This is a genomic window from Gemmiger formicilis (genome assembly GCF_024462815.1).
In the GTDB taxonomy this organism is placed as follows: Bacteria; Bacillota; Clostridia; order Oscillospirales; family Ruminococcaceae; genus Gemmiger.
The window spans coordinates 1-185,575 of the sequence record NZ_JANGCG010000004.1; the positions used below are offsets into that span (position 1 = coordinate 1).

The 185,575-nt window shown below is 57.3% G+C and carries 157 protein-coding genes, 4 tRNA genes, 1 rRNA gene and 1 pseudogene; 100 read left to right on the plus strand and 63 right to left on the minus strand.

The genetic code is table 11. The annotated features are described in order from the left end of the window. Positions 1–171: 171 nt before the first annotated feature. The 14 genes and pseudogenes from rrf to NE623_RS05045 all read left to right on the plus strand — a co-directional run bounded on the left by rrf (position 172) and on the right by NE623_RS05045 (position 14,183). Positions 172–288: ribosomal RNA gene (gene rrf / locus NE623_RS04980) — 5S ribosomal RNA — on the plus strand. A gap of 12 nt (positions 289–300) precedes the next feature. Beyond that, positions 301–376: transfer RNA gene (locus NE623_RS04985), tRNA-Lys, on the plus strand. Positions 377–566: 190 nt separating this feature from the next. Further along, on the plus strand, positions 567–758 hold the full coding sequence (locus NE623_RS04990) for a hypothetical protein (RefSeq protein ID WP_256276138.1): 192 nt from the start codon (positions 567–569) through the stop codon (positions 756–758). Next, the gene (locus NE623_RS04995; protein WP_305146086.1) at positions 755–1,693 is read left to right on the plus strand and encodes a ParM/StbA family protein; all 939 of its coding nucleotides are present in this window, start codon (positions 755–757) and stop codon (positions 1,691–1,693) included. The genes NE623_RS04990 and NE623_RS04995 overlap by 4 nt, the downstream gene beginning before the upstream one ends. 427 nt (positions 1,694–2,120) lie before the next feature. Beyond that, positions 2,121–2,561 carry a M23 family metallopeptidase gene (locus NE623_RS05000; protein WP_256271547.1) on the plus strand — a complete coding sequence of 147 codons (441 nt, stop codon included), beginning with the start codon at positions 2,121–2,123 and terminating at the stop codon, positions 2,559–2,561. Between the two features lie 293 nt (positions 2,562–2,854). Further along, the gene (locus NE623_RS05005) at positions 2,855–4,018 is read left to right on the plus strand and encodes a starch-binding protein (RefSeq protein WP_256271245.1); all 1,164 of its coding nucleotides are present in this window, start codon (positions 2,855–2,857) and stop codon (positions 4,016–4,018) included. A gap of 78 nt (positions 4,019–4,096) precedes the next feature. Further along, the gene (locus tag NE623_RS05010) at positions 4,097–5,323 is read left to right on the plus strand and encodes an extracellular solute-binding protein (RefSeq protein WP_256271246.1); all 1,227 of its coding nucleotides are present in this window, start codon (positions 4,097–4,099) and stop codon (positions 5,321–5,323) included. A 17-nt stretch (positions 5,324–5,340) separates the two neighbouring features. Further along, complete coding sequence (locus NE623_RS05015; protein WP_256271247.1) at positions 5,341–6,231, plus strand: carbohydrate ABC transporter permease; 891 nt, start codon at positions 5,341–5,343, stop codon at positions 6,229–6,231. 3 nt (positions 6,232–6,234) lie between these two features. Beyond that, positions 6,235–7,089 (plus strand): sugar ABC transporter permease, encoded by an 855-nt coding sequence (locus tag NE623_RS05020; protein ID WP_256271248.1) that lies wholly within the window; start codon positions 6,235–6,237, stop codon positions 7,087–7,089. A gap of 25 nt (positions 7,090–7,114) precedes the next feature. Then, on the plus strand, positions 7,115–8,842 hold the full coding sequence (locus NE623_RS05025) for a glycoside hydrolase family 13 protein (RefSeq protein ID WP_256271249.1): 1,728 nt from the start codon (positions 7,115–7,117) through the stop codon (positions 8,840–8,842). A gap of 3 nt (positions 8,843–8,845) precedes the next feature. Further along, a complete protein-coding gene (locus NE623_RS05030) occupies positions 8,846–9,853 on the plus strand; it encodes a LacI family DNA-binding transcriptional regulator (protein ID WP_256271250.1) in 1,008 nt (335 codons plus the stop codon). A 74-nt stretch (positions 9,854–9,927) separates the two neighbouring features. Beyond that, positions 9,928–11,148 (plus strand): annotated as a pseudogene (locus NE623_RS14995) (alpha-amylase family glycosyl hydrolase); the annotation flags it as partial. A gap of 318 nt (positions 11,149–11,466) precedes the next feature. Then, a complete protein-coding gene (locus NE623_RS15000) occupies positions 11,467–12,135 on the plus strand; it encodes a carbohydrate-binding module family 20 domain-containing protein (RefSeq protein ID WP_256271548.1) in 669 nt (222 codons plus the stop codon). 449 nt (positions 12,136–12,584) lie between these two features. Then, positions 12,585–14,183, plus strand: coding sequence for a peptidoglycan DD-metalloendopeptidase family protein (locus NE623_RS05045; RefSeq protein ID WP_256271251.1), 1,599 nt, complete (start codon positions 12,585–12,587; stop codon positions 14,181–14,183). A gap of 75 nt (positions 14,184–14,258) precedes the next feature. On the opposite strand, the gene NE623_RS05050 is transcribed toward NE623_RS05045, so the two are convergent. The 6 genes from NE623_RS05050 to NE623_RS05075 all read right to left on the minus strand — a co-directional run bounded on the left by NE623_RS05050 (position 14,259) and on the right by NE623_RS05075 (position 19,173). Further along, positions 14,259–15,089 carry an NPCBM/NEW2 domain-containing protein gene (locus NE623_RS05050; RefSeq protein ID WP_256271252.1) on the minus strand — a complete coding sequence of 277 codons (831 nt, stop codon included), beginning with the start codon at positions 15,087–15,089 and terminating at the stop codon, positions 14,259–14,261. Further along, the gene (locus tag NE623_RS05055) at positions 15,086–15,418 is read right to left on the minus strand and encodes a winged helix-turn-helix domain-containing protein (protein ID WP_256271253.1); all 333 of its coding nucleotides are present in this window, start codon (positions 15,416–15,418) and stop codon (positions 15,086–15,088) included. The genes NE623_RS05050 and NE623_RS05055 overlap by 4 nt, the downstream gene beginning before the upstream one ends. Further along, positions 15,405–16,010: a hypothetical protein gene (locus tag NE623_RS05060; protein WP_256271254.1), complete on the minus strand. Its 606-nt coding sequence runs from the start codon at positions 16,008–16,010 to the stop codon at positions 15,405–15,407. Before NE623_RS05060 ends, NE623_RS05055 begins: the two co-directional genes overlap by 14 nt. A 267-nt stretch (positions 16,011–16,277) precedes the next feature. Further along, a complete protein-coding gene (locus NE623_RS05065; RefSeq protein ID WP_256271255.1) occupies positions 16,278–17,642 on the minus strand; it encodes a hypothetical protein in 1,365 nt (454 codons plus the stop codon). A 70-nt stretch (positions 17,643–17,712) separates the two neighbouring features. Beyond that, on the minus strand, positions 17,713–18,504 hold the full coding sequence (locus NE623_RS05070; RefSeq protein ID WP_256271256.1) for a C39 family peptidase: 792 nt from the start codon (positions 18,502–18,504) through the stop codon (positions 17,713–17,715). A gap of 297 nt (positions 18,505–18,801) precedes the next feature. Continuing rightward, on the minus strand, positions 18,802–19,173 hold the full coding sequence (locus NE623_RS05075; RefSeq protein WP_256271257.1) for a helix-turn-helix domain-containing protein: 372 nt from the start codon (positions 19,171–19,173) through the stop codon (positions 18,802–18,804). 158 nt (positions 19,174–19,331) lie between these two features. Here NE623_RS05075 and NE623_RS05080 point away from each other — a divergent pair, with 158 nt between their 5' ends. The 9 genes from NE623_RS05080 to NE623_RS05115 all read left to right on the plus strand — a co-directional run bounded on the left by NE623_RS05080 (position 19,332) and on the right by NE623_RS05115 (position 27,932). Beyond that, positions 19,332–20,123, plus strand: a complete 792-nt coding sequence (locus NE623_RS05080) for a LytR/AlgR family response regulator transcription factor (protein ID WP_256271258.1) — start codon at positions 19,332–19,334, stop codon at positions 20,121–20,123. After that, positions 20,090–21,412 carry a sensor histidine kinase gene (locus NE623_RS05085; RefSeq protein ID WP_256271259.1) on the plus strand — a complete coding sequence of 441 codons (1,323 nt, stop codon included), beginning with the start codon at positions 20,090–20,092 and terminating at the stop codon, positions 21,410–21,412. The genes NE623_RS05080 and NE623_RS05085 overlap by 34 nt, the downstream gene beginning before the upstream one ends. Positions 21,413–21,503: 91 nt before the next feature. Continuing rightward, on the plus strand, positions 21,504–22,064 hold the full coding sequence (locus NE623_RS05090; RefSeq protein WP_256271260.1) for an accessory gene regulator B family protein: 561 nt from the start codon (positions 21,504–21,506) through the stop codon (positions 22,062–22,064). Between the two features lie 32 nt (positions 22,065–22,096). Continuing rightward, positions 22,097–22,249, plus strand: a complete 153-nt coding sequence (locus NE623_RS05095) for a hypothetical protein (RefSeq protein ID WP_256271261.1) — start codon at positions 22,097–22,099, stop codon at positions 22,247–22,249. A 159-nt stretch (positions 22,250–22,408) separates the two neighbouring features. After that, positions 22,409–22,510: a DeoR family transcriptional regulator gene (locus NE623_RS14865; RefSeq protein ID WP_370866689.1), complete on the plus strand. Its 102-nt coding sequence runs from the start codon at positions 22,409–22,411 to the stop codon at positions 22,508–22,510. Positions 22,511–23,063: 553 nt separating this feature from the next. Continuing rightward, positions 23,064–25,253, plus strand: a complete 2,190-nt coding sequence (locus tag NE623_RS05100; protein ID WP_256271262.1) for an ATP-dependent DNA helicase — start codon at positions 23,064–23,066, stop codon at positions 25,251–25,253. Continuing rightward, positions 25,177–25,554, plus strand: coding sequence for a hypothetical protein (locus NE623_RS05105; protein ID WP_256271263.1), 378 nt, complete (start codon positions 25,177–25,179; stop codon positions 25,552–25,554). The genes NE623_RS05100 and NE623_RS05105 overlap by 77 nt, the downstream gene beginning before the upstream one ends. A gap of 1 nt (position 25,555) precedes the next feature. After that, the gene (locus NE623_RS05110) at positions 25,556–25,948 is read left to right on the plus strand and encodes a recombinase family protein (protein ID WP_256271264.1); all 393 of its coding nucleotides are present in this window, start codon (positions 25,556–25,558) and stop codon (positions 25,946–25,948) included. Between the two features lie 313 nt (positions 25,949–26,261). Next, positions 26,262–27,932 carry a recombinase family protein gene (locus tag NE623_RS05115; protein WP_256271265.1) on the plus strand — a complete coding sequence of 557 codons (1,671 nt, stop codon included), beginning with the start codon at positions 26,262–26,264 and terminating at the stop codon, positions 27,930–27,932. A 982-nt stretch (positions 27,933–28,914) separates the two neighbouring features. Here the strand turns inward: NE623_RS05115 and NE623_RS05120 are convergent. Then, positions 28,915–30,243, minus strand: a complete 1,329-nt coding sequence (locus NE623_RS05120) for an ROK family protein (RefSeq protein ID WP_256271266.1) — start codon at positions 30,241–30,243, stop codon at positions 28,915–28,917. An 842-nt stretch (positions 30,244–31,085) separates the two neighbouring features. Between NE623_RS05120 and NE623_RS05125 the strand changes: the two genes are divergently transcribed. The 4 genes from NE623_RS05125 to argS all read left to right on the plus strand — a co-directional run bounded on the left by NE623_RS05125 (position 31,086) and on the right by argS (position 35,372). Further along, positions 31,086–32,195: a D-alanine--D-alanine ligase family protein gene (locus tag NE623_RS05125; RefSeq protein WP_256271267.1), complete on the plus strand. Its 1,110-nt coding sequence runs from the start codon at positions 31,086–31,088 to the stop codon at positions 32,193–32,195. Continuing rightward, positions 32,195–33,010: a glutamate racemase gene (gene murI, locus NE623_RS05130; RefSeq protein WP_256271268.1), complete on the plus strand. Its 816-nt coding sequence runs from the start codon at positions 32,195–32,197 to the stop codon at positions 33,008–33,010. Before NE623_RS05125 ends, murI begins: the two co-directional genes overlap by 1 nt. Before the next feature lie 10 nt (positions 33,011–33,020). Continuing rightward, positions 33,021–33,467 carry a DUF1934 domain-containing protein gene (locus NE623_RS05135; protein WP_256271269.1) on the plus strand — a complete coding sequence of 149 codons (447 nt, stop codon included), beginning with the start codon at positions 33,021–33,023 and terminating at the stop codon, positions 33,465–33,467. Positions 33,468–33,614: 147 nt separating this feature from the next. Next, positions 33,615–35,372: an arginine--tRNA ligase gene (gene argS, locus NE623_RS05140; protein WP_256271270.1), complete on the plus strand. Its 1,758-nt coding sequence runs from the start codon at positions 33,615–33,617 to the stop codon at positions 35,370–35,372. Positions 35,373–36,566: 1,194 nt separating this feature from the next. Here argS and NE623_RS05145 read toward each other — a convergent pair. The 6 genes from NE623_RS05145 to NE623_RS05170 form a co-directional block, all read right to left on the minus strand. Further along, a complete protein-coding gene (locus tag NE623_RS05145) occupies positions 36,567–37,040 on the minus strand; it encodes a GNAT family N-acetyltransferase (RefSeq protein ID WP_256271271.1) in 474 nt (157 codons plus the stop codon). 55 nt (positions 37,041–37,095) lie between these two features. Continuing rightward, on the minus strand, positions 37,096–37,329 hold the full coding sequence (locus NE623_RS05150) for a methylenetetrahydrofolate dehydrogenase (RefSeq protein WP_256271272.1): 234 nt from the start codon (positions 37,327–37,329) through the stop codon (positions 37,096–37,098). A gap of 99 nt (positions 37,330–37,428) precedes the next feature. Continuing rightward, on the minus strand, positions 37,429–38,220 hold the full coding sequence (locus NE623_RS05155) for a TatD family hydrolase (RefSeq protein ID WP_256271273.1): 792 nt from the start codon (positions 38,218–38,220) through the stop codon (positions 37,429–37,431). After that, on the minus strand, positions 38,217–39,155 hold the full coding sequence (locus NE623_RS05160; protein WP_256271274.1) for a DMT family transporter: 939 nt from the start codon (positions 39,153–39,155) through the stop codon (positions 38,217–38,219). The genes NE623_RS05155 and NE623_RS05160 overlap by 4 nt, the downstream gene beginning before the upstream one ends. Positions 39,156–39,177: 22 nt before the next feature. After that, positions 39,178–41,193 carry a methionine--tRNA ligase gene (gene metG / locus NE623_RS05165; protein ID WP_256271275.1) on the minus strand — a complete coding sequence of 672 codons (2,016 nt, stop codon included), beginning with the start codon at positions 41,191–41,193 and terminating at the stop codon, positions 39,178–39,180. 49 nt (positions 41,194–41,242) lie between these two features. After that, positions 41,243–41,989 carry an aspartate/glutamate racemase family protein gene (locus NE623_RS05170; protein WP_256271276.1) on the minus strand — a complete coding sequence of 249 codons (747 nt, stop codon included), beginning with the start codon at positions 41,987–41,989 and terminating at the stop codon, positions 41,243–41,245. Positions 41,990–42,233: 244 nt separating this feature from the next. Here NE623_RS05170 and NE623_RS05175 point away from each other — a divergent pair, with 244 nt between their 5' ends. The 24 genes from NE623_RS05175 (at position 42,234) to NE623_RS05290 (ending at position 71,663) form a co-directional block, all read left to right on the plus strand. Next, a complete protein-coding gene (locus NE623_RS05175) occupies positions 42,234–42,746 on the plus strand; it encodes a type II secretion system protein (protein WP_256271277.1) in 513 nt (170 codons plus the stop codon). A 284-nt stretch (positions 42,747–43,030) separates the two neighbouring features. Continuing rightward, entirely contained in the window at positions 43,031–43,597 is a 567-nt protein-coding gene (gene infC, locus NE623_RS05180) for a translation initiation factor IF-3 (RefSeq protein ID WP_256271278.1), read from the plus strand. A 28-nt stretch (positions 43,598–43,625) separates the two neighbouring features. Beyond that, positions 43,626–43,832 (plus strand): 50S ribosomal protein L35, encoded by a 207-nt coding sequence (gene rpmI, locus NE623_RS05185; protein ID WP_078783375.1) that lies wholly within the window; start codon positions 43,626–43,628, stop codon positions 43,830–43,832. A 53-nt stretch (positions 43,833–43,885) separates the two neighbouring features. Further along, entirely contained in the window at positions 43,886–44,239 is a 354-nt protein-coding gene (gene rplT / locus NE623_RS05190; RefSeq protein WP_078783376.1) for a 50S ribosomal protein L20, read from the plus strand. Positions 44,240–44,384: 145 nt separating this feature from the next. Then, the gene (locus tag NE623_RS05195) at positions 44,385–45,152 is read left to right on the plus strand and encodes a TrmH family RNA methyltransferase (RefSeq protein ID WP_256271279.1); all 768 of its coding nucleotides are present in this window, start codon (positions 44,385–44,387) and stop codon (positions 45,150–45,152) included. After that, a complete protein-coding gene (locus NE623_RS05200) occupies positions 45,152–46,252 on the plus strand; it encodes a DNA-processing protein DprA (RefSeq protein WP_256271280.1) in 1,101 nt (366 codons plus the stop codon). Before NE623_RS05195 ends, NE623_RS05200 begins: the two co-directional genes overlap by 1 nt. 206 nt (positions 46,253–46,458) lie before the next feature. Next, positions 46,459–48,543, plus strand: coding sequence for a type I DNA topoisomerase (topA, locus tag NE623_RS05205; RefSeq protein ID WP_256271281.1), 2,085 nt, complete (start codon positions 46,459–46,461; stop codon positions 48,541–48,543). Continuing rightward, a complete protein-coding gene (trmFO, locus tag NE623_RS05210) occupies positions 48,543–49,856 on the plus strand; it encodes a methylenetetrahydrofolate--tRNA-(uracil(54)-C(5))-methyltransferase (FADH(2)-oxidizing) TrmFO (protein WP_256271549.1) in 1,314 nt (437 codons plus the stop codon). Before topA ends, trmFO begins: the two co-directional genes overlap by 1 nt. Next, positions 49,853–50,878 carry a phosphate acyltransferase PlsX gene (gene plsX / locus NE623_RS05215; RefSeq protein WP_256271282.1) on the plus strand — a complete coding sequence of 342 codons (1,026 nt, stop codon included), beginning with the start codon at positions 49,853–49,855 and terminating at the stop codon, positions 50,876–50,878. The genes trmFO and plsX overlap by 4 nt, the downstream gene beginning before the upstream one ends. 136 nt (positions 50,879–51,014) lie before the next feature. Then, positions 51,015–51,680, plus strand: coding sequence for a ribonuclease III (gene rnc, locus NE623_RS05220; RefSeq protein WP_256271283.1), 666 nt, complete (start codon positions 51,015–51,017; stop codon positions 51,678–51,680). Between the two features lie 44 nt (positions 51,681–51,724). After that, positions 51,725–55,282, plus strand: a complete 3,558-nt coding sequence (gene smc, locus NE623_RS05225) for a chromosome segregation protein SMC (protein ID WP_256271284.1) — start codon at positions 51,725–51,727, stop codon at positions 55,280–55,282. 57 nt (positions 55,283–55,339) lie between these two features. After that, positions 55,340–56,338, plus strand: a complete 999-nt coding sequence (ftsY, locus tag NE623_RS05230; protein ID WP_256271285.1) for a signal recognition particle-docking protein FtsY — start codon at positions 55,340–55,342, stop codon at positions 56,336–56,338. Continuing rightward, entirely contained in the window at positions 56,335–56,964 is a 630-nt protein-coding gene (gene rdgB / locus NE623_RS05235; protein WP_256271286.1) for an RdgB/HAM1 family non-canonical purine NTP pyrophosphatase, read from the plus strand. Before ftsY ends, rdgB begins: the two co-directional genes overlap by 4 nt. A gap of 172 nt (positions 56,965–57,136) precedes the next feature. Continuing rightward, on the plus strand, positions 57,137–57,439 hold the full coding sequence (locus NE623_RS05240) for a YhbY family RNA-binding protein (RefSeq protein ID WP_256271287.1): 303 nt from the start codon (positions 57,137–57,139) through the stop codon (positions 57,437–57,439). Further along, complete coding sequence (gene nadD, locus NE623_RS05245; protein WP_256271288.1) at positions 57,436–58,035, plus strand: nicotinate (nicotinamide) nucleotide adenylyltransferase; 600 nt, start codon at positions 57,436–57,438, stop codon at positions 58,033–58,035. Before NE623_RS05240 ends, nadD begins: the two co-directional genes overlap by 4 nt. A 171-nt stretch (positions 58,036–58,206) precedes the next feature. Then, positions 58,207–58,773 (plus strand): bis(5'-nucleosyl)-tetraphosphatase (symmetrical) YqeK, encoded by a 567-nt coding sequence (gene yqeK, locus NE623_RS05250; protein WP_256271289.1) that lies wholly within the window; start codon positions 58,207–58,209, stop codon positions 58,771–58,773. Positions 58,774–58,803: 30 nt separating this feature from the next. Continuing rightward, on the plus strand, positions 58,804–60,720 hold the full coding sequence (locus NE623_RS05255) for an LCP family protein (RefSeq protein ID WP_256271290.1): 1,917 nt from the start codon (positions 58,804–58,806) through the stop codon (positions 60,718–60,720). A gap of 21 nt (positions 60,721–60,741) precedes the next feature. Next, positions 60,742–61,110: a ribosome silencing factor gene (gene rsfS, locus NE623_RS05260; RefSeq protein ID WP_256271291.1), complete on the plus strand. Its 369-nt coding sequence runs from the start codon at positions 60,742–60,744 to the stop codon at positions 61,108–61,110. A gap of 160 nt (positions 61,111–61,270) precedes the next feature. Then, a complete protein-coding gene (gene leuS / locus NE623_RS05265; RefSeq protein WP_256271292.1) occupies positions 61,271–63,814 on the plus strand; it encodes a leucine--tRNA ligase in 2,544 nt (847 codons plus the stop codon). 290 nt (positions 63,815–64,104) lie between these two features. Then, a complete protein-coding gene (locus NE623_RS05270; RefSeq protein ID WP_256271293.1) occupies positions 64,105–65,049 on the plus strand; it encodes a glycosyltransferase family 2 protein in 945 nt (314 codons plus the stop codon). Further along, positions 65,050–66,378: an MATE family efflux transporter gene (locus NE623_RS05275; protein ID WP_256271294.1), complete on the plus strand. Its 1,329-nt coding sequence runs from the start codon at positions 65,050–65,052 to the stop codon at positions 66,376–66,378. Between the two features lie 311 nt (positions 66,379–66,689). Further along, positions 66,690–69,449: a GH25 family lysozyme gene (locus tag NE623_RS05280; RefSeq protein WP_256271295.1), complete on the plus strand. Its 2,760-nt coding sequence runs from the start codon at positions 66,690–66,692 to the stop codon at positions 69,447–69,449. 20 nt (positions 69,450–69,469) lie between these two features. Then, entirely contained in the window at positions 69,470–71,092 is a 1,623-nt protein-coding gene (locus NE623_RS05285) for an MBL fold metallo-hydrolase RNA specificity domain-containing protein (RefSeq protein WP_256271296.1), read from the plus strand. Between the two features lie 28 nt (positions 71,093–71,120). Beyond that, complete coding sequence (locus NE623_RS05290; protein WP_256271297.1) at positions 71,121–71,663, plus strand: DUF5662 family protein; 543 nt, start codon at positions 71,121–71,123, stop codon at positions 71,661–71,663. Positions 71,664–71,716: 53 nt separating this feature from the next. On the opposite strand, the gene NE623_RS05295 is transcribed toward NE623_RS05290, so the two are convergent. Next, positions 71,717–72,907: a GDSL-type esterase/lipase family protein gene (locus NE623_RS05295; RefSeq protein ID WP_256271298.1), complete on the minus strand. Its 1,191-nt coding sequence runs from the start codon at positions 72,905–72,907 to the stop codon at positions 71,717–71,719. A 387-nt stretch (positions 72,908–73,294) separates the two neighbouring features. Then, positions 73,295–73,948, minus strand: coding sequence for an ECF transporter S component (locus NE623_RS05300; protein ID WP_256271299.1), 654 nt, complete (start codon positions 73,946–73,948; stop codon positions 73,295–73,297). A 123-nt stretch (positions 73,949–74,071) separates the two neighbouring features. Between NE623_RS05300 and pdxR the strand changes: the two genes are divergently transcribed. After that, complete coding sequence (gene pdxR / locus NE623_RS05305; protein ID WP_256271300.1) at positions 74,072–75,475, plus strand: MocR-like pyridoxine biosynthesis transcription factor PdxR; 1,404 nt, start codon at positions 74,072–74,074, stop codon at positions 75,473–75,475. Positions 75,476–75,547: 72 nt separating this feature from the next. Here pdxR and glyA read toward each other — a convergent pair whose 3' ends face one another. Both glyA and hisB read right to left on the minus strand, forming a co-directional pair. Then, the gene (gene glyA, locus NE623_RS05310) at positions 75,548–76,804 is read right to left on the minus strand and encodes a serine hydroxymethyltransferase (RefSeq protein ID WP_256271301.1); all 1,257 of its coding nucleotides are present in this window, start codon (positions 76,802–76,804) and stop codon (positions 75,548–75,550) included. 184 nt (positions 76,805–76,988) lie between these two features. Continuing rightward, positions 76,989–77,576, minus strand: a complete 588-nt coding sequence (gene hisB, locus NE623_RS05315; RefSeq protein WP_256271302.1) for an imidazoleglycerol-phosphate dehydratase HisB — start codon at positions 77,574–77,576, stop codon at positions 76,989–76,991. Positions 77,577–77,746: 170 nt separating this feature from the next. Between hisB and dnaK (NE623_RS05320) the strand changes: the two genes are divergently transcribed. Beyond that, positions 77,747–79,522, plus strand: coding sequence for a molecular chaperone DnaK (dnaK, locus tag NE623_RS05320; protein WP_305146087.1), 1,776 nt, complete (start codon positions 77,747–77,749; stop codon positions 79,520–79,522). Positions 79,523–79,565: 43 nt separating this feature from the next. Here the strand turns inward: dnaK (NE623_RS05320) and NE623_RS05325 are convergent, their stop codons facing one another. Both NE623_RS05325 and NE623_RS05330 read right to left on the minus strand, forming a co-directional pair. Further along, complete coding sequence (locus tag NE623_RS05325) at positions 79,566–80,309, minus strand: TVP38/TMEM64 family protein (RefSeq protein WP_256271303.1); 744 nt, start codon at positions 80,307–80,309, stop codon at positions 79,566–79,568. Between the two features lie 125 nt (positions 80,310–80,434). Further along, entirely contained in the window at positions 80,435–81,808 is a 1,374-nt protein-coding gene (locus NE623_RS05330; protein ID WP_256271304.1) for a citrate synthase, read from the minus strand. Positions 81,809–82,094: 286 nt separating this feature from the next. Here NE623_RS05330 and NE623_RS05335 point away from each other — a divergent pair, with 286 nt between their 5' ends. The 7 genes from NE623_RS05335 (at position 82,095) to glgB (ending at position 92,129) form a co-directional block, all read left to right on the plus strand. Beyond that, entirely contained in the window at positions 82,095–83,087 is a 993-nt protein-coding gene (locus tag NE623_RS05335; protein ID WP_256271305.1) for an isocitrate/isopropylmalate dehydrogenase family protein, read from the plus strand. Between the two features lie 6 nt (positions 83,088–83,093). Continuing rightward, entirely contained in the window at positions 83,094–83,780 is a 687-nt protein-coding gene (locus NE623_RS05340) for a DNA alkylation repair protein (protein ID WP_256271306.1), read from the plus strand. Positions 83,781–84,237: 457 nt separating this feature from the next. Beyond that, on the plus strand, positions 84,238–86,484 hold the full coding sequence (locus NE623_RS05345) for a hydratase (RefSeq protein WP_256271307.1): 2,247 nt from the start codon (positions 84,238–84,240) through the stop codon (positions 86,482–86,484). A 633-nt stretch (positions 86,485–87,117) separates the two neighbouring features. After that, positions 87,118–87,702 carry a hypothetical protein gene (locus NE623_RS05350; RefSeq protein ID WP_256271308.1) on the plus strand — a complete coding sequence of 195 codons (585 nt, stop codon included), beginning with the start codon at positions 87,118–87,120 and terminating at the stop codon, positions 87,700–87,702. A 24-nt stretch (positions 87,703–87,726) separates the two neighbouring features. Next, positions 87,727–88,365, plus strand: a complete 639-nt coding sequence (locus NE623_RS05355) for an RpiB/LacA/LacB family sugar-phosphate isomerase (protein WP_256271309.1) — start codon at positions 87,727–87,729, stop codon at positions 88,363–88,365. A 414-nt stretch (positions 88,366–88,779) separates the two neighbouring features. Further along, complete coding sequence (mgtE, locus tag NE623_RS05360; RefSeq protein ID WP_256271310.1) at positions 88,780–90,144, plus strand: magnesium transporter; 1,365 nt, start codon at positions 88,780–88,782, stop codon at positions 90,142–90,144. A 215-nt stretch (positions 90,145–90,359) separates the two neighbouring features. Beyond that, a complete protein-coding gene (gene glgB / locus NE623_RS05365) occupies positions 90,360–92,129 on the plus strand; it encodes a 1,4-alpha-glucan branching protein GlgB (RefSeq protein WP_256271311.1) in 1,770 nt (589 codons plus the stop codon). A 144-nt stretch (positions 92,130–92,273) separates the two neighbouring features. On the opposite strand, the gene NE623_RS05370 is transcribed toward glgB, so the two are convergent. After that, entirely contained in the window at positions 92,274–93,734 is a 1,461-nt protein-coding gene (locus NE623_RS05370; protein WP_256271312.1) for a UDP-N-acetylmuramoyl-L-alanyl-D-glutamate--2,6-diaminopimelate ligase, read from the minus strand. Continuing rightward, the gene (gene asnB, locus NE623_RS05375; RefSeq protein ID WP_256271313.1) at positions 93,734–95,551 is read right to left on the minus strand and encodes an asparagine synthase (glutamine-hydrolyzing); all 1,818 of its coding nucleotides are present in this window, start codon (positions 95,549–95,551) and stop codon (positions 93,734–93,736) included. The genes NE623_RS05370 and asnB (NE623_RS05375) overlap by 1 nt, the downstream gene beginning before the upstream one ends. Positions 95,552–95,674: 123 nt before the next feature. On the opposite strand from asnB (NE623_RS05375), the gene NE623_RS05380 reads away from it, so the two are divergent. From NE623_RS05380 to NE623_RS05405, 6 genes are all read left to right on the plus strand, one after another. Then, positions 95,675–96,856: a helix-turn-helix domain-containing protein gene (locus NE623_RS05380; RefSeq protein WP_256271314.1), complete on the plus strand. Its 1,182-nt coding sequence runs from the start codon at positions 95,675–95,677 to the stop codon at positions 96,854–96,856. Between the two features lie 116 nt (positions 96,857–96,972). Further along, positions 96,973–98,151 carry a carboxylate--amine ligase gene (locus NE623_RS05385; protein ID WP_256271315.1) on the plus strand — a complete coding sequence of 393 codons (1,179 nt, stop codon included), beginning with the start codon at positions 96,973–96,975 and terminating at the stop codon, positions 98,149–98,151. A 19-nt stretch (positions 98,152–98,170) separates the two neighbouring features. Continuing rightward, on the plus strand, positions 98,171–100,015 hold the full coding sequence (asnB, locus tag NE623_RS05390) for an asparagine synthase (glutamine-hydrolyzing) (RefSeq protein WP_256271316.1): 1,845 nt from the start codon (positions 98,171–98,173) through the stop codon (positions 100,013–100,015). A gap of 90 nt (positions 100,016–100,105) precedes the next feature. Further along, a tRNA-Arg gene (locus NE623_RS05395) sits at positions 100,106–100,179 on the plus strand. 7 nt (positions 100,180–100,186) lie between these two features. After that, positions 100,187–100,263: transfer RNA gene (locus tag NE623_RS05400), tRNA-His, on the plus strand. Positions 100,264–100,309: 46 nt separating this feature from the next. Beyond that, positions 100,310–100,384 (plus strand) — tRNA-Gln (locus NE623_RS05405). 187 nt (positions 100,385–100,571) lie between these two features. On the opposite strand, the gene NE623_RS05410 is transcribed toward NE623_RS05405, so the two are convergent. Genes NE623_RS05410 through NE623_RS05430 form a run of 5 tightly spaced genes read right to left on the minus strand, consistent with a single transcriptional unit; the run spans position 100,572 to position 106,038 of the window. Continuing rightward, on the minus strand, positions 100,572–101,003 hold the full coding sequence (locus NE623_RS05410; protein ID WP_256271317.1) for a hypothetical protein: 432 nt from the start codon (positions 101,001–101,003) through the stop codon (positions 100,572–100,574). Next, positions 101,000–102,520, minus strand: a complete 1,521-nt coding sequence (locus NE623_RS05415) for a hypothetical protein (protein ID WP_256271318.1) — start codon at positions 102,518–102,520, stop codon at positions 101,000–101,002. Before NE623_RS05415 ends, NE623_RS05410 begins: the two co-directional genes overlap by 4 nt. Then, positions 102,492–104,624 (minus strand): hypothetical protein, encoded by a 2,133-nt coding sequence (locus NE623_RS05420; RefSeq protein ID WP_256271319.1) that lies wholly within the window; start codon positions 104,622–104,624, stop codon positions 102,492–102,494. The genes NE623_RS05415 and NE623_RS05420 overlap by 29 nt, the downstream gene beginning before the upstream one ends. Further along, a complete protein-coding gene (locus tag NE623_RS05425; RefSeq protein WP_256271320.1) occupies positions 104,621–105,790 on the minus strand; it encodes a tyrosine-type recombinase/integrase in 1,170 nt (389 codons plus the stop codon). Before NE623_RS05425 ends, NE623_RS05420 begins: the two co-directional genes overlap by 4 nt. Beyond that, positions 105,787–106,038: a helix-turn-helix domain-containing protein gene (locus NE623_RS05430; RefSeq protein ID WP_256271321.1), complete on the minus strand. Its 252-nt coding sequence runs from the start codon at positions 106,036–106,038 to the stop codon at positions 105,787–105,789. The genes NE623_RS05425 and NE623_RS05430 overlap by 4 nt, the downstream gene beginning before the upstream one ends. Positions 106,039–106,192: 154 nt before the next feature. Between NE623_RS05430 and NE623_RS05435 the strand changes: the two genes are divergently transcribed. The 5 genes from NE623_RS05435 (at position 106,193) to NE623_RS05455 (ending at position 111,564) form a co-directional block, all read left to right on the plus strand. Further along, positions 106,193–107,221 (plus strand): hypothetical protein, encoded by a 1,029-nt coding sequence (locus tag NE623_RS05435; protein ID WP_256271322.1) that lies wholly within the window; start codon positions 106,193–106,195, stop codon positions 107,219–107,221. A gap of 630 nt (positions 107,222–107,851) precedes the next feature. Next, the gene (locus tag NE623_RS05440; protein WP_256271323.1) at positions 107,852–108,019 is read left to right on the plus strand and encodes a hypothetical protein; all 168 of its coding nucleotides are present in this window, start codon (positions 107,852–107,854) and stop codon (positions 108,017–108,019) included. A gap of 72 nt (positions 108,020–108,091) precedes the next feature. Next, positions 108,092–108,289, plus strand: coding sequence for a hypothetical protein (locus tag NE623_RS05445; RefSeq protein ID WP_256271324.1), 198 nt, complete (start codon positions 108,092–108,094; stop codon positions 108,287–108,289). Between the two features lie 725 nt (positions 108,290–109,014). Beyond that, positions 109,015–111,171, plus strand: a complete 2,157-nt coding sequence (locus tag NE623_RS05450) for an ATP-binding response regulator (RefSeq protein ID WP_256271325.1) — start codon at positions 109,015–109,017, stop codon at positions 111,169–111,171. Positions 111,172–111,255: 84 nt separating this feature from the next. After that, the gene (locus NE623_RS05455; RefSeq protein ID WP_256271326.1) at positions 111,256–111,564 is read left to right on the plus strand and encodes a hypothetical protein; all 309 of its coding nucleotides are present in this window, start codon (positions 111,256–111,258) and stop codon (positions 111,562–111,564) included. Between the two features lie 151 nt (positions 111,565–111,715). Here the strand turns inward: NE623_RS05455 and tsaD are convergent, their stop codons facing one another. Continuing rightward, on the minus strand, positions 111,716–112,723 hold the full coding sequence (gene tsaD, locus NE623_RS05460) for a tRNA (adenosine(37)-N6)-threonylcarbamoyltransferase complex transferase subunit TsaD (protein WP_256271327.1): 1,008 nt from the start codon (positions 112,721–112,723) through the stop codon (positions 111,716–111,718). 15 nt (positions 112,724–112,738) lie between these two features. Continuing rightward, positions 112,739–115,252 carry a DNA polymerase I gene (gene polA, locus NE623_RS05465; protein ID WP_256271328.1) on the minus strand — a complete coding sequence of 838 codons (2,514 nt, stop codon included), beginning with the start codon at positions 115,250–115,252 and terminating at the stop codon, positions 112,739–112,741. A 90-nt stretch (positions 115,253–115,342) separates the two neighbouring features. Here polA and dusB point away from each other — a divergent pair, with 90 nt between their 5' ends. Next, positions 115,343–116,317, plus strand: a complete 975-nt coding sequence (dusB, locus tag NE623_RS05470) for a tRNA dihydrouridine synthase DusB (protein WP_256271329.1) — start codon at positions 115,343–115,345, stop codon at positions 116,315–116,317. Here the strand turns inward: dusB and yfbR are convergent, their stop codons facing one another. After that, complete coding sequence (yfbR, locus tag NE623_RS05475) at positions 116,318–116,920, minus strand: 5'-deoxynucleotidase (protein ID WP_256271330.1); 603 nt, start codon at positions 116,918–116,920, stop codon at positions 116,318–116,320. It abuts the gene before it with no gap. Between the two features lie 237 nt (positions 116,921–117,157). Here yfbR and NE623_RS05480 point away from each other — a divergent pair, with 237 nt between their 5' ends. The 5 genes from NE623_RS05480 to rpsI all read left to right on the plus strand — a co-directional run bounded on the left by NE623_RS05480 (position 117,158) and on the right by rpsI (position 123,483). Continuing rightward, positions 117,158–119,527: a YfhO family protein gene (locus NE623_RS05480; RefSeq protein ID WP_256271331.1), complete on the plus strand. Its 2,370-nt coding sequence runs from the start codon at positions 117,158–117,160 to the stop codon at positions 119,525–119,527. Then, positions 119,511–121,682 carry a Tex family protein gene (locus NE623_RS05485; protein ID WP_256271332.1) on the plus strand — a complete coding sequence of 724 codons (2,172 nt, stop codon included), beginning with the start codon at positions 119,511–119,513 and terminating at the stop codon, positions 121,680–121,682. The genes NE623_RS05480 and NE623_RS05485 overlap by 17 nt, the downstream gene beginning before the upstream one ends. Before the next feature lie 417 nt (positions 121,683–122,099). Then, entirely contained in the window at positions 122,100–122,321 is a 222-nt protein-coding gene (locus tag NE623_RS05490) for an HPr family phosphocarrier protein (protein ID WP_256271333.1), read from the plus strand. A 313-nt stretch (positions 122,322–122,634) separates the two neighbouring features. Continuing rightward, complete coding sequence (gene rplM / locus NE623_RS05495; protein ID WP_256271334.1) at positions 122,635–123,066, plus strand: 50S ribosomal protein L13; 432 nt, start codon at positions 122,635–122,637, stop codon at positions 123,064–123,066. Between the two features lie 18 nt (positions 123,067–123,084). Beyond that, complete coding sequence (gene rpsI, locus NE623_RS05500; RefSeq protein WP_078783447.1) at positions 123,085–123,483, plus strand: 30S ribosomal protein S9; 399 nt, start codon at positions 123,085–123,087, stop codon at positions 123,481–123,483. Between the two features lie 584 nt (positions 123,484–124,067). On the opposite strand, the gene NE623_RS05505 is transcribed toward rpsI, so the two are convergent. The 4 genes from NE623_RS05505 to NE623_RS05520 are packed head-to-tail and all read right to left on the minus strand — an operon-like array spanning position 124,068 to position 126,330. Continuing rightward, positions 124,068–124,322 carry a peptide-methionine (S)-S-oxide reductase gene (locus NE623_RS05505; RefSeq protein WP_256271335.1) on the minus strand — a complete coding sequence of 85 codons (255 nt, stop codon included), beginning with the start codon at positions 124,320–124,322 and terminating at the stop codon, positions 124,068–124,070. Next, entirely contained in the window at positions 124,303–125,253 is a 951-nt protein-coding gene (locus NE623_RS05510) for a TlpA disulfide reductase family protein (RefSeq protein ID WP_370866694.1), read from the minus strand. Before NE623_RS05510 ends, NE623_RS05505 begins: the two co-directional genes overlap by 20 nt. A gap of 11 nt (positions 125,254–125,264) precedes the next feature. After that, the gene (locus NE623_RS05515) at positions 125,265–126,158 is read right to left on the minus strand and encodes a 4Fe-4S binding protein (protein WP_256271336.1); all 894 of its coding nucleotides are present in this window, start codon (positions 126,156–126,158) and stop codon (positions 125,265–125,267) included. Positions 126,159–126,183: 25 nt separating this feature from the next. Then, positions 126,184–126,330 carry a CD1871A family CXXC motif-containing protein gene (locus NE623_RS05520; protein ID WP_165643166.1) on the minus strand — a complete coding sequence of 49 codons (147 nt, stop codon included), beginning with the start codon at positions 126,328–126,330 and terminating at the stop codon, positions 126,184–126,186. 147 nt (positions 126,331–126,477) lie between these two features. On the opposite strand from NE623_RS05520, the gene NE623_RS05525 reads away from it, so the two are divergent. Both NE623_RS05525 and NE623_RS05530 read left to right on the plus strand, forming a co-directional pair. Continuing rightward, positions 126,478–127,155, plus strand: coding sequence for a response regulator transcription factor (locus tag NE623_RS05525; protein WP_256271337.1), 678 nt, complete (start codon positions 126,478–126,480; stop codon positions 127,153–127,155). Beyond that, a complete protein-coding gene (locus NE623_RS05530) occupies positions 127,152–128,303 on the plus strand; it encodes a sensor histidine kinase (RefSeq protein WP_256271338.1) in 1,152 nt (383 codons plus the stop codon). The genes NE623_RS05525 and NE623_RS05530 overlap by 4 nt, the downstream gene beginning before the upstream one ends. A 7-nt stretch (positions 128,304–128,310) precedes the next feature. Here NE623_RS05530 and NE623_RS05535 read toward each other — a convergent pair whose 3' ends face one another. After that, positions 128,311–128,601 (minus strand): hypothetical protein, encoded by a 291-nt coding sequence (locus tag NE623_RS05535; protein WP_256271339.1) that lies wholly within the window; start codon positions 128,599–128,601, stop codon positions 128,311–128,313. On the opposite strand from NE623_RS05535, the gene NE623_RS05540 reads away from it, so the two are divergent. Continuing rightward, complete coding sequence (locus NE623_RS05540; RefSeq protein ID WP_370866691.1) at positions 128,503–128,763, plus strand: GNAT family N-acetyltransferase; 261 nt, start codon at positions 128,503–128,505, stop codon at positions 128,761–128,763. The genes NE623_RS05535 and NE623_RS05540 overlap by 99 nt on opposite strands. A gap of 348 nt (positions 128,764–129,111) precedes the next feature. Here the strand turns inward: NE623_RS05540 and NE623_RS05545 are convergent, their stop codons facing one another. Together NE623_RS05545 and NE623_RS05550 are read right to left on the minus strand one after the other, a co-directional pair. Continuing rightward, positions 129,112–129,747, minus strand: coding sequence for an HAD family hydrolase (locus tag NE623_RS05545; protein ID WP_256271340.1), 636 nt, complete (start codon positions 129,745–129,747; stop codon positions 129,112–129,114). A gap of 102 nt (positions 129,748–129,849) precedes the next feature. Next, entirely contained in the window at positions 129,850–130,761 is a 912-nt protein-coding gene (locus NE623_RS05550) for an AraC family transcriptional regulator (protein WP_256271341.1), read from the minus strand. 217 nt (positions 130,762–130,978) lie between these two features. Here NE623_RS05550 and NE623_RS05555 point away from each other — a divergent pair, with 217 nt between their 5' ends. Both NE623_RS05555 and NE623_RS05560 read left to right on the plus strand, forming a co-directional pair. Next, positions 130,979–131,524, plus strand: coding sequence for a helix-turn-helix domain-containing protein (locus NE623_RS05555; protein ID WP_256271342.1), 546 nt, complete (start codon positions 130,979–130,981; stop codon positions 131,522–131,524). Positions 131,525–132,476: 952 nt separating this feature from the next. Continuing rightward, entirely contained in the window at positions 132,477–133,610 is a 1,134-nt protein-coding gene (locus NE623_RS05560) for a 3D domain-containing protein (RefSeq protein ID WP_256271343.1), read from the plus strand. Between the two features lie 211 nt (positions 133,611–133,821). Here the strand turns inward: NE623_RS05560 and upp are convergent, their stop codons facing one another. From upp to tsaE, 4 genes are all read right to left on the minus strand, one after another. After that, positions 133,822–134,451, minus strand: a complete 630-nt coding sequence (gene upp, locus NE623_RS05565) for a uracil phosphoribosyltransferase (protein WP_256271344.1) — start codon at positions 134,449–134,451, stop codon at positions 133,822–133,824. A gap of 63 nt (positions 134,452–134,514) precedes the next feature. Further along, the gene (rpiB, locus tag NE623_RS05570) at positions 134,515–134,967 is read right to left on the minus strand and encodes a ribose 5-phosphate isomerase B (protein ID WP_256271345.1); all 453 of its coding nucleotides are present in this window, start codon (positions 134,965–134,967) and stop codon (positions 134,515–134,517) included. Next, complete coding sequence (tsaB, locus tag NE623_RS05575; protein WP_256271346.1) at positions 134,957–135,670, minus strand: tRNA (adenosine(37)-N6)-threonylcarbamoyltransferase complex dimerization subunit type 1 TsaB; 714 nt, start codon at positions 135,668–135,670, stop codon at positions 134,957–134,959. The genes rpiB and tsaB overlap by 11 nt, the downstream gene beginning before the upstream one ends. Positions 135,671–135,683: 13 nt before the next feature. Continuing rightward, positions 135,684–136,106, minus strand: coding sequence for a tRNA (adenosine(37)-N6)-threonylcarbamoyltransferase complex ATPase subunit type 1 TsaE (gene tsaE / locus NE623_RS05580; RefSeq protein WP_256271347.1), 423 nt, complete (start codon positions 136,104–136,106; stop codon positions 135,684–135,686). Between the two features lie 285 nt (positions 136,107–136,391). Here tsaE and NE623_RS05585 point away from each other — a divergent pair, with 285 nt between their 5' ends. After that, entirely contained in the window at positions 136,392–137,555 is a 1,164-nt protein-coding gene (locus NE623_RS05585) for an FtsW/RodA/SpoVE family cell cycle protein (RefSeq protein WP_256271348.1), read from the plus strand. A gap of 34 nt (positions 137,556–137,589) precedes the next feature. Here the strand turns inward: NE623_RS05585 and NE623_RS05590 are convergent, their stop codons facing one another. From NE623_RS05590 to NE623_RS05620, 7 genes are all read right to left on the minus strand, one after another. Further along, entirely contained in the window at positions 137,590–137,799 is a 210-nt protein-coding gene (locus tag NE623_RS05590; RefSeq protein WP_256271349.1) for a DUF378 domain-containing protein, read from the minus strand. A 368-nt stretch (positions 137,800–138,167) separates the two neighbouring features. Continuing rightward, positions 138,168–138,980: a CPBP family intramembrane glutamic endopeptidase gene (locus NE623_RS05595; protein ID WP_256271350.1), complete on the minus strand. Its 813-nt coding sequence runs from the start codon at positions 138,978–138,980 to the stop codon at positions 138,168–138,170. 97 nt (positions 138,981–139,077) lie between these two features. Further along, a complete protein-coding gene (locus NE623_RS05600) occupies positions 139,078–140,439 on the minus strand; it encodes a PFL family protein (protein ID WP_370866695.1) in 1,362 nt (453 codons plus the stop codon). Between the two features lie 18 nt (positions 140,440–140,457). After that, positions 140,458–140,727 (minus strand): ACT domain-containing protein, encoded by a 270-nt coding sequence (locus tag NE623_RS05605; protein WP_256271352.1) that lies wholly within the window; start codon positions 140,725–140,727, stop codon positions 140,458–140,460. A gap of 207 nt (positions 140,728–140,934) precedes the next feature. Further along, a complete protein-coding gene (locus tag NE623_RS05610) occupies positions 140,935–142,479 on the minus strand; it encodes an ATP-binding protein (RefSeq protein ID WP_256271353.1) in 1,545 nt (514 codons plus the stop codon). 3 nt (positions 142,480–142,482) lie between these two features. Then, entirely contained in the window at positions 142,483–143,790 is a 1,308-nt protein-coding gene (locus tag NE623_RS05615; RefSeq protein ID WP_256271354.1) for a vWA domain-containing protein, read from the minus strand. A 156-nt stretch (positions 143,791–143,946) separates the two neighbouring features. Continuing rightward, a complete protein-coding gene (locus NE623_RS05620) occupies positions 143,947–144,846 on the minus strand; it encodes a leucine-rich repeat protein (protein ID WP_256271551.1) in 900 nt (299 codons plus the stop codon). Positions 144,847–144,926: 80 nt separating this feature from the next. On the opposite strand from NE623_RS05620, the gene NE623_RS05625 reads away from it, so the two are divergent. Continuing rightward, on the plus strand, positions 144,927–146,291 hold the full coding sequence (locus NE623_RS05625; protein ID WP_256271355.1) for an MATE family efflux transporter: 1,365 nt from the start codon (positions 144,927–144,929) through the stop codon (positions 146,289–146,291). Positions 146,292–146,468: 177 nt separating this feature from the next. Here the strand turns inward: NE623_RS05625 and NE623_RS05630 are convergent, their stop codons facing one another. Further along, entirely contained in the window at positions 146,469–148,130 is a 1,662-nt protein-coding gene (locus NE623_RS05630; RefSeq protein ID WP_256271356.1) for a glutamine--tRNA ligase/YqeY domain fusion protein, read from the minus strand. Between the two features lie 159 nt (positions 148,131–148,289). On the opposite strand from NE623_RS05630, the gene NE623_RS05635 reads away from it, so the two are divergent. From NE623_RS05635 to NE623_RS05650, 4 genes are read left to right on the plus strand one after another with little or no spacing between them, the layout of a single operon-like run. Then, entirely contained in the window at positions 148,290–149,426 is a 1,137-nt protein-coding gene (locus tag NE623_RS05635; protein WP_256271357.1) for a GDSL-type esterase/lipase family protein, read from the plus strand. An 11-nt stretch (positions 149,427–149,437) separates the two neighbouring features. Next, positions 149,438–150,757 (plus strand): 5-bromo-4-chloroindolyl phosphate hydrolysis family protein, encoded by a 1,320-nt coding sequence (locus tag NE623_RS14755; protein WP_305146088.1) that lies wholly within the window; start codon positions 149,438–149,440, stop codon positions 150,755–150,757. Positions 150,758–150,815: 58 nt separating this feature from the next. Then, on the plus strand, positions 150,816–151,616 hold the full coding sequence (locus tag NE623_RS05645; protein ID WP_256271358.1) for an ABC transporter permease: 801 nt from the start codon (positions 150,816–150,818) through the stop codon (positions 151,614–151,616). Positions 151,617–151,630: 14 nt separating this feature from the next. Further along, on the plus strand, positions 151,631–152,371 hold the full coding sequence (locus NE623_RS05650) for an ABC transporter ATP-binding protein (RefSeq protein ID WP_256271359.1): 741 nt from the start codon (positions 151,631–151,633) through the stop codon (positions 152,369–152,371). Between the two features lie 141 nt (positions 152,372–152,512). On the opposite strand, the gene NE623_RS05655 is transcribed toward NE623_RS05650, so the two are convergent. The 9 genes from NE623_RS05655 to NE623_RS05695 are packed head-to-tail and all read right to left on the minus strand — an operon-like array spanning position 152,513 to position 160,925. Beyond that, positions 152,513–152,974, minus strand: coding sequence for a threonine/serine exporter family protein (locus tag NE623_RS05655; protein ID WP_256271360.1), 462 nt, complete (start codon positions 152,972–152,974; stop codon positions 152,513–152,515). After that, positions 152,971–153,747, minus strand: coding sequence for a threonine/serine exporter family protein (locus NE623_RS05660; protein ID WP_256271361.1), 777 nt, complete (start codon positions 153,745–153,747; stop codon positions 152,971–152,973). The genes NE623_RS05655 and NE623_RS05660 overlap by 4 nt, the downstream gene beginning before the upstream one ends. Continuing rightward, positions 153,740–154,501, minus strand: a complete 762-nt coding sequence (locus NE623_RS05665) for an acylneuraminate cytidylyltransferase family protein (protein WP_256271362.1) — start codon at positions 154,499–154,501, stop codon at positions 153,740–153,742. The genes NE623_RS05660 and NE623_RS05665 overlap by 8 nt, the downstream gene beginning before the upstream one ends. Position 154,502: 1 nt before the next feature. After that, entirely contained in the window at positions 154,503–155,453 is a 951-nt protein-coding gene (locus NE623_RS05670) for a Gfo/Idh/MocA family protein (protein WP_256271363.1), read from the minus strand. Continuing rightward, positions 155,454–156,431: a Gfo/Idh/MocA family protein gene (locus NE623_RS05675; RefSeq protein ID WP_256271364.1), complete on the minus strand. Its 978-nt coding sequence runs from the start codon at positions 156,429–156,431 to the stop codon at positions 155,454–155,456. It lies immediately after the preceding gene. After that, positions 156,428–157,615: a UDP-N-acetylglucosamine 2-epimerase gene (gene neuC / locus NE623_RS05680; RefSeq protein WP_256271365.1), complete on the minus strand. Its 1,188-nt coding sequence runs from the start codon at positions 157,613–157,615 to the stop codon at positions 156,428–156,430. Before neuC ends, NE623_RS05675 begins: the two co-directional genes overlap by 4 nt. A 16-nt stretch (positions 157,616–157,631) precedes the next feature. Continuing rightward, on the minus strand, positions 157,632–158,627 hold the full coding sequence (gene neuB, locus NE623_RS05685) for an N-acetylneuraminate synthase (RefSeq protein ID WP_256271366.1): 996 nt from the start codon (positions 158,625–158,627) through the stop codon (positions 157,632–157,634). Between the two features lie 58 nt (positions 158,628–158,685). Next, positions 158,686–159,735, minus strand: a complete 1,050-nt coding sequence (locus NE623_RS05690) for a nucleotidyltransferase family protein (protein ID WP_256271367.1) — start codon at positions 159,733–159,735, stop codon at positions 158,686–158,688. A 20-nt stretch (positions 159,736–159,755) separates the two neighbouring features. After that, positions 159,756–160,925 (minus strand): LegC family aminotransferase, encoded by a 1,170-nt coding sequence (locus NE623_RS05695; RefSeq protein WP_256271368.1) that lies wholly within the window; start codon positions 160,923–160,925, stop codon positions 159,756–159,758. A gap of 364 nt (positions 160,926–161,289) precedes the next feature. Between NE623_RS05695 and NE623_RS05700 the strand changes: the two genes are divergently transcribed. Further along, entirely contained in the window at positions 161,290–162,378 is a 1,089-nt protein-coding gene (locus NE623_RS05700) for a DUF3810 domain-containing protein (RefSeq protein ID WP_256271369.1), read from the plus strand. 210 nt (positions 162,379–162,588) lie between these two features. Further along, a complete protein-coding gene (locus tag NE623_RS05705) occupies positions 162,589–164,619 on the plus strand; it encodes a GH25 family lysozyme (RefSeq protein WP_256271370.1) in 2,031 nt (676 codons plus the stop codon). A gap of 105 nt (positions 164,620–164,724) precedes the next feature. On the opposite strand, the gene NE623_RS05710 is transcribed toward NE623_RS05705, so the two are convergent. From NE623_RS05710 to proC, 3 genes are read right to left on the minus strand one after another with little or no spacing between them, the layout of a single operon-like run. Continuing rightward, positions 164,725–166,020, minus strand: a complete 1,296-nt coding sequence (locus NE623_RS05710) for a glutamate-5-semialdehyde dehydrogenase (RefSeq protein ID WP_256271371.1) — start codon at positions 166,018–166,020, stop codon at positions 164,725–164,727. Between the two features lie 31 nt (positions 166,021–166,051). Next, positions 166,052–166,822 carry a glutamate 5-kinase gene (gene proB, locus NE623_RS05715; RefSeq protein ID WP_256271372.1) on the minus strand — a complete coding sequence of 257 codons (771 nt, stop codon included), beginning with the start codon at positions 166,820–166,822 and terminating at the stop codon, positions 166,052–166,054. Between the two features lie 3 nt (positions 166,823–166,825). Then, positions 166,826–167,632, minus strand: coding sequence for a pyrroline-5-carboxylate reductase (gene proC, locus NE623_RS05720; RefSeq protein WP_256271373.1), 807 nt, complete (start codon positions 167,630–167,632; stop codon positions 166,826–166,828). Positions 167,633–167,826: 194 nt separating this feature from the next. Here proC and NE623_RS05725 point away from each other — a divergent pair, with 194 nt between their 5' ends. The 5 genes from NE623_RS05725 (at position 167,827) to NE623_RS05745 (ending at position 176,279) form a co-directional block, all read left to right on the plus strand. Further along, positions 167,827–168,840 carry an aldo/keto reductase gene (locus tag NE623_RS05725; RefSeq protein ID WP_256271374.1) on the plus strand — a complete coding sequence of 338 codons (1,014 nt, stop codon included), beginning with the start codon at positions 167,827–167,829 and terminating at the stop codon, positions 168,838–168,840. Positions 168,841–169,068: 228 nt separating this feature from the next. Next, positions 169,069–170,226, plus strand: a complete 1,158-nt coding sequence (locus tag NE623_RS05730) for a cysteine desulfurase family protein (protein ID WP_256271375.1) — start codon at positions 169,069–169,071, stop codon at positions 170,224–170,226. A 33-nt stretch (positions 170,227–170,259) separates the two neighbouring features. Continuing rightward, complete coding sequence (gene thiI, locus NE623_RS05735) at positions 170,260–171,453, plus strand: tRNA uracil 4-sulfurtransferase ThiI (protein WP_256271376.1); 1,194 nt, start codon at positions 170,260–170,262, stop codon at positions 171,451–171,453. Next, a complete protein-coding gene (locus NE623_RS05740) occupies positions 171,450–172,751 on the plus strand; it encodes a competence/damage-inducible protein A (RefSeq protein WP_256271377.1) in 1,302 nt (433 codons plus the stop codon). The genes thiI and NE623_RS05740 overlap by 4 nt, the downstream gene beginning before the upstream one ends. Positions 172,752–172,778: 27 nt before the next feature. Beyond that, positions 172,779–176,279, plus strand: coding sequence for a SpoIID/LytB domain-containing protein (locus NE623_RS05745; protein WP_256271378.1), 3,501 nt, complete (start codon positions 172,779–172,781; stop codon positions 176,277–176,279). A gap of 254 nt (positions 176,280–176,533) precedes the next feature. Here the strand turns inward: NE623_RS05745 and NE623_RS05750 are convergent, their stop codons facing one another. Then, a complete protein-coding gene (locus tag NE623_RS05750) occupies positions 176,534–177,010 on the minus strand; it encodes an NUDIX hydrolase (RefSeq protein ID WP_256271379.1) in 477 nt (158 codons plus the stop codon). A 70-nt stretch (positions 177,011–177,080) separates the two neighbouring features. Here NE623_RS05750 and NE623_RS05755 point away from each other — a divergent pair, with 70 nt between their 5' ends. The 5 genes from NE623_RS05755 (at position 177,081) to dnaJ (ending at position 182,678) form a co-directional block, all read left to right on the plus strand. Next, entirely contained in the window at positions 177,081–177,614 is a 534-nt protein-coding gene (locus NE623_RS05755; protein WP_256271380.1) for a stage V sporulation T C-terminal domain-containing protein, read from the plus strand. A 237-nt stretch (positions 177,615–177,851) separates the two neighbouring features. Then, the gene (hrcA, locus tag NE623_RS05760; RefSeq protein WP_256271381.1) at positions 177,852–178,865 is read left to right on the plus strand and encodes a heat-inducible transcriptional repressor HrcA; all 1,014 of its coding nucleotides are present in this window, start codon (positions 177,852–177,854) and stop codon (positions 178,863–178,865) included. Between the two features lie 21 nt (positions 178,866–178,886). Continuing rightward, positions 178,887–179,489 (plus strand): nucleotide exchange factor GrpE, encoded by a 603-nt coding sequence (locus NE623_RS05765; RefSeq protein WP_256271382.1) that lies wholly within the window; start codon positions 178,887–178,889, stop codon positions 179,487–179,489. Between the two features lie 80 nt (positions 179,490–179,569). Beyond that, positions 179,570–181,402, plus strand: coding sequence for a molecular chaperone DnaK (gene dnaK / locus NE623_RS05770; RefSeq protein ID WP_256271383.1), 1,833 nt, complete (start codon positions 179,570–179,572; stop codon positions 181,400–181,402). 103 nt (positions 181,403–181,505) lie between these two features. Then, positions 181,506–182,678 (plus strand): molecular chaperone DnaJ, encoded by a 1,173-nt coding sequence (gene dnaJ, locus NE623_RS05775; RefSeq protein ID WP_256271384.1) that lies wholly within the window; start codon positions 181,506–181,508, stop codon positions 182,676–182,678. A 232-nt stretch (positions 182,679–182,910) separates the two neighbouring features. Here the strand turns inward: dnaJ and NE623_RS05780 are convergent, their stop codons facing one another. After that, positions 182,911–183,639: a MerR family transcriptional regulator gene (locus tag NE623_RS05780; protein WP_256271385.1), complete on the minus strand. Its 729-nt coding sequence runs from the start codon at positions 183,637–183,639 to the stop codon at positions 182,911–182,913. A gap of 320 nt (positions 183,640–183,959) precedes the next feature. Further along, entirely contained in the window at positions 183,960–185,363 is a 1,404-nt protein-coding gene (locus NE623_RS05785; protein ID WP_256271387.1) for an NAD(P)/FAD-dependent oxidoreductase, read from the minus strand. Positions 185,364–185,575: the final 212 nt, after the last annotated feature.

Sequence of the window (185,575 nt, forward strand, 5' to 3'; positions counted from 1 at the left end):
CAGCTAGCGTGTACTAATAGGTCGAGGGCTTGACCCCATCTTGATCAGATACTCTGTTTGCAAAAGCGGTTCGATATTCAGTTTTGAGGGTACATCCCTTGACAGGAAAGTGCGAAAGTGCTAGAATGTCTAAAGAAAAAAAGAGAAGCATGATATTAGGTCATGGAAATGGCCGGTGTCGATGACGGTGAGGTTCCACCTGTTCCCATTCCGAACACAGAAGTTAAGCTCACTTGTGCCGAAGATAGTTGGCTGGAAACGGCCTGTGAAAATAGGTAGATGCCGGCTTCTCTTTTATAAGCACCATTAGCTCAGTTGGTAGAGCAACTGACTCTTAATCAGTGGGTCCTGGGTTCGAGTCCCCGATGGTGCACCACAAACAGCCACACAATTTATTTTGTGTGGCTGTTTTTAATAGTTGTCGCAATATTTGGGGGACAATTATTATGGCCGCTGACATGGCTGATAGTCAGCGGTCTTTTTTGTTTTTCAAAAGAAATTCTACAAATTTAAGAGTCAGAGAGATCGTGGCATAAATACAACTGCCTATAAGAGTAAGCAGCAAAATGATTTCTTCGAAAGTCAAATATTCACCTCCCTGCGGAAGCGACAACCGAAAAAGTATTATAGCAAGAGGGAGTGGGATTTGTCAAAATATAGAAAATGCAGCTAAGGCCGATTTATTGGAAGTAAACAATAAATCGGCCTTTTTTATATATAACCAGAAATATCAAAGAAGGGAGGAAGATTCACCATGAGCATCATTATCGGCATTGACCACGGCTACTATGCTATCAAAACAGCCCACTGCTCGTTTCCGGCAGGGCTGACAAGCTACGGAGAACACGAACCCTACACCCGCCAAGGACTCTTAGAGTTTGGCGGGGGCTTTTTTGTTTGTGGCTCCGGGCGGCAGCCTATCCAGCGGGACAAGACGGCGAACGACAATTATTACCTGCTGACACTGGCAGCTATTGCAAAAGAAATCCAGCAACGCGGTCTGCCGCCCGAATGTTCGGTGCGCATTGCGGCGGGTCTGCCGCTGACAAGTTTTGGGCGCGACAAACCCAAGTTCAGAGAGTATCTGTTGCGGAGCAAGCAGCCGGTGAACTACAAGTTCGAGGGCGTGGAGTACAGCATTACCATCGAGGAAGTTGCTGTCTTCCCTCAAGGCTACGCCGCCCTTATGACCGAAGTGGGGCTTTTGCAGGACGAACCGTCCATGCTCCTCATGGATTTGGGCGGTTGGACGGTGGACCTCATGCGCATCGACAATGCCATCCCTGCGGCTGACACAGCTCACAGTCTGGAGCTCGGCATGATTCGTTGCGTAGATGACATTCGGGAGCAGGTGCGGCGAGAAACCGGCCTGTCACTCACGGATGCCCAAATCGAGAATATGCTGGCAGGGCAGCCCTGCACGGTCAGCGATACAGCAGAAAACCAAAGCCACGCTTTCGGCAATTCGGCACTATCTCGAAAATCTACGCAGCCTTGTAACTGCAATTATTTCGGGCACAAGCGTCGTACTAAGCATAGTTATTATAATCTGCCTTGTGGCCTTTGTGTCCGGCTCGGCTTACGGCATTTTCTTTGCCGCCGATGCCCCCAACGCAGCGTCCGTCACCGTGCGCGAAGCCGTAGAAACCCTGACGGCAGAATACCGCGACAGACTGGAAGAAATCTCCGATAATGTACAGCACGACCGCCAAGACATTACAGCCAACGATGATGTGTACTACATCCGCTGGCAGGACGTCCTGGCGGTCTTTTCATCGTATGTATCCGGCAATGAACAGGGCACACCTGTAGCGGCGCTGACAGAGGAACAGGTGGATAAACTGCGGGAAACTATGTGGGCAATGAACGCAGTGGACTATTCCACCTACCCGGAGACGACTACCATAGACACTACCGATGAGGACGGCAACCCGACTACCACAGAAATCACCGAAACTGTCCTTGTAATCGATCTGACCCACAAAACACCCGACGAGATGGCGGCAGATTATCATTTCACCCCCCGCCAAAACACTTACCTGCAACTCCTGCAAGACCCGCAGTATGAGGAATTGTGGGCAGAATTGCTCGGCGGTTTTGCACAGGGCGGTGGAGAACTTATGTCCCCGGACAGCACCCGCATCCCGACAGGCACCCTGCAATGGCCGCTGCCGGTTGCAGGTACAATTACCTCACAATTTGGCCATCGTGTGGACCCCATCACCGGCGAGGTAAGCTCCCACACCGGCACTGACATTGCCTGTGCCGAGGGAACACCGATCCTCGCCGCCGCAGATGGCGTGGTCACTGTTGCCAACGGCCTTGACAACTGGGGCGGCAGCTACGGCTATTACATCCAAATCGACCACGGCGGCGGGCTGGAAACGCTGTACGCTCACTGTTCGTCCATCTGCGTCACCACCGGTCAGCAGGTGCAGGCCGGGCAAGTCATCGCTTACGTTGGCCACACCGGCCGGGTTACAGGTAGCCATCTGCATCTGGAAGTAAGAATTGACGGCAATCGTGCAGATGCAATGCAATTTTTACACTATAAAATTTAAGAGAATCTTAGACGGCTGTTAAAGCAGTGTACAAAAATGAAATGGGAAACAAAAGGAAAATAAAGAACTTCAAAAATTACAAAATGGTTACATGCGGAAGAAAAACACAAAAATTACTGGCAAACTGCACATTCAAATAGTGAATACATGATGAAATATGCACAAATTGAAAGGAAACCGTTTCCCTATTTCTTTGTTGACGTGGCTTGCTGGGAGTGTTACTCTGTAGATGTCAAGGATGCGCATCAGAAAATCTCAAAAACTCTTCACCGTTTGGAAAGAAGGAAACAAATATGAGCAGAGTAAAACACTTGTTTGCAGTTGTGCTGGCGGCATTGATGCTGTGTCTGCTTATGCCTGTTGCTGCGTTTGCAGAGGAAGCATCCGATGGAAAAATGATCGTCTACGCAAAACTCCCGTCTGACTGGTCAGACCCGCACCTGTGGGCATGGGCAGACGATGGCACAAACGCTTTTGATGCATGGCCCGGTGGCGAGATGGAAGCAGATAGCAACAATGATGGCTGGTATTACTGCTGGATTCCCGAAACCACCAACAACATTATTATCAGTGCGAATGATGCAGCGGTTCAGACCAGTGACTACAAGCTGGAAAGCAAAAATGCTTGGGTCACGGTGACTGATGCAGAAAATGTGGAAATCAGTTACGATGCACAGACCACCGGTGATCTGCCGGAGTATGTAGAAAAATTCAAGATCCATGCGCAGGTTCCCGATGATTGGCAGGACGTCTGCCTGTGGGCATGGTCTGCACCGGATGGCAAGAATGCTTTTGAAGCATGGCCCGGCAAGACCATGAGCAAAGGCGAAGATGGCTGGTACACTGCCAGCGCTCCCGTTTGGGTGAACAGCATCATTGTCAACGGCAACAGCGGCGATGTGCAGACGGAGGATATCTCCATCGATGCAGCTGAGGTGTGGGTTACGGTTTCTGAGGACGGAACTTCCGATTTTACTTACAATGATCCGAATGCTCCCGTTGCAGAAGATATTACCGTTCATGTAAAAGCTCCCGCAGACTGGAGCGAGCCGCATCTGTGGGCATGGTCCGCACCGGACGGCACGAACGCATTCTCTTCTTGGCCTGGCGAAGCCCTGCAGGAAGGGGAGGACGGCTGGCTGACGCTTTCTGTTCCCGGCTGGGTCAACAGCATTATCGTGAATGGCAGCGATGGCAGCGTTCAGACCAGTGACCTCAGTGTGGAAACAGGCAAGGATCTGTGGATCGTGGTGAGCGATGCGGAAAATGCAGAAGTCACCTATGAAGCCCCGGCTGAGACTGTAGAAACAGCAGAGGCTCCTGCTGCAGAGAGCGAGCCTACGGTTGCAGCGGAACCCGCAGAAACCAAGTCCAACGCGATGCCGATTGTAATTGTCGTTGTTGTGGTGATTGCTGTTGTGGCAGGCGGCGTGGTCATCTCCAAAAAGAAAAAGTAATCTTCCTTAGAAAATCATAGAGTACGGGCTGAACAGCCCGTACTCCTTATTTGACACAATCAGAAAGGCAGGTATTCCATGAAGCGCCTGATAGCAGGATTTTTAAGTGTATGTGTAGCGGTATCGTTGCTGATGACCGGCTGCTCGTCGGGCGGCACGGATAATACTGCGCAGACAGATGGCCCGGTTACCATCACAATCTGGCACGACAAAGAAGATGAAGTCGCACAGGCGTTGCAGACGGAGTTGGATACGCTTGCCCCGGATATCGTGGTAAAACTGGAAAAGAAAGACGGTCTGACCGATTCGTTGAAGATGGTCGGCAACGATCCGAACTCTGCCCCGGATATGTACTTCTTTGCCCACGATAAAATTGGCGTTTACGCTGAAATGGGCATTCTCGCACCGATAACGGATTTCGTTGACAAGAGCACCTTGAATCAGTACATACCGATGACGATTGAGGCTGCTACCTACAAAGGGGAAGTGTATCAGCTTCCGATCTACTTTGAGACGCTGCTCTATATGTACAACAGACGTTATATGAGTGATGATGAAGTACCTTCGACCACAGAAGAACTGTACAAATATATGCAGGAAAACACGAAAGGCGGACATTACGGCTTCGTGGAACAGCACAGCACGGCGTACTATGCTGCAGGCTGGCTTCATGCATTTGGCGGTTACATTCTGAACGAAAATGGCAAACCAGGCCTCGATGATGAGAACACCATCAAGGCACTGGAATACCACAAGAAATTCGTGGAGCTTATGCCCACCGAGGGTGAGTATTCTACCGTGAATACGCTGTTCCGCGAAGGCAAAGCGCACTCCACCATCGGTGGTCCCTGGCTGGTTCCTACGGCGCGCGAGAGCGGTATTGACCTTGGCATTGCACCGATGCCTACTGTAGATGAGACCGGCAACAAAATTGCACCGTATTCTGGTGTGCAGGGTATCCATGTACTGAAAGTCGCAGCTGAGCGCAAGCACGATGCCATTGCAAAGGTCTTGCAGGTTCTGACAAATGATTCCGTTGGCATTGCGATGGCGAAAGCAAGTGGCTGCGCCCCTGCGAAGCAGAGTTGCTATGATGACCCGGTTATCAGCGGTGACGACATGGTTATGGCTATGTATGATACGGCACAGGATGCAGTTCCCATGCCGAACGTTCCCGAAATGGACGTTATGTGGACGGTTACGGAAAATCTGCTTGTGGATGTCAACATGAGCGGAAAAGATGTCCGTAGCAGCGCACAGGCCGCCCAGCAGCAGGCAGAGAGCCTTATCAAACAGATGCAGTGATGCGGAAAGGCCGCACTATGAAGAAAAATAAAAAAGAAACGTTTTGGGCCTATTTGTGCAGCGCCCCCTCGTTGCTTTTGATTTTGCTGATCGTTGTATTCCCAATTCTGTACACGGCGTACATCTCCTTTACAAACATGAATGTTTACCATTGGTTCAACTTCTCGTTTGTAGGGCTGAAGAATTATAAAGACGCGCTGTTTGTTTTTGATTCCGGCTTTTTGGCGGCACTGCTTCGGACCATACTGTGGACTGTTCTGAATATGGTGCTGCAGCTTGTGATTGCCTTTGTGCTGGCCAGCCTTTTGAACATACAGGATTTTAAGGGCAGGCGGGTCTACAAGACATTGCTTATGATCCCTTGGGCCATGCCGGGGTATGTGTCGATCCTGCTTTGGAAAAACGGCATCTTCAATTCGCAGTTCGGCTTGCTGAACCAGTGGATGCAGAAGCTGGGGCTGGCGACAGTGCGCTGGCTGGCAAACGATGTCTCGGCATTTCTCTGCTGCACGGTTGTCAACCTTTGGCTGGCGCTGCCGTTTATGATTATGATTATGGATGGTGCTTTGCAGGCGGTGGATCATAGCTGCTACGAGAGTGCGATTCTCGATGGTGCAAACTGGTTCCAGCGGGCGTACTTTATTACGATTCCCGCAATCCGCCCGATTATTGCTCCGTCGGTGCTGATTACCGTGTTTACGACATTTAAGCAATTCGACGTGGTATACCTGCTGACACAGCAGGCGGGTGCGAAAACCGGTGCCAATATCCACACGATCCTGACCTATGCCTACGAGAACGCCTTTATCACAAACAATTACGGATACAGCTCTGCGGTCTCCATTTTGATTTTTGCTATTTTGATTCTGTTCTCGATGGTGACCAGCCGGAAAGCAAAGGAGGGGTAACAGATGACGCGGCATCAAAAGCGTATGCTCAAGCAGGCAGCCAAGCAGATTTGTCTGCATATTCTGTTCATCGTGATTTGTTTCGTCACGCTGATCCCGATTTTGTATGCACTGTCGGTTTCTTTGAATGCCGACAACAGCCTTGTGAGCTCGGACTTCCGTTTTATCCCGAAGAACTTCACACTGCGGAATTATGTTGCGGTCTTTACCGAAGAACCTGTCATGCTGTGGTTCAAAAACAGTATGACGCTGGCGGTAGTCACCGTTGTTATCTCGCTGGCAGCAGCAATTCCGGCTGCCTATGCGTTTTCCCGTATGCGCTTTAAGGGGCGCAAGCCGATATTGAAGCAGTTGGTTCTGCTGTACTCTTTTCCCTCCGTCCTTTCCATGTTTGCGATTTATACGCTGCTGCGCCCGCTGGGACTGATCAACAGCAAAGTTGGCTTGATTCTGATTTATACCGGAACGATGGCTGAGTTTGGTCTGTTGAACATGAAAGGATACTTTGATACGATACCGCGCGAAATCGAGGAAGCGGCGGAAATTGACGGTGCAAGCGGCATCCAGCTTGTCACACGCATTGTTCTTCCTCTGGCGCGCCCCAGTATTTTGGTTACGGCGGTTATGATCTTGATTTATGTCTGGAATGAATATCTCTTTGCAACGACCTTTATGACAGGTGCCGAGAATTATACACTGGCAGCCGGATTGTACTCTTTGCAGGCAACAGAAATGAGCGGAAGCTGGCCCGTTTTTGCAGCAGCCTCGCTGGTAGTCAGCCTGCCGATTTTGATTGTGTTCTTTGCCGTACAGCGTCATATGACCTCCGGCCTGACTGCCGGTGGTGTCAAAGGTTGATTGCCCCAAACAGGGAGATGACACAATGAATTTTGAAGCCATCCAACACATCCCGATGTCACAGCAGGCACACGGAATTGACCCAAACCATGTCGTGTTCCGGCTGCGCGCCGGGCGCGATGATTTAAAGCACTGCATGTTGTTTTATGCAGACCGAGCCTGCCGCCTGACACCGGTTATTTTCTCGTCTGTAGAGATGCAGGTGGAAGCGCAGGACGAATGGTTTGATTACTTCCAAGTCATCTTGGAAAGCCCCTATAAGCGGATCTGTTACTATTTTGAACTTGATGACGGAACGCAGAAGCTGCTGTATTACGGTGATTTCTTTACAGACCATCGCGTGGACGACAGGTCGGAATACTACCAACTGCCGTTTAACCATCCGGCAGACATTGCAGCGCCGCCCGCATGGGCGCAGGATGCAGTAGTTTACAATATCTTTCCGGACAGTTTCGCCACGGGTCGCCGCTTTATCTCTGGCAAATCATCCGAAAAAGAGTGGAACGGTCAGATCACGCGCGGAAAACTCGGCGGAACGCTGCGCGGCGTGATCGAGAATCTGGATTACATTCAAGAACTGGGTGCTACCTGCATTTACATGAATCCGATTTTTGCAGCAGGGGAGTACCACAAGTACGATTTGCTGGATTATCATCACATCGATCCCTGTTTCGGTACGGATGAAGATTTCCGACAGTTGGTCAACGACTGCCATGCACGGGGAATGCGTGTGATTATTGATGGTGTGTTTAACCATGTGGGGTGGAATTTTTTCGCTTTTGATGACGTGGTACGCAATGGCGAAAACTCAAAATATAAAAACTGGTTTTACCATCTGCAATTCCCTGTAGAGAGGCCGGAAGCCCCCGAAACCTATCCGACCTATGAATGCTTCGGCTATGAGCGCATGATGCCAAAAACCAACACCTGCAACCCGGAAGTACAAGAGTATTTCTGCGAGGTGGGCCGCTATTGGGTGAGGGAATTTGATATTGACGGCTGGCGTCTGGATGTTGCCAGCGAGATCAACGACGGATTCTGGCGGGTATTTCGACAGGCGGTGAAAGAAGAAAAGCCGGAGTGTATCCTGATCGGTGAGGTATGGGAAACTGCCCAGCATTGGCTGAACGGTGATATCTTCGACTCCACCATGAACTACGATTTCCGCAAGCACTGCCGCCGTTTCTTTGCCGAGCAGAGTATCGATGCAGCAGAATTTGATGCCCGCGTGACCAATATGCGGATGCGGTATAAACTCCCGGTACTGTACGCGCAGCTTAATCTGCTGGACAGCCATGATGTGAGCCGCTTCTATTCTCTGTGCGAAAAAGACCCGGCAAGGATGCAGCTCGCTGTGCTTTTCCAGATGACTTTTACAGGGATTCCGTCTGTCTTTTATGGTGACGAGCGCGGCATTTACGGTTTGCAGGAAGCAGAGTACCGTCATGAAATGACATGGCCGCAGGAGCCGCCGGCCTTGGCAGAGTTTTATAAAAAGGCGATGCATCTGCGAACGGAACACCCGGCCCTTTGCCGAGGCAGCTACCATACCATTAAGGCCGAAAAGGAAAATGGGCTGTATGGGTATGAGCGCACCGATGTGAAAGAAAAAATCACTGTGTTCCTCAACAATCAATCTGCCTCCGCAGAAATTCCTCCGATGAACGGAAAGATGCTGTGGCAGCAGGGATACGAGGAAAAGAACAACAGCCTTGCCCCTATGGGGTTTGCCGTATTCACACAGGAGGTGTAAAACGTGAGCGTGACGATTCAGGAAGTGGCCGAAGCTGCGGGCGTGTCCAAGGCAACCGTCAGCAAGGTGCTGCATAAGTCATATTCTATATCGCAGGAAACCTGTGACCGGGTAAATGCTGTCATCAAGGAACTGGGGTATCAGCCGAATCGCCGCGCACAAAGTTTTGCTACCGGCGCAACAAAAACGATTCTCTTTTTGGCAGAAATGCAGCATGGCGTAGGATTTGATAACCCGCATCTGTTTGAAATCATGGCCGGAGTAGAGAACGCGCTTTCCGAAAAAGGGTATGGCCTAATTGTGCAGCACAGCACGGCGCTTGATCTTTGGCAGCATTTTGATGAACTGCTGCAGGGCTCCTATGTGGATGGTGTAATTCTGCACGCATCAGTCGTGTCAAAGGATGTGGCCCTTTGTCTGGCACATACGGAACTGCCCTACATTGTTGTAGGTGCGCCGGATTTCTCCAACCAGCTTTGCTGGATCGATACCAATAACTCGGTGGCCGGGCAAATTGCAGTTACACATCTGTGGCGCAACGGATATGACAGGATCGCATTCATCGGTGGCCCAAAGGAAGATACAATTTCTGCGCACCGTCTGAGCGGCGCACTTGCCACTCTGAACGAGAAAATCCCGGCAGGATATTTGCGGGAAGGATCGCCCACCTGTGAGGGCGGCGCAGCAGCCGCACGCGCCCTGCTGGAACTGCAGACACGGCCCAACGCTGTGATTTGCGCAAACCAGTATATTGCGTTTGGCTGTGTAAATGAATTGAAGGCTTCCGGAATACGCATCCCGGAAGATATGGCTGTTATCACATTTGATGATTTTCCATTTTCTAAAATCATTGAACCGCAACTGAGTGTTGTGAACCTCGATATGTATGATATGGGTGAGCAGGCTGCGAAAGTTGTTCTGCGGCGAATCCGGACACCGCAGTATCTTGTACAATCGCAGACCACGCTGCCGATATTGATAGAACGACAATCGACAAAGAAGTTACCGTAAAGGAGGTAAGTATGGCTAAACATTTGGCAAAAAAGGCAGCGTGCCTTATCGGATCTGCAGCAGTTGCACTCTCGATGACGCTCGGAGCATTCCCTGTGTATGCGGATTCCGCTGCATCGGCTCCGGAACTGGGACCAGTTACGTCCAAGGATGTCGTCTACCAAATCATCACGGACCGTTTCTATGATGGAGACACATCCAACAACGTTCCCGCAGGATTTGATGCAACGCTCTATGATGGAACCGGGCAGGATCTGAAGCTCTACCAAGGCGGCGACTGGGCAGGCATCATCGAGAAGATCCCTTATTTAAAAGGTATGGGTGTCACGGCGGTTTGAATCTCCGCACCGTATGAGAACCGTGATACGGAGATCATCGACTACCAAAGCGATGGCAGTCTCAACCGGTGGACGAGTTTCCACGGCTACCATGTTCGCAACTATTTTGCGACAAACAAGCATTTCGGAACGCTGAACGAGTTCAAGGAACTGCGGGATGCACTGCACGCCAACGGCATTAAGCTGGTTATCGATTTCGTTACCAACCACACCAGCCGGGAAATGAACCCTACCGCGAACAATATCCCGGAAGATGGCAAGCTGTACGAGCCGGATCGCAAAGAGGATGGTACCTTTGCATTCAATGAGAATGGTGAGCCGTATGATTACAATGGGGATGGCTTGGTAGAAAACTTGATTGCCGATCCTCAGAATGATACCAATGGATGGTTCCACGGTTTGGGTGACCGCGGTGATGATAGCAGCCGATATGGCTATCGCTATAAGGACCTCGGTTCGCTGGCTGATTTCTCACAGGAGAATCAGGATGTTGCGGCATATCTGGAACAGGCAACCCTGTTCTGGGCGGATATGGGTGTAAACGGTATCCGCCATGATGCTACGCTCCATATGGATGCGGCATTCGCAAAGGGGCTGAAAGATGCGGTTGATTCGCATAATACGATTACCCAGTTCGGTGAGTTTTTCATCGGGCGGCCTGACCCCAAATATGACGAGTATGTCTATTTCCCGAAGCAGACGGGCATAAACAACCTTGATTTCGAGTTTTATCGCGCAGTGTCCACGACCTTTGGCGACTTCTCGACAACGATGGCGGACTTTGGCAATATGCTGCAGTACACGCAGGACGATTATGACTACGAAAATCAGGCGGTAACGTTCCTCGATAACCACGATGTGACGAGATTCGGCTACACGCAGAGAAGCCAAAAGACCTACAATGCAGCCTTGGCAACGCTGCTGACATCTCGTGGTGTTCCCAACATCTACTACGGTACGGAGCAATATGTTGTCCCTGCAGATGGCAGCGATGTCTCTGGACGTATCTTCATGCAGACGGATAGTTCGTTTGATACAGATACAACGGCCTACAAGCTGATTGGCAAGCTGTCGGAACTGCGTCAGCAAAATGATGCCATTGCGTATGGTACTACCACGATTCGTTACAGCAATGATGATGTCCTTATCTACGAGCGGAAGTTCTATGATGATGTTATACTTGTTGCAATAAATCGCCAGCCGGATAAAGCGTATACCATTGACAATGTGGAAACGTTGCTCCCGGAAGGTGAGTATGTGGACTTCCTCGGTGGTATGCTGAACGGTGAAAATATCAGCGTCTATGCCTCTACAGGAATCAATACTACGGCATCGATCACGCTGGATGGCGGTGAGGTAGGCGTTTGGCAGTACGATGCGGCAGCCAGCGCACCCGAAATCGGAAATGTTGTTTCTACGATGGGGCGTGCAGGCAACCGTGTTTACATTTACGGTGATGGACTTGATGGTAATATCTCGGTCAAGTTCGGTGAAACCGAAGCAACGGTTGAAAGCAATACCGCAAATGAAATCGTGACGTATGTTCCAGACAATGCAGTGGCAGGGTACAATGATATTACGGTTACGAAGGGAGATGCTGTCAGCAATTCGTTTACCTATAATGTCTTGTCTGGTGACCAGAACCAAGGCATTTTCCATGTAAAAGCTGAAACCAGCTACGGTGAAAACATTTACATTGTAGGTAATGTGCCAGAGTTGGGAAGTTGGGACCCGGATAAATGCACTGAAGCGCTGCTGAATCCCAATTATCCTGAATGGTTCCTCCCGGTCAGTGTTCCGGCAGGAACGGAAATCCAGTTCAAGTTCATCAAAAAGGACGCGAACGGAAACATTACGTGGGAGAGCGGTGACAACCGCGTGATTACTTCCTCGTCTCTTAGCGCCGGCACGGTTGATACAGAGGTCTACACTTGGAGAAATTGAGATACTAACGCTATTATCAACAAAGCCATAAGATACACAAATGCCCATTGGTTCAAAAAGCCGATGGGCATTTGTGTGTTTTATGGAAAATTTTGTTCATAGATCAAAATTGATTATGCTCTATATGTCAACGGTTCTGATATTTGTATGACCGTCAATCATTAGGTGTGGACAGAACAAGTTATGGGATTCTACCAATCATATTAGGAAAATCACAAATAATCATCATTATCTGGAGGTTAAAAGTTGACGGTAGTTGTAATGTGAGGTAGTGGCATTCACCAGGAAAAGTGAAATCCAAAAATAAAACTAGCAAATACAACAAAAAAGCAACGAGAAATTGTTCAAACAGACAAATTTGTCGATGAAATTGACGAAAGGCGAAACCTTTTTTAATACAGTACGGATTAGTGATATACAGATTTCAAATAAAAAGAAGGGAGCCAAACATGGTGAACTGTAAAAAGAGAAAAAATATGACAGGAACCGTTGATAATGCAGTAGAAGAAATTAAAAACTTTTTCCATACACTGCAAACATCAGAAAATTGGTTTAGGTTTGGAGTAACGTTTTCAACGCAGGAAAAATACTATTTCTTAGATACGGGAACAGGTAAAATTTTTCGAGTGAATCAACAGGTATATCGTGTACTGGAGTGCATTCTCAAGACAAACAACTTCGAAAATTTGTCTTACTTGGGAATGACAGAGGAAGAACTATTGCTGGCTTTGAAAGAAATAGAAAAGGCCGTAAAAGAGGAGCACATATTGCAGGCACCCCGGGTGACAGGGATGGTCTATTATAAGGAAGACATAGAAAACAGTCTGGATCATGCAATGCAGGCTGTAACATTGGAAATAACGGAAAGATGTAATTTGCGTTGCGATTACTGTATTTACAATGAAAATGACAGTGTTTTCCGTCAGTTTGGAAGTACAGATATTTCGCCTGACACCATAAAAACAGCACTCGATTTTTTCTTTGCGCGTTGCGGGAAAGAATTTAATGTGGGTTTTTACGGAGGCGAACCACTTATAAGGTTTGATCTAATAAAAATAGCGGTTGAATATGCTGAAAAACTGGTTGATGGAACGAACAAAGAATTACACTTTTTCTTTGCTACGGAGTCCCCGGACGAAAATGCTATCAGTTTACAGGATGCCGTAGAACAGCTTACCGAAGAATATCGGGACCGGCTGGAGGAAATCGAAGCCGGTACAGAATACAACCGTCAGGAGATCCAGTCCAACGATGGCAGCTATGCCATCGCGTGGCAGAATGTCCTGGCGGTCTTTGCGTCTCAAACGGCGGGCGATGCCAACGGTGCCGCAGTAGCCTATCTGGATGAGGATAACGTGGAGCGGCTGCGCACCGTGCTGTGGGATATGAACGAACTGTATTGGCGCACCGAAAGCCAAACCCATGAGGTAGAGCAGACCAATGAAGATGACGAATCAGAAACCACGACCATCACCGAAACGGTGCTGATCATCGAACTGATCCACCACACTCCGGAAGAAATGCGGGATGCTTATCATTTTACAAACAGGCAGAATGAGTACCTGACACTGCTTTCCGGTGATGAGACATCAATACTTTGGGGGGAACTGTTGGGTGGGTTTGTGCAGGGGAGCGGCGAAATCATGGCTCCCGGTATGGATACAGTATTTGCGGACGGCGCTCTGCAATGGCCATTGCCGATTGCTGGAACGATCACTTCTCCGCAGGGATACCGCACCGACCCCGTTACAGGCGAGATCAGCTACCACAGCGGTACAGACATAGCAGCGCCGGAAGGTACACCAATTTTGGCCGCTGCAGATGGTACAGTAACCATCGCCAACGCCACCGACAGCTGGGGTGGCAGTTACGGGTACTATGTCAAGATCGACCATGGTGGAGGGCTTACAACCTTGTATTCCCATTGCTCCAGTATTTGTGTTACAGTGGGCCGGCAGGTGCTGGCGGGGCAAGTCGTTGCCTATGTTGGCCAGACAGGAAGAGCGACAGGGCCTCATCTGCATTTTGAAGTACAACAAAACAAATGATGAACGGGAATACTAAAGGACTATTTGCAAAATAGTGGTGCGAGCAACAGCCGTATGAAAGGCTCTCGGTTCACGTCATTGTAAAACAGTCAATTTTGTATCTGTAATATAGCAGTAACTATTTCCGGTTGCATTCGTATTAACTGCTTTCATCATCAGAACCTTGCCACCATTGACACTTACACTGATTGGAAGAACATTTTCGTCACGAACGATGTTATCAACACGACCAACCAATACGTCATCTATATAGACTTCAACACTCATGTTGGCATCACGACTAGTATCATCAGAGGTTACGATATTTGCCTCGAACGTATCATATTTGCCATCCAACTTAAACTTGGCCCAAGCCTCCTGCCATGGCTCTAATTGATACGAAATACTATGTGTTGTACCGTACAAATCTTTGACGGAGGAAACTTGTTTACAACGTTCACTATCGAGCATTTCCAAATTGTCTAGACGCTTAGTCTCTATTTCATCCAAATACCCCTGGGCTACGACAGTATCGATTTCATCTATTGAGTATGTGTTTAACAAGACGGATTTTAGATTTTCCACCTGTTCTTTCAATGCTGCATTTTCACTTTGAAGAGTTTGTGCCTCACTGGTCAATTGTTTGTTTTGATCTTTTGTTGAGTTATACACATTAATTAGCTGCGCTGTAGCAGCGACAGTATCACCTGATTCTGTTAAATTGCTTGTTTGCGCATCTTCTCCTAAGGTCGAAATTACATTTACAATTGTCTGTTGTGAAGCGGTTTGCAGATTTGTTACTTCATTTTTGAGATTGTTCGCAACTTGCGCTTGAAAGATTCCGAAAACAGCGCCAATTAAGCCAAAAAGTGCTGTGAGCAGCGTTATAACGTTGTTGGCTGTTTTGGATTTATCTTCTGATTTCATTGCTGTACTTCCTCCTTTTCGCTCGGTGACTGCAACCTATAGCCGATTCCTACGACAGTTTTTGGACCGTCCAAACCCAGCTTTTTTCTTATATTACAGATATGGATATCTACAGTACGGGTATTTAAATCGGACGGGAAATTCCAAACTTCGGACAGAATTTGCTGCCGCGAAAGCACTCGCCCTTGATATTGGAGCAGATAACATAACAGACAATACTCCATTTTGGCAAGATGAACTGGTTTTCCATGCAGAAACACCATGTGGGTAGCCAGAGTCACTTTGATTGCGCCATAAACGATGAATGCAGATTCATCATCCTTCTGCATTTAGAGCTACCCCTTTCATTTCGTAGTCATCCTGCAAGTATCCTGCCAAGGCGATGACTACCAGTAGCGCTGCTGCAACAATCAGAAGGATCATCCAAGCATTGTTATATGGTAGACCTTCCTCCCCGGCGTAACCTTGAGTTGTCAGAAAATTTGCCGCATGGAACAATGGCCAGAACCCCAGCCACTCTATCCCGCCCTCCATACCGGAAAGGCTCAGCAATGCCGGAAGACAGTACCCTACCGCGCTGACAAACAAAGCCGGAAGCAGATTGCCAAATGCCCGCCCGAGGGTGAGGGTAATGGCGCCCATACACAAACAGGCCACTACACGGCAGAAAAGCCAGAATAACAACACATCTGATAGAGTTACGAACGAAGGTAGGCTCTCGAATTCCGAAATGCTCATCGCTGGGGCAAGCAGGGCGGGCAAACCATAGTCTCTCAGTACTTGGATCAGATGCGGAAGGCAGGAGGATACCGCGATGACTGCAGCCACACCAGCACTGACTGCCAGTTTTGCTCGAACTGTGCGCTTGCGGCCCAACGGTGTCACACAGAGGATGGTTTCCATGCCGCCGCGACGTTCCATGGAAAACATCCCCGAAAAACAGATCGCGCAGGCCAGCGTGCCGGTGATAATTCCGATGAGGGAATTTTTTTGCTGCGCATTTGGGGCTCAAAGGGCCGTAAAACCCTGGGCCGATGGTCAGGAAAACAACGACCAGGGCGCACTTTTGGCGGGGGCCAGGGGAGACCTCTTTACCGAAGCCCCTGGCTCGGGGGCCTGGGCATAGGTCTTTTCGAGGTTGTCGGTAGTCAGTTTTCGGGCCTTTTTGGGGGGACACGGAGAGCAGGATTAGGACTCATTTGTTTCTTCTAGTCGATTATCAATTGCTTCTTCGATTTCTGACGCCGGCAATATTTCCTCTTTTCCAAAACTACTATTGGAAGATTCAAAAACAAGAATATCGCCCAACGAATTGCCAAAAAAAATATGGCGATTACTGTTAATTGAATCTACTTCAAGTGGAATTAATGTTGTTTGATCATCAAAAAATAAGTATAGTTGCGATGAGTAACGAGATTCCTCAAAATCAAAGTTATCAGGAAGAGTGCTGAATAGAAATACGTCTTTATATGGATGCTTCCACAATAGCTCGTCTGGATAATTGGTCAAATTTTCGGGAAATGAAATATTATTACCTTTGCCATCAAATGCCACAGTGGGCGGTTCTTCTTGCGGATCATAAATTCGGGTAAAAAATGTGTTCCCCACAGTTTCCAACTTGAATGGATTGCAATTTCTTGCTGAATATGGGGTCAATGCTGAAATTTCAAACTCTCTTAAACGGTTTCCGTCGCGATCTAGAATAAGCATGCTATAGACATACTTTTCATCCGAACGCTGTTGTATTTGCATAACAGCTATTTGATCTGGTGATACATCATAGACCCACGGACGCTTTTTCTCGAACGGAACAGATCTTTGGTTTGTTTCTGCTTGATAAATAATGCGACATTCATCAGTTGAAATGGAGTAAGAAAGAATGGTTGGCGTATAGGTGTCACCTCTAACAGCATCAACCATTAAATAGATTTGGTCATTATCACAACTTTTTTGAAATGTATAAAGCGATTGAACCGTTTCACTATAAACGATTTCCATTTCACCTGTATTGCAATCAATTTTCTGCCACTGAACTATCAAGTTGCCGCCGTCATCAACAACACATGGGGCACGGAAATAGTAGCGGTCATCTAAAATAGTACCATTTTCATAACGATAATCGTACGCATAGTTTCCTATCTGAGAGAGTGCCCCTTCATTCACATTATATTTATAGAGGGTAAAACTACTACCATTGGCATCATAAACCATTTCCTCAAATAGAATCGTATTATTCCCGTATACCAGCGGATATAGTTGCTCGGATTGATCCGCAACTTGAATTTCATTATCTGCAAGGGCTTTACTATTAGCTCTTGTAGATTTTCCTGATATCTGTAATGCTTTACCTAATGTGATTTCATTACTCGGCACATCATCTTCAATACTGCCCAAATTCTTATTACTTGCTGATGAGGATGTTTCAGACGTTGCTTGCGAATCAGGAAATGAAGCAGAGATTGAAGATGATTGATCTGAATAAGCGCAAGAAGACAGTATTGTGGCTGCAAGACACATTGTCAATGCTCTTATATGTATAGATACCTTTTTCATAACAACCTCCAGCCCCCACTGCCGATTATCAACAAACAGGCAGCGGGGACTTCTTCACGCAATATAGAATTTAGAAGATGGCTCGATCGCAGACGTTATTTACAGCAGTATATGTCACACTATATTTGCCAGAACTGTAACCGCTAACACGATCTGCATAGGGGTCGGTTACATTACATACTCGGCCCGAATCAGTATATCCGTTCAGGTTCATGTAATGGCCGGACGTCGTATAGGGCCACTTGGAAGTGTCGTTAATACCATTTCGACCTGCATTTGCATTCGAAATGGAAACGTGAAGAATAATAGGCGCCCCTGTTCCAATGTTATTTGTGACCAAGGTAGGCAACGTGCTATTGTCCCAGTACCAGAGAACCTGATATCCCAAGCCAAAAGCGTTGTTCAAATATGTGGCGATTCTGTTAGTATCAGTGCCGTAGGTTGTTGTTCCCAACGCACTTGCGATTTGCGACTGGGAAGGGAGGTTGACATCGGTGCGCAAAAAGAAACGATAAGTCTGCCTTGTCGTTGCAGGGCCGCAATAGTAGTTGTTTTCCTGACTATAAAACGGAACATTCAGGTTTTGGCTAGTTGCATAGGGTGTAATGGGTACCAGTTTTCCGCTTGCGATATCCTGTACTTGCTGCATATGTTCCAACGCAGCAGAAATGTTTGATTCAGAGCCATTGTTTTCTGCATCGGCAATAAACCGATTGCGCTGTTCCTCATAAGAAATATAGGGCGTGTAATCGCGTTCAATCAGTGTATTGCTATTATCAGCCGCAAACGCTGGTACAGCCATCACAACCGCCACCATCAGGGCCAGACATGCAGTTAGAAGTTTCTTGCTCAGGGTTTTCATCACGTAAATCCTCCTTTTCATGAGATTTTTCTTTGTGAATTGATTAATGGGGGAGTGCACCAATACTGCGCGCCGGTGTTGGCCATTACAAGTCGTGGTCGATTCCCGGGTGCATCAACCCTTTCTTGTAACTAAACCATATCACGGCAAAGCAACGGCTTACCACAAATATGTAGTAAAATGGGGGCGATTCGACATAAAAGACGAGTGGACAGTATGTAAAAAGACCCGGCGCTATTAAAGGCCGGGTCAATGTGACGTATTTATGTTGTACAAATGAGTCCTATTGGGTTCATTCTATTTAGCCAACAGACGAACAACCTCAGCAACCAAACGCAATCGCTGGTCTGTGTTTTTTGCGTTTAACGAGGTATCTTCAAATGCTTGAACTATTGCAGTGACAATTTTTTTCTGCTCTTGCGTTAGAGTATGCACTGAAAGCAAATCAGCATTTTCTCCATAAACTAAGGTGTCGAGGGAGACACCAAGCAGATCGGCCATTTCGATAAGGCAATCAACAGACGGTAACTTGGCGTTTGTCTCGTAAGCACTGATAGTAGAGGCTTTCTTCCCCAATTTGTTGCCCAGCATTTGCTGTGTCCAACCTTTGCCCTCGCGCAATTTGCGGATGTGGTCTCCGATATAATTGTGGCGTTCTGTATCTTTCATGTCTTACATCCTGTTTGAAGCGGCCTGTCGCCGTATGATTATCTCTAAGGTAAGACAATTTTATACTATTGGACTTGCCAATTGGTGTCATTTTAAGATATTATTACACTTAAAGTGTAATATGAAGATAAAACTTGACTTTTGGGAGATTTAATCTTATGTTGTATGATAAAGAAGGACAACTGCTTCGTCGAAGTAAAGGTGAGGATGCCAATATGAAGGAAATAAATATTTTACTATGCGATGATGATAAAGATTTCTTGCGGCGGTTGGCAGATACTGTGACCAAACAACCCTTGCCTAAAGGCACATCTGCAAATGTAACTATGAGCAGCCACCCGGCAACCCTTACAGACCGGCAGCTGTCGGAGTATCAAATTATGTTTCTGGACATTGACATGGAAGAACGAAGCGGAATGGATATCGCACGCCGAGTGCGTGAACTCCATCTCGATACGATTTTGATCTTTGTAACAAATTATCCGCAATTTTCGTTGGAGGGGTATGAAGTTCGTGCATTTCGCTACCTACTCAAACAGGAACTTGAGCAAAAGTTGCCATTGTATTATCGGGATGCGTTGGCGGAATTCCCACGGGAGGAAAAGTCTTTGCAATTCTCCATCAATGCAGAACCGTACAGTGTCCCCTACGACAACATTCTTTATCTGGAAAGCCGACATCGAGTTATTTATTTGTATACAGTGAATCTGGGACGTGCCGGAGATCATTTCTATGGCAGGATGGAGGATTTGACAGAAGAACTGGAACCAGAGGGCTTTTTACGTATTCAGAAAAGTTATCTGGTCAATATGGCACACATCAAAAAGCTTAATTTCGACCATGTGCTTCTCAGTAATGGTGAAGAATTGCCTGTTAGCCAAAAGCGCTATGCACAGCTTAAGATTCAATATTTGGGATGGAAAAACAAGCAGTGGGGGAAATCACTGTGATAGAGTATTTTTTGACATACCTGTGGACAGCGTTGGATTACGTCGGTGCTACATTTCTTTTCGATGGATTCGCAACCAGACGGTTTAAGCGACTGGCCTTTTGGGGAATCACGGGCAGCTATATCTTGTTTGAGAGTACGGTACTGAATCTTATAATGCCTGCAACAGCCAACTACAGGATGGTACTGTTCGCACTGATTTTTTATGCGATTTTTTACATAGTGCAGTACAATAGTACTGTTATCTTTTGCCTTTTTATGGCTGTGATTTGTTATGCTATTAGCTGCTGTGTAGATGACATGTGTTATACATCCTTGTTTTTATTCACAAAAACAAATTTTGTAAGCACTTTTTTCTTGCCGTTTACTGTGCGTTGCATAACAGTTGCTATCTGCTATCTGCAAAAACGATTGCGTACAAAAAATGGGGCATTGCCGGCAAATTGGAAAACGTATATAGTTCCAATGCTGATTTCGCTTGCTAATATATTGTTGGTGTTCTATTTTGGTGCAAGTTTTCGGTGTGGTCAAATGGCGGAAAAGCCACTGTTTGTTTGTGCCCTATTCTTGACAAGCATACAAGTGGCGGCGCTATTTCTTGTTAGCTGGATGGAACAAAATGCACATTTTCGAGAAGAAGCCCTCAGCTTGCAGACAAAGGCCAAAGCTCAACAAGAAAACATTGATGCATTAAGTGCAGCGTATGCGCAGCAACGTAAACTGACCCATGATTTCCACGCGCATTTGGATTTGTTGGCGGCTTTTCTGAATCGAGAGGATGGAACCGAGAATGCGCGAAACTACATCCGCAACTTGCAAAAAACTACTATTACAAGATTACTTCTTGTATCTACAAAAAACACCTCGATGGATGCATTGCTTAACCAAAAAGCTTTGTTGGCAAAAAAGAGAAATATTGACATCCAGTTTATGGTAAACGATCTTTCCCCTTTGAAACTTTCCATTGTGGATTTGACGGTCATTATCAGTAACATTTTTGACAATGCCATTGAGGCGTGTGAAAAGTTGCCAGAGGAGGAACGCCAGATACGGGTACAAGTTCTTTTGGAGGAGGAAGAACTTTTCTTTTCTGTACATAATCGCTCGCTGCCAGTATCCATACAGCCGGGACAATTGCCGCCTTCTACCAAAGAAAACCCGACACTCCACGGCTATGGCCTTGAAAACGTTCGTTCCATTTTGAAAAAATACAAAGCAGTTTATACTATGGAATACCAAGAGGGGTGGGTTTATTTTGCTACGGAACTGCCAAATACTTTGCTTTCATGACATAAAAATCGTCTTTTGAGACAAAAAGCTGGCAAACCGCATTGCTATGCTTTAGTATATTCAATATGAGTAGAAACTAAAAGGAATTTTTATGGAACTGTTGGCAAATAAATTGACAGACTGTTGTTTACGGGCAAAGCTTATTGAAGAAAATCAATCCGATTGGTGCCGGTATGCATTACAAATGCGTATTACCAATGTGGGTGGTTTTTTAATCCTAATGGCATTTGGTCTGTTTTTGGCCCCTTGGCCGCAGGTAATACTGCTTAATCTGGGTGTGGCATTTTTGCGCAGAAAGACCAATGGATTGCATATGGCAACCGTAGGAGGATGTTTTTCTTTTTCATTACTTTGTGAATATGGCTGTTTAGTTGCCATAAAATTTATGCAACCTTTGATAGCCTTGGCTTTGTTTATATGTGCAACGATTACAATTCTTGCGTTGGCTCCTTGTAATAATAAAGAAATCCATTATACAGAAAAAGAAAAGAAATGTCTTCAAAAGGCAGTACATAGAAGGATTGCGGAGTACGCACTTATTGTAATGGTACTATTTACTATTGAACCGGTGTTTTCTTATATATTGATTATGGCAGAATCAAGCGTTGCATTGCTTGTTGTTTTAGCAAAGCGAGGTTTTGGTATTCAATAGTGATCCGTTACAGACGAAAAGGAGGTGCGTTTATGAAATTGCAAGCAAAATTGTATAAAGGTGTTCGTAATGTATTGCAAAATATGTTGCAGCGTGAGGCCGGCAGCGAGCCGTGTACGACTTTTTGGTCTTATCAGCCCCACCGCCCTGAAACACCCCTGCCGCAGCCGAAAGATAAAAAATAATGGTCGCTCTTAAATCGCTCTAAATGAATACGCGCCCGCCGCATCTTGTATGCGGCGGGCGTTTTTTGTCTCTAAATATTTTTTTGTTTTAATGTAAAGGTCTATTTGACATTTGGCAGCTACAATTTTGACAGAGCCAAAACAAGGTGGTGAAGGGAAGTGGACGCGAACTGGCGAAGAGATGCGATTGTTGAGCTTCTTCGCCAGAAAGGCAAGGTAAAAGCACGCGAACTGGCCAAACGGTTTCATGTGACTCGGTAAACAATTTGCCAAGATATAACTGTCTTATCGCTTCGTTGCGATATTTACACAGAGCGCGGTCAGAATGGTGGAATCTATCTGTTAGAGAAAAAGAGACCTGTCCGCAAATCGCTCAGCTCATCGCAGATTGAGGTCCTTGAGCAACTTTTACCATCTTTATCCGAGGAAAAGCGTCTTATCGTCCAGTCCATTCTCCATGATTTTGGCTCCTAGCGGGCAGCATGCCCGACCTTGATAATTGAATACTCAGCACGGAGGCACGTTCCCAGAACAGGAAGCGTAATCAGAGAAGCGCCATGACATACAATCAGTACCTGACAAGGATGTCACCGGATTGTACCGAGCGATCAATTCTACCGACAAAGCAGTGAAGCCTGCTTCGCCATGATCTGTAAAGGGAGATAATGATACACCTGTTGCCCCGCACGTCAGACGGGGTGGCCGACCTTGGGTTGAAATCCTTAGACCCTTGGAACACCAGTGAAAACTGCGCAAGCGGCTTGCCGAACGAAAGTGAACCGTGTTCCCGGTTGCCAGGGGGCGAGCTGCAAATATGGCATTTCTGCATGTTATTCTCTTTTCTTCTGAACATCAACAGCCCCATGTGTTGATGTCGAACCCGTGCGACGCAGTGCACCAACCGCTGCGCCGCATTATTTTGTCATCAACCGAGGAGATGATCCAATTGCAAAATCCGGAAACGGGTTATGAGAAAGCTCATCGACAGGTAGAGCAAATCTTTCGATGGTTCTTCCCAGCCAGAGGAATGGTCACACGCGAAGGCCAGATTCAACTGTGCCACACGATGCTGGACGCCCTGTTTGGCCGGGATGTTGCACTGTGTGACGCCGGCGTGGGACTGGGAAAGACTTATGCCTACCTGGTTGCTTGCGTGCTGTGGCAGCTGCAAAGGCCACAGCAGATGCAACGCCCGGTGGTGATTTCCACCGCCAGCATCGCGCTGCAGAGCGCCATCCTCAAAGAATACATTCCGTTTTTATCAGATATTTTAATACAAAACGGATATATTCAAAAACCCATTTGTGCTGTGCTGCGAAAAGGGAAAGAACGCTTCGCCTGTGACAAACGTCTGCTGATTCGCCAAAAACAGATCAGTGTGCGCGGCGAACGCTTCCGCAGAAGGGCAACCGCCTTGCGCGCTGCCAACCAATGCCTGGACCTGGATCTTTTGCCAGGGATTTCCCGTCATGATCGCCGCTTGATCTGTGTTCCAGAGCGGTGTAGTCGCAGCTGTATCTTACATTCCGATTGCCGATACCGGCAGTATTTGAAAGATTCCAACGATGCATCCGTTACCATTCAAGTCTGCAATCACAACTACCTACTGGCAGACGCAGCTCACCGTCAAAACGGATGGAAGCCCCTGCTGAAAGACTACCAGGCACTGATCATCGATGAGGCCCATAAACTGCCGGAAACAGTTCGCCAAATGAACACCCGGCGGATTCGTTCGTCAGACTTGCTTCATTTCGAAAAAATTCTGGTAACCAGCCATTGCACGTTGGGAGCCCAGAAACTCCGTGGAGCGAGCCGGGCATTTCTGACAGCATTTACACCGGCAGAGAACGAATCGGAAAGGGCAAAATCACTTTGCCTGACAACCGAGCAATCCGCCGCATTGCAGCATTTGAATAGAGTTATTGAGGAAATTCTCAAGCTGGAGAACAAAGAAACACCGCTCGTTCTACGCAATAAATTGCATGATATTCAAGAACTCCTGCCGCTTTTCCTTCGCCGGGATACAACTTTTGTGCGCTATGTGGAATGCCGCCGAGAAAACGGTATATTGTCCACCGATTTGTGTGCAGTGCCCTTCGATCTTCCCCAATGTGTCTACGATGCACTCTGGCGGGAGCAGAAACCAGCCATCCTAACCTCTGGAACTCTGGACACCGGAGAAGATTTTACTCATGCAAAACATCGGCTCGGGTTGGATCGCGGAACCCCATTGCGCACGCTGCGCATCCTGTCCCCTTTCCGCTACGATGAGAATTGTTTACTCTATTTTCCCGAACCTCAGCATACGAAGCCTCCCTACAAACAGGACGAAGACCGCGTGGCTCATCAGATCCAGGAGCTAATCAACACCGCAAACGGACACACGTTGGTGTTATTCACATCCTATGATCAGATGGGCCGTGTCTATGAAAAACTAAAAAATAAGTTCCCTGTGCCTGTGCTGCAAGTACAACGCAATCCTCAGGTCTATCTGGAACGCTTCAAGCAGCTTCCCAATGCGGTCCTGTTCGCAAGTGGAGCCTGCTGGGAAGGCGTGGATTTCCCCGGAGACATGGTTTCATTGCTTATCATCGTGAAGCTACCATTTAAGGTACCTGACCCGCTGGGAGAAGCCCTGCGGAAGCAGTACCGCAATCTTCACAGCTACATCCAGGCCGAAGTTGTGCCGGAAATGCAGATCAAACTGCGGCAGGGGTTTGGCCGCGCCATCCGCACCGAAAGCGACAGCTGCGTGGTTGCCGTTCTTGACCCTCGCGCAGCACCGGGAAAGCGATACCGTCAGGCCGTTCTGGATGCCTTACCGAAAATGCCAATTTCGGACAAACTAACAGATATCCAGAGCTTTTTACAATCCAAGAAAAATCCCAGTTATTTCGAGCCCCGATTCCCTAAGGAGGTTGATTATCATGCGGGCAATTTGTTTCATTCAGGAAGTCAGAAACAGCGATCTCACCATGCGGCAGCAGATTCTGATCTGCCGTAAAGCACTGCGCAAACTACGCTGGCCTTGCGTACAGGAACTGTACGCTCAGGCAGGAACCGAAGAACAACCGCTTACTCTGCGCCCCGGTGTAATGGACTTGCTTCACGCCGCTGCAAACGGTGAGGTAGATGTTTTGATCGTGGTGGATATTAACCACCTGTATTGTGGCCGCCCCGAATTGGAAGGATTGCTTGCTTCTCTTTTGCAATACGATGTACACACTTTCGGGGTCAAGTGCGGTTGGATCGAGCCAGGTGGCCGGCACTGGATGGTCCTTCCGAATTACGATTCGGAGGTGTGAAATGGAGCGCAAGAAACAAGATGCTTTGTTCTTCCCGCGTATCTGGTTATATGCGCGCACCGGAAGCGGACATCGTGCCGTTGCTGAACAGCAACTGGTAGAACTCCGTGAATGGGCAATCTGCAACGGATACAGTATCGTAGGCCAAAGCTGCGAATGTGCTCAGGCCGATTCTTTTTGGCGGCCCGGCCTATTTGCGATGCTCCGGGCCGTGCGCAGAGGAGATGTTGATACTATTGCAATTACGAGACTATCTCGTCTTTCAAGAAGGAAAAGAAAACTCAGCAAAATTATTGCAATATTACAATTACATGATGTAACGCTGACCGCTACAGAAATGAACCTGAGATATCAACTCTATCTCTATGGTTTGAAAGGTATCTCGGTTAGTTAATGGCGAAAGGAAAAAGTGTGAAAGAATCTATTGAGGAACTGCCGGATGGGCGGGTGAGAATAGTACGCGAAGTTTGCGGGATGCCAGTTTCCATTATCTTTTCAGCGCAGGAGGACAATAAAACCCTAGAAAATATAAAAGCGATGATCATGGATGCCTACGCAGAGAGAAAACTCCGTGAGGGTAAACTGTCAAATTGTGACCAGTTGTAGAGAGTATGTTTCTCCGTTTTGGTGATAGCTTTCCTCCCGTTGATTGAGTATTGTTGGTATGAGCAAATAGCCCGAACTAAGTGAATAGGGGAGGAACAACAATGACTTTTGGGGACCAACATGGTCAGGAAGTGGAAATCTCGCAAGCGGATCAGAAGTGGCTGGATGACGCTTATTTTACTGCCCAGCAAATGCGGTTGCCCGTGGATTTGCTGCGCGCCGCTTTGTCCTACCGCGTGTCGACCAAGGGCCAGGTGGATCACGATGATATTCCCATGCAGAAGATTGCCTGCCGGAAGTTTGCCCAGGAGCATGGATGGCGTGTAGTGTTGGAGAAGGCAGAAAAAGGTGTCTCTGGCTCCAAAGTCTCCGCCAGTAAACGGGATGTGATTCAGGAATTACGCAGCGAGGCAAGCAAGGGTAACTTCGATATCCTTCTGGTGTATATGTTTGACCGGCTGGGACGCATTGAGAGTGAAACACCATTCGTACTGGAATGGTTCGTCCAGCACGGTATCCAGATGTGGAGCACCCACGAAGGCCAGCAACGCATCGAAAGCCATGGCGATAAGCTGATGAACTATATTCGATTCTGGCAGGCAGCAGGGGAGAGCGAAAAGACCTCCATGCGAACCAGAGACCGTATCCGTCAGATCGTTTCCAGCGGACACTTTGCCGGAGGCTTTGTCCCTTACGGATATCGAGCTATTAATAAAGGTAGAGTCAACAAGAGAGATCAGCCCGTAAAGGACCTGGAAATCAATCCAGATGAAGCGGAATGGGTCCGCGAAGTATTTATGAAAGTGGCGGAAGAAGGTGCCAGTGGGTATGCCATGGCACAGATGCTGAATCAACGAGGGTTGCGTACCCGCCAGGGGGCGGAGTTTCAGTCTTCCAATATCAAGAGACTGATTCAGCACGAGGGGTATACGGGATATATCATTACTAAGGCGGCACGGTCGGAGTTTATGCCGCAGCTGAAGATCATTGACGAGGCTTTGTTCGCCGAGGCCAACGAGATGATCAGCAAAAGAAGCAAAAAGGCACTGAAAGATAAAAATGCTGCCCAAAAGAGCAACAATCAAACGTTATTGGCCGGCATCGTCGTCTGCGCACATTGCGGGGCGAAGATGTCGACCTTTTTGCATACAAATCGGTATAAGCTGGCTGATGGTAGTATTCGGGAAAAGGTGCAGGCCAAGTACAACTGTTATCAGCGCGGCCAGCATCTGCGGGAATGTGATGGCCAGGCTTTATATTTGGCAGAACGGGTAGACAGAATTGTACTTGCCTACGCTGATGAGCTGTTCCGCAAGATCAAAAGTGAGCCGTATGACAAAAGCATTGAACAGAGAATCAGGCAGCAGGATGCTGAACATAACAGACAAAAACAGGCTGCCGAGAAGAAGATCAAGGCAGCCCAGTATAAGCAGCAACGCTATGAGGACGAAGTTCTGAAATGTTTGGATGGAAGGAGTGCATTCTCGCAGGAGATGCTGGCCCGACTGATTGCGCAGGCGGAAGCGGAGGTCAGACAAGCAAAAGATGAATACGCCACCTTATTACAAAACAACGACCATCGAGCTACAGTCCAACAAATCCGCAATTACTATGATGAATTTCTTGGGTGGGCCAACGAGTTTGACCTGGCCGCTGTTCCTCGAAAGCGAGCTATTTTAACGGAGCTGTTTGAAAAGGTGGAAGTTGGTAGGGGGTATAAGGTGACGATCCATGTGAAGGGGAGTTATAAGCAGTTTCTGAAGAATGAGTAAGAACCAGACAATGATGATGGTGGCTTTAGCCCCATAAACAGCAGATAACTACCTATTATTGGCGAGTCCAATGGAAGATATCTGAAAAGTCTTCTGCTAAAATGAAGAGGTATTCACTTTATATGTTGTGGAGCAAAGATTTGAATTTGGGTGTGACTGTGATTAGTTTGAATCGTTTGAGCGAAAAAAATATAAAATGTGAAACGCTATTGATTGCGATTGCTTAGTATGATATTATGTATGCCTTATAAAATAGAAAAAGCCGCGAACACTACTGTGTTGCGGCTAAATATATTTGTGAAAAATCATAATCAACCTTCTGGGATGACCTTAAGATGGTGGTAAATTTTGACACGATGCCTTGGGAGCCGATTCTGAACGCAGGTCATCCGGTTCGACTTCACACTCCCAACATGGTTGGAGCGTGAATCGTTCAGTTTCGGCGTGAGCCTTATTTTCTTCGATGTCGAGCTTCCGGGACTCTATCTCGTCATCGGCCAGAGCTTCTTCGTGTGCCCATCTATCGCGTGTGTATTCATTATCCAATTCCCGCATTCGCTGGATATGAAGGAGGACGGAGGGAATCGTGAATGTAACACATACAAGGATAGCGATGAATATGACTACGCCTTGCGTAGGCTTAAATTCTTTGGTATACGGTTCCAGAAGCTTCGATAGCAATCCTATTAAGTCAAAATCACGCGGAACACCTCCTTTGCATTGAAATTTCAATTTGGAAGAACGGTTCAGCAAAGATAGCGCTTTCTTTGTTATAATTATATCCTACCTGCGGCGGCGTGTAAAGAGCATTGCGTATTAGAACTAATAATATATGTATAGAAAATATAATAAGAAATTTGTGTAATAACTACAATGTAAGCACAAAAGGGCGAAATGCGATTCAATTAGACGGAAAACAACCACCCTGCGCATCGGTAGATGGACCGTGCGTGGATGGTTGCCTCTTGGATGGTTGATTTTACTAAAATTGTACGTTTATATCGTAGCGTGCATAAAATGCATACATTGCAGCACCGATTGCAGGTGAACAGATGCCTTGCTCAGAAATTTGAAGTTTGTAGCTGTCAAAGACATATGGCAATGCAGAGAACTGGTATGAGTAGATACTATCTAAACAAGTACTTGCTAATTCTGAGAGTTTACCTGACAAAATAATTAAGGAAGGGTTAAACAGAGTTGCCACGGTATTAATGGCATATCCGAGCGCTTGGGAAAAGTGCTTTTGAGCCTCGACAGACTGATTCAATATTTCTCGTAACTGTGATAGTTTCATTTTGCGGTAAGTGTCAAAATCAGATTCGCCAAAAACATAAATGCGAATGTACTCCTCCAGCGTGATAGCTTTGTTGCTTTGTATAAGTAGAGGAATATGCCCAAGTTCACCACTATAATTTTTGGTACCTGTAAATAAACGATTATTTAAAATTAAACCGCAACCAATACCGGTACCTAAATAAATACTGACGATGTCTTCGGATTCACCAAGTGGAGAGTTGTTTTTCTGCAAATAATATTTTTCAGCAATGGCTACTGTTTTGGCATTATGCTGAAATGAGACAGTAATATTTTGACTTTCGAGGTATTCACGGTTACTTGGTGAGATTAAGGTTTTGTAGCTTATGCCTCGCAAAAATGGCAAATTAAATGATTCGGTGACTGTTTTGTTTTCTACATCCACAGCACCGGTGAATGCGAATCCAATACCCAGCAGATGTTTTGCTGTGGAGGGGGATTGGTTTTGCTGATTTATGTCTGCAGCAATCAATCCATTAACTATTTGATTGATAGTCGCACTGAAACGCTCTGCAGATTCTGGAGTAGGAATTTTGATGTAACCATTAGTTGTAGCGTCGCTCTGCATTAGATATTTTCGCCAATCAAATACAACTGGGTTTCCCTCTGACTCAGCATAGAAGCATAGATAATCTTGTAATGAAACTTTTGACAAGGGATCAAAATTAAAATCGAGAACAACAAGTTTGATTTCTGATGAACCAATCGAAATGCCAACAAAATAGCCATAATCAGGATTTACCATTAGGGAATAACTACTTTTTCCACTTCCAGTTTCTGATACAGCCTCTTGTGCGACGGTACGTAATGCGCCGATTTTTTGTAATTTCTCTGCGGTATTTGAAGCAGTGGGCCAAGTTACACCTAACCTTTTTGCCAGTTCCATACGATCTAGGCAAATTGCCCCACGTAATAGGTATAACATTCTTGCAGAGTAACTAATTCTTGCGAGTTCAGAATCATGATCTTGCCAGATGTTGGTATTTAACAAACCCATTCTATCACTCCTAAAGGAAATCGTATGAAAGAAATAATATATAATAAGTATACGGTCTTTAGCAAAACAACGCAATAGGTAAGATGAATGAATTGGCGTATAATATGTGTGAAAATTGTGGATTGGAACAATTAGTCAGCATGAGAGAGATAAAACTGGTAATTCCGATCAAAGTATGGGGCAAAAACCTTAGTATTAGCCACTAAGGAGAGCAACTGACTCTTAATCAGTGGGTCCTGGGTTCGAGTCCCCGATGGTGCACCAAGGTACAGCCTTACGGAAAACGTAGGGCTGTTTTTTTGTTGCAATTTCCCGGGATGCGGCGGACAGGTGCACCATCGGGGACGAGAACAGGGCGTGTCGGTCGCTTTGCGTACCGACCGACAACAAAGCCCCAGTGGGGCTTTGTTAGCCCGCGGGAGAGTCCCCGATGGTGCACCACAAACGCCTTGCAGAAAGCTGCAAGGCGTTTTTTTGCTACCTTTAAAGAAGGCAGGCGCTTCTGCGCATTTTTTCTGGGAATACGCGATATAGGTATGATGGCGGGCAGTGCCCGCTCCCTACAGATAAACCGGAAGCGGCATTTTGGCGGGGACTTTCGGCTGGGTGGGGAACCCCGCCCTACGTGTTGAAGGGGAGCTTGTGGGGGATATCAGACATCTACAGAGCAAAAGATGGTCAGCGAGCTTCCGGGATGAGCATAAAATTCCAAAAACTTCGTGATTCCAGCGCAAAAAATTCAAAATAAACTGGTAAACGCAGGCATAATATGTTATGATAATAAACTGAAGACTTGTAGTGCGCCCTGCGGGGTGCCGCAATTTGTAAAGGGAGTCTTTTTGATGAATACTAATTCCAAACTGCGCGTTGCACTGTTCTTTGGCGGCGTTTCCAGTGAGCATGAGGTCAGCTGTGTCTCGGCCTCGGCTTGGCTGCGTGCGCTGGGGCAGGAGCCCTGCGCGGACAAATATGAGGTTTTTCCGGTTGGCATTACGAAAACAGGCCGTTGGCTGGCCTGCCATCCCACGCCGGAGGCCATGGCAGACGGCAGCTGGGAGCAGGGGGACTGCACGCCCTGCGTGCTGAGCCCGGACCGCGGCGACCACGGCATCTGGTTGCTGAAGGACGGCAAGGCGGAGCTAGTGCACATTGATATCTGTGCGCCGGTTATGCACGGCAAAAATGGTGAGGACGGCACGATTCAGGGCCTGTTCGAGATGGCCTGCATCCCCTTTGTGGGGTGTGGTGTGCTGGGCAGCGCGGTCTGCATGGATAAGGCCGTGGCCAACGCCCTGATGGATGCGGCAGGTGTGCCGCACTGCCACTGGGTCAGCGCCAGCCGCGCCGATTTGGAGATGAACGGCCCTGTGGTGCTGGACGGTGTTGAGGCAAAGCTGGGCTACCCCATCTTCGTCAAGCCCGCCAACGCAGGCTCCAGCGTGGGCATCAGCAAGGCGGCGGACCGCGCCGCGCTGGAAAAGGGCGTGGAAATCGCCCTGCGTGAGGATGACAAGGTTGTCTTTGAGGAGTTCATTGACGCGCAGGAGGTGGAGTGTGCGGCCATCGGCAACCCCGACAACCCCGCCACCGTCCTGACCACCCGCCCGGGCGAAGTTCTGGCCGGTGCGGAGTTCTACACCTACGATGACAAGTACAAGAACGGCGTGTCGCAGACCGTCATTCCGGCCCACCTGAGCGAGGAAAAGCTGGATGAGGTGCGCGCCGCGGCCCGCAAGGCCTATCTGGCGCTGAACTGCGCGGGCCTGTCCCGCTGCGACTTCTTTGTGGAGCGCGGCACGGGCCGGGTACTTTGCAACGAGCTGAACACACTGCCCGGCTTTACGCCCATCAGTATGTATCCGAAGCTGATGGAGCATGAAGGACTGGGCTATGCCGAGCTGGTTGATAAGCTGCTGACGCTGGCGGTGAACCGCCGGAAGGGGGCGTACTGATGGACACACGGCCCATCGGCGTGTTTGACAGCGGTCTGGGCGGCCTGACAGCTGTGCGGCAGCTGCGCCGCGTGCTGCCGGGGGAGGATATCGTCTACTTCGGGGATACGGGCCGCGTGCCCTACGGCTCCCGCGGACAGGATATCATCGTCCAGTACGCCCGGCAGGATATCCGCTTTCTGCTGAGCAGGGACGTGAAATTCATCATTGCCGCCTGCGGCACGGTGTCCTCGACCTATCCACCGGAGGAGGCCGCCCGCCTGCCGGTGCCCTTCACCGGGGTGGTGGGGGCAACGGCCCGCGCTGCGGTGGACGCAACCCACAACCGCAGAATCGGCATCATCGGCACGGCGGCCACGGTGCGCAGCGGCTCCTACGCGGCGGTAATCCGTGATATGCTGCCCGAGGTGGAGATTTTTGCCAAGGCGTGCCCGATGTTTGTGCCGCTGGTGGAAAACGGCTACTTCAATGACGGCAACCCGGTCGCAAAGCTGATTATCGCCGAGTATCTGCAGGAACTGAAGGATAAGGGCGTAGATACGCTGATTCTGGGCTGTACCCATTACCCGCTGCTGAAAAAGCTGATTGGCGATTTCATGGGCGACGAGGTGCGGCTGGTGGACTCCGGCAAGGTCACGGCACAGGCCGCGGCTGCAGCGCTGGAGGACCTTGGCCTGCTGAACGGAAAGTCCAGCGGCGGCACCGCCCGCTATTTTGTCAGCGATACGCCGGAAAACTTTGCCGAGCTGGGCAGCATCTTTCTGGGCGAGTTCGCCGGGGGCCCGGTGGAGCGCATTGCAATAGAAACGTATTAAAGGCATAACTATGGAAGAGAAATATCTTATCACCATCAAGGGCACGATGGAGCAGCGGGGCGACACCGACACGGTGGAACTGATGACCCACGGCTCCCTTGTCCACAAGGATCGTGCCTACTATATTGTATACAAGGAGACCGAAACCACCGGCTATGAGGGCTGCACCACAACGGTGAAGGTGGCGGAGGACGCCAGCAAGGTGTCCATGCTGCGGTTCGGCAAGCAGACGAGCCAGCTTGTCGTCGAGAAGGGCACCCGCCACCTTTGCCACTACGAGACCGACTACGGCGCCATCAGTCTGGGCGTGTCCGCCGATGAGATTGAGCATGGACTGGACGAGAACGGCGGCCGGCTGAAATTCAGCTACACGCTGGATTCCGGCGCGGAGAGCTTCATCAGCCGCAATCTGGTGGACATTAAAGTGGATAAGCTGCCGGAACAGCCGCAGGCGTAAGGGGCGGCAAGCCGTGAACGGCGTGCTGCCGAGGGCTCCGGCGGGGTGAGGTCACCCACCCTACGGATTGCCCCTATACACCGCGCCTGCAATGCAGCGCAAAATTCTACCATACAGCAATCAAAAATCCCCCACAGGAGGTATATCATGGACTATAAAAACTACAACCCGCGTGCGGCGGCGCTGGCACAGGCCCGCACGCTGCTGACCGATGCCGTCAAGGCTGCCATTGCGGACGGCACCCTGCCCGAGGCTGCACTGCCGGATTTCATTGTTGAGATTCCCGCAGACGTCAAGAACGGTGACATTGCCTCCAATGTGGCCATGGCGGGCGCACGCGCCTTCCACAAAGCCCCGCGCCAGATTGCCGAGGCCATCACGGCCAAGCTGCAGCTGGACGGCAGCCTGTTTGACCGCTTCGAGGTCGCAGGCCCCGGCTTCATCAACCTGTTCCTCGGGCAGGACTGGTTCACCAGTGTGGTGCGCGCCGCGGTGGCCAACCCCGAGTACGGCCGCACCGATGTGGGCGCAGGCAAAAAGTACAACGTGGAGTTTGTTTCTGCCAACCCCACCGGCCCCATGCACATGGGCAACGCCCGCGGCGGTGCGCTGGGTGACGGTCTGGCCGCCTGCCTCGACTGGGCGGGCTATGATGTGACCCGCGAGTTCTACATCAACGATGCGGGCAACCAGATTGAAAAGTTCGGCAAGAGCCTGGCCATCCGCTATCTGCAGCTGTACAAGGGCGAGGACGCCTGCCCGCTGCCGGAGGAGTGCTATCAGGGTGCGGACATCATTGCCCGCGCCAAGGAGTTTGCCGCCGTGCACGGCGACGCCTATGTCGGGAAGGATTTTGACGAGCTGAAGAAGGCCATTGTGGCGGACGCTCTGCCCAAGAACATCGAGGGCCTGCAGCGCGATCTGGGCAAGTACCGCATCCAGTACGACGTCTGGTTCCATGAGAGTGACCTGCACAATTCCGGCGCGGTTAAGGCCGTGGTGGACAAGCTGCTGGAAACCGGCGCCTGCTACAAAGCCGAGGACGGCGCTATCATGTACCGCAGTGCCCAGTACGCCGCCAAGTACGGCGTTGTCAACAAGCGCAAGACCGAGGACGGCAGCGAGGAGGAGGCCAAGGACGAGGTTCTGGTCCGCGCCAACGGCATCCCCACTTACTTTGCCGCCGACATTGCCTACCATTATAACAAGTTGGCCGTTCGCGGGTTTGACAAGGCCATTGACGTCTGGGGCGCTGACCACCACGGCCACGTGGCCCGCATGAAGGGCGCGATGGACGCCATCGGTCTGGACGGCAACCGTCTGGACATTGTGCTGATGCAGATGGTCAACCTGATGCGCGACGGCAAGCCTGTTCGTATGAGCAAGCGTACCGGCAAGGCCATCACGCTGACCGACCTGCTGGATGAGGTGCCCATTGATTCCGCACGTTTCTTCTTCAACCAGCGCGAGAGCTCCTCTACGCTGGACTTTGACCTGGACCTGGCAGTGCGCAACGACAGCGAGAACCCGGTCTACTATGTGCAGTATGCCCATGCCCGCATCTGCTCCGTGCTGAAGAAGCTCGAGAGCGAGGGCGTTAAGTTCAACGGTGCAGAGGGTGTGGATGCCAGCGTGCTGACCGACCCCGCCGAGCAGGCCCTGATTCGCCTGCTGGCCGCCTTCCCGGCGGAGATTGCCGCCGCAGCGGAGAAGTATGACCCGGCCCGCATCACCCGCTACTGCATTGATGTGGCGTCCGCCTACCACCGCTTCTACAATGCCTGCCGCATTCTGGATGCCGAGGGTACTGTCCAGCAAGGCCGCATTGCCCTGTGCCTGGCTGTGCGCGGCGTGATTCACAACATCCTGACGATGTTCAAGGTCACCGCGCCGGAGACGATGTAAAACAAACACAAAAGCCGCCGCTTCGCGTAAAACGAAGCGGCGGCTTTACTTTGGGTTACACGCGCCCAACATATTCATTATACCACTTTCGATATGTGCAAATCAATCCGGAATATGCACAAATATTGCACAATAACCTTGTGCGGTCTGCGAATAGACGAAAATGCAGGGCTGTGGTATAGTATAGTCACAGAAAGAAAACAGCCGGAGATAAGGAGATAAGAACTCCAAGCGAAGCCACTTTCCAAAAAGTCTTTAGCAAAGTCCCAGCGTGAACAGATTGACATCTTAAAGCAGATTTTCCCCAAGCGGCAGAAGGGCCGTAAAAAAGGAAGCACTTTAGGGACTCCAATCCAGAAGCACGAGGGCAAAAGACGGAAAGAAGATGTAAAGGCCGCCGGCAGGATTTCGTAAGGAAGGAGGCTCAAGTCCAATGGCAAACTTCAAGGATCCCATTCATCACCGGCGGGCCTGGGCCTGCTGACAGCATAAGAACCGCATCCGAAGCCGCAGGTCATAACCTGTAAAAGATTGATAAAAACGCGATGCACGGTTGCTTACACTACAGTTAGCAGACTCAGGGGCCGCCAAAACAGACCCCCGCATGAGATATAGATTAGGATGAAAGAAGGCTGGTAGAGATGACCGTCACCACTCCGCCGAACAGGATGTACCTGAACTTCACCTAATTCACAAGGAGAAACTCCGATGTACCAGAGTTAAGAGGCTTTGGCCCTCAGCATCAGACCCATGACCCCAGGAACGATCTTAATAACGAACATTACTCCGTTCCACAAATGCTTTTGAGCAAATAACGAACCAGAGGGTAAGTCCAATGAACAGTTAGTAAGGTCCTGAAAGGGTAAAACAAAATTCGCAAACGATAGGAATGATTCCCAATGACGAGGAAACAGTCCGAAAAATAACGAACAAGGGTATGAGGCTATGACTCCGAAGAAGTAAGACCGCCGGGGCGAACGAAAGGTTCGCCCCGGCTTTTTTTGTTTGGAGTATTGGCGGCAGGCAGTTGCCCGGGAACGGCATATCGCCGGGAACTTCCGGCAGGGTGGGGTCACCCCGCCCTACGTATATACCGGAAAAATTGCACCGTAGGGGCCGGGCACGCCCGGCCCGGAGGTTTCCCATTGACGCTATTTCCCGGGTAACTACCCGGGGCGTCGGGGAGGCCGCCCCCTACAGCATACACCGCATGACCTTGGTGGCTTCCACAAAATCCTGGGCTTCGTACAGGCGGACGGCGTCGGTGTTCTGGGCAAGGACGTTCAACTCCAGATACTCCAGCCGGCGGCTGCGGGCCCAGCGCTTGGCGGCGGCAACCAGCTCGCCGCCAATGCCCTGCGCCCGGTGGGGCTTGCTCACAATCAGGTCATCCAACCGGGCGTACCGGTGGGGGAGCACACAGCTGAATTCCGGCGTCCAGCCCGCGTAGCTGACCAGCGCAAAGCCCACGGCTGCGCCGTCCTGCTCGGCCAGCAGAAAGTCCGCGTCCTTGGCCAGAATGGCACGGCGCACCTCGGCCTCCTCCCGCGGGGCCTCGCAGAAAAACTCCGGCTGCAGCGCCACAAGGGCGCTGTCCAGCTCGCGGTAGAGCACCAGAAGGGCGGGTACATCCGCTTCGGTGGCCGGGCGTATCACGGTCTTGGCCATTTCGTTTTCCCCCTTTACCACAAAACCGGCGGACGCAGTTGTCCGCCGGTTTGCATTACTGGATTTCCTGAATGGTGTACTTGAAGCCGTACTCCTCCTGCAGCTTCTTCACCGCAGGCTCGCAGTCCTCAATAAAGGTGGCGGCGTAAACGCTCTGGCCGTTGTGGGCCTTCTTGTACTCCTCCACAATCTCGTTCAGCTTGTTCCAGCCCTCGTCAGCCTTGGCCTGGTCCATATCCTGCGGGAAATCAATGATAAATTCACGATGCTTCGGGATTCTTGCTTTCATGGTAATTCACTCCTGAAATATGATTCAATATATATACAGCATACCTGCGGGCGGGCAATGCCCACCCCTACAGAAGGGGTACGCCGTGTATACCAAAATTTACACGCCAAAGCAGCGTCTGGCGTTGGCGGCGGTCACATCCAGCACGGCCTGCGCGTCCATCTCCCAGAGGGTGCCGATGTAGGCCGCCACGTGGGCAATGTTCCGGCTGTCATTGCGGGTTCCGCGCACCGGCTCCGGGGCCATATAGGGGCAGTCGGTTTCCAGCAGAGCCATCTCATGCGGGATGGCCGCCAGCACCTTGGCGGCGCGCTTGGCACCCTTATAGGTCACCGCACCGCCGAAGCCCAGATACATCCCCTGCGCCACCAGCCACGCGGCGTCATCGGCACTGCCGCTGTAGCAGTGCAGCGCCCCGCGGGGCTTGTACTTGCGCAGCAGCTCATACATTTCGGCGTGGGCCTCGCGGTCATGCACCGAAACCGGCAAGTCGAGCTCTTTGGCAAGTTGCAGCTGTGCCTCAAACAGGTCATACTGCTCCTGCCGGGGCACGGGCCAGTGGTGGTCAAGCCCGATTTCACCGACAGCCACCACGGCCTTGTCGGCAAACAGGGGGCGCATGGCGGCAAGCTCGGCACGCCAGTCACCGTGATAGACGGTCACCGTGGCGGCGTCCTCCTCAATCAGGCTTTCCGGGTGGATGCCCAGTGCGGCGTGGAAATACGGCGCGGCGTGCGCCAGTTCCAGCACCCTTCCGGCATCGCCGGAGTGGGTCGCACATTCCAGCACGCCCACCACGCCGCCCGCGGGCAGCGCCGTCAGCAGTGCGGCGCGGTCGCCGTCAAACTGGCGGGAGGCATAATGCGCATGGGTGTCAAAGATGTTGTTCATGCCTTGGTCTCCTGCGGGGCGCGGTTGACAAGGTAGATGCCGATGCAGACCAGCACCAGCGCGGCCAGATAGTTCCACTCAAACAGCGGCTCGCCGTTCAGCACGGCGGACAGCAGCACGTTCATAACCGGGATAATCAGTCCGAACACCGCAATGCGGGAAACCGGGTTGTTCTTCATCAGCAGTGCCCACAGCACGTAGCCCGCGCCGGAGATAAACGCAAGGAAGAGCAGCACCGGCACACCGGCGGCGCTCTGCGGGTGCAGGCTGCCGCCCATGGCAAAGCCCAGCACGGCCAGTGCCAGACCGCCGATGCCAAGGTTCAGCACACAGACAGAGAAGCTGTCCGCGTGCTGGGTCACGGCCTTGTTCCACGGCCCGGCCAGCGCAAAGATGGCGGAGGCAATCAGCATAAACGCCATACCCTTGACGCTGCCGCTGCCGTGGTTGCCAAGGGTAGCCACCAGCACGCCGCCAAAGCCCAGCACGCAGCCCAGTGCCTTGCGCGGGGTCATACGGTCGGCCTTGCCGTAGAGGAAGTGTGCCAGAATGACGCCCATAAAGCTCTGGGTGCTGTTCAGGATGCCGCCCATCGCGCCGGTCAGCAGCGCCACGGCAGAGTAGTAGAAGAAATACTGTGCGGCGGTCTGCCACAGGCCCAGCCCGCAGGCGGAGGCCAGCGTCTTGCCGCGGGGCATAGGCAGCGGGCGGCGGTTCAGCACCAGCCCGGCCAGCCACACCAGCGCCGCGCCCATCATAAAGCGGACGCCTGCAAAGCAAAGAATAGACGCTGTATCGCTGGAATCAATCGCAAACAGGCGGTAGCCCATCTTGATGAAGGGGAACGCCGAGCCCCACAGCACGTTGCAGATAATGGCCATCAGCACGGCTGCGGCGGGAATCGAGAAAAACTGGTCAAGGCGGGATTTCTGCATGATAACGCTGTTTCCTTCCGCCTTAGTGGATGCGTGCGCCCGCGGGCGTGCTGTCCGGGAAGAAAGCGATGGAGCAGCCGCCCTCGGTGTCGGTATCGGCGGCAAAAATCATACCCTCGCTGACATACTTGCCCTTCATCATCGGGCGGGGGGCCAGGTTGGCCACAATGCCAATCTTTTTGCCAATCAGGTCCTCGGGGGCAAACCACTTGGCAATGCCGGACAGAATGCAGCGCTCGCGCTCGCCGTCAAACACGGTCAGGTGCAGCAGCTTCTTGCTCTCCTTCATGCGCTCGCAGGCGCGGACCTCGGCTACGCGCAGTTCCACCTTGCAGAAATCGTCAAAGCTGATTTCCTCCTCATGGTCGCCAATCAGCTCAGCGGAGGCAGCGGCGCTCTCGGCGGGCTTCTCCTCCTCTGCGGGAGCGTGGGCAGCCTGTGCGGCGGCCTTCTGGGCAGCCTCCAGCGCTTCCAGCTCGGCCAGCTCCTTTGCGGCGTCAATGCGGGGGAAGATGTTCTCGCCCTTGTGCAGGGTGGCGTTGGCAGGCAGCGTGCCAAAGGCGGCGGCGCTGTCCCACGTCTTGCCGTCGGCGGCCACATTCAGCTGGGCAAAAATCTTCTCGCAGGTGGTGGGCATAAACGGCTGCAGCAGCACGGTGCAGATGCGCAGCGTCTCGGCCAGGTTGTAGAGCACGCGGGCCAGGCGCGGCTTGGACTCCTCGCTCTTGGCCAGCACCCACGGCGCGGTGGCGTCAATGTACTTGTTGGCGTTGTCAATCACGTCAAACACATCGGCCAGCGCGTTCTGGAAGGCGTAGGCCTCCATATCGGTCTCATAGCGGGCGCGCAGGGCGTTGGCCTTTTCCAGCAGGGCGGTGTCCTCGGGGCCCTCGGCCTGCTCGGCGGGCAGATTGCCGCCGAAATACTTGTCCGCCATGGCGGTGGTGCGGCTCAGCAGGTTGCCAAGGTCGTTGGCTAAATCCATATTGATGCGGTTAATCAGCAGCTCATTGGAGAAGTTGCCGTCAGAGCCGAAGGGGAAGTCGCGCAGCAGGAAGTAGCGCAGGGCGTCGGCGCTGTAGCGCTCGGCCAGCAGATAGGGGTCCACCACGTTGCCCTTGGACTTGGACATCTTGCCGCCGTCCAGCAGCAGCCAGCCGTGGCCGTAAACGTGCTTGGGCAGGGGCATATCCATGCTCATCAGCATGGCGGGCCAGATGATGGAGTGGAAGCGGACAATCTCCTTGCCGATGAAATGCACATCGGCGGGCCAGAAGGTCTCATAGTCGCTGTCGGGGTACTTCTCGTTCATGAAGCCCAGCGCGGTGGTGTAGTTGAACAGCGCGTCAATCCAGACGTAAACCACGTGCTTGGGGTCGAAATCGACCGGGATGCCCCACTTGAAGCTGGTGCGGGAGACACACAAATCCTCCAGACCCGGGTCAATGAAGTTGTGCACCATCTCGTTGACGCGGGAGCGCGGCAGCAGGAAGTCGGTGTTGACCAGCAGGTCGCGCACGCGGTCGGCGTATTTGGACAGGCGGAAGAAGTAGGCCTCCTCCTCGGCGTCCACAACGGGGCGGCCGCAGTCAGGGCAGCAGCCGTTGACGAGCTGGCTCTCGGTCCAGAAGCTCTCACAGGGGGTGCAGTACTTGCCGACATACTTGCCCTTGTAGATGTCACCCTTCTCGTACATCTTCTTGAAGATTTTCTGGATGGCCTCAACGTGGTAATCGTCGGTGGTGCGGATGAAGCGGTCATAGCTGATGTTCATCAGCTTCCACAAATCCTTGACGCCCTTGGGGCCTTCGACGATGTTGTCCACAAACTGCTGCGGGGTGACGCCGGCCTCCTTGGCCTTCAGCTCAATCTTCTGGCCGTGCTCGTCGGTGCCGGTCAGGAACTTGACGTTGTAGCCCTGCAGCCGCTTGTAGCGGGCCATAGCGTCGGTGGCAACGGTGCAATAGGTGTGGCCGATGTGCAGCTTATCGCTGGGGTAGTAAATCGGCGTGGTGATGTAAAATTTTTTCTGTTCCATCTGTGATTTCTCTCCTTATAGTACAAACCGTGCAACGGTGTGTTTTGGGTTAAAAGCCGATGGGCTTTACGCCGCAGGCCTCCAGCGCATGGCGGCAGAGCACCTCAGTGCTGTCAATGAAGAACGGCCCTAAATGCTCGTCCCGCTTGACAAGGCTCAATTCGGTGCAGCCCAGCACGGCCATATCGCAGCCCTGCTTTTTCAGGTCATGCACCGCCGCGCCAAACTTGGCCATATCGGCGCGCTTGCCCTGTTTGATGTCATCGTAGATGACCGACATAACCTCCTGCTGGTGTTCCTCACTCGGGGCGGCCCAGCCGATGCCCTGCTCCTGGCAGGCCAGCTGGTAGGTCTCGGCGGCAAGGGTGCCGTCGGTGGCAAGGATGCCCAGCTTGGTGCAGCCCGCCGCCTTGGCATCGGCCACGGTCAGGCGCGGCATATTCAGCACCGGCACCGGCAGCGCCTTGGCCAGACGGTCATAGAAATAATGCGCAGTGTTGCAGGGGATAGCCAGCACGGTGGCGCCGTAGTGCACCAGACTGAAGCCGTCCTGCTCCATCACGGCGAAGGGGTCAGCCTTGCTTTTGCCCATGATGAAGGCGGTGCGGTCGGGCGTGGATGCGCGGGAGGATATGACGATGTCGATATGGTCCTGGTCGCAGCTGGCCGGGGTGTGGTCAATGAGCATCTGGTACAGATAGCAGCTGGCGGCAGGCCCCAGCCCGCCCAGAATACCCAGAACCGGTTTTTGCGGTGTAGCTTGGGACGTGGTACACCCCTCCTTATAGAATGACATATACCATTATTATATAGCCTGTGCAGGGATTATGCAAGGGGGAGATTTTTGGGGGGGGGCGGGTGGGGCAAAATGGACAAAAATGTGGAGCGGGGAGGGAAAAGGATAATAAAATTACACGAAACGTGATAATACGGTAAAAGCAGAGTTGACAAAAGAAAAAATATGTTATAATATTACACTACACAAATGCCGGCAGATGCAGACGTGCCGGTGAAAGAGAAAATATTGGAGGAAAACATTAATGTTTAAAAAACTGAAGAACAAAAAGGGCTTCACCCTGGTTGAGCTGATTGTTGTTCTGGTCATTCTGGCTATCCTGGCAGCTCTGCTGGTTCCCGCCCTGACCGGTTACATTGATAAGGCAAATCAGGAGAAGGTTATTGCTGAGTGCCGTTCCGTTGTTATGGCTGCGCAGACTACTGCTTCTGAGTACTATGGTCTGAATAAGGACTTGAGCGAGAGCGGCAATCAAGATTCTGCACTTGCCCAGATTAAGACTTTGGCAGAAGTTCCCACAACAAAGGATAATGATAACAAGGATGTTCCGGCTTGGCACTATCAGATTACTATTGGGACTGCAAATGGCGAAAACAATGTTGTAACCAAGGTCGTGTTTGATGATGGTACGAACATGGTTACATACACGAAGGATTCTACTACGGGCGAGGGCTCTTACAGCAAGGTCAGCAAAACTGATAGCAATGGCAATGAAGGCACTGGTAAGGTTTCTACAAGCACGATTTCTGCCAGCTAATATTTATAGCGTAAGGTATAGCTGAATTTTTTCCCACCGCCACCCGGCGGTGGGATTTTTTATCCCTTTTTCCCGCCTTGCAAAAACCCGCAAAAAAATCCCTTTGCCCCTATTGACAGCCCCTTACTTTTGTGGTAAACTATTGGCTGTAAAAAAAGCAGCAACCGGCAGTAGGCCGTCGGCTCACCTTGCGGGCTTGGGATAAGCTCCGGGTCATACCATGGATACGCACATAAGGTGCGCAACTTCGTATGTTCGGCGGCTGCTTTCAATGGCAGCCGCTTTTGTCTTTATCATACACTTGTGGGAGGTGTGTTACAATCGCCAGCAACAGCAAATCCAACGAACTGGAAATCAATGAGCAGATCCGTGACAAGGAAATCCGCCTGATCGGGGCGGACGGCGCACAGATGGGCATTATGAGCCCGCGCGACGCTTTGAAGATGGCTATCGACAAGGACCTTGACCTGGTCAAGGTTGCGCCGCAGGCAAAGCCGCCGGTGTGCAAGATTCTGGATTACGGCAAATACCGGTTCGAGATGCAGAAAAAGGAAAAGGAAGCCAAGAAAAACCAGAAAGTGGTTGAGCTGAAGGAAATCCGCCTTTCTTTGAACATCGACACCAATGACTTCAACACCAAAGTGAACCAGGCTGCCAAGTTCCTGCAGCAGGGCCACAAGCTCAAGGTAAGCATCCGGTTCCGCGGCCGCGAGATGGCGCATACCAGCTTAGGTCTGGATGTCCACAAGCGTTTTGCCGAGGCGTTGGCGGGCAAGGCCGTCATCGACAAGCAGCCCAAGCTTGAGGGCCGCAGCATGATGATGTTCATGTCCCCCGTTCCCAACAAGTAAGAAAGTAAACTCTCAGGAGGAAACAACAATGGCTAAAATGAAGCTCAAGACCCTTTCCGGCGCCAAGAAGCGCTTCAAGATGACTGCTTCCGGCAAGATTAAGCGCAATGCGTCCAAGCGCCGCCACATTCTGACCAAAAAGACCACCAAGCTCACCCGCGGCCTGCGTATGCCCAAGTACGTTGACAAGACCAACGAGGCTGCTGTCAAGAAAATGATGCCCTACGGCGGCTAATCCAAGACATTTAAAGGTCAGTTACTACCAGTTATACAAAGGAGATATAAAACATGGCTCGTATTAAAGGCGCTACCATGACGCACAAGCGTCGTGCTAAGACTCTCAAGCTCGCAAAGGGTTACTACGGTGCTAAGTCCAAGCACTTCCGCATGGCCAAGCAGGCCGTTATGAAGAGCGGCAACTACGCTTTCGTCGGCCGTAAGCAGAAGAAGCGCCAGTTCCGCAACCTGTGGATCACCCGCATCAACAACGCTGTTCGTGCTCAGGGTATGAACTACTCCACCTTCATGAACGGTCTGAAGAAGGCCGGCGTCGAGCTGAACCGCAAGATGCTGTCTGAGATGGCCATCCACGATCCCGCCAGCTTCAACGCTCTGGTCGAGACCGCCAAGAAGGCTCTGTAATAGCTTGCTAAAAAGACTCGCGCACCCGCGCGAGTCCTTTTGTGTTTAAAGGGGCAAGAAGGCTTCCCCCGCGGGGGAAGGCATGGGGCGCACAATATCCTTTATTCACACAATCCCATTGATTTTATACAGAAGGGGCGCTACAATGGAAATAATCACCAGCCGCGAGAATGCGAAAGTCAAATATGCCTGCGCGGTGCGCGACAGCGAAAAGCAGCGCACGGCGGATGGGCTTTTCTTTGCCGAGGGACCCAAGCTCTGCATGGAGCTGGCCAAAAGCTGCACGCCGCGGGTGATGTACGCCACGGCGGCGGCGTTGGAAAAAACACCGGCGCTGGCCGGGTTTGACCCGGTGGAAATTGCGCCCCACGTGGCGGAAAAATTAAGCGGCACCAAATCCAATCAGGGCGTGTTTGCCCTGTTTGAGACGCCGGTTCCGCCCGCCGATACGCTGGACACCGCCCGCCGCATCCTGATGCTGGAGGGCGTGCAGGACCCCGGCAACGTGGGCACGCTGCTGCGCAGCGCCGCCGCGTTCGGGTTTGACGCCGTGGTGCTGGGGCCGGGGTGCGCGTCACCGCTGAGCCCCAAGACCCTGCGCTCCTCTATGGGCGCGGCGGGGCGTCTGCCGACCGTCCACAGCGAGAACCTGCCCGCCACTTTGCAGGCCCTGCGGGGGCGCGGCGTCACCACGCTGGCGGCGGCGCTCTACCAGTCCCGCCCGCTGGACGAGGCGGGGAATGATTTCCCGCACGGCGTCTGCGTGGTCATCGGCAGTGAGGGGCAGGGCCTGACGGAGGAAACCGTGCTGGCCTGCGATATGGCGGTGCGCATCCCGATGACCGACCGCGTGGAGAGTCTGAACGCCGCCGTGGCCGGCAGCGTGCTGCTGTGGCATTTCAGGGGTGTGTGATGGACAAGACACTGGTATGGCTCTGGCTGGCGGATGCCGTCGGCTCCGGCTGCCACTATGCATCGGAGCTGCTGGCGCTGTACCCTGACCCTGCAGAGCTGTATGACGTGCTGCGCGCCGGGACTGAGGCCCCGCCGCCCTGCTTGACGCCGCGTGCGCTGGCCCAGCTGCAGGACACAACACCCTTTGACTACGAGGAACGGCTGGACCACTGCCTTTTGACCGGCGTTGAGGTGCTGACGCCCGACGAGGCACTCTACCCCGACCGGCTGCGCGATTTGCCGGATTTGCCGCTGGCGCTGTACGTTACCGGCAATGCCGACTGTCTGAACGGGCGGCGGTACGTGGGTATGGTGGGCACCCGCCGCCCCAGCGCCTATGGGCGGCAGGCCGCGTTTGACTTGTCGCTGGCTATGGCGCAGCAGGGTGTGGTGCTGGTCAGCGGTATGGCTGACGGCTTAGACAGTGAGGCCCACCGCGCCGCTGTGCAGGCGGACGAGCCGACGGTGGCGTTTCTGGGCACGGCCATTGACAAGACCTACCCGGCGTCCAATGCCAAACTGCGCCGCGCCATTGAGAAAAGCGGCGGCGCGGTGTGCAGCGAGTACCCGCCCGCCTACGCGGGACGCACCACGGGCACATTCCTGGCCCGCAACCGGCTGATTGCCGCCCAGAGCGAGGCGCTCTGCGTGGCGGAGGCCCGCACCCGCAGCGGCACGCTGAACACTGTGGGCCACGCCGAACGGCTGGGCCGCCCGGTGCTGGCCGTACCCGGGAGCATCTACAGCGCCCTGAGCGAGGGCGCAAATGAGCTGCTGCGCACCCACCGCGCCGAGCCGCTGTGCGCCGCCGCCGATGTGCTGCGCCTGCTGGGCGTGGGCGAGGAGACGGAAAGCCCGGTGCAGCAGCGGTTTGACCCCGCTGACGTCAGCGCCGACGCCCGGGCGGTCTACGCCGTATTGAAGCCCACGCCGCAGGGCGTGGATGCGCTGTGCGTGCTGACCCATCTGCCCGCAGGCCGTGTACTGGCCGCGTGCACCGAACTGGAACTTGCCGGTGGTGCCGAGGCGCAGCCGGGAAGAAGGTATGTGGCAAAGTGAGTGGCGGAAGGCAAGACGAGAGATGAGCAAATAATAGATAATAAATAATAAATAATAAAGTCGGTGTGCGCCGGGGGCGCACGATTTTAATATAATTTGGAGCTTGTGGGAGCTTTTTGTTTGTGCCGCAAGGCACAAACTCCACCACATTTATTATTTATTATTTCTTATTTTTTATTTATAAATTTTTACACCAGAGGTATATTATGCCAAAATTAGTCATCGTGGAATCCCCTGCCAAGGCGAAAACCATTGGCAAGTATCTGGGCCGCGGCTATAAGGTCACGGCCAGTATGGGCCATGTGCGCGACCTGCCCGCCAGCACGCTGGGCATTGATGTCGAAAATGGCTATACGCCGAAATATATTACAATCAAGGGCAAGCAGAAGCTCGTCAAGGAACTGAAGGCCGAGGCCAAAAAGTGCGACGGCGTCCTGCTGGCAACCGACCCGGACCGCGAGGGCGAGGCCATCAGCTGGCACCTGGCGAACATTCTGGGGCTGGACCCCGCCGCGCCCAACCGCGTGACCTTTGACGAAATCACGAAGAAGGGCGTCAAGGAGGGCATGGCCCACCCCCGCGCCATCGACATTGATTTGTTCAACGCCCAGCAGGCCCGGCGTGAGCTCGACCGCCTTGTGGGCTACAAGCTCAGCCCGTTCCTGTGGCGCAAGGTTCGCAAGGGCCTGTCGGCAGGCCGCGTGCAGAGCGTGGCCGTGCGGCTGATTCGCGACCGCGAGCTGGAAATTGAAAATTTCAAGCCCGATGAATACTGGAACCTGGATGCGCTGCTGTCGGCGGCGGGGGACAAGAGCGAGTTCACCGCCCGGCTGGCCGCCACCGCGGACGGCAAAAAGCTGACCGTGACCAACAAGCAGCAGGCGGATGAGATTCTGGCCGCGCTGGACGGCAAGGACTACACCATCTCCAAGATTGAGAAGGGCAAGCGCCGCCGCCAGCCTGCGCCGCCGTTCATTACGTCTACTTTGCAGCAGGATGCCAGCCGTGCGTTCGGCTTCTCGGCCACGCGCACGATGCGCGCCGCCCAGACGCTGTATGAAGGCGTGGACATTGCCGGGCACGGCACGGTGGGTCTTATCACCTATATGCGTACCGACTCTCTGCGCATTGCCGCCGAGGCACAGACCGCGGCCAAAAACTTTATTGCCGAGCGCTGGGGCGAAAATTACGTCTGCAAGACCGCCCGCAAGTGGAAAAGCCGTTCCGCCACCGCCGCGCAGGACGCGCACGAAGCCATCCGCCCCTCGATGCCCGAGCTGACGCCCGACGAGGTGGAGCAGAGCATCAGCGGCGATACCGCCAAGCTGTACCGCCTGATCTGGAGCCGCTTTATGGCCAGCCAGATGGCCGACTGCATTCAGGATACCGTGTCGGCAAGCATTACGGCGGGGGACTACCTGTTCCGCGCCTCGGGCTTCCGCGTGGCGTTTGACGGCTTCACCGCGCTGTATGAGGAGTCCACCGACGACGCCAAGAAGAAGGAAACCGCCCTGCCCCCGCTGGAGGAGGGCCAGAAGCTGCAGCTGAAAAAGCTGACGGCTGACCAGAAGTTTACCCAGCCGCCGCCGCTGTACACCGAGGCTACGCTCATCCACGCGCTGGAGGAGAACGGCATCGGCCGCCCGTCCACCTACGCGCCCATCATCACCACGATTGTGGACCGCGGTTATGTGGAAAAGGACCAGAAAAAGCTGAAAACCACCCCGCTGGGTCAGGCTGTGAACACCGTTATGATGGAGCAGTTCCCGAACATCGTCGATGTGAAATTCAGCGCTGATATGGAGAAAAAGCTCGATATCGTTGAGGCGGGCAAGGCCGACTGGGTCAAGACTATCGACGAATTTTATCAGGGCTTTGCCAAGAGCCTGGAGCAGGCCGAAAAGAACATGGAGGGCAAGCGCATCAAGGTGGAGGACATCCCCACGGATGAAATCTGCGAGAAGTGCGGCCGCCCGATGGTGATTAAATCCGGCCGGTACGGCAAGTTTGTGGCGTGCTCGGGCTTCCCGGAGTGCCGCAACGCCCACCCGCTGGTGAAGGACACCGGCGGCCTGTGCCCGCTGGACGGCGGCCATATGCTGGTGCGCAAGAGCGCCAAGGGCCGCGTGTACTACGGCTGCAGCAACTACCCCAAGTGCAACTATATGACATGGGATGAGCCTGTGCCAGAAAAGTGCCCCCAGTGCGGCAGCACCCTGTTCAAGAAGAAGGGGCAGCTGTACTGCGCCAAGGAGGGCTGCGGGTTCATCAAGCCGGTGGAGAAGAAATGATGCAGATAAAAGTTATCGGTGCCGGTCTGGCGGGCTGCGAGGCTGCGCTCTGGCTGGCCGACCACGGCGTACAGGTTGCGCTGTATGAGCAGAAGCCGGAGAAGTTTTCCCCCGCGCACAAAAGCGCGGGCTTTGCGGAGCTGATTTGCTCCAACTCGCTCAAGGCCGAGCGCCCGGATTCAGCCTCCGGCCTGCTGAAGCTGGAAATGAAGAGGATGGGCAGCCACCTGCTGGATGCCGCCGAAACCGCCCGCGTGGCGGCGGGCGGGGCACTGGCGGTGGACCGGGATGTGTTTTCTACAGCTGTGACCGAAATGGTGGAAAAACACCCGAACATTACGATTCACCGCGAGGAAGTCACCGCGCTGGACGAGAGCGCACCGGTGCTGGTGGCCAGCGGCCCGCTGACCGAGGGTGCACTGGCGCAGGCCGTGGCCGCGCTGACCGGTGACCATCGGCTGAGCTTTTATGACGCGGTTGCGCCGATTGTGACGGCGGAGAGCCTCGACTATGAGAAGGTCTTTGCGGCGTCCCGCTATGGCCGCGGCGAGGCGGACTACCTGAACTGCCCCTTCAATAAGGAAGAATACGAGAGCTTCCATGCGGCGCTGATTGCCGCCGAGCGCGCCCCGCTGCACGATTTTGACGGCGACCTGACGGTTTACGAGGGCTGTATGCCGATTGAGGTCATGGCCGCCCGCGGCGCGGATACCATCCGCTTCGGCCCGCTGCGCCCGGTCGGTCTGCGTGACCCGCGCACCGGCCACCGCCCATGGGCCGCGGTGCAGCTGCGCGCCGAGAACACGGCCCGCACGCTGTACAATCTGGTCGGCTTCCAGACGAACCTCAAGTGGGGTGAGCAGAAGCGGGTATTCAGTATGATTCCGGGTCTGGAGCACGCGGAGTTTGTGCGCTACGGCGTTATGCACCGCAACACCTTTTTGGAAAGCCCCAAGGTGCTGACCAAGCAGCAATTTTTGAAGGAGCACCCCAACGTGTTTTTTGCCGGGCAGATTACCGGCTTTGAGGGCTATATGGAGAGCGCGGCCAGCGGCCTGCTGGCGGCGCACCAGATTCTGGCGCGGCTGCAGGGCCGCGAACTGCCGCCGCCCCCGGCGGCCACGATGTGCGGCTCTCTGCTGGACTATATCACAACGCCGAACAAGGATTTCCAGCCGATGGGCGCGAATATGGGCATCCTGCCCCGCACCGAGGAAATCAACACCATCCGTGACAAGCGCGAGCGCTATATGGCGCTTTCGCAGGCTGCCCAGGACGCGATGCGCGCATGGGTGAAGGAGTTTGAAGCATGAAAATTTTAGTTGATGCAATGGGCGGCGACAACGCCCCGCTGTGCGTGCTGCAGGGTGCGGCTCAGGCTGCCGCTGAGTTCGGCGACGGCATGGAGCTGGTGCTGCTGGGCGAGGAGAAGGCCATCCGCGACTGCGCGGCCGAGAATAAAATCGACCTTGCACCGTTCACGGTTCTGAACTGCACCGAGACGATTGATATGCACGATGATCCGGTCAAGGCGGTGCGCCACAAGACCGATTCCAGCATGGTCAAGGGCCTTACGATGCTGAAAAACGGCGAGGGCGATGCCTTCGTCAGTGCCGGCTCCACCGGTGCGCTGCACGTGGGCACCAGCCTGATCGTGCGCACGGTCAAGGGCGTCAAGCGCCCGGCGTTGGCCACCCCGATGCCTGGTGCCAAGCAGAACTTCCTGCTGCTGGACTGCGGCGCCAACGTCGAGTGCCGCCCCGAGATGCTGAACGCCTTCGGCACGATGGGCAGCGTCTACGCCGAGAAGGTCATGGGCCGCACCGCGCCGAAGGTGGCGCTGGTCAACAACGGTGCTGAGGAGACGAAGGGCACGCCCACCTACCGCGAGGCACACAAGCTGCTGAAGGCCAACCCCTGCATCCAGTTTGCGGGCAATATTGAGCCGCGCTACATCATGGATGGCGAGGTCGATGTCGTGGTCTGCGACGGCTTTGTCGGCAATGTGGTGCTCAAGCTGACCGAGGGCGTTGCCAAAACGCTGCTGGGTATGCTGAAGAAAATCTTCCTCAAGAACCTGCTGACCAAGCTCAGCTATCTGGGCATCAAGGGCGGTCTGGGTGAGCTGAAGCGGATGATGGACTCCGAGGAGGTCGGCGGTGCGCCGCTGCTGGGCGCGGCCAAGCCGGTTATCAAGGCGCACGGCTCCAGCCACGCCAAGGGCATCAAGAATGCCATCCGTCAGGCAAAGCTCTGTGTTGCCAACGATTTGTGCGGCACGATGGAGAATGCCTTGGCCGCAGTTGCGAAGCAGAAAGAAGAAGCAGAAGCTTAAAAGTAAAGCCGCCCTGTAGGGGCCGGACATGTCCGGCCCGCGGCATAAAAAATACCGCCCGTAAAAGGGCAATCGAGATAAGGTTGAGGGCCGGGCATGCCCGGCCCCTACGGACCAGCCGGAAAGGTGAAAGAATATGGCTCACAAGCCGGAAGAACTGCAGGAGGTCCTGCACTATACATTTAAAAATCCCGCGCTGCTGCGCATTGCGCTGACCCATACCAGCTTTGCGAATGAGAGCAAGGTGGCCACCACCCACAACGAGCGCCTGGAATTTCTGGGCGACAGCGTGCTGAGCGTTGTGGTGGCGGATTACCTGTTCCACCAGTCCGGCCGGCCCGAGGGTGAGCTGACCCGTATGCGCGCCAGCCTTGTCAGCGAGGACGCGCTGTTCCAGTTTGCGCAGGAAATCCATCTGGGTGAGTATCTGCGTCTGGGCCACGGCGAGGACCTGGGCGGCGGCCGCAGCCGTCCCAGCGTTGTGTCGGACGCCTTTGAGGCCGTCATTGCCGCGCTGTATCTGGACGGCGGCATGGAGGTCGCCCGCAATTTCATCCTGCCCTTCATCACCGAGGGCAAGACCGCCGAGGAGGACTACAAGACCCGTCTGCAGGAGGTTGTCCAGCAGGACCCCTCCGCCGTGTTGAAATATGAGGTCACCGACGAGAGTGGCCCCGACCACAACAAGCAGTTCACGGTCTGCGTCTGGCGCAACGGCCAGTTGCTGGCCGAAGGCCGCGGCCGCAGCAAGAAGGCTGCCGAGCAGCACGCCGCCAAGGTGGCGCTGGAAAAGCTGCAATAATGACGCCCCTACGTCCAAACAGAATCGAAAGGTAACACCACTTCATGCGCCTGAAAGAACTGGAAATCCAAGGCTTCAAATCCTTCCCCGATAAGACCAAAATCACCATCGGCGAGGGCATAACCGGCGTTGTCGGGCCCAATGGGTCGGGCAAGTCGAATATATCGGACTCCATCCGCTGGGTGCTGGGCGAGACCAGCTCCAAGCAGCTGCGCGGCAGCGGCAAGATGGAGGATGTCATCTTTGGCGGCACCCAGTCCCGCGGGGCGATGGGTTTTGCCTCGGTTGCGCTGACCATCGACAACAGTGACCACGGTCTGGATATGGACGCCGACGAGGTCACCATCGGCCGCCGGTACTACCGCAGCGGCGAGAGTGAGTACTCCATCAACGGCCAGAACGTCCGCCTGAAGGACGTCTATGAGCTGCTGCTGGACACCGGCATCGGCCGCGACGGCTATGCCATTGTCGGGCAGGGCCGCATTGCCGAAATCGTGGGCGCAAAATCTGCCGAGCGCCGCGAAATTTTTGAGGAGGCCTCCGGCATCGCCAAATACCGCTACCGCAAGAACGAGGCCGAGCGCCGTCTGGACGCCGCCGAGGGCAATCTGGAGCGCCTGCGGGACATTCTGGGCGAGTTGGAAAAGCGGGTCGGCCCCCTGAAGCGCGACAGCGAGAAGGCACAGCAGTTTCTGGAATTGAGCGAGAAGCGAAAGACGCTGGAAATCACCCTCTGGGTGGACGCCATCCGCCGCGCCAACGATTCCCTGCGCGACCAGCAGCGCAAGTATGAGGCCGCGCAGGCTGACTATGACCGCCTGAGCCGCCAGCTGGATGATTTTGACGCAAAAAGCGCGGCCCTGCGTGAGGAAGCCCAGCAGCTGATGCTGAAGGTCGAGCAGGCCAACGCGGACATCCGCACCATCACCGAGGAAAACGCCGGCAGTGAGAGCGAGATCGCCGTTCTGAAAAACGAGAGCGAGCACAGCCGGTTCCGCATCGACGAGGCCAACACCGAGCTCGAGCGCGCAGGGCAGGGGCAGGAGAGCATCGACCGCGAGGCCGCCGAGCACCGCACTGCCATCACTGCCCTGCGGGACGGTATGGCCGCACTGGACGCCCGCGTGGCTGAGCTGCGCGAGGCCCTGCACGCCTTGGAGGAAAAGGCTGCCGCCAGCGGCGAGCGCCGGGACGTCATTGACGCCGCCATGGCCCGCCTGCAGGACACCGCCACCGCCGCCAAGGTGCGCGCCGCCTCGGCGCAGTCAGCGGGGGAGGCCGCCGCTGCCCGTCTGGCCGAAGCCAAGGCGCAAGCCGAAACGATGAAAACCGACGCCGCCGCTGCTGCGGAGGAACGCCGCCGCGCCGAACGCCGCTTCAAGGATGCCGAGGAGGCTGTGACCCGCAACGATAACATCAAGGCGGGCCTCAAGCTCAAGCTCGACAGCCGCCGCCGCCAGCAGGCGGACGCCGCGGACGCCCTGCAGAAGGCTGACCGCGAGAAATCTGCCGCCGCCCAGCGCATCCATATCCTTGAGGATCTGGAGCGCAATATGGACGGCTACCAGCAGAGCGTCAAGGCCGTTATGCGCGCCGCGGGCGGCGGACGCCTGCGGGGCATCATCGGCCCGGTGGCTGGCATCATCACGGTTGAAAAAGGCTACGAGACCGCCATCGAGACAGCCCTCGGCTTTGCCTTGCAGAACATCGTGGTCGAGGACCAGGGCTGTGCCCGCGCCGCCATCGGCTTTCTGAAGGACGAGCGCGCAGGCCGCGCCACCTTCCTGCCGCTGGACACCGTGCAGGGCTCCCGCTTTACCGGGCGGCTGACCGGCACGGCCGAGGTGGCCGCTGACCTTGTAAAGACCAACCCGAAATACCAGCATATCATTGATAACCTACTGGGCCGCATCATCGTGGTCGAAGATCTGACCGAGGCCTCCGCCGTGGCGCGGAACCTCGGCTACCGCAACCGCATTGTCACGCTGGATGGTCAGGTCATCAACGCGGGCGGCTCCTTCACGGGCGGTTCCACGGCCCGCAGTGTCGGCGTGTTCAGCCGCAAGCAGGAGCTGGACGAGCTGCGCGGCAAGCTGACCAAGCTGGAAGCCCGCCGCGCCGAGGCCGAAAAGGAGCTGGCCGCCCGCAAGGCGGAGGTGGATAACCTTTCCGCCCAGCTGGCCGGTGCCGAGGGCGAGGGCATGAACGCCGCCACCGAGCACGTCCGCGCCGGGCTGGAGCTGGAACGCCTGAACAAGGCCGCCGCCCAGAATGAGGAGACGGCCCGCAGTCTGGAAAGTGAAATCGCTGCCCAGCAGGCCGCCGTGGCCCGGAACGAGAGCGCCCGCGCCGAAGCCGAAAAGGCACAGGCGGACGCCGAGGCCGAAATGGCAAGCTACACCGCCGAGCTGGCGGAGCTGGGCGAGAGCACCGGCACCCTGACGGCGGAGCGTGAAAAAATCACCGGCGAACTGTCTGAAAAGCAGCTGCAGCGTCTGGCAGACGAGAAGGACATCGGCCTGCACGAGGCCGCGCTGGAGGGCCTGCAGAGCCGCACCGGCGAGGCCGAGGCCCGCGCCCGCGAGCTGCGCGCCGCCATCGAGGCCGCCAAGGCAAAAATTGAGGCCAACGAGCTGAAGATTGCTGAGATGGAGCGCACCCGCGGCGAGAACAAGCAGAAGATTGCCGCCGCCGAGGAGACCATCCGTTCCGCCAATGCGGCCCGCATGGAGAAGGAAGCCGCCATCAGCAAGCTGGGGCAGGACAACCGAGCTCTGACCGATGAGCGCGAGCGTATGAGCGGCGAAATGGCCCGCCTGGCCGAGCGCCGCACCGCCGCCGAGACCGAGCTGAACGATACGAACAGCAAGCTCTGGGAGGAGTACCAGCTCACCGAGAGCGAGGCCCGCAGCCAGTGCGTGCCCTTTGAGAGCCTGACCGAGCTGCGCCGCAGCGTGGCCGAGGTCCGCGGCAAAATCCGCGGGTTGGGCAATGTCAACGTCGGCGCGATTGACGAGTACAAGGAGGTCAAGGAACGCTATGACTTCCTGAAGGCACAGGTCACCGATGTGGAGAAGGCCAAGAGCGAGCTGACTCGGATGATTGCCGAGCTCTGCAGTGAGATGGAGGAGCTCTTCACAACGAGTTTCAAGCAGATCAACACCCACTTCCAGCAGATTTTCAAGGAGCTGTTCGGCGGCGGCCATGCGCGGCTGTACCTGTCGGACGAGTCGAACGTGCTGGAATCCGGCATTGAGATTGAGGTCTCGCCCCCGGGCAAGGTCATCAAGAACCTGTCGGCGCTTTCGGGCGGTGAGCAGGCGCTGGTGGCAATCTCGATTTATTTTGCCATCCTCAGTGTCAACCCCGCGCCGTTCTGCTTCCTGGACGAGATTGAGGCTGCGCTGGATGATGTCAACGTGGCGCGCTACGCACAGTATCTGCGCCGCATGACCGACCGCACCCAGTTCATCGTCATCACCCACCGCCGCGGTACGATGGAGGCGGCGGACGTCCTGTACGGCGTCACGATGCAGGAGGACGGCGTTTCCAAGATACTGCGCCTTGACCTTGACAAGGTCAGCGCAGACCTGATTACCTGATACCGCCCCTACACATGCTGTGAAAACAGAGAGTAAGCTGAAAAAAGGAGGGCCACCATGGGCTTTTTCAACTTCTTCAAACGCGATATTACCGAGGAAGAATTTCAGGAGCAGCAAAAGGTCAAGCGCGGTCTGGAAAAGACCCGCACGGGCTTTTTCCAGAACATTGTCAACACGCTGACCCATGCGCAGATTGACGATGACCTCTATGACCAGCTGGAGGAGCAGCTCATTCTGGCCGATGTCGGCCCTGCCTGCGCCGTGCGCCTGGTGGACGAGCTGCATGACGAGGTCAAGGAAAAGCACCTCAAGACCGGGCAGGAGGCGCTGGACGCCCTGCGCGGCATCATCTGTCAGGAGCTGACCCCCCGCTACCCGATGGAGCTGAACGGCAAGCCCGCCGTGATTCTGGTCATCGGCGTCAACGGCGTGGGCAAGACTACAACCATCGCCAAGCTGGCCGCGCTGTACAAAAAGCAGGGCCGCCGCGTCATGCTGGCCGCAGGCGATACCTTCCGCGCTGCCGCCAGTGAGCAGCTGGAGCTGTGGGCCGACCGCGCCGGTGTACCGCTGGTGCAGGCCGGTATGGGTGCAGACCCGGCGGCGGTCATCTTTGACGCCGTCAAGAGCGCCACGGCCCGCGGCTATGATATGGTCATTGCCGACACCGCAGGCCGCCTGCACAACAAGAAGGGCCTGATGGACGAGCTGTCCAAGATTTCCCGCAGTGTCAAAAAGGCCAGCCCCGAGGCCAGCCTGGAGGTGCTGCTGGTGCTGGACGCCATCACCGGCCAGAACGCCATCAGCCAGGCGGAGGAGTTCTGCCGCGCAGCCAGCGCCACCGGCGTGGTGCTGACCAAGCTGGACGGCACCCCCCGCGGCGGCTGCGCAGTCTCTGTCTGGGAGAACCTGGGCCTGCCTATCCGGTTCATCGGCGTGGGCGAAAAAATTGACGATCTGATGGAGTTTGACGCCCAGACCTTTGTGGAAAGCCTGCTGCCGGAATCCGCCCTGCAGAAGCCCGAGGAAGAAAAGCAGGAGGAGGACGAAGCATGATTGTCTGCGCCGCAAGCAACAACGCGGGCAAGCTCAAGGAGCTGCGCCGTATTCTGGAGCGGATGGGCCACGAGGTCAAAAGCCTGCGCGAGCTGGGCATAACCCTTGACCCCGAGGAGACCGGCACCACCTTTGCCGAGAACGCCCGCATCAAGGCCGAGGCGTTCTGCAAGGCCAGCGGCCTGCCCACCGTGGCCGATGATTCCGGCCTTTGCGCCGACGCCCTGCACGGCGCGCCCGGCGTCTACAGCGCCCGCTATGCCGGGCACCACGGCGACGATGCCGCCAACAATGAAAAGCTGCTGCGGGAAATGGCCGATGTACCGGCAGAAAAGCGCGGCGCAAAATTTGTTTCGGCAGTCTGCTTTATGCTGCCGGACGGCCGTGCGCTGGAGGTCGAGGGCGAGTGCCCCGGCAAAATCGCCTTTGCGCTGCAGAACGGCGACTACGGTTTCGGCTATGATCCGCTGTTCATCCCCGATGAATACGGCATCCCGGACGGAAAGCGCCCCAACGCCGAGGGCCGCAGCTATGCCCAGCTGACCCCCGACGAGAAGGACGCCATCAGCCACCGCGGCCGTGCCATGGAAAAGCTGGCCGATGAGCTGCCGGGGTTTTTGGGCTGACACTGACCCTGTAGGGGGCGATGCTTGCATCGACCCGCAAAGAGGCTGCCGACCTGCGGTCGGATGCAAGCATCCGCCCCTACAACCCATTTAAAAGGGGCTTTGTAGGGGCCGGGCCTGCCCGGCCCCGACCGCGATACGATATATACTATAATTATAAAGGAGCAACCCTATGTCTTTAACCAGCAAACAGCGCGCTGCACTGCGCAGCGCGGCAAATACGATGGACCCTGTCTACCAGATTGGCAAGGGCGAGATTGACGATACCCTCAAGCAGGGCATTGCCGACTGCATCGCTGCCCGCGAGCTCATCAAGGTCAAGGTCCTGGAAAACAGCGAGTATTCCGCCCGCGAGGCCGCCGACATCCTGTGCGAGGCCATCGGCTGCGAGTGCGTGCAGGTCATCGGCCGCAAGTTCGTTCTTTTCAAGCAGAAGAAAAAGGAAAGCGCCTACACCGCCGTGCTTGCAAAATGAAGATACTGCTTTACGGCGGTACCTTTGACCCGCCCCACAACGGCCATATGAACAATCTGCGGGCCGCGCTGGCCCTTGTGCAGCCGGATCGCGCCATTGTTATGCCCGCGGGCACACCGCCCCACAAGCACGCCAGCGCCACCCCGGCAGCGTTGCGCCTTGCCATGTGTGGCTGCTTTACGGCGCTGTCCCCGGTGGTGGAGGTCAGCGACTGGGAAATCCGGCAGGGCGGGCGCAGCTATACCGTGCACACGCTGGAAATGCTGCACCGCACAAACCCCGGCGCAGAGCTGTATCTCTGCATCGGCAGCGATATGCTGCTGACCTTTGCTGAGTGGTACCGCTGGCAGGATATGCTGCGCATGGCTTCGCTGGTGGTGGAAAGCCGCACCGGCACCGATTTGCAGGTGTTGCACGCCGCCGCCGCACAGCTGGAGGCAGCGGGCGGCAGGGTGCTGTTTGCCCGGGCCGAAAGCTACCCCTGCGCATCCAGCGACATCCGCAGCGGAAAGCTCCCGCCGGAAAAGTGGCCGGAGGTTCTGCCGCCGGAGGCACTGGCGGTCATCCGCCAAAACCGGCTTTACGGCAGCTTGTAGGGCGGCCAGCCCTCTGGCCGCCGCGGCGGGGTGGGGGCATCCCGCCCTACGCCTTATCATAAAGGGGTACCTGTGTAGGGGCGGATGCTTGCATCCGCCCCCGGGTCGAAGCAAGAATCGCCCCCTACAAGTCATGCGAAAACACAGCAGTGGAAGGGAAAGTCGAACCACATGGATTACGCCGAAGCAAAGAAACTTGTCAAGGCCCGGCTGAGCGAGAAGCGCTGGACCCACACGAAAAATGTAAAAAAAATGGCAGTAAAGCTCGCCAAGCGGTGGGGCGCTGACCCGGAAAAGGCTGCTATGGCGGCAATTCTTCACGATTCCGCCAAGGAACTGCCCAAATCGGAGTTGTTGCAGATTTTTGCCGATAATGCTATAATAGCAGAAAATGCCCCCGCACGCCCTTCGCCGGTGTGGCATGGCATTGCCGCCGCCATTCTGGCCCAGACGCAATGGGGTGTTTCTGACCCGGAGATTTTGTCCGCCATCCGCTGCCACACCACCGGCAAGCCGGATATGTCCAAGCTCGATAAAATCATCTATCTGGCCGATATGACCAGCGCCGAGCGCGACTGGCCCGGCGTGGAGGAGCTGCGCGCTCTGCAGATGGAAAATCTGGACCGGGCCCTGTGCGACGCACTGAAGCGCAGCATAGATTTCGTGGAAGAAAAGGGCGGCACGCTGGACCCTGAAAGCGTGGCCGCCTATGAGTACGCAAAAGCACATCTGGAATAAAACCACTCCATACAGCAGGGAGGAACAAAAATGAGCGAACCGCGTAAGCTGTACACCGGCAGTGCAACCGGTGGGCAGGATCAGCAGCAGTATGAGGCAGCCCGCCGCCGCGCCCAGCAGCTGGCCGAACAGAACGCCCGCCGCCGCACGGTGCAGCAGCCCATGCGCACGGCACAGGGAAGGCATATCAGCCAGCGCCCGGCCGTGCCCCCACAGCCCGCCCCGGAGCCGGTGCAGGAGGCCCCCGCACAGCCGCAGGCCCCCGCGCAGGAAGCCCCGCGTGAGCTGACCTACGCCCAGCGGCAGGCTATGGCCTACCGCGCCGCAACCGAGCGCAAATACGGCGATACCTTGCAGTTTCAGGTGCAGCGCCCCCGCCGCACCGTGAACCGCCCGCCGGAGCAGGCCCAGCAGGCTGCCAACCGCCTGTATGACCAGCCGCAGCGGAGCGCAGCACAGCCGCAGGCCGCACCGCGCTCCCGCGCCCAGGTGCAGCAGATGGATCTGAACACCGCCAAGGGCAGCAAGCCGATGTATGATGTGGAGGCCGCAGGTGGCATCCGTCTGGAGAACGAAGCGCCGAAGCCCCGCAAGCGCCGCGCTGACCCCGAAGCCCCCAAGACCGCCGCAGGCGGCGGACGCAAGCCCCCGCGTGATGGTGACAAGCCCCCGCGCAAGGGTAAGGGCAGCGGCAAAAAGGGCGGCAAGGACGGCGGCGGTAAGAACGGCAAGGGTGCCAAAAAGAAGAAAAAAATCCGCTGGTGGCAGATTCTGCTCATCACGCTGCTGGTCATTGCGCTGATTTTCGGCGGTGCGTTCGCCCTGATTATGGGTGCCATTACCCCGGCGGGCGGCAACATCAAGCTGAACCAGCTGATTAACACGCCCAAGGAATTCCAGGGCAAGGAGCTGAACTTCCTGATGGTCGGCATCGACCGCTCGTCCCAGAAGGAGGGCGACGACCTCAATGATGCAGGCGTCGATGACGGCAACACCGATATGATCCTCTACGTCCATTTCAACAACGAGACGGGCGAGATGAAGATGCTGCAGATCCCCCGCGACACGATGGTCACGACCGACCGCAGCGTGTCGGGCAACTACCGCATCAACAATATTGCCAAGACCCAGGCCGCCGACAGCAACAGCATGAACATGGCCGCCCTGTGCACGCAGGTTTCGAATATGTACCAGCTGCCGATCGATGGTTATATGACCATCCGCCTGGAAATGCTTGTGCAGCTGGTCGACACCTTCGGCGGCATTGAACTGTACGTCCCGCAGGAGATGGATTATAAAGGCAGCCACCTGGATCAGGGCTACCAGACGCTGAACGGTGACGCCTGCGAGTTCCTGCTGCGCACACGTCACATCTATCCGAACGGCGACATCGGCCGCCTGAATATGCAGCGCCAGTTCTACGCGGCGCTGTTCCGCAAGCTCAAGAGCATCGGCAACATCTGGGACGTTGCCAGACTGACCCCCGCCGTGCTGAACTATATGGAGACTAGTTTGAGCGCCTCGCAGCTTGCCAGCTTTGCGGTCAGTATGCTGAAGATCGACTCCAGCAAGATCATGATCTGCCAGATGCCCATTAAGATGGCCGGAAAGTACAACGGACAGGCCGTTGTCTACCCGGCCCGCCAGGAGGACGCCGACCTGCTGAACCAGTATTTCCGCGAGAATACCGGCTTTGTGGATGCCAGTGAGCTGCAGCTCTGCGACGATGCGTCTGTGCTGGGCTTTGATTTGAGCGGCTACACCGCAACCGACCCGAACATCCAGTTTATGGGTGGCCTGATGTCGGAGGCCGATGACGCCCAGAAGAACGATAACCTTGATGGCTCCAACCAGGTGGCGGACGTTATGGCGTCTGAGCCCACGCCGGCACCCGAAAGCACCGACACTGCGGACAGCGCCGATGCCGAAAGCCAGCCTGCCGCTTAACTTACACTAGGAGAAACACGTATGCAAAGCAAAGAACTTGCCATTCGTCTGGCGCGTGCGCTGGACGCCAAAAAGGCCCTCAATGTCCACATTCTGGCTGTGGAGGACCTGACCACCGTTACGGAATATTTCGTCATTGCCACCGGCACGTCCACCACCCACGTGGGCGCACTGGCCGATGAGGCGGAGTTCCAGCTTGACCGCGAGGGCGTCAAGGTGCTGCGCACCGAGGGCCATGACGGCAAGCGCTGGGTGCTGCTGGACTACGGCAGCGTCATCGTCCACGTTTTCACGCAGGAGGCCCACGATTACTACGACCTGGAGCACCTCTGGGCTGACGCCACCGTGGTGCCCGCCAGCGAGTGGATGGCAGAGGAAGAAAATAAATAATAAAGAAAAAATAATAAATAATAAAAAATGTGGAGTTTTGCCCGGCGGGGCAAAACAAAAATTCCCGGTTCCCCATTTTTGAGCCGCGCAGCGGCGGTCCACCAAATTTATTATTTATTATTTATTATCTCTTATTTGAAAGAAAAGTGGGGAGAATACTATGAAGTACGATTTCAAATCGGTCGAGGCCAAATGGCAGAAGGTGTGGGCGGACGAAAAGACCTTCCACGCTGAAATCGACCATTCCAAGCCGAAATTCTATGCACTGGTCGAGTTCCCGTACCCGTCTGCGGCCGGTCTGCACGTGGGCCATCCGCGCAGCTACACCGCGCTGGACATCGTTGCCCGCAAAAAGCGCCAGTGCGGCTATAACGTCCTCTACCCGATGGGCTGGGACGCCTTCGGCCTGCCGACCGAGAACTACGCCCTGAAAAACCACATCAACCCGGAAATCGTCACCGCCCAGAACGTGGCCCGCTTCAAGAGCCAGCTGCAGGCGCTGGGCCTGTCCTTTGACTGGGACCGTGAAATCAACACCACCGACCCCGAGTATTACAAGTGGACCCAGTGGATTTTCATCCAGCTGTTCAAGAAGGGCCTTGCCTACAAGAAGGAAACCACAGTCAACTACTGCACAGGCTGCAAGGTCGTTCTGGCCAATGAGGAGGTTGTCAACGGCGTGTGCGAGCGCTGCGGCAGCCCCGTTGTGCAGAAGAACAAGAGCCAGTGGATGCTGAAAATCACCGCCTACGCTGACCGCCTGATCAACGATCTGGACGATGTGGACTACATCGACCGCGTCAAGACCCAGCAGCGCAACTGGATCGGCCGCAGCCACGGCGCGGAAATCAACTTTGATACCACCGCCGGTGACACCCTGACCGTCTACACCACCCGCGCCGATACGCTGTTCGGCGCAACCTATATGGTCATCAGCCCCGAGCACGCCTTCATCAAGAAGTGGGTGGACGCGGGTCTTATTAAGAATGCCGACGCCGTGGCCGCCTATCAGGAGGAGGCCGCCCGCAAGTCTGACTTCGAGCGCACCGAGCTGAACAAGGAAAAGACCGGCGTTGTCATTGAGGGCGTCAAGGGCATCAACCCCGTCAACGGCAAGGAAATCCCCATCTTCATCTCCGACTATGTTCTGGCCACCTACGGCACCGGCGCCATTATGGCCGTGCCTGCCCACGACACCCGCGACTGGGAGTTTGCCAAGAAGTTCAATCTGCCTATCATCGAGGTCGTCAAGGGCAATACCCCCAGTGACCTTGACAAGGAGGCGTTCACCGATGTGGCCACCGGCACGCTGGTCAACTCCGACTTCCTGAACGGCCTCTCTGTCGAGGACGCCAAGAACAAGATGTACGCCTGGCTGGAGGAGAACGGCAAGGGCCACAAGCAGGTCAATTTCAAGCTGCGTGACTGGGTGTTCAGCCGCCAGCGCTACTGGGGCGAGCCCATCCCGATGGTCTACTGCGACAAGTGCGGTTGGGTGCCCCTGCCCGAGAGCGAGCTGCCCCTGCGCCTGCCCGAAATCAAGGACTTTGAGCCCGGCGAGAACGGCGAAAGCCCGCTGGCCCGCCACACCGAGTGGGTCAACACCACCTGCCCCTGCTGCGGTGCCCCCGCCAAGCGTGAGACCGACACCATGCCCCAGTGGGCCGGCTCGAGCTGGTATTTCCTGCGCTACTGCGACCCCCACAACCATGACGCTATCGCCAGCAAGGAGGCGCTGGAATACTGGAGCCCCGTGGACTGGTACAACGGCGGCATGGAGCACACCACCCTGCACCTGCTGTACAGCCGCTTCTGGCACAAGTTCCTGTATGATATCGGCGTGGTTCCCACCAAGGAGCCCTACCAGAAGCGTACCTCTCACGGTATGATTCTGGGCCTGAACCCCCATGCGTTTGAGAACCAGCCCGATGCCGAGCGCAAGCGCCTGCTGGCCGAGTACGGCGACGAGAAGGGCGCCCGCAAGGCACTGGTCGAGAAGTACGGCGAGATGGCCGAGCATCCCATCGTCAAGATGTCCAAGTCTCTGGGCAACGTTGTCAACCCTGATGACGTGGTCAACGAGTACGGCGCCGACACCCTGCGCCTGTATGAGATGTTCATCGGCGACTTTGAAAAGGCCGCGCCGTGGAACACCTCCTCTATCAAGGGCTGCAAGCGCTTCCTGGATAAAATCTGGTCGATGAGCGAGAAGCTCGTCCCCGGTGAGGGCATCCGCCCCGAGCTGGAGGCCGTTGCCAACCGCACCATCAAGAAGGTCGGCGAGGACATTGACGCCCTGAAGGCCAACACCGCGATTGCCCAGCTGATGATTTACGTCAACGCGCTGAGCGACAACGGCGGCGCCACCAAGGCCGAGTACGAGGTTCTGCTGCAGCTGCTGAACCCGTTTGCTCCCCATATGACCGAGGAGCTGTGGCAGCAGCTGGGCCACACCGAGCAACTGGCCTACCACGCATGGCCCACCTATGACGAGGCCAAGTGCGTGGAGCAGACGATTGAGATTGCCGTACAGGTCAACGGCAAGGTCAAGGCCCGCATCAAGGTGCCCGCCGCCATTGAGAACGCGGACGCCATTGCCGCCGCCAAGGCCGAACCCGCCGTGGCCGAAGCCATCGCCGGTAAGACCATTGCCAAGGAAATTTACGTCAAGGGCAAGCTGGTCAACATTGCCGTCAAAGGCTGATTGAATTAACCACCGCGCCCCGCCCCCCGGCGGGGCGCTTTTGTTTGGTTGTGCGGACCTTTCCGAATTATCTTGCGCAGTAGGGGCGGGGCTCTGCTCCGCCCGTGGGGCTTACCCGCAAGCGGCGTCTATCGGGAAGGCTGCGGGGCGTCGGGGACGCCGCCCCCCTACAGTGGCAGCCCGGATGCGGGGCGATGCGGCACCCGCATATGCCCGCGTTTTTTGTTTACAAAACGGTAAAACTACGCTATAATAAAAAATACGGAATTTTGATGAAGGAGGGGCACGCTATGCTCATCAGCCTGATTGTACCTTGCTACAACGAAGAAGAAGCTATGCCCCTCTTTTACAGGGAGGCGTCCCGCGTGGCGGCGGAGATGAAAACCAGCCACGGCGCGGATTTTGAGTTTATCTTTGTGGATGACGGCTCCCGTGACGGCACCCTGCGCGTGGCCCGTGCGCTGCACGCGCAGGACGAGCGCGTGCGGTATGTCTCCTTCAGCCGTAACTTCGGCAAGGAGGCCGGTATCTACGCCGGGCTGCAGGCCGCCAAGGGTGACTACATTGCCACAATGGACGCCGATTTGCAGGACCCGCCCGCGCTGCTGCCCCGGATGCTGGACACCCTGCTCACCGGAGAGTATGACTGCGCGGCCACCCGCCGCACCACCCGCAAGGGGGAGCCGCCGCTGCGCAGCTGGTTTGCCCGCAAATTTTACCAGATCATCAACAAGATGTCGGACACCGAGATTATGGACGGCGCCCGCGATTTCCGCCTGATGACCCGCAAAATGACCGATGCCGTGCTGAGCATGGCCGAGTACAACCGCTTCAGCAAGGGCATTTTCAGCTGGGTCGGCTTCCGCACCAAATGGTTCGAGTATGAAAACGTTGAGCGCGTGGCCGGCACCACAAAGTGGAACTTCTGGGGGCTGCTCAAATACTCCATCGAGGGCATTGTCGGCTTCTCAACCACGCCGCTGCTGGTGGCGGCGGGTGTGGGGATTCTGTTCTGCCTGCTGGCGTTTGTTGGCATTATCTTTGTTGTTGTCCGTGCGCTGCTCTTCGGCGACCCCACCTCCGGCTGGCCCAGTATGGTCTGCATCATCCTGCTGTGCAGCGGTGTGCAGCTGTTCTGCACCGGCATTGTGGGCGAGTATCTGGCCAAGACCTATCTGGAGGTCAAGCACCGCCCCATCTACATTGTGGCCGAGACGGAAGAGGATAAAAAGTAAATGCGTGATATGACCAAGGGTGCTCCGCTGGGGCACCTCTTTCTGTATGCGGTGCCGCTGCTGCTGGGAAACTGGCTGCAGCTGGCGTATAATGCGGTGGATTCCATCATCGCGGGGCGATTCATCGGGCAGGAGGCGCTGGCTGCCGAGGGCGTGGCCGGGCCGGTGATGAACCTTGTCATACTGGCCATCAGCGGGCTTTGCATCGGCGCGGGCGTGCTGATGAGTGAGGCGTTCGGCGCAAAGAAAACCGAGCGCTTGAAAGAAACATTGGCCACAACGCTGCTGTTCGGGGCGCTGCTCTGCTGCGCGGCGGCTGCGGCGGGCTGCCTGGCCACGCCGTGGATTCTGCGCTGGCTGGCGGTGCCGGACGATATTTTTGCCATCACCGGCATCTATCTGCGCATTACGTTTCTGGGCGCGCCGTTCACCTTCTTTTACAACGCGCTGGCCGCGGGGCTGAAAAGCGTGGGGGACAGCAAAACGCCGCTGAAATTCCTTGCGTTCTCCGCCGTGCTCAATGCGACGCTGGATTTAGTGCTCATCGGCGGGCTGGGGTTCGGCATTGTGTGCAGCGCGGTCACCACCGTGGTGGCGGAGGCAGCCAGTGCGCTGATGGCCGCCGTCTATATGGCGCGCCGCGTGCCGGAGCTCTGCCCCGGGCGCGGGCAGTGGCGCATCCGGCGCGAGCTGCTGGGGCCCATTCTGCACTGCGGCTCCATCACGGCGCTGCAACAGGCGGTGCAGCCCATCTGCAAGGTGCTGATTCAGGGGCAGGTCAACGCGCTGGGTGTGGGGGCCATTGCGGCCTTCAACGCGGTCACGCGGGTGGATGATTTTGCCTTCACGCCGGAGCAGAGCATCGCCACGGCCATTATGACGTACATCGCGCAGAACCGCGGGGCCCGGCAGCCGGAGCGCATCCGCCGCGGGTTTGCGGTCGGCCTGCGGCTGGAGCTGGGCTACTGGCTGCTGATGGGCAGCGCGACGCTGCTGCTCCGCCGCCCCATTCTGGCACTGTTTGTGGCAGGGGAGGGCGCAGACGCGGTGGTTGCCCTTGGCTGCGAGTATCTGGGGTATATGGCACTGTTCTACGCCCTGCCCGCGCTGACGAACGGATTTCAGGGTTTTTACCGCGGCATGGGCAAGATGACCACCACCCTGATTGGCACCTGCCTGCAGGCGGGGCTGCGTGCGGCGCTGGCCGCGGTGCTGGCCCCACGGCTTGGCCTGCCCGGCATTGCCCTTGCCTGCGCTTTTGGCTGGTGTGTGATGCTGGCCTTTGAGGTGCCGTATTATTTTTATACCTGTAAAAAGCGGGGACTATGATGGCCTATGCCGTTCCCGGACCGTTTGCAGGGCGGGGTGACCCCACCCCGCCGTAAGCACCCCGCCGCAAGCACCCGGCAGTATGCCGCATATGTGTTGCCGCTGTAGGGGGGGCGTCCCCGACGCCCCGCAAAATTCCGCGGATGGGAAACACCCCCAAAAATCATCTTGCAGCAGGGACCGGAACGGCCCCTGCTTTTTGTGTAAAATTCGGCAAAGAGGGCGGCGGCTGATTGTATTTTTCTCGACAAAATGCTACACTAATAGAAGTAACTATCCGCATACATTTTGCCTGAGTGAGGTCAACTGCCGTGCCTGAAGAACGCAAAATTTACCGTGCCCCCGCAGGGGCTGCAAAAACGCCCGCCCGCGCCGGTGCGCCGCGCACCAATGCGCCGCAGCCGCCCAGAAGGCCGAAGCGCCGCCCCAACAAACGCCGCCGCAGCCGCTTGGTGCTGGGCGTGTGTTTGCTCTGCCTGCTGGTGACGCTGGTGGTCTCGCTGGTGCTGACGCGCTGCGCGTCGGAGGCGGAGGGCCCGGCCCAGCCGGACTACGGCACACCCGCCGCGGCCTGGCAGAAAAACGAGCTCGGCTACTACTTCAACGCCAGCGGGCAGGCCATCCCTGCGGCGGTGCTCAAGGGAATGGATGTCTCCAAATTCCAGGGCGAGGTCGATTGGGAAACCGCCAAAAACGCGGGCATCGACTTTGCCATCATCCGCTGCGGCTTCGGCGGCGAGTGGGACGGCCAGGAGGAGGGCTGGGCGCAGGATGACCCCCAGTGGCGGCGCAACGCCGATGAATGTACCCGGCTGGGCATCCCCTTTGGCACCTATCTTTACTCCTACGCCACCACGGTGGAGGAGGCCCGCAGCGAGGCCGACCACGTTGCCCGCCTGCTGGGCCTGACCGCGCCGCCGCAGGAGGGACTGGACGACTACACCGCCACGCCCTACCAGCTCAGCTATCCGGTCTACTACGATCTGGAGGATAAATACATCAGCGGCGTGTTCCCCGCTGAAATGGCCGAGTTGACCGAGGCATTCTTCTCCCGGCTGGAGGAGTACGGCTACACCGGCAAGCAGGGTATCTATGCCTCGCTGAACTGGGTACGTGCGCGGTTCAGCGACCCCGGGTTTGACAAATGGCGGGATAATCTCTGGATTGCCCGCTTCTCTGACAAGCTGGGCTACACCGGCACCTACGATATGTGGCAGTCCACCTACAGTGCGCCGGGCGCTGACTACGGCGTCCAGAGTGAGACGGTCGATCTGGATTTTGTTATGCGGCCCTTTGCGCTGACCGGCCTTACGAGTGCCAACGGCAAGGCGGCGGGGCCGGTGCTGGTGAACGATACCCGCACGGATGAGCTGCATCTGGACGGCAAGGATACCTACGCCACATTGGCAACGAACGAGCCGGGTGAGGACGCCGGTGGCCGCAGGGTCTACTGGACCACCAGCGACAAGACCGTGGCCACGGTTGACAAAAACGGCACCGTCCGCGCCCGCACGGACAGCGGCGAGTGCACGATTACGGCCACGCTGGCTGATGGCACCGAGAGCATCTCCTGCCTTGTGCGGGTGGGGGACATCACGGTTCCGGTCTTTGCCACGGCCAATCTGGCGGGCGAGCGCACCACGCTGGCGGACGCCGCCGCGCTGAAGGCCTCAACGCCGGACTCGATTCTGCTGGACGCGGGCAACGCCCTGCACGGCACGACCAGCGCCAGCCTGACCGGCGGTATGGATATGCTGAGCGCCTTCTCGGCGGCGGGGTATGACCTGCAGGCAATGGCGCTGGAGGATTTTGCCTACGGCACCACCCGTCTGCTCAGTGATGCCAATATGGGCAGCGGCCCCTCGCTGGCGTCCAACATCCTGAACAACGAGGCGACCGCGGTGTTTTACCGTTCCACCAGCTGGAACCGCAACCGCGTCACCAACGGTATGTACACGATTGTGGAGCGCGCCGGGTATAAAATCGGCTTCTTTGCGCTGAATGACACCGCGCAGGCGGCGCAGTATTCCGCCGCCAACGGCGAGTATATCACGGCCCGCGACTGGGCGGACACGGCTAAGGAACAGATTGCCGCCCTGCAGAACGCCGGGTGTGATGCCATCCTTGCCGTGGCATCCACTGCGCCCGCGGGAGACTGGCAGAAGGCGCTGCTGAACAGCGGCGTGACGGCCATCATTGACGCTACAGCGTCCGAAAATGGCACAAACGTGCTGGGCGCAGGGCTGGGGCTGGACGGTGTGGCCCGGATGAATCTGGTGTTCACGCAGGGCGGCGGCTGCCGTGTGGAGCTGCAGGAGCCGGTTTCCGCCGCCGCGCTGGAGAGCAGCCGCAACAGATGGCTGAGCCTGAGCGCCGCCGCGGCCACCGAGACAGCGCAGCCCGATGCCGCCGACCCCGACAAGGACACCGAGGCGGCAGGCGGCAAGGACACCGCCGCCCCTACCGAGACCGTGGACGAGGCACAGCAGGCAGGCGCGGAGGCCTATGCCTATGCCGCCGCCAAACTGTCCGCGCTCGACGCCGATGACCAGAGCATACTCTACACGCCGCTGTTCACCTACGCCGAGAACCCGGACGCAAGCCGGACCATCAGTTTCGGCAACTATCTGGCCGCGCTCTATGCCGGGATCGCAGCCGCGGACCCGGCCTCCGGCCTGCCGGAGGGGGCCGCCGTGGAGGCAATGGCCGGCGGTGTGACCGAACCCGAATACGGCGACATCACCCGCGGCGACCTGATGAACGCCCTGCCCGCCACGGCCCGCATCCAGTTGGTCAGCACCACGGCGGACGCCGCCAGAGCACTGGCCGACAGCGGGGTGAGCCGCGTCTACCAGAACAGCCTGACCGAGTACGCCCCCGCGGGGGATGTGGTCTACCTGATTACCGACAGCACCACGCTGGCAAGCCTTGGCGCAGACTACACCGTTTTGCGGGATTACGGCGATGTGTTCTGGGCGGTGCGTATGAATATCAATGATTTGACGAACAATTTTACAGAAAACTTCACCCTGCCCGAGGCCCCGCAGTACGGTGTGGGCCGCCGGGGATAACAAAAAGGGAGGCGCAGTGTATGAAACTCACATTCTTAGGCGCGGACCGCGAGGTCACGGGCAGCTGTACACAGGTCGAGGCGGCGGGCCACCGGTTTCTGGTGGACTGCGGCATGGAGCAGGGGCGCGACGTCTACGAGAACGCCGACCTGCCCTGTGCCCCCGGCACCTATGAGGCACTGCTGCTGACCCACGCCCACATTGACCACTCGGGCCGCATCCCGTACCTGTACAAAAACGGCTACCGCGGCCCGGTCTACACGACCGAGGCCACCCGCGACCTCTGCGCCATTATGCTGGAGGACTCCGCCCACATTCAGGAGCAGGAGGCCGAGTGGAAAAACCGCAAGGCCATGCGCAGCGGCGCCGAGATGATAGAGCCGGACTACACCGTCGAGGATGCCCAGAACGTCATGAAGCAGTTTGTGCCCTGCCCCTATGAGGCATGGCAGACGCTGTTTGACGGCCCGCAGGGCCGTATTGAGATGCGGTTTACCGATGTGGGCCATCTGCTGGGCAGCGCGTCCATCTCGCTGCGCATTGCGGAGCCGGGCCGCACGCCGGAGGTTATCGTGTTCTCCGGCGATATCGGCAACCGGCACCAGCCGCTTCTCAAGGACCCGGCCAACCCGGGCCATGCGGACTACCTTGTGATGGAGTCCACCTACGGCGACCGCAGCCACGGCCCCAAGCCGGACTATCTGGGGGAGCTTTCCGCTGTGCTGCAATCGACCTTTGACAAGGGCGGCAACGTGGTCATTCCCAGCTTTGCCGTGGGCCGCACGCAGGAGCTGCTCTATTTCCTGCGCCAGATAAAGGCCGAGGGCCGCATCAAGAACCACGCGGATTTCCCGGTCTTTGTGGACAGCCCGCTGGCAAGCAAATCCACCACCATCTTCAAGAAAAACTTTGCGGAGTGCTATGACGAGGAGGCGCTGGCCCTTGTGCAGAGCGGCCGGAACCCGCTGCAGTTCCCCGGCCTGCACGTCAGCGAGACGAAGGAGGAGTCAATGGCCATCAACGGCGACACTACGCCGAAGGTCATTATCTCCGCCGCGGGTATGTGTGACGCGGGCCGCATCCGCCACCACCTGAAATACAACCTCTGGCGGCCGGAGTGCACCGTGCTGTTCGTGGGCTACCAGAGCCCCGGCACGCTGGGCAATGCGTTGGTCAACGGCGCACAGGAGGTCAAGCTCTTTGGTGAGCCGGTGCAGGTCAAGGCCCGCATCGCCCAGCTGGGCGGGCTTTCGGGCCACGCCGACCAGGACGGCCTGGCCGACTGGCTGCACGCCTTTGACGAAAAGCCGAAGTTTGTCTTTGTCAACCACGGCGAGGATGCCGTGGCCGAGCACTGGGCCGAGCGCCTGCGCGCCGAGGGCTACGAGGCCGACGCGCCGTACAACGGCTCGGTCTGGATTGCCGCCGAGGGCCGCGTGGCCTGTGCCGAGGTGGGCAACACCAGCAGGATTGTCCGCACCAAGAGCGCCGAGACGGTGCGCAGCAGCGCCGCCTATGACCGCCTTGTCAATATGGGCAAGCGCCTGATGGAAGTTATCCGCCACAATCAGGGCGGCGCCAACAAGGACCTTGCCCGGTTCACCAGCCAGATTGCCGCCCTGTGCGATAAATGGGACCGTTGATGAAGACATAAAGGGAGGAAAAAAGACCTTGTGGCATCCCATTAAGCATTACAAAACCATCCACCACCACAAGATGCTGGTGATGCAGAACTGCTTCCGCTGCGGGCTGTACTGGCAGGGGCTGACCCATGACATGAGCAAGCTGGCCCCGGTGGAGTTCTGGGCCGGGGCCAAATACTGGCAGGGAATCTGCAGCCCCAACAACGCCCAGCGCCAGGCCGAGGGCTACAGTGCCGCATGGCTGCACCACAAGGGCCGCAACAAGCACCATCTGGAATACTGGATTGACTACGCGCCGAACGGCGACCACGCGATGGCTGGTATGCGTATGCCGGAAAAGTACGTGGCGGAGATGGTCTGCGACCGCATTGCCGCCAGCAAGAACTACAAGGGCGACAAGTATACCGATGCCGCCGCGTGGGAGTATTATGACCGCAGCCGCGACCATTATATCCTCCACCCGGAGACGCGCAGACAGCTGGAAACCTGCCTGCTGATTCTGCGCGACCAGGGCGAGGACGCCTGCTTTGCCTATATCCGCAAGGAGCTGCTGGGGAAGGCTTTGAAATAAAGAACAAACAAAATCGGACCCGCGTCCTTTTCCAAGGGCACGGGTCCGGTGTTTTATGTGTTTCCGGTTACGGTGGACTGCTCCGGCGCGGTATTGGCTTCGGTGGTGACGTCTGTGCCGCCCTCGGCAGTGTCAGGCGGCGTGGCAGCCGGCTCCGGCGTGGGTTCTGCGGTCGGTTCCGGCGTGGGTGCTGCAGTCGGTTCCGGGGTAGGCTCTGCAGTCGGCTCCGGCGTGGGTTCTGCGGTCGGCTCTTCTGTGGGTTCCTCGGTGGGCTCGGGCTCATCCTCACTGTCAGAGGCGGGCACTTCCGTGTTGACCACCGGCGCGGTGTAGACAGCGGCGTCCTTTTCGCCGGTGTGCTTCGGGATGCTGGTCAGCGCGGGGCGGTCATCCTCGGTGATGTAGCTGTGGGTGCGGATGTAGGTGAACAGCGCCTCCATCGCCGTGCGGGTCAGGTGGATGCCGTCGCTCGCCTCCACATAGCCGCTTTTGGCGTAGCCGGTGGCGGTGTCCTTCAGCACCTCGGCACTGTTCAGAAATTTCCAGCCCTTGTCCTGACACATCTGGACAAGGGCTTTGTTGTACTCATCGACCTGCGTCTGGGTCAGGCTCTGGTTGGAGTGCTGCTGCCCGATGGGCGGAATCGAGTTGACGATAATATCCACGCTGGGGTAGGCGGCCACGATGGCCTCAATGCCGGACTGGTAGTTCTTGATGAAATCCGCCGTCTTGTAACTGGGGTTCAGGTCATTGGTGCCGAAGGTCAGCAGCACCCGGCAAGGCTGCAGCTTGGCCACGGCCTGCGGCATCGTGATGTAGCTGGACGAGGTGCTCAGCTGCACGCAGGCAAAGCTGGCCAGCGATTTCGCGCTCATGCCCACCGAGCCGATGGCGTTGTCATAGCTGCAATAGTCAAACATACGGTACATACGCGCCGTGTTGCTGTCCCCCAAAAAGAGGGTTTCCTCTATGTAGCTGTCGCCTGCGTCGGCGGTGGTGGGCAGAATCGTGGCATCGTAGGCCTGCGCGTCAATGGTGTTTTGCTCTTTGTTGTAGCCGCTTTCCGTCACCATCGAGCCACTGTCCGCGGTGGAGCTGCCTGCGCCGGAATCAAACGCGCCAATCAGCGCCAGCGAAATCGCAATGCAGACCAGCAGCATCACGCTGCACAGGGCCAGCACCAGATACATCTTGCTGCGCGTATCCAGCGGGCGCTTCTTTTTTGTTTTGGTTTTGCCTGCCATGAAAAGTCCTTTCGTCCAGAAAATCATTTACAGAACATATAAACCCATTTTACTACATTTGCAGCCGGAGCGCCAGTCTTTTTGCAATTTTTACATAATTTGGGTAAAGGCAGCCTTGTAGGGGGGGCTTACCCCCCTCCGCGCGGGTCAATAAATGCCGTGAATCCTTCACTGCGCGGTAGGGGCCGGGCACGCCCGGCCCGGTGGTTTCCCGCAGGCGACATTTTTCGGGCAACTTCCATGGGCGGAGCAGAGCACCGCCCCTACCGCACGGCAATTTACGTGTGCGCGGCATTGATTTTACTGTAAGCCGCCCTATAAAACAAAAACCCCGCCGAAGCGGGGGTAAACAGAAATGAGGATAGCGTTGTTTGGGGGCTGCCGGGTTTACTCCTTCGGCAGCAGGTGCGCCTTTTCCAGCGCGGGGCGCAGGGCAATGTACAGAATCACTGCGCAGACGGTGGACAGCAACGAGTTGACCAGCGTGACGCCGCTGGCAATCTTGGTTACGACCGAGACAAACTCTGCGGGCTGGCCAAAGATAAACCGGTTGCGGAAGTAGCCGATGAACGGGTCGGTGAACACATTGACCAGCAGGCCGCTGAAGGCGGACGCCGTGACGGCGACTACATATTTGAACTTGTTGTCGGTGGGGAAGGCCTTGAGGTGGATGACCTTGTGGGCCACCACGCCGCAGACCAGACCGATGATGAACTTCAGGATAAAGCTGGTGACGGCATAGCCCGGGTCACCGGCCACAACGTCGGCAAGCGCCAGACCAATGGCGCCCGCCAGGCCGCCGGAGACGCCGTCCAGCAGCATGGCGGTCAGCGCCGTGAAGGTGTTGCCCAGATGGAAGCTGGAGCCGGTGCCCAGCACGTTGGGGATGCGGAAAAACTCGTAGGCCACAAAGCTCAGCGCGGCCATAATGCCGATGATGCTGATTTTCTGCACGGTAAATTTTGTTTTGGTCAGCGCTGCAATCAGCAGGGCCATGGCCACCGCCACAAACAACAGCAGCCACATCATTGCAGTAGACATAGATTTCTTACTCCTCTATTGACATTTTCCTTCCGGGAAGGTATGTTTTTATTATACTAAACTCTGGCTCTGAATAAATGCCCAGTTTTTAAATTTTTTATAGGGCCAGTTGGGAGACACCGTATGATAGAATTGCAGCCGAATGAAAAGACCCCGCTGTATGAGCAGCTTTACGCCGCCCTTGCGGACGAGATACGCACCGGCCAGCGCGCCCCCGGCACGCCGCTGCCCGGCCGCCGCACCATGGCCGCGCAGCAGGGGGTCAGCGTCAACACCGTGGACACGGCCTACCAGATGCTGGCCGCCGAGGGTCTGGCCGAGCCGCGCCCCCGCAGCGGTTTTTACGTGCAGAAAACCTACGGTATGCTGCACAGCCGCGCCCGCCGCACCGCACCGCCCGCGCCGCCTTCCGCCGCCGAGCCCGCGCCGTTGTATGACCTTTCAACAGGCAGCGTGGACACGGCGCTTTTCCCGGCGCGCAGCTGGGGGCGCATCCAGAAGGAGCTGCTTTATCAGCGGCCCGAGCTTTTGCAGCGCGGCGAGACGCAGGGCGATGCGCCGCTGCGTGCGCAGATCGCGGCGTATCTGTCAAGCTACCGCGGTGTCGAGTGTACCCCGGAGCAGATTGTGGTGGGCGCGGGTATTGAGTATCTGCTGGGTTGCCTTGCGCACCTGTTTGCGGGTGGTATGGCGGCGATTGAAAACCCCGGCTACTCCCGCACGCGGACGGTTTTGCAGAACAGCGGCATCCCCTGCACACTGGTGGACATTGACCGCGAGGGTCTGCCCGCCGATGCGCTGGAGGAAAGCGGCGCAAACCTCTGCTACCTGACGCCCAGCCATCACTTTCCCACCGGCGTCACGATGCCCGCGCCCCGCCGCGCCCAGCTGCTGGCGTGGGCTGCCGCCAAGCCGGGGCGGTACATTCTGGAGGATGACTATGACTCGGAATTTCGCTTCGATACGCGCCCGCTGCCCAGTTTGCAGGGTATGGCCGGGCCGGATGGGCCGGTTGTCTACCTGACCACCTTCTCCAAAAGTTTGGCACCCGGCATCCGCATTGCCTGCATGGTGCTGCCGCAAAGCCTGCTGGGGCGCTACCGGCGGGATTTCGCCACCTACGCCAACACGGTCAGTCGGTTTGAGCAGCAGACCCTCTGCGAGTTTATGGCGGGTGGGTACTTTACGCGGCATCTGGCCCGGATGCGTCTGGCCTACAAGCGCCGGATGGAGGCATTTGCCGCCGCCCTGCGCGCCGCCCTGCCCGGCGTGGAGCTGGACGGTGTGCACAGCGGGCTGCACTTTTTGCTGACGCTGCCCGGCGCGGGCGGGGAGAAGGCGATGGTCGCCGCCGCGGCCGAGCAGGGTGTGCGGCTGCGCGGACTGAGCGAGTATTACCTCGCCCGGCCCGAGCTCTGCCAGGCGGATACGGTGGTGGCGGGCTATTCCGCCCTGCGGGAGGAGGACGTGGAGGCCGTAGCCGCTGCGCTGGCGAGGGCGTGGCTTTGCGCCCCCGGCAATGGGTAAAGCCCCCAACCAACCACAAAAAAATCCCGCCGGGCGTACACCACGGCGGGACATTTTATTTATCACTCAGAATCACTCGTACAGCGGGAAGCGCTTGGTCAGCTCCTCCACGCGTTTGGCGACATCGTCCTTCTTGCCGGCAAAATCAAAGATGCAGTCGGCAATGCAGTCGGCGATAATCTTCATCTCCTCAACACCCATGCCGCGGGTGGTCACGGCGGGGGTGCCGATGCGCACGCCGCTGGTCACAAACGGGCTGCGCTTCTCGCCGGGGACGGTGTTCTTGTTGGCGGTGATGTGCACCTCGTCCAGATTGTGCTCCAGCTCCTTGCCGGTGCAGTCCTCGTCGGTCAGGTCAATCAGCAGCAGATGGTTGTCCGTGCCGCCGGAAACCAGCTTCACGCCGCGGGCCGTCAGCTCGGCTTCCAGCGCCTTGGCGTTCTCGACAATCTTGCGGGCGTACTCCTTGAATTCAGGCTTCAGCGCCTCGCCAAAGCAGACGGCTTTCGCAGCGATGACGTGTTCCAGCGGGCCGCCCTGGGTACCGGGGAAGATGGCCGAGTTGATGCGCTTGATGAGATACTCGTTGTTGGTCAGAATCAGGCCGCCGCGGGGGCCGCGCAGCGTCTTGTGGGTGGTGGTGGTCACCACATCGGCGTAGGGTACAGGGTTCTGGTGCTGGCCGCCGGCCACCAGACCGGCGATGTGGGCCATATCGACCATCAGCATCGCGCCGTAACCGTGGGCAATCTCGGCCAGCTTCTCAAAGTCGATGGCGCGGGGATAGGCGGAGGCGCCCGCCACAATCAGCTTGGGGCGAACCTTGGCCACCTGCTTGGCCAGCGCGGCATAATCAATGCGGCCATCCTCGGTGGAGACGCCGTAGGAGACAAAGTTGTAGTTCTTGCCGCTCATATTGACCGGAGAGCCGTGGGTCAGGTGGCCGCCCTGCGACAAATCCATGCCCATGACGGTATCGCCCAGATTCAGCAGGGCAAAGTAGACGGCCAAATTGGCCTGCGCGCCGGAGTGGGGCTGCACGTTGGCGTACTTGGCACCGAACAGCTTGCAGGCGCGGTCAATGGCCAGCTGCTCGACCTCGTCCACGTACTGGCAGCCGCCGTAGTAGCGGTGGCCGGGGTAGCCCTCGGCGTATTTGTTGGTCAGCACACTGCCCATGGCCGCCATCACGGCGGGGGAAACGATGTTCTCGCTGGCAATCAGCTCAATGTTCTGGCGCTGGCGGCCCAGCTCACGGTTCATGGCCGCGCCCAGCTCGGGGTCGGCCTGCGCTACATAGCCAATGGTATCAATCATGTCCTTGTACATACTGCTTTCCCTCCATTTTAGAAATAAAATCACGCCTTACATCGTATTGTGAACGTAGGGGCGGGGCTCTGCTCCGCCCGTGGCCGTTTGCCATGCGCGATACATTCCCGGAGAAAGGATACCGCGCAAGGCTGCCGGGCGGAGCAGAGCCCCGCCCCTACATAGATACAATCCGTAAGGCGGATTATAACGTCCCTTTCGTCGATAACACACCGTCAATGCGGGCATCCTGCCGGGTGGCGGCGTCCAGCGCCTTGGCAAACGCCTTGAACATGGCCTCCAGCTTGTGGTGGTCATTCTCGCCGTAGAGCACCTTCAGGTGCAGGTTCATCATGGCACTGTAGGACACGGCGTAGAAAAACTCCCGCGCCATCTGGGTGTCCATGCCGCCGCAGCTCTGCCCGGCAAAGCTGGCGTCATACACAAAGTACGGCCGCCCGCCCAAATCCACGGCGCAGAGGGCCAGTGTCTCATCCATCGGCAGCATACAGCTGCCGTAGCGCACCAGCCCGGCCTTGTCACCCAGCGCCTGCCGGATGGCTGTGCCCAGCGCAATGCCGATGTCCTCAATCGTGTGGTGGCAGTCCACGTCCAAATCGCCATGGCAGGTCACGCTCAAATCAAACAGGCCGTGGCGGGCAAAGCCGTCCAGCATATGGTCAAAAAAGCCGATGCCGGTGTGTAGGTCGGCCCTGCCGGTGCCGTCCAGATTGATGGAGAGCGTAATCTGCGTTTCCCGGGTGTTGCGGGTCACAGTCGCGGTGCGTGCCATTGTGTCATTCCCCCTCTTCAGTGCTTTAAACTAAATATAGCACGTCGGTGCGGGGGCGTCAACGAAAAAATTGCACCAATATTTACGAAATCGCAACACTTTTTCTCATAACGAACGCTACAATAGAAGCATAAAGCAAAATTGTCTTTTCTGAAAGGACAAATACCACAATGGCAAAAATGATCGGAATTGATCTGGGTACCACCAACAGCTGTATCGCGGTGGTCGAGGGCGGCAAGCCGGTCGTTATCCCCAATGCCGAGGGGCAGCGCACAACCCCCTCGGTCGTGGCCTTTACCAAAGCGGGGGAACGGCTGGTGGGCGAGCCTGCCAAGCGGCAGGCTGTGACCAACGCTCCCCGCACGGTGACCAGCGTTAAGCGGCTTATGGGCAGCGAGACCCGCGTGCCCATCGACGGCAAGTGCTATACTCCGCAGGAGCTCAGCGCCGTAATTCTGCAAAAGCTCCGGGCGGATGCCGAGGCGTATCTGGGCGAGCCTGTCACCGAGGCGGTCATCACGGTGCCCGCCTACTTCAACGATGCCCAGCGTCAGGCCACCAAGGACGCCGGGCGCATCGCAGGGCTGAACGTGCGCCGCATCATCAACGAACCGACCGCCGCGGCGCTGGCCTACGGGCTGGACAACGGCCGCACCCAGACCGTTATGGTCTACGATTTAGGCGGCGGCACCTTTGATGTATCGCTGATTCGCATGGGGGACGGTATTGTGCAGGTGCTGGCCACCTGCGGCGATAACTTTCTGGGCGGCGATGACTTCGATGAGCGCATTGTCAGCTGGCTGGCCGACCAGTGCCGGGCTGAGCACGGTGTGGACCTGACCGGCGACCGCGTGGCCATGCAGCGCCTGCGCGAGGAGGCCGAGAAGGCCAAGAAGGAGCTTTCCAGCGCAACGCAGACCGAGATTCATCTGCCGTTCCTGACCACAACGGCACAGGGCGCACTGCATCTGCAGACCACGCTGACACGTGCAAAATTTGAAGAGCTCTGCGCGGATTTGATTGAACGCACCGCACTGCCGGTGCGCAACGCCCTGAATGACGCGCACATCTCCGCCAGCGACCTTGATCAGGTGCTGCTGGTGGGCGGCTCCACCCGCATCCCGGCGGTGCAGGCCAAGGTTATGCGTATGACCGGGCTGGAGCCCTCCAAGACGCTGAACCCCGACGAATGTGTGGCACTGGGCGCGGCGGTGCAGGCCGGGCGGCTGGGCGGCGAGATGCTGACCGGCCCCGGCGAGGGTCTGCTGCTGATGGACGTGACCCCGCTGACCCTCTCGATTGAGACGGTGGGTGGCGTGGCCACCCATTTGATTGAGCGCAACTCCACAATTCCCACGCGGTTCAGCAAGGTGTTCACCACGGCGGCGCCGTTCCAGAACACCGTGCAGATCAAGGTCCTGCAGGGTGAGCGCGAGTTTGCCCGGGACAACAAGCTGCTGGGCACCTTCACGCTGCGGGGCATCAAGCGCGCCTGGGCGGGCGTGCCCAAAATTGAGGTTACGTTTGACATTGACGCCAACGGCATTGTGATGGTCAAGGCGCGGGATATGGACACCGGCAAGCAGCAGAGCATCACGATTTCGGGCACCTCCAACCTGAGCGAGGCGGAAATCACCCGCGCTATGCGGGACGCCGCCGCTTTTGTCGGCAAGGATAAGGCACGCAAGGCCGCGCTGGAGGCGCTGAACGCGGGCGAGGCCGCACTCTACCGCGTGAACACGGCCCTTGGCAGCAGGGCGGGCAAGGCCCTTGACCGGGACACCCGCGCCCGCATCAAGGATGCCGAGCGTGCGCTGGAGCGCGTGCTGAAGCACAAAAAGGCCGATACGCTCACCCCGGAGGATGTCTGTGCCATCAACACCGCCCGGGAGTCGCTGTCCACCATCGCCGCCCCGCTGGTAGCCCAGTGGGAGAGCGAGAAGTGATTTCGCCTTCCCCCTCAGGGCAAGTCTTAAAAAAGCCGAGGCTTTATGCCTTGGCTTTTTTGGTGCGCCTGTTTTTGAGGTCGTGCGCGTGTGCGATGAGCCTTGTGCGGTTGAAGAACAGGATGCCCACAAAGCTGAACAGCACAATGCCGGTCAGCACCGTGAAAAACCAGTTGCCCTCCAGAATGAAGCTGCCCGCCGCGCAGGTCAGCAGGGTGGGAATGGGCAGGCTGATGAAGATGGCCGCGGCAAACTGCTTGGGGCGCATCCCCGCGTTGGCCGCCGCGTAGGGGATGATGCCGTTAGGCAGCCCCGGCGTGATGAAGGCCAGAATCGTGTAGAACCACGGATCCTTGCTGCTGCGCACACTGTCCAGCAGCTTGACCGCCTTGGGGTTGTCGGCCACCAGGCGGCGGATGACCGGGGCTAAGCGGCGGGCCATCAGGTAGACGCTCATATTAGCGATGGCGGAGGCGGAAAAGCTCGTCACAAAGCCCAGCCACGGGCCGTAGGCAAGGCCCGCCGCCAGCTGCACCGGCATGGCCGGAATGACCAGCGAAAGCACCTGCACCACGGCCAGAAACCACAGTGTCAGAAAGCTGCGCAGCCGCCCCTGACTGGTCAGATAGTCGCTGAGGGCCTGCTCATCCCCGGCGGAAAACGCCGTCCAGAGCCCCGGCAACAGCAGACGGAAGGTCTCTACAATCAGCAGCACCGTCACAATAACAACGGCGGCTACCACCAGCAGCGCCAGACGCTTTTCTTTTTTGTTGGCGTGTTCGGACATGGGTAAAAATCTCCTTGTTGCAATGAAAACAGGAAATACTATACCAAAAATCCAACAAAAATGCAAGGGGGAAAAGCGCTGCGGCGCAAAAAATCCCGGTGCGGAAGGGCACCGGGAAACAAAATTTATCTCTTCTCCAGCGGCAGATATTCCAGCGGCTGGCCGACGTACTGGTAGGCGGGGCGGATGATGCGGTTGGCAAACTCAACCTCCTCCACACGGTGGGCGCACCAGCCGGGCACACGCGCAATGGCAAACAGCGGGGTGAACAAATCCTCGCTGATGCCCAGCATACGGTAAATCAGCCCGCTGAACAGGTCCACGTTGGCGCAGACCTTCTTGGGGCCGTGCTTTTCCTCGGCAAAGACCTGCGGGGCCAGCCGTTCAATGCTGCACAGCATCTCATATTCCTCGTCATAGCCATTCTTGTAGGCAAGGCTTCTGGCGTGGTTTTTCAGAATCTGGGCGCGGGGGTCGCTCAGCGTGTAGACGGCGTGGCCCATGCCGTAGATAAGCCCGCTGCCGTCGCCCTTTTCGCGGCGCAGAATCTTGCGCAGGAACTCCCGCACCTCGTCATCGTTGGCGGGGTTCTCGACATTTTCCAGAATGTAGTCCAGCTGGTGCATAACCTTCAGGTTTGCGCCGCCGTGCTTGGGGCCCTTCAGCGCGCCGATGGCCGACGAGATGGCCGCATAGGTGTCGGTGCCGGAGCTGGACAGCACGCGGCAGGTGAAGGTGGAGCAGTTACCGCCGCCGTGGTCGGCGTGCACCAGCAGGCAGAGGTCGAGCAGGCGGGCCTCCTCATGGGTGAACTTCTGGTCGGCGCGGTAGGTGCTCAGGATATGCTCGGCCGTGCTCTGGCCCTCGGTGGGAAGGTGGAAGTACATACTCGACCGGTCATAGACACGGCGCTTGATTTGATAAGCGTTGACCATCATCGTGGGCAGCTCGGCAATCAGGTTGATGCTCTGGCGCAGGATGTTGGGCAGGCTGTTGTCCTCGGCGTGCTCATCGTAACTGTACATGGCCAGCACGCTGCGCGCCATCTTGTTCATCAGGTTGGGGGAAGGGGAGTTCAGAATCATATCGTCGGCAAAGCCCTGGGGCAGCTCACGGTGGTGCTCCAGCAGCTTGCGGAATTTGGCATACTGCTCCTGCGTGGGCAGAGAGCCGAACAGCAGCAGCCAGATGACCTCCTCAAACATAAAGCGGTCATGGGCATCGGCCTCGGCGGCCAGCGTGTCAATGTCGATGCCGCGGTAGACCAGCCGGCCCGGAATGGGCACAATCGTGCCGTCCGCCTTTTTATCGTAACCGATAACGTTGGACACGTTCGTGATACCGGCCAGCACACCGGTGCCGTCCAGATTGCGCAGGCCGCGCTTGACGCCCATCTGGTCCGCCAGATGTGGGTCCAGCGTGGCGTTATGCTCCATATATTCGTGGCAGAGCAGCTCAAGCTCATCCGGCTCCAGCGCCGGAACGTCCGGGTAATACATCGCAGATACCCCTCTCTTTACCAAACTGTGTATTTTTATACATACACATTTCCCTCCGGGCTTACGCTTACACCAACGGCCCGATAATTTGATTTTATAGTATATCTGCAATTTCGTCAAGAAAAACTTAAAAATTTTCCAGAATAAACAAGACAGGACTTTAAAAAATTAAGCTGGTCGGCAAAATGATACGGAGTGTGTAAAAATGCGCATTGACAGCCGTCTGCAAAATAGGTAATATGTAAGGTATCATGTAAGATACATAGGGAAAGGGGTAAGAATTTTTATGAAAGCAGTTCTGATTCCCGGTGATGGCATCGGCCGCGAAATTGCCGAGAGCGTCCGCGCCGTTTCCACCGCACTGCATACCGGCATTGAGTGGCAGGAGTTTGCCGCCGGTGCAGAGTACGCCGCCGAAAGCGGCGAGCTCATCGCCCCCGGCACGCTGGACGCCATTGAGGCATATGGCTGGGCGCTGAAGGGCCCCACCGCCACCCCTATCGGCAAGGGCTTCCGCAGCATCAATGTGCAGCTGCGCCAGCGGTTCTCGACCTATGCCAATCTGCGCCCTGTGCACACGCTGCCGGGCGTACCCACCCGGTTTGACAACGTTGACCTTGTCATTGTGCGCGAGAACACCGAGGATTTGTACAAGGGCATCGAGTATATGGTCAATGACGAGATGGCCAACGGCGTCAAGCTGATTACCCGCCCCGCGTGCGAGAAAATCTGCCGTTTTGCCTTTGACTACGCGCAGAAGAATGGCCGCAAAAAGGTCACGGCGGTGCACAAGGCCAACATTATGAAGCTGACCGACGGCCTGTTCCTGCGCACCTTCCGCGAGGTTGCCGCCGACTACCCCGACATTGCCGCCGATGACTGCATCATTGACGCGCTCTGCATGAAGCTGGTGCAGAAGCCCGAGCAGTTTGATGTGCTGGTGGCGCCGAACCTGTACGGCGACATCATCAGCGACCTGTGCGCGGGTCTGGTGGGGGGCTTAGGCTTTGCGCCCAGCGCCAACATCGGCGATAAGACGCGCATTTATGAGGCCGTCCATGGCTCTGCCCCCGATATTGCCGGGCAGGACAAGGCCAACCCCAGCGCGATCCTGATGGCCTTTGCCATGATGCTGAACGACCTGGGCGAGACCGAGAAGGCCGCCCGCCTCAACGCCGCCATTCAGGCACAGGTGGCCGAGGGCAAGGTTGTGACCGCGGATATCGGCGGCACGGCGGGTACCAAAGAGTTCACGCAGGCCGTCATTGCACGGCTGTAAGCGGCAATGACAGCGATTACCGAGGGGCTGTTTGCCCTGCAGGATGAGGGCTACCGGGCGTTCCACGCAAGGCTGATACCCGATATTCCGTATGAGCGCATCATCGGTGTGCGCACCCCGGATTTGCGCAGATACGCAAAAAAGGTGGCTAAGCTGCCCGGGGCAAAAGCTTTTTTGCAGGAATTGCCGCACACCTATTACGAGGAAAATAATCTGCACGGCGCGCTGCTGAATCTGCTGTACCCGGATGACATTGACGCCTTCCTTGCGGAGCTGGAACGGTTTTTGCCGTACGTGGACAACTGGGCAACCTGTGATATGCTCTCGCCGAAAATCTTCCGCAGGCATCTGCCGCTGGTGTATGACCGTGTGAAGCGGTGGCTGCAGAGCGACCGGCCGTTTACCGTGCGTTTTGCGCTGGTGACGCTGCTTGGGTTTTATCTGGATGACGCGTTTGACCCGGAAATGCTGCAGCTGGCCGCGGCGGTGCAGTCGGACGAATTTTATGTGAAGATGGCCGTGGCGTGGTATTTCAGCACGGCGCTGGCCAAGCAGTACACGGCGGCGCTGCCCTATATCGAGAACCGCGTGCTGCCGCGCTGGACGCACAACAAAACCATTCAGAAAGCCGTGGAAAGCTACCGCATCACCCCGGAGCAGAAAGCCTATTTGCGGACGCTGAAAATGCGGTAGGAAACTGCCGGACGGGCCGATAAATGCCGCCCATCTTTTGTTGCCCTGTAGGGGCCGGGCACGCCCGGCCCGGTGGTTGCCCGCAAACGGCATTTACCGGGTAACTCCGCGGGGCGTCGGGGACGCCGCCCCCTACGGTGGCAAACCGCAAACGGCATATTGCTGCTGGCTGGCGGCGGGGTCACCCCGCCCTACGCATATCCCGGAACGCCGTAAAGTTGGACGAAAATAATTCTCTATTACAATTATAATTTTTTTCGTTCAACTTTTTTACTAAAATTATCTGCTGCTTTTTGTGCAAAAAGTTGAACGAAAAAAACTCTTATATAATAGGCGGTTTTTTTCGTCCAACTTTCACCCAACACCCCGCGCTACCACCCTTTCCCGGCGCGGCTGCACCTGAATCTATTTATTATTTATTATTTTTTATTTCTTATTTGTACAACGGAGGTTCCCCATGAAGCTACATGACACCGGTGTATACCTTGTCAACGGCGTACCCCAGACCGAGGCCCCGGCGGGGGTCACGGCCGAGGAGGCTCGCAAGGGCACCATCGCCTACGGCATCCTGAAAGCCCACAACACAAGCGGCTCCATGCAGGAGCTGCGGATGAAGTTTGACTCGATGACGAGCCATGATATTACCTATGTCGGCATCATCCAGACGGCCCGCGCCTCCGGCATGAAGGAATTTCCGCTGCCCTATGTTATGACCAACTGCCACAACAGCCTCTGCGCGGTGGGCGGCACCATCAACGAGGATGACCACCAGTTTGCGCTGTCCGCGGCGCACAAATACGGCGGCATCTACGTTCCGCCGAATATGGCTGTCATCCACAGTTATAACCGGGAAATGATGTCCGGCTGCGGCAGAATGATCCTCGGCTCGGACTCCCACACCCGGTACGGTGCGCTGGGCACCATGGCGGTCGGCGAGGGCGGCGGCGAGCTGGCCAAGCAGCTGGTCGGCCGCACCTATGATATGGCCTACCCCGGCGTGGTGGCCATCTACCTGACCGGCAAGCCCGGCCCCGGCGTCGGCCCGCACGATGTGGCGCTGGCGCTGGTGGCGGCCACCTACGCCAACGGCTATGTGAAAAACAAGGTCATGGAGTTTGTCGGCCCCGGCGTGGCTAACCTGTCGGCCGATTACCGCAACGGCATCGACGTTATGACCACCGAGACCACCTGCTGGTCGTCCATCTGGCAGACTGACGATACAACGAAGCAATATTTTGAGCAGCACAACCGCCCCGAGGCCTACAGGGAGCTCAAGCCCGCCGATGTGGCCTACTATGACGGCTGCATTGAGCTCGACCTCTCCACGGTCGAGTGTATGATTGCGCTGCCGATGCACCCCAGCTACGCCTATCCCATCCGGGAGCTGAAGGCCAACGCCCGCGAGATTCTGCAGGCCGCGCAGGAGCAGGCCAACAAGCAGCTGGGCGGCAAGGTTGAGATGAACCTTGTGGGTAAAATCTGCGCCGATGGCCGCATCTATGTCGACCAGGGCGTTGTGGCGGGCTGCTCCGGCGGCACGTATGAAAACATCTGCGCTGTGGCGGATATTATCCGCGGCAAGAGCTGCGGCAACGGCGAGTTCAAGTTCAGCGTCTACCCCGACAGTATGCCGACCTATCTGGAGCTGGTGAAAAACGGCGCTGTGGCGGACATTGTCTCGGCGGGCGGCATCTTCCGCGAGTGCTTCTGCGGGCCGTGCTTCGGCGCGGGCGACACCCCGGCCAACGGCGAATTCTCGATCCGCCACACGACCCGCAACTTCCCCAACCGCGAGGGCTCGAAGCCCGGTGAGGGGCAGATCAGCGCCGTGGCCCTGATGGACGCGCGTTCCATCGCCGCCACCGCGGCCAACGGCGGCTATCTGACCGCCGCCAGCGAGCTGACCGACGTGGAGTACACCGCCCCGGACTATCACTTTGAGCAGGGCGTCTATGACAAGCGCGTCTACAATGGCTGGGGCCGCCCCGAGCCGGACTACGCACTGCGGTTCGGCCCCAACATCAAGGACTGGCCCGAGCAGCCCGCCCTGACCGAGGATCTGCTGGTCAAAATCGTCAGCTACATCACCGACCCGGTCACTACCACCGATGAGCTGATTCCGTCCGGCGAGACGTCCTCCTTCCGTTCTAACCCGCTGCGTCTGGCGGAGTTCACCCTCTCCCGCAAGGACCCGGCCTACGTGCCGAACGCCAAGGCCGTCCACGCGCTGGACGAGGAGCGCCGCGCCGGGGCGCTGCCCGCCGAGGTGGCGGCTGTGTATGCCGCGCTGCAGAAGCTGGGCTACACCCCCGATGCGGCAAATACAAACATTGGTTCGGCAATTTTTGCCAACAAGCCCGGTGACGGCTCTGCCCGCGAGCAGGCAGCCAGCTGCCAGCGCGTGCTGGGCGGTGCGGCCAACTTTGCCTGCGAGTACGCCACCAAGCGGTACCGCTCCAACTGCATCAACTGGGGTATGCTGCCCTTCCTCATCAGCGACCCCGCCGTACTGGACAACAGCGATTATGTCTATCTGCCCGGCGTGCGCAAGGCGCTGCTGGCCGCCGCCGACGAGCTGGAGGCCGTTGCAGTCAAGCCGGACGGCGGTCTGGTGCGGTTTACGGTAAGGCTCGGCGCCATGACCGACGCCGAGCGCCAGATTCTGGCGGACGGCTGCCTGATCAACTATTATAAGAATAACTAAAGAAAAGCTGCCCGCTGGGAAAAAAATCCCGGCGGGCCGTTTCTGTAGGGGCCGATGCTTGCATCGGCCCGCGGAGGGGTCAAGACCCCTCCCTACAATGCAATTCAAAGGGGGTGCTGTAGGGGCGAACATTGTTCGCCCGCGGCACATGGCGGCGGTCACAACGCTTCCGGAGCGATGACGAGCATCGCCCCCTACACCGTAGGGGCGGATTCCATATCCGCCCGTAGTGTCCGGCGGATCGCCGCAAAAATTCTTGCATACCGTCGAAATTTCTGCTATAATAACAAAAGCCGCCTGCATTTCAACAGGCGGCAAGGCGCTGCACACAACGGCAGGCGGTTGGCCCCACCCCCGAAAGGAGGTGAGACCATGCGATTTACATTTACTTTTTATGTTGGCCGCAAGACCATCACATTGAGCTTAGTTGTAAAAAGCAAGAGCCGCCACTCTGCCAAGTGACGACTCTTAGGTTTCATATCTAAAGAATCCGCTTGAAAGGGTCAACCGCTTGTCGCAGCGCCTTTTCTGTAATTATTATACCGCACACCGCAGGGTAAGTCAAGCCATTGCACCCGCGCCATTTTCGTGCTACAATAGAAGCACCATTAAAAAGCAAAGGACGAAAAAACAATGAGTGCGATTTTAGCAGTGTGCGGCGATGGCTTCTGTGCAATGGTCAGCGATGGCCGTTTTGTGGAGGAGCCCATCACCGGCGATAAGCCCCATGTCATCAAAAACGATTTGCCCAAGGTGCGCAAAATCAACCGCAATGTTGTGGTCGGCTTTGCGGGCGATACGCTGGCCGCTGTGCAGATTATCAACGCGGTGGATGCCTACCCGGGCATCCAGTATCTGACGCTGGAAAAGGTCGTCAAAATCCTGCAGGAGAAGGCCGCAACCGTGGAGGTACAGCCGGTGGGCGTGCGCCTGATTGTGGGCGGCCGCAACCGCAAGGGTGAGTTTGTTATGACGATGCTGGGCAGTGCCGACGGCTACGAGGCACAGACGCAGACGGCCCGCCCGGGCGCTTACCTCATCGAGGGCGCCTGCTCCCACACCGATGTGGCTCCCTGGCTGGAGGAAGAGGTCAAGCCGCAGGCCGCAGGCTGGCGCAATCTGGACGATGTGGCCCGCACACTGGACGGCTGCATTGCCAAGATGGCCAAGAATGATAAGAGCATCAACACAACGTATTTCCGCCAACTGATTCGATAAAATAACGATAAAAGGAGAAAAACAATGAAGATTGCTCTGATCAATGAGAACAGCCAGGCCGCCAAGAACGCCCTGATTGAGGCTACCCTGCGCAAGGTCGTGGAGCCGATGGGCCACGAGGTTGTCAACTACGGTATGTACGCCGCCGACGATGCCGCCCAGCTGACCTACGTGCAGAACGGCATTCTGGCCGCTGTGCTGCTGAACTCCGGCGCGGCTGACTATGTCATCACCGGCTGCGGCACCGGCGAGGGTGCCATGCTGGCGCTGAACAGCTTCCCCGGCGTAATCTGCGGCCATGTTGAGGACCCTGTCGATGCCTACACCTTTGCCCACGTCAACGATGGCAACGCTGTGGCACTGCCCTTTGCCAAGGGCTTCGGCTGGGGCGGTGAGCTGAACCTTGAGTATATCTTCGAGAAGCTGTTCGGCTTCGGCCACGGCCAGGGCTACCCCAAGGAGCGCGTTGTGCCCGAGCAGCGCAACAAGAAGATTCTGGACGGCGTGCGCGCCGTGGCCTTCCGCGATTTGAGTGACATCCTGAAGGAGCTCGACCCCGAGCTGGTCAAGGGCGCCTTCGCCGGTGAGCACTTCGCCGAGTATTTCTTCCCTGCCTGCAAGGATGAAAAGCTGGCCGCCACCGTCAAGGAACTGATGGCGTAAATTCTAAAATAAAAACAGCCGACTCCCGGTACGATGTAGGGGTCGATGCTTGTCATCGACCCGCGGGGGGCTGCACGCATCCGCCCCTACAACCTGCCGGGCGTCGGCTTTTCTGCTTTTTTTACGCAAATTACCGAAATTTACCGTTGACTAATCCGTTCCCAGATGGTAAAGTAAATATAGGTGCGAATAGTGCCTTATATAAATTCATGTCAATGTGAGGTGGTTGTCACAATGGATACCCCCAGTCCCAGTCCTGTGTACCGATGTATCTTGAATAACGGCAGCCACCATATTTTTGCGGGTGCACCAAGGCAAACTGTGCGTTAAAACAGGCGCACGGTGTTGCCCTGCTTTGCGTTGCCCGAAAATCCGATATGCGCGGCTGCCGCCTGAAAAGGAGGCAGCTTTTTTATGTCTGATACCGCAATCCTGACCCTCCGCACGATGCTGGCTAACCTGGACGATGCCAAAAAGTACCAGAGCCTGCGCGATGTCATGTCCACCCTGCCCGCGCCTGATTTGGCGGCGGTGTTTGAGGACCTCCCGCCGGAGAAGCTCCCGGTGCTGTTCCGCCTGTGTCCCAAGGATTTGGCCGCGGAAATTTTTGCCGAACTGACGCCCGAAACCCAGCAAAACCTGATTGACGGCCTGACCGATAAGGAACTAAAGGCCGTTGTGGATGATTTGTTCGTCGATGATGCGACGGATTTGGTCGAGGAAATGCCCGCCAATGTGGTCAAGCGTATTCTGGCGCAGGCAGACCCCGCGACCCGCCGCATGATCAACGAACTGCTCAAATACCCCGAGGACTCCGCCGGCGGCGTGATGACCACCGAGCTGATGGAGCTGCGTCCTGACTGGACCGTGGCGCAGGCGATGGCCGCCATCCGCCGCAACGGCTTTGACAAGGAGACCATCAACAACTGCTACGTCACCGACCGCGACCGCACCCTCATCGGCGTGGTATCGCTGCGTGCGCTGGTTTTGTCCAAGGACCCGGACAACGAGCTGATTCACGATATGATGGACGACAACGTGGTGAGCGTCAGCACGACGACCGACCAGGAGGACGTCTCCCAGATGTTCGAGAAGTACGGCTATCTGGCCATCCCGGTTGTGGACAACGAGAAGCGGCTGGTGGGTATCGTCACGATTGACGATGCTATCTCCATCATGCAGGACGAGGCCAGCGAGGATATCGCCAAGATGAACGCTATCGGCCCGTCCGACAAGCCCTACTTTAAACAGTCTATGTGGGATTTGTACAAGAGCCGCGCGCCGTGGCTGCTCTTCCTGATGATTTCCTCAACCTTCTCCAGCATGGTCATCCGCGGGTATGAGGACGCGCTGGCCGCCGTGACGGTGCTGACCGCCTACATCCCGATGCTGACCGACGCGGGCGGCAACGCGGGCAGCCAGAGCACCTCCACCATCATCCGCGGTATGGCGGTCGGCGATATTGAGCCGCATGACCTGCCCCGGATTCTCTGGCGCGAGTGCCGCATTGCCATCCTCTGCGGCGGCACGCTGGCCATCTGCAACTTTGCCAAGCTGATCTTCCTGGACGGCATCACGGCCCCGGTGGCGGCGGTTGTCTGCCTGACGCTGATCTGCACGGTGCTGCTATCCCAGCTCATCGGCGGCCTGCTGCCGGTCATTGCCGAAAAGCTCAAGATGGACCCGGCGGTCATGGCATCGCCGCTTATCACCACAATCGTCGATACTACGACATTGCTGGTCTATTTCAACATTGCAAGAATGCTGCTAAAAATCTAACTTTTGACACCGTGTTCAAAATTGTCGATTGTACCGCACCTCCGGGTGTGGTACAATTTTTTTAGAATTATGCAGCTTTGCGGGGCGGTCTGCAGGGAGCGGCCTTGGCCGCTCCGCGTGTCCTGGCAGAATCCCTCTTATGGGAAACGGAACGGAGGGGTCAAGACCCCTCCCTGCAAGTCATCCATATCCCATACTATTTAGGAGCAATCATCATGAATATGCAGGATTTTTACACCGGCCATGCGTTTGATGCGTATGCGTTTTTCGGTGCACATACCTATTTCGGCGGCACGCATTTTGCGGTGTGGGCGCCGTCGGCACAGCATATCGCGGTGGAAACCGAGATTGGCACTTTTGATTTGCACCGCACCCAGTCCGCCGTGTGGGAGTGCGATGCCCCCGGCGTGAATGCGGGCATGGTTTACCAATACTGGGTGCGCGGCGCAAACGGCCAGAGCGTGGCCCACTGTGACCCATACGGCCGTGCCATGACCCTGCGCCCCGATGGCCGCAGCATTGTGGCAGAGACGCCCATGGGCTTCACAGACGAAAAATGGATGCAGGAGCGCACAAAATGCTTTGATAAGCCGCTGAACATCTACGAGGTTCACGCCGGAAGCTGGCGCCAGAAGGAGGACGGCAGCTGGTACACCTATGCCGAGCTGGCCGAGCTGCTGCCCGCCTACTGCAAGGAAAACGGCTTCACCCACATTGAGCTGATGCCGCTGGCCGAGCACCCCTTTGACGGCAGCTGGGGCTACCAGATCACCGGCTTTTTTGCGCCCACCAGCCGCTACGGCACGCCGGACGAGCTGGCTGAATTTGTCAACGCCTGCCACAAGCATGGGATAGGCGTCATTCTGGACTTTGTGCCGGTACACTTTGCCGTGGATGCCTACGGTCTGAAGGAATTTGACGGTACACCGCTGTATGAGTACCCGGCCGCCGCCGTGGGCCAGAGCGAGTGGGGCAGCTGCAACTTTATGCACTCCCGCGGTGAAATCCGTTGCTTTATCCAGTCCTGCGCTGACTACTGGCTGCGGGTGTTCCACGCGGACGGTTTGCGTATGGACGCGGTTTCCCGCCTGATTTACTGGCAGGGCGACCCCAACCGCGGCGTGAACGGCTCGACGCTGGACTTTCTGAAGGGGATGAACGCCGGTCTGCAGCAGCGCCACCCCACGGCGATTCTGATTGCCGAGGACTCGACCAGCTTCCCGAAGGTCACCGCCCCGGTCGAGTACGGCGGTCTGGGCTTTGATTACAAGTGGGATCTGGGCTGGATGAACGACACGCTGGACTACTTCAAAAAGACCAGCGAGGAGCGCCGCGAAAACCTGGGCAAGCTGACCTTCTCGATGATGTACGCCTGGAACGAGCATTATATTCTGCCGTTCAGCCATGACGAGAACGTCCACGGCAAGGCGACCATCGTACAGAAGATGTACGGCGATTACGAGGGCAAGTTCCCGCAGGCACGGGCGCTGTACCTGTATATGGCCATCCACCCCGGCAAGATGCTCGACTTTATGGGTAATGAATTTGCGCAGCTGCGTGAATTTGATGAGAGCCGCGAGCAGGACTGGATGGTGCTGAAGTACCCCAACCACGATGATTTCCACTGCTACCGCAAGGCGCTGAACGAGGCCTACTGCGCCAACGAGGCGTTCTGGGCGCGGGAGTATGACCCCGCCGCCTTCCAGTGGCTGGACTGCCAGCACCCCGAGCTGGACGCCTGTGCCATCTGGCGGGAGGGGAACGAGGGCGCTGTGCTGGCGGCGTTCAACTTTGGCGATACCGAGCTGGCCGATTACGCGCTGACCCTGCCCCACGTCGGCAAGCTGACGCTGTTGCTGGATACCGACTGGCAGTGCTTCGGCGGCAAAACCGAGAAGCCGAAGCGGGCCGCCGCCAAGGCCTGCGATGGCACGCTGACGCTGACCCTGCCCCCCTACAGCGGACGGCTGTATAAATTGGTATAATGCAATCCGCCCCGGCCTTTTTTCCACAAGGCCGGGGCGGGTTTGTTGAAAATGGTTTGTGCTGTTTACGGTTTGCCTGTAGGGCGGGGTGACCCCACCCCGCCGCAAGCCAGCGGCAATATGCCGTTCCCGGTCTGCACGCTTTCACCGACTCATATATTCCTCGATAATCTCGCGCTCGGGGAAGGGGAGGGTTAGGCCGCCGCGCTCGAGGGTGGCTTCGTGGCCCTTGCCGATGATAGCCACAATATCCCCCGGCCCGGCGTGGTCCAGCGCGTAATAAATCGCCTGCCGCCGGTCGGGTATCTCAGCAAACGGCGTGGCTGGGTTGCCTAAGCGCAGCCCGGCGCGGATGTCGGCCAGAATCGTCTCCAGCGGCTCGGAACGGCTGTTATCCTCGGTGATGACGCAGAAATCCGCCAGCCGCGCACAGACAGACCCCATGCCGAACCGCCGCAGGCGGCTGCGCTCCCCGCCGCAGCCGAACACCACAACCAGCCGCGCCGGGCGGTAGGCGCGCAGGGTGCGCAGCAGGCTTTCGGCGGCTGCCTCGTTGTGGGCGTAGTCAATCAGCACGGTGAACGGCGCGTCCACCGGCACTGGTTCCACCCGGCCCCGCACCACGGCCCCGGCCAGCCCGCGGCGTATCGCGTCCTGCCCGGCACCCAGCAGCCGCGCCGCCGTCAGCGCGGCCAGCGCGTTGTACACGCTGAACACGCCGGGCATCCCCACCGTGTACCGCACGCCGTCCACCGTGAAGGCCGCCCCCAACCGCCCGCCAGTGCGGGTCAGCGCAAGGTCGGCCCCGGCGCGCACGTCCGCGGGCTGCTGTAGGCCGTAGGTCACGGCGCGGCAGGGCACGCCCTGCCTGATTTTCCCCACCCAGGGGTCATCCATGTTGAAAACTCCCACCCGGCACTGGGCAAACAGTGCCCGCTTCCAGGCAAGATACTCCGCAAAATCGGCGTGCTCGCCGGGGCCGATGTGGTCAGGCGAGAGATTGGTGAACACACCAATGTCAAATTCTATCCCCGCCACCCGGTCGGCGCGCATCCCAAGGCTCGAAACCTCCATCACGCAGGCGTCGCAGTCGTCATCGACCATGCGGCGCAGCAGCTGCTGCAAATCGCAGCTTTCCGGCGTGGTGTGGTTCAAATCGTGGCGGTGGCCCGGCCAGCTGGCACCGTTGGTGCCAAGCAGCCCCACCCGCCGCCCATCGGCCTGCAGAATGGCCGCCAGCAGGTGCGCCGTGGTGGTTTTGCCTTTCGTGCCGGTCACGCCCACCAGCGTCATGGCGCGGGCGGGCTCATCGTAGAGCCGCGCCGACAGCACCGCCATCATCCGGCGCGGGTCGGGGCACTGCACCACGGCGCACCCGGCGGGCAGGGGGATTTCGTGTCCGCACAGCACCGCCGCCGCCCCGGCCGCCACTGCCTGCGTGGCAAAGGTATGGCCGTCCGCGTGCTGCCCTGCAAGGCAGACAAACAGCGCCCCCGGCCCGGCACAGCGGGAGTCACAGCAGACGGAGGTAATCCCGGTCAGGGGCTCGCCCTGCAAAAGTCGGCAGTCGGTGCCCCGGATAAGCCGCCGCAGATCCATTGCCATCACGCTCCAAAAAATTGCTCATACCAGACAAGAAAGCTGTACACGCACCAGATCTGCCGCCAGCAGTCGCCGCCGTGCAGATGTCTGTTCAACATACTATGCAGCGCCCGCGGGTTAAAGAACGCCCCGGCGGCCGGGCGGCTGAACACGGCCCGCACCCGGCTGGTGTAGGGCTCCTGCCGCAGCCAGTCCCGCACCGGAACCGGGAAGCCCAGCTTTTTGCGGGCGGCGGCAGCGGGCGGCAGTACCCGTGCGGCGGCCTGCCGCAGGGCCAGCTTGGTCTGCCGGGCATCCGCCTTGGCGGCGGCGGGCAGGGCGGCGGCAACGGCAAAGACCTCCTTGTCAAGAAACGGCACCCGCAGCTCCACGCCGTGGGCCATACTCATCTTGTCGGCCTTCAGCAGAATGTCCCCGGCCAGCCAGAGGTTCAAATCGATCTGCTGCATCCGGCTCACCGGGTCCAGCCCCTCGGTCATATCCCAGAGGGCCTCGGTCAGGTACAGCGGGCTGCCGTCCCCGGCATAATCCGCCAGCAGGCGGCGCTTCTCCCACTCGTTCAGCAGGGCGGTGGGGCCGAAGTACCGTTCCTCCAGGCTGACGCCCCGCCGCATCAGAAAGTTGATGCCCGGCCCCGGCGGCACCAGACCGGCTGCTGTGCCCAGCGCGCCGCGCAGCCACGGCGGCAGGCGGTCATACCACTGCATCGTGAAGGGGTCGCGGTAGATGTTGTACCCGCCGAACAGCTCATCCGCGCCCTCGCCGGAGAGGACAACCTTCACGTCCCTGGCGGCTTCGCGGTTCAGGAAGTAGAGCGCCACCGCGGCGGCATCGGCCAGCGGCTCATCCATATGGTACTGCACGGCAGGCACGGCGTCCCAGAACTCGCCGGGGCTGATGCAGCGCAGATGGTTGCGCAGGCCCAGGCTGCGGGCCAGCGCCCGGGCGGGGAGGGATTCGTCATACCGCGGCTCAGCGTAGCGGATGGTGTAGCTGCGCGCCGGGCGGGCCAGTGCCGTGATCAGGCCGGAGTCCACCCCGCCGGAGAGGAACCCCGCCACCTCCACATCGGCAATCTTGTGCGCTTCCACACTGCCGCGCAGAACGGCCTCAATTTCCGCGGGGGAGATGGATGCCTCCCCCGGCAGGAAGAGCGGCTGCACCCACCGCGCAGTGCGGACAATGCCCTCCGAAAATTCCAGAAAATGCCCGGGCAGCAGCTTTTCCACCCCGGCAAAGAAGGTGTCCCGCCCCGGGGAATACTGGCAGGACAGGTACAGCGGCAGCTGGGCGGCGTTGAACCGCTTCTCAAATGAGGGGTGGTCAAGAAACGCCTTGATTTCGCTGGCAAACAGCAGGGTGCCGTCCGCACAGCGGCAGTAGTACAGCGGCTTGATGCCGAACATATCCCTCGCACAGAACAGCGTTCCGGCGCGGCGGTCCCACAGCGCAAACGCAAACATACCCCGCAGGCGGGGCAGCAGCTCGCGGCCCCACTGCTCCCAGCCGTGCAGCAGTACCTCGGTATCGGTGCGGGTGGCAAAGGTATGGCCCAGCGCCGTCAGCTCGGCGGTCAGGGCGCGGTAGTTGTAAATTTCGCCGTTAAAGACGATGACAAGGTTCTCATCCTCGCTGTACAGCGGCTGTGCGCCGCCGTCGGGGTCAATGATGGCCAGACGGCAGTGGCCCAGCGCGGCGGGCCCCTCCACAAAGCTGCCCTGACCGTCCGGCCCGCGGTGGGCAATGCGCGCCAGCATGGGGGCCAGCAGACGGGCGTCTGCCGCACCACACCCGGCAATAAAACCGGCAATTCCGCACATGGCTTCTATGTCCTTTCCCGGCAGTGCAACCTGCCGTTACCGTTTTGTACACTCGACTTGCTGGCATTTTACCACGGACTGTGGTAAAATCTTGTCAGAACAACACGGAAAGAGGGCGAGAATATGACACTGGGGCAGAACATTCAGGCGGCCCGCAAGGCAAAGGGGCTCAGTCAGGAGACGCTGGCCGAGAAAATCGGCGTCAGCCGTCAGGCGCTGGGCAAGTGGGAGAAGGACACCGCTCTGCCGGGGCTGGATAATCTGCAGGCGCTGGCGGCCGAGCTGGGCATCGGCGTGGATGCCCTGCTGGGAACGGAGCCGAGCGCGCCCGCGGCACCTGCAGTGACGTTGGACGCCATGCGGGATCTGCTCTCGGCCCGCGATGCCGAGGAAAAGCGTCGCCGCCGTCTGTGGGGCTGCGCGGGCGGGGCCACATTCCTGATTCTGGCGGGGCTGCTGGCCGGAATGGCGCTGCAGTATGAGCGGCAGATCAACGCGCTGAACCAGAACTACGCTGCGATCCAATCCAGCTACGCGGCCCAGCAGGCAGACCTTTCGGCGCAGATCTCGGAGCTGCAGGATGCCGTCCGCATGGGGGAAACCACGGTGCTGGACTGGCGCTGGCTGCCCGCCGATAAGCTGCATAGGGACGCGGCAGGCAGCTGGATGCCTGTGCAGGTGCAGGTTACGCCGCGCACAGCCGCCGAGGGTACGAGCGCACGGCTGGCCGTGCGCTGCGGTGATGAAACGCGGTTGTACGATATGACCGCCGGGGCCGACGGCAGCTACACGGCCAGCGGCCTTGTGTTTACGGTCGGGGATAACTATGCGCTGAGCGTGCAGTGGACCGCCGATGGCGTCACAACAAGCGAAGCGCTGGGCACCGTGAACTTTAATGAGGAGATGACCAAGCCAACGATCATCTGGGCCACCGGCTATACCAGCCTTGATTACGGGTACTACCTGCGCCGCACCGGAAAAACCAACTACCTGACCCTGACCTGCTACCCGGTGGAGCTGGAGGTGGACGCCCCGGCGTGGATGGAGGTGGCCGCCGTCGAGGTCGATCTGCGTCTGAACGGCGATGCGGGCGAGCCTGCCGCCACCGCCGTGCTGCAGTGTGCGGAGTCGTACAGCTATGTCGGCGCTGACCGCACCGGCGGCGTTTGGAGCGGCACATTTTATGACGGTGCCCCCGCCGATGGCTGGCCCTACGATGGAAAGGAAATTCCGAAGTATGTGGTGCGGGTGACCGACACCAACGGCGGCGTCTGGACGGAGGAAATGCCGCTGACGAAGAAATAATAGAACGCCTTCCCCCACTTGGGGGAAGGCAGGGCGGAGGCCGGAGGGCTGCCCCCTGCAAGCGTACAATACATAATCCCCCCTCTGCGGCATATACTGCCACAGGGGGGATTTTTATGCCGCAGATTCTGCCGGTGCTGCTGGGCGGGGATGCCAACGTCTACGGTATGGCCCGCAGCTTTTACGAGACCTGCGGCGTGTGCAGTCTGGCTGTGGGGCAGCGTGCCCTGCCCGCGCTGGCGCACAGCCGCCTTGTGCATATGGCGGCCCGCGATGCAGCCTTTGCGCAGGACAGTGTTTTCACCGCCACCCTGCTGGGGCTGGCGGAGCTGCACCCCGGCAAAACGCGGGTGCTGGTATCCTGCGCGGACGGCTACACGTCGCTGCTGGCCCGCCATGCCGACGAGCTGCGCGGGGCATACCGCTTTGCCTGCCCGCCGCCCGCCGCGCTGGCCCGGCTGGCCGATAAGCAGCGCTTTGCCGCCGCCTGCCGCGCCGCAGGGCTGCGCACGCCCCGGACTGTGACGCTCTGCCCCGGCGGCTGCCTGCCGCCGCTGCCCTTTGATTGGCCCATCATTGTAAAGCCGGCGGATTCCACCGCGTGGCAGGGGTGCCGCTTCCCCGGCAAGCGCAAGGTCTGGCTGGTGCGGGACGCCGCCGCCCTGCGGCAGATCCTGGACGCCGCGGCGGGGTATACCGGCGCACTGCTTGCGCAGGAGTACATCCCCGGCCCGGACACCCGCCTTGGCGTGGTGAACGCCTACTGCGCGCAGGACGGCAGTGTGCCGTGGCTGGTGCAGGGCCAGCCCCTTTTGCAGGAGCGCACGCCCGAGGGGATGGGCAACTATGCCGCCGTGCTGGTGGAGCCCACCCGGCAGGACACCGCGCTGCTGAACGCCCTGCGCGGCCTTTTGCAAGCGGCAGGCTGGCGCGGCTATGCGAATTTTGACCTCAAGTATGACCGCCGCGGCGAGCCGGTGCTGTTTGAGCTGAACCCGCGGCAGGGGCGTGCGTCCTACTACTGTGACGCCGCCGGTGCGCCGCTGGCCCGGCCGCTGGTCGAGGATCTGCTCTGCGGCGGGCCCATCACGCCACCCGGGCTGCGCCCTGCCGTATGGCACACTGCGCCGTGGGGTGTGGTGCGGCGGCAATGCCCCAACAAGCTGGTGCTGCGCCGGGCCAGCCTTCTGCGCAGGCGCGGGCGCAGCCGTGTGCAGCTGCTGGCCCCCGGCGAGGGCACCGCCCGGCGGGTATGGTTCTGGGTCCGGCAGGCGGCGTACTACCGGAAAAAATAGCGGCAGGGGAGGGCTTTGTATGTGCGGCATTGTGGGTTTTACCTCAAACGGGCATGACCCCGCGGCGGCAAAACGGACGGCGCAGGCGATGGCCGACCTCATCCGCCACCGCGGCCCGGACGGCGAGGGCTACTACGCCGACACCCGCGCCGCGCTGGGCCACCGGCGGCTGTCCATCATAGATATAGACGGCGGCGGCCAGCCGATGTTCAACGAGGACGGCGCGCTGGTGGTGGTCTTTAACGGCGAAATCTACAACTACAGGGCGCTGCGCACCCGGCTGCAGCGCCTTGGCCACCGCTTTGCCACCGACTCCGACACCGAGGTGCTGCTGCATGGGTATGAGGCATGGGGCACGGCCCTGCCCCGGCGGCTGCGGGGAATGTTTGCGTTTGCGCTGTGGGACCGCCGCACCGGGACGCTGTTCTGTGCGCGGGATTTGTTCGGCATCAAGCCGCTGTACTACTATCAGCGCGGGCGGCAGCTGCTGTTTGCCAGCGAAATCAAGGCGCTTCTGGCACACCCGGCCTTTGAAAAGAAGCTGAACGAGGCCCGCCTGCCGGACTGGCTCAGCATGGAATATCTGCCCGACAGCGAGACGCTGTTTGCGGGCGTGTATGAGCTGCCGCCCGCCCACACGCTGCTCTGGCAGGACGGACGCCTGACCACGGCCCGCTATGCCGCGCCGCAGTTCCGCCCGCGGCCCGGCAGCCTGCGGCATTACGCCGGGGCAATCGGGGACGCCCTTGCGGACAGCGCCGCCGCCCACCGCATTGCCGATGTGCCGGTGGGGTGCTTCCTCTCCGGCGGGGTGGATTCCTCGCTGGTGGTGCGGGAAACGGCCCGCAACCAGCCCGCGGTGCAGTGCTTTGCGGTGGGCTACGCCGAGCAGGCCTATTCCGAGCTGCCCGCCGCCCGCGCCGCCGCTGCCGCGCTGGGCGTGCCGCTGCACGAGACCACAGTGACGGCGGCGGATTTTTTTGCGGCCAACCGCGCCATTCAGTGGTATCTGGATGAGCCGATGCCCAACCCGGCGGAGGTGCCGCTGTACTTCCTGTGCAGGGCGGCGCGGCAGCACGTGAAGGTGGTGCTCTCGGGCGAGGGGGCGGATGAGCTGTTCGGCGGCTACCCGCTGTATCAGCAGGCAGTCTGGGCCGGGCGCTGGCAGGCAGTGCCCCGTGCTTTGCGCCGGGCGCTGGCGGGGCTGCTGCCGGGCTGCGGCTTTCTGCGCCGGGGCGCACTGCCGCGCTGGCAGCGTGCCGCCCGGGCGAATTATGTGTTTGAAACCACGCAGGAACGCGACAAATATTTATTGCGGAGCTATGGCGCCCCCGCGCCTGCCCGCCGGTGCAAGCCCTATTTTGATGCGGTGCGCCATCTGGATGAGCCGACGGCGGTGCAGTGGGTGGATATGCAGACATGGCTGCCGCGGGATATTTTGCGCAAGGCCGACCGGATGAGCATGGCCCACGGACTGGAGCTGCGTGTGCCGTTTCTGGACCGGCGTGTGCTGGCGGTGGCACTGGCCCTGCCCCGGCGGCTGCGCTGCACCGGGCGGCGCGGCAAGCCCGCCCTGCGCGCTGCTGCGGCCTGCCGCCTGCCCGGCAGGCTGGCCGAGGCCCCCAAGCGCGGCTTCCCGGTACCGCTGGCCGACTGGCTGCGGCAGGACGAGACCTATGCGCGGGTGCGGGCCAAGCTGACCGGCCCGGTGGCTGCACGCTTTTTTGACACCGCGGCGCTCTGCGCCCTGCTGGACGCCCACCGCGCCGGAACCACCAACGCCATGACGAAAATCTGGGCATTTTACTGCTTTATAGAATGGTATGAGCTCTATTTTGAGGAAAAAATTCCGCCGGTTTTGTAAAAAAAGTTTGGAAAAACGCTTGACAAGGGTGGCTTGCGTTGCTATAATAATTCACGCAGTATGTCCCTCGTGGGCATGAACCCGCAGTAAGCGCCCGTAGCTCAGCTGGATAGAGCAACTGCCTTCTAAGCAGTGGGCCGGGGGTTCGAGTCCCTTCGGGCGCATTATGTGGTGCCTATGGCGCAGTTGGTTAGCGCGCCAGATTGTGGCTCTGGAGGCCGAGAGTTCGAATCTCTCTAGGCACCCCACCAAAGACCGTTCAGGCCCGTTCCTGTACGGTCTTTCTTTTTATGATGGGCCGTCGCCAAGCGGTAAGGCAGAGGACTTTGACTCCTCCATCCGTCGGTTCAAATCCGGCCGGCCCAACCAAATGAGTGTGAACAAAAACTGTTCACCCATGAAATTCACCCATAGAAAATGACGTAGCTAAAACAGCTTACGAAAGTTTTCTATGGGTGAATTTTTTCGTGTGAATAATATTCAATACGCCCAATCAAAATCGTATATCTATCAATATAAAAAATCCCTTTGCAGTTTAGTTACAAAGGGACAGTTCTTATAGGCGGATAATCTTTTTTTCGGTTTCTTTTTGATATGCTCCGGCAAGTCGTTCGTAAGCTAATTGTAGTTGCTTGTACTTTATATCACTTTCGGACCGTATTTTTTTGTTTTCTGCAAGAAGTGCTTTGTTTCGGTTTACAGATTTTAAAAGGCGTTCTTCCAAAATCTCTATTCTTGCAGCCATTTCTTCGGGGCTTTTATAGTCGTTTTTATCTGTGCGATAAAATTCCGGGTACTTAGATAAATGGTCACGGACATAAGTTTTACATAAAGTCTTAACGCTGACACCGCTCTCCATGCTGATTGCGGTCTTCGTAATGGTCTGGTGTGTCTGTTTGAGGTATTCGTAGGCTTCATCAATTTTGGCAAGCGTTTCTTGGCGTTGTGCTTCTTGATAGGCGCGAACACCGTCATTCTGCTTTGTCATACAACATTGCTCCTTCTCTGGTTATCTTCTGAGGCATTCATTTTTTCCAGATAAATGCTAAAAGTTTGAATATCTTTGAGATTCTGCTGAAGCACGGTCGGGTTTCCATGTTTCTTCAAAATCTGGTCATTTACTTTTTGGAGGCGCTCTATATTAGCCGTTATATATTCCTTGTATTGCGGGTCTGGAATGAATGAACCGCAGTGGAAGCATTTTTCGAATTGTGGTGAACACTTGCGATTGAGGCAGAGTCCGTAGTAAGGAATAACCCTTGTTGTAGGTTGTGCGGCGAGCATTTCATATTTTCGTGGTGGGACTTTCCTAGTGGGAAGTGCATCGTTGAAATCGAACGGAAAGATAGGCTTCACAATTTCAGCCAAATGAGTTGCTTCATCGTGTTTTGAATAATAGCCATAGCCCATCGTATCCTCAACGCAGGCATGGTTGCATTCAACGGAGGTCCGTTCCGGAGAAATGATATTGCTTTTGAACCGCTCACAAACATCTATATGCCGGAGGTCGTGTGAGGTGATTTTAGCAGGCTTCCCGGCAGCATCGACAATCTGGTGCTGAGCACAAAACTCTGCAAGGAATGAATTGAACTCCAACATTGTGACCAAGTGAGGTCCTTTATGTGAAACGAAAAGATAATCTTTTATCTCATCGGGAATGTTCCGTTGCATGTCAATTGCGTATTGCTGCTGTTTATATACAATATCATGGCAGAAACCACCACAGAAACCAGTAAGTAGGAAATTGTATTTCTGATAATCTGGAATATGGCGTGGGGTTTCTTTGGAATTGGGAATGGTGATGGTAAAGACATTGTCATCAGGATAGCTGATGCAGTCGAGCGGTGTAGCAACAACCTCTGAAAAACGATGTGTATGTAACCGCAAAAGAATGTATATGGCACGATAGTCGAGTGGAATATCGGTGTTACCATCAAAGAAAAAACTATCTAGTTGATTGATTATTACAGTATCTGGAGCACGTTTAGGCTCGCGCTGTTGAGGAAAACGATATGTTGCATTAAGAGTACTGGGAATGCGTATTACGTCAAGTGCGGTGAGAGATTCAGTAAGTACTTGGAGTGACTGCATATACTGATTCTGTTTCCAAACGTCATAGGATGAAGAATCAAGATAGTTAATAAAATTGTCTATGCTTTTTTGTGTTATATAGTGAAGGTTTATATTTTCAGAATTAAAGAAATTGAAAATGGTATTAAAGTCACGAACTCTGCGTTGGCAGGTAGCAATAGCTGTGCCGGATGTGAGCATATTGATAACTGTAATTCTTGTAACATCGGATTCGAGCCATGATTGAGATTGAGAAAATAAGATGTTTCCAGTTCGATTTGCCATGTTAAGATGAATGTGCCATTTTGGGGAATAAAAATCATCAGTGGAATATAGCTTTAAAAGTTTAGCGTAGTCTTGCTGTACTTTGTCGGGTAGGCCATCATAATCGCGAGAAGTTCCATTGTCAGGAAGCGGGAGGGCGGTGGAAAGCATTTGTATCACCACCTTTGCATTGAATTAAAGAAGGACATTTACGACAGTCTTTTCCGGGGCAATCCTTTTGTGAAGTACATGTTCCATACATTACAGGGTGAGGAGCCATCTGAGGTTTAGAGCAGGAAGCAATTCCTTTTTCGATGGTTCCTTTCCAAAGCTCATCATACATTTTGGCATCATCAAGTGGCAGGTAATTATCATAATGTGTCTGAGCTACTATTGGTGAGTTGCCAAGAAATGCAGAAACTTCAGTGGCATTTTTGCCACTTGCAAAGAGTGTGCGGCCCATTTCCGCACGAATACTACGGAGAGAAACTTTTTCTGGAAGACCTGTAGGAGTATAAAGATTGGCTTCATTAAGAAGTTTTGTCAGATAATATGCTAAGCCATCTGAATTAAATACAATAGGAAGTAAATTGGTGTCAGAGCGTCGGAAGGCAGGTTGGTAGACAAATAGATACGGCTTATTCAGCAAAGTACGAAGATTCTGTGTATTTGCAATGTACTGCTCAATTTCAATTCCTAATTCTTTTGGAATCCGATAATCAATGAATGTTGGAAGACCATTCTTTATTCGATACTTAAACGTCTTTTTTAAGAATACACGAAGGGTGTATTTCTCACCGTGATTGATAAGAGAGGAAGTCAAAAGTTCTCCAAAGGAACTGGCACGGAGTCCTGTGCAGCATGCAATTTTAATACCTATTTGGGCTACAGGTGGCAAAGTGTAGAGACGCTGAAGAATAGCGGCTCTTACTTGTTGAGACATCGGTGAAGTAGGGTTAATAATGGGAGCAGGAAATTGGACTTTATAGAAAGCAGATAGGGAATTGTCGTTCTTTATTTCGGAAGTAAATTTGTAAAAAAGGCGAAGTGAAGATAAACAGCGAATGATTGTTTTATGACTGTAAGTTGTATTTTGAACGAAATAAGACAGGAGCAGTTGGACATCCATCTTGGATAAGGATTTAATTGATTCAATATATATGTCTAAGTGGTTGTAAAGAATATCAATGCAGATGTTTATTTCTGATGAGTCACGGTAGACAATAGAAGGCTGCGGAATTTTATTACCGTCAATAGAACGGTGAAATAGAAAATTACGCAGTTCGTTTTGCAGAGTATCTGCGCCGATAAAAGAAATTTTATAACATGAAAGTAACGTGGGATTGGAGTAAAAGAAAATTGTCCACTTCTCCTTTGAAGATAGTAGTTCCTGCTTATTTCCATCGAACAATTGTGAGTACCAATTAGGAACCTTATCTTCAAGAATTTTAAGAAGATTGTAAAAGAAGGTTCGAGCTGGACCCCGATAAGGAGCTTGACCAAAATAATTCAGCAACACAGAACGAGGACGAATAAGTTGCCGCTGTCGAACGACATCATTGCAAGCATCAATAAAATGGTTGATAGCCAACTCTGGATAGCATATGCGCATAATGTTGATGGTGGCGATACTACCAATACGTTCAATAACTGATTCTAATTTGGTTCTGTCATTGGCTACAAGAGCATCCTGTATCGAGATAATAGCCTCCAGAACCTCTGCGGGTTTGCGCATATAGGGCTGTCCACAAAGACAAATTTCAAAAGGAAAACCATTGATAGTAAAAGACGCAATATTTATATCCGTAGAAATATAGGTGACGTTAAATTCATCGTTTTGAACGGTTAGAGGGAAAATAGGCTTTGGCTTTTTAGGTGTAGACCAAACAATAGACTGAAGTTTTGCAGAAAGAGAAAATTTGCTATAACGAGTTTCATATGTAAACGAAAAAACCTGAAAAAAGAAATCTCTAAAATTCAGATATGATTTAGAAATTTGCTTTCGATACAGGTTGTCGAAAAGTTCAATGGTACTTTCAGGATAAATTGCATCAAGAAGGACAAAAAGATTGGTTCCATTGATAAGTCCACGCACATCAAGGAACGTGCGTCTCCACATAAAGACATCTTCGATGATTTTTAAAATGTCTTCTACGTTCTTGGGAACACCCAAGTCAATGCGGTGTCTGTAGCGGCTTAATTGGAGAATCTTTCCGTCAATACTGATTGTCCAATAGTTTGTATCCGTACGGATAATTTCTATATCTCGGTTCATGGCGTACCTGCATTTGCGGAAGTAAGAACATCATAGTTCTTGTAAAAATCAATCAGCATAGGAGCGGCATCCTGCACACGGTTTACCAAATCGTAGTGCTTCAAGGAATCAAGAGACTTCCAGTCCATTAGATTGCAGAAATCGACATCAGAAAAAGTCGGGATGCCTTTCCGCTGCTGCTCCAGCTGATAACTTCGAATTGCAGCGGCAAAGGTGCTGCGACCTGCATGAGTATGGAGCGCTTCGATATCCCAGCCGTATGTTTTATTGACCTTCATTCTGGCACTTTCCAAAGCGCTACGATAGGCATTATAGGTAACAGGGCTTCCGTTGTGCCCTACAAAGAAATATTCGCTGTCAGTATCGATTTTGCTCCGAACATCCATCAAATAGCTTTGGAAATCCTCGACAAGGGGAGGAGGAATAAGAGAAGTGTGCCTCTTTCCGGTTTTGGTCCTTGTAGGAGTAACTTGTGCATTGTATAGGTCTACAGTATCAAGAGTCAGCGATAGAGCGCTATCGATTCGATGACCTGTATATACTGTGTCGAGGAAAATACAGCGATATGTAAGCGGAAGCGCATCTGCTATGGCTCGTATTTGTTCTGCTGAATACCATTTGGTATAGGCTAACTTTGGTATATCATTCTGATTTGGCGAGAACATTTTGCCAAGAAGGTAAACATTTGTGAGGTGCTCATCTTTTTTTACGACCCGGCCTTTTCGCCGCTTGGTATTTGGGTCTGGTAGGAGCAACATCCTTTGTGTTTGCGTATAAAGACTACTATCCAGATGGTATCCTCGTAGCGCGAGCGTGTCATACAATTTAGATAAAGTTTCGACATAATCGCAAATTGTGTTATAACTTTTGGGTTCATTATTGCAACCGTATGGAAGCCCATCGACATAGAGCTCACATAGAAAATCGTAAATCATATCCATTGTGGCATCAACGACCTCAAGACCATGCATATCTAAATAATTTAGATATATACAGAGCTGGTAAACTGTTGTTCCAAGCGTTTTATCGCGGTTGAACTGTGCCATTACAAGATGCCTGTTGAGTTCAGTCGCAGGCAATCCGTCATCAAAGATAATACGCATCCGTGTTTCTATAGCATCGTTTTGCCCGTGAGGATAAAGGCAATAGCCGACAGTGTATCTCATTTTTCTCCGTCCTTGTCACTTTGTGGAGGAAACATTTGTTCTGGCGGAACATTGCATTGGGAATAAAGGTAGGCAGCGAGTGAGTCGCGGGAGACATAATACCTACGTCGAAGCATTACTGTTCCAATTTTTCCATTACGAATCAGCCTATAAACGGTGGCGTTGCACATATCCAGTATCTCGCTCACCTCATAAACCCGAAGATGCTCAGCGTAATCCTCCGTGTGTTGTAAAAAATCCATAATCATAAGTCAACAACCTCCTTTTTCAGTATTCAAACGTATCCATTACTATGGTATAATGAAATAAATTCTGGAAACAGGCACTAAAGAGGCACTGATTTTTTCTATTTTCGAAAAAGGGGTACTAAAGGGGCACTGATTTTGAAATGGAGCGAAGGATATGAAAGAGCCTACACAAAGAATCGTGAAGATAGATTGTACTGGTGGGACCTATGATTTGGATTTGCGCAATGTAGACGACATAATGAATGAACTCCTTTTGTCAGATTTATCATACGATAGCATCCGAACGGCATTTTCAAATGCAAATGTAAAATATGCACGTTCTGAAAAGGAAGAGTGCTTCCGTTTTGTGGCAGAGGCAAAAAATGTAATCAGAAAGTTTGAAAAAGGAAAGTTTTCGTACGATAAGTGTGGCGTTTTGCCACCCACGGAATTTGATTATACTGTGCTACAAATCCGCGAGATATTTTCTATACAACAAACGTACCTTACTTGTTTAAAAGCTAAGAAAAGTAATAATGAACGACGCTGTGATAAAATTAAGAGTGTTTTTGAAATGCTGTATAGCGCCAGTGATACAGCGCATTTGTTTAATCACAACATTGAAAACCTGTTTGCTTTTCTTGATGAAAATTACCCTACTGCAAAGAAAAAGTGCGTTTCCATAGAATTGCGGGAAAGACCTCAATTTGTGCTGGCGGATGAATTTGGCTGCTTTTTGAAGTCGATTGAATCCGAAGAACGGAGAGGTCGTAGCTATCGATATATATGGCAAAGGCAAGGGGAAAAAGCTGAAAAAGAGACGATAAAGGAATTTGACAGATTCCTTTTGTGGCAAGAGAAGCACATATCTAAAGAAAATCGGCAATATGTAATTTTGCTGTACGACCCAAAAAAATTAGCAAATACCTACATTGAGAAAATGGATAATTACATAAATAAAGCGTTAGGAGACATACGGATTGATGGGCATAGTGGCAGGCATCCGATACTTTATGTAAACAAAGCATCTTTCCGCCTATGGCTGGCTTTGGAATTGTCCAAGGATGATGAATACAAACTCTGTGCAATTTGTGGTAAGCCCTTCCATGTTGGGAATCAAAAAAGCATAAAATATTGCAGACGGCATACAAAGTCGCAAATCAATTATTTTAATCAGAAACTTGCAAAAGAGCGAAATATGTAAAATGACTAAGATGTTAATGGTATAGAAAAGTACCGCCCGCTCTGCGGAACAAGAACAGCATAAGAACTTTAGATACCAAAGTGAATACAAATAAAAGCGGCTCTCCTTGCGAGGGCAGCTTTTATATTTTGCTTCCACAAATTCAAGCCGCTATTTTTGTACATATAGCCATTTGCTTATTTCCGCAATAAATGCTAATATAGTATTTACTTACACAAAAACACTTATGACAAGGGAGTAAGTAAATGACTATAAAAATACAAACACCACAGAACAACAGAACATACACTACTTAGGCCGCTCCGCAAGGGGCGGCTGTTTTTTTGCAAAAGAGAGATTTCTACATACCCAAAATACCCAAAAGCGGAAAAAATCATTATCAAAAAGATGGGAAATCATCATGGATGATATAAGAGACAAACTGTTAGCTGATACAGACGGAATAAAAGTTTGGTAGAAGAAAGAGGCATCAGTAAGACCGAAATGTTTCTTTGGCCGAAAATGCCCGTTACAGAAAAAGGTAATGAACTGCCCTGAACTCGAACAGTTCGTGAAGATGTATCGGATTGAGCTCTAATTTTTAGCCCTAACTGAGGTAGATAAAGCAACTTTAGGAAGGAAGTGCTTATTATGTGCAACCTAAGCCAAGGCATTAAAGAAGAAAGCTTTAACGAAGGTAAAATAAGGACGCTGATTGAGCTGGTAAGAAAAGGTCGTCTATCTGTAGAAGAAGCGGCAGAAGAAGCCAATATGACGGTCGAACAATTTAAGAAAGTAATGGAAAATTCTCCAACGTAAGGCATTTAGAAACGTAAACATTATTTTGATTTAAGACTTCATCAAGTCATTTAATAAGAAGGGAAAAATATTATGTCGGACCTTTATAGAGGTGTGTTTGAAGAAAGCTTTCGAGAGGGGGTTCGCATAGGAACGATACAAGTATTGTTTTGGGCAGTGCAAAAAGGATATATTACTGTAGAAGAAGCCGCTGAAGAAAGCGAAATGACCGTTAATGAATTCAAGGAACTCCTAAAAAATCCTCCCGCATGGGTCACACAAGACCGCTAACATTACCAAATTCCAAGCCGTTCTTCATGTTCGAAGAATGGCTTTTTTGTGCAATAACGATATGAGAATATAACTAAGCCGCCAAGCGAGTAAAATCGTTTGGCGACTTTTTGTAAAAAATATGCGAGATTCTGTAGAAAAACAGGCTGACATATGCTACAATCAAACCAACGAAGAAGTGTATGAAATGTTAGAAACTTGGAAAGACGTAATGCGTAAACTATATAACTTGTTTGGCAAGTTGAACGCGCAAGTGAGAGAAATGCCTGCTGAAGAACCAGAAGATAGAACAGAAGGACCTTCCGATTCTATGACCGAATAAAATTAGGCTACGGATGAGGTTGCAAAGCAATTCGGCTTGAGTTACAATTAGGATGTTGAATGAATAAAGTTTCATCCAACAATAGGTAAAGGCAGTGTATCATAGAAAACATAAAAGAACCGCATAGGTAAAGGAAATATAAGCGGTTCTATGGGTCATCATTCTATGGTACATAGGATTCACTATACTCCCAAAGCAGCAGCTTCATAAGAGGCTGCTGCTTTTTTTGTGTGCGGCAGGCAGGGGGGCTTGCAAGCGGCAGCTAATGGGTAACTTTCCCCTCATCCGGCCCTGCGGGGCCACCTTCCCCCCAAACCAACCTTTTTACAAAAAAGATTTCCATCTCGGCACGGATATGGTATAATAATACCGACTGAAATGTTTTTGAAATGGTGCCGCGATTATGATAAGCTATGAAGAATTTACCAAGCAGGAGGCCAAGCTCGAAAATGCCACGCTGGAAGAGCGCAAGGCGTTTTATGCCGATATCCTGAAAAAGGAGCCGGAAAAAACCGGCGTGCGGGTGCTGGCCTATTTCCGCTATGCGCTGCAGTTTTACCGCGACGGTGACTACCGCGCCGCCCGCGAGATTCTGGAGCCGTTTGTCATCGACTACCATAACTATGAATACCGCCCGGAAATTATTGCCAGCTTCAACCTGATGGGCGCCGCCGCGCACTTTGAGCAGGAATATGAGCTTGCCCGCTTTTACATCCGGGAGGGGCTGAAGGTCGCGCAGGAGCACCAGGAGGTTGAGCGCTACTCCTATGAGTACAACAACCTCAGCGTGACCTACCTCTACCAGCACCGCTATGAGGAGGCGCTGGAGGCCATCCAGAAGGCGGAGGAAAACCTCGTCAACAGCGATGAGGCGATGAAGGTCTACATCTACCGCAATCTGTCGGAAATCTGCTGCTATCTGGGCCGGTTGGACAAGGCGAAGGAAGCCTTCCTGAAATGCGCCGACCTCAACGGCTTTGCCCTTTTGCCGGAGGATACCCTGATGCTGGGGCTGCTCCTCTACCACAAGCTGGGGGATACGGCCACCGCCAAGTTGTACCATGACAAGCTCTGGGCCAAGCTGCCCGAAATGTACGCGGCAGATTTCAGCGGTGCATCGCGGGTTATCTTTGAGTGCGCGATGGACGCCGGGAACCACGCCGAGACCGAAAAAATACTGGCCGCGATGCAGGACTATATGGCCCGCAACCCGCAGAAGATACAGATCGGCCTGCAGACCGAGAGCTTCCGCTATGCCTACGCCAAGTCCCGCGGCGACCGCGATACAATGCTGGACGCGCTGGAGCGCAAGGAAACCTACAGCGCCGCCATGCTCAACCACGCCGAGGAGGTCCGGGTGCAGGACGTGAACCGCTATCTGCGCATGGGGCAGGAGCTGCAGCGCGCTGTGGCCAGCGAGGCCAGCGCCAACCGCGCCAAGACTGAGTTTCTGGCCAATATGTCCCATGACATCCGCACCCCCATCAACGGCATTATGGGTATGCTGGATATGATTGCCGCCTGCCGCAAGGACGAGAAAAAGGTCGATGACTGCCTTGGCAAAATCGAAATTTCCTCCAGCCATCTGCTCTCCCTCGTCAATGACGTGCTGGATATGAGCAAGCTGGAAAACGGCAGCATGGAGATGGAACACAAGCCCTTCAATCTGGACAAAATCTGTGATGATGCCACCGAGATGGTCGTCTTTCAGGCTGAGCAGGCGGGCCTGCGCGTCTATGTGGAGCATGACGATGTGCAGGATGTGAACCTGCTGGGCAGCGCGCTGTATTTAAAAAAGATACTGGTCAACCTGTTCAGCAACGCCATCAAATACAATAAGCCGGACGGCACAATTTTTGTCCGCCTGCGGGAGACGGAGCGCGGCCGGGACAAAGTGACCTATGAATTCCTCATCCGGGATACCGGCATCGGTATGACGCAGGATTTCATTGACAACCGCCTGTTTGAGGCCTTTGTGCAGGGCGAGAACGCGGGGCGTTCCCGCTACGACGGCACCGGGCTGGGTATGTCCATTGTGGCGCAGCTGGTCAAAAAGATGGGCGGCAAGATAGAGGTCGAGAGCACCGTGGGCGAGGGCAGCTGCTTCACTGTGACGCTGCCCTTCACCATCGACCACAACCCGCCCCCGCCGGAGCAGGAACAGCCGGTTCCGGCAGATTTGCACGGCAAGCGCCTGCTGGTGGTCGAGGACAATGACCTGAATATGGAAATTGCCGAGTTTATGCTGACCAGCGCCGGGGCAACGGTGGATAAGGCCTATAACGGCGAGGACGCCGTGCAGCAGTTTACCAAGGCGGCCCCCGGCACCTATGACGCGGTGCTGATGGACCTGATGATGCCGGTGATGGACGGCTACACCGCGGCCAAGGCCATCCGTGCCAGCGGCCACGCCGACGTCGGGCGGGTGCCTATCATTGCGATGAGCGCCAACGCCTACGCGGAGGATGTGCGCCAGTGCCTTGCGTGCGGGATGAACGCCCACATCAGCAAGCCCCTGTTCCGGGATGTCGTGCTGCGCACCCTTGCGCGGTTCCTGTAAGGACAACACTGCCTAATTTGCCGATGCAGCGCTGTATAAATACCCCTGCCCCGGAGCATACTGGGGGTACGGAGGTGTTTCACTATGAGTTATCTTGACTGCGCACAGTATGACTGCTGCCACAACAAGGCCGGCTGCTGCTGTCTGAACGGCATTGACGTCCACCACACAGGGCCCGGCAATGCGGTCTGCGGCAGTTACCGCTGCAACGAGGGCTACGGCAACGCTGCTACCGACAACCAGCCCGCTTCACCCGAGACGGACATCCACTGTGATGACAAGGGCTGCCGCCATCTGGAAGGGCACTGCTGCTGTGCGGACCACGTCAGCATTGACGAGTGCAGCTGCGGGCCGGAATGTGCCACCCGCGCCCCGCGGGATACGGCAGAATAACCGCAAATAAAAACGGATACCGCCTTTTTGCAAGCGGTATCCGTTTTTTGTTTGAAGGTGTTGGCCGGAGAAGCAGCAGCCCTGTGGGAGCTGCTGCGGGCGGAGCAGAGCCCCGCCCCTACTGCGCGGCATTATCCCTGAATGTGATGAATTACCTGTAATCAATCGGCAGGGTGGGCAGACCGTTGAGGGTCCAGTCGGCAAGGTTGCCATCGCGGAACTCATAATAGCCCTGCGCGGCAATCATGGCGCCGTTGTCGCCGCAGTATTTCAGCTCCGGCAGATAGACCCGGGCGCCCAGCTTCTGCGCGCCGTCATTGACCAGCTGGCGCAGGCGGCCGTTGGCGGCCACGCCGCCCGCCAGCACAACCTGCTCGGCGTGGGTGTCGGCGGCAGCGGCCAGCAGCTTTTTGGCAAGAATCTGGTCGATGCGCTCCTGAAAGCTGGCGGCCATATCGGCCACGTTGACGCCCTGGCCCTTCTGCTCGGCGTTGTGCACCTCGTTGATGACGGCGGTTTTCAGCCCGCTGAAGCTGACGTTGTATTTGCCCTCCACGTGGGGAACCGGCAGCTTGTACGCCTTGGGGTTGCCGCCGCGGGCGGCTGCGGCCACGCTGGGGCCGCCTGGGTAGGGCAGGCCCAGCGTGCGGGCCACCTTGTCGTAGGCCTCGCCGGCGGCATCGTCCACCGTGCGGCCCAGAATTTTATAGCGGCACCAGTCCTCGACCAGCACAATGTGACTGTGACCGCCGCTGGCCACCAGACAGAGGAACGGCGGCTTCAAATCCGGGTGGGTGATATAGTTGGCGGCAATGTGCCCGCGCAGATGGTGCACCGGCACCAGCGGCTTGTTCGCCGCGTAGGCCAGCCCCTTGGCAAAGTTGACGCCCACCAGCACCGCGCCAATCAGCCCCGGCGCAAAGGTTACGGCCACAGCGTCCACATCGGCCATCGTCATACCGGCGTCGGCCAACGCTTTGTCCACGGTGGCGCTGATATACTCCGCGTGGCGGCGGCTGGCAATCTCCGGCACAACGCCGCCGTAGAGCGCCTGCTCCTTGACGCTGGTGGAAATCACGTTGGAGATGACCTTCCGGCCATCCTCCACAATCGCCGCCGCGGTCTCGTCGCAGGTGGATTCAATTCCTAAAACATACATACGCAAACCTCTGTTTTAGTGCGCTTCCAGCCAGGTTTTCCCGGTGCCAACCTCGGTTGTCAGGGGAACGCTGTAGTGCACAACGTTTTCCATTTCCTCTTTTAAAATGCGCTTGACCGTGTCCACCTCGTTCTCGGGCGCTTCGACAATCAGCTCATCGTGTACCTGCAGCAGCAGGCGGGCCTGCAGCTTTTCATCCCGCAGGCGCTGCCAGACGTGGACCATAGCCAGCTTGATGATGTCCGCCGCGGTGCCCTGAATCGGGGTGTTGCGGGCCATACGCTCGCCGCTGGCGCGCACCTGGAAGTTGGAGCTGGCCAGCTCAGGAAGGGCGCGGCGGCGGCCGAACAGCGTCTCCACATAGCCGTTGTCCTTGGCGTGGGCGATGCAGTCTTTCATATAACCGTCCACCTTCGGGAAGGTGTCAAGGTAGGTTTTCAGGAAGGCGTCGGCCTCCTTCACCGGGATATCCAGATCCTTGCTCAGCGAGTACGCGCCCTTGCCGTACATAATGCCGAAGTTGATGGCCTTGCTGGCACTGCGCAGCTGCGGCGTGACCTCGCTCTCCGGGATGTGGTAGATTTTGGCGGCGGTCGAACGGTGGATGTCCGCGCCGTTCAGAAACGCCTGCTGCATATGCTCGTCCCCGGTGATGTGCGCGAGGATGCGCAGCTCAATCTGGGAGTAGTCGGCGTCCACAAGCGTCTCACCCGCGGCTGCCACAAAGTAGCCGCGCAGGCGGCTGCCCAGCTCGGTGCGAATGGGGATGTTCTGCAGGTTCGGCTCGGTGGAGGAGATGCGCCCGGTGCGGGCTTCGGTCTGGATGAAGGTGGAGTGCACCCGCCCGTCCGCGGCCACCGCGTTCAGCAGACCGTCCACATAGGTGGAGAGCAGCTTTGCGTAGGTGCGGTATTTCAGAATCTCGTCAATGACCGGGCTGTAGGGGCGCAGGCTTTCCAGCGTCTCGGCATCGGTGGAGTAGCCGCGGGCGTTTTTCTTGCGGGGCGGCAGGCCCAGCTTGTCAAACAGCGCCTCGCCCAGCTGTTTGGGACTGTTGACGTTGAACTCATAGCCGACTTCTGTATAAATGTTGTGCAGGATCCCGTCCAGCTCGCCGCGCAGGCTGTCGCCGAAGGCGCGGATGCCGTCCGCGTCCACGGCAAAGCCGATGCGCTCCATATCCGCCAGCACGCGGGCCAGCGGCAGCTCCATCTCATCCAGCAGGCGGCGCTGCCCGCTTTCGTCCAGCGCGGCGGCAAGGGTGTCGCACAGGCCGGCCAGCACGCCCGCGTCGGGGGCGGCCTCGCAGGCAAAGGCGGCGACAACGCCGTACTCGGCCGCCAGCGGGTGCACCGCATAGCCGCTGGCCGAGGGGTTCAGAAGATAGGCGGCCAGCTTGCCGTCAAAGCGCAGGGCCTTGCCCACGCCGCCGTGCTCAAGTGCAAGGCGGTAAAGCGGCTTTGCGTCAAAGGCCCAGAGCTCTGCCTCGCCGTCAAGAATCGCGGCCAGACGGTCGGTGTCGGGCAGATAGACCTCCTTGCCCTGCGTCAGATACCAGCTGCCGTCCGCGTTCTGTGCGGCGTAGAAACGGCCCTCCAGCAGCAGCGGCAGGGGAGCGGGCTCAACGCTCTCCAGCGGGGCAGCGTTCTCGGCTGCGGCGGGGGCAACGCCCTGCTCCAGACCCCAGCGCTCCACCAGCTTGTGCATTTCCAGCGCGGCCAGCAGCTGTGCGGCGGCCGCGGGGTCACCGGGCTGGCGGATATAGGCGGCGGGGTCGGTCTCAATCGGCGCGTCCTTGCGGATGGTGCCCAGCATATAGGACAAATCGGCCTTGTCCCGGTTGGCGGTCAGCTTGGTGCGCTGGCCGGGCTTTACGGCCTTGTCCTCGATGTTGTCGTAGACGCCCTGCAGGCTGCCGAAGCGGGACACCAGCGCAAGAGCGGTCTTTTCGCCGATGCCGGGCACGCCGGGGATATTGTCGGAGGAATCGCCCATCAGGCTCTTTACGTCAATCAGCTGGTGCGGCTCCACGCCGTATTTCTCGCGGATGGCGGCGGGGTCCATCGGCACAGTTTCCTTGTTGGTGGCCAGCAGCACGGTGGTGGCGTCATCCACCAGCTGCAGGCTGTCCCGGTCGCCGGTGGCCAGCAGGGTGGTGCCGCCCGCCGCCTCACACGCGGCGGCCAGCGTGCCCAGAATATCATCGGCCTCCCAGCCCTCGCGGCTGACCTGCACAAAGCCCAGCTCGGTCAGAAGCTGTTTGAGCACCGGCATCTGCTGGGCCAACTCCTCGGGCATACCGTGGCGGGTGGCCTTGTAGCCGTCATAGGCCTTGTGGCGGAAGGTCGGTGCGCGCTCGTCCCATGCAATGGCAACGGCGTCCGGCTTGTGCGCCGCCAGCAGGTTCAGCAGGATATTTTGGAAGCCGTAAATGGCGTTGGTATAGCGGCCATCTTTCGTTGTCAGCAGCTTGATGCCGAAAAAGGCGCGGTTGACAAGGCTGTTGCCGTCCAGGACCATGAGTTTCATAGAATTTACTCCTTACAGACAATCTACATTTCAGTATACCACATTTGCGTAAAATATGGTAGAATGGATTATAAATTTAGGAGGGACACTATGCAGCTACGCAACCTATCCATCCCGGCGGGGGCCGTCTTTGCCCCGATGGCGGGACTGACTGACGCCGCGTGCCGCCACCTTATGGCAGACCACGGTGCGGCGTGGACCGTCAGCGAGATGGCCAGCGCCAAGGCGCTGAACTTTGGCGACCGCAAATCGCTGGAACTTCTGCGGGACAAGCATCCGCACGGCCTGTACGCCGTGCAGCTTTTCGGCGCAGAGCCGGAGAGCATGGCCAAAGCGATTCTGTTTATCCGGGAAAAGGGCATCCAATTTGATATTCTGGACATCAATATGGGTTGCCCTGCGCCCAAAATCACAAGCAGCGGGGCCGGCAGCAAGTTGCTGCTGGACCCGCCGCTCTGCGGGCAGATGGTTGCCGCCGCCCGCCGTGCCTTGGGCGAGGACACGCCGCTGACCGTGAAGATGCGCATTGGCTGGGACGCCGACCATATGACCGGCGTGGAGGTGGCCAGGCAGCTGGAGGCAAACGGCGCAGACCTGATTGCCGTGCACGGCCGCACGCGGGAGCAGATGTATATTCCGCCCATCGACACGGCGGCCATTGCGGCCATCAAGCAGGCGGTGAAAATCCCTGTGCTGGCCAACGGCGATGTGACCGATGCCGATGGCGCGGTTGCATTGTTAAAGGCTACCGGCTGTGACGGCGTTATGATTGGCCGCGGCGCACTGGGTGACCCGTGGCTGTTTGAACAGGTGCGTGCAGCGCTGCTGGGCGAGGAATGCCCGCCGGAGCCGACGCTGAACCAGCGTATGGCCGCCCTGCGCGCCCAGATTTACGAAATGTGTGAGGAAAAGGGCGAGTGGGCCGCCATGCCGCAGGCCCGCAGCCAGGCCATGCACTATATGAAGGGCCTGCGCGGCGCCGCCGCCCTGCGGCGCTACTGCTCGATGCTGGAGCACTTTACCGATGTGGACAAGCTGATTGACGCGGTGTACAAGCTGCAGTAATCAGAACCTTCCCCGGGTCAGCTCATCGAGGTTCTGCTCATAGCAGGGCAGCATATGCTCGATGAAATACTCGGCCTCGGGGCACTGCATTGCGTGCAGGGCGGCCATCTGCTGGGCGTAGGCGGCGGCAAATTCCCGGTTGCCGCCGTGGTCCTCCTCCATGCACTTGATAACGGCGGAAAGCCGGTCCGCGGCCTTTAAAATTTTGCGCTCGGCATCGTTCAGCACACTGCCGGTCAGCCAGCACTGGGTTTCGGCCTGCAGCTCCTCGGGCTGCAGGCTGGCCATCACGCGGGCGCTCTCGTGCTCTACGGCCTTGTAGGCGGTGCGCAAAGCGTCGTTTTTGTACTTGACCGGGGTGGGCATATCGCCGGTCAGAATCTCCGGCGCATCGTGGTACAGGGCGGCGGTGGCCACCATCTCGGACCGCAGGGCCGCGCCGGTGCCGGTGCATTTCTGCCCAATCAGGCAGAGGGTGTGGGCCAGCATCGCAGTGTCGGCGGTGTGTTCACTCAGGCTTTCTGCGCGGACACTGCGCATCAGGCTCCACCGGGTGATGTATTTCATGCGGCTGAACAGCGCACTGAACGGATAGGTTTTCATCTTCACGCGACCTCCGATTTGTGGTATACTAGGCGGGGTAAGGGCGGACCCTTCCGGGTAAGCACTCAGCAGGGGCCGGGCACGCCCGGCCCGCAGCTTTCCCGCAAACGGCGATTCCCGGGAATCCACCCTTCACCGCCTGCGGACGGAGCTCCCCTGAGAGGGGAGCCTTTGGGGCTCTACCCCAAGTATACCACAACCCTCTCCAAAATGAGGCCCCATAAAGGGTACTATGAAATGAATTCCAGCATTTTCAAACAAAAATCCAGCTACTGGCGGGTTTTCGCCCTCTGCTTTTTTACGGCGGTACTGCTGTTTTTGCCCCACTGCATCATAGATGCGGCGGCAGGCGGCGGGTACTTCCACTACGCGGGCGATTTCAATGACCAGCAGATTAACTTTTACCAGTACGCCAACGCGTTTCTCAAGCACGGCGGCTCCTTCAGCTGGGCAACAGACCTTGGCAGCGGGTTCGTCAACGCCTACTCCTTCTATCTGCTGGGCAGTCCGTTCTTCTGGCTGTCTATGCTGCTGCCCGCCCGGCTTATGCCGTGGGCGATGGTACCGCTGCTCTGCCTGAAAATGGCGGTGGCGGGCGGCGGCGGCTACCTCTGGGCGCGCCGCTGGGTGCGGGATGATACCTGGTCCATGCTGGCGGGCTGCCTGTACGCCTTCTCGGGCTTCAGCATCTACAACATCTTCTTTAACCATTTTCTTGACGTTGTGGCGCTGTTTCCCTATATGCTGGCGGCGCTGGATGACGCTGCCATCGACGGCAAAAAAGGCTGCTTCCCCTTCTGGGTGGCGCTGAATCTTGTCGATAACTATTTCTTCTTTGCCGGGCAGGCTGTCTTTCTGATTATCTATTTCTTCTGCATGGTTGCAGGGCGGCGGTACAAAATCGGTCCGCGCAAGTTTGCGCTTCTCGCGTGGGAGACCGTGCTGGGCTGCGCCTGCGGCTGTGTGCTGCTGCTCCCGGCGGGGCTGTCGCTTTTGCAAAATCCGCGCACCATCGACCCGTTTACCGGGTACGGCTACCTGTTCTACGGCAAATCCCAGCAGTACGGCGCGATCTTCTACAGCGCCTTCCTGATGCCGGACGCGCCCTACTTCAAGGATATGTTCCAGGAGGGCATCCTCAAGCACACGAGCCTGACTGCGTATCTGCCGCTGGTCGGCGCGGCGGGCGGTCTGGCGTTCTGCCGGGCCCGCGGGCGGCACCCCTTCACCTATATTTTAAAGGTCTGTGTGGTCTGCGCCTTTGTGCCGGTGCTGAACAGCGCGTTCTACGCCCTCAATGCCAGCTACTACGCCCGCTGGTACTATATGCCAATTCTGGTTCTCTGCGGTGCAACGTGCTATTTGCTCTCCCGCCCGGCGCTGGCGGAGCGCAAGCTGCCCCGCGCCTTCCGGCTGACGAGCTTCATCACGCTGACGGCGGCGGTCTTTGCCTTTGTGCCGAACGAGGACGAGGACGGCAACTTCAAGCTGGGTGTGCTGGATGAGCCCGCACGGTTCTGGGCGGTGTTCGGCGTCACGGTGCTGGGCATTGTGATTTTTGCGCTGCTGTGGCATTTCTGCCGCCAAAAGCGGCAGTGGGGCAGTATTATGACCGCCGCTGTGCTGGGCTTCAGCCTTGTGTACGGCACGCTGCACCTCTCGCTGACCAAGTACGCGCAGTGGGATGTGGACAGCGACCTGATTGCAGAAACCTACGGTTCTACGCAGGAAATTTCCGCCGCCCTGCCGGAGGATACCTTCTACCGCCTTGACGCCTATGGGGCGCACAACAATCTGGGGCTGTGGTTTGACCGCAGCTGCCTGCAGTTCTTCAACTCCACCGTTGCGCCCAGCATCATGGAATTTTACCCCGAGGTGGGCGTCAAGCGGGATGTGAACTCCAAGCCGGACGCCGAAAACTACGGCCTGCGCGGCCTGCTCAGCGTGCGGTACACGCTGGTGGCCAAGGACAAGGAGGACGAGTGGACGGAGAAGGCCCTGCCCGGCTGGCAGCGCAGCGGCGAGACAGCTGCCTACGCGATTTACGAAAACGAAAACTGGGTGCCGATGGGCTTCACCTATGACTACTACGTGACCGCCGACCAGCTGGACCGGGTGAGCGAGACGGAGCGCGCACAGATTCTCTGCCGCGCCCTTCTGCTGAACGAGGACCAGGTTTCGGCGTTTGACACCCTGCTGCAGCCCCTGCCCGATGAAGAACTGACGAACCGCAGCGAGGACGCCTACGCCGCCGACTGCGCCGCCCGCCGCGCCGGGGCGGTGGCTGAGTTTACAGCCACGGACACCGGCTTCACCGCACATACGAACTATGACACCGACGAGCTGGTGTTCTTCAGCGTGCCCTACGATGACGGCTTTACCGCCACCGTGAACGGCGCGCCCGCCGGTGTGGAAAAGGTGGATGACGGCCTGATGGCCGTTTACGCCCCGGCAGGGGAGAACGAAATTGAATTTACCTACCATACCCCCGGCCTGAAGCTGGCCGCGGGCATCAACGCCGCCGCCCTTGTGCTGTACGGCGTCTATCTTGCCATTTTACGGAAAAAGAGCAGAGAGGATAAACAAAACCATGCCGAACCATGCTGAACAATTAGCCCAGGAGCTGAACCTGAATCTCAAGAACGTACAGGGCGCCATCGAACTGATTGACCAGGGCAACACCATCCCATTCATTGCCCGCTACCGCAAGGAGGCCACCGGCTCGATGGATGACCAGGTCCTGCGCGATCTGGGCGACCGTCTGGAGTATCTCCGCGGTCTGGACAAGCGCAAGGAGGAGGTCACCACTTCCATCACTGAGCAGGGGGTTATGACGCCCGAGCTGACCGCCGCGCTGGCCAAGGCCAAGACGCTGGCCGAGGTCGAGGATATCTACCGCCCTTACAAGCCCAAGCGCAAGACCCGCGCCAGCATTGCCAAGGCCCGCGGCCTGCAGCCGCTGGCGGACGCGATTCTGCAGCAGGACGCTGCGTTTGACCCGCAGACGGCAGCCGCCGCCTACCTCAATGACGAGGTTCCCGATGCCGCCGCCGCGCTGGCCGGTGCGCAGGACATCATCGCCGAGGCAGTCTCGGACGATGCGGCCTGCCGCGCCGAGCTGCGCCGCTACTACCGCGCCTTTGGCCGCATTGCCAGCGCCAAGGCCAAGGACGAGGACAGCGTCTACGCGCAGTATTATGACTACGCCGAGCCGCTGAACAAGATTCCCGGCCACCGTGTGCTGGCGCTGGACCGCGGCGAGCGCGAGGGCTTTCTGAAGGTGGGAATCCAGGTGGATGCCGACCGCGCTGCGGGCATTGTCTCGTGGATGTTTGCCCGCAAAAAGACCGGCGGAGCCAGCGCCGAGCTGGTGGACGCCGCCGCCCGGGACGCCTACAGCCGCCTGATTCACCCGAGCCTCGAAAATGAGCTGCGCAGTGAGCTGTCCGATGCCGCCGCCGAGGGTGCCATCAAGGTCTTTGGCGATAATCTGCGCCAGCTGCTGTTGCAGCCGCCCATCCGCGGCAAAACCGTTATGGGTCTGGACCCCGGCTACCGCATGGGCTGCAAGGTGGCCGTGGTGGACCCCACCGGCAAGGTGCTGGACACGAACGTGGTCTACCCGGTGCCGGAGTTCAAGCGGGTGGAACAGGCCAAAAAGACCATCAAGTCGATGGTGCTGAAAAACGGCGTCGAGGTCATGGCCATCGGCAACGGCACGGCCGGCCACGAGACCGAGGAGTTTGCCGCCGAGGTCATCCGCGAGCTGGCGGATGAGAAAAACCTGCATCTCCAGTATATGGTCGTCAGCGAGGCGGGCGCGTCGGTCTACTCGGCCAGCAAGCTGGCAGCGGAGGAGTTCCCGCAGTTTGACGTAAACCTGCGCAGCGCGGTGTCCATCGCGCGCCGCCTGCAGGACCCGCTGGCGGAGCTGGTCAAGATCGACCCCAAGGCTGTGGGCGTGGGCCAGTACCAGCACGATATGCCCCAGAAGCGGCTGAACGAGACGCTGGACGGCGTTGTGGAGGACTGCGTGAACAGTGTCGGCGTTGACCTGAACACCGCGTCTGCGCCGCTGCTGCGCCGCGTGGCGGGCGTCAGCGCGGCCACCGCCAAGAACATTGTGACCTGGCGCGAGGAGGAAGGCGCGTTCACATCCCGCGCCCAGCTGAAAAAGGTCAAGGGCCTCGGCCCCAAGGCATATGAGCAGTGCGCGGGCTTCCTGCGCCTGCCCGAGGCCAAGAACCGGCTGGACGCCACCGCCGTCCACCCCGAGAGCTATGCCGCCGCCAAGACGCTGCTGGACGCCTGCGGCTACACCGCCAAGGAAATCGGCACCGACGCGCTGGCGGGCCTGCCCGCCGCGGTGAAGGCCAAGGGCACCAAGACCCTGTGCGAGACGCTGGGCATCGGCGAGCCGACACTGAACGATATTGTGGCCGAGCTCTGCAAGCCGGGCCGTGATGTGCGCGACAGCCTGCCCAAGCCGCTGCTGCGCAGTGACGTTATGGGCATGGACGACCTGAAGCCCGGTATGGAGCTGACCGGCACGGTGCGCAACGTCATTGACTTTGGCGCGTTTGTGGATCTGGGCGTGCATCAGGACGGCCTTGTGCACGTCTCCCAAATCAGCGATAAATTCATCAAGCACCCGAGTGAGGTGCTCAAGGTCGGCGACATTGTGCGGGTGAAGGTGCTCAGCGTGGACACCGGCAAAAAGCGCATTGCCCTGACCATGAAAGGTGTGCCCCAGCAAAACTGATACGAAACTGGTGGAAACATATACAAATGTTGCACGCAAATTTGCACGCTGTTTGTTTTTTGACGGAAATTGACTGGCACAACCGACGAAAAAGGACAAAATATTTCAGAAAACATAAAAATTGGATTCTGAAAGCATAATTTGTGTGAACAAACCGCTTCAGTGACGGTCAAAAGCCGTCATTCTTACCAAAAGCGAAAAATGAAAAATTTTCTCTTTTGTGCAGGAAATGGAAAATAATGATGTTGTGCATTTTGAACAAAGAAACGGCACATAATTATGCTATAATGCACAATGCAAGGAAGGAAAGAGCAAGGTGGCTCACCGCCTTGCCGCAGGGCTGTGCGCCCGGTTCCGCAGTGGAGTCCGGTGCTGAAGATACAGCTGTGCGCGGGAATGATTCGGAGGTCATTTATTATGGTGAAACAAGTCAAGGTTTCCAATTTTACTGAGGTCAAGGGAATCGTGTCTGCTGCCGCCAAGTGTTATAACGATGTCGGCGTGCATGACATGAAGGGCAGCATTGCCGATGCAAAGAGCATTCTGGGCATGATGAGCCTGGATTACAGCCACCCTGTCAAAATCGTTTGCGAGGACGAGCATGACCTGAACTGCGTTGTCAACGCACTCAAGCAGTAAAAAATCGGAATCCGCCCGCTGCCGCTTCCCCCGAGAAGTAGCAGCGGGCGGTTTTTGTTTCGGCCCTGCCTGACGCTTCAGCGCGGAAAACGACTGTCCCAACCGTAAAATAGGAAGTTTGAAAACAAGAGAAAACAAGAGCATTTGCAAGAATTTGAGAGCAAGCACGGAATAAATTAAAATTCTTGCCAAAAACCGTTGACGCGGGGCACAGTTTCTGCTATAATCACAATTGCGCGAAAAAGCGTCCTGCGGGGCGCTGTTAAATACCGTTACAAGACGGACGTGTTAATTTATCAATGGAGGACCTATTATGAGCACGACTCTCGCTAAGCCCGCTGAAATGGCTGACCGCAAGTGGTATGTGATCGACGCCGCCGGCAAGCCCCTCGGCCGCGTTGCTGCCAAGGCTGCTGTCATCCTGCGCGGCAAGAACAAGACCACCTTCACCCCCAATGTTGACTGTGGCGACAATGTCATCATCATCAACTGCGACCAGGCTGTCCTGACCGGCAAGAAGCTGGAGAAGAAGTTCCATCGCACCCACTCCGGCTGGATTGGCGGCCTGAAGGAGACCCAGTACAAGACCCTGATGGCTGAGAACAGCGACAAGGCTATGACCTACGCTGTCAAGGGCATGGTTCCCTCTAACACCATCGGCGCCAAGGCTATGACCCGCCTGCACTGCTACAAGGCTGCTGACCACGCTCATGCTGCGCAGAAGCCCGAAGCAGTTGAGATCTGAGTGAGGAGGCAATAGAAGATGTACGAAACCAAACCTTATTTCTACGGCACTGGCCGTCGTAAGCATTCCGTTGCCCGCGTTCGCGTTTACAACGGCACCGGCAAGATGACCATCAATGGCCGCGACATCAACGATTACTTTGGTCTGGAGACCCTGAAGCTGCTGGCTAACAGCCCCCTGGTTCTGACTGAGAACGAGGGCAAGTTTGACGTTGTCGTCAACGTTGTCGGCGGTGGCTGTGCAGGCCAGGCTGGCGCTATCCGCCACGGCCTGTCCCGCGCCCTGCTGCAGTTCAACCCCGAGCTGCGCTCCACCCTGAAGAAGGCTGGCTTCCTGACCCGCGATCCTCGTATGAAGGAACGTAAGAAGTACGGCCTCAAAGCAGCCCGTCGCGCACCGCAGTTCAGCAAGCGCTAATCGACTGCTCAGACTATATCAAAATGGTTCAAAAACCCCGGAAAATCAAGGTTTTCCGGGGTTTTACTATATCTAAACAGGCTGATATGGTTTGACCAAATTTAGCAAAACGAGAGCTGTTTTCACCCAATTTTTAGTGGTCCGCAAGTGGTTAACTGGCCAAAAAGAGGGCGAAAAGAGGGGCAAGTGGTTCCCAAAGTGGTTAACCGAGAGCCGATTTTGGGGGTACTTTTCAGCCCTCCTTCCCCTCGTTTTTTTGGCTGTGGCAGTTTGGCATAGTTTGAGCTAATTTGAATAATTGAATATGAATTTGATGTAGCACACAGATTATAAATGCTGCGTACTCCTATGCCGGTTTTTCTGACCCTCAAGGGCCCTGATTTGGTCCCCAAAATGTACCCAAAGGGCATTTTGGCATACGAAAAGCCCCTGATTACGTAAGTACAATAATCAGGGGCTTAAAGTATTTTATAGAACGACCTCTACAGTGAGGTCCTTCCATTGCCTAGGCCAAAGGACACAGCCACGCGAATTTTGATAAGAACGTGCCTTGTCATAATCCAGTGTGAACGACCAAGAACGGGTCAAATTACTGGCGCGGGTTCTTGATTGCGCTCTGTGCCGCTCTCCCGCGTAACACGGTACTGCTCCGCCGTCAGCTTGTCCCGGATGGATTTCGCCGCGGGCTTCTGATAGTCGCCCGAATCGATGCGCAGCCGGGAAAACAGCTCCATCTCCGCGTGCGGGATGTGGCAGTAGCCGTTCGGGTTCTTTTCGAGGTAGTTCTGGTGGTACTCCTCGGCGGGGTAAATTCGTTTGTCAGCCCATATCGGCGGCAAGAGCCTGGTCGATGAGCTTTTGCAGCGTCTCCGCCTGATTCTTTTCCGTGATAGCACCTACGATGGGTTCACCCACGATATTGCCGTTGCGGTCGACCACATAGGTGGTGGGATAGGCAAAGATGTTGGCAGTGAACTTTCCCGCCTCTCCGTCGGAAGGGAAATACACATTCTGATAGGTGGCGCCCTTCTTGGTCAGCACATCCTTCGCCTCGGAAATCGCCGCCTCGTCGCCGTCCAGCGTAAAGGTGTTGACGCCGATGAGTGCGCCGCCCTTCTCTGCCAGCTCGCGGTTCAGCGCGTCCAGATCGGCAAGCTCGCCCACGCAGGGATTACAGGTGGTGAACCAGAAATTCACTACGGTGACGGCGTTGCCGGAGAACAGATCGTCACTTTTCACCGGGTTCCCATCCAGATCCTTGCCCTCAAAGGCAGGGAATTTCTGCATACTGCCGTCATCAAGCGGCGTGGTCATGTCGCTGCCTGCGGGCACGCTCATGGCGTCATCGGTAGACTGCTGTGCCACCTCGGGGTACTTTTCCTCAATCAGGGTCAGCTGGTTTTCGATGTCGCGAATCTTCTCCGCTTCTCCCTGAAGCAGGTTCATCTCATCTGTCGTAAACTGATCCTTGGCGGATTCGATTGTACTGAGCAGGAAATCACCGTAGTTTTTGCCGTCCTCCTGCAGGGCCATGCCCTTGTCGGCTGACATATATACCTTTTCCCAAAGCTCTGTGTTCTCCGAGAGAATGTCATTTTCCTGCGCCATCAGATCGTTGTACATGGCAACCGCTTCCTCGGCATTCTTCGGTTCGCTGCTCGTTCCGTCCGTTTTGTCTCCGCCCTTTGTGCCGCAGGCTGCCAGAGAGAGCACTACCAGTGTAGTAAGCAGCAGCGCCAGCAACCGGCTGGCAGTATTCATTCTATTCATCTTCATCTGTTTTATATCTCCTTGTTATCCTTGTTTTTTTGCGGCATTTCAGCCACGTTTGTTTTATCTTTACCGTCTCCAAAGCCGTAGCGGAAGCACACGGCTTTCGTCGGACAGGCGCGGATGCACATTCCGCAGCGGATGCACTCGGTATGGTTGGGCGTTTTCGTCACATCCACATCCATCTTGCAGGCTTTGGCGCATTTCCCGCAGGAAACGCACTTATTCTTATCCACCTTCATCTGGAAGAGGGACACCCGGTTGAACAGCGCGTAGAACGCGCCCAGCGGGCAGAGCCACTTGCAGAACGGTCGGTAGAACAGTACGCTCAGCGCAATCACCGACAGCAGGATGCTGAATTTCCATGTAAACAGCTTGCCCAGCGCCGCCCGGATGCCGGAATTGGCAAGGGACAGCGGGATGGCTCCCTCCAGCACGCCTTGGGGGCAGAGGTATTTGCAGAAGAACGGGTTTCCCATGCCAACATCGTTCACAAGGAACGCCGGCAGCAGGAAAACCATCACCAGCAGGACAGCGTATTTCAGGTATGTCAGCGGCTTCAGCTTCTTTGTGGAAAACTTCTTAGTGGGGATTTTGTGCAGCAGCTCCTGAAACCAGCCGAAGGGACACAGAAAACCGCAGATAAAGCGCCCCAGCAGCACGCCCAGCAGAATGAGGATGCCTGTGATATAGTAGGAGAAGCTGAACTTGGAAGACCCAACCACCGCCTGAAACGCCCCAATGGGGCAGGCACCGGAGGCCGCTGGGCAGGAGTAGCAGTTCAGCCCCGGCACACAGACGGTCTTCCCCGCCCCCTGATACAGTCCGCCCTTGAGAAAGTTCGGCAGATGCAGGTTGGTCAGCAGCGTTGCCCCCGCCTGAATCCAGCCCCGGAAGCGGGACATGGTCTGTGAAACGCCTGAAAACTTTTTATCCAATGCCCACACACTCCAGACATAATTTGATTGCTTTGCTCAGCACTGTCGCCGCCTCGCCCCGCCAGACACCGAAGCACAGCATGGCGGCTCCGGCCATCAGCAGCACGATTTGCGCCGCAGCCTTTTTCCCGCAGCTCATTTTTCATCACCCTTTCCGATTTTCTGCCTCCATCATAGCGCGGGAGAGTTAAAGTCTCTGTTAAGAACGAAAATTTAATGCAAACCTTATCTGTTTTTGCTATAATGAAAGCAACACAAAAACGAAGAAATAAAAAGGAGGGCTCTCATGCACCTTTTAGTAATTGAAGATGAACGCGCCCTGTGCGAGACCATCGTTCGCAGCCTGCGGCGGCTGGCCTACAGCGTGGACTACTGCTATGACGGCGAAAAGGCGCTGGCGCTTCTGGGCGTGGAACGATACGATCTGGTGCTTCTTGATCTGAATCTGCCGAAAAAGGACGGCATGACAGTGCTGCGCACCCTGCGGCAGACCGACCGGGAGACAAAGGTGCTGATCCTCTCCGCCCGGGGTGAGGTGGAGGACAAGGTGGAGGGGTTAGATGCCGGGGCCAATGATTATCTGGCAAAGCCCTTTCATCTTGCAGAGCTGGAGGCCCGCATCCGCAGCCTGACATTGCGGCAGTTCACCCAGCAGGATGTGCTGCTAAGCTGCGGAGGCCTGACCTTTGACACCCGCTCCCGTACCGCCACCGTCAACGGGCAGACGCTGACGCTCACCCGGAAGGAAACAGGGATACTCGAATACCTGATGGTGCATCAAGGAAGGCCGGTAAGTCAGGAGGAGCTGATGGATCATGTTTGGGACAACAGCGTGGACAGCTTCAGCAATTCCATTCGCGTCCACATCTCCGCCCTGCGCAAAAAGCTCCGCGCCGTGCTGGGCTATGACCCCATCCGCAACCGCATCGGCGAGGGCTATCTGATGGGAGGCGAGGAGGAATGAAGCGGCTTTCCCTGCAGTGGCGCATCACACTGATGTCCGCCCTGCTCATTGGCATCACCTGCGTGGCCATGAATTTGCTGCTCTGCTCCTCCGGTGTGTACTATATGGACACCATTGCGGACAGCTTACAGGGCGGCAGCACGGTGATCCTGAATGAGGACGGAGCGGCGAGCTTTGACCCGGAATTCATAGCGCCCAACGAGGAGTTGACCATCGTCGTCGATGGGGCGCAGGGGCGCTTCCGCACCACCAACTGGTACATCACGGCGGCGGTAACGCTGCTCAGCGGCATCCTCGCCTATTTCGTCAGCGGACGCGCTCTCAAGCCCCTGCGCAGCTTTGCCTCGCAGGTGGAGCAGGTGCAGCTGAACAATCTTGCCGATATGAGGATCGATGAAGACACTATTTCGGAGTTCCGGCAGCTGAGCCGCTCGTTCAACCAGATGCTGGAGCGGCTGAACAACGCCTTTTCGGCCCAGCGGCAGTTCACCGGCAACGCCGCCCACGAGCTGCGCACGCCACTGGCACTAATGCAGGCGCAGCTGGAGCTGTTTTCCGCGGAGCATCCTGATGTGCGACCGGAGATTGCGGAGTTTCTCGCCCTCCTGCGGGAGCAGACGGAACGTTTGACCCGGCTGACCAAGACGCTGCTGGAGATGAGCAATCTGCGGCAGGTGGCACGGAACGAGCGGATCCAGCTCGCTCCCATGATTGAGGAGATCTTCACAGATCTTGCGCCGCTCTCAGATAAGCTCGGCGTTACGCTGACGGCGGAGGGCGACGGCATTATGACCGGCAGCGATGCACTGATCTACCGGCTGATCTTCAACCTGACGGAGAATGCTGTCAAGTACAACCGGCCGGGCGGCTCGGTACGGGTTTCTGTCACTCAGGAGTTGGAGAAGATTCTGCTCCGCGTCTCCGACACCGGCTGCGGCATCCCGGAGATGTATCAGAGCAGTATCTTCCAGCCCTTCTTCCGGGTGGACAAGTCTCGCAGCCGGGAATACGGTGGCGCAGGACTGGGGCTCTCACTGGTATGGGAAATCGCCGACCTCCACGGCGGCTCCGTTTGGGTGGAGAAAAGCTCGGAGAAGGGCACTACCATTGCGGTGGGGTTGCCAACGCAACAATCAACGAAGCCCTAAAACCCTTTTATTCGTTTTTCGCCGCTTCGCTTGCCGCCCTGCGGCGTTCCTCTCTGTATGGGGCGGTCAGCGGGAAAGAGAAGCATCCCTTTTCAATCTCAAATTCCTTGCAGCCCGTGTCCGGGTCTACGTCCGTCAGCTTACAGACGGCAGGGTGTTTGCGGCTGTATGCAATCAGCCTGTTTTTGAGGTCGGTGTTGTGGGTGCGGATGAAGATGGTGGGGCCTTTCTCGTCAAAATAGATTTCTGTGCGGTCTATACAGAGAAAGACTACCGCTGCAAAGGTATCGCAGGGCATCTGCTCAATATGGTTGTGGAAGATATGAAAGCCAAGGGAATCACTCCGATTTATCTGGTTACCGACCATACCTCTTTTTATGAAAGATACGGTTGGGAGTTCCTGTGCATGGTACAGGGAGACGGCGAAGACCATATGACAAGAATGTATATTCATCGGTAAATTCCAGTTGATATTCCACTTATTTTAGGAAATTTAATAACTATTATATTTGATTATCAAATTCTTCGCAAACCCTTGAAAACACTAAGTTTGTAGCAAGTGTACTTTCCCTTACTCTTTCCCTTGTGTTACATTCTCCCATTAGCTTTCATGAACCTTAATATGGGAAAAATTAAGGGAAAGAAAATTTCATAACACAGTATAACATATAAGATTCTTTGGAATTGTAAACCACAAGTAGCCTGTATGCTTTATTTTACATACAGGCTACTTAATCAAAATCACCATAATTGATCAAGCAAGTTTTTTTAATATACCGCGGAGTCATTTTCGCTCGATCTTTCATCGCTAATTAAATTTCTCTGAAGTGATAGCAGATAACAGATTGGCAGGTTTTTCTAAAAAATAATCTGCTTTTATGTGCTTATTATGACTGCCCCATACTGCTAAAGCAAAATCAATTCCCGCATTTTCCGCACATTTACTGTCATATTTGCTATCTCCGATATAAAGTACTTTCCTATGGTCTGTTTTTGATAATTCCACATATTTCAAAATCGGTGCGGCATTGGGTTTATGTTCCTGTGTATCGTCTGCACATATGATTGTTTTGAAATAATGACTGATACCAAACGGACAAAAATCATGTGTAAATTCTTCCCTTGTCTTTGATGTGACAATCCCCATTTCATAATCCAGACTTAGAAGATTTTTCAATAATTCAACGATTCCGTCAAATACTTTAATGCTATTTGTATAGTTACGCATATTTTTATCCCATAATTCTATCGCATAGGAAGTGTCTTTTATCGCAAGTTTTTTCAAAGCGTCTGTTCCTGTAATCCCTAACGCAAATCTTAGTTCAGAACATGGTATCTCTCTCCCGGACAATCCCTTTATAGTTTCCTGTAAAGAATGTAATACAGCATATTCCGTATCAATCAGAGTGCCGTCAATGTCAAAAACGATATGCTTATACTTCATGCTGCCACCTTTCCCTGTCTGTATCAAAATAACGTATCACCCTGCATGGATTTCCTATCATTATAATGCAAAAGGAATAGAAAAAATATTTCTTTTCTGCCCTTATCTATCACTATTCTGCCATTTTCTCCGATATTCTGTGGGTGAACAATGTGTGTATTCTCGAAAAACCTTTCCAAAATAACTGCTACTCCCCAAACCGCACTCATGGCTGATAACGGTAACTGCTTCCTGCCCCTTTGCTAGCATCTGACAGGCAGCTTGCAGACGGTAAGCCTTTATATACTCTATGGGTGTCATGTGCAGACAGTCATGGAACACTCTATAACACTCCCTTTCGCTTAGGTATGCTGCTGCCGCAAGTTCCGGGATAGAGATTTTCTCTCTGTAATGTTCGTGAATATATATCATCATCAGCTTTATTTTATCGTTGCTTTTATTATGTTCCCCCTTTTTTTCACGCATAGGACGGGATAGTTCAAAAAGCATGAGCCATATTTCTGTTAGGGTTTCCCGCAGTTTTATTTCATATCCAAATTCATCACTGGATAAACGAAATGAAGCGGCAAGCAGTTTCAAAATCCTTTCTTCTTCTGCATTGCCTGGAAAAAGCGGAATTACCTCAATCTGTGGGGCTGTTATGATAGGCGCAATATATTTTTGTTCAATCCTGCTTCCCTGTTCCCCGGCAAGTAGGGAAACATCGAAAATATGAAGTAGCTGTATATTCTTTTCTTTCTGCGATATTGCTTTTGTCATATGGAGTACATTGGAATTTACTATGCCGCCGCTTCCAGCCGGAAACAACAGTTTTCCTCCCGGCGTATCATATTCAATGCTACCACTTTCCATATAAAAAAGTTCCACTGTCTTGTGCCAGTGCCACGGTACATAATGTCCGATATACTTGTCAAGTTCTGCCCTTGAAGCGATATAGGGAAAATCTTTTTCAAAACCGGGAAGCAGTTCTTCCTTGCTTCCAGTATAAAATTCAATGCTATGGATATTTTTCATGTCTGTTCACCTGCACATCTGCGATTTTGTATCTGCTTTATGGATTAAATATACTAGAATAGCTCGGTAATTGTCAATCAATCAAAACAGATTCATTTGGAAGATTATAAAAAATAGTGTTAAAAATCAAAGAACAGTTTGTCAAGCGGAATTCGCTGTTTGTGGGGAAGCATTCTCAAGAAAACTGCGCTATACTTTTCTTCGGAGGGATATAAAAATGGATCAAATCAAAATCGGAAAATTCATAGCCGCCCTGCGAAAAGAGAAAGGTTTGACACAGGAACAACTCGGAGAGAAGCTCGGCGTGACCAACAAAACCATTTCCCGTTGGGAGAACGGTAACTATATGCCCGATGTCGAAATGCTGTCGCTGCTGTCAAAAGAATTCGGTGTCAGCATCAACGAACTTGTAAGCGGAGAACGGCTTGCCACAGAGGACTTCCAGAAAGCCGCTGATGATAATCTTGTGACTGCACTGGATAACAGTACATTTACGCTGAAAGAAAAGATAGCGTTTTTTAAGAAAAAATGGCTGAAAGAACATATTGCAACGATTGTCCTGCACGTTGTGGCGTGGATTGGTATTATCGTATGGACAGCGCAAAAATTGCGAGGAAGCGATGCATATCCGCTTCTGGGCACAATCGGCAGTATGCTTGCCATACTTTTCTATATGGTACTGCGCAACCGCATGATGATATATGTGGAAGATCACGCATATCGGGCAACGCCGGACAAGGAAAACGAAACGAAAAATACCTAACATCACAACAGTTTCAAAAGGAGAAGATAATCTTACCCTTTTACGCCGGTATTGCGGAAAGCTGCATATTGTGTTTTTGCCACAAGTTTTGAATTTTGAGGATGAGTTGGTTCGATACACGGATGTAAAAAATGCTGCTGAATTGACACAGAGCAGAAGCATCCGGAATTTCAAAACCGACTTTTGCAAGTCGAAAGCAAAGGACTGCCGGGCTATGCTGGAGAGGCACAGGCTGAACACCAAACAGCTTTGGACAACGAAAGTTCCGGAAATATTCTCGTTTGCAGCAGGGAACAGCGACCAGATAAAAGTGAAGTAGAATCGTAAAGCACGGAGTACCCAATGCGCACTTACGCAAGCAGTGGGTACTCTTTTTGACTTATAAAAAATTGACGTTTAGGGGTCTTAGGGTCTGCCCTGACAAGTGGGCGTTTGGTACACCAAATGCCGTGCTTGCTGGTACTATTCTGTAGCTGATGCACTGCAGAGAAAATTGACCTTAACCGCAGCTTTGGAAGCCTGCTGAAGATAAGAAACCACAACGCCATAAAGCACAAAATCGGGCGTTTCTCGACAAAGAGGAACGCCCGGCCATCAGGGGTTATTGATAGAGTGAGTTTTAAAGTTATCTCCTAGCGGTTTTGCCTTGCATCGAAGTGCCTTTTCCCCACGGCCCTGAGCTGCTGTGGGTAAGAAGCACAAAAGAAACAAGACATAGAAAGGTTTTTTGTCACAGATGCGGTTGTTTTGTCAAAAGCCTTGCAAAATATGCGATTTTGTGTTATTATTTTAGTCCAAAAACGCAAAGACCACAATACAATAACACATCGCTGTCGCAAGTATGGTTCAGCAAGCGCTGATTTTTGCTGCGCAGCAAAAGCATTTATCCCACAGCAATTATGGCGTCGGTTCTTGTGGGCCGACGCCTTTTCTATGCAAAAAGGAGGCTTGTATGGCCTTATCCGTAAAAACAAAAGAGCATATCCGCCGCCGGGCGGCGGTGCTGGGCCCCAAGTGGGGCGCACTGCTGGGCGGCGCGGCGGCGCTGGCGCTGGCCATCGGATTTACCGGCACGGCGCTGCGGTTCGTCACGGTCGCGGACTCCCACGGTGGCACAACCCGCATCCTGACGGCGTCCACCGAGCTGGAGGACGTCCTGCAGAAGGCCGAGACCCCGGCCTTGGGCGAGAACGATGAAGCCGTCTGGACGGAAACCGCGGACGGCGAACGGCTGGACATCCTGCGCGCCTACACGGTCAGCATCACGGCGGACGGCAGTGAGCAGACCATGACGCTGACCGGCAGCCACACCGCCGCGGAGCTGCTGGCGGCGGCGGGCGTGGCCTACACGGAGGATGACATCCTGACCCCCGGGGCGGAGGAAATTGTCCCCGAGGGCAGCAATGTGACGTTGCAGCGCGTAAGCTACGTGGAGTACACCGTGAACGAGACAATTCCCTCCGCGGTCGAGAGCCTGCCCACAAGCCTGCTCTACCGCAAGCAGGACAAGGCACTGACCGTGCAGGAGGGCAGCGACGGTCTGGACACGGTCAGCTACCGCGAGACGTGGGTGGACGGCCAGTGGGCCTACACCGAGGAGCTGAACCGCGCCACGCAGATTGGTATGATTCCCACCGTGCAGAAGGTCTATGGCGAGCAGGTTCCTGTCTCGTCTTTTGTCGGGCCGGAGATTGTGGACGGTGCGCCCGCCGAGGGTGTGGCCGCAGTGTACACGAACCAGCGCTCCACCGGGTATTCGGCGTCGGCCACGGCCAAGGGGGCCAGCGGCCGCCGTTTGACCTACGGCACCGTGGCGGTCAACCCCAACATCATCCCCTATGGCTCACTGATGTACATTACCAGCGATGACGGTCAGTTTGTCTATGGCTACGCCTACGCCGCAGACACCGGCACGGCGATGATGCAGGGGACGGCGTTTATTGACCTGTACTATGAAACCTATGATGAGTCGGTTACAAGCGCGGTAATCCCGGTAACGGTCTACGTGCTGGACGATGAGACCGCCGCGCAGTATAAAGAGCAGAACGATGCGATTCTGGAAGCGGACACGGTGGTAGGGCGGTAAAAACTGAGGCAAATAATAAATAAGAAATAATAAATAAGAAATAAGGTGGAGTTTTCGCCCGGAGGGCGAAAACAAAAAGGCGGGAGGCCGCGCCGGGGAAGGGCATCCGGCGGGCAATGCCCGCCCTGCATATGCTCCACAAACCAAAATGAAAAACGGCATCTGTACTTTTCATCGTACAGATGCCGTTTTTGTGTGTTTTGCTTTACTGTTACTTCGTGCCGAAGATACGGTCACCGGCGTCGCCCAGACCGGGGATGATGTAGCCGTTGTCGTTCAGCTTCTCGTCCAGTGCGCCGACATAGATGTCCACATCGGGGTGGGCCTCATGCAGCGCCTTCAGGCCCTGCGGGGCGGCAACCAGACCGATGAACTTGATGTGCTTGGCGCCGCGCTTCTTGATCTGGCCGATGGCGTCACAGGCGCTGCCGCCGGTGGCCAGCATCGGGTCCAGAACAAAGACCTCGCGCTCGTTGATGTCGTTGGGCAGCTTGCAGTAATACTCAACCGGCTCCAGCGTCTCCTCGTTGCGGTACATACCAATGTGACCGACCTTGGCGGCGGGAATCAGGTTCAGCATACCATCGACCATGCCCAGACCGGCGCGCAGGATGGGAACCAGCGCCAGCTTACGGCCGGCCAGAACCTTGGTGCGGGCCAGCGCCACAGGGGTCTCGACCTCGACCTCCTCAGTGGGCAGGTCGCGGGTGGCCTCGTAGCAGAGCAGCATCGCAATCTCGCTTACCAGATCGCGGAACTCCTTGGTGCCGGTGTTGCGGTCACGCAGCAGGCTGATTTTGTGCTGAATCAGGGGATGGTCAACAATTTCAACAACGCTCATGGTCAGAATCTCCTTGCAAATCAAAATTATTCAGCCTGCCGGGCAGGCAACGAAACATAGGAATCAATGGTTTTCCAGCGCCATCATCTTGTCGATGCGGTTCTGGTGGCGGCCGCCCTCAAACTCAGCGTTCAGGAAGGCGTCCACAATCTGGCAGGCAAGGCCTGCGCCCACCACACGGCCGCCCAGGCAGAGCGCGTTGGCGTTGTTGTGGCGGCGGGTGAACTCTGCGCTGAAGGTATCACTGCAGCAGCAGGCGCGGATGCCCTGCATCTTGTTGGCGCACATCGACATACCCACGCCGGTGCCGCAGCACAGGATTACCAGTGCGCAGCTGCCGTCCTGCACGGCCTTGCAGCCCTTGGCGGCAAAGTCTGGGTAGTCCACGCTGGCGGTGGAATCGGTGCCAAAGTCGGTGTAGGCCAGACCCAGCTCATCCAGATGCGCCTTGATGGCCTCCTTCAGCTCATAGCCGCCGTGGTCGGCAGCAAGTGCAATCGGTTTTTCAAACTTCATTATTTTGTTTCCCCTCGTTCTTTTCGCGTTCGGCGCGCTCGCGCTCGGCCTGACTTAAACGGTGGTAATCCGGCAGCAGGGCTGCGGGCGGCACACATTCGCCGCGCTCCCACATGGCTTTGGCGGCCAGCGCCACGCCCGCACCCCGCAGAATCTGCAGGGCGGACGGCGCTGCGGCCACGCCGGGCACGCTCTTATAGACATTGTAGCACAAACTTGCGCCATCGCCAACAAAAAACAGCGGTTTTTTACAGCTTTGGACAAAATTTTCCAAAGAAGCAATGGGCGCGGCGGCATCCTCGGTCAATCGGTCGTGGGTGGCAAGGTCAAAGGCACCCCAATACACCTGCCCGCGGCGGGCGTCCTGCGCGCCGATCACCGTGCCCTCGCCCGCAAGGCCATACGCCAGCGCCGCCATGGTGGAGACGCCCGCGCAGGGAAGCTGCCGCGGCAGGGCCAGACCCTTGATGACCGCCAGCCCGATGCGCAGCCCGGTAAAGCTGCCGGGGCCGTTGGTCACGCCCAGCACATCCAGCTCATCCACGGTCAGCCCGCTGGCCTTCAGCGCGGTGTCAATCATGGGCAGCAGGGTCTCGCTGTGGGTCAGGCCATTGTTGCACTGTGCCTCATACAGCAGGGTATCATCCCGCAGCACGGCCACGGCGGCGGTCTTTCCGGCGGTGTCTACAGCCAGTAAATTCATACAATCACCTGTTTTATTCGTTGTTCGCTATTGTGATTTTTCTTGTGTTCTCGTCCAGACGCTCAATGTGGATCCGGATGGGATTCTCGAGCGCCAGCAGCTCGGCGCAGTTCTCGCTCCACTCACAGGCAACCACAGCGCCCATGTCCAGATAGTCATAGAACCCGGCGGCGGCCAGATCGTTTTCGGTCTGGATGCGGTAGAGGTCAAAATGCGCAAAGGGGCGCGGCCCGCGGTAATAGTTCACGATGGCAAAGGTCGGGCTGGATACCGGGTCGGTGCAGCCCAGCCCCTCGGCAATGCCCTGACAGAACGCGGTCTTGCCCGCGCCCAGCCCGCCCGTGAACGCAATCAGCGCACCGGCCGGCAATGTCTTGGCAAATTCCCGCCCAAGGGCCACGGTTTCCTTCCGCGAATGGGTCACAAATTCCTGCATAAGCAAGCTCCTTGTTCCGGGCCGCATAAATCTGCGGCCATACTCATATATATTATAGTACAGAATTTCCCATTTGTAAAATTTAATCTGTAAGTTGGCAAAATCTGTCGATTGCGGTATAATGATGCTGACTAGGGTGTATCTGATAAGTCAAAAGTGCTGGAAAATTCGCTAAAAAGCAACAGCTGCAAGGATGAGCAACGCAGCAGATGTGTTTTTTAGTAGAATTGAACAGTGCTGAGGACTTTTCTGATACATCCTAAATAAGAACAAGGAGGCTGCCTGATGTATCCGCTTATCCGCCGGTATCTGCGCCGGGTCGATGTGTTTTATCTGCTGCTCTGCGCGGCGTGCTCGGCGCTCAGCGTGGTGGTGCTGGTCTCCATCGGGCAGACACAGCTGGGCTCCAACAACAAGGCGTCTGTGCAGCTTATCGCCAGCCTGCTGGGCATGATGCTGGCGGTGATCTTCTCCACGGTGGACTACCACGCGCTGGCCCACGCATGGCCGCTGCACGCCACAGTGGCGTGGGGGCTGGTGCTGCCCACGTTGTTTTTGCACAACGTAAACACCGGGCTGGTCACCATCGGGTATGATGCGGGCGGCACCTCCAACTACAGCTGGTACCGGGTGGGCGGTATGACCTTCCAGCCGGCGGAGCTGGCAAAAATCAGCTTTATCCTGACGCTGGCACTGCATCTGAGCCGGGTGCGCGGGCAGGTCAACCGGCCCAAGAACCTGCTGCTTCTGCTTTTGCACATTGCGCTGCCCGCGGCGGCCATCCACATCCAAGGCGATGACGGCACAGCGCTGGTTTTTCTGGGAATTGGGTTGATTATGCTCTGCGCGGGCGGGCTTTCCCACTGGCTGGTGGCGGCGGGGCTGGCCGCGGGCGTGCTGGGCGGCGGTGCGCTGCTGGCGCTACGCCCCGGTATTCTGAAGGGTTACCAGTTCAAGCGGATTCTGGCGGTGCTCACGCCCGATGACCCCGCGCTGGCGGACATCACCTACCAGCAGAACAAGGGGGCTATGGCCATCGGCACCGGCGGGCTGACCGGGCAGGGGCTTTTTTCCGGCGAGCATATCTTTGTGCCGAACGCTTGGAATGACTTTATCTTTGCGTATCTGGCCAACGTGCTGGGCTTTGTCGGCGCGGCGCTGGTGCTGGTGCTGCTGCTGGCGCTCTGCCTGCGCACACTGCGCATCGGTCTGCAGTGCCCTGATGCGCTGGGCTGCAACATCTGTGTGGGCATTTTTGCGGCGCTGTTTTTGCAGTGCGTCATCAATCTGGGTATGAATTTACAGGTGCTGCCGGTCATCGGCGTGACGCTGCCGTTTTTCTCGGCCGGTGGGTCGAGCGTGGTTATGATGTATCTCTGTGTCGGTATTGTGCTGAGCGTGGCCATGAACACCCGCCGCAGCAAGCTGGATATGCAGCGGATTTTATAAGGAAAGCGGGTGCTGTGCGGCACCCGCTTTTGCGTTATTCAGCAGCTTTGGGGTCAGGCGCGAACAAACCGGGGATAAGGCAGAGTGCCGCTGCGCCGACAACGATGAACACCGTGCGGGACAGCCAGCTCATACTGCCGCCCAGCAGCCAGCCGACGGCGTTGAACCCCCAGATGCCGTAGATGCCCCAGTTGATGCCGCCGATGATGGCCAGCAGCAGCAAAACCTTTTTGAAACAAGACATGGATGATACCCTCCTTTGTGGGAGAGTATGTGCGGGGATGTGTGGATTTATGCGCGGCTGAAGCGGGAGCCGCGACTTACCGCCGCATCCCTTTCACGGTTCATTCGCAGGGAAAAATCCTGCCCCCTTCGCGGGGCGTCGAGGACGCCGCCCTCTACACATTCCTTGTCGTAAACCTTCCGCCTATTTGTAGGGGCCGCATACAGGCGGCCCGCCAACCTTAACGCCATATCCGGCTTACGCATCGTCACCATGTAGTGGCCGGGCATGCCCGGCCCGCAGTTTTGCCATAAGTACCCGCTTATCCTTACAAACTGGAAATTGTCAAATTCTTTGTAATAGGGTAATCCTAATCTATAAATTACCATTTAGTCATTGCATTTTTTATAAAGAAAAACAGCTACGATCCATGCAAAAATAATAGTAAATATACCTGTTTCACTCACAAAAAACATTTTGTTATTAGCAACGGTTACTGTTCCAAAAATCAACTGGTCAAAAGTATTATGAGCTGCATGCAAAAAGATAGCAGGCAAAATACTTTTTGTTTTTATCGTTATTATTCCGTAAATCATTCCAACAGGTATAATCATAAAAAGAAAAGCCGGAACAGAATACCATGCGGGAGTTCCCGGCATATACAGACCTGATATAAGAATAGGCAAGTGCCATACACCCCAAAATATAGAAGTATATATTAGTGCCTTTTTTATTCCTACTCTTTCTAAGGTAGCTGGAACTAAATAACCTCTCCACCCAATTTCCTCACCGATAGCTGTAATCAAGCCTATGAAAATCCCAACAACAGACATAAGAACCAACTGAATGACGGATGCTTTACTCATATCTAAACTATTGGGAAAAGCAATCCAAAAAAGCACATATGGTATTCCTATGTAAACTGCCGGAATTAAACAAGATAATAGTATCCATTTAATTGATGTCTTCTGAAATCCAATACTCTGAAGTAATTTTTTGAATGATATTTTTCCGTTACTTTCTTTCTGCGATATACATCCTGCAATTATTGCCGCTATTGCGGGAACCCACATTAAAAAAACAGCTAACCCCATAGCTCTTAGTGCAATAACTATCGTTTCGAATATTGCACTAACTGAAATGACTATTACTAAAAAAAGTGTAACTGATTTATTCGTAAACATTTTTTTCTGTTCATCCATTACTTTTTCCTTCTTTCATAATTCCGATTTGTCCTCCTGATCATATCACAAAACACCGCTCATGCCAATCCCGGCATGAGCGGTGTTTGTATTGCAATTAGTTCTTCAGTGCCTGCATCGGGGCGGGGATGCGGCCGCCGCGGTGGATCATGACCGCAGGGCTGTACTGGCTGATCGGCATAATGGGGGCGTGGCCCAGCAGGCCGCCGAAGTCCAGCACGTCACCAGCCTTGTGGCCGATGGCGGGAATCACGCGGACGGCGGTGGTCTTGCTGTTCACCATGCCGATGGCGGCTTCATCCGCAATCAGGCCGCTGATGACTTCGGCCGTAGTGTCACCGGGAATGACCACCATATCAATGCCGACCGAGCAGACGGCGGTCATGGCCTCGAGCTTTTCCAGCGTCAGGCTGCCGCAGTTAGCGGCGTTGATCATACCGTCATCCTCCGACACCGGGATGAACGCGCCGGACAGGCCGCCGACGTGGTTGGACGCCATAACGCCGCCTTTCTTGACGGCATCGTTCAGCAGGGCCAGGCAGGCGGTGGTGCCACAGCAGCCGCAACTCTCGAGGCCCATCTCCTCGAGAATGTTCGCCACGCTGTCTCCGATGGCGGGCGTCGGGGCCAGAGACAGGTCGATGATGCCCGCAGGCACGCCCAGACGCTCGCTGGCAAGGTTGGCTACCAGCTGGCCGAGGCGGGTAATCTTGAAGGCGGTGCGCTTGACAAGCTCGGCCACCTCGTCCATCGGGGCGTCCTTGGGCAGCTTGGCCAGCGCGGCGCGGACAGCACCGGGGCCGGAAACACCGACGTGAACCTCGCAGTCGGGCTCGCCTGCGCCGTGGAAGGCACCCGCCATAAAGGGGTTGTCCTCCGGCGCGTTGCAGAACACAACCAGCTTGGCGTCACCCATGCACATATTGTCCTTGGTCAGCTCGGCGGTCTCGCGCACAACCTGCCCCATCAGTTTGACGGCGTCCATATTGATGCCCGACTTGGTCGAGCCGATGTTGACGCTGGAGCAGACGATGTCCGTCTCGGCCATAGCGCGGGGGATAGCCTCAATCAGGCGCTTGTCGCCCGCGGAGAAGCCCTTGTGCACCAGCGCGCCGAAGCCGCCGATGAAGTTGACTCCCACGGCCTTGGCGGCACGGTCCAGCGTTTTGGCGTACTGCACAGGGTCGGCATCGGGCGCAGCGCCCAGCAGCATGGCGATGGGCGTCACGCTGATGCGCTTGTTGACGATGGGAATGCCATACTCGGCGCTGATGCCGTCCACCACCGGGACAAGGTTGCCCGCCAGACGGACGATTTTGTTGTAGATTTTCTCGCAGGCCTTGTCTGCGTCCGGGTCAATGCAGTCCAGCAGACTGATGCCCATGGTGACGGTGCGCACATCGAGATTCTCAGCGGTGAGCATCTCGATGGTCTCCATAATATCGTGGCTGTTGATGATTCTCATAGCGCAGCCCCCTCAGATTGTGTGCATGGCGTCAAAGACTTCCTGGCGGGTCACGGTGACCTGCATCTTCATCTCCTGGCCCAGCGTCTGGAAGCGGTCGCGCACCTCGGCGGCACCGGCGGTGCTCTTGCTCAGGTCCACCAGCATAATCATACAGAACATATCCTGCATAATGGACTGGGAAACGTCCTCAATGTTGATGTTCAGCTCGGCGCAGACGGCGCTGACCTTGGCAACGACACCCACGGTGTCCCGGCCGATGACAGTGATAACAGCTTTCATAAAATAACCCCCTCTATAACTCCACGGCAAACAGCTGTCTGCCGACGGCATACCGACATTATAACAAATAAACCGGAAAGAGTAAAGAATTTGACGAGAAGTAATACTTTATTTGCGGTGGGTTCTGTGTGCGGGTATGTCCCGCAAACGGCATTTTGTGGGCAATCTCCCCGGGCGGAGCTGCCCTCAAGGGGAGCCTTGAGAACTTTAAAACTCCGCCGAATGTTCCCCGGCGCGGATGTCATCGCGCTGCAGCTCGGCCAACAGCTCGTCCTCGCCGCCGTGCAGCAGCAGCTTAGAACTGTACTGCTCAAACCGTTCGCACTCGTTCTCGGCCAAGAACGGCGCGGAGTCGGGGCCAAGCGCCAGCTCGTTGACAAAGACAACCATCTCCTGCCCGTCCGGGAAGGCCTGCTCCATAAAATCAAAGGCGGATTCCAGCGCATCGCTGGCGGCGGAAACGGCCTCCTCGCGGCGGCGCACCTGACTGTTGAAGGCACCGCGCACCGTGTCAAACGCCTCGTCGGGGTCGGGCTCGCCACTCTGGGCGGTCAGGTGCTTGCTCCACTCCTCCAGCAGGGCCAGCGTGCGGGTGCGGGCCGCGGCTTCTTCGGGCAGCAGAGCCCCGGCGGTTTTGTCAGCCTCCAGACACGCACGGTAATGGGCGCACTGGTCGGCAAACAGCGCGGCGGGGTCGGCGTCCGCCTGCTGGGTCAGCGTGCGCTTGAAGCTGCGCAGCTGCTGGTAGCAGGCATCAGTCACCGCGCCGGTGACCTGCGCGGCGGAAAAGCGGACGTTCAGCCCGGCCAGCAGCAGGCTGGCCAGACTGATGCGCTCATCAAAGCTGGCATCCATGGCGCGGGCCACCACGGTGTCATAGGGCTTACCCTGCAGGATGTCCTCGACGCCGTAATCCTCGTGATATTTGCGGTAGAGCGCCCAATAGGCGGCAAAATCCCGCGCAACCTCGGGGTGGCGCAGATACTGCCCGATGACCCCCTCGTCCACCGGCAGATTCAGCTTGTCGGCGGCTTGCAGATAGGCGGACAAATCCTCCCACCCGCGGGCGGTCACAAACTGCACGCCGTCCACATCGTTCTCAATCTTGTAAAAGTGCTGGGGGCGCAGCTCCAGATAGGCCGTCACCGCGGGGTGCAGCCGGTGGGCGCGGGCGTAGTCCTGCCAGACGCTCAGCTTCGGCTCAATGTCAATGCGGCGCACGCGGTCGAGCGTGACAAGGTCAAATTCCCGCACGCTCTTGTTGTACTCCGGCGGGTTGCCGGCCGCCACAATGACCCAGCCCTCAGGCACAGCCTGATTGCCGAAGGTCTTGCACTGCAGAAATTGCAGCATCGTGGGGGCCAGCGTCTCGCTGACGCAGTTGATCTCATCAATGAACAAAATGCCGTTGCGCTTGCCGGTGCGCTCCATCGCGGCGTAAACGCTGGCGATAATCTCGCTCATCGTGTACTCGGTCACGCTGCGGGTCTTGCCGCCGTAGTTGCGCTCCCGGATGAAGGGCAGGCCCACGGCGCTCTGCCGCGTGTGGTGGGTGATGGTGTAGGCCACCAGCGCAATGTCGCACTCCTGCGCAATCTGCTCCATAATCTGGGTCTTGCCCACGCCCGGCGGGCCCATCAGCAGAATGGGACGCTGGCGCACCGGCGGTATCAGCGGGCGGCCGATATCATCCGTGGCCAGATATGCCTGCACGGCACGCTTGATTTCCTCTTTGGCACGTTGAATATCCATTGCTCATCGTCCTTTCGGGTCAAATTCTTCGGGCTGCAGAACCAGGCGCATCGCCCAGGGTGGCACCTCGGGCGGGGGCGTGCCATCCTCCAGAAAGAGGAAAGCAACATCGAACGCCGGGCGGCGTGTTGGATAGACGCCCTTGCCGTCCGTGAAGTAGAGCACCCCCTGCAAATCCCGCAGGGCACCGTCCTGGCGCAGCGCCTCTATCCGGGCAAAGGCGGGGCGGAAATCGGTTCCGCCGCCGCCCACCAGCGTGAACTGACTTGTGTAGCGGTCGAGCGCGTCCAAATCGTTCAGCCAGACCTCGTCCCGCACGGCGTTGTCTGCCTGCATGACCAGAATCCGGCATTGACGGAAAAAGCTGTCCCGGCTTTTGAGCAGGGTGAAGGTCTCTTTTAAGAATGCCTTCACTAGCTCGCCGGAGGTGGACTCACTGGTGTCCACCACAATGACGAAATCACGTATTTTTTTGACCTCGCGGCTTTCCAGCGGCTCAATCAGCGGCAGATTGCCGTAGGTGCGCAGGCCGTAGCTGTAAAAGCCTAAATCGAACTCCTCGGGGTCGAGGTGCGGCTCCTCGTGCCAGACAGCGAAGCGGCGCAGGAAATCCCGGTAGGTGCGGCGGCTGCGCCCGGCCTGCACCTGTGCCTGCAGCGCCTGTGCGGCGGCGTCCTGCCCGGCGCGCTGGCCGTTTTCCTCCATGCTCAGCTCGGTCTGTCGGCCCAAATCCTCCCACTGCTTGCCGCGCATCTGGGCGGCGGGGCTGTCCGGGTCGGCGGGCCACAGGCGGTGGCTGTCGGTGTGAAACTCCCGCTGCCACTGGTTCAGCGTCTCGGCGTCGGTCTGCGTTAAAACGCGGTAGATGGGTCCGGCGGCCAGCAGCTTGCAGGAGGCCCGCAACTGGGTGTAGCACTGCTGGCGCACCCAGCCGACAGGCCGCTTGGTGGCGGGGGTGTTCAGGGCATCCAGCGTGCTCTCCACGGCAATGTCGCAGGCCAGCCCCCACAGGTCTGGGTCACGCCCGGCCCGCAGCCACAGGTGGCGGAACACGCAGTGGAACAGGCTGTGCAGATACGCCCGCAGCAGATACCGGCGGTTTTTGCGGTAGGTGTCCAGCACCCACGCGGTAGGGTAGTAGAGCGCTGCGCCATCGGTGGCAAAGCAGCCGCCGCCCGCCTGCGGGGCAGGGGGCAGCGCCCCCAGTGCGGCGGTCAGATAGCGCTGGTCGAGGTACAGCTCGCCGCGCAGCTGCTCCATCACGCGCCGCGCCATCGTCTGCTCCCATTCGGATTGGGTCTGGATGTGCATGGGACACCTTCTTTTAAAATAAGAAATACTAAAAAAGCAAGCCCGGCAATAGATTCCATAATTCTCTATTACCATAATAATTATGGGATGTGTCGTAGGGGCGGGCATTGCCCGCCCGCTGGCTTCCCCCTCGGGGGAATGCATTTGCTGTGCCCCTTACAAATCATCAAAACTGTACGTCTTTTTGGCCTTGCGGCCTTTGCCCAGCAGCAGGGCGGCTCCGGCGCTCCAGCCGGCGCGGGCACAATAGGCGGCAGCCTCCGCCGTGGGCAGGCCCAGCGCGACCAGCAGCCGCAGGGCGGCCTCGTCCCGGGTGTCAATCGCAAGGCGGAACGCGGGTGCGGGGTGGGCGGTCAGGTAGAGCTCATAGTCAGCGCGGGCATCCTCGCCCAGCGCAAAGGGCTGCACAAGCCGCCCCAGCGCCAGACGGCAGAGCGTGTCCTCGCTCTCGCCGACACAGGCCTGCAGAAAGGACGCATCAAACGCCGCAAAGTCCACCGCGCCGCCCGGCGTGAAGCACTGCCGCATCCGGTAGCCCTCGCCCTCAATGCTGTGGTTGAAGATATGGGCGGGGGTGTTCTCGTCCAGAAATTCGGAATACTCGGGGTAGAACAGCCGTGCGCCGTCCAGCTCCACGGTAATGTCTGCGCTGACGGCCCCCAACAGCTTTTTCAGCCCGGTGGCGGCGTCCGGTGCGGCACGCAGGCGGAACACCTGCAGGCAGCGGCAGTTGGTGAACAGGTCACTGCCAAGGCTTTCCACCGCCGCACCAAGGCTGATGCGGCGCAGTTTGCGGCAGTTGTAAAAGGCTGCGCTGTGCAGCACCCGCACGGTGTCGGGCAGGGTGACCTCCTCCACAAAGCTGCCGGTGATTTCGTGGGTGTCGCTTCCGGTGCGGTATGCGCCCGCCTTGATGGGCTTGTCCGCAAAGCAGTAGGGGCCGATTTCCACCACGGCCATCCCCTCCACGCAGGCGGGCACGGCAGGGCAGGGGGAATCCCCCAATACCCGCAGCACCCGCGCCCCGCCGGGACACGGCTCCCAACAAACAGACATCAAACGCAACATCCCCCTTTACATCAGGGACATTATAGCATAAAATAGCGGTGTGAGAAACATAAAAGTGAGATAAATCTATGAGAAGTGTAAAACAAACGGATATTCTGACCGGCAGCATCCCGAAGCAGCTGCTGCTTTTCTTTCTGCCCATCTGGTTCGGCACGCTGTTCCAACAGCTCTACAACACGGCCGATACGCTGATTGTCGGCAACTTTGTGGGCACGAACGCGCTGGCCGCGGTCGGCGCTACCGGCTCATTTGTCAACCTGCTGGTGGGCCTGTTTGTGGGCCTGTGCAGCGGCGCGGGGGTTGTGATTGCCCAGAGCTGGGGCGCGCATGACCCCAATGCCGTGGACCGGCAGGTACACACGGCGCTGGTGCTGAGCGTGGGCATCGGCGCGGTGCTGACGGTGCTCGGCTTTGTGACAGCCGCCCCGATGATGCGTTTGATGGGCACCCCGGCGGAAATCCTGGACACCTCGGCGCAGTATCTGCGCATATATTTCCTAGGCATGATACCCCAGATGCTCTACAATATGGGCACCAATATCCTGCGTGCCATCGGTGATTCCAAGCGGCCGCTCTACTTTTTGATTGCGGCATCGCTGGTCAATATCGCGCTGGATATTCTTTTCATCGCGGGGTTCGGCTGGGGCGTGACCGGCGCGGCGCTGGCAACGGTCCTCAGTCAGGTGGCAAGCGCGGTGCTGACACTGCGCTGCATTGTCGGCTCTGAAGGGATGCCGTGGCATATCCGGCTTGAAAAACTGCGTCTGCACGCTGATGTCTTTAAGGCTATCTGCACCATCGGCGTACCGGCGGCCGCCCAGAGCGCGATGTACAACATCAGCAATATCTTTATCCAGAGCAGCATGAACAGTTTTGGCACCAGCACGATTGCGGCGTGGGGCGTCTACGGCAAGATTGACTTTGTGTTCTGGATGACCATCAACTCGCTGGGCATTGCCATCACGACCTTTGCGGGGCAGAACTTCGGCGCACGGCAGTATGACCGCGTGCGGCGCGGCGTCAGGGTGTGTCTGGTCATGGCGGCGGGCATCACGCTGGTCATCAGCACGGTGTTCTACAACGCGGCAGAGCCGCTGTTCCGGCTGTTCAGTCAGGATGATGCGGTAGTGGCCGTCGGCGTGGGCATGATGCACGTTTTAACGCCGGTGTATATCACCTACATCTGCATTGAGGTGCTGGCCGGTGCGCTGCGCGGCTGCGGCGATGTGCGGATCCCCACGCTGATTACGGTGTTTTTTGTCTGCGGCCTGCGGATGCTCTGGCTGTTCATCGCCGTGCCGCTGCACCACGAAGTAGCCACGGTGGAGCTGAGCTACCCCATCACATGGACGCTGGCCTCGCTGTTGTTTATTGTGTATTACAACAAGGGCAACTGGCTGCAGCGCTGTGCGGAGAGGCAGGAAAAGGCATAGGCTTTTGCGGATTGCCCTGTAGGGCCCCGGGCGTTACCCATAAACAGTATTTTATGGGTAACTTGCCCCTCATCAGTCATCTGCGGTGACAGCTTCCCCCCGCAGGGGGAAGCCATATGAACCTCAACAAAAATCCCCCATCGGAACAAAGGATATGCTCCGATGGGGGGGTATTTTTTACAGCTTGAAGCTGTCCTTCAGGGTCACAATGCGGTTGTAAACGCCGGGATGCTTGCTGTCGGGGGTGAAATAGCCGTTGCGCACGAACTGGAAGCGCTCGCCGGGCTTGGCATCCTTTAGGCTCTCCTCCAGCTTGGCACCCTGCAGCGTCTTGACGCTGTCGGGGTTCAGGTAATCCTTGAAGTCGGCATCGTCGGGGATGCTGTTCATATTCGCCTCGGTGAAGAGCTTGTCATACAGCTTGATCTCGGCGTCAATGCAGTGGACGCAGCTGACCCAGTGAATCGTACCGCGCACCTTGCGGCCGTCGGCGGGGTTGCCGTTGCGGGTCTCGAGGTCGGCCTCGGCGTGGATGGCCACAACCTTGCCGTTCTCGTCCTTGTCCACGCCGGTGCAGCGAACCAGATAAGCACCCATCAGGCGCACCTCGCTGCCCAGCGTCAGGCGCTTGAACTTCGGCGGCGGCACCTCAAAGAAGTCGCTGTTCTCAATCCACAGCTCCTTGGTAAAGGCAACCTTGCGGGTCGTGGTGTCGTTGGCGTCGCGGTTCGGGTTGTTGGGCAGGTCAAAATACTCGCACTGGTCGGCGGGGTAGTTGTCGATGATGAGCTTGACCGGCTCCAGCACAGCCACACGGCGCTGGGCGTTCAGCTCCAGCTCGGCGCGCAGCACGGCCTCCAGCTGGCGCATATCCACAAGGTTGTCCGCCTTGGAGATACCGGCCTCCTTGACGAAGGTGAAGATGCTGGTCGGCGTATAGCCGCGGCGGCGCAGGCCGCACAGGGTGGGCATACGGGGGTCATCCCAGCCGTCCACGATGTTCTTCTCGACCAGCTCACGCAGATAGCGCTTGCTCATAACGGTGTTCGTCACGTTCAGGCGGGCAAACTCGCGCTGCTTCGGGAACTCCTTGCCAAACAGATTGGTGATGACCCAGTCATACAGCGGGCGGTGGTTCTCAAACTCCAGACTGCACAGGCTGAAGGTGATGCCCTCAATGGCGTCCTGAATCGGGTGGGCAAAATCGTACATCGGGTAGATGCACCACTTGCTGCCCTGACGGTGATGCTCGACGTGCTTGATGCGGTAGATGGTCGGGTCGCGCATATTCATATTCGGGCTGGCCAGATCGATCTTGGCGCGCAGCGTCTTTTCGCCGTCCGCAAACTCACCGGCGCGCATACGGCGGAACAGGTCCAGGTTCTCCTCCGGCGTGCGGTCACGGTAGGGGCTGGGGCGGCTGGGCTTACCGGCGTCATTGCCGCGGTACTCCTGCATCTGCTCGCGGGTCAGGTCATCGACGTAGGCCTTGCCCTCCTTGATGAGCTGCTCGGCGTACTCATAGCAGCGCTCAAAATAGTCGCTGCCGTAGTAGATGCCGCCGTTGGGCTCGGCACCCAGCCACTTCAGGTCCTGCAGGATGCTCTGCACGTATTCGTCACCCTCGCGGGCGGGGTTCGTATCGTCAAAGCGCAGGTTGAACAGGCCGCCGTAATGCTTGGCGATGGTATAGTTGATGAAGATAGCCTTGGCCGAGCCGATGTGCAGATAGCCGTTCGGCTCCGGCGGGAAACGGGTATGTACCACGTCAACCTTGCCCTCGGCGAGGTCGGCGTCAATGATATCCGTCAAAAAGTTGGAAAATTTTTCTTCTGCCATAGTTACACCCCAAATTAGCATAGCTTTATATCTTCCTATTATATCTTGATTGCCGCCATTTAGCAAGAGTAAAAAACTTGATTGTGCCTACTGTTATTCAGAAAGTATTTGTGCTATAATCAATACTGATTTGTTGTGTTAGAAAGGGGGCTTGTGCCAATGCCTACCCCACAGGAACGCGGGCCGCGCCGCCCGCGCCCGGAAATGGACAGAAAATACCGCATGGAGGGGGACTGGGCGGTGCCCAACCAGCGCCCGGCCCCGCCGCCGCAGCGCCGTACCCCCACGCAGGAGCAGCGCCGCGCCGCCGCACGCCGCCGGGAGCAGCGCAGGCACCGCCGCCAGCTGGCCGTGGTCGGCACGGTCGGCGGGATTCTGGTGCTGTCCGGCATCATCACGGTGCTGCTGCCCAAGAGCGCCAAGGGAGAAGCGGAGGTTCCCATTGCCACGCCGGAAACCAGCGCCACCCGGCTGGTGGCCCCTGTGCCCTACGGCGGGGACGGTGCCTCCACCACGGTGCAGGCCGTCAACTGGGGCACCGTCGGCCCGCAAAAGCAGGCGGGCAGCTACACCTACACGGCGCTGCCCGCCCAGCCCGACGCTGTGCCGGAGTTTGGCCGGGTGTCCACAAGCTGGTTTGCCGACGCCGCCCTTCTGGGTGACTCGCTGACGGCGGGCTTCTGCGTGAACGAGTACAATATAGATGTGGGCGGCGCGCTGGTCTGCGGCTATGAGGGCGTCAGCCCCAACACAATCGTCAACCGCACCACCGCCACCAGCCCCGACCGCGGCGAGGAGGTTCCGCTGGACGTGCTTTCCGCCGCACAGCCCGCCAAGCTGTATATCCTTATCGGCACCAATGCGCTGGTGCAGCCCGGCAACGATGACACCTTTCTGGCGTACTACGGCAAAATGCTGGACGAGCTGCGCACTGCGCTGCCCAACACGGTATTCTATGTGCAGTCAGTCCTGTCCGCTACGCAGGAGAAGGTCGGCGACGACCTGCCGGGCCTTGCCCCCGACCGTCTGGCGGTTATCAACGCGGCCATACAGCAGCTTTGCGCCGAGCGCGGCTGCTACTATCTGGATTTAAACGCCGAATTTGCCGATGCGGACGGTTATCTTTCGGCTGAATTTGCCCAGCCGGACGGCGTGCATCTGACGGTCTCCGGCTACAGCAAGTGGGTCAGCTACCTCTGCACCCATCTGCCTTACGATAAGGACAACCCCTATCAGCCGGGCAGCACCTACTACCTCAGCGACGATATGAAAAACCTACTCAGCGATATTCCGTAAAGGAGCCACACATGCCAAACAACAACGAACATCCGCGCTACACCGACCCGGAGCATCCCTACTCCGGCAGCGGCCCCCGCTACCAGAACAACTATAACCGCGACGAATACCACGCCGGGGACGGCCCGTTCCAGTTCCCATGGTGGGCCATCGTGATTGGCTTTGTGGTATGGTGGCCGCTTGGGTTTATCTTCATCGGGCTGAACGCGGCCATGAAGAACGGCAAGCTCGGCGGGTTGGAGCAGAAAGCGCGTGAGAGAACCCACATTGTCACCCGGAGCACCACGCGCACGGTCTATGAGGCGCAGTACCGCCCCATCTATGACCGCGAGACCCCGCCCGAAGCACAGGGCAAGCCGCAGGATAAGACCGCCCCGGCGCAGCCTGCTCCGGATGCCGCCAAAGCGCAGGAAACCGCCAAGAGGATCAAGGGCGCGGCGCTGGCCACCGGGCTGACGGTGGTGGGCGTGCTGCTGCTGGCGGTGGCGGTGCTGGCCCTGCCGGACGGCCTTTTCTGGCTACCGGAGGCCCTTGCCGAGGGCGACTATTACTGGCGCTGGCTGCTGGAGGACAGTATGCCCGGCCTGATTGCCATGACCGGTGGTCTGGGCTGCCTGTTCGGCGCACAGCACATCCGCACCTCTCGCCGTATGCGCCGCAAAATCGAAAACATTGTCGGCGATTCCCAGTATATGTACATTCAGGACATCGCCGATGCGATTCCCTGCAGCTATGACAAGTGCTGCAAGCATCTGGAAAACTGCATTGACGAGGGACTGTTCGGCCCTGACGCCTACCTGGATATGCGCCGCAAATGTCTGGTGGTGACCGGCAAGGCCCCCGAGCCGGAGCCGAAAAAGCCCCGCAAGCCCAAGGCCGAAAAGGCGGAAAAGCCCGCCGCTATGCCCCAGCAGGACAAGTACCAGAAGATACTGGACGAGCTGCACAGGGTCAATGACGCCATCCCCGATGAGGAGATGACCGACAAAATCAGCCGTCTGGAGGCAGTTGCGGCCAAGATTTTTGAGCAGGCCCGCACCGACCCCGACAAGCTGCCCCAGATGCGCAAATTTATGGACTATTATCTGCCGACCTCGCTCAAGCTGCTGAACACCTATGCAGAGCTTGACCGGCAGGGCATTGAGGGCGAAAACATCACCGAGTCGAAGCGCCGCATTGAGCAGACGATGGACACGCTGGTCGACGCGTTTGAGAACCAACTGGACCGCCTATTTGCCAGCGATGCGCTGGACGTCAGCACCGATATTGACGTGATGCAGAATATGCTGCGCGCCGACGGCCTGACCGAGGATGAACCCTTCAAGCTGTGATGGAAAGGCCTCCCTTGTCAAACAGCAATTCTATTTTTCGCAAGGAGTTTTACCCCCTATGTCAAAAACCACGCAGGGTCAGCTGCACAACAGCTGGCACAATTTCTCCAAGTACCGCCCCCTCATCCGGGAGCTGGTCACACGCGACCTTAAAGTAAAATACCGCCGCAGCGTTCTGGGCTACGTGTGGAGCATCCTCAACCCGCTGCTTATGATGCTTCTGCAGACGCTGGTCTTTTCCTATATGTTCCGCTACGATATCCCGAACTTTCCGCTGTATCTGATTTGCGGCAACACGATGTTCAACTTCTTCAACGAGAGCACCAATATGGGTATGGGCAGCGTGCTGGGCAATGCGTCGCTGATTAAAAAGGTCTATATCCCCAAGTTTATCTTTCCCATCAGCCGGGTGCTTTCCAGCTTTGTGAACCTTCTGTTCAGTCTGGTGGCCATTGTGCTGGTTATGCTGATTACCCGCTCGCCCTTCTACTGGACGATTCTGCTGGTCTGGGTGCCGCTTTTGCTGCTGCTGGTTTTCTGCTGCGGTATGGCGGTGCTGCTCAGCGCATTGGCGGTCTATTTCCGGGATTTGCAGTACCTGTACGGTATTGTGACGATGGCATGGATGTATGCAACCCCGCTGTTCTACCCGCTTTCCGCTCTGCCGCCGTTCATGATTCCGCTGATTAAGCTGAACCCCCTGTACCACTACATCAACTGTATGCGCTGTCTGGTTATGTACGGCACAGTGCCCGGCCCCAACACATGGATTGCCTGCATCGGCTGCGCGGCGGTCATGATGGCCGTGGGGCTTGCCGCTTTCCGCAAGCTGCAGCGCAACTTCATTCTGTATCTGTAAGGAGCTTCCCTCATATGTCCATCATTCAGGTGGAGGATGTCTCGATGCGCTTCAACCTTGCGCAGGAAAAAACGGAGACCCTCAAGGAATACACCGTCAAGCTGCTCAAGCACCAGCTTTTCTTCAACGAATTTTACGCACTGCGGGATATTTCGTTCCAAATTGAACCCGGCGAGTCGGTGGCGCTTATCGGCCGCAACGGCAGCGGCAAAAGCACAATGCTCAAGCTCATTGCGGGCGTTATGTACCCCACCACGGGCAGTGTCACCGTCAACGGCGAGATTGCGCCCCTCATCGAACTGGGCGCAGGCTTTGATATGGACCTGACCGCCCGCGAGAACGTCTTTCTCAACGGCGCTGTGCTGGGGCATGACCGCGCCTATATGCAGGAGCATTTCAAAAATATCATCGACTTTGCCGAGCTGTGGGATTTTGTCGATGTGCCGGTCAAAAACTATTCCAGCGGTATGATTGCGCGGCTGGGCTTCTCGATTGCAACCGAGGTCAAGGCCGATATTCTGGCCTGTGACGAGATTCTGTCCGTGGGCGATTTTATGTTCCAGCAGAAGTGCCACCAGCGGATGGAACAGATGCTTTCCGGCGGTACCACGCTGCTTTTTGTCAGCCATGACATCAATCAGGTCAAACAGCTGTGCAAGCGCGCCATCTGGATTGACCACGGCCGCCTGCGCGGCGACGGCCCGGCGGAGGAGGTCTGCAACGCCTACGTCGAGGCCATGCAGCGGGGAGAATGAGCTGCTGGCAAAACCATACAAAATAAGCCGCAGATGCGTGTTGTGCATCTGCGGCTTTTGCTGTCTTAAGGCTGCTACTGTAGGGGCGGCGTCCCCCGACGCCCCGGGCAGCTGGCCCGGGAAATTGTGTTTGCGGGCAACCTACAGCCGGTCGTTTCGCGGGTCATGGCGGCTGGGCAGCGGGACGCTGCATACCAGCGCAATGCCCAGCGCCAGCGCCAAGGCAACCTTGAAAGTCTCGCCGCCCTTGCTGGCAAAGAGCTCCTGCTTGCCCTGCAAAAAGTAGTAGGCCGTGTAGTAGATACCGGCACCCGGCACCAGCGGGAAGATACCCGGCAGCAGGAAAATCGTCACCGGGGCCTTGTGGTTGATGGAGAAGAACCGCGCACAGGCGGTCAGCGGCAGGGTGGCCGCCAGCGTGGCAATGGCCGGGCTCATGCCGAACAGCTCCACGCCGAAGATGTATACCATCCAGCCCACCGCGCCGGTCAGACCGGCGGCCAGATAGTGCCGCCGCGGCACCTGAAAGGTAATGCCGAAGCTGATGGTGGCAATGACCACCACCACAAAATGGGCAAGGTAGTGCGTCCATGCAGGCATCATACCGCCACCCCCAGTCCGCGGGCCAGGATCCAGCCCAGCACCACGCCGCCCGCAATGCTGCCCGCAATGAACAGGGCATCCAACAGGCGGATGGAGCCGGAAAGATAATCGCCGTTCAGAATATCCCGCACGCCCATCGTCAGGGCCACGCCGGGGGTCAGCACCATCAGCGCGCCGATGATGGCCGCGTTGGCGCTGACGGCGGGAACCACGGCTTGCACCGCGATGGCCCACACCGTGCAGCAGAACGCCGCCGCAATGTCGGTGAACATCCGGTTGATGCCGTGCCGGCCGAAATACTGGCAGACCAGCGATTCCAACAGGCCCGCCACGGCGGCCACCGGCATATCGGCCAGCGTGCCGCCGAACAGATAGGTAAACCCCGCCGAGCCTGCAATGCAGGCCAGCGTTTCCACCCGGGGGCCTACGCGGGGCAGGGCGCGGGCGGCCTGCAGTCGCTGCTCGGCCTGCGCCATATCCAGCTTGCCCGCCGCCAGCTCGCGGGAGAGCTCGTTCACGGCCTCCACGCGGCCCAGATGGGTGGAAACGGTCGGCACGTGCCGCAGCAGCGAAGAAGCGTCCTGCCCGGGCCGGTGGGCTGAGGCAAAGATGCCGTTGGTCAGCACATAGACGTGGAAATCCTGTACGCCAAGGCTGGCGGCCATAATTTCCATCGTCTGCTGGACGCGGAAAACCTCGCCGCCGTTTTCCAGCAGGGTCTGGCCCGCGTCCATGACCAGCTCCACCGCACGGTCAAACGTGCCCTCAGCCACGGATATTCTCCCGCACAGCGTTAAATTCCGGGTAGTGCGCATACAGGTGCTGCGCAATCGCCTCCATCAGCAGATAATCGTGCTCGGAGTCGATGTCGATGATGCCGGTGTCCATCATGACGCTGATACCGATTTTGCCGCGCCAGAGCATACCATCGGTGTTCTCGGCCAGAAAATCCCGCTTGAACACATAAATGGACGCATTGACGTCATAAACATCGGGCGCTTGCTGGCGGCCGGTAAACTCGCTGTGGCAGACCTGCTCCACGTGGTCATCCACGGTCTTGACCATATTGAACCACGGGTTGCGGCGTGCCTCGCAGACGCTGAACACCAAATCCAGATCGGGGCGGCTCTGCTTCTCGGCAAAGGCGTTCTCGATGTCGGCGGCGGTGCGCAGCGGGCTGGTGATGTCCAAATCCATGTGCCAGTCATAGGCCGCGCCGGTGCGCGCCTCCATGCGGCGCAGGCTGTCCTGATAGACGGCCATCTTGGGCACGCGGTCGCCGCCCAGCTCTACCCCGCGGGGCAGATAGATAACCTCCGGGTATTCGGCGGCCACCAGTTTGGCCAAATCCTCACTGTCGGTGTTCAGCGCAATGTCCACGGTGAGCTCCGGGTGGTTCTTGATGAACAGCTCGGCGGCGCTCAGCGAGTAGTAAACCAGCGGTTTACCGCAGAAAACCTTCAGATTCTTGTTCTTGAAGCCCTTGCTGCCTGCGCGGCCGCAAATCGTGATGAGCAGACGATTCATTTTACACATTCTCCCCAAGTGTTAATTTAAGCACCTTCAGTGCCAGCGCGGGCGGGTTGCAGCTCTCGCCGCTGACGTCCAGCGCATAGTCCACAAAGTATTCCATCTCCCGCTCATAGCGGCGGTTGACGTCCTCCTCATAGTGCTGCACCGTGCCGTCCGGCAGGGTCAGCGTGCCCTTGCCAAAGTCGGCAATATAGCTGCCGTCATGGCAGAAAAGCTCGATGCTGCGCCTGTATCCGCGGCCAAAGTAATCTAGGTGCACCTCGGCCAGAAGGCTCGGATATTGGGCGATATACACCGACAAATCATCGGAGTCAATCTCAAGGTCGGAGTAGGTGCCCTTGAAATTGCAGAGCTTCTCCGGCACGCCAAACAGCTCAACCAGATAGTCCCACTCGTGAATCAGGTCAATGGTAACGCCGCCGCCCAGCGCCTTGTGGGCGCTGTAGACCGTGCGGTAATCCACGCCGGGCCGCCAGTCAGGCAGATAGCTTGAGCAGATGACCCGGGCGCAGTAGGGGTGCAGGGCGGGCAACAGCTCCTTCAGCGCCAGCATCACGCCGCACCACCGCATGGGCGCGGCCACGTAGGCCTTCTGACCGGCGGGCAGGTAATCCGCCAGCGCAAGGCCGGTCTGCTCGGCAGAAAAAATCGGCTTTTCAATGAAAAGTGCCCCGCCGCGGCCCTTGACCTGTGCCAACGCCTCGGCGTGCAGGCTGGTTGGGTTCGTGATGAACACCATATCATACTGCGCGGGGGCGGCGGTCAAATCGGTGTACTGAGCGTGCAGCAGCGCGGCCACGCCGTCCCGCAGCGGGCGGGACAAATCACTGCGCAGGGCGTCCGCCTGCAGCGTCCAGCCGCGGTCAGCGCAGAGGTTGGCGAGATTCTTTAAATGGCGTGTTCCGATGGAGCCCAGCCCCACGAACAGCGCGGTAACGGTACGCATTCAAGCCTCCTCGATTCTGTCCATCAGGTCAATGGCCTTCAGGTCCTTCTCAAAGCTCCAGCGGGGGGCCTCCTCGCCGCGCAGCACGCCAAAAAAGTTCGTCAGCTCGTCCACATAGGCGTTTTCCACAATGTTGTCACTGTAGCGGCTGTCGTGCTCAAAGCTCGCGTAGGTGTCTACCGGCTGCTTGTCGCCGTCCTTGAACTCATACAGTGCCTTGGGGTTGCCCTCCCAGAAAAGGTGGATGCCGTCGCCGAAGCACTCAAAGCTGCGCACGGCCTTGCGGCTGACCACATCGGCGGCCAGCACGCCCTGCACACCGCCCTTGTGGCGCAGCAGCAGCGTCACACAGTCGGGGTAGGGCAGACCCAAATCGCTGATGGTGTCCTTCTGGACGGTCACAGATTCCACATCCCCGAAGGCGTCCAGCAGCCACGGCAGGTCAATGCCGAAAATCTCGCGCACGCCGCCGGTGCGGGCGTTGCCGACAAAGAAATTCTTGTAGTTCTCCCACGGGTGCCAGTCGGGCAGATACTGCCCGATGTGGTAGATATAGTGCACCGGCTTGCCGAAGTCGGCAACCTGCTGCTTGATATACTGCGTCTCGCGCCGGTAGAGCATCGTGGAGGAGAGGAACAGCGGCAGCCCCTTGGCGGCGGCCTTGGCCATATTCTCGGCGTAGCCGTCCCGCACGAGGTTCAGCTCGGTAAAGACAGGCAAATCATGGTCCAGCAATTCGCTGATGACCGCCGCATGGGAAAGCGGCGCGGTGCAGACCAGCGCGGCATCGGGGTGCGCGGCAGTGACGGCGTCCTGAATGGTGGGGTAGGCAGCGTCCGCCAGCCCCAGGGACTGTGCCTCGGCGCGGCGGCTCTCGGCTGTGTCAACGCCGACAATCTGGATGGCCGCGTCAATACCCTTGGTCAGCCGGGCGCGGCGTTTGCCCATGCTGCCTAAACCGACGATGAGAAGTTTCATACCAAAACGCTCCTTTGCGGGTCAAAATCCGGCACAGGGCCGTCATAAAAAATCTTGGGTCTGGTAAAATCGTACCTGGCCAGCACCGTGCAGATTTTGGCGCTGGTGTCCCCGCCGTCATAGGGGCTGGCGGCGGACGCGGCCACCGGGGCAAACTCCGGGGAGAGCGCCTTGCGCAGTGCGGCCTCAATCGCGGGCTCGTCCGCCGGGCAGCAGAGCACATTGGCGCAGATGGTGCGCCCGGCCTGCCGCTTGCCGATGTTGACGGTCGGCACCTTAAAGGTGGGGGTCTCCACCACGCCGGACGAGGAATTGCCCGCCACCAGCGCGGCGTACTGCATGGCCGAAAGGTACCGCTTGAGCCCTAAGCTCTGCACAAAGCCCGCCCGGTCGGGGTGGGCAGCGGCAAACGCCTGCATCATGGCGGTGCAGACCTGCCCGCCCGCGTCCGCGTTGGAGCCGGTAATCAGCCAGAACACCCCCGGCACGGTGTCCATCGCGTTGCAGAGCGCCTCCACCTGTTCAGCGGGCGAGCCGGCGTCGGGTGCAGTCTCGGGGTGGTAGGTCACAAGGGCGAAGGGCTGCATCAGGGCAAAGCCCGTCGAATTGCACAATTCCTCGCGGCTCATTTTGGGCAGGGTGCGGATGTTTTCATTCCCCAGCCCGCCGACACAAAAGACCGTGCCCGGTGCCTCGCCCATGCGGACCAGCCGTGCGGCGCTGTCCGCGCAGGAGGGAAAATGCACCGCCGCCATCTTGCTGATGCAGTGGCGGTAGTATTCGTCCGCCGCGCCCAGGGTCACATCCCCGCCCGAGATATGGGCAATCGGGATATGCCTTGCCGCCGCCGCGCACGCCACGGCAAAAATTTCAAACCGGTCGCCCAGCAACAGCACGGCATCCGGGCGGTGGGCGGCAAAATACCCATCAAATACCGCGATGGTACGCGCAATGGTCTGCGCCACCGGCTCGGCGGCGTCCGCGGTAAAAATCGGCAGGCGGGCAGCGATGGGCAGGCCGTCCTGCTCAATTTCCCGCACGGTCTCGCCCAGCCGCGGGCAGAGGTGCGCCCCGGTCACAACCAGCTGCAGGGCCAGCGTGCCGGAGGCTGCTATCTTCTGCACCACCGGGCGCAGAAGGCCATATTCCGCCCGCGTGGCGGTGACAACACAGATGGTGCGCATAGGCTCTCCCTTGCCGTTACAGCTCTATTTTTTCATCCTCGGCAAAATCGCGTTTGGCGGTCTGGCCCAGAATTTCATGCCAGCGCATCGGGGAAATGCCATCCCCGGGGCGCTTGGTGGTCAGGTTTTCCTCGGTAAAGACATCACCGGCCTTGATGGCGTGCGCGGCCACGATGCTCTTGCGGGCAATGGCCTTGTTGGGCGCTTCGCTCGCGGTCAGGTGCTTGTGGCCGTCGCCCAGCGCGGCCTCCACGTGGCGCACGGCGTCCACCATCGCCTTGAACTCCGCGGGGTCAAGGCTGGCCTTCTGGTCGGGGCCGGGCAGGGACTTGTCGAGCGTGAAGTGCTTTTCAATGACCTGTGCGCCCAGCACGGTAGCCGCCACGTCACACTCCCAGCCGGGGGTGTGGTCGGACAGGCCGACCGGCAGGCCGAACTGCTCAAACAGCTCAATCATGGCGGTCAGGTTGGCGTCCTCATAGGGGGTGGGGTACTGGGTGTTGCAGTGCAGCACCGTCACCTCGGGGCAGCCGCCGTCATCCAGCACGCCCAGTGCATCGGTGATTTCGTCCAGCGTGCTCATGCCGGTGGAGAGCAGCACCGGGGTGTGCAGCTTGGCCATCTCCTCGAGGTACGGCAGATTGGTAATCTCGCCGGAGGGGATTTTCAGCAGCGGCAGACCCAGCGTGCCCAGAAAGCGGACGCTGGGCACATCGAACGGTGCGCTCAGATACTGAATCCCGATGGAATCGCAGTATTCCTTCAACTCTTTGTGGGCCTCAAACGAGAAATGCAGCTTGCGGATCATCTCGAGCTGGCTCTCGGCGGCATCGGTGGTCTGCTTCTGGTACTCGGCCTTCTCGGCAAATTTGCTCACAACCAGCTCAGGCACGGCGGTCTGGTATTTTACAATATCTGCGCCGCACTCCTTGGCCACGCGGGCCATCTCCTTGGCCATTTCCAGGCTGCCGTTGTGGTTGACACCGGCCTCGGCGATAATGGTTACAGGCATAGAAACCTCCTGTTTTTGCAGTGATGTAGGGGCGGGCATTGCCCGCCCGCGCACCGCCTTACTGCTGGTTTTCCAGCTTGCGGCGCATTTTTTCCAGCTCCTCCAGCTGGCCCATATCCATCCAGCTGCTCTCGCTGATGGGGTAGACACCGACCTTCTCCCCGGCCTGGCGGTAGCGCTCAATCACATCGGGGAAGCCGATGAACTCGCCATCGTGCATCTCCTCCACCACGCGGGGTTCCACCACGTAGACGCCGGTGTTGGTCAAAAAGTCCAGCTCCGGCTTCTCGTGCATGGCGGCAATGCTGCCGTCCTCGCCCAGCTCCACCACGCCGTAGGGCACGGTGTAATGCTTGAAGGCGCAAATCATCGTAACCAGATTGCCGTGCGCCTTGTGATACTCATAAATATCGCCGAAGTCCGCATCCAGCAGCGTGTCACAGTTGGTAAAAAAGAACGGTGTATGGACCTTTCCTTTCAGCAGGCAGAGCCCGCCGCCGGTGCCCATAAAGACTTCCTCATCGGCAAAATCCACGTGGTAGTCCTTTTCCAGCTCGTTGAAATAGGACTTGATCATGCCCTTTTTGTAGTTCACAATCATCGTGAAATCGTGGCAGCCGAAATCCCGGAAGCGGTCCATAATCAGCTCGGCAATCGGCTGCTCACCCACGGGAATCAGGGGCTTGGGCAGAATTTTGGTGTAGGGGTACAGCCGCGTGCCAAGGCCGCCCGCCATCATCACCACAGGAATGTCCACCTGCTTGCGGTTGTCCACATCGAGACCGTGGGCAAAGACGATGTCGGTAATCACACCGCGCTTGTTCAGCACAGGCAGTGCGTCAATGCAGTGCTCCTGCAGAATCTCGCGAGCCTTGCCGCGCTCGTTCACCGGCACGCTCAGCGGGTGGTAGTTGGCGGCGTTGTCAATAGTCTGGTCGGGCGTGCCGCCCCGCAGGAAAAACTTGCGGATGTCGCCGTCCGTGATGACGGCCTTCAGCTTGCCCTCCGGCGCAATGAAGAGGATGCGCTGGCCGGTCTCGTCCAGCTTGCGCAGCGTTTCCAGTACGGTGGCGGTCGGCTCAATAAAGAGCTCTTCAACTTTAATCAAGGGTGGTCCCCCTTTGGTAGTTATTTTGTCAGGGCCAGCACCGCTTCAATTACGCGGTCGCAGTCCGCAAAGGACAGATTGGTGGAGCATGGCAGATTGACAATATATTTGCGGTAGTCCAGCGCCTTGTCCAGACCGTAGGCCTCGTTGCGCGGGTAGTCGGCCTGCTCGTGGATCAGCGCCCACACCGGGCGGGTCTGGATCTTCTGCGCCTGCAGCTGTTCAATGACAGTGTCGCGGTCAAGGCCGGAATCCTTCAGGTAGAGGCTGAAGAACCAGTGGTTGGAACGGCACTCCTCCTCGCGGAAAGGCAGGATGCGCAGCCCCTTCACGCCGTCCAGCGCGGCCACATAGCGGTCATACAGCGCCTTCTTGTGGGCGATGAACCCCTCCAGACGCTCCAGCTGGGCAATGCCCAGGCAGGCCTGCACGTTGGTCATGCGGTAGTTGTAGCCGACTTCATCGTGCAAAAATTGCAGCATATCGGCCTTGGCCTGGGTGGACAGGTGCTTGGCGTGCTCGGCCCAGTCGGCATGGTTGGAGACAACCGTGCCGCCCGCGCCGGTGGTGATGATTTTGTTGCCGTTGAAGCTGTAGCAGCCGATATCGCCGATGGTACCCGCAAACTTGCCCGCATAGGGGCCGTCGGTGCAGCGGGTGCCCAGCGCCTCGGTGGCGTCCTCAATCACAAGCAGGCCGTACCGCTTGGCAATGGCCATCAGGCGGGGCATATCGGCCATATTGCCAAAGACGTGCACAACGCCCAGCGCCTTGACGTGGGCGCCGGTTTTCTTGTTGTACAGCTTGCCATCGCGCAGCTCGCAGTGGTTGGCGCAGAAATCCTCCACCGCGTCCGGGTCGATGCAGAGGGAATCGTCACAGCCGATAAAGACCGGCTCCGCGCCGATGTAGCGGGTCAGCGGGTTGACGGCGGCAATGAAGGTCAGCGTGGGGACGATGACCTCATCCCCGCGCTGGATGCCGGCGGCCATGGCGGCCAGATGCAGCGCACTGGTACCGGAATTGCAGGCCACGGCGCGGGGCATACCCACGTAGGCGGCCAGCGCCTCCTCAAATTCCGTGACCTTGCCGCCGCTGGTGGAAACCCAACCCGATGTAATGGCCTGCCCGGCCAGCTCTGCCTCCCGCGGGCCGAAATTCGGGACAGAAAGAGGAATAAATTCAGACATAGCGATGCCTCCATATGCTTGTGTGCCGCCGTTTTGCCGTGCGGACAGAATTTTAGGGCAATACCGCATAATTCTAAGTGCCGATACGGCGAGCGAGAAGTGCAAGCTGCTAAGCAAAAAGCGCAGGTAATACTGGATGTATTACCGAGCATTTTTGCAACGCAGATTGTGCTTCGCAGCCGCAGTAGCGGTGCTTAAGCCGTCAGGCGCGAATTGTGCGGTATTGCCTTAGAAATATTCTATTCTATTATACCGCGTTTCTGCGCGCAGGGCAAGAAAAAGATGTGAGGGCCCGGCTTGCCATAAGAAAACCTTTCTTTTATAATAGATATAATAGAACAAAAACCGACAGGAGCGTTCCGCTATGAATCAGATTCTCTTGTGGCTGCGCGCCCACCGCCGCGGGGTGGCGGCGCTGGCGGCAGGGCTGGCCGCACTGGGGATATTTGTGCTGGCCCGCCGCGACCGTGCGGCCATGGACTGGTGGCTCAGCCATATCTCCATGCCCATCAAGCGCGGGGTGTCCTTTCTGGTGGACCCGCTGCCCTGCAGCGCCTGTGAGCTGGGTGCCACGGTGCTGATTGCAGCCGCGCTGGTGCTGCTGGTGCGTGCCGTGCGCCGCCGCCGTTTTGCCAGCTGGGTGCTGCATATGGCGGTGCTGCTGGTCTGGGGCTATGCGGCGGTCTGCGGGCTGTGGGGCACCCAGTATTACGGCACCACCTTTGCCGAGAAGGCCGGTATGACCGCGCCGCCCGTCAGTGTGGAGGAGCTGGCCGCCGTGACCGACTACTTCGCCGCCCGCGTCAACGAGACGGCCCCGCTGGTGGACCGGGACGCAAACGGCCTGTTTGCCGTGGATAAGCGGGAAATTCTCGACGGCTGCACCGGGCTGTATGACCCGCTGACCGAACGCTGGCCGTTTCTTTCCGGGCCGGAGCGCCGCCCCAAGCCCGCCCTTTACTCCAAGCTGATGAGCGCGTGGGGCTTTACCGGCTACCTCTGCCCGCTGGTGGGGGAGAGCACCCTCAACGTGGACAGCCCGGCGGTCTTTCTGCCGGTAACGGTTGCGCATGAGCTGGCGCACCAGCGGGGCGTCGCCGCCGAGCAGGAGGCTAATTTTGTCGGCGTGATGGCGGCCACCGCCAGCCCGAAGGCCGACTACGCCTACTCCGGCTGGCTGTTCGGGTATCTGCACCTGTCCAACGCGCTCTATGCCGCGGACCCCGCGCTGGCGGCGGAGAGCTACCAGACGCTCTGTGAGGGGGCCCGCACCGACCTTGCCGACAACAACGCCTACTGGAAGCAGTGGGAGGGCCCGGTCAAGGAGACCGGCGAGAAGGTCTACACCACTTTCCTGCAGGGCTACGGCCAGAGCCTGGGTATGCGCAGCTACGGTGCCTGCGTGGATTTGCTGGTGCAGGAATTTTTGCCCAATACAAGCACTAGCGATTGACCCGCCGCCCCACCGCAATATGCCCGGGAAATGCCCGAAATTCTGTAACAATTTTAAACCAGGTGACCCCTGCAATGTTGAAAATTTCGGCGTTTTTCAGCACGTTTTTACGCCCCTGCCCCCTTGCGGAGGGGGCTTTTTTCGTGCTATGATTTACTCTGTAATAGTTTAATAAGTTTTCAACTGTGTTTTCAACTGTGAGGAACAGAAATGTTTAATAAAAAGAACCCCATGCGGTATTTCTCCGGCAGTGCGTTTGCGCGGCTGCCGCTGTATAAGCTGGCAGCGGGCGGCACGGCTGTGGCGCTGACGGCCAGCATCGGTCTGGGTGCATTTGCGGCGGGCTTCACGCCTTTCAACGCGCCGGAGCCGAGCCCCACGCCGGTTGTGACGGCCACCCCCGAGACGGCGGAGAGCGCCACGCCTTCGCCCTCGCCCAGCCCGACGCCGGAGCCGGACAAGCCCCTGACGATGGAAGCCACCGTGGTGCAGCAGGACATCGGCGTGACGATTTACGTTGAGAATATCAGTGCGGACGAGCCGGAAAGCACCGCCGCCCCGCAGGCCACGCCCACCGCCACCCCCGCTAAGACGGATGACCTCGAGGCCGAAAAGACCCCGCTGCTGGGTGTGGAGGCCACCATCACGCTGGTGGACGCGGACGGCAAGACAACAGACTACCCGCTTGACCCCGAGACCGGCACCGCGCTGGCCGAGGACGTCACCCCCGGCGATTACACCGTGACCGTGCAGCCCATCGAGGGCTATATTCTGCCCGAGGCGCAGAACGTGACTGTCAAGGAAAAGGTCGTCTACAAGGCGGACGTTGCGGCGGTCAAGCAAAAAATTGTGCAGGCCAGTCAGGTCAACGAGAGCGCGGAGGACTCCGGCGTCAGCAATGCCGGCTCTGCGCCCATCGTCAACGAGGTCACCGACACCGTTACCTACGCCGAGAGCAGCAAGACCGAGGCAGGCAGCAAGACCAGCTACACCGCCAAGCTCAGCAGCAGCGGCCATCTGTTGCTCGCCGACGGCAGCGAGACCCCCTATCTGCCGGTCTATCAGGACGGCACGCAGGAGCTGATTGGCGCTACCCGCGACAGCAGCTACGCCGTGAACAACGCCACCGCCGCATGGCTGCCCGGCGCAGCCGATTCTATCACCCTGCTGGGCGCACCCGAGGGCCGTATGGCATGGGTGCACCGTGCAGACGAGCCCGCAGGCACCGCCGCCGTGCAGGAGGGTGAGCCGACCGAGGCCCCGGTGGAGTCCACCGCGCCCACGGCAGAGCCGAGCGCTGAGCCCACCCCGGCCGCCGAGCCGACACCCACGCCGGAGCCGAGCGCCGAGCCCACGCCCGAGGTGACCGCCACCCCGGCCCCCACGGCAGAGCCTACGCCGACCACGGAACCCACCGCCGCCCCCACGCCCAATGACCCCACCGCGGGCTGGCCCAATGATATTGAGGCCAAGGATCTGGCGGGCTACGGCTTTGATGTTTCCAGCAGCAGCACGGTGGAATACCAGTACACCGGCTGGCAGGAAATTGACGGCAATACGTATTATTATGACCCTGCCTCCCATCAGCCCGTCACGGGCCAGCAGGTGATCCAGGGCGATGTCTACACCTTTGCGGCGGATGGCGCACTGAACCGTACGGCCCGCGGCATTGATGTTTCCAAGTTCCAGGGCAGCATCGACTGGAACGCGGTCAAGGCGGACGGCATCACCTTTGCCATCATCCGCTGCGGCTACCGCGGCTATGGCAGCGGCGCGCTGGTCGAGGATTCGACCTACCGCGCCAACATCCGGGGCGCCATCAACGCAGGCCTGAAGGTCGGCGTCTACTTCTACAGTCAGGCCATCAACGAGGCCGAGGCCGTGGAGGAGGCCAGCATGGTGCTGAGCCTTGTGGGCGGCTACAGCCTGCCGCTGGGCGTCTACTATGACACCGAGAGCGTTGCGGGCGGCCGCGCCAATGCCATCAGCGCCGCCGAGCGCACGGCCTGCGCGGTTGCCTTCTGCGAGACCATCCGCAACGCGGGCTACCGTGCGGGTGTCTACTCCTACGCAAGCTGGTTCTACAACGCGCTGAACTTTGCCAACATCAGCAAGTACAACATCTGGATTGCCCAGTACCGCGATAAGCTCAGCTTCAACTACAAGTACAACATCTGGCAGTACACCAGCTCCGGCAGCGTCAACGGCATCTCCACGCGTGTGGATATGAATATCGGATAAAATAAAACAGCACCTGCATCAAGCGGGTGCTGTTGTTTGTTATAGGGAAAAAGGCGGCTGCGGGCGGGCAATGCCCGCCCCTACAAATAAAAGCCCGACCGGCTTTTATGCTTTGGGGTAGCAGCTCATTCTGGCGCTGCTGCCGCCGCGGGTCTGGCCGTTGCCGTGGATGATGTACTTGTAGGTGCACAGCTCGGCAAGGCCCATCGGGCCGCGGGCGTGCAGCTTCTGGGTGCTGATGCCCATCTCGCAGCCGAGGCCGAACTCTCCGCCGTCGGTAAAGCGGGTGCTGGCGTTCACATAGACCGCCGCGCTGTCCACACAGGCGGTGAACCGCTGCGCCGCAGCCGGGTCCGCCGTGATGATGGCCTCGCTGTGGTGGGTGGAGTGCTTCGCAATGTGCAGAATCGCGGCGTCCACATCGTCCACCACGGCCACACTCAGCTTGTAGTCGAGATACTCGGTGTCGAAATCCTCCGGCGCGGCGGGCACGCCGTCGATGATGGCGGCGGCGCGCTCGTCCAGATGCAGCTCCACCGGGGTCAGCCCGGCGGCAAGGCGGTCATCCACAAGGCGGGCCTTCAGCATCGGCAGAAATTCCGCGGCCACATCCCGGTGCACCAGCAGCGCTTCCTCCGCGTTGCAGACGCTGGGGCGGCTGGTCTTGGCATTTTCCACAATATCCACGGCCATGGCCAAATCCGCGGCCTTGTCCACGTAGACGTGGCAGATGCCGGTGCCGGTCTGGATACAGGGCACGGTCGCATTCTCCACGCAGGCGCGGATTAACCCGGCACCGCCGCGGGGAATCAGCAAATCCACCAGCCCATCGGCGGTCATCAGCTCGTTGGCGCTGGCGTGGGAGGTATCCTCAATCAGGCTCACGGCGCACTCGGGCAGGCGCACCTTGCGCAGGCCCGCCCGCAGTGCCTCCACAATGGCGTGGCAGCTGGCCCACGCATCGCGGCCGCAGCGCAGCACACAGGCACTGCCCGCCTTGATGGCCAGGGCGGCGGCATCGCTGGTGACGTTGGGGCGGCTCTCGTAGATGATGGCAATGACGCCCATCGGCACGGCGGTCTTTTCAATCACAAGGCCGTTGGGGCGCACAATCCGGCGCAGCACGTCGCCCACCGGGTCGGGCAGGGCGGCAACCTCGCGGATGCCCTTGGCCATATCGGTCAGGCGGCCGGGGGTCAGGGCCAGACGGTCCAGCATCACATCGCCGATGCGCCCGCGGGCGTTCTCCACGTCCTGCCGGTTGGCCTCCAGAATCTTGTCCTGCGCCGCAATCAGCGCCACGGCCATGGCCTCCAGCGCGGCATTCTTGGTGTCGGCATCGGCCAGCGCCAGCGGCATTTTTGCGCCCTGCGCGGCGTGCAGCATTTCCTGTGTGGTCATTGGAATCAAACCTCCTTTATGCGGCATTGCCTTATGCTTTCCGGCCCACAAAGCGGGTGCCAACGGACTTGCCCTCGACAATGTCGTACAGCACCTCCGCATGGGAGCCGTTCGTGATAATCATATCCACGCCTGCGGCGGTGGCGCGCTTGGCGGCCGTGACCTTGGTCAGCATACCGCCGGTGCCCAAGGACGAGCCCACGCCGCCGGCCAGCTGCTCAATCTCCGGGGTGATTTCCTCCACCACCGGGATGAGCGCTGCCTCCGGATGGGTGTGCGGGTCAGCCGTGTACAGGCCGTCAATATCCGACATCAGCACGACCAGATCCGCGTGGATGCAGGTGGCCACCAGTGCGGCCAGCGTGTCATTGTCACCCAGGGAATACTCCTCGCAGGCGACGGGGTCATTCTCGTTGATGATGGGGATGGCGTGCAGCTCCAACAGGCGCTCCAGCGTGTTCTGCAGGTTGCGGCGGCGCTGCGGGTGGTCAAAGTCCTCCCAGGTCAGCAGCATCTGGGCCACCGTGTGGTTGTACTGGCCGAACAGCCGGTCATAGGTGTACATCAGCTCACACTGGCCCACGGCTGCCGCGGCCTGCTTGGTAATCAGGTCGCGGGGCTTTTCCTCCAGCTGGAGCTTGCCCACGCCAAGCCCGGTGGCTGCCGAGGACACGATGATAAGCTGGTGCCCGGCGTTCTGGATATCGCTCCACACCTTGACTAGATCCTCGGTGTGGCGGATGTTGAGCAGCCCGCCGGGATGCGCCAGTGTGCTGGTGCCTACTTTAACGACAATACGCATAGTTTACTTCTTCCCCAAATCCTTTGTCTTTTCATACGCGGCCAGAACAGCGTCGGTCACGGCACCGCGGAAGGCGCGCTCCTCCAGCAGGCGCACACCCTGAATGGTGGAGCCGCCGGGGCTGCAGACGGCATCCTTCAGCTCGCCGGGGTGCTTGCCGCTTTCCAGCACCATGCGGGCGCTGCCCAGCAGCATCTGGGCGGCGTACTCCTGCGCCTTGGCGCGGGGCAGACCGGCCGCCACACCGCCGTCCGCCAGTGCCTCAATAAACTGGTACGCCCACGCAGGGCCGCAGCCGGACACCGCGCTGGCGGCGTCCATCAGGCTCTCGGGCACTTCGTCCAGCCGCCCGGCGGGGGCCATGGCGGCCAGCCACTCGGCCATGCGGGCGGGCTCCACATCGTCATAGCAGTACTGAATCATACCGTCGCCCAGCGCCACGGGTGTGTTGGGCATCATGCGGATGATGGGGTAGCCGCTGCCCGCCATCATCCGGATTTGCTGCATCGAAAGCCCCGCCGCCATCGTGACCAGCACAAAGGGGCGGCTCTCGGCGCGGGATTCCAGCACAGGGGCCAGCTCGTCCAGCATATCGGCCATCATCTGGGGCTTTACACCCAGAAAGATAAAGTCGCAGATGCTGGCAACCTCCTCATTGGTACCGCAGGCGCAGCCCAGCTCGGCGGCCAGCGCCTGTGCCTTGGCGGGCGTGCGGTTGGCCAGCAGAACATCCTCCGCCCCGGCACCCTTGCAGACAGCGCGGGCCACCGCGCCGCCCATATTGCCGCAGCCGATAAAACCGTATTTCATTGGTAAACCCCCTATTTACACATTATAATAAGTAATGGTAGTACACCCCACGGAATTTGTCAACGCCTAAAAATGCCGTCTGCCGGGAATGCGGGCGGATATGGAATCCGCCCCTACGGCATAGCGAAATAGCGGCTTTTATGCTATAATAAGCAGAACAGAGCAAACACATTGCAGGGAAGAGAGGCAAAGCTATGCATTACGTTGATTTTGGCAAAACAGGTCTGAAAATTTCCCGGCTGGGCTTCGGGGGTATCCCCATCCAGCGCATCGACCAGCCCGGCACGCGGGAGCTGCTGATTGCGGCCCATAAGGCGGGGGTCAACTACATCGACACCGCCCGCGCCTACACGGTCAGCGAGGAATGGATCGGCCAGTCGCTGGAGGAGGCAGGTCTGCGCGATGACTTCATTCTGGCCACCAAGTGCCGCGCCTTGACCAAGGCCGATATGGAGGCGGAAATCGCCACCAGCCTGAAGAACCTGCGCACCGACCACATTGAGGTGTTCCAGTTCCACAACCCCAGTCTGGAGGGGCTGAAAACGATTCTGGCCCCCGGCGGCGCAATGGAAGCCCTGCTGGAGGCCAAGGCCAAGGGCGTGGTCGGGCATATCGGCATCACGGCGCATCTGGCGGCGGTGTTTGAGGCCGCGCTGGACATCCCGGAAATTGAGACGATTATGTTCCCCTACAACATCGTGGAGCAGCAGGGCAAGGAGCTGATCGACCGCTGCGCCGCGGCGGGCAAGGCATTTATTGATATGAAGCCGCTGGCGGGCGGCGCGATTGAGGACGGCCATCTGGCGCTGCGGTATGTGCTGTCCAACCCGGCAGTCACGGTGGCCATCCCCGGTATGGCCACCGTGGAGGAGCTGAACGCCAACGTGGCGGGCTCTGCCGACACCGCCCCGCTGACCCCCGCGGAGGAGGCCGCCTGCCAGGCGGTGCGCAACGCGCTGGGCACCCAGTTCTGCCGCCGCTGCAATTACTGTGCCCCCTGCACGGTGGGCATTTCCATTCCCAGCGTGTTCCTGTTCCAGGGGTATCTGAACCGATACGGTCTGCAGCAGTGGGGCCGTGAGCGCTACGCCACCCTGCAGACCAAGGCTGGTGCCTGCATCCAGTGCGGCGCCTGTGAGCCGCGCTGCCCCTACAATCTGCCCATCCGCCAGATGATGAAAAAGGCAGCGGAGGACTTTGGCGAATAAATAAGAAATAATACCTTACAGCCCATCCGATCCATTTTGTTTTCGCCCCGCGGGGCGAAAACTCCACCAAATTTATTATTTATTATCTATTATTTGCCCACTCTCATAATCCCTTTTGCCTTTCCTTTTTTGGGAAAGGCTTTTTTGTGCAAAAATATTGTTTTTTGATTGGCGAACGTGTATAATTTAACCTGTATAACTTTGTGTAAAATGTGAGGAATGAGTGCTATGCTTTCCGATTCCCAGCTGCATTATCTGGATAACGCCGCCACGTCCCGGGTGGACCCGGCGGTGGCACAGGCGGTCTCTGCGGCGCTGACAGAGCTCTGGGCCAACCCCAGCAGCCTGTATGACCCGGCCGTGGCCGCACAGGATGCCATCGCCACCGCCCGCGCCCGGGTGGCCAAAACGCTGCACTGCCGCAGTGACGAGATCTACTTTACCGCCTGCGGCAGCGAGGGCAACAATATGGCCGTCACCGGCGCGGCCCGCCCGCGCAGGCACTGGGGCAACAAAATTGTTGTGACCGGCTTTGAGCATCCCAGCGTGCAGCGGCCCATCCGCGCCTTACAGGAAGAAGGCTTCACCGTGGTTGAAGTGCTGCCCGGCGCGGACGGCTGCATCGACACCCAGAAATTCCTTGCGGAAATCGACAAGAACACCGTGCTGGCCGCCTGTATGGCCGTCAACAACGAGACCGGCGCGGTGCAGGACATTGCCGCGCTGGGCAAGGGCATCAAGGCGCGCAACAGCCGCACCCACTTCCATGTGGACGCCGTGCAGGCGTGGCTGCGTATGCCGATTGACTTGCAGGCGTGGCGCGAGGTCGACACCCTGTCCGTCTCCGGCCATAAGGTGCACGCGCCCAAGGGCGTGGGTGCGCTCTTCATCCGGGACAGCCAGCGCCAGACGCTCAAGCCGCCGTATCTGGGCGGCCATCAGGAGCGCGGCCTGCGCCCCGGCACTGAGAACACCCCCTACATTGTGGGTCTGGGCGTTGCGGCGGCGCAGGGCCAGCAGAAGCTGCGCACCCGCACGGCACATATCGCAGCGCTGAACCAGCAGCTGCGCGCGGGCCTGGCGGCGCTGGACGGCGTGACGCTGAACTCCCCCGACAATGCGGTGGGGGAGATCGTGAACCTCTCCACCAACTGCATCAACAGCCAGACCTTCATCAACTATCTGAACACCCGCAGTATCTATGTCTCGGGCGGCTCCGCCTGCGATAAGGGCGAGCCCAGCCACACCCTGCTGGCGATGGGCTGCGATGACCTCACGGTCCGCACCGCCCTGCGCGTCAGCTTCTGCGCCGACAACACGGCCGAGGACGTCGAGGCGCTGCTGGCCGGTCTGCGCGACGGCCTGCGCGAATTACAGCATATTTAATTGATACCGCTTTAATCGGAAAGGAATATCCCAATGAAAGAAATCATCCTCGCCTATCAGGGCGAAATGACGTTAAAGGGCCTGAACCGCGGCAAGTTTGAGGCGCGGCTGGCCAAGACCATCCGCTGGCGGCTTGAGCCGCTGGGCAAGTTCAAGGTCTATCAGGCCCAGAGCACCGTTTTCATCGAGCCGAAGGAGGAGGGCCTTGATATGGACGAGGCCTTCCGCCGCGTCTCCCGCGTGTTCGGCATCGTCAAGCTCAGCCGTGCGGTCGAGTGCCCCAAGGACTTTGACGCCATCTGCGAGACCGCCGAGGCCTACCTCGGCGAGACGCTGCGCGGCCTGCGCACCTTCAAGGTCGAGGCCAAGCGCGCCGACAAGACCTACCCGATGAAGAGCCCCGAAATCTGCCGTGAGCTGGGCGCGTATCTGCTGGACAAGCATCATCATCTGCGCGTTGACGTCCACAACCCCCAGCTGGAAATTATGGTGGAAATCCGCGACCACGCCGCCTACGTCCACGGCCCCAAGGTCGAGGCTGCGGGCGGTCTGCCCGTGGGCACCAGCGGCCGTGCGCTGAACCTGCTGTCCGGCGGCATTGACAGCCCCGTGGCCGCGTGGTGCATGGCCCGCCGCGGTCTGGCGCTGCACCACATCCACTTTGCCAGCCCGCCCTACACCAGCCTGCGTGCCAAGCTGAAGGTGCGCGACCTCGCCCGCGAGCTGGTGGAGTACACCGGCAACTGCACGCTGTTTGTGGTGCCCTACACCAAGCCGCAGGAGTACATCCGCGACCACGCGCCGGACGTGCTGTTCACCGTGCTGATGCGCCGCAGTATGCTGCGTATTGCCAATCAGGTTGCCAAAAAGCTGGAGCTGCAGGCCCTGATTACCGGCGAGAGCCTGGCACAGGTTGCCAGCCAGACCATGGCGGCGCTGGCCTGCACCGACCAGGCGCAGGATTTGCCGGTGCTGCGCCCCTGCATCGGCATGGACAAGATTGAAATCATCAATATATCGCGCAAAATCGGAACGTTTGATACGTCGATCGAGCCGTATGAGGACTGCTGCACGATTTTCACCCCGCCGCACCCCAAGACGAACCCGACGCTGGATGAAATCCTTGCCGCCGAGGCCGCCATGCCCGAGCTGGCCGCGCTGGAAACCGAGGCCGCCGAGAACGTGGAAAAAATCTTTATCCGTATGGGAGAGGATGATTTGCTGTGACCGCTGAAATCATCTGTGTCGGCACCGAGCTGCTGTTGGGGGACATCGTCAACACCAACGCGCAGTTCCTGAGCCGTGAGCTGGCCGAGCTGGGCATCAGCGTGCTGCACCAGCACGTGATTGGCGATAACCCCGCCCGCCTGAAAGAGCTGGTGCTGCAGGCCAAAAGCCGCAGCGATTTGCTGGTGTTCTCCGGCGGCCTTGGCCCGACCGAGGACGATTTGACAAAGGAAACCGTGGCCGAGGCGTTCGGCGATACGCTGGCCTTTGACGAGGCGGAGTGGCAGAAAATCCTTGATTTTTTTGCCCGCACGAACCGCCGTCCGACCGAGAACAACCGCAAACAGGCCATGTGCCCGACCATCGGGCATAAGCTCATCAATGACCATGGCACCGCCCCCGGCGCCTGGTTTGAGGACAAGAACGGCCACTGCGCCGCGCTGATGCCCGGCGTGCCGCGGGAGATGAAGGCCATGTGGGCCGAGCAGGTGCGCCCGATTCTGCAGGCGCGCCAGAACTGCACGATTCACAGCCGCACCCTGCGTGTGCTGGGCGGCGAGAGCGCGATTGCCAGCAAGGTAGCCCCGCTGTTTGAGGCCGTCAACCCCACCGCCGCCATCTACTGCAAGACCGGCGAGTGTGAAATCCGCGTGACGGCCCGCGAGGCCACCGCGCAGCAGGCGGAGGACGCCTGCAACGCCCGCATTGCGGAATTTAAAGAGATACTGGGCGCAGCCGCCTATGACGTGGACGTGCCCGCGCTGGAATACACGGTTGTGCGCGTCCTGCGTGAGCACGGCCTGCACGCCGCCACGGCGGAAAGCTGTACCGGCGGTATGATTGCCGAGCGCCTGACGAACGTGCCCGGCTCCAGCGAGGTGTTCGGCTTTGGCTTTGTCACCTACGCCGAGGCCGCCAAGCAGCAGCTGCTGGGCGTGGATGCCGCCGTGATTGAACGGTACAACGTAGTATCCGGCCCGGTGGCCGCGGCTATGGCGTTCGGCGCGGCGAAAGCGTCCGGCGCAGAGCTGGCCGTGGGCATCACCGGGCTGGCAGGCCCCGGCGGGGCGCTGCCCGGCAAGCCGGTGGGCACGGTCTATCTGGCCGGTGCCGACACCCGCACCAATCAGGGTTACCTGATGCGGCTGACGCTGGGCGGCTATCAGGACCGCGCCATCATCCGCACCCGCGCCACGCTCTACGCGCTGGATATGCTCCGTCGCATGGCGCTGGGTCTGGACGTGCCGGACAGCGTGAAGTTCACGCCCGCCACCCCGGACGCAGATTTGAATATTTAAGACTCCAATCAACAGAAAGGCTCCACTATGGTCAACACTCAACTGAAAATCCTGCGTGTTTTCGGGCCTACCGGCGCGGAAGTCTCCGCCGTACTGCGCACCATCCGGGACGATGGCTGCCCCGGTCTGCGCCTGCTGGAACGCGACGGCGAATTTGCCATCTGCGTGCAGGTCAGCGCCCCCAACCGCGCTATGGCGGAGCAATACTGTGACAAATGGGCCGCACGGCTGCGCGCCAAATTTGGCGATGACGTCTTTGCCGAGGGCGAAACCAGTCTGGCACAGGCCACGCTGGACGCCATGCTGGAAAAACGCAAGCTGCTGGTGGCTGTGGACGAAACCACGGGCCGCCTGCTGGGCACGCTTTTGCAGCCGCTGCCCCACAGCGAGGCCGTCTTTGACTTTGGCACCGAGAGCTACGCCGACCCGCAGAAGGCGCGCCGCATCACAATTCCCGAGCAGCTGCTCAAGCGCTTCCCCGGGGATGTGGTGCAGGCCGCGGCGGGCCGTGCGCTGGCCGCTTTGCAGGTGACCGGCGCGGACTACGCCGCCGCCTATATGCCCGCCAGCGTGGGGCAGTGCCCCTTTGTGCTGATGTGCGACCGCCGCGGCGCGGTGGCCTGCGCCCTGCCGCCCGATATGAACGATGTTTTCATCGGCAACCAGATTCTGGATCTGCTGCGCCGCCGCCTGTTTGGTTTGCAGCTGACGGATTCCTGCATCACCTTCCGTCCGGGGCATGACCGGCCGCTGCTGGTTGTGTCGGAGGCAGGCCGGAGCCGCGGCAACACGGTGCGGTTCTCGCTGCGCCGCCGCACGCCCCCCACGCGGGACGCCGACCACACGGCGGATTTTGAGCCGATGCTCGACTTTGACGCCCCGAAGCCGGTGGCACCGCCCCCCGCACAGGATGCGCCAGAGCCCCGGCACCGCACGCTGCGCCGCCACGAGGCCGCCCCCACGCCGCCGCCCGCCGCGCCGGAAGTCTCCGAGCCGACCGGGGTTATCCGCTTTGAGAGTGAGGTGGACGCCGCCCCGGCAGAGCCCGCCGCGCCCGACCCGCTGGACATTCAGACCGCCGGGCCCGAGGCCGCGCACCATGCCCGCATCCGCCGCGCACGGCCCATGACGGCCCCGCCCGCCGAAATGCCGGTGCAGCCCGCGCCCGGGGCGGACGCCGCCCCGGCACGCTCGGTGCTGGATAACGATATTCCTGACTTCTCTGCAGACCTTGACCCCGCCGCCATCGCCGCGGCACAGGCGGCGGACGATGCCGCCGAGGCCGCAGGGCACAGCGCCAGCGTGGAGGACTTTACCCGCGCCGCCACCCAGCTGTTTGACACGAGTGCGGTCGAGGAGGCCGCCCGCGAGAAAGAAAAGAAAAATCATCATAAGAACGAAGATGATGCGGACGATCTGCCGCCGCTGCCCACACGCCAGCCCGCACCCGGCAGCATCAAGAACCGCAGCCTTGAAATTATCGAAAAGAGCGAGGCCCGCCGCCGCCGCACCGTGACGATGATTCTGGTGGTCCTTGTGCTGGCCGCGCTGGTCGGCGCGGGGGCGCTGTGGGTGTTCTTCCGCAACGATCTGGGCGCACGCCCCGCCGCCAAGAGCTACGGCACGGCGCTGTATGACAACACGGCGGAGAGCTATCTCGGCAAGGCGCTGAAAAAGCGCCCCGGTGTGGTGGCGTATTTGGGCTGGCCCGGCATGGACGGCAGCTTTGTCTATTCCGCCGACACGCCCACCCCGGAAACCGAGGAGAGCGCCGCGCCGCAGAGCTTTACCCGCTTTGCCACGCCCAGCGCGCTGGACGCCGCCGCCCCCGGCAACACCGTGCTGACCACCACCGACCCCGCGCTGGCCGCGCTGGCGCAGGAGGACGGCATCCGCCAGAACAGCGGCTTTACGCTCTACACGGCGGGCAAGACCTACCGCTTCAAGGTGCTGGCGGTCTACTACTATGACCCCGACGAGCAGGGTGAGGGTGCGTTTGATTTGTACGGCAGCACCGACCTTTCCAACTATTATGATTACCTGACCTTTGTGGCGGGGATTCAGGCCCGCACGCTGTACGATACCGGCGTAGACGTGGGCGACGAGGCCCGCTTCCTGACCATTGCCGGGGACAGCGGCGTGGACGGCGCACAGCTCTGTGTGACCGGCCGCCTGATTGAGGACGGTGAGGCCGCTGTGCTGAACACCGCGGCCATCACCGCGGCGGATGCCCCACTGCTGACCGCCGCCCAGTACATGAGCAAGGGCCAGCCGATGCCCTCGGTCAGCGAGCTGATGAAGGCCAGCGTGGATCGCTACGCCCAGCAGAGCGCCGCCACCCAGGCCGCCCACAAGAACGGCACCGGGGACAGCGCGGTGGATATGGACGAGCTGAACCAGCAGGTCAACGATATGCAGGCCCTAACCGACAGCCTGCTGGCCAGCACCGATAAGCTGATGGCCGGCCTGACCGACATTGCGGGCTCGGCCAACGCGACCGAGACCGACCTGAACAAGGGCGCCGAGGGCTCCCTGCCGGAGCAGACCATTACGGTGGATCAGCTGACAAGCAGCACCGCCACGGCCACGCCTGCCCCCACACCCGAGCCCACAGCTGCCCCGGAAAGCAGCGACAGCAGCGCGGACAGCGCTGTTGAAACGCCCGCGCCCACCGAGGCCCCGCAGCCCGACAACAACGCCGGGTCGAGCGCCGCAGGGGAGACCATCAACGTGACGATGAACGGCACCGCGCAGTCGATGGACCTTGTGCGCTGCCTTGCGATGGTGGCGCAGAACGAGCTGGGCCCCAACGCGCCCGCCGAGGCCTACAAGGCCCAGTGCGTGGCCACCCACTGCTGGATTCTGAGCCAGTCGGGCTATCCGTCCGTGCTGGGCGCAGAGCCGGGCGCTGCCGCACTGGCCGCCGCGCAGGAGGTTGCCCATGTGCTGGTGACCTACAATGGGCAGGTCTGCTTCACGCCGTACTTTGCCTCCGCCAGCACCGGCACGGCCTCCTCGGCCGATGTCTGGGGCGGCGAACGCGCCTGGCTGCAGGCGGTGGACAGCCCCTATGACCAGAGCGTGGCCAGCAACTGGAACACCAACGGCAACTCCAGCGGCACAGCCCGCTTTGCACGCGCCACGCTGGAAAGCCGTATCCGCGACAAGCTGGGTGTGGATTTGTCCGGCGTGGACCCTAACAGCTGGTTTACCATCAAGAGCGCCAACCAGTACGGCTGGGTGGCCAAGATTCAGGTTGGCCCGGACGGCAACAGCGAGACGGTCAGCGGCCGCTGGTTCCGCGAGAACCTGCTGGCCCGCCAGAGCGTGGACGGTCGAAGCCTGCGCAGCCAGTGCTTTACGGTCAGCTACAACGCCGATTTGGATTGCTTTATCTTTGATGTGTACGGCTACGGCCACGGCTGCGGCATGAGCCAGTGGGGTGCCATCGGCTACGCCCGCAACGGCTGGGGGTATCAGGATATTTTGACCCATTACTTTACCGGGACAACGATTACGACCTATTAAATACAACAAACACGCAGACGGTTTTAGCAACCGCCTGCGTGTTTTTTGGTTGTGGGGGGGAGAAAAAAATAGGGAGCCTACGGGAAACCTGCGGGCGGCATATATGCCGCCCCTACGGATGCGAACCGGGAACGGCATATTATGGCGCGCTTTCGGCGGGGTGAGGTCACCCCGCCCTACGCATAACCCAAAATCATTGCGCAGTAGGGGAGGGGCTCTGCTCCGCCCGGAGGGGGTACCCGCGGGGGAAGCTTTTATAGCGGCAGCTCCCGCCCATCCAGCACTGCCCTCTGCAAAACATCCCCGGCGTAGGTCAGCTCCAGATGGAAAAACGGCGCGTTTTCGGCCAGAAGGCGGAAGAAAATCTTGTCCCCCTGCCAGATGGGCAGCGCCTGCACGGCGGCCTTATCCACCCATTCCAAACAGCCCTCGTCACACTCCGTCATAGTGCCGGAAAAATCGGTGCAGGTGTACAGGTGCATCCGTTCGGCGGGCCATGGTTCACAATAAAAATCAACGATGCCGCGATATTCCGGCGCGTGCATTGTCAGGCCGGTCTCCTCGCGCACCTCCCGCATAACGCAGGCCAGCGCGTCCTCGCCGGGCTCAAATTTGCCGCCTACGCCCACCCATTTGTCATGGTTGACGTCATTTTTCTTTTTCACGCGGTGCAGCATCAGGTAGGCACCGTCCTTTTCCAGATAGCAAAGCGTGGTCTGCAATAAGTCCATACCAAAAACCTCTTACATATTTATATGCGTTCCCGCAGATACTACCATAAAAAACCAGGAGGTAGCAGCGATGAGAGCAACCGGAATTGTGCGCCGCATTGATGAGCTGGGCCGGGTGGTCATCCCGAAGGAAATCAGGCGCACCCAGCGGATAAAATACGGCGATTCTTTGGAAATTTTTACCGACAAAAACGGTGAGGTGGTCTTTAAAAAGTATTCGCCGCTGGCAGAGTTGGGCGAGCCCGCCGCGCTTTACGCCGATGTGCTGGCCCGGCGACTGCAATGCGCCGTGCTGGTCTGCGACCGGGAGCGCGTTGTGGCGGCGGCCGGTGCGGGGCGGACCGGGCTGCAGGGGCTTGCGCTGCCGCCCGCGGTGGAGGCTCTGCTGGCCCGGCGCAAGCTGTACACCGCCCCGGCTGCCGGGCCACGCCTGCCGCTGGGGGAGAGGCACACGCTGCTTTGCGCTGCGCCGATACTGGCCCGCGGCGATATGGAGGGCGGCGTGCTGCTGCCCGGCACGGCGCGTGACCCGCTGCCCGATGCCGAGACCGTACAGGCCGCCGCAATCGCCGCAGAGTTTCTGGCGCGCTGGATGGAGGAGTGACGAAGGCCGCTGCCCCTGCCGCGCAGCCCGCCTGCACCGGGGCGGCGGGGGCGGGGCGCGGCCCCTACATATATAATAGGTAAAGTGCTGCATGGGATTGTGACGAAACTGTTAAACTTACAAAAAATTCGGAAAAACTCTTGACAGTTTGCAAAACGGGATTATAATAAACTTAGCACTCAGAGATAAAGAGTGCTAAACAAACCCAAAACAAGCAATCCAAAGGAGATGAGCAGCATGGCGATGGATGCCCGCAAGCAGCGGATACTGGAAGCCATTGTTGCCCTGTACGCCAACGGCGGCGAACCGGTCGGTTCGGGCCTGCTGGCAAATTACTTTGACATGGCACTGTCCAGCGCGACACTGCGCAACGAGATGGCCGCCCTTACCAAGCTGGGCCTGCTGGAGCAGCCCCACACCAGCGCGGGCCGCGTGCCCAGCGCGCAGGGCTACCGCTACTACCTCGACCATCTGATTGACGCGCCGAAAATCTGCGCCCTGCCGGAGGAGGATCGCCATCACATTGACGACCTCTTTGCAGGCATGGACGCCGAGCCGGAAAAGCTCGTGCCCGCTGCAACGCGCAGTCTGGCTGATTTGACCGGCTGCGCCGCCGCCGCCACCACGCCGCAGGCCCCGGATCTCTGCATCGCCCACTTTGAGGTGGTGCAGGTGGGCCGGTACTCCGCCGCGGTGCTGGCCGTTACCAGCGCGGGCGGCGTGCGTACCCGCGTGGCCCGCGTGGACACCGGCCTGACCCGGGATGACGCCGCCAATCTGGCGCAGCTGCTCAACCGCGGGCTCACGTTTGTGGCCCCGCAGGACCTGACCCCGATGCTGCTGGCCAGCATGGTGCTGGCGGCAGGCGAGCGTCTGGCCCCGGTGGTGCTGGCCGCGCAGGCGCTGGTCACCACCGGCCCGCAGGCCTGTCTGGAGGGCGCGCAGTATCTGGCAAAGATGCCGGACGTGCGCCAGAATCTGGGCACGCTGTTGGAGATTTTCTCTGACAATGAGGCCGCGACCGAGCTGATTCGCCCGGAAGGCAACAGGATTACCGCCACCTTGGGCTGTGACCTTGACCCCGCAATGCCGGGTGCCTGCATCGTCAGCAAGCGGTACCTTGCGGGCGGCGGGCTGACAGGCTCGGTAGCCATCATCGGCTCCACCCGCATGGAATACCAGCGCCTGCTGCCGATTCTGGACTACTTTGCCGCCAAGCTGGGGCAGAGCATGGCCGGGCAGGGCCAATAAAGAAAGAAGGAGAGACCCGCAATGAGCCACGAAGAAGAAACCAAGCAGACCACTGCACAGGAAGCGGAACAGGCAAAGGCACCGGAAGCCGCTGCACAGGAGACCCCCGCGCCCGAAAAGGCCGCGGAAAAGCCGGAGGGCAAGCATATGGGCAAGCACCATCATGAGACCGCGGCTTTGCAGGCCAAGCTGGAGGCGGAGGAAAAGAAGAGCGCCGAGCTGAAGGATCAGCTGCTGCGCACCGCCGCCGAGTATGATAACTACCGCAAGCGCAGCCAGCGCGAGGCTGACCAGAAGTTCAACGATGGCGTTTCCCACGCCGTGACCCAGATTCTGGGCATTCTGGACACGCTGGATATGGCCGCAAATGCCGCCTGCGCCGACGAGAACTACAAGAAGGGCGTTGTGATGACGCTGGACAAGGCCGCAAAGGCCCTGGAAGTGCTGAACATCACCGAGATTGAGGCCCTGAACAAGCCCTTTGACCCCAACTTCATGAACGCCGTCCAGCAGGTTCCCGCCGCCGAAGGGCAGGAAAGCGGCAGCGTGGTGCAGGTTTTCCAGAAGGGCTACAAAATCGGCGACAAAATCATCCGCCATGCGATGGTTGTTGTTGCAGAGTAAGGCAAACCGGATTGCAAAATCCGTTTTCATATAAATTGACATTACCACATTCAAAGCAAATTTGAAGGGAGTTTTATAGTATGAGTAAGATTATCGGTATTGACCTTGGTACTACCAATAGCTGCGTCGCTGTTATGGAAGGCGGCGAGCCCGTTGTCATCGCGAACGCTGAGGGCGCCCGCACTACCCCGTCTGTTGTCGGCTTTACCAAGACCGGCGAGCGTCTGGTTGGTCAGGTCGCAAAGCGTCAGGCCATCACCAACCCGGAGAACACCATCTCCTCCATCAAGCGTAAGATGGGCACGGCCGAGAAGGTTCACGCAGGCGGCAAGGACTACACCCCTGAGGAAATCAGCGCAATGATTCTTTCCAAGCTGAAGGCTGACGCCGAGGCTTATCTGGGCGAGCCCGTTACCGAGGCGGTCATCACCGTCCCCGCTTACTTCAACGATAGCCAGCGTCAGGCCACCAAGAACGCAGGCACCATCGCTGGTTTGAACGTCAAGCGTATCATCAACGAGCCCACTGCTGCGGCACTGGCCTACGGCGTTGACAAGGAAACCGACCAGAAGATTATGGTCTATGACCTGGGCGGCGGCACCTTCGATGTCTCCATCATCGAGATGGGCGACGGCGTTACCGAGGTTCTGTCCACCAACGGCGATACCCATCTGGGCGGCGATGACTTCGATGAGCGCATCATCAACTGGATGGCTGAGGACTTCCAGCGCGAGAACAACATCGACCTGCGCAAGGACAAGATGGCTGCCCAGCGCTTGAAGGAGGCCGCTGAGAAAGCTAAGATTGAGCTGTCCAGCGCTACCACTACCAACATCAACCTGCCCTTCATCACCGCTGACGCCAACGGCCCCAAGCATCTGGATATGACGCTGACCCGCGCCAAGTTCAATGAGCTGACCGCTGACCTGGTTGAGCGCACGATGACCCCTGTCCGCAAGGCTCTGGCTGACGCTGGCCTGAAGGCTTCCGATTTGGCCAAGGTCCTGATGGTCGGTGGCTCTACCCGTATCCCCGCCGTCTATGACGCTGTCAAGAAGGAGCTGGGCTGCGAGCCGTTCAAGGGCATCAACCCCGATGAGTGCGTTGCTGTCGGTGCTTCCATCCAGGGCGGCGTCCTGACCGGCGAGAAGAAGGGTCTGCTGCTGCTGGATGTCACCCCGCTGAGCCTCGGCATCGAGACGCTGGGCGGTGTCTGCACCAAGATTATCGACCGCAACACCACCATCCCCACCAAGAAGAGCCAGATTTTCTCCACCGCTGCGGACAACCAGCCCAGCGTTGAGGTCAATGTCCTGCAGGGCGAGCGTGAGTTTGCCCGCGACAACAAGAGTCTGGGAACCTTCCATCTGGACGGCATTGCTCCGGCTCCCCGTGGCGTGCCTCAGATTGAGGTTACCTTCGACATCGACGCCAACGGCATCGTGCACGTCAGCGCGAAGGATCTGGGCACCGGCAAGGAGCAGAGCATCACGATTACTGCTTCCACCAATATGAGCAAGGACGACATCGACAAGGCTGTCAAGGACGCCGAGCAGTATGCCGCCGAGGACAAGAAGCGCCGCGAGGAAGTCGATGTGCGTAACAACGCCGACCAGATGGTGTTCCAGACCGAGAAGGCTCTGGGCGAGTTCGGCGACAAGGTCTCCGCTGAGGAGAAGAGCGAGGTTGAGACCAAGCTCTCCGCCCTGAAGGAAGCCCTGAAGTCCGGCAGCATTGACGACATCAAGGCAAAGCAGGACGAGCTGCAGAAGGCTTTCTACGCCATCAGCGAGAAGGTTTACCAGCAGGCCGCTCAGGCACAGGGCCAGCAGCCCGGTGCACAGCCCGGCCCCGATGCCGGCGCACAGCCGAAGGATGACGGCGCCGTTGACGCTGACTTCCACGAGGTCTGATAACCAGTAACCCATAATAAGGCCGCCGCTGGGCAACCCCGGCGGCGGCCCTTGGGGGTTATGGAGAAATTGAAATTCAACCCAAATAGAGGGGATAGATTCTATGGCTGAAAAACGTGATTATTACGAGGTGCTGGGAATCGGCAAAAACGCCACCGATGCCGAGATTAAAAGCGCCTACCGCAAGCTGGCCAAAAAGTACCATCCCGACCTGAACCCCGGCGATAAGACCGCCGAGGAGAAGTTCAAGGAGGTCAACGAGGCCAACGATGTACTTTCCGACCCGGATAAGCGCAAGCGCTATGACCAGTTCGGCTTTGCCGGGGTCGATCCCAACTATGGGGCCGGCCAGCCCGGCGGCGGCTACGGTGGCTTTGGCGGCGGCTTCGGCGCAGGCGGCGTGGATCTGGGTGATATCTTCGGCGATATTTTTGGCGGCAGTTTCGGCGGCTTTGGCGGCTCGACCCGTTCCAACCCCAACGCTCCGCGCAAGGGCCATGATATTCAGGCCAGTGTCATTTTGACCTTTGAGGAGGCGGCCCACGGCTGCGCCAAGAAGGTCACGCTGAACCGCCAGCAGACCTGCCCGGACTGCAACGGCAACGGCTGTGCGCCCGGCACCAGCCCCGAAACCTGCACCGAGTGCGGTGGCCGCGGCTATGTGGTGACCCAGCAGCGCACGCCCTTTGGTGTGATGCAGAGCCAGCAGCCCTGCCCGCACTGCGGCGGCCGCGGCACCATTATCAAGAACCCCTGCAAGACCTGCCGCGGCACCGGCAAGACCAGTGCCCGCAAGACGCTGGAGGTCAAGATTCCCGCGGGTATCGACGACGACCAGAACATTGCACTGCGTGGTCAGGGCGATGCAGGCACCAACGGTGGCCCCGCTGGTGATGTGATTGTTCACGTGACCGTCAAGACAGACGCCGTGTTTGAGCGCGATGGCTACGATGTGTATGTCCGTGTGCCGATTACCTACTCGCAGGCCGTGCTGGGCGCCGAGATTGAGGTGCCCACCGTGGATGGCAAGGTTGCCCAGAAGATTCCCGAGGGCACGCAGAGTGGCACGAAGTTCCGCCTGCGCGGTCAGGGCATCCAGTATCTGAACGGCCGCGGCCGCGGTGACCAGTACGTCATTGTGGATGTGGAAATTCCCAAAAAGCTGAACCGCACCCAGCGCGAAGCCCTGAAGACGTTTGAGGACAGCCTGAAGGACGAGAACTACGAAAAGCGCAAGAGCTTCTTCAAAAATTTGAAGGACAGGTTTATGTCATAAAGGGTAAATAAGGCAACCGCCCCTGACAGTGCAGCAATACACCGTCGGGGGCGGTTTTGTTGTGAAATTCAGAGTTGCTTGGTACGGTTGAAACTTCCTGCTCGGTTGTAGGGGCCGTTTTGATGGTTTTGCATAGGTGGAACCGACGGCAATGCCGTCACCCCATATCGGCATTTTTGTTTTGTTGCCGCAGAGGGGGACCTGGCATCCGCTTGGCGTTCATATTCAAACTTCACTTTTCACAATACACGAAAATTGCCTCTCTTACAAATTTCGCTGTTCCTTCTCCGCCAAAACGGTCAATGTTCTTCTTAAAACGATCATCACAGACATACATTTCGCTCAATTCTTTTAAAATGCCATTGCTGCAAGTGTAGAAGTTTTCATTTATATAGGCTTGCAAAGCGGCTATTTTTTCTTGAACAGCCTTATCTGTAGGGGGTAATTGTTTCATCGCTCCTAAATCAGTGAACAACGACATAATCTCATTGACAAATTTAGAATCGTTGTGTTCACTGTGAGAAACAACTCGTTGTTCATACTCTTGATACGCTTTGGAATTTCCCCATTTTAATTTAACCTCCGCCTTGTATTGTTCAATTTCATTTGTATCAAAAACTTCAAAATTCATTGTCTTTACGCCTTTGGTTTGAATTTCACGGGCAAAGGAAATAAGCTCGCCTATATGCTTATATTGCAACTCTAACAGCTTGATTTGCTGCGCTATTGTTTCTTCCTGATTAAAATCAGGACTATCAAGAAATTCTTTAATTTCCTTTAGGGGAAATTGCAATTCACGAAACAACAGGATGCTTTGCAAACGACTAAGGGCTGTATCGTCATACATTCGGTAGCCTGCATCAGTTACTTTTGTAGGCGTTAAAAGGCCAATGGCATCATAATAGTGTAGTGTGCGCACACTGACACCCGTGAGTTTGCTGACATCTTTTACTGTTCGCATATGTATCACTCCTTCCCGTGTAGTATCATTCTAAACCATAACGCAACGTCAGAGTCAATAGGGTTTTAAATATTTTTAGGGTTTGCTATTGCCCGGAGGGGTCAAGACCCCTCCCTACAGGCTTGGATTGGATGGGACGTGAACCCGGGTAAAGGGGTGTGCCGGGAGCTTGCGGGCCGCATATATGCGGCCCCTACGGAGCGACCTAATCAATATGCACATAACAAAACAGAGGATACAGCCTACCAAAGCTGTATCCTCTGTTTTTGTTCAAAATTCTTTTGGTTCTTTTCTTATAAGAAAAGAATATCCGTACTTTCTCAGAAGCCGTGCTTCTCCATCAGCTTGCGGCCCATCAGGACGCCCATGACGGAGGCCATCATCAGGCCGCGGGTCCAGCCGGAGGAATCGCCCAGGCAGTGCAGACCGACGATGTTCGTCTCCAAATCGGTGTCCATCTTGACCTTGTTGGAGTAGAACTTCAGCTCGGGGCTGTAGAGCAGCGTCTCGGGGCTGGCAAAGCCGGGCACAACCTCGTCCATCATCTTGATGAACTCAATGATGTTGACCATGGCGCGGTAGGGCATGGCGGCGGTGATGTCACCGGCCACGGCATCCTTCAGGGTCGGGCGCACGTTGGTGCGGGCCAGCTCGTTGGCCCAAGTGCGCTTGCCGTCCAGAATATCGCCGTAGCGCTGCACCAGAATGTGGCCTGCACCCAGCATATTCGTCAGCTCGCCGACCTTCTGCGCGTAGGCGATGGGCTGGTTGAACGGCTCGGTAAAGTTGTGGCTGACGAGAATCGCAAGGTTGGTGTTGTTGCTCTTCTTCTCCTTGAAGCTGTGACCGTTGACAACCGCAAGGTCATTATCGTAGTTTTCCTGCGCGACAAAGCCGCCGGGGTTCTGGCAGAAGGTGCGCACCTTGTTGCGCCACGGGGCCGGGTAGCCGATGAGTTTGCCCTCGTAGAGAACCTGATTGATTTTCTCCATGACCTCGTTGCGGCACTCCACGCGGACGCCAATGTCAACGGTGCCGGGCTTGTGGGCAATGTTGTGCTCGGCGCAGATTTTCTCCAGCCAGTCCGCGCCGCGGCGGCCGGTGGCAATGACCACCTGCTTGGCCAGCACATCGCGGGTGCCGTCCTTCTCGCGCAGGCGCACACCCTTGCAGACGGAATCCTCAAGAATGATGTTCTCGCACTCGGTGTTGAACAGCATCTCAACGCCCGCGTCAGCCAGATAATTCTGGATGTTTAAGTAGAGCTGCTGGGCCTTCTCGGTGCCTAGGTGGCGGATGGGGCAGTCGACCAGCTGCAGGCCCGCCTGAATGGCGCGCTTGCGGATGCCCTTGATGTCGGGGCCTTCGTAGACGCCCTCCACCTTCGGGTCTGCACCGAACTCCAGATAAATCTTGTCGGTGTAGTCGATGAGCTCCTGCGCGAAATCCTCGCCAATCAGGTCGGGCAGCTCGCCGCCGACCTGATAGGACAGCGACAGCTTGCCGTCAGAGAAGGCACCCGCACCGGAAAAGCCGGTTGTAATGGCACAGGTCGGCTTGCAGTTTACGCAGACGCCGGTTTTGTCCTTGGGGCAGTGGCGCTTTTCCACAGGCTTGCCCTTTTCGACAAGCAGAATCTTGTGGGGGTTGCAGCTCTTGCGCAGCAGCTCCAGCGCGGTGAAAATGCCGGCAGGGCCGGCGCCTACGATGATAAGGTCATACATGGATGGGGGTTCTCTCCTTTAAAAATAACTCGCGATTCTTCGCGCGGGAAACAGAATAAGGTGCGGCGGCCAGAGGACTAGCCGCCCTACAGGGCAATCAATAAGATACCGGAAATGTAGGGCGGGCAGTCCTCTGCCCGCCGCGGGGCGTTGCATACTTCCGGGTGATTATAGGGGCGGATGCTTGCATCCGCCCGCGGGGGGGGGGGGGG

What these genes read in the sequence shown, in the direction of transcription:
- rdgB (WP_256271286.1), top strand. Translation starts at nt 56,335, where the DNA reads ATGATTGTCTGCGCCGCAAGCAACAACGCGGGCAAGCTCAAGGAGCTG.
- dusB (WP_256271329.1), top strand. Translation starts at nt 115,343, where the DNA reads ATGCAGCTACGCAACCTATCCATCCCGGCGGGGGCCGTCTTTGCCCCG.
- NE623_RS05085 (WP_256271259.1), top strand. Translation starts at nt 20,090, where the DNA reads ATGGAAAAACAAGCAGTGGGGGAAATCACTGTGATAGAGTATTTTTTG.
- NE623_RS05135 (WP_256271269.1), top strand. Translation starts at nt 33,021, where the DNA reads ATGGAAGAGAAATATCTTATCACCATCAAGGGCACGATGGAGCAGCGG.
- NE623_RS05300 (WP_256271299.1), bottom strand. Translation starts at nt 73,948, where the DNA reads ATGTCTACTGCAATGATGTGGCTGCTGTTGTTTGTGGCGGTGGCCATG.
- NE623_RS05255 (WP_256271290.1), top strand. Translation starts at nt 58,804, where the DNA reads ATGAGCGAACCGCGTAAGCTGTACACCGGCAGTGCAACCGGTGGGCAG.
- NE623_RS05175 (WP_256271277.1), top strand. Translation starts at nt 42,234, where the DNA reads ATGTTTAAAAAACTGAAGAACAAAAAGGGCTTCACCCTGGTTGAGCTG.
- NE623_RS05145 (WP_256271271.1), bottom strand. Translation starts at nt 37,040, where the DNA reads ATGGCCAAGACCGTGATACGCCCGGCCACCGAAGCGGATGTACCCGCC.
- NE623_RS05350 (WP_256271308.1), top strand. Translation starts at nt 87,118, where the DNA reads ATGAGTGCGATTTTAGCAGTGTGCGGCGATGGCTTCTGTGCAATGGTC.
- NE623_RS05515 (WP_256271336.1), bottom strand. Translation starts at nt 126,158, where the DNA reads ATGTCCCGCTTCCGGGGCTGGATTCAGGCGGGGGCAACGCTGCTGACC.
- NE623_RS05610 (WP_256271353.1), bottom strand. Translation starts at nt 142,479, where the DNA reads ATGGATATTCAACGTGCCAAAGAGGAAATCAAGCGTGCCGTGCAGGCA.
- NE623_RS05595 (WP_256271350.1), bottom strand. Translation starts at nt 138,980, where the DNA reads ATGGATGAACAGAAAAAAATGTTTACGAATAAATCAGTTACACTTTTT.
- murI (WP_256271268.1), top strand. Translation starts at nt 32,195, where the DNA reads ATGGACACACGGCCCATCGGCGTGTTTGACAGCGGTCTGGGCGGCCTG.
- rpsI (WP_078783447.1), top strand. Translation starts at nt 123,085, where the DNA reads ATGTACGAAACCAAACCTTATTTCTACGGCACTGGCCGTCGTAAGCAT.
- NE623_RS05545 (WP_256271340.1), bottom strand. Translation starts at nt 129,747, where the DNA reads ATGAAGTATAAGCATATCGTTTTTGACATTGACGGCACTCTGATTGAT.
- NE623_RS05440 (WP_256271323.1), top strand. Translation starts at nt 107,852, where the DNA reads ATGTGCAACCTAAGCCAAGGCATTAAAGAAGAAAGCTTTAACGAAGGT.
- NE623_RS05045 (WP_256271251.1), top strand. Translation starts at nt 12,585, where the DNA reads ATGGTGAACTGTAAAAAGAGAAAAAATATGACAGGAACCGTTGATAAT.
- NE623_RS05270 (WP_256271293.1), top strand. Translation starts at nt 64,105, where the DNA reads ATGCTCATCAGCCTGATTGTACCTTGCTACAACGAAGAAGAAGCTATG.
- NE623_RS05050 (WP_256271252.1), bottom strand. Translation starts at nt 15,089, where the DNA reads ATGAAATCAGAAGATAAATCCAAAACAGCCAACAACGTTATAACGCTG.
- mgtE (WP_256271310.1), top strand. Translation starts at nt 88,780, where the DNA reads ATGTCTGATACCGCAATCCTGACCCTCCGCACGATGCTGGCTAACCTG.
- NE623_RS05625 (WP_256271355.1), top strand. Translation starts at nt 144,927, where the DNA reads ATGAGAAGTGTAAAACAAACGGATATTCTGACCGGCAGCATCCCGAAG.
- NE623_RS05075 (WP_256271257.1), bottom strand. Translation starts at nt 19,173, where the DNA reads ATGAAAGATACAGAACGCCACAATTATATCGGAGACCACATCCGCAAA.
- NE623_RS05485 (WP_256271332.1), top strand. Translation starts at nt 119,511, where the DNA reads ATGCCGAACCATGCTGAACAATTAGCCCAGGAGCTGAACCTGAATCTC.
- NE623_RS05065 (WP_256271255.1), bottom strand. Translation starts at nt 17,642, where the DNA reads ATGAAAAAGGTATCTATACATATAAGAGCATTGACAATGTGTCTTGCA.
- NE623_RS14755 (WP_305146088.1), top strand. Translation starts at nt 149,438, where the DNA reads ATGCCAAACAACAACGAACATCCGCGCTACACCGACCCGGAGCATCCC.
- NE623_RS05645 (WP_256271358.1), top strand. Translation starts at nt 150,816, where the DNA reads ATGTCAAAAACCACGCAGGGTCAGCTGCACAACAGCTGGCACAATTTC.
- NE623_RS05700 (WP_256271369.1), top strand. Translation starts at nt 161,290, where the DNA reads ATGAATCAGATTCTCTTGTGGCTGCGCGCCCACCGCCGCGGGGTGGCG.
- NE623_RS05455 (WP_256271326.1), top strand. Translation starts at nt 111,256, where the DNA reads ATGAGTTATCTTGACTGCGCACAGTATGACTGCTGCCACAACAAGGCC.
- polA (WP_256271328.1), bottom strand. Translation starts at nt 115,252, where the DNA reads ATGAAACTCATGGTCCTGGACGGCAACAGCCTTGTCAACCGCGCCTTT.
- NE623_RS05525 (WP_256271337.1), top strand. Translation starts at nt 126,478, where the DNA reads ATGCACCTTTTAGTAATTGAAGATGAACGCGCCCTGTGCGAGACCATC.
- tsaB (WP_256271346.1), bottom strand. Translation starts at nt 135,670, where the DNA reads ATGAATTTACTGGCTGTAGACACCGCCGGAAAGACCGCCGCCGTGGCC.
- NE623_RS05635 (WP_256271357.1), top strand. Translation starts at nt 148,290, where the DNA reads ATGCCTACCCCACAGGAACGCGGGCCGCGCCGCCCGCGCCCGGAAATG.
- NE623_RS05695 (WP_256271368.1), bottom strand. Translation starts at nt 160,925, where the DNA reads ATGTCTGAATTTATTCCTCTTTCTGTCCCGAATTTCGGCCCGCGGGAG.
- NE623_RS05330 (WP_256271304.1), bottom strand. Translation starts at nt 81,808, where the DNA reads ATGTATTACCCGGACGTTCCGGCGCTGGAGCCGGATGAGCTTGAGCTG.
- NE623_RS05710 (WP_256271371.1), bottom strand. Translation starts at nt 166,020, where the DNA reads ATGACCACACAGGAAATGCTGCACGCCGCGCAGGGCGCAAAAATGCCG.
- NE623_RS05450 (WP_256271325.1), top strand. Translation starts at nt 109,015, where the DNA reads ATGATAAGCTATGAAGAATTTACCAAGCAGGAGGCCAAGCTCGAAAAT.
- neuB (WP_256271366.1), bottom strand. Translation starts at nt 158,627, where the DNA reads ATGCCTGTAACCATTATCGCCGAGGCCGGTGTCAACCACAACGGCAGC.
- dnaK (WP_305146087.1), top strand. Translation starts at nt 77,747, where the DNA reads ATGGCAAAAATGATCGGAATTGATCTGGGTACCACCAACAGCTGTATC.
- NE623_RS05240 (WP_256271287.1), top strand. Translation starts at nt 57,137, where the DNA reads ATGTCTTTAACCAGCAAACAGCGCGCTGCACTGCGCAGCGCGGCAAAT.
- NE623_RS05530 (WP_256271338.1), top strand. Translation starts at nt 127,152, where the DNA reads ATGAAGCGGCTTTCCCTGCAGTGGCGCATCACACTGATGTCCGCCCTG.
- NE623_RS05410 (WP_256271317.1), bottom strand. Translation starts at nt 101,003, where the DNA reads ATGACAAAGCAGAATGACGGTGTTCGCGCCTATCAAGAAGCACAACGC.
- NE623_RS05430 (WP_256271321.1), bottom strand. Translation starts at nt 106,038, where the DNA reads ATGATTATGGATTTTTTACAACACACGGAGGATTACGCTGAGCATCTT.
- NE623_RS05380 (WP_256271314.1), top strand. Translation starts at nt 95,675, where the DNA reads ATGACACTGGGGCAGAACATTCAGGCGGCCCGCAAGGCAAAGGGGCTC.
- NE623_RS05730 (WP_256271375.1), top strand. Translation starts at nt 169,069, where the DNA reads ATGCTTTCCGATTCCCAGCTGCATTATCTGGATAACGCCGCCACGTCC.
- NE623_RS05490 (WP_256271333.1), top strand. Translation starts at nt 122,100, where the DNA reads ATGGTGAAACAAGTCAAGGTTTCCAATTTTACTGAGGTCAAGGGAATC.
- NE623_RS05510 (WP_370866694.1), bottom strand. Translation starts at nt 125,253, where the DNA reads ATGAATAGAATGAATACTGCCAGCCGGTTGCTGGCGCTGCTGCTTACT.
- NE623_RS05550 (WP_256271341.1), bottom strand. Translation starts at nt 130,761, where the DNA reads ATGAAAAATATCCATAGCATTGAATTTTATACTGGAAGCAAGGAAGAA.
- NE623_RS05355 (WP_256271309.1), top strand. Translation starts at nt 87,727, where the DNA reads ATGAAGATTGCTCTGATCAATGAGAACAGCCAGGCCGCCAAGAACGCC.
- NE623_RS05105 (WP_256271263.1), top strand. Translation starts at nt 25,177, where the DNA reads ATGCGGGCAATTTGTTTCATTCAGGAAGTCAGAAACAGCGATCTCACC.
- NE623_RS05160 (WP_256271274.1), bottom strand. Translation starts at nt 39,155, where the DNA reads ATGCAGAAATCCCGCCTTGACCAGTTTTTCTCGATTCCCGCCGCAGCC.
- NE623_RS05425 (WP_256271320.1), bottom strand. Translation starts at nt 105,790, where the DNA reads ATGAGATACACTGTCGGCTATTGCCTTTATCCTCACGGGCAAAACGAT.
- NE623_RS05340 (WP_256271306.1), top strand. Translation starts at nt 83,094, where the DNA reads ATGACAGCGATTACCGAGGGGCTGTTTGCCCTGCAGGATGAGGGCTAC.
- NE623_RS05095 (WP_256271261.1), top strand. Translation starts at nt 22,097, where the DNA reads ATGAAATTGCAAGCAAAATTGTATAAAGGTGTTCGTAATGTATTGCAA.
- NE623_RS04990 (WP_256276138.1), top strand. Translation starts at nt 567, where the DNA reads ATGATTTCTTCGAAAGTCAAATATTCACCTCCCTGCGGAAGCGACAAC.
- hrcA (WP_256271381.1), top strand. Translation starts at nt 177,852, where the DNA reads ATGGCGATGGATGCCCGCAAGCAGCGGATACTGGAAGCCATTGTTGCC.
- NE623_RS05000 (WP_256271547.1), top strand. Translation starts at nt 2,121, where the DNA reads ATGTCCCCGGACAGCACCCGCATCCCGACAGGCACCCTGCAATGGCCG.
- plsX (WP_256271282.1), top strand. Translation starts at nt 49,853, where the DNA reads ATGAAAATTTTAGTTGATGCAATGGGCGGCGACAACGCCCCGCTGTGC.
- NE623_RS05285 (WP_256271296.1), top strand. Translation starts at nt 69,470, where the DNA reads ATGAAACTCACATTCTTAGGCGCGGACCGCGAGGTCACGGGCAGCTGT.
- yfbR (WP_256271330.1), bottom strand. Translation starts at nt 116,920, where the DNA reads ATGAAAACCTATCCGTTCAGTGCGCTGTTCAGCCGCATGAAATACATC.
- NE623_RS05170 (WP_256271276.1), bottom strand. Translation starts at nt 41,989, where the DNA reads ATGTCATTCTATAAGGAGGGGTGTACCACGTCCCAAGCTACACCGCAA.
- tsaD (WP_256271327.1), bottom strand. Translation starts at nt 112,723, where the DNA reads ATGTATGTTTTAGGAATTGAATCCACCTGCGACGAGACCGCGGCGGCG.
- rplT (WP_078783376.1), top strand. Translation starts at nt 43,886, where the DNA reads ATGGCTCGTATTAAAGGCGCTACCATGACGCACAAGCGTCGTGCTAAG.
- NE623_RS05435 (WP_256271322.1), top strand. Translation starts at nt 106,193, where the DNA reads ATGAAAGAGCCTACACAAAGAATCGTGAAGATAGATTGTACTGGTGGG.
- NE623_RS05110 (WP_256271264.1), top strand. Translation starts at nt 25,556, where the DNA reads ATGGAGCGCAAGAAACAAGATGCTTTGTTCTTCCCGCGTATCTGGTTA.
- NE623_RS05670 (WP_256271363.1), bottom strand. Translation starts at nt 155,453, where the DNA reads ATGCGTACCGTTACCGCGCTGTTCGTGGGGCTGGGCTCCATCGGAACA.
- proB (WP_256271372.1), bottom strand. Translation starts at nt 166,822, where the DNA reads ATGCGTATTGTCGTTAAAGTAGGCACCAGCACACTGGCGCATCCCGGC.
- nadD (WP_256271288.1), top strand. Translation starts at nt 57,436, where the DNA reads ATGAAGATACTGCTTTACGGCGGTACCTTTGACCCGCCCCACAACGGC.
- NE623_RS05370 (WP_256271312.1), bottom strand. Translation starts at nt 93,734, where the DNA reads ATGGCAATGGATCTGCGGCGGCTTATCCGGGGCACCGACTGCCGACTT.
- NE623_RS05415 (WP_256271318.1), bottom strand. Translation starts at nt 102,520, where the DNA reads ATGCTTTCCACCGCCCTCCCGCTTCCTGACAATGGAACTTCTCGCGAT.
- pdxR (WP_256271300.1), top strand. Translation starts at nt 74,072, where the DNA reads ATGATAGAATTGCAGCCGAATGAAAAGACCCCGCTGTATGAGCAGCTT.
- NE623_RS05725 (WP_256271374.1), top strand. Translation starts at nt 167,827, where the DNA reads ATGCATTACGTTGATTTTGGCAAAACAGGTCTGAAAATTTCCCGGCTG.
- smc (WP_256271284.1), top strand. Translation starts at nt 51,725, where the DNA reads ATGCGCCTGAAAGAACTGGAAATCCAAGGCTTCAAATCCTTCCCCGAT.
- NE623_RS05615 (WP_256271354.1), bottom strand. Translation starts at nt 143,790, where the DNA reads ATGCACATCCAGACCCAATCCGAATGGGAGCAGACGATGGCGCGGCGC.
- NE623_RS05620 (WP_256271551.1), bottom strand. Translation starts at nt 144,846, where the DNA reads ATGTCTGTTTGTTGGGAGCCGTGTCCCGGCGGGGCGCGGGTGCTGCGG.
- NE623_RS05055 (WP_256271253.1), bottom strand. Translation starts at nt 15,418, where the DNA reads ATGCAGAAGGATGATGAATCTGCATTCATCGTTTATGGCGCAATCAAA.
- NE623_RS15000 (WP_256271548.1), top strand. Translation starts at nt 11,467, where the DNA reads ATGCTGAACGGTGAAAATATCAGCGTCTATGCCTCTACAGGAATCAAT.
- ftsY (WP_256271285.1), top strand. Translation starts at nt 55,340, where the DNA reads ATGGGCTTTTTCAACTTCTTCAAACGCGATATTACCGAGGAAGAATTT.
- topA (WP_256271281.1), top strand. Translation starts at nt 46,459, where the DNA reads ATGCCAAAATTAGTCATCGTGGAATCCCCTGCCAAGGCGAAAACCATT.
- NE623_RS05335 (WP_256271305.1), top strand. Translation starts at nt 82,095, where the DNA reads ATGAAAGCAGTTCTGATTCCCGGTGATGGCATCGGCCGCGAAATTGCC.
- yqeK (WP_256271289.1), top strand. Translation starts at nt 58,207, where the DNA reads ATGGATTACGCCGAAGCAAAGAAACTTGTCAAGGCCCGGCTGAGCGAG.
- NE623_RS05560 (WP_256271343.1), top strand. Translation starts at nt 132,477, where the DNA reads ATGGCCTTATCCGTAAAAACAAAAGAGCATATCCGCCGCCGGGCGGCG.
- neuC (WP_256271365.1), bottom strand. Translation starts at nt 157,615, where the DNA reads ATGCGCACCATCTGTGTTGTCACCGCCACGCGGGCGGAATATGGCCTT.
- NE623_RS05020 (WP_256271248.1), top strand. Translation starts at nt 6,235, where the DNA reads ATGACGCGGCATCAAAAGCGTATGCTCAAGCAGGCAGCCAAGCAGATT.
- NE623_RS05480 (WP_256271331.1), top strand. Translation starts at nt 117,158, where the DNA reads ATGAATTCCAGCATTTTCAAACAAAAATCCAGCTACTGGCGGGTTTTC.
- NE623_RS05655 (WP_256271360.1), bottom strand. Translation starts at nt 152,974, where the DNA reads ATGATGCCTGCATGGACGCACTACCTTGCCCATTTTGTGGTGGTGGTC.
- leuS (WP_256271292.1), top strand. Translation starts at nt 61,271, where the DNA reads ATGAAGTACGATTTCAAATCGGTCGAGGCCAAATGGCAGAAGGTGTGG.
- tsaE (WP_256271347.1), bottom strand. Translation starts at nt 136,106, where the DNA reads ATGCAGGAATTTGTGACCCATTCGCGGAAGGAAACCGTGGCCCTTGGG.
- NE623_RS05120 (WP_256271266.1), bottom strand. Translation starts at nt 30,243, where the DNA reads ATGGGTTTGTTAAATACCAACATCTGGCAAGATCATGATTCTGAACTC.
- dnaJ (WP_256271384.1), top strand. Translation starts at nt 181,506, where the DNA reads ATGGCTGAAAAACGTGATTATTACGAGGTGCTGGGAATCGGCAAAAAC.
- rplM (WP_256271334.1), top strand. Translation starts at nt 122,635, where the DNA reads ATGAGCACGACTCTCGCTAAGCCCGCTGAAATGGCTGACCGCAAGTGG.
- NE623_RS05785 (WP_256271387.1), bottom strand. Translation starts at nt 185,363, where the DNA reads ATGTATGACCTTATCATCGTAGGCGCCGGCCCTGCCGGCATTTTCACC.
- NE623_RS05520 (WP_165643166.1), bottom strand. Translation starts at nt 126,330, where the DNA reads ATGAGCTGCGGGAAAAAGGCTGCGGCGCAAATCGTGCTGCTGATGGCC.
- NE623_RS05275 (WP_256271294.1), top strand. Translation starts at nt 65,050, where the DNA reads ATGCGTGATATGACCAAGGGTGCTCCGCTGGGGCACCTCTTTCTGTAT.
- NE623_RS05385 (WP_256271315.1), top strand. Translation starts at nt 96,973, where the DNA reads ATGCCGCAGATTCTGCCGGTGCTGCTGGGCGGGGATGCCAACGTCTAC.
- NE623_RS05060 (WP_256271254.1), bottom strand. Translation starts at nt 16,010, where the DNA reads ATGGAACGTCGCGGCGGCATGGAAACCATCCTCTGTGTGACACCGTTG.
- asnB (WP_256271313.1), bottom strand. Translation starts at nt 95,551, where the DNA reads ATGTGCGGAATTGCCGGTTTTATTGCCGGGTGTGGTGCGGCAGACGCC.
- NE623_RS05115 (WP_256271265.1), top strand. Translation starts at nt 26,262, where the DNA reads ATGACTTTTGGGGACCAACATGGTCAGGAAGTGGAAATCTCGCAAGCG.
- NE623_RS05420 (WP_256271319.1), bottom strand. Translation starts at nt 104,624, where the DNA reads ATGAACCGAGATATAGAAATTATCCGTACGGATACAAACTATTGGACA.
- argS (WP_256271270.1), top strand. Translation starts at nt 33,615, where the DNA reads ATGGACTATAAAAACTACAACCCGCGTGCGGCGGCGCTGGCACAGGCC.
- NE623_RS05325 (WP_256271303.1), bottom strand. Translation starts at nt 80,309, where the DNA reads ATGTCCGAACACGCCAACAAAAAAGAAAAGCGTCTGGCGCTGCTGGTG.
- NE623_RS05010 (WP_256271246.1), top strand. Translation starts at nt 4,097, where the DNA reads ATGAAGCGCCTGATAGCAGGATTTTTAAGTGTATGTGTAGCGGTATCG.
- NE623_RS05630 (WP_256271356.1), bottom strand. Translation starts at nt 148,130, where the DNA reads ATGGCAGAAGAAAAATTTTCCAACTTTTTGACGGATATCATTGACGCC.
- NE623_RS05200 (WP_256271280.1), top strand. Translation starts at nt 45,152, where the DNA reads ATGGACAAGACACTGGTATGGCTCTGGCTGGCGGATGCCGTCGGCTCC.
- NE623_RS05755 (WP_256271380.1), top strand. Translation starts at nt 177,081, where the DNA reads ATGAGAGCAACCGGAATTGTGCGCCGCATTGATGAGCTGGGCCGGGTG.
- NE623_RS05070 (WP_256271256.1), bottom strand. Translation starts at nt 18,504, where the DNA reads ATGAAAACCCTGAGCAAGAAACTTCTAACTGCATGTCTGGCCCTGATG.
- NE623_RS05015 (WP_256271247.1), top strand. Translation starts at nt 5,341, where the DNA reads ATGAAGAAAAATAAAAAAGAAACGTTTTGGGCCTATTTGTGCAGCGCC.
- glgB (WP_256271311.1), top strand. Translation starts at nt 90,360, where the DNA reads ATGAATATGCAGGATTTTTACACCGGCCATGCGTTTGATGCGTATGCG.
- rsfS (WP_256271291.1), top strand. Translation starts at nt 60,742, where the DNA reads ATGCAAAGCAAAGAACTTGCCATTCGTCTGGCGCGTGCGCTGGACGCC.
- NE623_RS05765 (WP_256271382.1), top strand. Translation starts at nt 178,887, where the DNA reads ATGAGCCACGAAGAAGAAACCAAGCAGACCACTGCACAGGAAGCGGAA.
- NE623_RS05665 (WP_256271362.1), bottom strand. Translation starts at nt 154,501, where the DNA reads ATGAATCGTCTGCTCATCACGATTTGCGGCCGCGCAGGCAGCAAGGGC.
- NE623_RS05745 (WP_256271378.1), top strand. Translation starts at nt 172,779, where the DNA reads ATGGTCAACACTCAACTGAAAATCCTGCGTGTTTTCGGGCCTACCGGC.
- upp (WP_256271344.1), bottom strand. Translation starts at nt 134,451, where the DNA reads ATGAGCGTTGTTGAAATTGTTGACCATCCCCTGATTCAGCACAAAATC.
- NE623_RS05345 (WP_256271307.1), top strand. Translation starts at nt 84,238, where the DNA reads ATGAAGCTACATGACACCGGTGTATACCTTGTCAACGGCGTACCCCAG.
- NE623_RS05675 (WP_256271364.1), bottom strand. Translation starts at nt 156,431, where the DNA reads ATGAAACTTCTCATCGTCGGTTTAGGCAGCATGGGCAAACGCCGCGCC.
- NE623_RS05750 (WP_256271379.1), bottom strand. Translation starts at nt 177,010, where the DNA reads ATGGACTTATTGCAGACCACGCTTTGCTATCTGGAAAAGGACGGTGCC.
- NE623_RS05535 (WP_256271339.1), bottom strand. Translation starts at nt 128,601, where the DNA reads ATGCCCTGCGATACCTTTGCAGCGGTAGTCTTTCTCTGTATAGACCGC.
- NE623_RS05025 (WP_256271249.1), top strand. Translation starts at nt 7,115, where the DNA reads ATGAATTTTGAAGCCATCCAACACATCCCGATGTCACAGCAGGCACAC.
- NE623_RS05155 (WP_256271273.1), bottom strand. Translation starts at nt 38,220, where the DNA reads ATGAACAACATCTTTGACACCCATGCGCATTATGCCTCCCGCCAGTTT.
- dnaK (WP_256271383.1), top strand. Translation starts at nt 179,570, where the DNA reads ATGAGTAAGATTATCGGTATTGACCTTGGTACTACCAATAGCTGCGTC.
- rpiB (WP_256271345.1), bottom strand. Translation starts at nt 134,967, where the DNA reads ATGAAGTTTGAAAAACCGATTGCACTTGCTGCCGACCACGGCGGCTAT.
- NE623_RS04995 (WP_305146086.1), top strand. Translation starts at nt 755, where the DNA reads ATGAGCATCATTATCGGCATTGACCACGGCTACTATGCTATCAAAACA.
- NE623_RS05780 (WP_256271385.1), bottom strand. Translation starts at nt 183,639, where the DNA reads ATGCGAACAGTAAAAGATGTCAGCAAACTCACGGGTGTCAGTGTGCGC.
- NE623_RS05150 (WP_256271272.1), bottom strand. Translation starts at nt 37,329, where the DNA reads ATGAAAGCAAGAATCCCGAAGCATCGTGAATTTATCATTGATTTCCCG.
- rnc (WP_256271283.1), top strand. Translation starts at nt 51,015, where the DNA reads ATGGCTCACAAGCCGGAAGAACTGCAGGAGGTCCTGCACTATACATTT.
- NE623_RS05080 (WP_256271258.1), top strand. Translation starts at nt 19,332, where the DNA reads ATGTTGTATGATAAAGAAGGACAACTGCTTCGTCGAAGTAAAGGTGAG.
- proC (WP_256271373.1), bottom strand. Translation starts at nt 167,632, where the DNA reads ATGAAATACGGTTTTATCGGCTGCGGCAATATGGGCGGCGCGGTGGCC.
- NE623_RS05705 (WP_256271370.1), top strand. Translation starts at nt 162,589, where the DNA reads ATGTTTAATAAAAAGAACCCCATGCGGTATTTCTCCGGCAGTGCGTTT.
- asnB (WP_256271316.1), top strand. Translation starts at nt 98,171, where the DNA reads ATGTGCGGCATTGTGGGTTTTACCTCAAACGGGCATGACCCCGCGGCG.
- NE623_RS05445 (WP_256271324.1), top strand. Translation starts at nt 108,092, where the DNA reads ATGTCGGACCTTTATAGAGGTGTGTTTGAAGAAAGCTTTCGAGAGGGG.
- metG (WP_256271275.1), bottom strand. Translation starts at nt 41,193, where the DNA reads ATGGAACAGAAAAAATTTTACATCACCACGCCGATTTACTACCCCAGC.
- rpmI (WP_078783375.1), top strand. Translation starts at nt 43,626, where the DNA reads ATGGCTAAAATGAAGCTCAAGACCCTTTCCGGCGCCAAGAAGCGCTTC.
- trmFO (WP_256271549.1), top strand. Translation starts at nt 48,543, where the DNA reads ATGCAGATAAAAGTTATCGGTGCCGGTCTGGCGGGCTGCGAGGCTGCG.
- hisB (WP_256271302.1), bottom strand. Translation starts at nt 77,576, where the DNA reads ATGGCACGCACCGCGACTGTGACCCGCAACACCCGGGAAACGCAGATT.
- NE623_RS05590 (WP_256271349.1), bottom strand. Translation starts at nt 137,799, where the DNA reads ATGTCTTGTTTCAAAAAGGTTTTGCTGCTGCTGGCCATCATCGGCGGC.
- NE623_RS05125 (WP_256271267.1), top strand. Translation starts at nt 31,086, where the DNA reads ATGAATACTAATTCCAAACTGCGCGTTGCACTGTTCTTTGGCGGCGTT.
- NE623_RS05090 (WP_256271260.1), top strand. Translation starts at nt 21,504, where the DNA reads ATGGAACTGTTGGCAAATAAATTGACAGACTGTTGTTTACGGGCAAAG.
- NE623_RS05555 (WP_256271342.1), top strand. Translation starts at nt 130,979, where the DNA reads ATGGATCAAATCAAAATCGGAAAATTCATAGCCGCCCTGCGAAAAGAG.
- NE623_RS05585 (WP_256271348.1), top strand. Translation starts at nt 136,392, where the DNA reads ATGTATCCGCTTATCCGCCGGTATCTGCGCCGGGTCGATGTGTTTTAT.
- NE623_RS05005 (WP_256271245.1), top strand. Translation starts at nt 2,855, where the DNA reads ATGAGCAGAGTAAAACACTTGTTTGCAGTTGTGCTGGCGGCATTGATG.
- thiI (WP_256271376.1), top strand. Translation starts at nt 170,260, where the DNA reads ATGAAAGAAATCATCCTCGCCTATCAGGGCGAAATGACGTTAAAGGGC.
- glyA (WP_256271301.1), bottom strand. Translation starts at nt 76,804, where the DNA reads ATGTACAAGGACATGATTGATACCATTGGCTATGTAGCGCAGGCCGAC.
- NE623_RS05605 (WP_256271352.1), bottom strand. Translation starts at nt 140,727, where the DNA reads ATGAAAGCTGTTATCACTGTCATCGGCCGGGACACCGTGGGTGTCGTT.
- NE623_RS05650 (WP_256271359.1), top strand. Translation starts at nt 151,631, where the DNA reads ATGTCCATCATTCAGGTGGAGGATGTCTCGATGCGCTTCAACCTTGCG.
- NE623_RS05195 (WP_256271279.1), top strand. Translation starts at nt 44,385, where the DNA reads ATGGAAATAATCACCAGCCGCGAGAATGCGAAAGTCAAATATGCCTGC.
- NE623_RS05100 (WP_256271262.1), top strand. Translation starts at nt 23,064, where the DNA reads ATGGCATTTCTGCATGTTATTCTCTTTTCTTCTGAACATCAACAGCCC.
- NE623_RS05295 (WP_256271298.1), bottom strand. Translation starts at nt 72,907, where the DNA reads ATGGCAGGCAAAACCAAAACAAAAAAGAAGCGCCCGCTGGATACGCGC.